The sequence below is a fragment of the Clostridium thermosuccinogenes genome, assembly GCF_002896855.1.
GTDB lineage: Bacteria > Bacillota > Clostridia > Acetivibrionales > DSM-5807 > Pseudoclostridium > Pseudoclostridium thermosuccinogenes.
In genome coordinates, this window is sequence record NZ_CP021850.1 from 288,358 (window position 1) to 519,043 (window position 230,686).

A 230,686-nucleotide genomic window follows, 5' to 3' on the forward strand; every position below is an offset into this window, starting at 1 on the left:
GCCGGAGGAGTTCTCCTTTGTTGCCTATTCCTTCTTGTGGAATGAAAGGGCATCAATCTTTCAGGCATTATTTGTATCTGTTTGCGTAACAGTTGTGGGAACTGCTTTAGGGGTTTTATTGACGACGACAATGGGCTATGTCCTTTCGCGGCTTAACTTCCGTGGAAATGGATTTTATACATGGGTTGTATTTATACCTATGATATTTAACGGCGGAATGGCTGCCAATTATGTGGTGGTAAGCAAGTTTTTGCATTTGAACAATACTATTTGGGCTTTGATATTGCCGTTATGCGTTTCATCCTTTAATGTAATTGTTTGCAAGACCTTTTTCAGAACCACCATACCGGATTCCATTATAGAATCGGTAAAAATAGACGGAGGGGGCCAGCTGACGATATTCCTGAGAATAGTGATGCCAATTTCGAAACCGTTGATTGCAACTATTGCGTTGTTCCTTAGTTTCGGATATTGGAACGACTGGTTTCAGTCGTCCCTGTATATCAGCAATAAAGCCCTTTTGTCCTTGCAGGCAATGCTTAACAATATCCAGAAAAATATCGAATATATTGCCAATAATCCCAGCGCCGGAGTATCCTTGCAGCAATATAAGAACTCCATGCCTACTGAACCGGTGAGGATGGCTATTGCTATTGTGATTGTTGTACCTATTGCTTGTGTTTATCCGTTTTTCCAGAGATTTTTCATCAAAGGTCTGACCATCGGAGCTATAAAAGGATAAGAACTCGATATCAGGAACCGGGAAAGGCCGGCCCAGGTTCTTGTTATAGATGGCTTGCGTCTTGAGAAAACTACTATGGAAGGTAAAGGCGCAGACCGAAATCAGATTTTTATCAAAGTATATGCACTAATTGTGCAAAAATAAGGAGGAATTTTATGAAAGGGAAAAAACTAGCAGCCCTTCTTTTATCGATGTCATTGTTTGCATCGATAGTGGCAGGATGCGGAAATAGTGGAAAAGGGACCGACAACACTGGTACTGGCACAGGAACTGGAAACAATGCGACAACCACGACTGCTACTGATGAAGTGGCAACCATAAAATGGGTCACCGTAGGAAATGGAATGCCGGATAATTACGACGCATGGAAAAAGAATATCAATTCTTACCTCGGGGAAAAGATCGGCGTAAATATAGAAATGGAAGTAATTCCATGGGGTGACTGGGACAGCAGGAGGAGCGTACTGGTAAATACCGGCGGTGATTACGATATTTTGTTCACAAACTCGGGAACCTATACCAGCGATGTAAAGCTGGGAGCTTTCATGGATATTTCCGATTTGGTTAAGACTTCAGCATCTGACCTTTACAACTATATTCCCAGCGATTATTGGGATGCATCCAAAGTAGACGGAAAAATATATGCTGTTCCGACTTACAAAGACAGTTCAGCAACCCAGTATTTCGTATGGGATGAAAAGTTGGCAAAAGACAATGGCATAGAGGTTGAAAAGATTACCTCACTGAAGGACCTGGTAGAACCTATGAAGAAGTTGAAGGAAGCTACAGGAAGCGCTCCTTTCATCCTCAGCAGCTCCGGGCTGGAAGCTATTTTTGGTATGAGCTATGATTCAATGAGCTCCGGGCTTCCTGCAATTGGTGTAAAATATGACGATGAAACCCGTACTGTTGTGAATGTATTTGAGCAGAAGGATATCATGGATCAGTTGTCCGTATTGCACGAAATGTACAAAGCCGGCATAATTAATGCTGATGCGCCCACTCTGGCAGAAACACCGAGCTATAGGCCATTCTTTGTTGCACAGGGATGGAGCCTTGCTGCAAAGACCACTTGGGGTCCTAACATGGGCGTGGATGCAGTTGCCATCCAGTGGGGAGATACCATTGTATCCAATGAAACTGTTCAGGGATCTTTGAACTGTATTTCAGCAAACACCAAATATCCTGAGAAATGTCTCGAGTTCCTCCAGATGGTCAACCTGGACACTTATGTAAGAGATGCTTTCTACTATGGACTGGAAAATGACAACTTCAAATACACCGAAGATAAGAAGATAGAAAGATTGAATACCGACTGGTCAATGGCAGGTTACACCCAGGGAACATTCTTCACTGTAAGCCAGTTGGCAACCGATGAATTCAATCAGTGGGATGAAGTTAAGGAACTGAACGCAAAGGCAAAAGGTTCCGTGCTGCTGGGCTTTAGCTTCGATACATCTTCAGTAGCCGACGAACTTAGCAACTGCATCGAAATCTACAGACGTTATAAGAGCGAATTGCTGACCGGTATGGCCGAACCGGTTTCTACAGTGAAAGAGATGATAAAAGAGATGAATGATGCTGGTTTGCAGAAGATTATAGAAGAAGCTCAGAATCAGATAAACGCATCCTTTTAATCACGGGAGCTAGTATAGCTTCACAACGATTCATTGAGATATTAACTGTATAATTGCTTTAAATAGAATGGGCAAAAGTAAGATGGGAAAAATAATCCTGTCTTACTTTTGCGCGTTCAAAAAACATCAGCAAGCTGCGAAGGGAAGACCAGGGATCGCCAGTTTGATAAGGCAGAGCAATTATTGTATAATAGATAACGCATATTCATTTTACATAAAATGATTTATTATGTTATCGAAAATGTCGTACAATGAGCTATATTATTAGAGCGTTATCTGTTACTTTGACTGACAGCATCACATTGAATTTATAAAGATTGGTGGATATGTAAGATGTTTCAGTTTATGTCAATAAAAGCATATAAGAAAACTTTTCTTAGCTATATGCTCATACTGCTGCTGCTGTTTATTACCATCAGCAGCCTTTTGTACACTTATTTTCTGAACATCGCTTTTAATGCTTATACGGAGAAAGTATCCTTTGCAGCATATGATGTTAATCAATATATGGATAGGATAGTTTACAGGATAGACAATTTTTTGTCAAGACTATACTCGGACTCTGCCCTTTGGGACGATTTTTACCTTTTTTTCACTTGTTCTTCCCCCTCGGAATATACCGCAAAAAGAATAGAGCATTGGAGACCCGACTATTCCGTTTCTTTTTTGGATAGCGCCACTGCCTTTGTCAGAGAAAGCGGGTACAGCATAAGCAATATTATATATTACAGCTCTACCCATATTATAAATATGAAATATAGCCCCAACGGCCAGATTCGTTACATTATTACCGACACCGACCCACTGGAAGCGATGCCAGCCAGTGGCTGCTATGTTTATTCCAGAGAACTGAAGGATAAAAGAGCCTCCTATATCGGGAAGGTTTCCTTTCTCATAAATCCGCTGGATAAAAGCAAGGAATCGTTTCGGGACATTCCTTCCGCCCACTATATCCGTATAAATGATATGGTTTTAAACTTATCGGATCATCCTTATGGAGAATTGTTCAAAGAGAAAATCATATCTTCGGACTATACCGGAAAAAGGACTCAGGGGCATTTGCGCCTTTCAAATTTCCGTTCCGTTTATTATATTTTAAATACCTCTGAAAAATATGGTTTTACAATATTTTCCTTCATACCCAGAGCAGAAATAATGGAAGCGGCCAATTACCGCTTTACGGTGCAGGTGATACTCCTGCTGCTTTTATTGACTTTCTTCTTCGCCATTTATATTTTGGCTTCCCGGTTTTCCAATAACTATCGGTTGTTGTGCAAGATAATTGGGTTGATTAATGATGCCAAAAAGGGAAAGTTCACGCAAATCGATTCCTTTGCCAATGACGAACTGTCTTTGATCGTACAGCATCTGAATGAAATGTCGACCCAGCTTAATTCCTACATTCAAAAGGAGTATTTGCTTCAGATTGAGAACTTCAAGGCGGAAATGAAAGCCTTGGAATCCCAGATTAATCCTCATTTTCTTTACAACACTTTGGAGCGCATCCGCGCTTATGCCTTAGGCAGCGGCGTCAGCAATGTCGCAGATGCTGTGGGAAATCTTGGAAGGCTCTACCGCGTTATCGTAAAGAGCAACACTTTCTTATCCATAGATGAGGAATTGAAAATAGGTATAGATTATTTGGATTTGATGTGCTTTCTCTATGGTGACGACTTGATGTACCATGTAGATGTAAGTGAAAGCTGCCGCCAATTGAAGACGATAAAAATATGGATGCAGCCGATATTGGAAAATTTCTTCAAACATAATTTCACAGGCAAGGAAGAGTATAAGATTATCATTATTTCCGGCGAAGAAAGGGAGGATGGCTATTATTTTGACTTTTCCAGCAATATTGGCCATCTGGACAAGGAGAGCATTGAACATCTGAATTCTCTGTTTACTCCTTCAAAATTACTGCATGAAGCTGATGAAAAGAATTCGGAAGCAAGGAGCGGAATTGGCTTGAAAAATGTATATGCACGGCTTTATTACTATTACGAAGGCCGCGTGTCCATGTCCATCGGCAATAATGATCCCAGCGGAATCATTATCAGTGTGGTGATATACAAATAGCAAGGAGGATTCATATGTATAGATTGCTTATAGTCGATGACGAAAAAGAAATCTGTGAAGGCTTGAAATTGTTGATTCCTTGGAATGACTACGGTTTTACCAAAATAGCGACGGCTTATTCCTATGAGGAAGCCATACAAAAAGCAGTGGATTTTAAGCCGCATGTTTCTCTTATAGATGTCAGCATCGGTGACAGGATGGGTTATGAATTGGTCAGTGTACTGAAAGATCAGAATATAAATTCGGAATTTATCATGATCAGCGGTTACGACAATTTCCAATATGTCCGGCAGTCGCTGATTGTGGGAGCCGTAAACTACTTGTTAAAGCCTATAAACAAAGAAGAATTGATTGCGCAGATTCGCACCATTGTGGTGGAAAAGCTGGGAGGAAGCCTTGATGATTCTGTCAAAGAGCCGGTGGAGGAAGATCCAATTTTAAAGGTTCCTTATGACAAGCTTTCAAAGCTGACCAACAAGATTTTGCTCATAACCAAAAGTGACTATAAACAGCATTTGACCATGGAAAATATAGCGGCTCGTTTCCAGATGAACAGCAAGTATCTTGGACGCGTCTTTTTTAAAGATACAAATATGAAATATTCCGATTATCTTACGGCATATAGGATGTATAAAGCCAAGCACCTTATAGAGACGACGGATGAGAAGATAGCTACTATTGCCCATATGGTAGGATACACGCAGCCCAATAATTTTTATGTCCATTTTAAAGCCTTTTACAATGTTTCGCCTACAGATTTGCGGGCAGCAGACAAAACAGATGGGTAGCGTAAAGCAGATTAATGAAAAACTCTTTACGGAACTATCCCAACAAAATGTGCATTCAAAGGGAGGAATATGTGATGAAATCGGGAAGCTGCCGCTGCTTTTGCAAAATAAAGAAAATAATTCTTCCTGCGCTGATCAGCGCTTTTATAGTGATAGCAGCGTTTCCCTTGCTTCTGACCGGGTGTGATTTTTCAAGAAACAGCAATACCGGGACCAAAACTGACAATGTAACTCTTATATATTATACAATAGGACATCCGGATAAAGACCTGAAGCTGGTAAATGACCATTTAAACATCCTTCTGATGGAAAAGCTGGGATTTAAAATCGATTACCGCAAAATTGACTGGAATGATTACCATACAACCCTTTCATCCCTTCTCATGTCAGGGGGTGATTTTGACATCGCCTTTGCTGGGTCGGACGAGCATGGTGATTTTGTCGGAAATGCCAAAAAGGGGTACTGGCTTGATCTCGCTCCTTACCTGGATAATATAGGAAAAGATATGTATGAAGCCATACATAAAGATTTCTGGGAAGGTGTAACCATAGACAACCATGTTTTTGGAGTTCCGACCAACAAGGAGCTGGCTGTTCCCATGCATTTCATCTACAATAAGGAGCTGGTGGACAAGTACAATATTGATATTACCAAGTATCACGACTTTGCATCCCTGGAGCCTTTGCTTGCGCTTATCGCCGAAAAGGAACCGGATTATGTCCCCCTTGCATTGGATATGAGCCGAAAGAACATATTTGCTCCCAAATCTTATGAATATGTTGTTTCTCCGGCTGTTCCGCTGATGGTAAACTCTTATGATGAAACCCTGCAGGTGGTCAATATATATGAAACGGAACATGCCCGGGAATTATTATCAACCTTGCACAATTACTTTAAAAAAGGTTATATAAATGCCGATGCGCCCATCTGCTACTTCTCATCCCTGGATTTTATGGAAGTGAAGGCTTTCTGCTCCACGGCATCAGGGGGGCCGTATTCAGCCAATATGTGGAGCAGCTCTTGGGGGTATCCTGTCGTGTCGGAGCAGGTCAGCGATCCCATTATAAAGACTGAAGATGTTCAAAGCAGTGTCATGGTTGTCAATGCTGCCACCAGGCATCCGGAGGAATGTGTAAAATTCTTAAATCTTTTAAATACCGACCCAGAGACGCGAAACTTAATTAATTATGGAGTGAAGAACATCCATTATACCCTGACTCCCCATGATCAGGTGGAGGTCATCTCCGATGCTTACAATGCAGCTACCTACACCCAGGGCAACTGGTTTATTTTAAAAACGTTGGCCAGCGAGCCTCAGGATAAGTGGGAGCAGTTTAAGAAGTTTAATGATTCTGCTGTAAAATCGGAGTTGTTCGGATTTAAACCCGAGACCTCCGGCTATGAGAAGGAAATTTCCGATATTACCGCTCTGATGGACACATACGGCCCGGCGCTTTCTACCGGCAGTGTGGATCCTGAAGTGTATCTGCCGCGATTAAATGAGGATTTGAAAAAGGCCGGTATAGAAGAGCTTAAAGAAGAGCTGCAGCGCCAGATAAATGCCTGGCTGCAAAAAAAGAAGATGTAAATTTATCATCTTCTTTTGTCTTTTTCTTTCTTGGAAACGTATTTCTGTCTCATGAATTCCACATATTCCTCCACCTGCTTTATAGCTTCGTCCGGCAAATCGGAGACATCTATGCTGTAATAAACCTCTTTATTCTTTTTTTCGTTCCGGCCCAGCAGATAATCGGCTGAAACATCGTACAGGTCGGCCAAAATCTTCAGGGTTTCCGGATCGGGGTAGCTGATGGAGTTTTCATAATTGGAAATTGTTTTATTATTAATGCCCGTGAGCTTTGATACATCAACTTGTGTAAGTTCTTTCCTTTCACGGGCAAATCTCAAGCGGTCTCCCAATGTTCTCAAACGAATCCCTCCATAAACCAATTATATTTAATTGAAAGAGGCGGACTCGTTTTTTCCCAGAACATTAGAATTTATTATTGACATTTTCTCAAATTGGAAATATAATCATTAATGGTCGTTGTTTGGAAAATGATTGAATATTAGTGGTTATCAGGGAGGAGATTTCATGACATATGAAAGCCTGCTTGAAATGAAGGAAAAACTGGATAAGGCAGAGGGTATATACCGGCATATCACGAGTTTGAGGAAAATCCTTGAACGGCGCAGCAGCATAAAGCTGATAGGGATATGCGCATACTTTGATGATGAATTGGAAGATATGCTGTATACAGACCTCCCGGAGGAAGCCATAAACTACTTCATGGAAGAGATAGTCAAAAAGGAAATCGACAGGTTGAAAAAGGAATTTGCCACCCTTTAGCAAGGTGTGTTTTTGAACATACCGAGCCGGTATGGAGCCCGGCTCGATATTCTTCTTGCCTAATCTGATGGAATTCCGCCGCAACGGTATGTTGCGCGGATATTTCCTTCTCCTTTTCATAGCCTTTGGACAGCTGCAACGCAGTTGCTATTTTCCATAATAGCATTTTAGATATATCTCCTTTATCTCGCTCATCAAAGGATATCTTGGGTTGGTGCCGGTGCACTGGTCGTCAAAGGCATTTTCCACCATTTCGTCGAGGGTAGCCAGGAAATCCTCTTCCTTTATGCCGTATTCAGCGATGGTCTTCTTAATGCCTACGGCAGCCTTCAGGTCTTCTATCTTGGACAGGAATTTTTCAAATACTTCCCTGTCGTCTTTGCCGTCCACTCCGCAGAAGCGTGCGCATTCTGCATATCTTGCCAGGGCATTGGGGTATCCGTACTGCGGGAAGGTGCCCATTTTGGCCGGAGCTTCGGCAGCATTGTATTTCATAACCTCTGTCAAAAGCAGCGCATTGGCGACTCCATGGGGCAGGTGGTGGTATGCGCCCAGCTTATGAGCCATGGAATGGTTTAGCCCCAGGAAGGCATTGGCAAAAGCCATGCCGGCTATGCAGGATGCATCGGCCATCTTTTCCCTGGCCACCGGATCTTCAGCTCCGTATTCATATGCCCTGGGCAGGTATAGAAATACGTTCTTCATGGCTTTCAAAGCCAATCCGTCGGTGTAGTCGGTGGCCATGACGGAAACATAAGCTTCTATCGCATGAGTGAGCGTATCAATACCGGATGCGCTGGTCAGGCTCTTGGGCTGGTTCATCATGTTGTCCGCGTCTACAATCGCCATGTCCGGCATGAGCTCATAGTCAGCCAGAGGGTACTTGATACCGGTCCTGTCGTCGGTGATAACTGCAAAAGGCGTGCATTCGGAACCGGTGCCGGATGTTGTGGGGATTGCTACGAAATATGCCTTTTCGCCCATCTTGGGGAAAGAGTAAACCCTCTTGCGGATGTCCATGAATCTCATGGCCAGGTCCATGAAATCCACTTCCGGATGCTCATACATGACCCACATGATCTTGCCGGCATCCATTGCAGAACCGCCTCCTATGGCTATTATGCAGTCCGGTTCAAAAGACCTCATGGCTTTTGCGCCTTCAATGGCGGAGGAAAGAGTGGGGTCCGGCTGCACGTCATAGAAGGTGGTATGGGCAATGCCTAGTTCATCCAGCTTGTCGGTGACGCACCGGGTATAGCCATTTTTATAGAGGAAGGAATCCGTAACAATGAAAACCTTCTTTTTGTTCAAGACATATTTTAACTCATTGAGGGCAACCGGCAGGCAGCCTCTTTTGAAATAAACCTTTTCCGGGGCTCTGAACCAAAGCATATTCTCTCTCCTTTCGGCAACTGTCTTTATGTTGAGCAGGTGCTTTATGCCAACATTATCGGAGACGGAGTTGCCGCCCCATGTGCCGCAGCCAAGGGTGAGAGAAGGTGTCAGCATGAAATTGTACAGGTCCCCGATACCGCCCTGGGAGGATGGAGTATTGATGAGAATTCTGCAGGTTTTCATCCTCTGGGCGTGTTTTGCCATCTTTTCCGTCTCGCGGGTATTGATAAAGAGGGAAGAGGTATGCCCATAGCCACCGGCGGCTATAAGCTTTTCTGCTTTTTCCAGGGCTTCTTCGAAATTCTCAGCCTTATACATGGCCAGAACAGGCGATAGCTTTTCGTAGGCAAATTCTTCAGATAAGTCGGTGGATTCCACTTCGCCGATTAATATTTTTGTTGTCTCCGGTACATCTACTCCGGCTAGTTTTGCTATATTGTATGCGCTTTGTCCGACTATTCCTGGATTCAATTCTCCGTTTATGACGATGGTCTTTCGCACTTTGTCCAATTCATCCGGCTTTAAGAAATAGCATCCGCGGTAAATAAATTCCTTCCTGACCTCGTCGTAAACCTTCGCAAGTACGATTACGGACTGCTCCGATGCACATATCATGCCGTTGTCGAAGGTTTTGGAATGTATAATGGAGTTTACCGCCAGTTTGATATCAGCCGTGTCGTCTATGATAGCCGGTGTGTTGCCCGGTCCTACTCCTATGGCAGGCTTTCCTGATGAATAGGCTGCCTTGACCATACCAGGACCTCCGGTTGCCAGTATGAGGTCAGCTTCCCTCATAAGCTCTTTGGTGAGCTCCACCGACGGGTTGTCGATCCATCCTATTATGCCTTCAGGAGCGCCAGCCTTTACAGCGGCATCCAGCACAATTTTCGCTGCTGCGATGGTTGATTTTTTGGCTCTGGGATGCGGTGACACCATGATGGCATTTCTGGTCTTCAATGAAAGCAGTGTTTTGAAAATAGCGGTGGAAGTGGGATTGGTAGTGGGTATGACTGCTGCGATCAAACCTACGGGTTCTGCGATTTTCTTAATCCCAAAAGCCCTGTCCTCTTCTATTACACCGCATGTCCTGGCGTATTTGTAATTGTTGTAAATATATTCCGAAGCATAGTGGTTTTTGATAACCTTATCTTCAACCACTCCCATGCCGGTTTCCTCGACTGCCATCCTGGCCAAGGGGATTCTGGCCTGGTTGGCAGCGCGGGCAGCCGCCGAAAAGATTTCATCCACCTGCTCCTGGGTATAGGTTGCGAATACCTTCTGAGCCTTTCTCATCGCATCTAATTTTTCTTTCAAAGCTTCGATGCTTCCTGCAGTGTTTTCTAAAGTTTCCGATACATTAACTGCTTTTGCCTTTTCTTTTTTCTGCATATGGATACCTCCTTTTCACATTCCTCATATTCTTGGGCGATTATTGCTCATCTCAACCTGAAATTTTACAGGTTAGTATGATATATAGAATTTGGTTTGAATTCAGCGGATTGAAATGGATGATTGCAGCCTAAGGAAGATTTTTAGCATATACTGTGTTGGAGGAATTTGCAGCATCAATACATCCTCTGCCGGCTGAATTCATTCCCAACCAATCAAAACCTCAGCTGTCAATTTTAAAATATTGTTAATCTTTTAACAATTTAAATTATACAACATTGTTAAAAGATTGTCAATCATTGAAGCTCAACTTTTAAATTATTCCAAATTATCACAAATAAGTACAAAGCCAAATTCAATAAGTACATAGTAAAAATTCATGTTGCTAAGGATTTAGGGAGCAGATGGGAGAAAAAAGATGCGTTTTAATGAGCATTTATTTGGAAGGCTTAAGGATATCGGGATAAATAGATAAGCCGGTGAAGGGGCGCAGATAGCTCCTTCGCCGGCTGTTCCAAGGCTTGACTTGCCGGATTCCCGCAAGCTTCAATCAAGAAGTTCCTTCAGGACTTGTGCATCTTTGAGAAATTGTGCCGGATCATCCTTTTCCACAAATTCCAGCAGGGCGTAGCGTTTATCAGGAAGGCCCTTAAGGCATGACAGATAATTCTTCCATACCTCCCTACCATCTGCAAGGGGATGGCGGAGAGTATTGCCGTGATCGTCCAATGTCCAGTGAAATACGTGAATATTTGAAAGGAGCGGCAGAACAGACTCCAGTTCTTTTTTGTTTTCCTCGGGACTCAAAGCAGTCCGGGGCTGCCAATAGCTTCGGATATTCTTATGGTGAATTCTGTCGTATAAGGCAAGAGCGGATTCGAGGGTGTCTGTCAAAGTACCTCCGTGATACTCGAAGGATATGTTTATTCCCGCGGGTTCAGCCAGTTCTGCTATTTTCTTCGAACACCATGCCACCCTTTCCCTGTATTTGTCATCAGCGTCCGAAGAAGCTTTTGTGCCGGCCCACACCCGGATTACAGGGGCTTCCAGCTTTACAGCCGTTTCCAGTACCTGTCGGAAAAGGTCAAAGTTGTCGTCTTCGCAGCCTACTCTGTAATAAGAACCGTATGAAGTGACGGACAAACCGGAATCGATGGTCATTTTATGCACTTCCTCCGCGGTCTTTATATCCCCGTGGGGCACATGGATATCCCCTCCCCATTCAATTCCATGAAGTCCGGCTTTCCGGGTAAGATCCACGATTTCCCGGGGCTTTAGCTGCCGGAAGGTAACGGAAACAAGTCCTGGACATATCATAAAAACACCTCTTCTCTTTGTTTATTAGCTTTTACTTTCCTTCAATAATGTAAAAGGCTAATTTTGCATATAAATTTTTTTCTTTGATTATATAAAAATCAAGGTGTAGTAATCAACATAATTTCACTTCGACAGTTGGGCAAATTTGCAAAAATTGCTGCAGTCTCTTGAATAATATTCCATACAATGTTATAATACTTTCTGTTGTATTTTGTAAACAAAGGAAGATTGATGCCAGAAATGGATGCACTGGAACTGAAAGACTTATTACTCATTATCAAAAAAAGGCTATGGCTTATAGTTGTAATAACTCTAGCCACATCAGCCTTGTCTGCGATATTAAGCTTTTTTCTTATGAATCCTGTATATCAATCGGACACTTCGCTTTATATAGGCAGAAGTATGGATAACCAAAGCTCCATCGGATATAATGACCTGATGCTGAACACCCAATTGGTCAATGACTATCGTGAGCTGGTAAAAAGCAGGATGGTCACCAGCATTGTGTTGGAAAAGCTGAGTTTGAAGGATATGACGCTGGAACAGCTGTCGGAAAAGCTGAATGTGGAGTCCAAACAAAATACAAGGCTTATTGTGATTTCCGCCCAGGATGAAGATCCGGTACTGGCCAGGGATATAGCCAATACGGTAGCCGAAATTTTTATGGAAAAAGTGGCGGACATCATGATGGTGGAAAATATACAGATTATCGATACGGCTGAGCTGCCGGAAGCTCCTGTCAAGCCCAATAAGCTTATGAATATTGCCATAGCAACCCTGCTGGGCTTTATGCTGAGCACAGGAGTGGTTTTTCTTGTAGAGTATATGGATGATACCATCAAGACTCCCGATGATGTTCAAAAATACTTGGGCCTTTCAGTTGTAGGCACAATACCGGTGTTCGATGAAGAAAAATAAAAAATATGGTGAACCCATGATGAGTATAGATTTGCATTCCCACATCCTCCCGGGCATAGACGACGGAGCCCGGGATATGGAAACATCTCTAGAAATGCTAAAGATAGCCGAAAGGGACGGCATCAGGCATATCGTTGCCACCCCGCACTTTATAAAAGGAGAAGTGGAAAATCCTGCCCAGGTGGTATTGGAAAAATGTGAACAACTCAAGCAAGAGATAAATAGAGAGAATATAAAGGTGGATATATATCCCGGAAGCGAAGTGTATATGACCCCGGAAATACCGGAACTGCTTAAGGAAGGGCGCATTTGCACTTTGAACGGTTCCTCCTATGTGCTGGTGGAGCTGCCCATGACGGCCATACCCATATATGCCGCCGAAGTGTTCTATCGGATTAAGCTGAATGGCTTTGAACCTATACTGGCACATCCCGAAAGGAACAGGGAGATTGCCGGCAATCCTAATATTCTGTTTAATTTCATTCAATCCGGTGTGTTGGCTCAGATTAATGCAGCAAGCCTGATGGGCTTTTATGGGAGCGAAGTAAAGAATGCGGCCTGGACTTTATTAAAGCACGGCATGGTGCATTTTGCTGCTTCCGATTCTCACACATGCAGGGGAAGAGCTCCGAGGCTTAGCATGCCCAGAAGCCTGGTGGCGGAAAAGATGGGCGAGGATACGGCCCAAAGGTTGTTTGAATTGAATGGGTTTGCGGTTTTGAACAATGAAAGGATTGACTTTCAGGAGCCCAGCATGGTAAAAAAAAGAAAGAGCTTTAGCATACCAATTCTCAGTAAACTTTTCAGAAAGAAATAAAAATCCCTCAACAAGTACATATATAATTCTCTCTCATATGTAAAAATTTTATAAAAATTATAAGAATATAGGCTTGTCCTATTTACATATGACTGCCTTTCAAATATACTAATATATGTCAGTTATCATAATTTTTGCATTTGAGAGGGGGATGCTCGCTATGAGAAGGTTTCTAGCGACAGTATTAATTGCAGCAGTGCTGATAGTTCAGCTGACTGCAGGTGTGGCATATGCAGGAAGTTCAGACGTCAGGACTGCGGTAGAGCAGCTGAACAGGCTGGATAACAACAGCAAAGGAATGCTGCTTGGGATGTTATGGGATTTTGCTGTTGCCGAGATAGGCAAGGGCAGTGAAGTAACGGTTGATGATATATATGAAGCAATTAAGAGTGCATTAACCAACATTCAAAATCCATCGGACAACCAAAAAAACATGTGGGAGACAATAATTGCGGAAACCGGGAATACCAGCAATGACGGCAAGATTGCCGGAGAGTCTCTGAAATTGATTATAGGCAAAATCCTCAACAATAAGCAGATTATTATCGACTATTATAATACATTTAAGCAATTTGTGGACAAGGGCTTTGTTAAGGAATTCCTGGGCCTGCCTGCCAATGCCACCGACGGACAGGTTTATGAAAAGCTTCTCCCTTACCTTGAGGAAGTAGTGACATTGAATGATGAAGGCAAATTTGTAAGATACGGAGATGTAAAAGCAAAAATAGCGGCAAAGATCGGGGTAAGGCAGGAGCTGCTGGACCTGTTTTTAGGCATAGATGTGAATGGAGAGATGGACAAATACATAGCCCGCATGAACAATTACATCGGGAACGGACCAAATCAGATCAGCACGGAAGATGCCATCTATATGCTTGAGCTGTATAATCTCTTTGCTCCAAGGACTACACCGACTCCCGGCGGAGGTGGCGGAGGCATAGTTGTTCCCCCGGAAGACACTGAGGATGATATGGACGACATCAATAAAATAGCTGATGAGCTGGATGAGATAAGCTCCGGGGATGAAGATCCGGAAGATAAGATAAGCAGTGCTGCCAAACTGATAAAGTCGGCTGTGGAAAAGATTGACGCAGTGGAAGATGTGGAGAAAGCCCTGGAGATCGCTGAAAATATAATTCTCAAAACAAAGGATATCTTTAAAGAGGCAGAAAGCAAAGGCATTTTGGCCGACGAATTAAGCAGGGAACTGAAAGCCATCGCAGACAAGGTTATCAGCAAGGTGGGCAAAACAACTGTAAAAGTGGTTGCCTCCGACGGTTTGGTAAAAGCTGTTTTGTCCTCGGAAGAAGCGGACAAGCAGGTTCAATTAATGGAGGACATCGTAAAGACGGCCGCTGCTCTGAACAAGGCGCTTGCTGAAAGCAAGGCGGATGTAAAAGTGGATGCAGTATTAAGGATTGAGCTGGACTGCGATGATGCTTACGATGCTTCAGCAGTTGAACTGCCCGGCTCCATATTCAAGGCTGCTGTCGAAAAGAAGCTGGATAAGATAGCTATCGATACAGGTATAGCTGTAATATCCATTGCACCTCATGATATGTTCGCAGAGGGTGAAGTGAGGCTTGAAGCTGCAAAAGTGGACAAGGATACTTTGCCGGAGGATATAAAGGCTTTGGTGGGCAACAATGCTGTATATGATTTTAACCTTACGGTAGATGGAAAGGCATTGGACAAGTTTGCCGAGCCGGTAGAGATATCCATACCTTATACCCTCAAGGCTGGGGAAAATCCTGAGAAACTGACCGTATTCTATATTAATGATAAGAACGAGCTGGAGAACGTCATCGGTGTCTATGACGAGGATACCAAGACGGTGAAATTCACCGTAAGGCATTTCAGCAAGTATGTAATTAAGGTAAACGCCGTAACTTTCAGCGACCTTAATACCGTGAAGTGGGCTAAGGACGGAATAGAAGCCATGGCCGCCAAAGGCATCATCAAGGGCGTCGGCGGTGGTAAGTTCGATCCCTCCAGCAATGTCACAAGAGCCCAGTTTGCAGCAATGATAGCCAGGGCGCTTAACCTGGTGGACGATGCGGCCGAAAGCAGCTTTACCGATGTGGATGAGAGCTACCTTTTCTACAAGGAAATATCCGCCGCATATAATGCAGGCATAGTCAAGGGAACGCCCGATGGAAGCTTCCTGCCCAACGCCTACATCACAAGGCAGGACGCAGCCGTCATGATTGCCAATGCCCTTGTATATATAAAAGGCAAGTCATTCCCTGAGGATGCAGACGCATATATAGGCAAGTATGTCGACCAGGCAAGGATATCCAAGTACGCCAGGGATGCTGCAGCCCTGTGCAGCAAGTATTCGATAATTATAGGCAGCGACAAGGGGGAATACGATCCTAAGGGACATACCACAAGAGCTGCTGCGGCGCTGATGATATACAGGCTGTTCAATGTAAAATAGATCAACATTGCTTAGTGAATACCATCTGCTTCCGCGGAGGCAGATGGTATTTGCATATATGGCGTATTGTCGTGGACGGCTGCAGGCTAACAAGCCGTAAAGGAAAAATGCCGGAAGGCAATACCGGAAAAGGTGGGAAAACATTTGAAAGCAATCAGGATTACATTGATTATATTAGCGGTTATTTCTTTAGTGGTTGGCTGTGGGCTTTATATAGTCAACAAGGCTTTTGATGCCCTTTTTATGGCGCAGATGGAAAAAATGCTGGAGGAAGACTGGATATACCTGTCGGAAGCAGGGCAGGAGATGGGCAGCATGGTGCAAAGCGATAGCCTTATTTCGGATGTTGAGAATGATGAGGACAGCATGGTGCAAAGAGGCAACCTCCCTGGTTTTTCAGGGGATGAAAGCCGGGTATACAATGGGAAAGAAGGAGGTTTGAGCTCTGATGCGGCTTTAGGGGTAGAAACCCAGTTGTCGGGAAATGAAACCGGTTATGCTTTCGGCAAAACAGGCGGTGAGGTATCCGGTAAGACGGCAAACTATGCTTCTGGTGGCATGAACGCTGGACAATACGGACATGCAATCCAAAATTCGTTTGAAACGTCGGAAGATAAGCCCACTGCTTCATCCGGAAGAGCATCTGCCGATGCGAAAAGGACAAAAGGTGATAAAGATATGCATGGATCCGGAGGCGGACGGGAGCCGGGCGTAATCACTCTGGAAAAAATTAATCTGGTAAAAGACCAGGTGTCTTTGGGGGATAAGGCAAAAGCAATAGCCATAGTGCTTTCAAGGCTGACTCCCGGTGATATAAACCGTCTTAAGAACATGATAAAAGGCGGAGTAACTTTGGAGGAACTAAATGAAGCCAAGCAAATTTTAAAATCCAGAGTGACAGAAGAAGAAAAGGAAATGCTGAAAGAGATATACATAAAATACGTCGCCTTGTTAGGGTAAATACTGCGCATTCATACATTTCCTGGGGATATTTCCATAAAAATATTTCGCAAAAATCAACACATCAGACCAAAAAATGCGGGTAAAGTATTGATGCTTGGCCGTTTGCAGGGAATTGCCTGTAGAATTTCTTTTAAAAATGGCGCAAAATGTAGCAATAAAAGGTTTTACAATGCTTGTCCCAAGCTGTATAATACTGGTGTAAGCATTGGCTTGCAAGTAATAGCCAGTTTTAATCATTTTTTCATGCTGTTGAATTTTCAGAAAGAGAGGATGCGGATGGAATTAAAACAATACTTCGAGATTTTGCTTGAAAGGCTGTGGATTCTTATATTGCTACCTCTGGTTGCCGCTGCAGCCGCCGCAGGCATCAGCTTTTTTTTACTGGAACCGGTCTATGAATCCAATACCACCCTTTATGTCATAAACAGACAGATGGATGCCAATACCCAACTGGCTTACAATGACATGCTGATCGGGCAATATCTCGTAAAGGACTACAGGGAGTTAATAAAAAGCAGGGTTATAACATCTGCGGTAATAGAAAACCTTAAGCTGGATGGCATTACTCCAGCCCAACTGGCTGATAAAATCAGCGTGAATTTGAAGAATGATACGAGAATTTTAGAGATAAGGGTGAGGGACCAAAATCCCGAAAGGGCCAGAGACATTGCCGATGAAATGACGAAAGTCTTTGCGGTTAAGGTTCAGGACCTCATGAAAGTGGAGAATGTCAGCATAGTTGACAAGGCCAGCCTGCCAACTGCACCGGTGGAACCAAGACCTCTTTATAACATCGCAATTGCGATGTTTGCCGGATTATTTGCGGCTGTCGGCATAATATTCCTGCTGGAATATCTGGATGATTCCATAAATACTGTCGAAGATGTTGAAAAATATCTTGACCTCACAGTTCTGGGTACAATACCTGCTATAGATGCAAAATAGGGGGGCTTTTATGACCAAAATCATTAATGTTAAAGATAAATTGGGCAACCCGGCGGAAGAAGCCTATAGGGTGCTGAGAACCAATATACAGTTTTGCAATTTTGACAGCAAGATCAAAACTCTGGCGATTACAAGCTGCAATCCGGGGGAAGGAAAGACCACCACTGCTATAAACCTATCGATATCGATGGCCATGTCGGGGATGAAAATCCTTCTCATCGATGCGGACCTGAGGAAACCGGCACTGGTAAAGCGCCTGGGAGGCACCAATGCGGTAGGACTGACCAATCTGATATCGGGTCAGGCGTCCCTGCAGGATGCTATAAACTACACTGATGTGGACGGATTCTGCTACATTACATGCGGGCCCACCCCGCCAAACCCGGCAGAATTGCTGTCATCCGAAAGGTTTGACGAGATAATCAACGAGGCGAAGAAACACTTTGACATGGTCATTATCGACACACCACCGCTGGGAAGCGTTATTGACTGTGCTATCATATCCTCCAGAACGGACGGGACGCTTATTGTGATAAAATCAAAGGCTGTGGACTACAGGAGCGCCATGAGGGTAAAGGAGCAATTGGAAAAGGTCAATGCCCGGATAATCGGTGTTGTGCTGAACAAACTGGACAGGAAGGAATACAGATATTACTATAGCCCGTATGAATACTATGGAAATGGAAGCGCTGAGAATACGGGCAAGGGATGGTTCCGGAAGCATAGAAAGCAAAAGGCGCAAAAACAAGAGGCATAAAGATTATTATTGATTAATCAAACTTCAATCAAATCTGAAAATCACATCAACCTCCTCTTCATATTCATTTCACAGTGAATATTATTAATATGAAAAAGGAAAACTTCATATTAATAACAATAAATAAGGAAAGATGGAATGAATATGAAACTGGTGGTTATATCTGTTGCAAAAAGAAAAAAGGTTTTTCCGGTAAGGTTGTTAAGCTGGGTGCTGGTTGCTGCGTATCTTACTTTTATGTTTGTACTGTCGCACCAGGATGGAATCACTTCCAACAGCCTGTCTGAAAGCATTGCCAACGCTTTAAAACCATATATGCCAGTTCCCGCGGCTTTAGGTGGCAGCATGTACACCACGGATTTTAACGGTTTGATAAGGGAATTTGCTCATTTTTTGGAATTTTTCATACTGGCCATCCTGATTCATATTGCTTTATATTCCTGCAGAGTCAGAGAAGGTAGGAATGCCGTTCTTACACTTTCTATCTGCCTTCTGTGCGCCGCTATTGATGAAATTCATCAGAGCTTTGTGCCGGGCAGGTCCCCTGTGGCAATAGATTTAATTATTGATGCTGCAGGTGGAATTTTTGGACTTATCTTTGTATATCTTATCAGTATAATAAAAGAGAAGATCAGGATAGGAGTTGTAAAGTGAAAAGAGGATTAAAAGCGGGAATCATTGCGACTGTTGTGGTTATCGCTTTTTCGATACCTTCATATTTCGCTTATGATTTTTTCAGCAATGTAAAGGACTATAAGAGGACTTTGGTTGTACGGCCCAGGGAAGGAACGACCGGCTCACAAAAAGTCGATGTACAGGCTTTCGCGAGCCTGCCTGAAGGGGAGAAGCCGGCAAAAGAGCCGGTATCTGATTCGGATGCCGGTCGGAATGAAGCACCTGGGACGTCTTCCAATGTGAGCACAGCTGGAAATGTCATAAATATTTTGTTTTTGGGTTTGGACAGGACGGAGGAAAGGGATAGGATTTTGGGCATTTACAGAAGCGATACGATTGCTGTGGCCCGGATACACATAGATGCAAAGACTGTGGATGTCCTGAGCATCCCAAGGGATACATATACATATCTTCCTGTGACGGGAAAAATGGATAAGATAAATCATGCATATGCCTTTGGAAGCTTGGAAGGCAGGGGAACCGAAAGCGCTATTGAAGCAGTGGAGCTTTTTATTAATGATGAGATAGACTATTTTTTCACTATAGATATGGAGCCTGTGCCTGAAATCATAGACTCGATCGGAGGTATCGAGCTGGATGTGGAAAGCGGCATCGGTAATCTGACCAGTGGGAAACAGGTCTTGAACGGCCGGCAGGCTCTTGGCTATGTTCAATGGAGGTATTCCAGCGATGGCGACATAGGTCGCATAAGAAGGCAGCAGAAATTTGCAGCAGCTTTGTTTGACAAGCTTAAGAGGCTGGACCAGCTGCTGAATATGGCAAGAATCGCGTTGAGTTATAAAGAAAATGTCACCACCAATATGACACTAAAGCAGATAACTTCCCTGGCGATGTTTGCCGGAGAACTCTCCAGGGATTCGATAGAATTCCATGTCATACCAGGGGAAGGGGTAATGCTAAATAATATATGGTACTGGATTCCGGACGAGGAAAAAACCGCCCAAATGCTTAATGAAATTTTTTTAAAGGAAAGAGTTGACAATTTTTAATTTTATATTTAGAGTTAACATATGATATACTCATTGTAAATTACACAAGCTTGTTATATTGGTCATGTTTAAATACAGGTTCAGAAGGAGGAAAGCTAATGGCAATTTTGGTTACAGGCGGCGCCGGCTATATAGGAAGCCACACCGTAGTAGAATTGCTTCAGAATGGCTATGAAGTTGTCGTGGTGGATAACCTTTCCAACAGTAAGCCTGAAGCTCTGAAGCGTGTTAAGGAAATAACGGGCAAGGATTTCAAATTCTATAAAGTTGATTTGCTGGACAGGGATGGCCTGGAGCAGGTATTCAAGGAGAACAAACTGGAAGCCGTAATTCATTTTGCAGGTTTAAAGGCGGTAGGCGAGTCGGTTTCCATTCCTTTGAAATATTACTATAATAACATCACCGGCACTTTGATTTTATGTGAACTTATGCAAAAGTACGGTGTGAAGAAGATTGTGTTCAGTTCATCGGCCACAGTTTATGGCATGAAAAACAAATCACCCCTTACAGAGGATATGCCCCTCAGCACCACCAACCCATATGGCAGCACAAAACTTATGATTGAGCAAATATTGAGGGATGTATATGTTTCTGATAACAGCTGGAGCATAGCACTGCTCAGATATTTCAATCCTATAGGAGCCCATGAAAGCGGGCGTATAGGTGAGGACCCCAACGGCATTCCCAACAATCTGATGCCTTATATTACGCAGGTTGCTGTCGGCAAGAGGGAAAAGCTGAGCATTTTCGGAAATGATTATGATACCCATGACGGCACTGGCGTCAGGGATTATATCCACGTGGTGGATCTGGCCAAAGGCCATTTGAAAGCGCTGGAGAAAGTGATGAAAACAGAAGGCGTTGAAGCTTACAACTTGGGTACGGGAGTAGGATACAGCGTTCTGGATGTGGTGAAGAATTTTGAAAAGGCTACAGGGCAGCATATTCCTTATGTGATAGTCGGACGCAGGCCCGGTGATGTTGCTGAGTGCTATGCCGATCCTTCCAAAGCAGAGAGGGAGCTTGGTTGGAAAGCAGAAAAGACTTTGGAGGATATGTGCAGGGACTCATGGAACTGGCAGAAGAACAATCCGGCAGGCTACGAATAAAAAGAAACCCTTTAGGACTATCCTGTGGGATTACATAAAAGCAAGGAAAGAATTTTTTAAGGCAAGGTGTGCATTGCATGCCTGCCTTTTTTCACATACAATTTTATTATGAAAATATGTTGTGCTGGTTAATTTGAGATAGGATTATGGAGAATTAATAGATATATAGGCAGCGCAATATTAAGTTTAAGCTTGTATATAGTCCAACACTGGCTGATATGGCAAGTTGCATTTTATTAAATTTCTATTCTTGAACTGCAACGTCCATGTCGGCTTAGGGGAGAAAATATTAGCACAATGGAGCTAATAAAGGTGCAAAATTGAATGGAGTGATATTTATCAGAATAAATGGCAATATAGAATCCCTTAAAAAATCCGTTATAGATGAGATGGAAAGCCTTTATGATATAGAAGCCTTCAAGGGAGAATTTTTACCGGAGGAGCTGGTGCTCAAGGTTGCTGACCTTACAGGAAGGATCAACAGGGAGATCGCTGTCTACATGGACCGAAAAGGAAGAGTTATCGACGTGAGCATTGGTGACAGCGCCACAGTCACCCTGTCGGAGGTCGAAGGCCGTCGCAGCAATGCAAGACTTTCGGGTGTAAGATGCCTGCATACCCACCCAAATGGTGATCCGCACCTTTCTATGGTTGATATCAGCTCTCTGCTGAATCTCAGAATGGATGCCATGGTGGCTGTCGGCGTAAAAAGCGGCAGTGTCACCGGAATTTATGCCGCAGTTCCCAAAAGGGATGCAAACGGAGCTTTTACTGAAGCCGAGATTTATGGACCTTATGGTGTGGGGGACGACAGGATGAATGCCCTGTTTGAAATCATATCCGGTTTGGACAAGGATACCCGGCGTCCGGCTGAAGTTAATGATAACCGGACCGAAAGAGCGATACTGGTAGGACTGGAAACTTCCCGGGAAAAAATGATAAACAGCAAGAGCCAGGGGGAGCGTTCTCTGGAGGAGTTGGAGGAACTGGCTCATACGGCTGGTGTTATTGTCGTGCACAAAATATTGCAAAGAAGGCAGATGAAAGACCCGGCCTTTTACATCGGAAGGGGAATGGTGGAGCAATTGAGCCTGCTTCGCCAGGAGCTTAATGCTGATGTGCTTATTTTTGATGATGAACTTTCGGGTGCCCAGGTCAGAAACATTGAGGAGCTGGCCGGAGCAAGGGTGGTAGACAGAACAACCCTCATACTGGATATATTTGCCCAAAGAGCACGTTCGAGGGAAGGCAAGCTTCAGGTGGAACTGGCGCAGCTAAAGTACAGGCTTCCCAGGCTTATGGGGCTTGGTGGGCAGTTGTCAAGGCTTGGTGGGGGCATAGGTACCCGAGGACCGGGTGAGAAAAAGCTTGAGACCGACAGGAGACATATAAGAAGGAGAATACGGTATCTTGAAGGTGAGCTGGAAGTTTTGAACAAAAGGAGAAGCCTGATCCGGGAGGGAAGGCACAGAAACAGCATGCCTGTTATTGCCCTTGTCGGTTACACCAATGCAGGCAAGTCCACCCTTATGAACAAATTATGCGGGACCGATGTGTTTGCGGAGGATAAACTCTTTGCCACCCTCGATCCGACCACAAGAAGTCTGACGCTGCAGGATGGAAGAGAAGTGCTTCTTACAGATACTGTCGGATTCATAAGGAAGCTGCCCCATGAGCTGGTGGAAGCTTTCAAGTCCACACTGGAGGAAGCTGTTTATGCGGATATGCTGATACACGTGGTAGATGCTTCTTCCGAAGAGGCAGAGGAGCAGATCGCAGTTGTAAATGATCTACTCCGCAGCCTGGGCGCGTTGGATAAGCCGGTAATACTGGCACTGAACAAAATGGATCTCGCCGGTGAACAGGGAAGGATGCCGGTTGCTGAAGCCGGAGACCGGGTGTTTGAGATTTCTGCGGCTACAGGCCAGGGTCTGGATAAGCTCCTTGAAGGAATAGCATCCTTAATGCCTGCCGATGAAATAAATGTGGAAGTGCTTGCTCCCTATGATGCAGGCTGGGTTCTCCCATATATACATCAGAATGGAAGGGTGTTGTCCCAAGATTATACGGAAACGGGGATAAAGGTTAATGCTATGTTAAAATCGTCGAAAATAGAAAGAATTAATGACTATATTATTTAAATTGCTTTTTCCAGCCATTCTTCAGATTGAATAAAATATTCCTATAAGTTATTATTATAGTATAGAAACTGCATCTTCTGTCAAGACTAAATGTAAGTAAATATTGGAGCGTTCTATTCCAGACGGCCAAATTAAAAATGAAAGGGGTTTTTGTTATGCTGGTTAGGAATTGTGCTGGAGGAGTAGTATTCTGCGGAGATAAGGTACTACTTCTCAAGAATGAAAAAGGCGAATGGGTACTTCCGAAAGGCGTGATACGCAATGGAGAAGTGCCGAGCGAAGTTGCTTTAAGAAGGGTTAAAGAGGAAGCGGGTGTCACCGCGGAAATTGTTTCAACAGCAGGTCGCACAAATTATGAGTTCTATTCTGTAACACGTCAAAAACCAGTCTGCAATAAAATTATTTGGTATGTAATGAAATCCCCTAATGAAAGCTGCAGTTTGAATAAAGATTATGATTTTACCGAAGTTGGCTACTTTGACATTGAAAAAGCTCTGGAATTAGTCACTTACAGTCAGGACAGGTCTTTAATCCATTTATCATATATGAAAATTAAAGAATATAGCGAAGAGGAGAATACTATTGCCTCGGATGCTGTTTTGAATGGCACAATGTAGTAAGCTTGAAATAAGCCCTGCATTTTTTTAATATTAAGGAATAAAAAAATGCAGGGTTTTTTTATTGCCTTCAGAGCGTTTCTGTGGAATGATTTTCAGGTGTTTTTGCGGCATCGCATTCTCAAGGCATCTTTTCCTGACTTCTTTGGAGATATTTATTAATCTGATGCAGGCAGACACTTTACCGGAGTTAATTGAAGTTTATTTACTAATATGATGCTTAAAGACGCTTTGTTGGTATTTTATACGGTGAAGGATTATCCTGACCTTTTGCCGGTAATATTATATTTATTATATATGCTTAAATCATATATTATCTGATATAATTTTATCAGGTGATAAATTTGATTAAGGCATATAAGACAGTTTTAAATTTAGGAACAGCAGAAATTGAAGAAAAAAAATCCAGGTTTATAGCAACGGTAAAGCCGGTGACAAGCGAAGACGAGGCCTTGGAATTCATAAACGGGCTTAAGTCAAAATATTGGGATGCCACCCATAATGTTTACTCCTATTATATAGGTGGAAATATTACAGTGCAGAGGTTCAGCGATGACGGAGAACCTTCCGGGACCGCCGGAATGCCCGTGCTGGAGGTAATAAAAAGAATGGGAGTGCAGGACCTGGCGGTGGTGGTTACCCGTTATTTTGGAGGAACCCTTTTGGGTGCGTCCGGCCTGATCCGGGCGTACAGCAAGGCTGCAGCATTGGGCATTGAAGCTGCAAGGGTAATCCGCAGGCAGCTTTGCACCGAAGTCAGTGTTCTTACGGAATATCCTCTTTTTGGTAAGGTTCAGAATATGCTTGTCAACGAAGGGTATACTATAAAGGAAATCGTTTATGAACAGGATGTGGAGATCAGGTTATACGTTCCTGTCGACGGTGTGGAAGAGTGCTTGAAGAAGATAGTTGAGGAGACAAATGACCAGGTGTTGATTGAAACCGGGGATAATGTTTTTATAACGGTCGATGAAGACGGTAAACTGATAAAGGAATAAGTATATCCATACATGGGAATGGAGGAATATGCATGAACAAAGAAGGGATGCTGGAAAAAAAGGTATGGGCGGTGGTCGGAGCTAACAGCAAGCCTGACAAGTTCGGATACAAGATTTACAAGAAGCTTAAATCCAGGGGTTACACGGTATATCCTGTAAATCCGAACTATGAAGAAATTGAGGGAGACAAATGCTATCCCAACATATCTGCTCTGCCTGAAGTGCCTGAAGTAATTGATATGGTGGTTGCACCAAAGCATGGCATGGGTGTTGTGGAAGAAGCTTCAAGGCTTGGGGTGAAAAACATCTGGCTGCAGCCTGGAACCTATAATGATGAGATATTGAAGCTCATAGAGGAAAAGGGATTGAACGCTGTACAGGCTTGTGTACTGGTTGAATTGGGATAGGATTGCTCGCGCGATGGTAGCCGGCGGGTTATATGTGCTGTCTTTTTTGCAGGAAAGCCCTAACTGGACTGCGCAATGCTGCTGCCCGCCGGCAAACCTGGTTTTGATATATGAAACCAAAAAAATATCAGGCAATATGATATATGTCTGAGAATTCTATATTTATGGCTTCTATAATTTTATCTTGTGGATTGATCTCCTTGTAATCATCCTGTGCCTTTCCGTTTATAGTTCTGATAGGCAGTTCTACGATAAACTCACTGCCTTTATTTTCTTCGCTCTTTACGGTTAATTTCCCACAGTGAAGTTCGACATAGGATTTTGCTATGGAAAGCCCTATACCGCTGCCCTCATTTTCCCTGGTGAGGTTGCTGTCCACATGCTTGTACCTTTCAAAGATGATGTCCTGCTTTTCTTTTGGAATTCCGGGACCGGTATCCTTTACGGATATGTACACTTTGTTGTTTTCTTCTTTGACGTACACCGTTACATCACCTCCTGGAGGCGTAAATTTAATAGCATTGGACAGCAGGTTAAGCATTACTTTTTCCATTTTGTCAATATCTATGGCAGTTATGACCTCCTCCACATCAGTGTCGAATACGAGATTCAGCCCTTTGGATTCAGAGTAAGGCGATATCGATTGCGTGATTTCTTCTACAATATAGACAATGTTGCAGTTGTTCATATTGGTTTTCACGTAGCCGGAACTGATCCTTGTAATTTCCAGAATGTTGTTTAAAAGCTTCAGGAGCATATAGACATTCTGATTTATAATTTTCAGGTTTCTTTCCAGGCTGCTTTTATCATCGGAATGGTCTGAATGTTTTTTATTGATGAGCTGTATAGCCCCGATTATCACACTTAAGGGTGTTTTCAGATCATGGATGATATTTGAAAAGAAATCGGTTTTCATCTTATCATATTCGACAGCATTATTATAAAGTCCCGCAAGATTGTCCTTCAGCTCCTGCAAATGGGCTATTTCGTTTTTCTGTGTTTCTATTAAGTTTTTCTGCTTTTTCATCTCACTCTCAAGTTTTGCCAGTTCGAGTCTTATCCCAATCAATATGATTATTGCTGCTATGGATATGAAAAGGAACTGGCCAATCACTAGGTTTCTTAGAAAAATCGTTTTGATTCCGATCAATACAACACTTTCTGCCGCAGAGAGGGAATTAATGACATCATTAAAGGCTGACATAAAAGATACAAAAATTATTACAGTAAGCGCTAAAAGAACAACGATGATTATAGTTACTATTTTTGCCGTAGCATTTTTGAAATGCATTTATATTCACCTCTGATAGTTTAGCTGTATATAGGTAGTTGAGTATGACTAGTTCCATAAATTACCAATACAATTTTACATAAAATTAAGTCAAATGTAAATATATTTTTATATAATCGGTGTATATCAGTATATATTAAAATTGGTAATAGTTAAAGAACTCTGCGTTAAAAACTCCTTTATTAATTCCCTGATTAATATTATAATATAAATTGCACTTGTTAATATTTTAGGAGGTTTATTTTTATGTCTGGACATTCAAAATGGGCTAACATTAAGCGTAAAAAAGGTAAATCCGATGCTGAGAGGGGCAAAATATTTACAAAGCTGGGAAGAGAGATTGCCATAGCTGTCAAGCAGGGAGGCCCGGACCCAAATGTCAATTCCAAACTAAGTGATGTAATAGCAAAAGCGAAAGCTGCAAATATGCCTAATGATACTATTATGAGAAGTATAAAGAGGGCTTCGGGGGATACTGAAGCTGAGAATTATGAAGAAATCACCTACGAAGGCTATGGTCCGGGAGGAGTTGCGGTCATAGTTGAGACTGCTACCGACAACCGCAACAGGACAGCCGGAGACCTGAGGCATTATTTCGATAAATTCGGCGGAAACCTCGGACAGACCGGATGTGTATCCTTCCTGTTCAATAAAAAGGGTGTCATTTTGATTGAGAAAACTGAAAAAACCGACGAGGATACCCTTATGATGGAGGCTCTGGATGCTGGCGCTGAGGATTTCAGTGTCGAGGACGAGTACTATGAAATCCTGACTGATCCGAATGATTTTTCCGCTGTGAGGGAAGCTCTGGAGAAAAAGGGTTATGAATTTATGGATGCGAGCGTCCAAATGGTACCGGTCACTACCACCAAACTTGAGGACCCGAAGCAAATAGAATTTATGGATAAATTGATCGAAGCTCTCGAAGATCTCGACGATGTTCAGAACGTATGGCATAACTGGGAGCAGGATGAGGAATAACAGGGAAATCCGGGATTGTCACAGCTTGTTTTTCAAGCGGTATACGACTTTTTCCCGAAGGCTTTCATACCTTTCGTATTCGTTTAAAGTGTATAAATCATATTTCCGGCAGCATTTTTTGCATACCGACCGGTTGGCTTTGTAGCCCAAGCGCAGGCTTACGTTTTTATGTATTCTGAACATAAACCTTGGTTTTATCTTTTTACAGTTGGAGCACCGCGGAAACAAATCGGGAAAGAATACAACAATCAAAAGTAAAGAAGCTGTTATTATGAAAAAAGTAGTGATTTCCATATCGATATCCTGCATTATTTAATACTATTATTTATTTACTATGGTCGGGAACAATTTATACCTATTATTGTGAAGAACGCCTGATTTAAAAAGTGGAAATCAATTAAGCGAAAGGATACCCCGCTCCTGAAGATATGAAGGAATGGTACGGCGCTTAATTGGAATGTATCTGAATAGCTAGCTGAAAAATAAAAAGGGTTGCTGTCCTAAGACGGCAACCCTTTTTATTTTTAGCTATATTTCCAAGAAGTGTTCTACTGCATCAGTTTCCGTGATTATCTGGAAGTATCTCCTTTGCGCTCAGTAGGATAGCTGTTTCCAGTGTAAGCCTGGAATACTTTCCTTACGATGTTTCCACCTATTTTTCCGGCATCTCTTGCAGAAATGTCACCGTTGTATCCCTGCTTCAGGTTTACTCCAACTTCAGAAGCTATTTCATACTTCATCTTTTCAAAGGATGTTTTACTGTTTCTAGCCATTTACATAGCCTCCTTATAATTTTTATTCACTACCGTCTTATGACTGGTAGTGTATTTTTATATTCTGTAGTTTTTATTAAAAATATTACGGTAAATTATGCTATTTTGGCGGAACCTTAAATCCAAAACCAATATAATGTTTTGCTATGCAAATTCATCGATAACCTTTTTGCTTATTCTGTCTGATGCAGGTTAACGGTATAATATGAACCGTATAAAACTGATGCCTTATACTATTGGGTGTCCCTTGCAGGTTCGCTTTCTCTGAACAGCAGGCTGATACAGTACAAACCGGCAAGGCCTACCAGGGTATATATCGTTCTGCTTAAAAAGGTGTTATTGCCTCCAAATATTGCAGCTACCAGGTCATAGCTGAAAATGCCCATCAAAAGCCAGTTTAATGCACCTATTATCACCAGAACGAGAGCTAATCTATCCAAAGGTGTTCTACTCATTATTACAACTCCTTCTTTTTTTTAAAATTATTATTTATCAGAAATAAAAAAATAATTCATCTTAATTTTATTTTTGGTTATGGGAAAGAATATATTCAGTCGGAATATGATTTTAAAAATGTGTACGGAAGATGACGAAAAAGAACAGCCGCGTCCGGAAAACCGGACGCGGTTATCTAAATAACCACCGGTCCCCGCGGTAACCGGCAGTTAGTCCTAATATATATTATTATGTCCGAATTTATTATATATTCCGAAGCCTGAGGAAATATTTGCGACGCAGTGTCTTTGGCCCGGGAGCTTTATTATGTTTTTCCTTAGTTATAATATGAGGGCCATGGATAAAGGGTGACACTAAATAATTAACTCGTAGACACGAAAATAAAAATGCTACTTTCGTTAATTGGCTGTGCTTTACAAGCATATGCGGTTATGCTGGCATTTTCAAAGCTATGCTTTGAGCTAATAGGCTGAAATGGATAACAAATTCCAGAAAACCACGAGCTTGTTGGTCTAAAAAGGGAGAAGTTGACAGAAGGCGGCAGATATCGGAAAATAATTAGACAGGGCGCGAGAATACGGAGTTGGATTAATAAGACGGTGCCCATCAATACATAAGGCCGGAGGATATTATGAATTATGTGCGCATACCCAACCTTCCGGAGGCTGAGGTAAGCCTTGCGGTGGTGGATGGCAGGCTTGATGAAGCGATGGAAGCAAAGCTGTTGGATTTAAAGGTCAAGCTCATAAAAACCGATAGGCATACGGGCTTGTATGAGGCAGTTTCGTATCATCCCGACATGATGCTGCACCACCTGGGTGATGAATGCATTGTATACTCCCCCGGAGTAGCGTATTCAATAAAAAATGCCCTGTCGGATTGCGGATTCCAGCTGATACAGGGCGGTACAACCTTGCAGGAAAAATATCCATGGGATATTGCATACAATGTGGCCAGGGTCGGGAAATTCGCCTTCCATAATTTAAAATACACCGACCCGGTGCTAAGAAATGAGCTGGAAAAACGGGACGTAGAGCTTGTTCACGTAAAGCAGGGATATTCCAAGTGCTCTGTATCCGTCATAGATGAGAACTCAATAATAACAGCCGACAGGGGTATTGCCAAAGCTGCGCAGGAAAAAGGGGTAGAAGTGCTGTTGATAGAACCGGAGGAAGAGATACTGCTTCCCGGACTTTCCAACGGATTTATCGGAGGTAGCACAGCTATGCTCAATAAATACTGCTGGGCGGTTGCAGGAAATTTTGCGTTCTTTCGAGCTGCCGACCGTATCCGGCGTTTTCTTGAGGACAGGAACATCGAGATTATTTCCCTGTCCGAGGGGCGGATAACGGATATAGGCTCAATTATTCCGCTGCTGGTAAAATAATATTGCCGTCAGGAGTAACTTACATTCCTAAGTTTCATATAATGTATCAGAATAGTATCGATAAAGGACAATAAAATTGAATTATAACCCATTAATATATATTTTTTGCAAAAAATCGTTGATAGGTGGCATAAATTGCTTGCAAGAGCCGCTGCATACAACATTTTATGAGAACATATACTACACTTGAAGGGATGTGAAGTTGATGCAGTATCTTTGTATTGGAGTTGACGAGAGCGCTGACGACATTATTCAACATATAAATGATGAGCTTAAAAAAGTTAAAAATAAAATAAATTATTCAGTTAAAGAAGTTAATTCCGATAATTCGACCTCAATAATTTGCAGCATAGGAGAAGACAAACCGGATAATGAAAAGTCGTCCCAGGCGTATAATATTTTGATGCTGCATGTTTCCAGCGCACTGGCGGACTTTATAATAAGGCGGTATGAGGAGAAGCTTATAACTAGAATAATAAATACTAATTATTGCTATTTTAACTCGGTAGAGCGCAGGGAAATTCTGGGGATATCCCTTAAAATAATCAGGAACGAAGACAAGAACTTTCTAAACAGCCTTTTCCAGATACGAAGACGCAATATAATTATTCGGAAGCTGATGGAGTATTTTGAAAACTCCAACAGTCTGATCCTCGATGGTTTTGTGAATTTTCGCCTGAAGGATTATATAAAAGATCTTGAAGAGATAGTTGAAAAAGCTGTGGATGAGTTCCTGATGGAGAGGGAGTACAGGGAATTTATAAGGCTGCTTAAGTACTTTGTCGAAATACAGGACCCAAAAGCTGAGATAATTCATGTAATAGTGGGATATGACAACAGGTATATACTCCAGGACGAAAAAAGGAATGAGATCACCAACGAATGCATACGGGAATTTGTCAATGAGATTTCTGAAGGTGAGATCAATTATGATGATCTCCTGGTGAGTTCTCTGATAACCATGGCCCCAAAAAAGATAGTCATTCACAGTTCCGGCCTGTTTAAGAACAAGGAGCTTCTGGAAACGATAAAAAACGTTTTTCCCGGGAGAGTGGTTATTTGCAACGGATGTGAAGCCTGTATGGCATCCGTATCAAAAAGTGAAGATAAAAAGCAGCTTTGAGATTTTAAGGGGGAAATGCGCATGCCCGGCCGGTAAGGCAAAGGTGGCAGGTAGAGGCTATGTCCTCCAAATTTTCCTGCTTATTCTTGCTTTTATGCAAAAATTCATGATTTTTATGCATAAATGTATAAATAGTGCTGAGATAGTACGTCATATAGTACTAATTACCTACATTTTATTTTTACGTAGATATTGACAATACTGGCAGTAATGGTACAATATATCGTGTAGAAATCAGTACATACAGTTGGGATGTATATTTATACAAAAGATGAAATTTGTAAATTACTAAGGAAAAAAGTAAAATCCGCAGAAGAAAAACACTGGATAAAGCAGTAAAAGATTTGGAAAAAGAGAGTCCAAGACTCTCTTTTTTCCTTTCTGATCCAATTCAGCACCGTTTCTTTTTTGCCCAAAATATGATAATATTAATTATAGCCTTTCTAGGTATGGAGGAATTGACTTGAGAGTTGTAGGTTTTATTGGTCCCAGTGGTTCGGGAAAAAGCCACAGGGCAACTTGGGTGGCGAGAGAAAGGGATATAGATTTCATCATAGATGACGGTCTTCTCATAAAAGGAAACAGTATAGTTGCCGGAACATCCGCCAAAAAAGAAAAAACGAAGATCGGTTCCATAAGGCGCGCGCTTTTTACAGAAGAAAGCCATGCCGAAGACGTGAAGCGCGCATTGAAGCTTTATAAGCCGGAGGCTATTTTAATCCTCGGCACTTCCGATGGGATGGTGGAGAGCATAGCGAAAAAGCTTGAGCTTCCCAATGTCACCGAGAAAATATATATAAATGAAGTGGCAAGCGAGCTGGAAATCAGGCAGGCTATGTATACAAGGAAGGAGCAGGGCAAACATGTCATACCGGTTCCCACCTTTGAGATAAAGAAGGATTTTTCAGGATATTTTCTTGATCCGCTTCAGATTTTCAAGAGAAAGGGCAAGGGAAGTTACCAGCTGGTGGGTGAAAAATCAGTGGTAAGGCCTACCTTCAGCTATATGGGCAGCTATACGATTTCTGATTATACGATTTACCAGATAATTGAGTATGTGGTGTCCAATATTGAAGGTGTGGCCAGAATTTCGCGGTTCAGGGCGGAAAACCATCCGGATGGAATATATATAGACATGGATCTCGTCCTGATATATGGATATGTGATACGGCCTTTGCTGGCTGAGATTCGCAAAAAGGTGACCGAAGAGATAGAAAAACTTACGGCGCTCAATATTAAAACCATGAATATCACGGTAAAAAGCTTGATAGTGGAAAAGAAAGAGCCTGCAAACTGACATTGCAGGCTTTATTTCAGGTCCATATATCCGGCGAGCTTTTGTATGCTGCGGGATACCGAATCTTTGGAATTACCCCAGGGAGCGTCGTTATAACGGTAGTCAAATTTTTTCGTAAACCAGTTGACTTCCTGCTGAATGCGCTCCATGTTCTCCTGCTGCATTTCCAGAACCTTCACCACAAACTCATTAAACTCGTTTTGACGCAGGTGTTTTTTTGCACCAGCCAGCAGCATCTTCAGATGCCTCAGGCAGAATCCTTTCTTACTTTGGAAAAGATCCTTGAAATCCCTCTCTTTTGACCACAGATAGAATATTACATCAATATACCTGTCCATGGTGTAATCCAGTTTGCTGCATACGGCACATTTGCTTTCCAGATTGTCCAAAGCAGAAATTAAATCATCAACAGATTCTCCTGCTCCGGTCTGCTTCGAGGAGGAGCGGCTCAGAAGGTTTTTCAGGGCGGAAACGCCAGGAGCTCCTTTGATTGCAGATATGCTGCTGTCAAACAGCTTTTTCAGTTTTTTGTTCTGCTCCACAAGGTGGGTGTCCAGAATCAGGGCAAGGCCAAGCTTGTTGGACTGCCTTTTGAACAAAAGCTCATAATGCCTCCTGCAAAATCCCTTTTCGTTGGTCACTTCCCTTCCGTCAGGCTCCATAAGGGAGGGACCCAGTATGTAGTCTATGTACTCATCTTCCAGCTTTTTTTCAAGAAGGCACAAGGGACATTCGCAGTCTTCCTTAAAAGCCTCCATAACGGGTATTGTGTATATCTTCTCCTTCATATGGCTCTCCTTAGAGTGTTTTATTTGAAATTGCAGATTTTCTATGCATGGCTTTTGAAGCTAATAGCTCCTTAATATGTTTTTGAAAGCTTATTGCCTTCTATGAAACCATTTATATAAACTTAATTGCTATGTCGGCGGGCCGAAATATTTTCCAATATATTTTATAATATTTTTCCCTCTTCACTGCTCCAAAACCCGGCCATTTTTACCGAAAATATCGTTAAAACGGGTTGATTCTTTATTATCACAGCTTAATCCATTATTATTTTATATTATAGCAGAAAAAAAGGGAATATATATACTGATTGAGAATCACTAATCTGTTAATGTACATTTTTCATGAAGAAGGAGACGGTTTAATTGGATTACAAAGGCTGTAAAGTGAAGGAAGAAAAGGACAGAGTTATTGTGGAGAACGTGCAGGATTTTGACCCGGTGCATATTTTTGAATGCGGGCAGTGTTTCCGCTGGGTCCGGCAGCCTGATAACAGCTTCACGGGTGTAGTCCGGGGCAAGGTGGCCAATATTAGTTATCAGAATGGGACGCTGGTTATAAAAAATTCCAGCTTAAAGGATTTTCAGGATATATGGTTCGAGTACCTCGATCTGGGAAGGGATTACGGCGAGATAAAAGCGCTTCTCGATAAGGACGAGCACATGAAAAAGGCCATGGAGTACGGCTATGGAATAAGGATACTGAAACAGGATCTATGGGAAGTTCTCATATCTTTCATCATATCAGCCAACAACAGAATACCGATGATAATGAAAACTGTGGCGGCCATGTCAAAATTGTACGGGGATGAGATTCAGTATGACGGTATGGCATATTACAGTTTCCCCGGTGCGGACAAGCTTTTCGAAGCCGGCATAGAAGAACTGGAGGCATGCAGAGGAGGATTCAGGTGCAAATACATACTAAACACAGCCCGGATGGTGAAAAACGGTGAAGTACGGCTGGAGGAGCTGGAAGGCATGGATACCGGCAAGGCCAGGGAAGAGCTGATGAAATTTCCGGGTGTAGGTCCCAAGGTAGCTGACTGCGTGCTTCTTTACAGCGGCACAAAACAGGATGTATTTCCGACGGATGTCTGGGTCAAAAGAGTGATGGAAGAGCTGTACTTCAAGCGTGAAGCGAGTTTCAAGGAAATCCAGGATTTTGCATCATCATATTTCGGAGACCTGGCAGGCTTTGCCCAGCAGTACCTTTTTTATTACGCCCGGGAGAACAGGATAGGCACAAAATAAAAGGTGCTAAATTAAGGAGTAAAAAAGCAGCATTAATCCTAACTCTGCAAGCAAAGTAACATATTATGCCAACTTCCAGTATTATGTATATATAAGGAGGTTGATGGCTATGTATTGTGTTGCGGTTCTTGATTCGGGGAATTTCGTACTTAGCCTTTGCAGAGCATTGGAAAAAAAAGGTTATGTTTTTGAAGTTATATCCACACCATGCCAGATCGCTAAAGGAGGATGCGGTTACTGTTTGAGGTTCCCGGAGAAATATAAAGACCTGGTGATAAATGAGGGATTTGCAAATCTGACTCCGGTGAGAGAAATATATAGAGTAGTCAATGAAGTGACCAAAAACAGATATGTGAGGATATACTAGGACCTCTGAAAGGTGCTTTGAAAAGCAATTGATAAGTAAGAAATCTTCATCCGCCTGCGCTTTGTGTAATGGGATTATTTTGAAAAAGTGCTTAAAAGGCAAGTAATAGTTGATTTTGAGAGAAATATAAAGAAATATAAATATATACTTTTGCTAATACATTATAAAGCTTAATGCATTTGTTGTGTTAGGAATATTCGTAGTGTATAATGAGCTTACAAGTTGAGCTAATCCTGAAATGTGCGGATAAGCCTATAATTTTGAACCTACATCTGACATAAGGGAGCTTGGAGTTTTGGTAATGGATGTCAGGCCTCAGTATAATTCCGACATCCGGCCGAGAGCCGGGTGCAACGGCAGGGGAAGGCTGAAGTTGCCAACAGGGCACCCACCTAGCGAAGGCTAGGTGTCAAAATATAGGTGAACGGCATTTTGGGTATTCCAACCAAAGGCTTCCATGAAAGTGGAAGCCTTTTCAAGTTTTATCGTCACTTGTGCTGTTCATCCTTGAAGCTATGAAGTTTAACTGCTCTTTCAGACGGTTTATTTCATTTTCCAGCATATTGAGCTTCACGGTGCTTTTTACAATTTCCTTATCCACCTCCTGCTGGAAAGAGGACATCTTTGTCAGAGTGTCTTCAGTGTTTGCCCGAAATTCCTTAAGATCTTCCACAGTGGATTTTAGATATTTCAGGCTGTCCAGCAGCATGTTTCTGAGCTCGTCGGCTGAAATATTTGCGCTGCTGGTACTCAGAACATCATTATAAAACGCAAGTTTCAGTCCACCTATGTAGCTGCCGGGAATATAGGGAGCTTGTATTTTATCCCTCTCATGAGCTGCATTGGATTTGTATGACATGCACAACAGCTGCTTGCCTGTAGGGAAGTTGTACCGGGCAGGTTTTGTCCACGTGCTGCCGGCATCCAGTGAATAGCTGTAATAAGTTACATCGTCCCTGACCCATGAAATTATGATCTTGCCGTCGATGTTTACGATGGAGGAGTTGTTAAACGCGTAAGCGGAGCTGTGGATTACCATGCTGTCCGACCACGTGTTTTTACCGGGCATTTTATGCATGTAAACCAGTTCATACTGCCGGTTGGAGCGGCGCTGAAAAGACATATGGATCGTCCCGCTGTTGTCGCATATCAACTGTGGCATTTCACAGTCGCCGTTATACTTGGTGATGGGTGTAAACTCGCTCCACATTCTTTTTTCCAGAGAATATATTTTATATCCCAACTGCAGGTTCCTTCCGTCAGAGGATTGATAGACGACATTTATGTTCCCGGCGCTGTCATTTATAATGGAATACGGATGATCCTTGTCGGCAACATAGTCCACAACCTTGGGGGTACCCATACTGTTGCCGCTTAATAACTGATGGGCAAGTATCAGGTTGTCATTATGCTGCAGCATATAGAATATATGTACTTCGTCCTTAAAAGGTATCAAAAAAAGGTGTTTATCATACTGGGTGGGTATTTTGCTGTTCAGTATCGGCTTTGTTTCATAGCCTTGCCTGCTTAGCCGGGAGTAGAAAATGTTGCCTTTCATGTCCTGAAAGAGTATATGGAATATGTCATCCTCATCCATGTCCACAAAAAAAGCTTTATGTGCGTATTTATACAATGAGGCCGGCTCGGACCATGTATTGCGCTTTGTGAGGATACTGTAGCAAAGGCCGTTTCTTTCATCATGGAAAAAATTCCATATCTTATCATTTGACTGCTTGAAAATATACTGCCTGTTGCTTTTATTGTACATCAACATCACCCTTCTAAAACCACGTAATGGAGAAAAGTAGTTTCATATTTAATATATGTCTCTGGTTGTAAAAAGTTTAAACAAAACAATCACACAAAGTAATCAGGCACATATCATGTAATTAGAGAAGTAAACAATACATGAAGAAGGAGGATATGCATATATGGGATATGAACATGATAGAGTGGTTCCGGGGCTGATCAATGAAAGAGATCTTGGCAAGATAAGAGAAGCTGTCTGCGTGCAGGTCGAAAAGGTTTTCGACTCCTGTAGGGAAAAAGATTGCATAGAAAACGCTCCTGTGCTTTTCCCAGACAGTGCAAAAATGCGCTGGATAATCAACAACGCAGTAAATGTTAAGTGCAGAAGAGCGGAAGTACTCGATGTATTTGCAGATATAGAGCCTGTTCCGTTTAAGAGAGGCTTCTTCACTGTAGATATAAAATTCTTTATTGGCGTTACTCTGGATTTCTTTCTTCCCAGAAGGCCCGGGACTGTTCCAACCAGCGTAGCCGGAACCGATATTATCCAGAGGACGGGAGTTATCCTGTTCGATAAGAAAGTAATACTCTTCGGTTCCGAAGGAAATGTCAAGATATTCAGGGCACGTTTCGTGGAAGGAGATGTTGACGAGCCTATTTCCCACAGGGTACAGCAGGGCAACCAGCCGATATCCAAGGTCGAAGTGGCAGAGCCTATCTGCCTGGATGCAGACATACAGGATATTCGTGACAAGCTGTTTGAAAACTGCTGCTGTGTGAGCAACCTGCCCCGCAATGTAGCAGAGCTTCTGCGCAACTATGATGACGATGGTGACACCCGCGACATTCGTGATGAAGAACTGCCAACCAGAAGAGTAGTAGCGACAGTAGGCCTGTTCTCAATAATCAAGCTGGTCAGGTTAGTACAGCTCCTCATTCCGGCTTTCAGCTACTGCCCGACCAACAAGGAATGCATTGCAGCAACGGAGGAAAATCCATGCGAATTGTTTGACACAATTGAATTCCCGCTGGATGAATTCTTCCCGCCCCAGATATTTGACTTTCCGGGAGCTGTTGAAGCAGAAGAAGACATGAAGGGAAAGAAAGGTAGAGGAGAGCAATAGCGCACGGTGCTAATGCGGCATAAAAGCAAGAAATTAAGCGGCTAAGGCAGAAAAGCAATAGCATACAGAACATAAGAAATAAAAAAGAAAGCAATGGCATATAGGGCAAAACGAAGCTAAAAAAGGGGCTATCTCAAAGTGCTTTGAGATAGCCCCTTCTATTAAGAGCTTTACATTGATTTGCCGGGGATAATAGCGTCTACTATACCATAAACAAGGGCTCCTATAATAGCTCCCCATATGGTCACATTAAATCCTGCCACGAAAAACTGAGTTACGTATATAATTACGGCTGCCATAATGAACCCTAGAATCCCCCTGCTAAATGGTGACGCATTTACACCAAGAAGCCTTAGCGCAGCATAGTCCAAGGCAGCCAGAACAAGTGCACCGAGCAGCAATGACCAGATTCCTGATATACTAAAGCCCGGCGTCAGCGCTGCCGTAATACCGAGAACAACTGCGCTTACTATCAGCCTGATAATAAAATGGGCAATACCAAAGCCTGTGGATTTTCCTTCAGTATATTGATCAGCCATCAAATCACATCCTTTCATTTTGGCTTAGTATTATTATTTATAAAATAAATGTGAATTATGCAAACGCATAATTTTAACATAAAATATAGAACACTTGCTTGAAATATTGTTTACTTTAAAATGCAAATCTGATAAAATTATTTGAGATTTGAATATAATTTAAACATAACATTATGATTTTAGGAGCGACATCAGTACCTCGCCTCTGTCAAGTATGCAGGCGGGGTTTTTAAAACAACGGAAGAAATTTCAGAGGCGATTCCAATAAATGTTCTTCCAAGGAAGTTTTGCATCCAAAGCATAAGATTATTTATATAATGTGCTAAAGATAGGTTTTTTATGTGCCTGTATGGGTAAATATACATAGTTGATGAATATGTACTGCCACGATTTATTTACAGGCTGGCGGATTAAGATGGCGATAACTATCGAAATACCAGAACAACCAATGAATTATGGCAAATATTTTTATAAATCTTGAGCAAACTTGATAATGAGGGGTTTTTGCTATGCTAAAAAGTTTGTTGAACGATGCCAGGTCTATCGCAGAAAGGGATCCGGCGGCTAAGAGCACCATTGAAGTGATATTGTTGTACCCTGGTTTTCATGCTATTTTTTTCCATAGGATTGCCCACTGGCTTTACAAGAGGAAGAGGTTTTTCCTGGCAAGGCTTGTATCCCAGATTAGCAGGTTTATAACCGGGATTGAAATACATCCGGGGGCTGTTATCGGAAACGGCTTGTTTATAGACCACGGAATGGGAGTGGTAATAGGTGAAACGGCTGAGATAGGCGATAACTGCACTATCTACCATGGTGTTACTCTTGGTGGAACAGGGAAGGATAAGGGAAAGAGACATCCCACCATAGGAAATAACGTGCTGATAGGTGCCGGTGCAAAAATTCTCGGGCCTTTCACTGTAGGAGACAACGCCATGATCGGTGCCGGTTCGGTTGTTATGGAAGAGGTGGAGCCCAACGCCACTGTTACAGGGCCAAAAGCCAGACTTGTCAAACGAAATGGCAAGAGGGTGGCTCCTTCCATGGATCTCGACCAGATACACTATCCGGACCCGCTGGCTCAGGAGATGTGCAAGCTGATGTTGAGGGTTGAACATCTTGAGGCCCAGCTGAAAATTGAGAAGGAAAAAGACAAACAGACCGATCAGAAATGATAGGGTTAACCAAGACGGGCTTCCCTGATGGTGTTATGGATTGAAATTGTTAACACTTTGGGTGTAGGTTGGCAGAGCTTTGGAGCCATGCAGTTTACCCTTGTGGCAGTTTACGCCGGTGGAGCTTTTGCGTTTATATATTATAACAATGTACGGAAGGTGATGCATATGAAAATATATAATACCCTTACCAGACGCAAGGAAGAATTGAAACCAATTACAGACAACGAGCTGAGGATATATTCATGCGGTCCTACGGTTTATAACTATGCCCATATAGGAAATCTCAGGACTTATGTTTTTATGGACATTTTAAGGAGAGTATTGAAATATAACGGATTCAAGCTAAAGCATGTGATGAACATAACCGATGTAGGACATCTGGTATCCGATGCCGATGAGGGCGAAGACAAGATGATGAAGACGGCAAAAGAGCAGCAAAAATCGCCTTGGGAGATTGCGGAATACTATACCGGCGTTTTTTTCAGAGATATAGCTGCTCTGAATATTGAAAAGCCTGAGATTATTGCAAAAGCCACAGAGCATATTGATGAAATGATTGAGTTTGTGCAGGGCCTGGTGGAAAAGGGCTATGGTTATGAGACCAGTGACGGGATATATTTCGATATTTCAAAGCTCCCGGACTACGGAAAACTGTCGGGCATTGACCTGGAGGGCCAAATGGCCGGCGCCAGGGTGGAGGTTAATGATGAAAAAAGGCACCCGGCGGATTTTGCACTGTGGAAGAAGGCACCGAAGGAGCACATCATGCAGTGGCCAAGCCCATGGGGCATGGGATATCCGGGATGGCACATAGAATGCTCCGCCATGGGCAGAAAGTATCTGGGGGATACTTTTGACATACATACCGGAGGTGTCGACCATATACCGGTACATCATGAAAATGAAATCGCCCAGTCGGAAGCCCTGCTGGGACATCCGGCGGTGAAATATTGGATGCATGGGGAATTCCTGCTGGTGGACAATGGCAAAATGTCCAAAAGCCTCGGGAATACTTATACAATAGAAGACTTAAAGGCCAGGGGATTAAACCCTCTTGCTTTCAGATACTTGTGCCTGAATGCCCATTACAGGAACAAGCTGAATTTCACATGGGATGCGATACAATCGGCCCAGGTATCCCTGGACAGGCTGCTTGAAGGAGCTCTTGCCCACAAAAATGGCACGGCTTCTGTTGATGCGGAGCTGATCGCAAAATTCCGCCAGGACTTTGAAGAGGCGATAAATGACGACCTGAATATACCCAGAGCCCTTGGTATTGTATGGAATGTAGTGCGGTACCATGAAAAATCCAAGGATTTGTTTGATCTCCTCGTGCTTATGGATTCGATACTGGGACTGAATATAGATAAGGTGCAGCCCAAAGAGGAAAAGCAGGAAGAAATCGATCCAGAAATCGAGGAATTGATACGGCAAAGGCAGCAGGCCAGAAAGGAAAAGAACTGGAAGCTGGCTGATGAGATCCGGGACAAGCTTAAAGAAATGGGAATACTGCTTAAGGATACCCCGGAAGGTGTTAAGTGGGAGAAGATATAATACAGCAAATTTGATTGTTCAGCCCTTTCAAGACCTGGATGGGGATATGTGACAATAGTTAGATATTTGCTGTTGTCGCTTGTTGGAGCTGTCCGAAGAGCATGGATTTCCAGCTTTCCCTGGAAAAAGTGAAATGCCATTGGAGTTATGGAGAATTAATCGGATATGGTGATTATCCGTTGATTATCTGTGTAAAATAAAAGGGGAGAATAACCGGGCATTGGCTCGCCAGATTTCCATGGACTTGATTTGGGCTGGGACTGGGTTTCAGGTGTTACATGAGCCTGGTTTAGGTCCTAAGCCTGGGTCAAGCTTCAGGTGTTTTACGGGCCTGTTTTAGGTTTCAAGCTTGGGCCTAGCTTCGGGTATTTCACATGCCTGGCTTAGCATTTTAAGTTTAGGTTGAGCTTCAGACATTCCGTAAGCCTGAATCAGATCTTAAGCCTGGAACGAGCTTAATGCTGTTCCGCAAGTTTGAGATAGGTTATAAATTTGGACTATATTTGATTTAACTTTGATTTAATTAAAATTTTGAATAATATAATTTGTTTTGCTTTTAGGTACCACATGGAAAGCAAATATTGAAAAGCTTGCCCAACCCGAAGTGTGGTTTTGACCCACAAAAAGCTAAGTTCTTACGGCTTCGACAAGCGGATTAAGCAACGCATAGAGAAGTCGAGGATGATTGGAAGTCATTGCTATCCAATGTGGCAATGCAGTGCTTAGCCGGAATAAGGCTTGATGCAGATTTTGGATATTTTAATCTATTGAAAATAAGGTGCTTTGTATTGGAAGAAGTGTTTAAAGAGGTTATAAAGGAATTTAACAAAGAAATTACGGACAAAAAGGATCCGTCCCAGATAAATCCGCTGGTGCTGGCCTATATCGGTGACGCAGTTTATGAGCTGTATATAAGGGCACTCCTGGTGTCCAGGAGCAATGCCCATGTCCATAAACTGCATGTAGATTCAATAAAGTTTGTAAAGGCTAAAGCCCAATCGGACATATTGCACAGGATAATGGGGAATCTTACGGAGGAAGAGCAGGATATTGTGAGGAGAGGCAGAAATGCCAAATCCGGTACTATTCCTAAAAATGCCGATGTGACAGAGTATAAGTATGCAACGGGTTTTGAGTCTCTCATAGGCTATCTGTACCTCACCCATGCCTATGACCGTTTGGTGGAGGTTTTAAAAATGGCTGTTTCTGAAGATGCAGCCCAGAGCTAACCTGGATTTTGGTATGGTGGCGAGCATGTACCGGAACCAATTTAAAATAACACGAAGGCAGGTTGTGACAGATGTTGGCTAATAAAAAGAAGGGTAATAGAAGAGCAGATGGCAGCAGATTTGATGGTAAAAAATCTGATGATAAAAGATATGACAGCGAAAAGGCTCAATATAAATCAAAACATAAAGACTCGGATGATTTCAGGGATGGTACCGGCCGCTATGAGCCTTCCCCTGAGGAAGCTGCCGAAAGAATAGAGGGCAGAAATCCTGTGATAGAGGCTATCAGAGCGGATAGGGCAATCAATAAAATTTTCGTATCCAAAGGCGAAAAGGAAGGATCAATAAAATATATCATAGCGCTGGCAAGGGAAAAGGGTATAGTGGTGCAGGAGGTGGACAGATCCAAACTGGACACCCTGTCCATAACCAGAGCTCATCAGGGAGTCATTGCTTTTGCAGCGGCCAAGGAATACGTGGATGTGGATTATATACTGGAAGCTGCTGCTTCCGCCGGAGAAGCACCGTTTATAATAATTCTGGATGAAATCACCGATCCCAACAATTTTGGTTCAATATTGAGAACGGCAGATGCGGCAGGTGCTCATGGGGTAATCATACCCAAGAGGAGGGCTATTGGCCTTACGGCTACGGTATCAAAAGCGTCAGCCGGAGCGGCTGAATATGTTCCTGTAGCTAGGGTTACAAATCTTGGACAGACGATAGATTACCTCAAGAAAAACGGTGTCTGGATCGTAGGGACGGACTTGACCGGTGAGAAGCCTTTCTACGACAGCGATTTGAAAGGACCGATCGCCCTTGTGATAGGCAGCGAAGGAGAAGGCATGGGAAGGCTCGTCAAGGAAAAGTGCGATTTTATCGTAAATATCCCTATGAAAGGCCATGTGTCCTCACTAAATGCTGGTGTTGCGGCAGCAATTGTCATGTATGAGATATTAAAACAGCGTAACAAATAATGTAACTAAGACGACAGGTTTAAACAGCAATATCTGTTCGTTGATGGTTCTTTGCAGAGCCGGTTGAAAATAACCGAATGTTTTGAAAACATTTTGTTATAATCTGATTTGATGCTCTAAAAACAGGATAATTTCAACCAACAGTGGCAAGGACCTGTCTATGGCTATTAGCGCAGGGAAAGGCGTATCCATATCTTAAAAAAAGACACCCTGGAAGACTGAAGGGATAAACCCTGCTGGATGATGTGCAGCTAACCGGGGGATTCAATTAGAAAATATTATAATCGCATCCTATGCCCATATGTTTAAAAACGGGCAGGGAATCAGAAATCTATGATTTTTTGAGAAATATATATTCAAAAGAAAAGGAAACTGCCGATAAATATATAAAGGCTTGTTTACCATAATTTTTTTCTATTCATAGGGCAGCTGGTACAGAGTCAGATTGAAGGTCTCCGACCATTTTGAACAGGGGTTTGTATAATTGGCCAGTGATAGGACAAGAATGCCTCCGATGGGACTGAGGCATGAAATATAAAGATTATCAGGATTGTTAAAGAAGCAATGGATAAATAGTTGCAAAAAAGGAATCCTATTATGTCAAATGCCACGCTGATTTGTTCGAAATTTTAGGGAAAAATTGGAATGAAAAGTTTTAATTGACATAATAGCGTGTTTTTCTTATAATTATTAATATGTGACCTTTCTGACTTGTTATCAGCTCATATTATGTCATTGCTTATGTAAACAAGCAATATAAAATATAGGTTATGCACTTAATGCAGGGGGGCGTTATCTTGAATTCGAATACACGTATAGGTGTAGTTGGATCTTACAGTACTATGCTTGATGAAGAAATCATAGAAGAAGCACAGGCTGGTGACATTGGAGCCCTTGAATATTTAATCAACAAGTATAAGGGCTTTGTACGTGCCAAGGCTAGAACCTATTTCCTTATTGGCGCTGACAGGGAGGATATTATCCAGGAAGGAATGATAGGACTTTTTAAGGCAATAAGGGATTATAGAGAGGACAAGCTGTCATCATTTCGCGCCTTTGCAGAGATTTGCATTACGCGTCAGATTATTACCGCAATAAAGACGGCCACCAGGCAAAAGCACATTCCTCTGAATTCCTATGTTTCTTTGAACAAGCCTATCTTTGATGAAGAATCCGACCGCACGCTTATGGACGTAATAAGTGAAGAAAGCATAACCGATCCGGAAGAGATGATAATAAACCGTGAGGAATTTGCAGGTATTGAAGATAAAATGGGTGAAATTCTCAGCGATCTCGAATGGGAGGTTTTGTCCTTGTATTTGCAAGGCAAGTCCTATCAGGAGATAGCCGAAGAATTGGACAGGCATGTAAAATCGATTGACAACGCCCTACAGCGAGTAAAACGGAAGTTGGAGAAATATCTCGAAGGAGAAAAGTGATAACTTCGAAAATTAGAAAAAATAAGTACTGGACTTGTTGTTATGGTTGTGGTATAATCATATTCGCTGTGGTGATTACAGTATGCAGACTTAGGTCTGCGGGTGTAATTCAATGGTAGAATATCAGCTTCCCAAGCTGACTGCGTGGGTTCGATTCCCATCACCCGCTCCATTGTTTGCCCTCATAGCTCAGCAGGCAGAGCGCATCCATGGTAAGGATGAGGTCACCAGTTCGACTCTGGTTGAGGGCTCCAATTTGAAAAGACGTATCCGATAAGGATGCGTCTTTTTTGTTTGAATCTGTGTACGAATAACTGATTACTTCACTTAGACAAAGCGCTCTGCCGGCAGAGCATGTGACACAAAAAGCAAGTAGTACAAGGAAAGCAAGCATGGAGGAGCGGAGCATATGAGATATGTGAGTACCGCAGACGTGAAGCTTGACGAAGTAGTAAAGCCGGAATGTGGAGCTCATTCTAGTGTGCCGATTTTTGTGCTTTAGACCATCCATGGTAAGGATGAGGGTATAGTTTGGCCTTGGTTGAGGGGTGCAATAAGTTAGATATGTTGTTGTTTTTTAACTATGATTAACACTATTAATGTGAAAATATGTAATTGCTAGGAGGATTTTAGATAAATGTGTAGAATATTCAAGTATAACGATAGTGTTTAAGAGATTGATTTATTTGAGGTAAAATGTATAATCTTGAAGAACTAAAAAGTATTCCAGTGGTGGAAGTTGCAGAAAAACTGGGGATAAATGTTAAGAAAAACAAAGCTATGTGCTTTAATAATCATGATAAAAAAACTCCTAGTCTAAGTTTTAATACCAGAAAGAACTATTGGCACTGTTTTGGATGTAATGAAGGTGGTAATTCAATTCAACTTGTACAAAAAGTATTTGCATGTGATTTTATTGATGCTTGCTATTGGCTATCAAAGGAATTTAATATACCGTTTGGTTCAGAAAAAAATAAAAAATTAATACTAAAGACGAAAAAACTCGTTCAAAGACATAAAAGTATAGCTGAAAAAGATAACATAAATAAGCCTGATATTGAAGTATATGAATGGCTTGTAAATTCTTGTTCTCTAGGTACGCGTGCTTACAAATACCTTATGAATGAAAGGAAATTTAACAATGAAGTTATTCAACACTTTAATATTAAATCCATAGAAAACCCTACTAATGTGTTTCTTAATGCAAAATCAGTATGGGGAATTGATAGACTTTTAAAATGTGGTCTTGCAAAAATATCTGATAAAGATATTCCGGTATTTATTTGGACAAGTTCAGTTATTTTATTTCCGTTTTATAACTTAGATAACAGAATTGAATACCTCCAAGGAAGACAAGTAGGTGATAGAGAGCCTAAATATATTAACCTAAATGGTATCAATACACACATTTATAACTTTAATGTACTGAATCAGATTGGTAAGAATGATTTTATATATATATGCGAGGGTATTCCAGATGTCCTTTCTGCTTATCAAATGGGTATACATGCAGTTGGTATTTTGGGCGCAAATAACTTTAATGAAGAATGGGCGAATTATTTTACTGATTATAAAATTAGGATAATTCCTGATTCTGATATAAGTGGCAATGAATTTGCAATTGTTGTAGAGAAAGCTTTTCGAAAAATCGGAAAACCTGTTCAAATTATAAAGCTTAAGGGTGTAAAGGACCTTACAGAGTATAGAGTAAGTAGGTGTAAGTAATTATGGATGACATTATAAGTCAGATAGTGAATATCGAGAATTTATATTGGGCATGGGAGAAAGCTAAGGAAGCATACAATCAGAGTGATATCTTATATGATGAAATTGAAGTAGCTGCATTTGAAACAAATTTATCTAAGGAACTTAAAAGAATTCAAAATGATATTTTGAGTAAAAGATACAAACTATCACCAATAAAGCCAGTTGCCCACCCAAAATCTAAGAAAGACAACACTCCAAGAACGAGGCAGGCTTTTTGGATTTCTGTTCGTGATCAGGTAACATGGATAGCAGTAGTCAATATAATTGGTCCGCATTTAGATCGCGTGATGCCATTTTGGAGTTTTGGTAATAGGTTATATGTATCCGTGTTTCCTAAAAAAGGAGAAAATAATGAAAAAATAAAATGGAGTTTTGGGCCTTATAGGCATACGTCAAAGCATATCTATAGAAAATGGAAACAGAGTTGGCCGTTTTATAGAAGATGCATTTCAATTGTGACAAAGAAAATGACACATGTTAAAGTTAGCGATGGTTCAAATATAATACCTAATGATAATTTATTTGATGAAAAAGAACTTGAAGTTATAGAAAATAATAATGCCCTACCTTCACACTTAAAAGTAAAATATCTTGAGAATGAATATTGGTCAGAAGATTTAAGCAGAGAAATATACTGTAAGCGCTTAATTTTAGGGTGCCTTGTATGAATCATTACGGCACCAGGAGGGTAGTTCAGGTGACCACGGTAGATAAGGTGTCAGAGATTCATGCGTCAATTCCTTTAAGCTTGGTAAATTTGTCAGTAGATGCACCAAATACATATATGGATTAAGTTGATTTGCTTTGGCAGTTTCTATCATGCTGTAGACAATAGCACTGGCCTTGGCTCCGCGAGTTGTGTCGGCAAACAGCCAGTTCTTCCTGCCTGTGACATACGGACGAATGGCATTTTCGGCTCGATTGTTGGAAAGCTCGATTCGTCCATCCAACAGGAAACGATTCAATGATTCCTTTTGATTCAATGCATATGTGATCGCTTTCCCCAGATTGGAGTTTGGCAGCGGATTTAGTTGTTGCACCCATTCCCAGAACTCATCAAGAAGGGGTTTCATATTTTTAAGTCGTTCTTCATACCGCCTTTCAGCGGATAGTTCCTCCCATTTCTTGTCCATGGCAAACAGACGGTTACAATAATCATATCCGATAGCCGCCTTGGAAGTCTTAGTGTCAGCCCCCTGGGGAATTGCTTCTTCGAATTTGCGTTGTAAATGAGCCCAACATCCACAATGTATAACATCAGGCACTGCATTGTAGCCACTATAGCCATCTGTCTGAAGGTAACCCGAAAAACCCTCAAGAAATCTTCGGGCATGCTGGCCGGATCGTGTCGGTTGGTATTCAAATAAAACAGCCGGGGTTGGACTTCGCCCGGAAGTGTAGACCCACATCCGCGATTCTGTCGTTGCTTTCCGTCCCGGTTCTTTTAATACCTGCAGTACAGTTTCGTCTGCATGAATCAGGGGTTCGGAAATCAAGTGCTTATGAATGGCATTGTACATTGGTTCAAGCCATTCATGGCTTGGACGTATGATCCAGTTTGCCAGGGTGGCTCTGGAAAGTGTCACCCCCTGATTTGCCCAGTCTTTCTCCTGCCGGTATAAAGGCATTCCGTTGGCATATTTCTGATACATAACATAAGCAACTGTTGAGGCAGAAGCAAGGCTGCGTTTCATGACCGGGGCTGGAACCGGCGCTTTGACAATGTTGGCATCTCCGGTTTCCTTCTCGCAGACGGTACACACATAATTAAAACGAATGTATCTCAATACTCTTACTTGGGCAGGGATAATCTCAAGTTCATCCCTGACATGCTCCTTGCCCAGATATCTAAGGTCAGCCTGGCAAATACCGCAAGAGCGCTTGTCCTCGTCAAGGTCACAAACAACCTCCACTACAGGAACTGTCTGTGCCAGTTCTTCCTTTGTTCTTTTAGGTTTTCTGGTATGGGCAGCCACAATTGTCTGTACGGTAGGTTCTTCTGCTTTGTTGTTCGCTTCGACCTCTGCTTCGTTGAAAAGTGAGATTTGATCGTTGTCTTCTCCTAAAACATAACGACGCTTTTCGCTGGATTGGCCGTATAGAGCTTTTTGGGATTTGATAAGAAGCTCTGTAAGCTGGTTGATACGGATTTGCTGGTTTTCCACTATTTTTTCCAGAGTGGAAACATATTCAATTTGTTCTGGCGTAAGCCCTGTAAAATTTATCTTTTGCATAAGATAATTGTACCATATTTCACCTGAAAAATCCAGCTTAAATGCTGTAAAATCAATACTTTTACGCACTTTTTTATCAGTAGATTTCGCCTGTTCTTGCTTTTCGTATTGCTTTGGGTTGATCTATCGTCAGACCCTCCATCAGCCACCGGAATTCCTGCTGGGTAAGCCGTCTTGCTTGCTCCGGTGTACGGGGCCATTTAAAGTTCCCATTCTCAAGACGCTTATATAGCAGTACAAAACCGTCTCCTTCCCAGAAGAGAGCTTTGAGACGATCACGACGTCTCCCACAGAAGAGGAACAGGCTCGGAGAAAAGGGATCCATGCCAAATGTCTCTTTGATAATAGCCGCTAATCCATCAATTGACTTTCTCATGTCTGAGTACCCGCAGACAATGTAGATATCTTCTGCCCTTGTAATATCGCCTAACATATGCTTTTCAATGCCGACAGAACTGCCTCGATGGTTTCTCTGGAAGTTCCGTCATGTATATCAACACAAAAAGAAGGCAAGTGGATTGTGACTGCTGCAGATACCTTTGTCTGGTGAAATGGTACTGGGACAATTTCTTGTTCCGGTTTCTGAGGTACAAGTGATCCGGTCTCACACGCCAAGGTGCGGATTCTTCGCAGCCAGTAGTAGTACGATTTAATTTTTACATTGTTCTGGCTGCACCAACTGACAACTGTCATTCCACTGGTTTGGCAGGCTTGGATAATCTTGCTCCACTGCTTGAGTCGGAATTCAGTTTTGGCATTTGTGATTTTATCCATATTGAGATAGCCTCCTTAGAGATTCTAGACTTTTTAGTCAGAGTCGAAAAACTCGAAAAAGTCTAAAGACTTTTGGATGGATTATCTCATATGGACGGATAAACTTCTATGCGCACTTATATTAAGCGCTTACAATATACTGGGCAAGTATTGACCTAAAGGAGTTTTATCCAAATACAAATATTGGTGTTATTATTAACAATTTTAAGAAGTATTTCCCCCAAAACAAACTCACAACAGAATTAATAAGTTTATTTAAGACTTTGTTAGTATTCCCAATTGATAAATCAGGTTGGACTAAAGAAGAACTGGATATTGTAAAAATTGGTAATGAAAAAACCTGTAAAGGAATTCCAACAGGTCTTTTCGTCGCAGGATTTCTCGCTAATTTAGCACTTTTAGATATAGATAATAGAATAAATAATTTACTCAATAATGATAGAAGAATTGCTCATTTTAGGTTTGTAGATGATCATGTGTTTATAGCTGATAGTTATGATAAGCTAAAAGCCTGGATCAAACAATTTGAAGATTTACTAAATGAAAGTAGAATAGGTGTTGATATTAATTACGATAAAATTGAGCCTGAGCAATTAAGAAATTTTGTTATAGTCTTATGTAGTGGTGTAAAATCGGCAGCGTAATTCCGGTGGTAAATATTGTCCTTTGACAAACGAGCCACGATATGGCATCTACTTTATTAGGTCTCACAAATCAATAAGGTAGAGGAGGTCATATCGTGGCTACAAAAGATATAATGCCATTAATCGAAGAAATTTTCAAGGTTTATGGAGATGTAAAAAATGGAGATTTTATGCGTGAGACCATGGCATTCATCCTACAAAAGCTGATGGAGGCTGAAGTAACGGCAAAAATCGGCGCTCAAAAGTATGAGCGTACCGATGAACGGAACAACCATCGCAACGGTACCCGTACCAGACCCTACGAGACCCGTCTGGGAACAATTGAACTAAAAATACCGAAGCTGCGTGAGGGAAGCTATTTCCCAAGTTTCTTGGAGCCTCGCCGCATGTGGGAAAAAGCACTGGTCAATGTAATTCAAGAGGCCTATGTCCATGGGGTCAGCACTCGCAAGGTGGATGAACTGGTTCAAGCGCTTGGGATGGAAGGGATTGATAAGAGCGCCGTATCCCGTATCAGTCAGGAGCTGGACGAACATGTCCAAGGGTTTGTTCACCGCCCTTTGACATTACAATACCCATATTTACGGCTAGATGCAACCTTTCCAAAGGTCCGTGAAGGCGGGCATGTAGAAAACATGGCACTGGTGGTTGCAGTAGGTGTGAATGAAAATGGGGAACGAGAAATACTGGGCTTTGATATAGGTATGGCAGAGAGTGGTCCTTTTTGGACAGACTTTTTACGCCGTTTGGTAAGCCGAGGCCTAAGAGGAGTGAAACTGGTCATCAGTGACGCCCATGAAGGCCTGAAAGGGGCAATAAACGAAGTATTAAGCGGTTGTGCATGGCAGCGGTGTCGGGTGCATTTTATGCGTAATGTATTATGCCAGGTACCTCGCAAACAACAAGGAATGGTATCGGCCATTGTTAGGACTATTTTTGCTGCACCTGATCAGAAGGCTGCAAAAGAACAACTATACACGGTTGTTTCCCAGTTGAAGGACCGATTCCCCAAGGCAATGGAAATCCTGGAGAATGGGTGCGAGAATGTGCTGCAGTACATGGCCTTTCCATCGGAGCATTGGGCACAGATCCATTCGACAAACCCGTTGGAACGGTTAAACAGAGAGATACGGCGAAGGACAGATGTTGTGAGCATATTTCCAAACCGCCCGTCGGTACTACGACTGGTAGGGACATTACTCATTGAGCAGCATGAGGAGTGGCAGATTGGCCGTAGATATTTCAGCAAGGAATCAATGAACAAGGTAGTAAATCCAGCGCTTGCTCCCTATACTCTGTCGTCGACATCACTGCTGCACAAATAAAATGCTTGCTTTTTTAGCTGATTCCTGAGGTGGTTTTCCTATACGGACTTCCGCATAGGCAGCGTCCGCCATGCTATAATGGAAAATTACGGGGGATGTGGTAAACTTAAGCTTGCTTCTTCCCTTCATCCCTCGGCACTAAAAACAGGGCATGGCGGAATGTGGTTGTCAAGGAAAAGCCTGTTTTTGGCCCTTGACAACCACATTAGCGATAATATCAGAGACCAAAGTAGATGCTAATTTACACCACTTGACAAGACGCTATCGAAATTTTTATAAAAATAAGAACGCTAAAACCTCTCAAGAACTTGACCGCTTAGCTCATGATAGTACTAAACTAGATCCTGACTATCCTGCGCCACTAATGACACAAACCTTAGCAAAAATATCAAATATTGTAAGAATTGATTTTGATCTGATAGAAGAGGTTGAAAGGAAGCAAATAATATCAGATATTGAGCATTTGCTAGTTACTGATTTCCCTGATGAAGAGTTAAGACGAGATACTCGTATTTCTTTTGCAGCTACTATGCTGTCAAAATTAGTACCCAAAAACCATGTTGATATTACTGAAATATATGAAATTGATAAGAGAAAAAGTTGTAAGATAAATGAACTAGAGTATAAGCAGAAAGAAATAAATAAATATAGAGATAACTCTGATCAATACACAATAATAGAGAAACAAATAGAGAAGCTAAACTTTGAAATTAAAGAACTTAATGATAGTTTAGAAAGAATTAAGAATGAACTAATGAAAAAAGAACTTATTTCCTTTAAGCATTCTTTTAGGTTAATGCTGAAAGCATTAAGAGATAATCATGAAAAACCCAAATTATGGGTACGTGCAATTGAATTTTGTCAAAGATCTGGAATTAATGAAATTGATTCTATATGGGAAATTGTCGACGATTTGTTAAAAGCAAATTCTATAAACAAGTTATCTGCAGGATTTATCTACTCACTTATTTTAAAAACACTTTCAGATCAAATAATATTAGCTTTTAAAGAGGTAAGTGAATTGAAAGGAAGTCCTATTACCTATGAACGTTCAAAAAAATTCTTAAATTATTTAATAAGTAAAGAATTCGTTACATCCAAAGCAACTTTAATAAAGAATTATACCAAACCCTATGAGATGGGATGCCTTAATCTTTTTATGTTTACATGCTCTGTTATAGCATATTATTTAAAAGAAGAACCGACTTGTGATTTATATGAATATTTTGATAAAACTAGAAATAGCATTTTTGATAAAAATAACGATGGCGCTTGTTTAGTTAGTAAAGATGAATATTCATTTATTAATATGATATGGTGGATTCTATGTAAAATAACTGAGAAGTCTTCTATAGAACCACCAAAAATGTGGTATGATGTTGTGAAGTATTTATGTCACAATAAAGAACTCATTGATTCACCAACAGGTATGTCGATAATATCCTTGTATCCTAAAAATTTGCCTGCTGAAATTATTGATTATCTGTTTTCAAGTAAAAAGATGAACAATTATTTGAAACATGAGGGATGGCTTTTTGATATTCTTGTGAGTTTAAAAGACAAACAGATTAATTATAATGGATTAATGCAAAATAAAATGGTTCGTAAAATTAGTAAAATATTAAACTTTACTGATAATGAATATGTTACTTTATATGAATGGACAGAATGGGCAAATAAATTTGAGAAGAACTCAGTGGCTTATGATCCCAGATTATCAGAATGGACTGCATTGGAAATTGTTAAAAGGGTTGCAAAAATACACAATTCTGTTGTGCATAATATTGAACTTCTTCATAATAGTCAATTATTTGAGGATGTAAATGAACGATATTATAGTGTTCATCCATCCAATTATATTTTGCCAAAAGAATGGATAGAGTGCCGAAGTAATATGAGTTGGGAAGATTGGAAGAATGCCATTGATATACATCGAAATAATAAAACGGTTAAGCTAAGAAAACTCAAAGAAGTAATTTATGACTACAGATATACTCCAGTCATTCTTGATCCTTATTCATATGAGAATCGTGAATTATCTGTTATTCATGGTCTTGGAATTTTACTTATTGGATTATTATCAAAAAGTTTTAGTTTTCCAGCTATTTATAATCCAATTGGTATGCAAAAAGTTTGGACTTCAGTTTTGAAAGCGAAACTTGAATACTATCCAATATCTTCACGAACTTTAGGCATCATATATGGATGCTTATCTAAAAGAAACATCGAAACTAAATTTTTATCTATCTATCAACATGAACTGGTACCAGATGATGATACAATTTTTGATCCTCCACATATTTTTTCAATTTCAGACTTTATACAAAATATAGAAAAGGCTCAAAAGATTCTTGAGAGCTACCAATTAACAGTACAGGAGTATAGCCCAAGACAGCTGATACCTGTAAGCTTAATTCAGTTAACAAGGGATTACAATCCATATAAGCAAATAGAGGATGGTATAGAATGAGCATAAATAAGGATTTACGGGAATATTTGAGAATTGGTTTTATACAAACAGTAGTTGACGGTGAGTATGCGTGGTATAAACCATATCCATCAATTAATATGAAACCAATGGCACAATTAAAAGTATGGCAAGAAATAAAAAAAGGGTTTTGTAATTTAAACGATAATCAAACAAAACCTCATATTATTATTTTACCAGAGTTATCGGTTCCGAATTGGTGTATTATTCATTTAAAAAAATTGAGTATGACTATAGGTTCTGTAGTAATTGCAGGACTAGATTTCCAAAAAAATGCTTATAATAAAATCAGTAACAAAGCCATTGTTATCGTACCTAATAATTGGCCTAATATTCGTAAATCTACAAGTACATCAAGTTTTTATTTCGGAAAAACTCACTTCTCAAACGAGGAATTTGATTTATTTGAGAAGCTGAATGATTATGAAAAGCCTTTGCATGCCTATTCACCTTTATCAGAGCCTGTGAACTATATAATCGATGCTGGACCATTTGGAAATATTGGAGTGGCTATATGTTCTGATTTTTTTGATATAGAAAGGTTTGTAATTTATAAAGGGAAAATACATCACATGATTGTAATTTCTCACAATATGGATACAAATTCTTACTACTTTTTGGCTGAAGCAATATCAAGGCTAGTATTCTGTAATGTGGTAATTTGCAATACTGGCTATTATGGAGATTCTATAGCTTTTTCGCCATATAAAGAGTCATATAAACGGATTATTTACCGCCATGAGGGTCAGCAATTATTTTCTACGCAGGTAGTATCTTTACCAGTAGCTTTATTAGACCAAGCTCAATGTAATCCCAGAAAACTTCCAAAAGACCATAATGGTAAAAACATTTTTAAGTCTGCACCTCCAGGTTATATAAGACATATTTAAGTGTTAATGCTACTCTAAAATTGTACCATATACCGGTAAAAAAATAGGCTACCTTAATCTAATATTCTGTATGATTATGTTGATCAAACATTTCGTACAGGAGGAAAGATATGATTAAGATGGCAGAATTAGAGGTTATCGAGACGGGGTGCAGACGATATTTTGGACAGCTTAAACTGCTGATTCAAGGGAGAGTGTAAGTAATTTTGTGTAAACCTCCAAGGTGATATAAAATAATAATATCAAACTGGAGGTTTTACTATGCCCAAAAAGAAGCTACCCAATGAACTCCTGGATCAGCTTATCAAGGAGTACAATATCAAAGATACTGATGACATTAAGAACATGCTGAAAGACCTTATGGGAAGCACCATTCAGAGGATACTCAACAGTGAACTGGATGAAGAATTAGGTTATGAAAAGTATGATGTCCAAAACAAAGAAACCGACAATTCACGGAATGGATACAGTAAAAAGACTGTTCGTTCTGAATACGGCGAAATAGAGCTTGATATACCAAGAGATCGTAACGGTGAATTTGAACCGCAAATAGTGAAGAAGAATCAAACTGAAATCAAGGGTATCGAAGGCCAGATTATCTCTATGTATGCCAAAGGAATGAGCAACAGAGATATTGAGACCCATCTACAAGAATTATACGGCATCGAAGTTTCACCAACACTAATATCAAGAATAACAGATAGAATTTTACCTGAAATCAAAGAATGGCAAAGCCGTATGCTTAAGAGTGTCTACCCGATAGTGTTTATGGATGCAATCTACTACTCTGTTCGCAAAGACGGGATTGTCGTAAAGAAAGCTGTGTATATAGCTATCGGAATAGATTTGGAAGGACAGAAAGATATCCTCGGCATGTGGATTGGAGAAGCAGAAAGCAGCAAATTCTGGCTTTCCATAATGAACGAAATTAAGAACAGAGGTGTCAGAGATATTCTTATCGCCTCAGTTGATGGGTTAAATGGTTTTTCCGAAGCTATTAAGGCAGTTTTTCCTATGACTGAAATACAAAGGTGTATAGTTCATCAGATAAGAAACTCAACAAAATTTGTTTCGTACAAGGATTTGAAGTCATTCACAGCCGATTTAAAGCCGATATACAAAGCTGCAACTGAAGCTTTGGCACTGCAGGAGTTAGATGCATTTGAATCAAAATGGGGAACTAAATATCCTAATGCTGTTCGATCCTGGAGGAATAATTGGGAAGAGCTAAGTGTATTTTTTAAATATCCTCCGGAAATAAGGAAAATTATTTATACTACCAATGCAATTGAAAACTTCAATCGACAACTTCGGAAAGTTACAAAGACAAAGTCAGCATATCCGTCTGATGATGCTCTTATTAAGTCCCTTTACCTGGCTGTACGAGATATTACCAAAAAATGGTCAGGACGGATTCAAGGTTGGGGCACTATTCTTAATCAGCTTATGATCTACTTTGAAGGACGTATATCAGAAAAAGATATATAAATCAACAGGCATTTATTCCACGATCCTCTTGACAATGAGCCTCTGCAGGCATGTTAAAAGGCATCTGCCGGCACCAGCCATTCTGAACAAGGGAGTGATCCTCTACAGTGTGGATGATGCCTGGCATATAGCCTAACATGCTGCTTTACTCATTATCAAGAGGCTTTCGCGGCATAAACGCCTTTTCAGGATTTCGTAGTTTAATCGAAATTCTCAAATATGTATTGACTATGATGTAAACGAATGATAGAGTTAAAAACAACTGGGATACAAAAAAATCAGGTATCCCAGCGCTAAAAAATATATTAACCTTGAGTTTACACAAAATTTATGACACTACCATTCAAGGCTTCGTCGGTATTCCAATGGACTCATGTTACCAAGTGATATTTTAATTCTTGATTCGTTGTGCCAGCTAATATACTCATTGAGTTTTTCTATGAACTACTCTATTGTTACTCCTAACCAACTACGGTTGTAAAACATTTAGTTTTTCAATCGTCCGAAAAGCCCTCACAGGCTGAATTGTTTGGAGAACAACCTTTCCTTGACATAGATCGTACAAGACCTGCATTATCCATCCTGAATATCCAACTAGGCCATCGATAGTGACAACTGCGATCTATATGGATTAATGGATGCTCCTTTTTACTAAGTGTACCAATCGCTGTTTTTTGCAAGAGAAAATTCCTCACTTTTGCAAAATTTTTTCCTCAGGCACCGATGTGGAATTTTTATGTTAACCCCAGTAGTTTTATCTGCTAAATTCTCATGTGTTTAATGTTGATTCCCTCAGCCTATTACTTTGGCCAGGAAAGAGCAACAAGTGGCAATGATGAAGTATCCGGTCAATGATAGCTCCTGTCATCTGCTCGTCATAAAACACATTTACCCACCTTGAAAACTCTATGTTGGTGTTAATGATTACCGACTTTCGTTCATAGCACTCAGATATTACTTCAAACAGGAGTTGCGCTCCTATCCGGTCAAGAGGGACATAACCCCACTCATCACAGATCAATAAGTCGGCTTTATTAAGTGCTTTTAAAAAAGCAGATAATGTTCCGGCTTTCTTTTGCTCTGCCAGTTTGTTTACAAGTGCCGATGTCCTAAAAAACCTAACTTCTAAACCTTTCTTACATGCCTCTACTCCTAATGCAATGGAAAGATGGGTCTTGCCAGTACCCACATTGCCATACATAACAATATTGGTCTTGTTTGTGATGAACTCGCATTCTTTAAGGTATTCTGGCGTGATACCACCAGGAAGTGTTACTTCATCGAACCTAAAGCTCTCAAATGTCTTTATGGTATAAAAACCAGCTTTCTTTATCAGCTTATCTTTCCTTACTTTTTCACGATGCGTAATCTCTGCTTGAAGTAGTTTAAGCAAATACTCCTGATGGCTTTCTGCTTGTATTTTGCCCGACATTTCCACGATGTTTTTGCTTAAGCGAAGTCTCTTACAGCAAACAGCAATATCAGATACTAACATCCATCTACACCTGCTTTCTTAAGACTCTCGTCGTAGACCATAAAATTTGGCTCATACCTTTTTAACTGCGGTATATGATCAGGCAGGCGCACCGGTTCAAGCTGCAATACTTTTTCATGTAGCCGGCTGTGTAGATTTATTAAACTGTCTATATCAGCGGCGCCGTAGGATAGTGCAGTGCTTACTGTTTCTACTGCTTTTTCAAAGCTGCTTTTCTGTGTCAGATTGGCAATGGCCTTTAACACCTTTCCCTTATCTTGCTTGCTCAAATCTTCTAAATACTCTTTTACAGGCTGTGGCAGCATTTGATATATGCCTGTGTATTTCAATGCGCCTGGGCATCTCGCCAATTGGTTAAGGTAAGGCAACCACTGCATGCTTTGTTGTTTATGGTCACCGTAAAGCCTATCGTGGCGCACTATCTCACGATAGTTTTCATCAAGCACTATTACCTCAAAGGCAGTTAGCCTAACCAATACATATGTATTTGCATATTTAGGTGCTACAGAATATTCGTGTAAGCCATTGTTAATCAGAAATTTACCATATCCATTTGTCTTTACATTTATGTATTTGCTTGTATCAAAGGCTACTCTGGGTAGTTCCAAAAGGGATGCAGCGTCATCCTTGTATAACTCTTCAATTGTCCTTTCCTTACGGTAATGCTCTCTTTTCGCATCCTCTTCACATTGAAGCAGAAGCTCTTTATTAAATTTGCTGATACTTTCAAACCGTGGTACCGGAACCAGCATATTTCGTCTATGATATCCAACCTTGTTTTCTGCATTACCCTTTTCATGTCCGGCTCCCACATTACAAAAGGCTGCTTCAAAACGGTAATGTTCCATAAACCGCAAGAAGTCATCAGTCAGAGTCCGCTCTCCGTTTTTCATTACCTTGGTAACCATAGTGCTTGCATTATCAAACCATATCCTTGGTGGCACTCCGCCTATGTGTTCAAATATCGTTTTTAAGCCTTCAAACAGACATTCCTGGTTTTCTCCCTTGAAAACTTGGATATATCCTTTATTACTGTATGGAAACGATAAGTTTAAGTATTTACCGCTGTATAACTTACCTTTTTCATAAAAATCGGCATCACCAAAATCTACCTGTGCTTCTCCTGGTATATGTTCTAACGGTAGAAAACCTTTGTTTTTACCAAAGATCTCTTTTTTCTTTACTGCCACATATCCTGCAACAGTTCTGTAGGAGCAGCCAAAGTCATCCTTGTACTTCTCTAACAGCCGCTCATATATTCGTTTTGCTGTGTGTCTTTGTTTACGCCTGGTTCTTTTATCCTCAGAAAGCCAAGCATCAATGTCCGGCTTGTATGGGTCAAGCTTTGGAAATGTAGTTTTTTCCCTTACTTTTGACTGGTCTTTATTCCAGTCATCTTTATCAAGGTATTTCTTTACTGTCTTACGGTCGTAACCAGTTTCTCTGGCTATTTGGCTAATATTTTTCCCTTCCTCAAAATACATTTTTCTGATATCCTTAATTTGGGTCATTGATAGCATCCTCCATTCCTCCTTGTAGCCGTTTTCCCCAACTAACTACAAGGATATTATTCTGGGGTGGTGCCTTCAATGGCCTTTTGCAATTATGTGGAATTTACTATTGCAAAATTGGGGAATTCTTTTTGCAACTTTGTCCAATTATATTATGCAATAAACACCAATCGCATCATCTAGCATGCTGTTGACCAGATGAGCATCTGGCGTTGTGCTGATCTTCCATATAGGAATCATCCCATCAAAGCAGTCAATTATAGTATAGGGGATAAGTACACTTTCCCAGATGGAATAGCAAACTCTGTTACATCAGTAAGCTACTTCTGGTTTGGTGCATCATCATGAAAATCACGCTCAATGACATTGGGAACTGCAGGCGTTATTTCACCCTTGTATGAGCTATACTTATTCTTTCGTTTGACTTTAACTTTTCAACCCACATTTATAGATGGTTTTTCTTACTACCTTTTGTGAAACGCGAGTGCCTTCTCTAACTAATAAAGCGAGGATTCTTCTGTATCCATATCTCTCTTAAGCTTTAGCAAATAGTTCAATTGCTTTAGTGCTTAACTCTATATACTTATCAGGGGAATTCATCTGTTTTTGTTAATAGGTAAGCGTCAAATAGCCCCCACCTTTGATTTAGCAGGGGCATAATATATATTATTTATTGGGCACTTTGCAATGACCCGGAAGATTTGCTGACCATGGCAACAAGGTGTCTAATGCATGTTGATCCTTGATATTTATATTCGGTAGACGTTCAAAGAGATAAGTAAGATATTCAAACGGGTTCAACCCATTCTCTTTTGCCGTCTCCACAATACTGTAAATTGTTGCGCTGGCATTGGCTCCTTTAGGCGTGTTGCTAAACAGCCAATTCTTCCTCCCGATTACAAAAGGCTTTATCGACCGTTCACTTCGGTTGTTATCAATCTCTAGCCTGCCGTCCAGCATAAAGGCCTCCAGCTTGTCCCACTGGTTCCGGCAGTATTGGATTGCTTTTCCTAATGAACTTTTGGGAGTTACTCTTGGACTCCAGTATTTGAGCCATTCCTTGAATTTATCAAGCACTGGTCGGCTGTGTTTCAATCGGCCCTCATATCTTTCTTCCGGTGTAACATCATGAAGCATTTTTTCTATCTCAAACAAGTTATTGCAAAATGCCAAACCTTCTTCTGTTACTGTGGGCTTGTCATCTTTTTTTGGAGGCATGGCTTTTAAGGCGTCGACAAAATAACGCCTTGCATGTGCCCAGCAACCAACCTGGATGATTCCGGGCATGCCACTATAACCATCATACCCATCCGTATGAAGGTAACCTTTGAATCCTTCAAGAAATTTTTTAGGATGTTTGCCAGCCCTGGTAGTTTGGTAGTCATAAAGAATAATCGGAGGCCCTTCCCGGCCGGTCCGGTATAGCCACATGTAGGAGGTTGAATCTGCGGCTCGCCCGGGTTCCTTGAGTACTTGGAGGGTAGTATCATCGGAATGGAGGATGTCCCTTTGCTGCAAGTGTTCCCGCATTCGTTCATATATCGGCCGCAGCCACCTGTCGGAGCTTTGTATCATCCAGTTCGCCATGGTTTGCCTGGATATTTCAATCCCCATCCTCTCCCAGTCCTGCTCTTGACGATAAAGAGGAAGCCCTTTTACAAATTTCTCCGTCATTACATGAGCTATGGCGGATGCCGAAGCCAGGCTTCCAGGAAGTGCCGGCTTTGGCATTGGGGCTGTTACTATCGGTGTAGATATTTCATTCTTCTCGCAATTACGGCAGCCATATACATACTGCACATGTTCCTTTACACGCACCTGAGCCGGAATAATTTCTATTTCCCGCCTTACTTCCTTGCTCATTTCATGCAGTTTGCCGCCACAGCAATCACAAACCTGCTCTTCTTCAGGCAAGCGATACTCTATGGTCTCTACAGGAATGTCTTTAAGCATTTCTTCTCTGTGCCCCTGCTTTTTACGACGTTTATATGTAATTTCCTCTAATGTTGGTTCGGGAACTGCAGGCTTGGCTTCTGATTCCGCCTCGTTGAAAAGATTTAGCTGTTCAGGGACTTCCGTCTTTTCACTTGAACGCCCAAAAAGCTTATGCTGATGCAGCCGGAATTGTTCTTCAAACCATTTGAGTTTTGCTTCAAGCTCGGCTTTTTCCTGCTTCAATATTTCAATTTCTGTTTGGAGTTTTTCTATTGTAACCGTTGATTTCACTGTGTTTTCCATAATTTTATTATATCATTTTTCTACGGTTTTTTCCAGGAAAATGATAAAAAATATAAATATTTTTGTCTTGAAAGTATTCATATTACTGCACTTACTGTCACTTTTTTGTGTGCCTGCTTCTGCTCCAAGGATAGTCCATCCAGCAGCCAACCCAGTTCACGGACACCAACCTTCATTGGAGTGCCGCAACTTTCTTTAGGCCATTGGAATTTGCCTTTTTCAAGCCTCCGGTAATATAGCCAGAAACCATTATGTTCCCATTGGAGGATTTTAAGCTTATCACGTTTTTTATTGCAGAACACAAATAGACAAGACGAGAAGGGGTCTAATGCGAAGCTTTGCTGGACGATGGCAGCCAGGCCATCGATAGACTTACGCATGTCGGTACTTCCACAGGCAAGGTAGACCTTGTCGGTGCCGGCTATGCTCAGCATAATTCCCTCAGCACCATTAGCACATCCAACAGATGCTTCTGGTCAAAGCCTGGTTTGACTTGAACTTCAGCTGGGCCAAATTTGATTTCGATTGATTGGCCTTTGCCTGTATGCTCTTTATGATCTACTTCTACCGGAATCCATTTGGGAGATTCTGATTGTATGATTCCGTTTTGTCTTTCTTTTCTCAACCAGTAGCTTAACTGACGAAGACTTATCCCCGCGGATTTGCAAAATGAAGTTTGCGTCTGTCCGCTGGATTTGTACTCTGCAATTATGGATGCCCATTTTTGATAAAGATCTGCTTTGGTCATAAAGTTATACCTCCAGTATATTTTCTGGAGAGATTATCTCATAAGCCTGTTTGCATTTAAATGTGGGTATTATTTACCGCTTACGTTAATAGCTCCTTCTCGACATCCTTAGTTTTCACAGAAGCAGCAGTGATATTTATCTTTCAGAGCACCGATTATCACTGCCTTTTCTCGGTTCTTGAAAGTTGTCATGTCGGCGCGCGGGTCTTTTTTTAAGACATCAAGTATCTCCTTTATAGAATATCTATTTCTAACTGCATATCCAGTATCTGAGCTTTCAACTGTTCAACCTCTTTTAAGGAGACTGTATCTCCTTGGGGCAATTTCCCACAGGGATTGTTATTGGTATTCATAAGTGCAGTAGTTCCTTTCAGAATGCACTTTTTCCGTCATGTATAGATACTGGCCTTGCTATATCCGATTTACTCTGAAACTAATTTTACATTCTCGCTCAGCTCTAACTTTAGTTTTTGACGGTAAATCACGCTCAGCAATCCAGTTACACAGCCCTCTTCGTGTTGGATAGCCTAAATGTTGAATGACCTTACTTACAGATTTACACTGGTCATAAAGTTGCAATGCTATTTTTCGTTGTTCGTTTGAATACACTTTTTCTACTCCTTTCAGAGTCATTAGTGTCCAGCTTTTTGTCCGCCCCCCTTTCCTCTCTACACATAGCTGATATGTAATCATTGCATACCTTTCTACAATCACTTAACTTACATACACTGCATCTCTTTTGACTACTACATTCACTACATAAGCTGCGTTTTTGACGCTGTTTTCCAAGCATGCAGTCATTGGGGTCAGAGCTATACGCGGATTCGGTAATTCTATGTCTTCGAATTTCCTTAAAAGTGGTTGTTCGATTTTGCCGAGTATCTCAGTGATTGTTTTTAAAAGCAAAACCCTTGTCCAAGCATTTTTCAATTGTATATCTATCCTGCAATTTAAAATGATTTTGATATGTGGAATTATCTTTTTTTATAATAAATTCCCTTTCAGCAGACAGATAATCACATACAAAATATACCAACATTTGCAGGAGTAAAATCAACTTTTTAAATAGAGTTTCTATTTTTATTTAGCAAAATAATTTCACTCTTGAATTAGAAAAGTAATTTCTGTATTCCTTTATGAGAGATTTTGAGTGAAGGTCAATTGAAAAGGTAATTTCCACTTTGCAAAAGTAAATTCCATGGATGTTGTTATCATTGTCACCGTCGGGGTATAATTGACCCATAACGCCGGACAGAAATTGACCCACACCAAACCAAACGGTTACCATAAAAGTGTGTCAAATACTTTTATGGGGGTGACCGTATGATAAGGAGTGGGACAATTAATATGATACACGAAGGTGCACAAAAAGGAAAGAGTGCATATGCCATAGGTAAAGAACTTGGTATATCAAAAAACACGGCAAAAAAGTACATGAACCAGCCTAAAGCTGAGCATGGGCTTAAAGGAAGGACAAAACCATCAAAACTCGATCCTTTTAAACCCGAAATAAATGAAATGATTGAAAATGGGATATTTAACTGCGTTGTGATTTTAGAAAGATTAAAGGATATGGGCTATACCGGCGGTATAACCATTATTAAGGATTATGTAAAGCCGTTCAGACCGGCCAGAAGCGCTCCTGCAGTTCGAAGGTATGAAACACCACCTGGTAAACAGGCTCAGATGGACTGGGGTATTATCCACTACATAGATGAGAGAGGAAATACCCATAAAGCCCCGGTTTTCATAATGATACTGGGCAATTCAAGGTGTAAGTATATTGAGTTTACTAAACGTTGCGACATATACAGCTTATTAAGATGCATAGTAAACGCTTTTGAGTATTACGGTGGTGTACCGGAGGTAGTTCTGACAGATAGAATGAAGACTGTAATAAACGGCAGTGAGGCAGGAAAGCCGATATGGAACAGTAGATTTGAAGATTTTGCCGCAGACATGGGTTTTGTACCGAAGGTATGCCGGGTAAAAAGGCCCCAAACAAAAGGAAAAGTTGAACGCCTAGTGGATTATGTGAAGGATAACTTTCTACCGGGAAGACAGTTTAAGGATCTGCATGATTTAAACTCTCAAGCATTTGAATGGTGTAGGAAGGTAGACAGTAAGATCCACGGGACTACCGGGGAAATACCTCTTGAAGCATTAAACAAAGAACCCCTTCTGCCACTACCAGATAAAGCTGTTCGCGATAAATACAGATGGGAAACAAGAAATGTAACAAGGGACGGATTTGTAAGCTATGACGGTGCCAAATACGGTATACCCTGGCAGTATAGCGGCAGGGAAGTAAGAGTAAGGACATGTGGTGATTTCTTTGAAGCTTACTATGGTGAGGTAAGAATAGCTTGCCACAAAGTAGAGTACGCATCGGGCAAGATAGTGTGGCTTAAGGGCCAATACCAAGGCCTTGCCGAAAGGGGTGGCATAGCGGTTCCCCTTCCCTTCGCCAGGAAGAAAGAAACAGAAACAGTAGAGATACGGTCTTTAAGCGTGTACGATACACTGGTGGGGGTGATATCCAATGGTTGAGCTGGAACATACCCGCAGCCTTCTGTCTGAGCTTGGTTTGAATACGGCCTCCGAGCTTTTGGATGCAAAGCTTGAAGATGCGATGCATAAAAACTCAACCTATCTGTCGTTCTTAAGTGAACTTCTGGAAGCCGAGATTCAAGAGAAAAAACGCCGCAGCGAAGAAACAAGGATTAAGCTGTCCAGGCTTCCGCATAGAAAGACACTGGAAGAGTTTGATTTTGGATTCCAACCCAGCATAGATGTAAGGCAAATCAGAGCGTTATCAACACTTGCTTTTGTGGCAAGGAAGGAGAATGTAATTTTTTTAGGACCACCTGGAGTCGGCAAAACTCACCTTGCAGTGGGAATCGCAATGCAAGCCTTAAAGTCCGGTATGACTGTATATTATGCCAGCCTTGCGCATCTGATATCAGATTTAAAGAAGGCAAATCTGCAAGAAAAACTAGCGCGCAGGTGGCGTGTATATACCCGGCCCGACATACTGATTATAGATGAAGTGGGATATATGCAGCTAGATCGTGCATCAGCGGAATTATTCTTTAGGCTTATATGCGCAAGGTATGAAAACGGCAGTATAATACTAACCAGTAACAAATACTTCGGAGACTGGGGAGAGCTTATGAATGATACAGTAATAGCTACAGCTATGCTCGATAGATTACTGCATCATGCACATATCATAAACATAAGGGGTGAGAGCTATAGACTGAAAAACAGGATAAAAGGCGGTGTCAAAGTAGTACCCCCGGCTGATATCCCGGGATTGGATAATATGGCACGGGGTGTTCAAACAAAAACCGGCGATTGAAGACCGGCGAATGGGTCAATTTTTAACCGGCGATTCGGTCAAAAATATCCCGGCGTTGACATCATTGAGAAAAATAGTAATTCAGCGGGTTTTGGATTAGTTTATTTAGGCAAATTTTTAATGCTTTTCAGTCAATAATAGGTTAAAATATTAGGTAGAGGAACAAAGCCAGCCCTTTTTTGGGTATATCAAACTAGAGGTGTGAAGATTAACTAACTTTTTGCAAGAGTAATTTCCACCCTGTTTGTAAATGCTTATAGAGTTTTGGCTGGTGGTGCCTCTGGTTATTTAATATTTATTTCTTAAGAAGGGATGAATGCAGGGTGACATTATCTGTCGGGATAAGTTCTACATTCATCCTTCTTAATATTTCTTCCCCGTAGAGCAATCCAAAAGCCCAATAAGGGGTTTTATCCCCGAGATTCAGTCGACTGTACGAGTTGATATGGTTCATCATAAGAGTTATGTCCCGCTGAGTAAACTCATCAAGAGAAGTACCCTTTGGGATAATGCGTCTAATCAAAGCATGGTTGTTTTCTGCTGCGCCTTTCTGGTAAGGAGCCAGCGGATTACAGTAGAATACACAGGTTCTGCGTTGCCCATGTGAATCGAATTCAATAGCGGACGGATTCGAGAACTCACTGCCGTTGTCACAAAGTAATACCGGGAACAATTTGCGGAAGGTATCCGGGCCTAGTTCCAGGTAAAGCTGATCAAAGATATCAATGACAGATTGGGAGGTATTAGCATCTCTAATGAATGCGAGCATGAGCTGTGGGACAGTAAAATGCAGTGTCAGCAGGACTTTGCCGCCTATTCTTCCTATTACCGTGTCCATTTCCACTACGGGAAGGTCCGGATGCTCTTGCATAAATTTAAGAAAGTCTTGATAAGTTCGGCCTATTCGGCATTTTTTATCCACTTTGAACTGGTCTTTTCCCTTTTTACGTCTGCCCATACGTACAACTCTTGGCATATCGATATTTTTTGCTGTAAAGATACCCTTGTCCACATAGTTGTAGAGTGTGCGTTCATCGAGCATGATTTCATCAGCATGGTTAATGCATATATGGTGGAGTGACTGGCCTTTAATTAGCAGCGGGCTAATAATGGAATCCAATCTTATCGCTTCTTCTTCAGTGATTTGTAAACCCTGACGGCACTCAGAGCGTACTGTCTCGTATTCTCTTTGTGCATGTGTTGCAGAATAAATCCTCTTCTCTAATGTACAAGACTGTTTGTCTTCACAACCATTACAAACATAGGGCGGCTTCGAAAGCTTGGGACAAATTTCCTGTTGATACTCATGACATAGTGATGAACACATGCGAGACTTGCAAGCGCGACAATAACGGCTACAACGCAAACTGCCGCAAAGATGCTTAACAGGGCAACCAATACGATGTTTACAATCATTGAACACTCTTCCATAACAGCCGGTTTTCCTAAATTGGATATGGTTCTTCACTTCCTTGGATATCGTGGTTGGGTCCTTTCCAAGCTCGCGTGCTATGCTTTTGAATGATTTCCTGCTGATTAACCTTTGTTCAATTATATTTCTTTCTTCCTGACTCAAATGTTTAAAGCCACGCATATATGTACCCCCTTCAGAGGCACCACCATATATATCATAGCTTTTTGAGAGACAATATTCCAGCATTCACAAGAAAATAGGAACAGTGTGATCTTTGCAAAAGTAACTTCCACCTTTCTCATTTCTAGCGATTTGCAAAACTAAATTCCACTGTCTATGAATTTGGGGTGGAAATAACTATTTCAATTAAACGATTTTGAGTGAATAAAATAGTTTTTAAGTAAAATATTGTATTATATTGACAGAAGGTGATTATTAATATATAATATGCATAAAAATGAATAATATGGAAAATACAAATAAGAACTATTAAAAATCTGTGAACAATAGTTAAATTGATGGCGTATAGTATTTAGACGGGTTTAATTGGAGCATGTAGATATATAGTGAATATCTTATCTATATGTATCAAGACATTAGAAAGGGGGAATTGCAATGAAATTCAAGCCTGTAGTTAAGGAAGTAAAGTTATGTCAAACAAGCACTACTATACTTTCACAGAAATCTCATAGGTCTAGTGGCTCGAAGATATGCTAATTTTCTAGGTTATTATAAAGTGTATCTTGAGACCTTTACGTTTTAAAGTAACTCAAGATACACTTATAATAACATCTTAAAATCCATCATCTCTAAGTAGCATTTAAATTTTTTATCATCAAAATATATTGTGAGGAGGTTGTTGATATGTTTCAATATGAAACGTATCAACTTATTGAATTATGACGTATTTATTGAATGAATCTCTATTTATTAGAAAAGAAAATATAGATGGCAATGAAGTATTTTATGTTTTTGTTGGTTCTGACAATAAAATGTATAAATTAAATGAACCAGCATATTATTTTCTAATGTTATTAAAAGAGAACAAAAAAAGACATGAAATTTCAGATTTATTAAAGGAAAAATACGTTGAATCTACAGAGGAAGAAATTGAAAATGAGATAGATAGTTTAGTTAAATATTTTACTGATATTCATATAATATTAGGGGGCAGCAATGAATACTAATAATTATTTTACATCTGTAAAGCAGTTATTATATAAAGGTGAACTCAATAGACTTACTATGCCTATAGAGATTTACTTAGAAGTTACAAATGTATGTGAAATGGGATGTATATACTGTTATAAAACAAATCTGAATAATGGGAAAAGTTTTCTTTCTCTTAAATTGTTGAAAAAGCTATTAATAGAGATAAAAAACGCTGTTAGTACCCCGATTTTATTCGTATTAGAAGGAGGGGAACCTTTATTACATCCCAATTTTGATGAGATAGTTTATTTAATAAAGAAAAATAATCATTGTATTGATATTATAACAAATGGTTTATTACTGGATGATGAAAAAATATGCAGTATGTACGATTATTTTGATATATATAAAGATGAGATTCAAATAAGCTTAGATGGATTATCTCAAGAAAATTATAAAAACAGAAACATACCAGGTGATATAGTAATTGAGAAAATAAAATATTTAAATTCAAAAAAAATAATACCTAGAATTAATTCTGTGATTACAAAGTATAATTGTGATGAAATATTAAGTTTTTTGCGTTTTCTATCTAATGAAGTTGATATCAGTTCAGTAACATTAAGTTCTGTTATAGGTAAGAAAAATATGAACTTGCAAGCACCTTTAGAAAAAAGAAGAAACTTATCAATTAAGTTAAAGGAAGAGAATTTAAACTTTCAAATATATGAAAACTTTTTGCACAAGAATTGTTATTCTATAAAGTGTACAGAAAGATTTGCTGAACATGATGACTATCATAGGAGATGTACTGCTCTTACTGGGAAGATTTCTGTTTCTACAGATGGATATGTATATCCATGTGTTTTCTATGAAAATCATATTAAACCAATTGGTGACCTAAATGAAGATAGTTTAGAAAGAATATGGAACTCTAAGTTAGCAAATGAATTTATAATATGGAAAAATGACATATCTGAGAATTGTACATATTGTAAGCAAAATCTAAACTGTACACAGATATGTGCAGGAGGTATATTTTGAAAATAGACAAAATATTAGAACATTTCAAAATTTTATATAATGAGATAAATGTCAAAACCCCTATTTCAGTATCATATGACATTACGAAGAGATGCAACTTAAATTGCAAACATTGCTACAATAATATATCTGAAGAAGACGACTATTTGGATTCTATTGAAAAAATGAATTTATTGGTTGATAAACTTGCGGAATTGAATATAATAGAGGTCACATTATGTGGGGGAGAACCTTTAATCTCTGATTATATATTGGAAATAGTAAGGAAGTTGAAATCTAGAGATATTGCAATTAGGATAATTACTAATGGAATTATGTTAGATAGCTATATTGAAGATTTTGTCGAACTCCTGGATGATAAAGATGTTATCCAAATCAGTATTGACGAGCCACTGCATATTACTTTAGATCAAAGATATCACTCTCAGAACATTAAAGCGAAAGTCTATAATAATTTGAGTGTTGTTGCTAAAAAACTTGAGAATGTAATAGCTAATATTACGCCTACTAAATTAAACCAATCACATATTGTAGATATAGTTACAGATTGTGCTGATCATAATGCTAAATATATAAGTAGTACGCCATATATCCCTATTAGAGGTGAAAAAGCTGACTTAATAAAGCCGGATTATAGTTATCTTTATTTTGTAGAGAAAAAAATTGTCGAAATTTGCAAAAAAAGAAACATAAATTATCTTGGGGGAATATCTGGACATCCTTGTCAACAGCGCGGGCACATAGAAGTATCTAGTGAATTAAGGACGTGTAAATATAGGAGTTGTGATGCTGCTCGAACAAATATGCATATATCGAGTAATGGAAGTATATTTCCATGTGTTTTCTTTCAAAATGAAGATTTTGTAATTTCCGACATAAGAAATGATTCTAATAAAATATTAAATGATTTTAAAAAGTTTAATTTACTTGAAAATGTTATTTTGCCTGAGAAGTGCCAAAATTGTGATAGGTTAGCCATTTGTAATGGAGGCTGCGTAGGGCTGATATATTCTCGAACTGGTAGCATACTGAATGTTGATCCAAGGTGCGAATATTGATAAATATAATAATATGGGGGAAACAATGGGGATTAAAGTTAAGAACATAAATAAAAAATATCATTATTATGTAAATACAGGCTTATTCAAAAGAGAAAAAAGATACATTAATGCTGTGAAAGATGTAAGCTTCGATGTAAATAACGGAGAAATATTGGGCTTGGTAGGTTCCAATGGGGCAGGAAAAACTACTATAGTCAAGATGACTTCAGGGATATTGCTTCCGGACAGCGGTAAAATTGAAGTGAACGGCGAAGATCCCTTTAAAAAAACTAAGAAATTTAAAAAAGACGTGAGCCTTTTACTGGGTCAAAAAGGAAAGCTGCACCCCGATATGTCCATATATGAAATATCTTTGCTGTATGGTTCCATGTATGGATTATCAAAATCAGAAATCCTTCGCAGAATTGATGAAATGTCGGAGATTTTAAATCAGGAAAAGCAACTGTTAGAAAAGCAGACCCGTTCCCTGTCTCTAGGGCAAAGGATGAAGGGTGAAATTAGTCTTGCCTTTATAAACAATCCTAAGGTTATTTTCTTAGATGAGCCTACATTGGGATTAGATGATAAATCGAGCAGAAACATTAGGGTGTTCTTAAGAGAATACTGTAAGAAAAACAATGCATCTATTATTCTCACGAGCCATAATCTTCAGGATATTAAAGATATTTCTACCAATCTTCTAATTATAAAGGAGGGTAGGGTTGTTTATTTAGGCAAAATTGAAAATTTACCCAATGAATTTGATAACAATGTACGTTTAAGCTTTACAATCGACAGTTCTAAAAGAGAAAAGCTGGAAAGGCTGTATCCTACGATTAAAATTGATAACGACAGGTGCCATTATGAATGCAATAAAAATGATGTGGATCAAATTCTGAATGAATTATATCAGATTTCAAAAATAACAGAGTTAACCATAGAGGAAAAAGAACTGGGAAATATGATAGAGGAGTTATTAGAACGTGAATAGGAAATTTTACCATAATGCAATAAAATTCCAGGCAAACTTATTTTTTAAATACAAATCATACGTAGCATTATCCTTTTTAGGTGATTTAGCAATACCTATAATTATTAATGTATTGTTTATTGTGGGGGTAATTTCAAAAGATACTTCATACTCGATTCCCAAAATCATCATATATGTGGTATTGACAAATGTGCTGTTTACCGTCACTATGACGGACATGGAGAATCGGATTTCCTATGATATCAGATCATATCAGCTTGCTTATAAGCTATTGTCTCCAATAAGCCCTTTAAGGAATTATATAGTTAATGACTTGGCGATAAAGCTTGTAAAAACTTTGACCTTTTATGTGCCGTTTTTGGTGGTTATTGCTTTCTTCGAGCGTGTATCTGTAATGACCATCTTGCTTACTGTAATAAGCATATTGATCGCATGCAGCATCGGATACAGCATCTCATTTATTATAGGCACGCTATCCTTTTGGCTCACAGAGATTTGGGGAATCAGCGCCATTAAGAACCTGGTAATTGCAGCATTTTCGGGGACAATATTTCCGCTTTATATTCTGCCGGAGCATGTCCAGTCGATTATATATAAAACCCCTTTTCCGTATATAAGCTATGTGCCTACTTCTATTTTGATGGGAGAGCATACTTATATAAACGCATGGAATACAATACTAACCGGCTGTCTTTGGTCTTTTGCGCTTTTAGTTCTAAGCAAGGTCTTATGGAATATAGGAATAAAAAAATACGAAAGTGTTGGGGTGTAAAATGTTAACGGCTTCAATAATTTTTGGTGTGAGAAAAGCTTTAAGATATAGAATTAATTTGATAAGTTGGTTTATAGCAGATTTTTCGCTCTATTTCTCCGTAATAATATTGTATGAGCTATTGTTTACTAGATTCAGTGATTTAGGCGGATTTGATAAGACTCAAATGGGTATGTATATATCTACCTATTTTCTTGTAAACAATATTTTTGCAATATTTTTTTCAGAAGCTGTTTCGATATACGGAGATTCTATAACGAACGGAAATTATGTATATTATTTATTGAATCCATACGGCACTGTAAGGAGTATTATTTCATTGAATTTCAATTTTGCACCACTGTTATCAACTCCATTTTTACTGGCAATAAATATTTACTTTATGTTAAAATTCGAGCTTCAGCTGTTCAATGTGTTAATTTACTATTTAGGTATAATCAGCGCAGTTTTCATAATGACCTTTTTTATGCTCTTATTGTATTCATTTTTGCTGTTTGGCATACGGTTGGGCACGGTCAGTGCTGGGATTTCACAATTATTTTCTATAGCCGAAAAGCCTAACACGACCTTTAATGTAAAAGTGAGAAGATTCTTTACATATATTATTCCTGCATTTATGTTCAGTGCCGTCCCAAGCAGTATAATAATCGGAAATCCTGATAAGAATGAAATCATTGCCTTATTTGTGCTGCCACTAGCTTTCTATTTGTTATTTAAAATTATAGAGGTCTTTGGTTTGAAAAAATATAAAGGGGATGGTTACTAAATGAAAATATATGATGAGTTAGTAAAGTACAATAGTAAAACTATGTTGACGAAAAAAGATTTACTACTTGAGTTTATTGTTAATGAACATTATAAAAAAGATAATGATTTTGTCTATCCATATTATATCAATATATATATGACATCAAAGTGTAATGCTAGATGCATGTTTTGCTGTGCTGATGGAGGTAACGGTGAGTATGATTATGATATCGCTAATAATATAAGAAAAAAATTAGAAAAAGAAATAAAGCCATACAATCCATTGATTGTATCGTTAGGAGGGGGAGAAGTTATGCTTTTCCCTAAGGAATGTTTAAAGTATATAAAAATTTTTGATAAAGACACGTGTATTTTTTTACTAACTAATTTAAATTATTCTATCAACAAGGAACATTTAAAGGTTTTTGAAGAAATGGAAAAACATGCATTCTCGTGTATTCAAACAAGTATAGATTCATTAGAATTAAGTACAATAGGGTATTTAAGAAAAGGTACGGATTTTAACAAAGTAATTAAAAATATCCAATATATTATAAAAAACTTTGATATAGACTTAAAAATAAATGTTACTATATCCGAACATAATTATAATGAAATTAATAATATATTGAGATTTTGCTTAAATGAGGGAATTAAGAATATTCATTGCAACTTTCTACTGCCATTTGGTAGAGCAAAAAGAGATGTGAATTTGGTATCGTTTTTTAAAATACTTAAGGGACTTGAGAATGTAGTGAAATTTAATAATGATTTCTCTGATGAGATTACGATAAGTATTCCAATTGAGCTAGTAATGACTAATTATTTATTCAATTTATCAGGTAGAGGTAATTTGAATGAAATAGAGAAATTAGATTCAAAGCAATATGTCTGCAATATTTTGGTTCATGAAAATCTATGTAAAGCAGGGTGGGGGGATTCTAAATTAATTAGAATTAAGAATACTTCAATAATAGATGCTTTTAAGCTATCAAAAAATTCAAATAATAATTACAGAACTAAGTTTTGTAAGCAATGTAAATTAGCAGATATATGCGAGAAGTCATCGTATTATTTAGATAAATGCCTAATACAACTTTTCATTGAAAAAATGAAAAGTCTATTATCACATGAAGACAAAAGCTCAGCAAGGGAAACCGCAAGAAATTTTGTTTATGATCTTTGCAGAAATGAGTCAAAATATTCTTGTATTGAGTTGATTGTTACTTCTAAATGTAATGGCAAATGTAATTTTTGTCAAGCTATGGGAAGCCATGATGATAAGTGTTGCTACTTTAATATTAAAGATTTGAAAGAGTTTATTGGTGAGAAAAGAGTTCATGTTACTATATCGGGTGGTGAACCTCTTATTAAGCAAAAAGAAGTGATATCAATTATTAAGTTAATTAAGAATAACAAGAATTCGATAATCACATTGTTGACAAATTTAAGCCTTATATCAGATGATTTTATAGATGAGATAAAGAAAAATTTTGGGTATTATGATGTAATACAAGTATCTATTTATTCTCATGATCCTGTTAAACATAAGATAATGAGTGGAAGAAATGACTTTCATGTAATTACGAATAATATCATTAAAATGGTAGAAAAAGAAATTCCTCTTAGAGCTAATTTAGTACTTACTAAAGACAATTTATATGATTTAGATGATACATTTAACTATTATAAAGGATTAGGTGTTGATCATATTAATATAAGTTGTTTATTAGATAAAGGTTTGGCTAAGGGTCAATTGACGGAAGAATATTTACTTTCGTATTTATTCGAAATATATGAATTTACAAAAAAAGGATATGAAGGATATAATTTTGCTTTACCGATAGAGTTATTAAGGGCTTATCATAATTGCAATATGTTGTTTAATGAAAATAGTGACACAAAAGGCAATTACAATAAAGAAGTAAAAAGCACTTCACTGTTTGTGAATTATGATGGAACCGTGTATGATTCTATAACAAAAAAAGCTATTGGTAGCCTATCCGAATTGAGAATAGAACAATTAGATAAGAAAACATATAAATTTAATGATAGTTTATGTGAAAATTGCAAATCTAACATATATTGTGGAGGATATGCGTTATTTATTAATAATAACTTTATATCATATTGCTCAAATAAAATACAATAGAAGTAAAACTACGCTAAACATTATTGTAAACTTTTTGGTGGTGAAATCTAATGATATATTTTGAATTTTATGGTATGAAGTGTTCTTTTGATCCTGTTACCAAAAGGCTTATTACACCTATCGGTAATTTGTTTTTTAAACCTTCTACAAGGAACTATGAAAGAAGAATTTATATTATTTTTTCCAAAAAGTGCAATCTCAAATGCACTTATTGTTTTCAAAAGAATGATGTAAAAAATGATTGTGCATTTTCAGAGTCTGACATATACAATATATTAAAAAATGAAGTAGATAAATTTGATGAAATTGTGTTATTTGGTGGAGAACCGTTTATTTCAGAAAATATCAATTTTATAAAGAAATTACTTAATGAATTGCCAAAATCAAACTTCATTGTTTTTACAAACGGTAATTATGATTATAATTATAATATATTGCTATCCCAACATAGTGACCAATTCAATTGTGTTGTTTTTACTATAGATGGAATTGAAGAAATACACAATAGAAAAAGAATTAATAAGCAAGGTAATTCATTTAAAAATGCAATTGAAAATTTAGTAAATATAAATAAACTGGGAATACACTCAAGCTTACAAATCAATGTTGATAAAAATAATATCAATAATGTTGATGATTTTATGGATTATTTGCTAAATTCAAATATTATAATTGATCACATTGAGTTGAATCCCGTGAAATATGTTAATAATGCTTTAACTCAAAGAGAATTATTAACAGCATATTTTAGTTTAAAGAAAAAATATAAATTTTTAAATATTTCATTGAATAATAGGACCATTAATAATTTAGTATATCTTCTTACAGGAAATGATTTATTTATTAACAGATGTGGCTTGAATACGAGTGTCGTTTGCGATTTTTCAACAAAACAAATATATGCTTGTCCGCAAAATGAATCTAGTATAATTGGTTCAATAACTAATGATAAATTAGTATATTCACATAGTAAAATATTTAGGGAAATCTCCTGTATAGAATATAGTAATAGTAATTGTAAAAATTGTGAACTGAATTATCTTTGCTCATATGGTTGCCCTTATGAAATATTGAATTATGATAATTGTAAAGAGGAATTATTAAATAATTTAAATATCATTTTGAACAATATTAATGATATTATTAGGTTAAATATTCAATAAAGTTGCTAAGGAATCATTTAGTGGTAGAAAAAAGATATGTTTTATATTATAAATGTACGGTGTTTATTGCATAATGTAATTGAACAAAGTTGCAAAAAGAATTCCCCACTTTTGCAATAGTAAATTCCCCATAATTGCAAAAGGCCATTGAAGGCACCACCCCAGAATAATATCCTTGTAGTAGGTTGGGGAAAACGGCTACAAGGAGGAATGGAGGATGCTATCAATGACCCAAATTAAGGATATCAGAAAAATGTATTTTGAGGAAAGGAAAAATATTAGCCAAATAGCTAAAGAAACTGGTTACGACCGTAAGACAGTAAAGAAATATCTGTGTATTGTAAAATAAAAGTACAGCAAGTTGCCACGTAAAAGTGCAGCAGCTTGCCAAACAAATTTGAGAATATTTTACAGTAAATATTAATACAACTTTCACTGCGGTTGATTTCTATCGTCAACGGCAGGCATATTTAGCTATTCATGATTTTGATAGAAGAAAAAAACATTGCCAGCACCCAATTAAAAATAGTACCCTTTAGTTGTCAATGCTAAGGGGGTACGGAAAGGATGCTAACAATGGCTGATATTAAGTATATCAAAGATTTATCGGATAAGAAAGGCTTATCCTTACGAGAAATTTCAAGAATAACCGGTTTTAACTTCAGAACTGTCCAGAAATATGTGGATAAGGATGATTGGTCAAAACCATTAACCAGAAAAAAGAACAGCAAAAGTGTACTTGACTCATTTGCAAAAACTATTGATGAATGGCTGGAAGCCGATTTAAAGGCACCAAGGAAACAGAGACATACAGCCAAAAGAATATATAATCGGCTTAGTAAGTTATACAAAGATGAATTTACTGTATCATATCGAACTGTTGCCAGATATGTAGCAGAAAAGAAACGAAAACTATATGGAAGCAATGAAAGCTATATCCCGCTTTATCATCCTGCCGGGGAGGCGCAGTTAGACTTTGGAATGGCAGAATTTGTGGAAAACGGGATTCGATATGAAGGCTGCTATGTGGCCATGTCTTTCCCATACAGCAATGGCGGTTACATACAGGCCTATAAGGGAACCAACATTGAATGCCTGCTCCAGGGTATGCAAAATATATTCAATCACATGGGACGAGTTCCCACCTGTATATGGTTTGATAACGATAAGGCTGTTGTAAAGAAGATATTGACTAACGGTGAGAGGGAAGTTACAGACGCATTCAACAGATTTCGACTGCATTATGGTTTTGAGAGTAATTTCTGCAATCCCGACAGTGGGCATGAAAAAGGGCATGTGGAAAACAAGGTAGGCTATTCAAGAAGAAATATGCTGGTTCCGGTGCCGGAATTCAAAGACCTTCAAGAATTTAATAAGAACCTGCTGATCGAATGTGATGAAGATATGCATCGTAAGCACTACTTAAAAGATATCCTCATTAAAACTCTGTTTGAACAGGATAAGAAAGCAATGAAACCTTTGCCAAAAGCTGAGTATGAGATCTACCGTCTTGAGAAAGTGAAGTCCGATAAATACGGGAAAGTGAACTTTGAAAACAGAAAATACTCTGCCAGTCCTGAGCATGCTCAAAGGGAGCTTTTTGTGAAAGCCAATGCTTTCAATGTCTGGATTCTTGATGATCAGTATCAGGTTGTTCAATGGCATAACCGATTATATGGAAAACAAAAAGAATCTATGAAATGGGAACCCTATCTGGTACTGATGAGTAACAGACCAAATGCCATAAAATATACCGGCTTTTTTCAGCAGTTGCCCCAAACATTGCAGGAGTACCTTTCTGGCTGTGATTACGAGCAAAAGAAAGCTACCCTAAGAATGCTGAAGAAGATGGTTGCTAACAGTGAGCTTGAAACAGCAGTGGATGCTTTTAACTACTGTGTTCAAAAAGGTATACAAGACTTGGATAGTATATGGGCCCGTTATTACAGTATGGTCTTCGCAAATGCTCCCATACCTGATATTGTTGTGAAAGATGAAATCCCTTGTCTGTCATATGAGGTGAATAACTCAATCTACGACGACCTGCTTGAGAGGGGGCTTCCTCATGCATGAACTAATTGCTGCCTACTGTAACACTCTAAAACTTGGCTCAAGAATTGCCAAGAATTATTCGCAGATTGAGGCCGAGACCCATGAGGAATTTCTTGCTAAGCTTTTGGCTATGGAAATAGAGGCCAGAGAACTCAATCGTAAAAATGCCCTGCTGAAGCAAGCGCAATTTGATGTCTTGAAAACCTTTGGAGACTTTCGGTTTGAAAAGATGAGTATACCCAATACTATCGATGTAGAAGCTATTAAAACAGCTTCTTTCGTTGACAAAAAGGAAAACCTGATTCTCTATGGATCTGTTGGGCTTGGGAAAACTCACCTGGCTACGGCAATGGGTGTGGAAGCCTGTAACCGTGGGAAAAGGGTAAGGTTTTTCCGCACATCTTCACTTGTTAATCAACTATTGGATGCCAAAGCTGAAGGAAGCCTTAAACGTTTTATGAAGCAATTGAATAAGGCAGATTTGATTATTTGCGATGAATGGGGTTTCATTCCATTTGAAAAAGAGGGAGCGCAACTTTTATTTCAGGTTATATCAGACTGTTACGAACGCAAAAGTCTAATTATTACTACTAATTTAGAATTCAGTAAATGGAACAGTATTTTCTACGATGAAAAGCTAACAAGCGCAATCATTGATAGAATTATTCATCACAGCCACTTAATTGTATTTGAAGGTTCAAGTAATCGTTTAGAGAACTCCTTGATGAAAGTACGATAAAAATTCATACCTTATATTAACAAAATTGGATTGCTTGGGTGCTGCATTTTTCTTGTCATTTTGATGCATTTCTAGTTGACAAAACACAAAATATCTTGATAAAGATGACTGGAATAAAGAACAGCCAAAAGTAAGGGAAAAAACTGCATTTCCAAAGCTTGACCCATACAAGCCGGACATTGATGCTTGGCTTTCTGAGGATAAAAGAACCAGGCGTAAACAAAGACACACAGCAAAACGAATATATGAGCGGCTGTTAGAGAAGTACAAGGATGACTTTGGCTGCTCCTACAGAACTGTTGCAGGATATGTGGCAGTAAAGAAAAAAGAGATCTTTGGTAAAAACAAAGGTTTTCTACCGTTAGAACATATACCAGGAGAAGCACAGGTAGATTTTGGTGATGCCGATTTTTATGAAAAAGGTAAGTTATACAGCGGTAAATACTTAAACTTATCGTTTCCATACAGTAATAAAGGATATATCCAAGTTTTCAAGGGAGAAAACCAGGAATGTCTGTTTGAAGGCTTAAAAACGATATTTGAACACATAGGCGGAGTGCCACCAAGGATATGGTTTGATAATGCAAGCACTATGGTTACCAAGGTAATGAAAAACGGAGAGCGGACTCTGACTGATGACTTCTTGCGGTTTATGGAACATTACCGTTTTGAAGCAGCCTTTTGTAATGTGGGAGCCGGACATGAAAAGGGTAATGCAGAAAACAAGGTTGGATATCATAGACGAAATATGCTGGTTCCGGTACCACGGTTTGAAAGTATCAGCAAATTTAATAAAGAGCTTCTGCTTCAATGTGAAGAGGATGCGAAAAGAGAGCATTACCGTAAGGAAAGGACAATTGAAGAGTTATACAAGGATGACGCTGCATCCCTTTTGGAACTACCCAGAGTAGCCTTTGATACAAGCAAATACATAAATGTAAAGACAAATGGATATGGTAAATTTCTGATTAACAATGGCTTACACGAATATTCTGTAGCACCTAAATATGCAAATACATATGTATTGGTTAGGCTAACTGCCTTTGAGGTAATAGTGCTTGATGAAAACTATCGTGAGATAGTGCGCCACGATAGGCTTTACGGTGACCATAAACAACAAAGCATGCAGTGGTTGCCTTACCTTAACCAATTGGCGAGATGCCCAGGCGCATTGAAATACACAGGCATATATCAAATGCTGCCACAGCCTGTAAAAGAGTATTTAGAAGATTTGAGCAAGCAAGATAAGGGAAAGGTGTTAAAGGCCATTGCCAATCTGACACAGAAAAGCAGCTTTGAAAAAGCAGTAGAAACAGTAAGCACTGCACTATCCTACGGCGCCGCTGATATAGACAGTTTAATAAATCTACACAGCCGGCTACATGAAAAAGTATTGCAGCTTGAACCGGTGCGCCTGCCTGATCATATACCGCAGTTAAAAAGGTATGAGCCAAATTTTATGGTCTACGACGAGAGTCTTAAGAAAGCAGGTGTAGATGGATGTTAGTATCTGATATTGCTGTTTGCTGTAAGAGACTTCGCTTAAGCAAAAACATCGTGGAAATGTCGGGCAAAATACAAGCAGAAAGCCATCAGGAGTATTTGCTTAAACTACTTCAAGCAGAGATTACGCATCGTGAAAAAGTAAGGAAAGATAAGCTGATAAAGAAAGCTGGTTTTTATACCATAAAGACATTTGAGAGCTTTAGGTTCGATGAAGTAACACTTCCTGGTGGTATCACGCCAGAATACCTTAAAGAATGCGAGTTCATCACAAACAAGACCAATATTGTTATGTATGGCAATGTGGGTACTGGCAAGACCCATCTTTCCATTGCATTAGGAGTAGAGGCATGTAAGAAAGGTTTAGAAGTTAGGTTTTTTAGGACATCGGCACTTGTAAACAAACTGGCAGAGCAAAAGAAAGCCGGAACATTATCTGCTTTTTTAAAAGCACTTAATAAAGCCGACTTATTGATCTGTGATGAGTGGGGTTATGTCCCTCTTGACCGGATAGGAGCGCAACTCCTGTTTGAAGTAATATCTGAGTGCTATGAACGAAAGTCGGTAATCATTAACACCAACATAGAGTTTTCAAGGTGGGTAAATGTGTTTTATGACGAGCAGATGACAGGAGCTATCATTGACCGGATACTTCATCATTGCCACTTGTTGCTCTTTCCTGGCCAAAGTAATAGGCTGAGGGAATCAACATTAAACACATGAGAATTTAGCAGATAAAACTACTGGGGTTAACATAAAAATTCCACATCGGTGCCTGAGGAAAAAATTTTGCAAAAGTGAGGAATTTTCTCTTGCAAAAAACACTACATGGTGGTGCTTTATCACCTAAAAGGATATCTTAACAAAGACATCGCCAAAATGGTTGAGTTGTGCCAGCATACTGTCGGTATATACGTAAATAAATACAAAGAAAATGGTCTTAATGGTCTGGCTCTTCGCCACAGCCCCGGCGCACCTCGTATGCTCACAAGTGAGCAGGAATCCAGGTTGGTGGAGGTTATCACAACCCATACTCCTGATGAAGTCGGCTTTCCAAACCGGAAGAACTGGTATGTAGATATTATCAGGCAATGGGTACATGATAACTTCGGAGTGCATTACAGTTACACCGGAATGATCGATGTGCTGCATCGGCTCAACTTGAGTTACACCAGACCCACATACACATTAGCCAAGGCAGACCCTCAGAAACAGGAGGAATTCAAGCAGGAGTTCGAGCTTTTAAAAAAACCTACTTGACGGAAAAATTGACCATCTGCTGTTTGAGGATGAGTCCATGATCCGTGATTACCAGGCAATCCAAAGAACATGGTTTCTCAAAGGTAAGCAGCGGATCATCCCTACATATGGGAAGCATGAAGGAGTAAAGCTTCTTGGAATTCTCAATTATGAAACTGGGTATGTGCACTGTGTTGAGGAAGAACGCTATGATGCAGAAATATTTCTGGCATTCCTCAAGGGAGTTCTCAAGCTTTATCCAACTGGCAAAATCGTCATGATCCTGGACAATGCCCGTATCCACCACGCAAAGCTACTGGAACCATTCCTGAAGGAGAATAAAGACAGGTTACAATTTGTATTCCTGCCATCCTATAGCCCCAAGCTTAACATGATTGAGGGCTTGTGGGGTTGGCTCAAATCTGAAGTTATTAACAATGTCTTCTTCTCCTCTGTGAAGCAGATACGTAAAGCAGTTCAGGGTTTTATTAATTCAATTTCCAAGGTTCCCTCGCAGGTTATTAATAGGTTATGCCTGCGAATGTAATATCTTTATCGTAACTTATATAGATAGAAAACAAAAATTTTAACTATTTTCATAGGCTGAATTTCTTACCGGAGATAGTATATCCGGTTTCCATAAACAGAAAACTTTTCAGACCCCCATGGTAAGGATGAGGTCACCAGTTCGACTCTGGTTGAGGGCTCCAACTTGAAAAGACGTATCCGATAAGGATGCGTCTTTTTTGTTTGAATCTGTATACGAATAACTGATTACTTCACTTAGACAAAGCGCTTTGCTGGCAGAGCATGCGAATCAAAAACCGAGCAATACAAGGAAAGCGAACGGCGAGGAACGGAGCATATGAGATATGTTACTTCTACTAAAAAGAACAGATGCAATTTCCCATGAATAATGGTAAAATCATAAATAACTAAAATTATATGTTTGAAAGGTCACCCGCTCATGAAGTTGTTTGATGTAATTCCTGGAAACTTGTTTTCAATTTTGGTTTCGAAAAACAAGGCGCTTTATGCTGAAACATTGTTTGTTATCCGCAAAGCCTTCAAACAGGAGATGACAATCCGTAAGGAAGATTTGGTTTCCATGCTAATTTTCAACCTTGACGAAGCCATATTGGAGCTGGATATGGAAGCCGAGCAGGATGAATTTCAGGACGACGGAGCTGTAAAATCAGGCCAGAGCCTTTCGGCAAAAGCGCATCATCTTATCAGGAGGTTGGTGGAAACCGGATGGATCGAAGTCGAATATCAGGTTGATTCCTTTGAGGAAAACATTACATTGCCCGACTACTCGGTAAAGCTTCTGAATCTGTTATACTCCTTTACTGATGAAAATGTACGTGAATACAATTCTTATGTTTATTCCACATACTCGGCTCTCCGAACGGCAGATGCGGAGCGGGACGATTTTATGCTCAATGCGCTTATCACTGCCTATGATAACACAATAAAACTGGTTGATGAACTTAAAACCCTCCATAACAATATAAGAAGGTATCACCAGGCCCTGAATGAATACGCCACTGCCAATGATATTCTGAGAGGCCATTTTGATCAGTACAAGGAATTGATTGTTGATCGCATCTACCATCCGCTTAAGACCCTTGATTCAGTTCCAAGGTTTAAGATGCCTATCCTAAAAATTCTTGGCGATTGGCTTTCAGATTTGTCTGTGCGCCAAAAAATGGCTGCTCAGGCAGTACAGCGCGGGAAATATGCAAATGCGGATGAAGCTATGGAAAACATTATTGTTATGATGGGTGAAATGAGCGATATTTATGAAAACATCGACGGAATGCTTGAAGAGATCGACCGGAAAAATAACGCCTATACCAGGGCATCAATTGAGAAAATGCAGTATCTTCTCAACACTGACAGAAGCATCAAGGGAAAGCTTGTGGATATATTGTCCTCCGGCGATAAGCAAATTGACAAACTGATTGACCGGATGTCAGACTCGATCGATATTTTCCGGCAGGGATTCATTGACGAGAAGTCCCTTTATACCAAGAGGAATGCAAATGCCAGAAAAGAAGGAACTCCTCTGCCATTAAAGGAAACTGTCATAGATGACAAAGAGCTTGAGTCCATTATTAAGAAGATGAACCGCTTATACAACCATCAGCAGGTATTGGCCTTTGTCGACAGGCTGATGGCCGGCAGACATATAATTAACAGCAGCGATATAAAGCTTGAAAACGATGATGATTTTATACTGCTTATTCTCGCTGCCCTGAAAACCGGAGAAAAAGGACTTCCGTACAAGGTGGAATTTGGACGGGGTACCATGGACTGCTGCGGATATAAGATACCTGAAATGAGATTTATGAGATTTATAAGGAAAGGAAATATATAAATGTGGATGGAAGACTATGAAAAACTCAACAACTCCGAGAAAGAGGAATTTAAGCACCTGGCCAACCTTCTTCTGTCAAAGACTTTTATTACAAGGGATTATTATGATTTGAAAGAATCAATGATGAAGGTTAATCCGGAATACAGATTCATAGAGCGGCACTTTGAGCTTTTTTCGGACTATTTTTTCTATTCCGGCTGGGCTGTGCTCAAGGATAATCAGTACGGTGTCATTTCAATGGAAAACATATATGAATATAACAGGCTGAAGCTTGATCGTTCCACAACGCTGATGCTTTATACCATACGTCTGATTTATGAGGAAGAGAGGGAAAAGATTTCCCTCCGCAATGAGATTATGACTACTACAGGCCAGATCATCCACAAGATGATAACCATGAACATATTTAGGAAGAAACCTTCCGACCGGGATATTTCCGAAAGTCTCCGCCTGCTTTCAAATCATAACCTGATTCAGAAAATATCAGGGCAGTGGGAAGACGCGGATACCAAAATAATGATCCTCCCTTCTGTCCTGTTTGTCCTGACCAATGAAAAAATTAGCCGGATACATGAGCTTCTGGGAACAGAGGAACCGATGAATCAGGATGAACAAGAGACTGAGCAGGTTATGGATACGCTGAGGGGTGAGGTGGAAGAATGAAGCTTTTAAAAAAACTCCTGCTCATTAATTGGCACTATTTTAATTTCGAACTTGTGGAATTTGACCGTATCAATTTCCTTACGGGTAAAAATGCGTCGGGCAAGACTACCATGATTGATGCAATTCAATTGCTGCTTCTGGGAGATGCCAACGGCAGGCACTTTTTTAACAAAGCGGCCAATGAAAAATCATCCAGGAGCCTGAAAGGATATCTGAGAGGAGAATTGGGGGATGACGGTGCGGGGGGCTTCAGATACTTAAGAGAGGGCCGGTTTACCAGCTATATCGCCTGCGAATTTTTCGATGATCAGAAAAAATCGAGCTTTACGATGGGTGTTGTGTTCGACTGCTATGAGGACGGCACTGATGAACACCGGTTTTTTGTTCTGGATTCCGAGATTCCGGGAAATCATTTTGTTGTGAATAATATACCCATGTCATACAAGGATCTGAGGTCCTATGTAAACAAAAACTACAGGAAAGGCAGGTTTGACTTTCCGGACAGCGACAGGGGCTTCCAGGATATTCTCAGGGGAAAACTGGGAGGCCTTAAAACCAAGTATTTCAGTCTTTTTAAGAAAGCTGTCTCTTTCACACCGATAACAGATATCGAAACCTTTATTACCGAATATGTCTGCGATGTGAAAAATCCAGTGGATATTACGCTTATGCAGGATAATATACGGTATTACAAGAGGCTTGAATATGAATCGGAACTCATGGAATCGAGGATCAAGGCGCTAAAAGGTATATCTGACAAGTATTCGGCATATCTGGAGGAAAAGCAGCGTCTGGATATTCAGAGCTATATCATGGACAGAGCAAGGCTTCAGACTATTATTGACGAAAAGAGGCGACTGCAGGATGAGGCTGAAAAGCTTGAATCAGAACTGGCAGCCCTGGCGGCAAGGAAATCTGATCTTTCAGCAAGGCTTTCGGAGATGAAGCTGAAAAAAGAAAAACTGACCGAGGAAAAATATAAATCGGATATCCAAAACAAGCTGGAAAGCCTTAAAAAACAGAAAGAAGAGCTCCTGGAAAAGATAGAAGTGATCAACAGGGAAACAGATGGACTGATACAAAAGCTGAGACGGTATGGATATGAATGGCGGGAAGCCTGTGCAAGAGCTGCGGAAATTGATACTCTATCTGAATCAGACATGACCGAACAATATAAAAAGGAAATCTCGGATATCAAAACTTACGCGGAAGCTGTCAGATCATTTTCCAGTGAGCTTCTTAATGTATCCAAAGACAGCATGGAGAAATTACAGGAAAGCGAATTCGCTGTCAAAAACGAAAAAGTGGCCCGTTTCAGGGAAGCTGCTTCATTCCTGAGACATTCGGCGTTCAGGCAGGAAGAACGGCACCGTCGGGAGACGGAGTCTTTACGCAAGAAACTTTCAGAACTGGAAAAAGGGATAAAATCCTATGATCCCAGGCTGATTTCCTTGAAAGAAGACATTGAAGCCGAATTGAAAAAACGATATGGAAAGGATATTCCGGTGTACATCCTGGCAGATTTGCTGGAAATAAAGAATCCAAAATGGAAAAACGCCATAGAGGCATATCTGCACACCCAGAAATTTTATCTTATTGTGGAGCCCCGGTATTTTGTGGATGCCCTGAAGGTATATGACAGCCTTAAATTCAAGAAAGAGTATTATGATTTCGGACTTGTGGATTCAGGAAAACTGTCTCATGCCAATGTTTTTGCCGAGAAAGGCAGCCTGGCTGAAGAAGTCGTGACTGAAAACGAATATGCCAGGCGGTTTGTAGACTATGTAATGGGCAAGGTAATCAAGTGCGACAGAGTTGAGGATCTGCGAAACTATTCCAGGTCGATTACCGATACCTGTATGCTGTACCAGGGATATGTGGCAAGACAGCTTAATCCCGAAAGATGGCGTTATCCTTTCATAGGACGAAATGCAATTGAGGAGCAGATTAAAAATGTCAGAAGCACAATTGAAAAAACAGAAGCGGAAGCTGAGGCCTGCAGGGAGATTGCAAGGCTGCTGTCAGCCTCGGCGAACATAGCTGTCATCAACCGGAACGAATCGGAACAGTATTTCCAGGTTATTTCCCGTGGAACGCAAATTCCGCTGTTGAGAAAACAGCTTGAAGAAGTTATAAATGAAATGGATAAGTTGGATCTTTCCTGGCTGATGAGGATCAACGAGCAGATAAAGAAATGTGAGGAAGAAATTCAGTCTCTCGAAAATGAAGAAAGAAGCTGTATTCAGGAAACAGGCAGAAAAAGCAGCCAGAAAGAAAATATCCTTTCGCAGCTTCCCCTGCTCACCGAAAATGAAAAAGCAGCCTGCAGGGTTGTTGAGTCCAATTACGATGCCTCATGGGTGGCTGAAAAAGGAGAACCCCGCTTCCTGCGGGAGCTTCAGTCAAGAAAGTCGGCAAAGGAGGTCATGGATAATTTCAGTTCCCAGCTGGAAAGAACCAGAAGTCAGACTGCAAAGAAAAGAGATGACCTTGAAACGGCCAGATCCGACTATAATCGTGAATACAAGATGTCCTACGATATCAAACAGGCCGATAATGCTTCCTATGACAAGGAATTATCCGAGTTGTCGGGTATAAGACTGCCCGAATATAAAAAGAAGATCATCGATGCCAAGGAAAAGGCTTACCAGCAGTTTGCGGATGACTTTCTCTCCAAACTGAAAGCCAATATTGACACTGTGAAGACACAGATCGAAGAGCTGAACAGTGCGCTGAAAGAAAGCAGATGGGGAAATGAACGGTACCGGTTTACCATATCTCCGAAGCCTGAATACAAGCATTATTATGATATGATTACCGATGAAATGCTGATGGAAGGCTATAATCTGGCATCACAGGCTTTCCGGGACAAGCACAGGGATGCCATCGATGAGCTTTTCAGGCAGATAACAGATGTAGAGGCCGAGCTCAGCGCCGATGCCAGAGCTGAACTGGAGAAAAACATCAAGCGGTTTACCGATTACAGAACCTATCTTTACTTTGACCTTGTAGTCACCGATGAGGAGGACCGGACTCAAAGACTCTCGAGGACATTGCAGAAGAAATCCGGAGGAGAGACCCAGACGCCTTTTTATATCTCGGTGCTGGCATCTTTTGCCCAGCTGTACAGGATTCAGGACCCAGCGTATAACAGGATGCGCTTGATAGTATTTGATGAAGCTTTCAGCAAAATGGACAGCGAAAGAATCCGGGAGAGCATACGGCTGTTAAGAAAGTTTGGTTTCCAGTGCATTCTGTCAGCACCGCCGGAAAAAATAGGCGACATTGCTCCCCTGGTGGACAGGAACCTATGTGTGATCAGAGATAAGACCACTTCTATAATACGGGCTTTTGATTCACGAGAGTTAACGGAGGAGAGCCTGGATGAACTATAAAAAGCTGATATTGGAAAGGCTCATTGACAAATATGAAAAGAGCAGGGCTTTCCGGGGCAGCGATTCCCCGAGAAGGATCCTTATAAAAATGAACCGGGATGAATTTCCCGAATACGACATTGAAAACACTTACGTCCGGGAGACCTGGAACAGCACGATAAGTGAGCTTTCAGAACAAGGCCTGGTGGATTTTAACTGGCTGAAATTTGAAAGAGGGAATATAATTGAAAAAGTATGGCTGAATTTGTCTGGCATTGAGAACGCCTATGCCGTGGCTGGGAGGAAACCTAAAAGGCAGATACTGGATACGTTGCTTGCCCGAATTGATGAAATATCAGTCAAAATCTGTGATAAGCCGGATACTGAATGGATCAGACAATTCCTTGAAGATACCCGGCAGATAATAACAAACAAAGCAACAACAGCAGGTTTTCTCCCTTCAGATGAGGAACAGGCTCTAGCAATTCTAAGAGCATTGGAGGTGCTTGGTACTTCAGAAAATCAGCAATGGCTGGAAAGGGTGTTCAGCCTTCGGTGTTACAGTGATTCCAAGTATTTTGAGAAAAAGGTAAGGGGCAGACTGCTGGGTATATTAAAAAAATATCTGCTTGATGAGGATTGTCAAAACGAAATTACCGAGGAAGAGATCCTTGCCCAGGCAGGTATACTGAAATCTCCTGAGCAAATCGAGTTTAAGGGAAACATTGTTGTGAGGATCGGCTGCAGCAGGGTGGACTTTTCTTCTTTTGTTCACGGCGCCATTATAAATTCCGATACAGTAAAGGATTTAACAATTGAAGATGTCGGCAGCATCCGGAAGATTCTTTTCATAGAGAATAAAGCAAATTATGTTCAATTTATTTCGCAAAATGATGATAAGGAGCTGATGACCGTTTTCCACGGAGGATTTTACAGTCCTGTAAAAGGTCTATTTTTCAGAAAGCTTTACGAAGTTGCTTTCCAGCATGGAGTGGAGTTTTTCCATTGGAGTGATATGGATCTGGGCGGATTTTTGCTTTTCAACAGACTGAAAACCAGTATTATCCCGTCATTGAAACCGTATATGATGGATCCGGCGGCATTTGAAAGCAAATTAAAGTACGGGCAGCCCATAGATTCAGGATATGCAGGAAAGCTTAAAAAACTCCTTGATGATGACCGGTTTAATGAATTTCGGGAACTGATTGCCTTAATGCTGGAAAAGAGGATGAAAGTGGAACAGGAGGCATTTCTCCTGTAAGAATACCTTTTATTCTATCAAAAAAATTGCTAATTCAAAGACTTTGTAACTGTCGCCTAGGCCGAGATAGACTACATTTACAATAAGGTAACTCCATCACACATTACGAATCGCTGTAACATCAACGATTCTATTATGAGCGATAGTGAAATAATCACCATATGATTTGTTAGAGTTACTCATTATCGACTCTGAGAAAGCTTGCTTGGGTTTCTGTAAGAAGAATATGAGAGACCTGTTTCCCAAATTCTGTGACACAATAGAACCCGTAGAAACCTGAACGCAACAATTAAAGAAATCAGAACAGAACTCACAAACCTTACAGGTTATGCCCATCAACTTTACCGGATAGCAGATAGTATTTCTATACCGGTGTGCAAGTATGTATGAACTGTTTACTGAAATTACTTCCTCTGAAGATGAGATTAAGGAAGTAGGAATACGAAGCGGTGATTGTAGGAAGATTGCTGTAAAGATCGGATCTGGTTTAAATAAAGTATAACGGAACAGGAAAAGCATATCTGTTAACTAAATTCCAGTATAGTACAGTATATATACTGTACTATACTGGAATTTGTAAAAACCATAGAATATTTCTAGCCATGTTGAGTACTCCACATTACAAAGCATTGAAATAAAAAAGTGCAACAATATTGTAGAATCGAATAAATAAAATAACTCGATTCAAAGAAACCGAATCAAGCTTTTTCGTGTGCATTATCAAATCTAAAAACAAAGAATCCCAGAAATAAACAGCTTCTAATGTCTTGTGAAAAATGTGCGTAATGTTATATTTTACCCTTCGGAAAACAGTGTACTATATTCCGAAATCTAGGAATACGTTTATATTAATGAAGTAATTATTACTGCATTAAGCTCTCTTAAGATTGCTATATAAATAAAAATTCAAACATTGAAATGGGTGATAATCATGAAAATAATTGATATTAAGCTTGAAATTTTGAAAGATGAGAGACAACAATTTCCCTATATTATGGCGCTTAAAGCAGATAATAAAGATTTGGTACATATTGTTGTAAACAATGGTTATTTTGAGTATAGCTTAGTTAAGCTACCAAAGGAAGAAGATGATAATTATATTGAGCCATGGTTGTTAGATGCCATACTACAAAATGAAGGAGAACCACCGGAATATTCAGACGATGATTTTGAAATCTTGCATGAAGCGGAAGAAGCAGCAAATAGTCATTTTAAATGAGAGTGTAAGTAATTTTGTGTAAACCTCCAAGGTGATATAAAATAATAATATCAAACTGGAGCATTCCTATAAGGAAACAAAATGGCCTTTGAAAAAATAGATGCCTGACTGTAAAATTTGAAATGTGAGTTGCCGCAAGTAACCACAAATCAAAAACACAGGAGGCATCCAATATGAAGTATACTCAGAATGAAAAGATTTTGCAAATCAAAGAAACGACGCTGATTGTCGGAATTGACGTTGGTAGTGAATCACACTACGCCAGAGCTTTCAATTTCAGAGGCGTAGAGTATGGGAAGCTGTTGATTTTCAGCAACAATACTGAAGGGTTTGCGAAGCTCAAAGAATGGGCAGGGAAGATAGCGGAAGCCAAAGGCTTTACCGAGGTGATCCTTGGGATGGAGCCGACAGGACACTATTGGTTCAACCTTGCTGAGAATACTATGAAAAGCGGGATGCGCATTGTACTAGTAAACCCGCATCATGTGAAGAAAAGCAAGGAATTGGATGACAACAATCCCACCAAGAACGACCGTAAAGACCCAAAAACCATAGCAATGCTGGTTAAGGATGGGAGATATATTGAACCGTATATTCCGGAAGGTATTTACAAGGAGCTACGGTCGGCCATGGACAGCCGGTGGCGGCTAGTAAAGGAACTTTCAGCTGTCAGGAACCGTATCAGCCGGTGGATATGTATCCATTACCCTGAATTCACCAAGGTATTTGAGGATTGGGAGGGGAAGGCTGCATTGTTGATACTGAACGAATGCCCGACACCCAAAAAGGTTGTTGAAAAAGGCATTGAAGGTATCATAGCCATCTGGAAGAAACACAAGATAAGGGCTGTAGGAATAAAAAGAGCTGTGAGGCTTCTTGAATCCGCTAAGACTTCTATTGGAACATCCGAAGGGCTTATATCTGCAGAAAATGAACTCTCAATGTTGCTTGAGGACTATGAGAGCAAAATGCGACAGCATGAAAGAACAATGGCTTTAATTGAGGAGCTGGCAATGCAAATTCCCGGGTTTGAGAAGATGCTTGAAATCAAAGGTGTTGGACTCGTGGTAGCTGCAGGCTTTCTAGCGGAGGTAGGCGATATCTTTAGATTTAGTCATCCAAAGCAGATCCAAAAGCTGTCTGGGCTAAGTCTCAAAGAGAACAGTTCCGGTAAGCATAAGGGTCAGACAACCATATGCAAACGTGGAAGGAAGCGGCTGCGATACTATTTGACATTTGGTATTATGCCCTTGCTGTCCAAGAATGAGGAATTCCGAGCCTTACACCAATACTATACGACTAGGAAGGAAAGGCCCTTGAAGAAAATGCAATCCCTGGTTGCTTTGAGTAATAAGTTAATACGGATATTTTATGCGATACTGACGAAAGACATAGCTTACGACCCACAAAAGATGATAAGCGATATAAAAAGACCGGAAGTAAAAGCAGCATAATTTGCACCGCATATGAAAGAATACATCGCTCTCGTAAGCCAGTCAAGGGCAAGACTGCGTTCGGCTTGTGCCGACCCTTGACAGTCTTACTCACGCGATGGAATGTGTAATCAAGCGGGGCAAGCAGTTAAACTAAAACTAACGCTTTCACTTTAATGATAGATTTGAACCTTGACAAAATGAGCCGGATAGTCGGGATGAATTTTCACCATAAGGGCTTAAGACCCCGTGTTGGAGCTTGACTGACATCCACCTCACGGACAGACAGAATGAAGGAATTAAGGGCATTGACCCAGTTAGATTTGGGAGGTTTGTTGCCGGAGCTAATGTGGATACCAATGGCCGTGATACTGGAAAAAGGACGTAGTTTCATTGGGATACACATCATCATCCATAATTGTGCAGTAATACAATATCTGTCCATATGGCTTGTTTTTAAAAAGGTGAAAATCTGAGATTGAGTGAGTATGCGTAAGAAAAACGAAGAAATATTAGGGAGGTTTTACTATGCCCAAAAAGAAGCTACCCAATGAACTCCTGGATCAGCTTATCAAGGAGTACAATATCAAAGATACTGATGACATTAAGAACATGCTGAAAGACCTTATGGGAAGCACCATTCAGAGGATACTCAACAGTGAACTGGATGAAGAATTAGGTTATGAAAAGTATGATGTCCAAAACAAAGAAACCGACAATTCACGGAATGGATACAGTAAAAAGACTGTTCGTTCTGAATACGGCGAAATAGAGCTTGATATACCAAGAGATCGTAACGGTGAATTTGAACCGCAAATAGTGAAGAAGAATCAAACTGAAATCAAGGGTATCGAAGGCCAGATTATCTCTATGTATGCCAAAGGAATGAGCAACAGAGATATTGAGACCCATCTACAAGAATTATACGGCATCGAAGTTTCACCAACACTAATATCAAGAATAACAGATAGAATTTTACCTGAAATCAAAGAATGGCAAAGCCGTATGCTTAAGAGTGTCTACCCGATAGTGTTTATGGATGCAATCTACTACTCTGTTCGCAAAGACGGGATTGTCGTAAAGAAAGCTGTGTATATAGCTATCGGAATAGATTTGGAAGGACAGAAAGATATCCTCGGCATGTGGATTGGAGAAGCAGAAAGCAGCAAATTCTGGCTTTCCATAATGAACGAAATTAAGAACAGAGGTGTCAGAGATATTCTTATCGCCTCAGTTGATGGGTTAAATGGTTTTTCCGAAGCTATTAAGGCAGTTTTTCCTATGACTGAAATACAAAGGTGTATAGTTCATCAGATAAGAAACTCAACAAAATTTGTTTCGTACAAGGATTTGAAGTCATTCACAGCCGATTTAAAGCCGATATACAAAGCTGCAACTGAAGCTTTGGCACTGCAGGAGTTAGATGCATTTGAATCAAAATGGGGAACTAAATATCCTAATGCTGTTCGATCCTGGAGGAATAATTGGGAAGAGCTAAGTGTATTTTTTAAATATCCTCCGGAAATAAGGAAAATTATTTATACTACCAATGCAATTGAAAACTTCAATCGACAACTTCGGAAAGTTACAAAGACTTCGTAGTTTAATCGGAATTCTCAAATATGTATTGACTATGATGTAAACGAATGATAGAGTTAAAAACAACTGGGATACAAAAAAATCAGGTATCCCAGCGCTAAAAAATATATTAACCTTGAGTTTACACAAAATTTATGACACTACATAGAAAGCCAATTTACAGCATATACATTTTTGCGTTGCCCTGCAACAAGTTTTATTATGTCGTCAGCAAGAATTGCGTCATCAACACTAAGTGAGTCAAGTAGTGTTGTATGTTCAAGCGATAGTAGCTTTGTATTATTTTCAAAGTCATCAAGTAAGATATAGCTAATGGAGATATGTGGTACATCAGCTATACCTTCAAGGGTTTCTATTGATAATTTATACACACCTCGCCCAATTTGATTCACAAACACAGTTGTAATATCTAATTTTTCTGTAAGTTTAGCTTGTGGAAGTTTTAGCTTTATACGTACATTTTGGATATCGTTTCCCAGTGCTGAACAGTTTATATTGCATCATCCCATAGCTATGTTATAAAGCTAATAGCATATCTTAAAATATCCTATAAGATTTACATAAAACTATTGATTGTGTATTAACAAATTTTATACTATTATGATAAAAATAGCTAAAATCATACAATTATCAAAGGAGAGTCTTTATGGAACAGTTTACAATGTATGAAAGAGAAGAAGTTGAATGTTCTGGATCTTTTAGTAAGTTGCTTGGTTGTAAAGTTACTATAATTTCTGATGATGAGGATGATTATGTAACGGATGCATATATAGCAGATGTATCTGGTGAAAAATTAGTGGTAAAAGGAACCCATAAATGCTATGGAAAAGAGTGGGAATATTGTGTTGCACATTCAATAAATGATCCAGAAATTATTATTTACAAATCTAAAATATAATAAATTGGTATCAATTCTAGTTTTAAAAGTGAATTCCGTCTAACTACATAAAAATTGGCAGAGTGTTTCTGCCCCGGATAAATGTCCCGGAGTTGCTCAAGTTGCGTGACCGTTTGCACGTATGCTAATATCTTCCTGGAAGAAAAAAAGGAGGATATGATAAGAGCTTTGAATATATATGTTAAGTGTTCCAGCACCTAACCCTCAAAGCCCTTTAACACATTTGTAATATGATAATAGCATATCTGGGGCGGAATGTTAAGGAGTATCGCAGAAATTGTTTAAAATTTTTGGAAAGGCTGGAGTTGATATGCCCGAAATGCGGCGGGAAAACAACCTTTCATGACAGATATGCACGTCATGTGCATATGGGCGAGGAAATTGAATGGATTAACATATTCCGTGTAATCTGTAGCAAGTGTGGGAAGACACATGCAATCATACCGGATTTCATCAGGCCGTATAAGCATTACTCGGCTTGTGATAGCGAGCTGGTCCTTCGGGACCAGGAGGACGGTATACCTCTTGAGGAGATTGAGACTGCCGCCAGCATATCCACATTAAGGCGGTGGGTAGAAGAATTCAGGCAACGGGGGCGGCAAGCTGCAGGAGCATTAAGAGCTATACTGTACAGGTATTATGGCAAGTTTGTCAATGAGCTGGAGATGATAGAAACAAAGGTATTCCACATGATTGAGCGGCTGCTTGGGTTACTGCCGCAGATAGAAAGCAGCCATCTTGCCATAGGTGAAACGAATATGTGGCTAACAAATCATCTGGCAGGAGTATTTGTATAGAAAATTCCCACATAGTTTGCGTAGCTGTCCGGAGTTCCCTTCTGATAGGCTTTAGGAAAAAGCACAGGAGGGATCGAAATGATAAACAATGAAGTATTGGAAAAAGCATTAAAGAAACATGAGATCATATCGCCGCTATTGCAGCCGGATCTGGATGAGGCGGAAAAGCGGAGAATACGGCAGGAGATACTTGAGAGGGAAGGAATTTCGGAAAGGACACTTCGGAGGTATCTTGCAGCGTACCGGGAGAATGGTTACGAAGGGCTATTACCAAAGATACGAAAAGATACAGGGCAACAAAGAGCGATATCTCAGGAAATATTAGATCGGGCAATCGAAATAAAACAGGAACTGCCGGAGAGAAGTGTCAGGAGGATCATAAAGATCCTTGAAGGCGAAGGGATTGTCAAAAAAGGAAGTGTCTCCAGAAGCACCTTGTCCAGGCATCTTTTGAAGATGGGCTTTGGTGCAAAAGACTTCAGAAATGTTCGTATAGAAGGAACGACAGCCCGCCGGTTCGTCAAAAACGGAAGGAACACATTGTGGCAGGCAGATATCAAATACGGTCCGTACATACCGACTGCCGACGGCGGTAAGAAACGGACATACATGGTGGCATTTATTGACGATGCGACGAGGCTGGTGTGTCATGCAGAATTTTACGACAATCAGAGGCTTCCGATATTGGAAGACAGTTTTCGCAAGGCAATATTGAAATACGGCAAGCCGGAGGCAGTATACGTTGACAATGGCAAGGTATTTATCTCGAAATGGTTCAGAGTAGCATGTGCAAAGCTGGGAATCCGTCACATGAACACAAAGGCGTATTCTCCGGAGAGCAAAGGCAAGATTGAGAGGTTCAATGCCACAGTTGAAGAGTTTTTCCAGGAGATATCGCTGGAGAAAGCAAAAAGCCTGGAGGAACTTAACCGCAAATTTCGGGTATGGCTGGATGAAGGGTACAACGGGAAGCCTCATAGCAGTTTAAAAGGGGTTTCTCCATCGCAGGCGTATGCAAGTGATCCAAAGAAGGTGCGGTTTGCAACTCCTGAAGAATGCCGGGACGCATTTTTATGGGAAGATACAAGGAAAGTTGACAACACAGGCTGTTTCAAGCTGCAAGGGATAGAATATGAAGCCGGAATCGAATACATAGGCAAAAAAGTGGATGTGCGGTATGATCCTTTTGATATGAGCCTTCTGGAGATATGGTACAATGGTGAGCGCCGAAAGACAGCAACCCCGCTGAAGGTTGGGGAATACTGCTCAAAGGTTGAAAAAACACCAGCAACGAAATCGGCGACTCATTCACGGCTATTAAAAATATATGAGAGCGAGAATGAAAAGAGGCAAAAACGGCAGACCGGAGCATTAACCTTCAGGAGCATGAAGGGCGGTGACAGAAATGTTTGAGCAGTACTACAACTTTCTGCACACGCCGTTCACCCGGGATATACCGGAGAAGCATTTGTATAGCAATCCGGAGCTGGAAGAGGTCTGCAGCAGGCTTGAGTATGCGGCCCGGAACCGGTTGTTTGCAGTGATAACGGGAGATGTTGGTACAGGAAAGACCACAGCCATAAGGAAGTTTGTTGGGGCGCTGGACAGCAACCGGTACAAGGTAATGTACATAAGCGATTCGGCGTTGACACCGAGGAATTTTTACTGGGAAGTATTGAACCAGCTGGGATGTGAAGCGAAATTCTACAGGAGCGATGCAAAACGACAACTAACGAGAGAGATCAGCAACCTGATTGAAATACAGAGACGTATTCCTATAATCATCACAGATGAGGCACACCTACTTTCAAGGGAGATGCTGGAGGAAATCCGGTTTTTACTAAACTTCAGGATGGATTCGTATAACCCAATGAGTTTAATCCTGGTAGGCCAGAGTGAGTTGAAGGACATCCTGAAGAAGCAGATATATGAGGCAATATGCCAGCGAATAGATATCCGATATCATATGATGCCATATGATCGGCAAAGAACCGGTGAATACATAAGAAAGCACCTGGAGTATGCAGGAGAAAGCCGGGAGATATTTACGGATATGGCGGTAGACGAGATATATGAATATTCTCATGGAGTACCGCGAAAAATCAACCGGGCGTGTACAGCTTGCCTTTTACATGGGGCACAGGTACAGAAAAAAATCATAGACGATCATGTGGTAAGGCTTATTGTTGAGGAAGAATTGAACTGGTAGTTAATATGCCCTGTCCGTATACATCTGCGGACAGGGCTAATGAGCAAAACTAGCGGTCAAAAAGAATGAGCAGATTGCGGTCAAAGAGGCCGAACAGCGACAGCAGAGTTACACTTTCCAATAATAGCGTTGTGTATATTAGATATCATACAAGATAGTTAATTATACCTAATATTAGAATAAACTAACAAAATGGAGTGATTTCAATGTATAAAATCGGTGATACTGTTAAAATAATGGGGAATTCAATTGGAAAGTCAAATATAGAAATGTTGGCTAGAGTTATAGGGGTTAGAGAAAGCAGAGTATTTACTAAGCAATTAGCAGATGGGAGTAAAGGTTATTGTCAGATGTTGACGATACAACTTCTTGATAGCGGAGAGATTGTTGAAGTAGCAGATGTGTTTGTCATAAAAGCATAAACTTTAAAAGTAGAGAATGCATACAATTTAATGAGTGCACCACCGCTCGACAGAGTAGTGGTGCATTTGTTTTCAGTACACATTAAGTTTTAAGAAAGTAACTGGCATTAAGCCAACCTATCCTGAATATTCCGTTTTAATGAAAACAGTTATTTTGATTGCCGTAGTACCAAATTAACCAAAAGCAACTTATGCAAAAAGTGATATACTATGGGATGCAATGAAGCTGATGTAACTGTTGCAAGACTTTCAAGGTATATAGAGAGGTATTAAAACAACCGAACCAATAGCGTCTTTCTGATAATGCGACACAAAACATCTAATTTACCGGCAAATAAAAATAAACCTTGGTTAGATATACTTATAATGCCCTTCCGGCTTTAAATCGGGTAGATCCAGTCCCAACTCCAAAACCAGATGATTCCTGATATCATAGCAGAGATCGCATTTACCGGCATATTCGTTTTTGGGTATGTATTTAAATTTTTCTTTCGCCAGTTCAACTAAACCTCTTATACCAGTAGACTCCAAACTGTTGAATATGCGGTACTTATCAGGATCAGCTCCATTCACCAGTTCTTTCAGTGGAATTGAAAATCCCGGACATGACTGGGGAATAAAGTTACCGTACAAATCAACATGAAAATGATATACGCCTGACAGCAGTTTACAGGGCCTTGATTCTTCCAGTATTTGTTTATAAGGCTGCTTCTTCATCATGGGCAGATATGTCTTTAAAGCCCGCCCTTTCAAATTAAGTCCATACCTGTTTAGCAGCTTCACCGGATAATCCTGTCCAAAAAGCTGGGCGTACTCATCAAGAGAGTGAGGGATATGATCATTCATCGCATCAATATCGTTCCAAAAATCCATTAACCAAGGAAATACGTTCATATTTGTCTCCGAGCAGGTCCGAACTAAAGCCTTTACTTTCCAAAAAGGTATGTACTCGTTGTGGTATGGATCTATGGATATAAGCAGGGTGTTTACTCCATGGCCTTTAATTTCCTTAAGAACGGCCTTTGCTGACGCTTCATCCTTATACCAGGAAGCATTGGTTTCAATATATTCAATGCCAATATCGTTTCTTTGAGCAGCCTCAAGAACACCCAAAAGCTTATCGGGTTTTAGAAGCGGTTCACCGCCACCGATATGAACGGAATCACAGCCCAAACTCTTTAAAATAGAGAATATCTCATCGGCCATGGACGGTGTCATGTAATCGTCGGGCCACTTTGGGGAACTGGAATAACTGCAATGCTTGCACTTTGACGAACATTTATAGTTTGTGATTATTCCCCCGGATACCAGATTTTTAATTCTTAGCAAATTTGCACCTCCTAGTTTTTTTCGCTCAAAATTCAACTTGTCTGTATTATCGTGCCATAAAACACTTTATTACCGCTTTTAATGTAAAGCTTCTTCATACTTATTCTGGGATGCTGCAAAAATACCTCAGTAAAATTATCCTTACCATCCACTTATAGCTACCTGATTTATTAGTTACTTTTAAGTTAATTAAAAATCAATTGTCTTTTATTTATAGCCCCAATGTAAAGTCTTTATAAATAATGATACTATCAAAAAATAGTTTTTCAATAAATAATTTGCTGATTTGCTAAACTGAATTCTTCTGTTTTTTAGATTTGGGGTGGAAATAACTTTTTCAATTAAGTAAAACTGCAACGATTTATGCAACATAACCGAGGATATTTTAGATAGAAATAGAGGGGTCTAAATTCTAATTGACATAAATAGACAGTGATAATATAATTAACAGAGTGTTTGAATGCTTTAATCGCAGAGCCGATGCAAAATTGCGTTTCTTTAAGCTGCTATTAAAGCTTTGAAATGCGACTTTATAAAAAACATACAGAAAATGAGCACTCAAGGAAAAAATGGAATTTAGCATAAGGCCTTATGAGGTTAAGACTTTTTAGATAAAGACTTAACAAAGTCAGAATAAAGGGAGATTTAAATAGAGCTTACAGATGGCAGACAATATGCATCATAAAATATAACTTTGATGTAGTATATGAGAGAATTAATCCGGACAACTGCTATTCCCCAGGAATCTATTGATTGCTAAGGTTTTTAAGGAAATAAGGAAGGTGAAATGCTTTGAAAAAGAAGCTATAGATAACGAACATTAAAGCCTACAATTGCCAAATTGGCAATCATGGAAAGTAGTTCCGGGCATATAGCCGATGCCTAACCTCATCAGGATGAGCTTTAATATATGCCTCAAAACGATTTACTAAATGCAATAGTTCCTGTTCGTTCTTTACAGCAGAGGCTTGTGCAATAAAGTTTTTCATCCAGTGCCACATCTCCTCTTGAGGATTCAGGTGTGGAGAATAAGGAGGTTGATGCAACACTATTAAATCACTTTTATGAGCCTCAACAAACTCTTGTATCAAAGGGCCTTTATGAATCGGAGAATTATCCCACTGGACAAAGGTGGTAGAAATCCCTCTTGCTTTATCATAGTCCAGTAAACGCTCCATATATTTGACCACATGAGCTGCTGTCAAAGAGCCTTCTTTTTTGGAGTATACATCGTACACAAAACCCATATGATTCAGTACTTCCGTAGCTCCAATGATATTGATGCCCTTATGACAGCCGTTACACTCAATTTCTGTAGGTTTGCCTACAGGACTCCAGGAATAAAAGTTGTTGGATTCGAGCCTTTTACTGGTTTCATCCTGACACCACAGGGAGACATCTCCTAAAGGCTCAATTATATCCAATACAACTGACATTTTTTTTAAAGCTTTCCTGAAGCTTTGGGTCTCCCTTGCTCGGTTTATAAACACCCCTTTTGTACGAGAAACCAAGATTAGCCAGTATTTTACGGATCCAGGTGTCGGAATATTCTTTTCCCCAGTGGTCTTCTACATACCTGACTAACAACTTGGCGTTCCACCGGTTTTGTTCATAGCCGAACTCATGAGGACTCTTACTGGTAACTATATTGCGGATATCCTCTACCATTTCATCGGTGACAGTACTTTCAATATTGCCGCCCCGCAGGTCGGCGATGCAAGCAATACCGCTATCGTTCCAGTTGTTGATATATGACACAATGGTTGCGTTACATTTACTCAAGGTATCTGCAATAACCTGCGTATGGATACCCTTATGCCTCATGATTACAGCTTTGACGACGTCTCTGGTATAATTACTGTCAGAACTATTGGCTATTAAATTTAAGTCATCTATCGTTAATCCATAAAGTGATTTAACCTCAACACATTTTCTACCCATTATACATTCCCCCTGCCCTATATTGTAAGGGCTTCGGAGGAAAATTGCACAGGATAATTTTAACTATATAGTTCGTTATCTATAATAGCATCAGATTTTGACGGAACCCTCAGGCGATCTGAAAATATTACCAAATCCGATGCCGATGCAGTTAAAGAATGGCAATCTCAAAACAATTATTTCGGTATTGTAACAGGTAGAGGAAAGGACTTTTTGGAATATATAAAGGAACTGCCTGTTGATCCCGACTTTTTAATTATCTACAATGGTGCATATATAATTGACAAAAATAATAATGTTGTTTTTGAAAGTTATATAGATTACGACACCTTTTATGATTTGGAAAAGCTTGTGTCTAAAACCGAAAATGTTATAAATTTTGACAAAGCCGAGCCTGGTGTGAGCAAACACCAGTATTATGCAACATACGACTGTACCGAATCCGCATTGGCAGCTGCAATTTTAATTAACCAAAATATGTCCGATAAGGTTTCAGCCTTTGTTAACGGTATACACCTGAATGTTGCGCCTAAAGGCAGCAGTAAAGCTGATGGCGTCAGAATAATACAAAATTATTATAATTTGCAAAAAGAAGAAGTTGCAGTAGTCGGCGACGATTATAATGACCTTGATATGATTAAAGCCTTTGATGGATGGGCAATGCTTACCGGTAAAAGCGACGTCAAAAAACAAGCAAAACATATTTGCGATAGCATCGCCTCACTTTGCCGCGAATTAGGATAGGTTATAGGGAAAGACAAAATGTGTTGAGTTGAGTAGTAAATCCATGGTAAGGATGAGGTCACCAGTTCAATTCTTGTTGAAAGCTTTAAGATGAAAAGGACGCATTCAAAAGGATGCGTCTCAGATTATTGACTAACCTCCAAGTTGGTAACTTGGAGGTTAGTCAATAATCTGTAGGCAGTAGAAAACTGCATTTTTTCTCTTGTTGAGACTTTCTAAAAAGAGGTACGTAAAAGTCATAGTCTATCATTATTCTTGTGTCAACTTGGCCGATGAGCAGGTGACAGCCTCAAAAAAAGAGGACAAACATAAAATTGGGAATTAATGACTCTGAAAGAAAGAGAAAAAGTATATTCAATAGAACAACGAAAAATAGCATTGCAACTTTATGACCAGTGTAAATCTGTAATTGAGGGACTTTTTACTACCCTTAAGAGTAAAATAATTAAAACTATCTAAACGTAAATGTTAATAGCTTTTGGAAATATGCTATAATATCTATATCGGGGAGATTTACTGTATGAATTTTCAGAATGTAAACCGAAAGGGCTGGATTATATGAATGCACTAACAAATGAGATAAATTTAATAAAGGAGCAGATTGTCTCTCTTTATAATCCTTCAAAGATAATCCTTTTCGGTTCGCAAGCTAAAGGAACGGCTACAATAAAGAGCGATATAGATCTTTGCGTGGTAAAAGATACAGAAAATAAACGAGAACTTTTGGCAGACATGTATCTTAACATCGAAAGCAGTAAACCTTTTGATTTGCTTTTATATACTGAAGCCGAATGGAACCAATGCGTAAATGATACAACAAGCTTTGCTTATCTTATTGATAAGAAAGGGACTGTGATTTATGGCTGATAGTTTAAGATATAGTGAGTGGCTTGAAAAGGCAGGTAGGGATTTAAAGTCGGCAAAAGTGCTTAAACAGAACGATTGTGGGAATGATATAGTTGCTTTCCACTGCCAGCAGGCCTATAGAAAAATCGCTTAAAGGTTATTTACTGAAGCAGACTGGACAAATAGTGGAAGGGCATAGTCTTATCTATCTTTGTAAGGAATCCACAAATTATAATATAGAATTTAAAAAATGGCTAAAGGATTGCGCATTTGTTAACCAGTATTATATTGAGACTCGTTACCCATCAGATGTGCCGCTTGTGATATCCGATGATGAGGCGAATGAATGTATTTCTATAGCAGAAGAAATTTATAAAATGGTTACCGAAACTATATAGAAATGAATGAGAATAATGGCTCAAATATATTAAGGATGAAGTCAATGTTTGACTCCGGTTGAGCTCTCCATCATTGCAAGACATGCTTTGGAAAAAATTCAACTTAAATACAACAACTGCAGAAAAATAAAAGAGCTTGATTCAGAAACAATGAATTGAGCTTTTTTTATTCCTGGGTATTACTAAATCTTCTAATCAACGTCAAAAATATGGAACTTTCTGTAGTAAGAAAAAATGAAGAATAACCATAAAGTTGATAAAAAAGTGATTGACATATACACTTCCATGGTATAGTATAGTAAGCAGATAAGAATAGTATGAATTATGATGACAGGAAGAGTAAGTTAAGGTAGATCTACAGAGAGAAATCCTCACAGGCTGGAAGGGATTTCAGATTGAGATTAACCGAAGTGCATCCTTGAGTACCGGATCGAAACACAGTAGACTCCGGCGGCTACACCCGTTACAGTGTTGAGGTATATGAGTACCAAAAATGACGAGATGCCGGATTTTCATCCGGTAAACAGAGTGGAACCGCGGAATTACTTCTGCCTCTGCATAGGGGTAGGAGTTTTTTATGTGAAAAATGAGCAGCAATCTTTTGATTAAAAAAACAACAGCCTAAGATCTGTAAGGATTTTAAGCAAGATTGAGGTGGCAGATGAATGAATCTTAACTGGCAATTTATAATAGATAGCTTGCCGCTATACCGGGAAGCAGCATTGACGACATTAAAGCTTGGATTTTGGGGTATATTGTTTTCTTTAATAATTGGCTTTGTATGCAGCATAGTTCTGTACTTCAAGGTCAAAGGGCTTAAACCAATTGTTCAAGCTTATATAGAGCTATCACGCAATACTCCGCTGCTGATACAGCTTTTCTTTCTATACTTTGGGCTTACTAAATTGGGTGTAACCCTGAGCGAGAATGCTTGTGCCATTATCGGCCTGTCTTTTTTAGGAGGAAGCTATATGGCTGAAGCCCTGCGAAGCGGTCTGGAGGCTGTAAGCAGGTCGCAAATAGAGTCCGGCCTTAGCATAGGGCTTTCCAGGACACAGTTGGTGAGATATGTGGTCCTTCCCCAGGCATTTTCCGTTAGTATGCCTTCATTAGGCGCAAATTGCATTTTTTTGCTCAAAGAAACCTCCATAGTGGGAGCAATTGCAGTGGTTGACCTTATGAATGTGACAAAGGATTTGATAGGCATGTACTATCAGACCTTTGAAGCGCTGTTTATGCTGGTGGCTGTGTATCTGATCATGATTTTGCCTTTGTCAATACTTCTGACATGGCTGGAAAGGAAGGTGCGGTATGCAGAGTTCGGGAATTAGTGTTCTTTTGAAGGGTAAGAACCTGCAGCGCCTGTTTGAAGGCCTGATGATAACAGCAAGAATTGCTTTCATATCAATCATTATTGGTTCGCTGCTAGGAATAGTTCTGGGAGTTATATGGACATCAAAGTCAAAATGGATACGCTCGATTTGCCGCATATACTTAGAGCTGTTTAGGATAATACCGATTCTTGTTTGGTTGTTCATCATGTATTTTGGGGTTACCACTGCTTTAAACATAGACTTAAGCGGTGAGACCGTTTCTGTTATCGTATTCACCCTTTGGGGTGCTGCCGAGATGGGAGATATCGTAAGAGGTGCATTGGAATCCTTGCCAAAGCATCAGATTGAATCCGGAAAGGCTATAGGGCTTAGCTTTTGGGGCCTTTACAGGTATATTCTTATACCCCAGGCTGTAAGAAGAATGCTGCCGGGAGCCATAAACCTGGCTACAAGAATGGTTAAGACCACCTCATTGGTAGTTTTGATTGGGGTAATAGATGTTATAAAGGTAGGACAGCAAATTATAGAGTATTCACGTATAGAGGTACCTACGGCATCCTTTTGGGTGTATGGTTTTGTATTTATATTGTACTTCGTAATCTGTTATCCTCTTTCGAAGATATCCAGGAAACTGGAAAACAAATGGAATGGATAGGGGTGTTGATCAAGCATATGGAAACAAAGGAAGTATTACTTGAAATAAAGGGTTTGTATAAGAAATATGACGAAACAACTGTCCTTAATGACATTAACTTAAGCATTAATAAAGGTGAAGTTGTGGTTATTCTGGGACCTTCAGGCTGTGGGAAAAGCACTCTTTTAAGGTGCCTCAACGGCTTGGAGAAAATACAGGGAGGTGATATAAGATACCGCAATAAAAGCCTTGTCGGTAAAGATGTGAACTGGCAGGAAATCCGCCAGCATATAGGAATGGTATTCCAGAACTATGACTTGTTTCCCCACATGACAGTCATTGAAAATATCATATTAGGCCCTGTCAAAGTACAAAAAAGAGATAAAGATGAGGTGATGGAGCAGGCAAAGCAGCTACTGGACAGGGTGGGATTGTTTGACCGAAAGGATTCATATCCCCGTCAGCTTTCCGGAGGTCAGAAGCAGAGAATAGCAATAGTAAGGGCTCTGTGCATGAATCCTGAGATAATGCTTTTCGACGAAGTTACAGCATCTCTTGATCCTGAAATGGTAAGAGAAGTACTGGATGTAATGCTGGGACTCGCAAAACAGGGCATGACAATGGTTATTGTAACCCATGAGATGTCCTTCGCCCGGGCTGTTGCCGATAAGATAGTTTTTATTGATAAAGGAAGGATCTGTGAGATATCAGAACCCGACGAATTTTTTACGAATCCAAAAACAGAACGTGCTCAGCACTTCTTAAATATATTTCAATATTAAATTATAGAAAATCATAAAATGAAGGGAATGGTTACAATGGGAAAAAATAGAAGAATTATTCATTTATTATTGATTGCAGTATTGGCACTGGGGATGCTTGCAGGCTGCAGCAACGCAAGCTCAAAGGAAAGTGCGTCAGAAGTTAAGGGTTCTATTGCTGAAATTAAAGAGCGGGGTAAGATTAGAATTGGCGTGTTCAGTGATAAAAACCCCTTTGGTTATGTTGATGAAAATGGCGTAAACCAGGGCTTTGATGTGTATATTGCCAGAAGGTTTGCCAAGGATCTTTTGGGAGACGAATCCAAGGTTGAATTTGTTTTGGTCGATGCAGCAAGCAGAGTGGCGTTCCTGGAATCGAACAAGGTTGATATTATAATGGCTAATTTTACGGTTACAGAGGAAAGAAAGCAAAAGGTGGATTTTGCCAACCCGTATATGAAGGTTTCTCTCGGAATAGTTTCTCCGGAAAGCGCTCCGATTACATCGATTGAACAGTTGAAAGGTAAAAAAGCCATCGTCGCTAAAGGAACTACTGCTGAAACTTTTTTGACTGAAAACTATCCTGAAATAGAGCAATTAAAATTCGAACAGTATACAGAAATATTTGAAGCATTAAAGGACGGCCGTGGCGATGCTATAGTTAACGATAATACCGAAGTGATTGCATGGGCGAAGCAGAATCCCGGATTTGTAGTCGGTGTGCCTACACTGGGTGGACAGGATACAATAGCACCGGCTGTCAAGAAGGGAAATAAGGAGCTCCTCGATTGGATTAACAATGAACTTGCTGCTTTAGGCAAAGAGAATTTCATACACAAGGCATATGATGAAACATTGGCGGATATATATGGAGAAGATTTCAAAGAGAGCCTTGTAATTGAAGGTGGAAAATTAGAATAATCTATAATTATAGTGGCATGGAAATATAAATGCCCAGTGTTCCAATGATATACTCCCCTTGAGGTGAAAAGGCAGAAAATAAACCTGTACCGGAAAGGGGAGTATTTTCATGTCCGACAAAGAATTTTACAGCCTTTCTGAAATATAAAAATCATACAATAGGCAATCTTCAAATGGAAGACAAAATTAATATTTATCCCAGTGCTTCTTCATAAAATCTCCACAAAAATGTGTTAAATTCGGTGGTATAAACGATGAAAAGATGGTATGACGATGGGCAAATCAAGTCCGACAAGCAAAAAGGTACGAGCAGCAGCCAAAAAAAGTAAAATTTAATTAACCTTACTTATAAGGAGGTATGGAATGGAACAGCGACCGGTACGAAAAATTCTTCAAATAGATGGCATGACATGTACAAGCTGTGAAATGAGAATTGAGAATGCTTTGAAAAAGCTTGAAGGAGTATTGGAAGTCAAAGCAATTTTCAGCAGCTCCAATGTTTACATTACCTACGATGCAAATGTTATAGGCCTGGAACAAATTGCTCAAACGATAGAAAGGCTGGATTATGTAGTCAGGAATAAGCCTGGTGCTGCGGCTGTTCCAAGAGCAAACACAAAAAAGGCAGTGGATGATAAAATGACAATCAACCAACTGTTGGGGATTGGTATCATATTGTTTGCTCTCTACATTATTGTTAAAAACACGGTGGGATTTAACTTTGTACCCGAGATTAATCAATCCATGGGATACGGAATACTGTTTTTTGTTGGATCGCTGACTTCACTACATTGTGTCGTCATGTGTGGAGGAATAAATCTGTCTCAATGTGTTTCATATAAGGTTGATAACGGCAACTCCGGCAAGATTTCAAAGTTAAAACCAAGTTTGCTTTATAACAGCGGCAGAGTGGTATCCTATACCATAATCGGAGGCATAGTAGGAGCATTGGGCTCCAGTATAAGCTTTTCCGGGGCTGCCAAGGGGATTGTGGCTATTATATCCGGTGTGTTCATGGTGATCATGGGGTTAAATATGCTCAACATATTCCCATGGCTCAGAAAATTAAACCCCAGAATGCCAAAAATTTTTGGAAACAAAATACACAATAACAACGGCAAATATGGGCCTTTTTATGTGGGATTGCTCAACGGCTTAATGCCGTGCGGCCCGCTTCAGTCAATGCAGATTTATGCTTTGGGTACCGGTGGTTTTACTGCGGGAGCGTTGTCCATGTTTATGTTTAGCGTTGGCACAGTGCCTTTAATGTTCGGATTTGGGGCAGTGAGCTCAATATTAAGCGGGAAATTTACGCACAAGATGATGAAAGTAAGTGCTGTGCTGGTAATCGTACTTGGAGTGGTCATGACCAATAGAGGTCTGGCATTGTCAGGCTTTTCACTCCCTTCCGTGCCGTTTGATGTAAGCAGCACCCGAGGCAGCAACGTAGCAACAATACAGGATGGTGTTCAAATAGTTACCACAAAGCTGTCCTCAGGCAGTTATGAACCAATAATAGTGCAAAAGGGTATACCTGTAAGGTGGACTATACGAGCTCAGAAAGGCGATATAAACGGCTGTAACAATGAGATTGTAATACCGAAGTTTAACAAAAGCAAAAAGTTGGAGGTGGGAGACAATATCATAGAGTTCACTCCCACACAAACCGGTACCTTCGCGTACAGCTGCTGGATGGGCATGATCAGGAGCAAAATCACTGTGGTTGATGATATCAATAATGCTGATGCATCCGGCTCTGATGGAGGTGTTCAGAAGTCAGATTACAAAATACCTACTGACAAAATTGCCGTTGCCAAAATAGAGGACGGAATGCATTATGTTGAAATAGATATGGAAGAAAACAGGTTTTCTCCGGCAGTAGTGGTAATGCAGAGAGGAACGGAAACAATATGGAATATTAAAGGTGTTAAAATCAACGACAGTAACAGTACCCTCATATTCCCCAAGTATAATGCCCGAATGAATATGCAGGAAGGAGACAACAAAATCAGTTTGATTCCTCAGAGTGACTTTGATTTTTCTACAGCTGATAACGCATTTTATGGCTATGTAAAAGTTGTTGACGATATTACCAAAATCGATATTGATGCGATAAAAAATGAAGTAAATCAATACGTTCCGACCATACAAGAAATTATAGATACCAGCGGATTACCTTCGTGTCACTAAAGGGCATACAACACTCACTTTTAGAAAGGCGGTAATTTTATGAATAAAGAAACTATAAAATAAGCGGCATGACTTGTGCCGCATGCGCAAAGCGGATCGAAAAGGCAGTCGGTAAGCTGGATGGCTAACGGCTAATTCAATCAATTGAAACATATGCAAATTTTGTGTTGTTATTGCTTCATTCCAGCAGGTATATATGTAGATTTTATGAAGAAAGGTACGAATGAAGAGGAGCGATTGAGCGAATTAGGTCAAAAGCTTTGCTGGAGAATATTGAATTTCTTAATGAAACATTAATATTCCTTATATGATGAAACATTAATATTCCTTATATGAAATTTTCACATTTACATTATAGTGTGCAATATTAACGATGCAGTTAAATTTATGATTCTTGATTAGATATAACAAGTATTGCAATCAAGTCCAGCGTAACACCATTGGTCATGCATAACAGTGTTCGATACTTATGTACACTATATTTACAAAATATTACATAGGAGATATAATAACCTCAAAGAGGAGGTTGATTTCATGAAAAATTCCGTAATTGCAGGCGATTATGCTGGTAAAGGTGTTATATATACAGCTGGACAAGTGCTTATTGCAGTATCATTGTTAAATTCAGTTAAGCTAAATAAGGATACAGTAGATTCATATGAACTTATCACAGAAGAGCATAGAAAGAGTGCAGCAAGTGGTATTGCGAGAGGATTAGTGGGTGGTGCATTGCTTGGACCGGTTGGCCTATTAGCCGGTGGACTTAGTGCTAAAAACAAAGGAACTTATCAAGTAGCAATACAGTTTAAAGATGGCAAAAGGAGTTTATTAGAGATTGACGATAAAATTTATAAAGGATTAATAAAAGCATTATTCTAAAAGTCAGCACTTACTTCGGTAGGTGCTTTTGTTTTCTGTCCCTACTACTGCCCAAAAACTTATTGCTTTACTTCTGATTTATGAACATTTACACTTATTTACAATGATATAATTAAGATATTTGAAGAAAATTATGCGTAATTTTAGCAGTTATTCTGAAGGATAAAATATGTGAAAATTGAAGCCTGGAATAGGGTTTAAGGGCGTTTTTATGATGCCCGAAGAGTGAATAGATAGGGAAACTTTGAAAATCGGATGAAGCTCTACTGCAACTAATATAATCAATTCTACGGCCCTTGTTATATTAGATTTTACATGGTATAATTTAACTGTTTAGGAAGGCTTGAAATGTTTGTGTCAGGTGTTATGAAGTCTAATAAAATGATATGCTCCGTACAAATGGATAACGACGAGACGTTGTGCGGAGCCTAATCAGGAAGTTTTGACTTCTGAGGTTCGTCGGTAATATGGCTCTTTAAGTGTAGTTATTACTATGCTTTTGTTATTGTTGCCATTTTTACCGACATTGAAAAGATTAAGTATATATAGGCCACGGACGTTTCGTCTGTGGCTTTGTTGTTTGTATGGGGCGTTCATCCATACAAAAGCGACAAGGCCGAATTTATAAATAAATTATGCCTTGTCGCTATTTTTTTGGAGGAATATCAGTAAGTAAACTCCCCAATTAACAATGTTACAAAAACATAAACTATATTATTTTAAGGAGGATTTATTTATGACAGACAATATTGGAAACTACGCACATCACGCTGCAATTTGGGACTGGGGCGGATATGACCGCACTGAAGAACACGAATATTGGTGCCGCTATGCGGCACAATATGGCAAAAATGTCTTAATTCCCTTCTGTGCTATTGGCGAAACCGGTGCATACATGGCACGTAAAGGATTCACAGTCACAGCGTTCGACATTACGCCTGAAATGATTATGGAGGGCAAAAAGCGGTTTGGTGATGTACCTGGCTTGCAGTTCTTTGTGGGAGATGTGAGAGCTTTCTGCTTCGATATTCCACCTGCTGATTTCTGCTTTGCCACTGACTTTGGGCATATTCACACAATTGATGAGGTGAAAAAGGCGCTTTTGTGCATCCACCGTCATTTGCGGGAGGGTGGCGTTTTAGTAATCGAAACAGCCTTGCCTCCGAAAGAATCATATTACGCTCCTCCGAAGGCCTTTTATCCCAAAGAGCAGGTTTATCCGGACAAAAAGGTTTGGAAGACCGGGGATACGTTCGATGATGAAAAAACAGGACGCTGCTATATTTCTCAGACCGTCTATATTGAGTATGGTAATGGTAAAGCGGAGCAGTTCGACCATTCTTTTTACTTGCAATGCTATCCTAGAGATACTTGGCTGTCCACGCTTGCGGAATGCGGTTTTGAAATCCTGCACGAATACCGTAATCGGGAAAAAGAGCCGTGGCATGAAAACGACGGATTATGGATTGTAGAAGCGGCAAAGAAAAAGATATAGCCTATAGCGGCTAACGAAGGGAGGCAATGAAAATGAGTAATTTTGATATGTCTTATCTGGGTGTTATGGTGGACATGGCCGGCTGCCCGAACCGCTGCCGTCATTGTTGGCTAGGTTCGCACAGGAATGGTAATATAACCATCGATGAATTTAAAAATATAGCTGCTCAGTTCAGAAACTGGCATGATGAGGAAGGACGCGGCATTGCGGAAATGAGCTTTTTTTCGTGGTGGAGAGAGCCGGATTACCGGGATGATTATCGGGAGTTATGGCTGCTTGAACAGGAGCTGTCCTCACCGGGAAAGGCAGAACGGTTTGAACTTTTGTCAACCTGGCGTCTTGCGCGGGATGAAAGCTATGCGAAATGGGCGGCGGAGCTAGGGACCAAAGCCTGCCAGATCACGTTTTTTGGCATGGAAGAAAACACAAACTGGGGCATGTGTCGTAAAGGTGCTTTCCGCGATCAGATAATTGCGACGGAAAGGTGCCTTGCTGTTGGTATAGCTCCGCGCTGGCAATTGTTCATCACGAAGCGGTGCTTGAATGAACTGGATGATTTTCTAAAAATGATATATGACCTCAAACTGTTTGAACGTTGTGAGGAAATAGGGAAAAAGTTTGAGGTGTTTATTGGTGGAATATCACCTGAGGGTAACGGATATGGAATTGAGGATCTTCGTCCCGAGGAGGATGACCTATGCTTGATTCCTGATGAACTGATTTCGATTACCCGTGAAGGCACAGATTTGCTGGGACAGCCGGAGTATAGGGTGCTTGAGGAAATCATGGAGTGTAACACTCCGCCGAATATAAGTGCAAATATGCCTTGCCTGGCTGTCAATGCGGATTACGATGTTTATCCCAATATAGCGGAACCTGCTGAGTGGTGGAAGCTGGGCAACTTAAAAACTGACGGCATTCAGGAAATCATGAGGAACTACCGTGATGGGAGAACGCCGGGCATGAGAATAAATGGCACAATTCCAGTAAGCGAGCTTGCAAAAAAATACGGCGACTTGAAAAGTAAAAAGCTTTATACCAAAGGAGATCTTTTTACACGCTTTATACATCAATGGGGAATGGAACATATAAAGGGAGGACGATAAAATGGAAGAAAATAAAATTATACGTACGGCAAAAGAGGAATGGGATGCTTGTTCCGATGAGTATTTCGCTGAAAACGCTTCCGTGGAAATCATCAGGTGCATCATCGAAGACTCGTCCCGGGCATTTCCTGCTCCGGTTTGGGATATGATACGAAGCTCATACCCGAATCTTAGATGTAAAAATGTGCTTGTGCCGTCCAGCGGTGATAATGCTGCCGTATTTGCGTTCCACTTGCTGGGGGCTGCCGTCACATCTTATCTCAGAGTCTCTATCTATAAATGGAGAACTAAAGAAGAGATAGAAGCAGAAATTGAGCTGCTGAATTATTTAAGCAGTGTGGTATTTCTATTGCAGCACCGGTGCAAGACAATGATGGTGAGTACATACAAGAGATTAATGCACCGGAAGGCATCAGATATGCTGTTTTATTCACCGAAGCAAAAGGAGAAAAGAATGACAATCCCAATGAGAAGCAAAACCATTCGCTTGGTTGCATGGTAGTTAGAATTCATGATTTAACAGACAAAATCACTTTGAGCCATAATCGGTTTGAGATAGATTTAAAGCACCTAATAGATGATCCTCTTGAGATTGTAAAACCTTATATGTCCCATCGGCTGAAGGATTTTAATTATCTTGAGGATACAGGGCATCAATTAAAGCTTTTTGTAAATGAAACATTATCAAAAAGCAAGCTGGAGTATGGCATCTCCCATGGAGATATTCATCACGGCAATGTTCATTTTGGAAATGACGGAAGCATAACACTCTTTGATTTTGACTGCTTTGGATATGGATGGAGGGCGTATGACATTGCCGTTTACTTATGGCATCAGCAACTAAACCGGCCTGCTTCTGATAAAGACGACCCAAAACAAAAGCAATGGGAGGATTTTTTGAACGGCTATAGCTCTATGAGGCAGATAAATCCTAATGAGTTAAAGGCGATTAATGCATTTGTTGCAATCAGGGATATTTGGTTGATGGGAATGCATTTCTGGAGCCTTGAGCGGAATAGAGGGTGTGATTGGCTCAGCGACGGATATTTTGACTTCCATATGGATTTTATAAAGAAATGGGTTCAAGACCACATATTATTATAAAGCCTGGAAATTGTGATGCTGGTTTTCATGAAAGGTAACTGTACCTGAGCCTTATTTCAGGTATTAAACCCTATTTAAACTATATAAAATCGGTTTGAATTCAGCTAATTGAAATGGATGATTGTTGTTCCGAAAGGATTCAAAGCACATGACAATCAACACATCCATTATTAGCTGAATTCATTCCTAAACTGTAATAGTCGAATATATTTCAATGAAATGATTAATGCAAAACCCAAAAGCAAGGACACTATCGAATCTTATGGAAAGTCCCGCTTGTAATCTTAAATATAGTATAAAGATATGGGATAGATTGTTTAATTCATTTTCTATCCCTATATTTTTGTGCCATAATTTGTTAAAATATATAAACAAAGCAAGTGATATGATATGTTTAAACCAAGAAAGAATTGAGATGAAAATGGGAATGCCCAAGAAGCGTTATTAGAAAATAACAAAAGGAGGTAAGGATGAAAAATAATTTTAAGGCATTATTATTACATTTGATTATTGTAATCTTATCATTTATTTTCTTAATTATCTTTGTTGCGACAGGACCTGTAATTGCTAAGTATGCTAGTAATATCATAAGTAGAATAATTATTGGGGTGCCATTTCTATTAGTTTATATTTTTTCTGGCACATTATTAGACAGAAACATCAGCAAAAAATTTGATTTTCTTGCAGGTTCCTTTATTGGGGTTATTGGTATTGCTTTATGGTTTTTTGCATTTTTGAAAACTAAAGTGAATTTATTTGAGATAATACCAGAGGAGCTAATTGATCACTGGGTATTGGTGAATATTTATTATACGCCATTTCTTTTATCAAAACTTTCTTTTGGATTACCTAATATTCCAGTATTGTCACTAATTATAAACTTGCTTCCAACACTACTTATGGGGCTTGGGTTAAAATATAAAAGGTTGAAATATAAAATTGATTAATTATAATTACGCATTGTTTATATTATGTGCAATAAAAGCAATAATCAAAATACAATAAAGTAATAAGATGTTATATATTATACATTATTATACTTAGATAATATGTCCCTTTTTCATCGAATAAAAATGCAATTGTAGAAACCTGTTTTAGCACAATACATCGGACTGCATATATGTAATGTGACAAAAGCAGTTCATATTATAACTGACACGGTGGACAGGACCTTAAACATGAAAAGCGATGGTCAGAAATTTTCAATTTTGTATGATAAGGCTATGAAATATGACAAACTTACAGGCAATGAGACTGTTTGACCCTTGTGATAAACTTTATGTAATCAACTGGGAAAGGCTGATGAAAATTGATAGATTTATCCTCTTTGGATATTATATCTTCATACTTGACCAATAAAAACAGCAAAGGTATTGCGGATTACCATCCGCAGCACCTTTGCCGTTGTATATTGTTATAGCCAAAGCTGATTTGACGGCTAATGGCAAATTTATTGAAAATAAAGTTCAATGCTAAGTTAATTTACTAGCACGACCCTTTTTGTCCACAAAGCGCAACCAATAATGAAAATGTCATTCTTATTTTCGTGTTAACGCACCATCTCATTTATCCTTTACTTCTATAGTAACTTTGGGTTTTCCAGCTTTAGCCGCAGTAGTCGTAGTAAATGTCGGAAGAACCACGTTGATATTTAATACTGGTATAAATATAGGTGTATTGCCTTCTGTATCGGACAATACCATAATTCCGTATTCATTCTTGTAAAGCATTCCTGTTGCATGTATATTGGATCCTAAATACATGTCCATCTCTGTTGAAACAGGGAAGTATTCGTAATAAGCGGTCAACAGGTTTGTGTCAAAGCCTGGAGCAAGCTTCGGTGGGGTAAGGTACGTGATAGAAGGATTATAAACGGTACCGTTACCCAGGTAAATTGCCGTTATGGCATGTAAAGGTATAACTTCTTTCTGGCCGGCATCATCCAGAATGAATAAGGAACCAAAGGTTCCCGATGACGATTTAAACAGCGCATAGGGAGTGCCGGTAACAGAGGAAGCTGTTAACCCCCGCGTAAATACCGTAAATACATTTGTGGGGTATAGGGCAATGAGCTGCTCAATGACATGAGCCAGTTGGGCATAGCTGAAATTAGACCCGGTGGTGTCAGCGGGAGCTTCGGAATAGGTCAGGGTCAGCTTGGGGAAATAGGGTTCGTAAACAATTTTGTTGCTGGCAAATTGGACAATCGTTGTACCATCATTATTAGTAAGAGCTATCCCGTGGTTTGGGCTCATTCCACTCAGCCATTCATTAACCAGCGAGGTCACATCAATTTCAACAGCCTTATACAAGTCCTCTGTTGTGATTAAGATTTGAGAGGACGTAGGAGTAAAGGAAGGCAGCGTATTATAGGTTACTGTCGCTGCAGTAAACGGGCTTGTTACTTTATTTACAACAACAGGACTTGGAATATCCCCACTTTTTGCGATAACAGTTAGCTGAAGTATGGCGCTATCTACTGCTGTTACCGGCAATGTGGGCAATTCAACTTCCATAAGGCTGATGCAATTCAGAAAATTCGGGTCTGTGCCGGTATAAAGCAGAGGATAAAAAGAATTATTGTTATCCGGCATTGCAGATGAAACAAATGTGGTGTTCGGTAAATTTATTGTAACAGATGGCATGAATCATTCCTTCTTTCCTGAAAAGTAGTAGTATACATAATCATAATATGCCAGCTCTGTTTTTTTGTTATTGCATAAAAGCAAAAATGGGGACATTTCTCCACTTTCTCCAAAAATAGTACTCCCAAAGGGACATGAAATATGAAACATCCGGTAGAGAATTTAGCGAATAAGGGTTACAGCGATAATAAATGGCATAATGGATAAAAAATGCCCGATGAGGTTGACAATTGAATGAAAAAATGGCTTAATCCAATATAACGGTCAAAACCAATAAAGCGGATTATTTGTCATGCTCAAAATTATCAAAGGTATTTCTGGCTTTCAAACTTTTAATCAATAAATGCATTATTTTGTAGATGAAACGGGGATCACGTGTAAAAAGGGAGCTGTCCAAAAAATTTATCATATTTTGAGACAGCCCCTTTAGCGCATCTTAATGAACTTTAATCCGGTAGATCCTAATTTGCTTTTAGCAACATAAAGCTGAACGAACAACGGCTGCCGAAAACCTGGAAACAGGCTTAAAATTAAGATTTTTTACCAATCTCCGCCTCTATTTTCGCAAGCTCCTCCTTCGGCCATTCCAAATAATGAGGATCATGATGTTTTTCGAGCATATTAATTATTCTTTTCCATTCTGAAGCGGCTTCTTCCAATCTGCCTAATTCCTTAAACATGAAAGCTCTGCTAAACCATCCTCCCATGTTAAATTGATCTGTAACAGCTTTATCCCAGTAGTCGAGCGCTTTTTCGTTTTCCCCAAGCCTTGCACAAACTTCGCCGTAAACCTCATAAAAGTTGGCTTTACTATAGGGACTAATGCCATTATCGGATATGATTTTTTCGGCAGCTTCCATAACCTTCCTTGCCTCCTGAACCTGATCCGCATTCAGGTATGCCAATGCCAGAAATACATACTCATCAGTATCATCAGGATATTGGAGTATCCTTTTTTTATAGAGCTCAATCGAATACTTATTTTTTCCTAATGAATTCCGTAAGCTCAATAATTGATTGTCAATTCTGAAATAGTCAGCGTCATTTTTTTTCTTATGCTTGAATAATGCGCTTTCATAGATTTTTTCTGCTTTTAGTAAATAAGACCGCCCTAAGCATTCATATAGATATCCATATTTATGGATATAATTTATATTATCTGGGTTTTCTTCAATTAGTTTTGAGTATTCCCTTTCCAAGGTATCAAACAACTCAGTTTCGCCAGTCTCATATCTGGCAAATAATGACTCAAGCTCTTTAATATCCATTCTTTACGCCACCCTTCTTGCTGCAGGTATCTCATTTACCTGTTCATAAATTAACTTACCACAGCGTGACGGTACACCTTTTAGCTCATCCAGCAACTGCTCTGCAATGAGTCTGGCGGCTGACTTTTTGATTCTTTCCCAAATATCTGGCACAGAATCATGAAATTTATCTTTAATAATATTACAGCTTCTATTCAGGTCATCCATCTAGTGCACCTCCAATCATCTCAGTTAGTTGCTTTATAGCTTTCCTGTATCGCCGTCTCACAGTGCCTTCGGGTATTGAAAGAATTTGAGCAATCTCTTTGTGCTTGTAACCGCAAACGGCATATAAAACTGCAATCTGCGAATCCAGATCAGAAAGCTTTTTCAAAGCGTTTTCAAGCGCAACATGCTCTATTACATTTTCAGGGGTATCACATGGTTTTAATGAAGCGTTTTGTGCTTGATCTTCTTCAAACGGTAAAATAGTTCTGGCTTTTCTGAAATAGTCATAAACCATGTTTTTAAGCATGTTCCGGCTTGATAGGTCGAGGCCTTTTCAAAGATTCTCATATAAGTGTCATGCATCAAGTCCTCTGCAGTATGCCGGCATTTTACTATAGAGAAGATGAATGCATAAACGTTCTTATATGTACGATTATAAAGTTGCTCTAATGCAGCTATTTTACCGTCTGCAATCGAAGTTATTATTTCGTCATCACTCATTCTTTCACCCCTTCACCAATATAACGTATAAAAAGGCAGTTTTGTTCACCAATTTTAAAAATGTAAGTATAAATAAAATCCAATTGATAAAAATAATATTTTTTCTTGAAAATATAGATAAAATATTTTATCATGATAGTTACAACTTAATAATGAGACTGAATCATAAGTGAGGAGTGAATTTATGCTTACAAAAAAACTGGCTAAAGTATTACTTCTTATCACTGTATTCACTGTTGCACTCTACGGATGTAGTGGCAACAAGGAGGATACAAATAAGAGTAAAACTCCCGCGAATGAGGATTCGTCCATGACTGAACCTACGGAAACGGCAAAATCAGAGCCGACCTATGGGGGTTCAATCACAGTAGGAATAACCCAGGATTTGGATGGTCTTGACCCACACAAAGCATTATCGGCAGGAACCAAAGAGGTTTTATTCAACATTTTTGAAGGCTTAGTAAAGCTTGACAAGGATGGAAATTTAGTTCCGGCTGTGGCAGAAAGCTATCATATTTCTGAAGATGGAATGACTTATACCTTTACCCTGCGAGAGGGTGTGAAATTTCATGATGGCAGTCCTGTTACAGCTGATGATGTTGTATATTCTATAAAAAGAAGCGCCGGTATGCTTGAACCGAAAGATCCAACGGTTATAGTAGAATCGGCGCTTTCTGTTATTTCTGATGTGGTTGCGACCAGTGAAAGGACGATCGAAATTCGCTTGAAGCAGGTGGAGACCGAACTGCTTCCATATTTAACATGTTCTATCGTGCCAAAGGATTATGAAGAGTTGGATACTAAGCCTATAGGTACGGGGCCCTTTAGGTTTGTATCCTATACACCGCTGCAGAGCATTGTCCTGGAAAAGAATGACCAGTATTATATTGAAGGGGTGCCTTATCTTGATAAAGTTACCTTCAAGATATCATCCAATACGGATGCTGCATTTATGGAGCTTCAGGCAGGAAACATTGATATTCTTCCATATATTACTGACGCCCAGGCTTCCCAGCTTCCGAAAGGGTATCATATGGAATCGGGACCGATGAATCTGATTCAGGGGCTATTTATTAATAACAAGGTTGCACCTTTTGACAATAAACTGGTCAGACAGGCCCTGTGCTATGCAGTAGACCGGCAGGCTGTAATTGATATGGTTGCCGGGGGGCGGGGCAATGTAATTGGTACCAATATGTACCCCGGATTTAAGAAGTATTATGACGAAAGCCTTGTGAATACCTACCCGTATGACCCTGAAAAGGCCAAGGAGCTGCTAAAAGAAGCAGGATATCCCAAGGGTTTTAAGTTTACGATTATGGTTCCATCAAATTATCAGTATCATATTGATACCGCCCAGGTCATTGTGGAACAGTTAAAACAGGTTGGTATTACAGCCCAGATTCAGCTGATTGAATGGTCAAGCTGGAAGTCCGATGTGTATAAAGGCCGCAAATATGAGACAACCCTTGTGGGTCTTGCTGCCGAACTGGCACCAAGGAAGGCTTTGGAACGGTTCCGCTCGGATGCGGAGAATAACTTCATGAACTATATCAACCCGGAATTTGATGCCCTTTACAAACAAGGGGAAACGGAAACGGTAGAAGAAAAAAAGATACAGTTGTATAAGCAAATGGAAGCTATGCTTACCAATGATGCTGTTGCAGTGTATATTCAGGATCCACACCAGATGACTGCAGTGAGCGATAAATTGGGCGGGTATACCTATTATCCGATTTATGTTCAGGACATGTCATTGGTCTATTATAAAAAATGATCGCAGTCCGATTGATGGATGATATAAGAGAAATAAAAGATACTATCGAGTTTGTTAGGAGGTGAAGGTTAGATGAAGTATAACATTAAAAAATTAACTACTCTCATTGTATCGCTGTTATTTGCTTCTGTTCTAACCTTCATCGCCTTCCAGATAATTCCAGGGGATAGCGCCCTTAATGCTCTTGGTATGGATGCCACGGAGGAACAGTTGGAGGAATATCGGGAGGCAATGGGACTAAATAAAAGCATTCCTGTACGCTATATCAATTGGTTAAAAGATGCATTAAGGGGTGATTTTGGTTATTCGTCCCAATATCAGATGCAGATGAAGGTCAGCGCTTTAATAAGAGATCGTTTAACTGTAACTCTCTGGCTGGCTGTGTTGTCATTTTTTCTAATTGTCGTTATTTCCATACCCCTTGGAATTCTATCTGCCAGAAAAAAGAACGGCATCCTGGATTCTTTCATTACGCTGGTTACTCAAGTTTTTATGTCAATACCATCCTTTTTTTTGGGCATGCTCATTACATTGATCTTTGGTATCATTTTAAGGTGGTTTACACCGGGAAATTACATCAGTCCGGGAGAGAACTTTGGAATATTCTTAAGGTTTATGATATTTCCGGCCATTGCAGTGGCAATTCCTAAGATTGCCATGATGGTTAAATTTTTACGAAGCTCTTTGCTTAGGGAAATGGAGCTTGATTATGTAAGAACAGCGAAAAGCAAAGGGATGACCAATATAAACATACTTTTTCGACACATATTAAAAAATGCATTAATTCCGGTAATAACTTTTTTGGCCATGATGCTTGCTGACATTCTGGCAGGAACCATTCTTGTGGAACAGGTATTTAACCTTCCCGGTTTGGGCAGATTGTTGGTGTCATCCATTGCAAACAGGGATTACGCTGTGGTGCAGGCAATTGTCCTGTATATTGTAACTGTAGTAATCATTATTAATTTTTTGGTTGACCTTATCTATCAATGGATTGACCCAAGAGTTAAGAGAGATTAGACCAAAGGCGGGCTGGAGGGAATGATGAAATTTAGGGGGAAAACCTATCACTTTAATTATATATTAGGTCTGCTGATTGTATCCTTTGTATTTTTGATTGTATTGATCGGATTTTTTTATACCCCATATGATCCGAATAAAATGAATGCTGCATTGAAAAATAGTCCACCGAGCCTTTCGCACTTTTTTGGCACCGACAATTTCGGCAGGGACATATTGAGCCGTGTCATGAAAGGAGCCGGAACCACATATATCATAGCCGTTGCCATCGTATCCATTGGTGCATCTCTGGGAACCGCAGTCGGCGCTTTGACCGGATATTTCGGAGGTTGGTTCGATGAGGTATTGATGAGATTGAACGATGTTCTAACCTCTTTTCCAAGTATTTTACTGGCATTGGTCTTTGTTAGTGTATTTGGGCCGGGAAGCTATAATATCATCTTTGCCTTGGGAATTATATTTATTCCAAGCTATGCCCGCGTGATAAGAAGTGAGTTTATTGTACTGAAAGAAAGAGATTTTGTCAAAAATGCAAAACTAATGGGGGCGGGAAGTTTTCGCATCATGTTTATGCACATATTGCCAAATACAAAAAGGGTTTTAATACCGTCCCTTTTGATAGGATTCAATAATGCTGTACTTGCCGAAGCAGGACTCAGTTATCTGGGCCTTGGTGTTCAGCCACCTCAGGCAAGTCTTGGACGTATGCTGTCAGAAGCCCAAAGCTATTTGCTGGATTCACCATGGTATGCAATAGCACCTGGTTTAATGATCATACTGACGGTTCTTGGCTTTAGCCTCATCAGTGGAGGTTTGGAGAATGAGTAAGAAGGATACGCTTTTAAATATAGAAAACTTATCTATTGGATTTACAAAGCGAAGAAAAACGAATACAGTAGTTGATCATATCTCCTTGGAGGTTAAGAAAGGTGAAATTCTTGGGATCGTAGGAGAATCGGGTTCGGGAAAAACTATGACTGCCCTGGCTGTCATGGGGTTGCTGCCTGTCTCTGCAAAAATCTTAAGCGGAGGGATACATTTTCTTGGTAACAATCTGTTGGCCATGGAAGAAAAGAAACTTCGCAGGCTAAGAGGTCCTGAAATATCAATGGTATTCCAGGATTCCATGACATCCTTTAATCCGCTTCTTACCATAGGAGACCAGGTGGAGGAAATGTTAAGACTTCATTCAAAATATACGAAGGAAGAGTGTAAAGCCTTAACATTAGAAGCATTAACGGAAGTGGGGTTATCAGAACCCCATGAGATTTATCATCGGTATCCTCACCAGCTATCCGGCGGCATGCGTCAGAGGGCAATGATAGCAATGGCTATGGTTGCCGGCCCTAAGCTTGTCATTGCGGATGAACCTACAACGGCACTGGATGTTACAACACAGAGCAAAATACTCAAACTGCTCCAAAGGATGAATGATAAACATGGAACAAGTATTATCTTGATTTCACATGATTTGAGAGTAATACAGAGCATTTGCGGCAGAGCAATCGTAATGAAGGATGGTAAGATTGTAGAGTCCGGGATGGCAAAAGAACTGTTTGCTCATCCCAATACCGAATATACGAAGCAACTGGTGGCAGCAGTGCCTATGCTGTTTTTTAAATCCAAAGGAGAGCAAAATGAGACTTTCCCTACAGATTTAAAAGAAAATGCAGATATTGAGGACAAGAATGGCCTTGCAGATCATAACAAGGAGCAAAAAGAAATATTGGCAGTTCAGAATCTCAATGTATTTTATTCCGAGAAAGGCATCGGTTTGCTTGCAAAAAAGAGCAGAAAACACGTAATTAAAGATGCGACTATTTCAGTGAGGCAGGGAGAAACTCTTGGCATTGTCGGGGAAAGCGGAAGTGGAAAGTCCACGCTGGCAAAGGCAATAGTTGGGCTGAACAAGGAATTTGAAGGGATAATTAAAATCAATGATGTTGCTGCGATAGGTAGCAAAGCATCGGTGGTTAAGCCACAGATGGTCTTTCAGGATCCATATAGCTCCTTAAATCCAACGAAAAAAATCGGATGGATTTTGGAAGAGCCACTAAAGCTTCAAACCAATCTTGGGAAAAAGGAACGTATGGCAAGAGTCAATGAAATGATACAGCAGGTGGGCTTGACCTCCAAGCATTTGGAGAGGTATCCCTTTCAATTGAGCGGAGGTCAGAGACAAAGAGTAGCCATCGCCGCCGCTCTTATTGTGAATCCCAAACTGGTGATTCTGGATGAGCCGGTATCATCGCTGGATGTTACCATTCAGGCACAAATACTGCGTTTGCTAAAAGAATTGCAGAAAAAGTATAATTTGACCTATGTGTTTATTTCCCATGATTTAAATGTTGTCTTTCAGATTTGCAACCGGGTTTGTGTAATATATCAGGGTGAAATTGTAGAGATGAAGGAAGTCAGGGAGTTGTTTTACCAGCCTCAGCATGAATATACAAAAGAACTTCTTAAATCTGCAATGCTATAAAAAACGGGCAAAATACAAGTTGCCAAACACACCTTTTGCCAGGAAGGGTATCCTGTGAATAACATTATGCAACAAGCTTGTGGGAATTTCATCGATGAAGTATTAGATTTTTTGCGGAAGCGAATCAAGAAAGATCGATGAAATTGAAAAAACTTAAAGTCATATGCAGGTAAGCGCTAAGGCGTTTTATTTTGTAGGAAATTGTTGTATAATAAATGCAAACAAGAAGGGGAATGGCAATGGAACGCATTGGCATAATTCAGGGAGATATAACAAAAATTGAGGTTGATGCTATTGTAAATGCAGCAAACAACACGCTTCTTGGTGGCGGTGGAGTGGATGGTGCCATTCACAGAGCTGCCGGTCCGGAGCTTTTGAAGGAATGCCGCAAATTGAACGGCTGTGAGACCGGAAAGGCGAAGATCACCAAGGGATACAAGCTGCCTGCCAAATATGTGATCCATACTGTAGGGCCAATCTGGCATGGTGGAAACAATAATGAAGATCAGCTGTTAGCCTCCTGCTACCGCAATTCTTTGCAGCTGGCGGTGGAAAACGGAATAAGAACCATTGCGTTTCCGTCAATAAGCACGGGTGCTTATAGGTTCCCGGTAAGGCGTGCCGCAAGGATTGCCATGCAGGAGATATCCGGATTTCTGGAGGAGAACGGCAGTATAGACAAAGTGTTCATGGTGTGCTTTGATGAGGGAACAATGGAGGCTTATATAGAGGCTTTTAGGGAGATCAGGGAAAAATGAATGCAACCAAATATAACAAACTGGTGAGAGACAGAATTCCGGAGATAATTGAAAAGAACGGCAAGAAGGCAATTGTTGAAGAGCTTGAGCCTCAAGCCTATAAGAAATACCTGGATCAGAAGCTGGAGGAAGAACTTAAAGAATATTTTGAGGCAGACAGTGTGGATGAATTGGCTGATCTGGTGGAAGTTGTTTATGCCATATTGAAATATAAAGGCGTTGATACTAAGGATTTTGAAAATATACGCAAGAAAAAGGCTGAGGAACGGGGAGCGTTTGATAAGAGGCTTCTGCTCAAGGAAGTTGTAGAGGAGTAGAGTGCATGGAGTGGAAAACGAAGTAAGGTATGCTTCCGGCCTTGCCTGCATTGCCGAAGATTTATTTTGTGAAAGCATTCTGTGATGCTTCCGAGCCGGAAAAACTATATCCTTCAGTGCAGTATCCTTTTGTAGACATATGAAGCAACAGGAGATTTATTGATTTTACTTGCAATAAGTATGGAGTCCTTTAAATAGATAAATAAAACTTCTGCTATTTTCTTCCCCCTCCTTGCTGATTATCATAGTATTTTATCAAACAATGAGTGAATACCAAGGTTGATTTTTTGCCATATTGTAGTATAATTACAGATAAATACAAAGGGGAGCTTGCTGAAGCAGGCTGAGAGTAAGCTGTGTTGCTTAGACCCGTAACCTGATTTGGGTAATGCCAACGTAGGGATATATTTAGCGGAAATTACTGCATATATGCTTTTGTTGGCGTATGTGCAGTTTTTTTATGCTGTTGACAGACTACCAGTTTGTATTTGCGAAAGGAGATGCCATGATAAAAAATTGTGTTGAAAATGTTCGAAGCAAAACGCCTCTTATTCACAATATCACCAACTATGCAGAAAGGAGCAAAGTATGAAACTCGATAAGAAAGATTTACTTTTATATGCTGTCACCGACAGATCCTGGCTGGACGGTGAAACTCTTGAAAGTGCGGTGGAAAAGGCACTAAAGGGCGGTGCAACCTTTATGCAGATCAGAGAGAAAGAATTGGATGCCGAAAAATTCCTCGAGGAAGCAAAAAAGATTAAAGAACTGTGTAAGAAATATCATGTGCCTTTTGTTGTCAATGATAACGTAGATATTGCCATAGCAGTGGATGCCGATGGAGTTCATGTGGGGCAGAATGATATGGAGGCCGGCAATGTGCGGGAACTGATAGGCAGGGACAAGATTCTCGGAGTGTCGGTACAGACGGTGGAACAGGCGGTATTGGCAGAAAAAAGAGGAGCTGATTACTTGGGGGTTGGAGCAGTATTTCCTACCGGTTCCAAGGCGGACGCAGATTATGTAAGCCGTGATACCCTGAAAGAAATCTATGAAGCCGTAAATATCCCTGTTGTAGCTATAGGAGGTATAAACCGGGAAAACATAATGGAATTGTCGGGATCCGGAATATGCGGAGTTGCCGTAATCAGCGCAATCTTTGCACAGACTGATATTGAGAAGGCTGCGGCTGAATTAAAAAAACTAAGCGAAAAAATAGTGAAGGCATGATTTAAGGCAGAACCATATTGGATTTTATAACGAGGCTAAAGATGTCCCCCACCTCTCAAAGGTGGCGGGTACCTAATTTTACAACAGACGGTGAGTTGAAATCTCCCGCCTCGTTGAAACGATGCGTTGAAATTGCTACGCAATTTCTTCCGTTGTTTTAACAATTGGATTTTGAGGATGCATTGCATGACGATCCGCATAACAGAAGGTGCTTGGCCCGGGACAATTGGATATATGGTGCTTACAGCAAGACAGCTTGTATGGGATTATGAGGAGCAATGCAAAAATTAATACTAAGCAAACTAAATACACAGTGGAGTGGAGAATAAGATGAAAACAGCATTAACAATCGCAGGGAGCGATTCCGGCGGAGGAGCCGGAATCCAGGCGGATATCAAGACAATGACCGCAAATGGTGTATATGCCATGAGTGCGATTACTGCACTTACTGCACAGAATACAACCGGTGTCACAGGAATCATGGAGGTCACTCCGGAATTTTTAGGCCAGCAGTTGGACTGTATTTTCACCGACATCTATCCGGATGCGGTAAAGGTTGGCATGGTTGCATCGGCCGGACTGATTGAGACCATATCAGAAAAGCTGAAATTCTACAATGCGAAGAACATTGTCGTGGATCCGGTAATGATTTCCACAAGCGGTTCCAAGCTTCTTCGGGATGACGCAATAGAGACCTTGAAAAGCAGACTGTTTCCCCAGGCACTTCTATTGACGCCCAATATTCCGGAAGCGTCCGTATTATCAGGAGTACCCATCGAAAATGAAGAGGATATGATCAAAGCAGCGGAAATCATCAGCAGACAATACGGATGTGCCGTTCTTTGCAAGGGAGGGCATAGTGCAAGCAATGCCAATGATTTATTGTATCAGAATAATAAATACAGGTGGTTCACCGGAGAGAAAATCAACACTAAAAATACTCACGGAACCGGATGTACTTTATCCAGTGCCATTGCCTGCGGCCTTGCCAAAGGCTTGGATTTGGAAAGGTCAATCCAGTTAGCGAAGGAATATATTTCAGGCGCTTTGAAAGCAATGCTTGATCTGGGAAAAGGGAACGGACCCATCAACCACATGTGGAATATCTGCAAAGAGGAGAAATAGCAGTGAGGATATAGGCGGCTTGAAGGGTAGATGCAGGAAACGCTCAAGGTAACGTATAATTGGAATTTGTATGTTTAAATGTTAAAATATGACCTGCATAAGGCTAGATGAAGGAGAATTGCCTGTAGCGGAGTTGCTAATTAAAATTAATAAATGCATATTGACAACTATGATAAAATGGATTAGAATTTAGATAAACGATTACGTAATCGTTTAACGCAATCAGTTGTGAGGTCGATATACGATGTCTACAAATATTAAGGAAGTAGCTAAAGAAGCAGGCGTTTCTGTAGCAACGGTATCCCATGTTATTAACCAAACCCGTTATGTGTCGGATGAAACTAAATTAAAAGTATTGAAAGCAATGAAGCAGTTGGGTTACCGGCCAAACTTGGTAGCAAGAAGCCTCAGAAGTCAAAGGTCCAAAATTGTTGGGCTTATTATACCTGTTTGTCCTTCCGATACTTCCGGTTTTTTCTTTACTACCATAGCGCAAGGAATAGAAAATAAGCTTAAAGAGCATGGTTACAACCTTTTATTCAGCAACTCCAACGAAAACATAGAGTGTGAAAAGGAACAGATACGTGTATTCAACTCTCAATTGGTTGATGGACTTATAATCGCTCCTACAGTAGATGACCACCAGTATTTAAATGAAGTCATTAGCGGAGACTATCCGGTTGTATTTATCGACCGTAAACCAGTAGGATATAAAAGCGATTGTGTGCTTGTAGATAATTTTTCTATTACATATAAAGCGATTAATACTCTCATTGAAAAGGGGCATAGCAGAATAGCGTTTATTAGTGGGCATATGGGGCTTACTACAAGTGATGAGCGCTATTTTGCCTACAAAAAAGCACTTGAGGACAATAATATTACGGTAGACGAGTCTTTGATCGTAATAGCCGAGTATGGAAAAACAAGCTTTGAGAGCGGCTATGAGTTTACAAAAAAGCTTTTTACCAGTCAAAAATTCTCAGCATTATTTGTTGCAAACAATTTGATGTCTATGGGCGCATTAGCTTTTTTGAATGAACAGAGGGTCAAGATTCCTGAAGAACTTGCGGTAATCGGATTTGACGATTATGATTGGACAAAGATCTCTGTTCCACCATTGTCTGTTATTAAACAGCCGGCTTTCGATATGGGAAGAAAGGCTGCGGAGGTTTTAATTGACAGAATAAATAATCCCACAAAAAGATTTAAGGAATACAGGATGTCGGCTGAATTTATTATCAGAGGTTCTATATAAGCTATACATTTGTATGCTTCACCATTGTCAGCATTCTAAGGTAGACACAATCAATCAACAGTCCCAGTTTCAGTGTATCCCTCATAAAAACGTTTACGTAATCGTTTAAATAAGAGATGCTCTGAATAATTGTCAAGCGCATGGGCAGCAACAGTTTTTTCTTATCAGTTAATCCAGGTTCAACATTGCAGTGCTATAAAAATTCAATGCTAATCAACCAAATCTGTCAGGGGGGAAAGTAGTGGAAAAGATAGTTGTAAACAGCAGCAATACGAGAGGGTCAGGGAGATACCGGGCTATTATCAAAAACATAAAAGCCAATTATCAGCTGTATATATTGCTGGCTCCTACAGTAATTATGCTCATCATTTTGAATTATATTCCAATGTACGGTATAACGCTTGCGTTTAAGGACTATGTTCCAAGCAAAGGCATACTAGGAAGTCCATGGGTTGGTCTCAAGTATTTTGAAAGATTTTTTAATTCATTTTCGTTCTCCCGAATACTCTCCAACACCTTAAAAATTAGCTTTGCAAGTTTAATTTTCGGTTTCCCGGTGCCCGTAATATTTGCGCTCATGCTCAACCAGCTGCGACAGGAAAAATTTAAAAGAATGATTCAAACAATTACATATGCCCCGCATTTCATTTCAACAGTTGTGCTAGTTGGAATGATGATGGTTTTTCTCTCACCCAGAAGCGGTCTTATAAATAACATTATTCAAATGCTCGGTGGAGAACCCATATTCTTCATGGCAAAAAAAGAATGGTTTATACCACTATATATTCTTTCCGACATATGGCAGAATACCGGATGGAATACAATAATATATTTGGCTGCATTAACGTCAGTTAATCCAGAGTTATATGAAGCGGCAATTGTTGATGGTGCAACTAAGCTGCAAAGAATCAAACATATTGACATTCCTGCAATTTTACCCACAATTGTGATAACTCTTATTTTCGCTTGCGGAGGAATAATGAACGTGGGCTTTGAGAAAGTGTTCCTCATGCAGAATTCCCTGAACAGAGAAGTCAGTGATGTTATTGCTACCTATGTTTTTGAACAGGGATTAATACGTGCGCAGTACAGTTATTCTACCGCAATCGGTTTATTTAACACAATCGTGAACATCATTCTACTCATAACGGTCAACAAGATTGCTAAAAAACTGACCGATACGAGTCTGTGGTAGGAAAGGGGGAGAGCAAATGAGCGGATTGAACACTAAGCTTGTACGCACAAAGGAAGATAAAATATTTGATGCTGTGAATATCACTTTACTTTCATTGTTCACCTTGGCAGTACTATATCCTTTATACTTTGTAGTCATTTCTTCAATAAGCGATCCTGCATATGTTTCAGCGGGCAAGGTGCTCTTTGTCCCGAAAGGGATAACATTTGAAGGGTATAACAGGATTTTTTCCGATAAAAGCATAATTCTTGGATATAAAAATGCTGTTGTATATGCAGTACTGCATTCAGTCTTCGGAGTTTTCTTAACAATGACTGCAGGCTATGCAATGTCGCGAAAGGATTTTTTCGGCAAAGGCTTTTTCACGGTCTTCCTTCTGATTACTTTGTACTTTAATGGTGGGCTCATCCCTACTTATCTGTTCATAAATTACCTTGGATGGATTAATACTACGTGGATTATGGTTGCGCTTGGAGCTGTCAACATATTCAATATAATAGTCGCAAGGACTTTTATTCAGAGCACAATCTCAAATGAATTGTTAGAGGCAGCCAATATTGATGGGTGTTCCCACTTAAAAATATTCTTTATGATAATTCTTCCCCTGTCAAAACCTATTATAGCAATTATGATACTCTATTACTTTGTTGGTAAATGGAATGATTGGTTTGCAGCACTGATATACCTGGATGATAACAAGAAATATCCTCTTCAATTGATATTAAGAAATATTCTAATAGTCAATGCACCATCTACTGAAATGACAAGGGATGCGCAAGAATATGCGACACAGCAGAGGGTTACTGAGCTTTTGCAGTACGGAATTATTATAGTCGCAAGCGTTCCTGTATTAGTGATGTATCCTTTTGTGCAGAAGTACTTTGTCAAGGGAGTTATGATTGGATCCATAAAAGGATAATCAAGCTTGTTATTTCCGGCAAGGAGGTGATATGGCGGGGTCGTTAACTGTGCTTATCAAATATCATTTATAAAAAATGTAAAGGAGGATTCTTATGAAAGTGAAAAAACATTTTCTGACAGCTATATGCGCACTTCTTAGTTTGTCTCTGGTTCTATCCGGGTGCGGCTCGAGCGATAAAAAGGAAAACGGTGATGCAACAGATTCTCCGACAACATCCAGCTCCGATAGCAAAAGCAACTTCAATGAAACAGGTCTTCCCATAGTCAATGAAAAGATTACATTGAGGTTCGTAGCCAGAAAAGCTGACCTGGCTGGTGATTACAACGAGATGGATCCCATCAAAAAGCTTGAGGAAATGACCAACATACATATTGATTGGGAATGCATACCCGCTTCTGTGTATGATGAGAAGAAAAACCTCATGCTGGCTGGTGGAGACCTTCCTGACGCATTCTTTCAAACCGGATTCTCGGATTTTGATATAATGACGTATGGTGCAAACGGTACGCTAATTCCTCTGCAGGATCTTGTTGACAAATGGGCACCGCGTATAAAGAGTATTTGGGAAAAAAGACCGGAAGTAAAGAAAGGTCTGACGATGCCTGACGGCAACATCTATACAACTCATTCACTTGAAGAGCTCGCTTTCACAGACCCCGATAATCCCAATGATGCAGTAAACATTGGTGCGGTACCTTATTTTACATCTATAAACAAAGCATGGCTGGATAAATTGGGAATACCAGTACCAACCACCCTGGACGAATTCCATGATGCACTGGTTGCCTTCAGGGACAGGGACCCGAATGGGAATGGAAAGAAGGATGAAATTCCCTTCAGCTTCATGCATATGCAGTGGTGTATGGACATAGGCGGCCTTTTCGGCTCCTTCGGTCTTGGCGACAATACGGAGCACAGATACGTCAAAGACGGCAAGGTCCACTATATTGCTGTACAACCTGAGTATAAGGAAGCTATCAGCTATTTCCATCAATGGTATAAGGAAGGCCTTATTGATCCGGAATCCTTCACCCAGGATGCTAAAGCATATCTTTCCAAAGGCAAGCATCCGGATTATGCTCTAGGGTCCTATGTATGGTGGGAAACTGCGGAAGTTGTGGGACCTGAAAGACAAGACGACTATGTCCTTCTTCCTCCCCTGAAGGGTCCAGGTGGAAAACAGACACAGCTCAGACATGACCAAGGTGCCGGAGCAAGAAACGCTTTTGCAATAACCAAGGTTAACAAATATCCTGAAATTACAATGAGATGGCTTAATGAATGCTATGAACCTAAATTGAGTGCAGAGCTTAACTGGGGACCGATAGGCAAGGTATTTGAAGAAAGGGATGGAAAGTTGGTATGGCTGCCTACTCCTGCTGGTGAAACAGCCGGAGAATACAGGCAGAAGGTTTGCCCCAGCGGCGGATCACCGATGACTGTGTTGGCGGAAGACTTTGAATACATTGAGATGGATCCACGGGCAAGGGTAAGGCTTGATGACATAAAGAACATATATTGGCCTTATGTAGTAAACAAGGAGTACTACCCTTCAGTTGTGTTTACACAGGAAGAGCTTGACGTCATCCAGGGCATAGGCGAGGAAATAAAGAAATATACCAATGAGCAGAGGGCTAAATGGCTGACAAGCGGTGGGATTGAAGAAGAATGGGATGCTTATGTTGACCAGCTGAACAGAATGGGACTCAATGAACTGCTTAATGCTTGGCAAAGCGCCCTTGACAGGTTTAACGGAAAATAATAAGAGTTTGGTCGGTTTCTTACAAATAGTGATTTAAGCTTTTGCCCCTATAATAACATATGAGGGGTCTGTAAAAATACCAAATAAAAGGGTGTCATGCATGTCATCCTTTTATTTGGTATTAGAAAAGATGTATACGAGTCGATATACGGAAGGGAGCATAAAAATGAGAAGTGAATATTATAATGAACGGTACAGGCCTCAATATCATTTTTCACCAGAATACGGATGGATGAATGATCCAAACGGACTGGTCTATTATGATGGAGAATATCACTTGTTTTATCAATTCTATCCCCTTGGAATCGTACACGGCCCAATGCACTGGGGTCATGCGGTAAGCACGGATTTGCTCAGGTGGAACCATCTTCCCATAGCCATGTATCCGGATGATGTTGGCTTTATGTTTTCAGGCTGCGTAGTTGTTGATGAACATAACACGAGCGGTTTTCAGCATGGAAAGGAAAAAACCCTGGTTGCAGTGTTTACACAGGAAAACAATGGCCGGCAAGTACAAAGCATTGCATACAGTAATGATAGGGGAAGGACATGGGAGAAATATTCTGGAAATCCTGTGCTTGAGAGACCTGAATTTAGAGATTTCAGGGACCCTAAGGTTTTTTGGCATAGTGAAACCGAAAAGTGGATCATGGTTCTTGCCGTGAAAGACAGAGTGCATTTTTACAATTCGCCAAACTTGAAAGAATGGGAGTTTACAGGTGAGTTTGGAAGCAGCGACGGTTCCCATGATGGAGTATGGGAATGTCCGGATTTGTTTGAAATGATGGTGGATGGTGATAAAAACAATAAGAAATGGGTGCTGACTGTCAGCATAAACGGGAAGCTTAGCGGAATGCAGTATTTCATTGGCAAATTTGATGGCAATACATTTGTGAATGAAAACCCATCTGAAGAGGTGCGCTGGATTGACAGCGGAAAGGACTTTTACGCCGCTGTAAGCTGGTCCGATATTCCGGCCGCTGATGGACGGAGATTGTGGATAGGGTGGATGAACTGCTGGCCATATGCAGAAAAGATACCTGCCGGCAAGTGGAGAGGGAATATGTCAATTGTCAGGGAGCTTGTGCTTTCGAAAATTGATGGCTTTGGTTTGAAGCTGGTGCAAAAACCTGTATCTGAACTCGAATCAATACGGAAGGGGGAAATAATATCTGTTAGAGATGTTTGGTATAGTGCTTTAGATAATGCCATATCCGGTTTGATGTTGGATACATATGAAATTCTGCTGGAGATTGACATGTCAAAATCTAACAGTGATCAACTGGGCTTCAAGCTATTCAGGGATGAAGACGGGTATGTTGATGTTGGTGTTGATGTATCAAAAGGAAAGGTTTTTATAGACCGCCGTCATATTGCATGCCATCATAAAATGGAAGGTTTTGCGGAAAGGCATGAAGCCGGTTTAATTCGGAAAGACGGAATTATAAAGCTGCATATTTATGTTGATAGGGCATCGTTGGAAATGTTTGTTAATGAGGGTGAAAATGTATTTACGGAGTTGATATTTTCTGAAAGTGACAGTAGAAGTATTGAGTTTTATTGCACCGAGGGTGATGCTTATATTAAGTCCTTAACAATTTACTCTTTGGATAGCATATGGAAGTGTCCTGAAAAAGCATGATAAAAAGCCGTGGGTTTACTGATGGAGGACCTTTGATGAGGAAAAGGAATACTTGTGTTTGTAAGAAAAATGCTAAGCTCAACCACTCCATGTGCAAGGAATCATCGTAAGATGGAATATTAACTTCAATAATGTATCCGGAACTTATTTGCATGAGGCTCTATGAATTCAGGCTGTTTTAATGACAAAGTGATTAAAGAAATATACTTGGATTGCTGAGTCACATTGAATGCGAGGATTTATGTCATATCCAATGGTGTTTGTGTTATGTTTGCATGCAACGGTGAATTAAGCTTCATCAATCCAAATTTTAGGCAGTATAAAGAGATTATGGATTTGGATTGAGAGGGAGGTAGGTTTCTTGTATAAAATGTATGTATTATTTGCAATGTTATTGACACTTGCCTTTATACTTCTTCTTGTAACAGTATATTTGACTAACCGGTCAAATATGAAAGATCCAAAAGCCCAGTTGGCGACTAACGCATTCAAATCTAATGATTTGCTGGCATATTGGAGCTTTGATGAGGGAAGCGGTAAGGTCAGTGAAGACAAAGTATCAGGCATAAAAGATCCTATAAAATATGTTTTTAATGAAGCTAAATATAAACCTTCAACAGACCCTCTCCGGAAGGCTGGAGTTAAAGGCGGCAGCTTGCTGTTCGACGGCTACTCTACATGGATAGAAAGGTCTGCCGAAAAGGCATTTAAGCCTGGCAAGGCACTTACAATAGAGGTATGGGTAGCTCCCAAAAATTATGAGTGGGGGGATGGAGGAAAGCTTTCAACCATAATCAATCAGTATGACTCCCAAAATAAGCAGGGTTATGCCCTGGGTATGTACAGGCATGGATCATGGTCTTTCCAGATTGGCACCGGTAAAGAGTGGGTCGAAGTCTGGTCGGAGGAGAAACCTCTTTTAAAAAATAAATGGTCACATGTGGTAGGAGTATTTGACGGAGCATCAGGAACTGTGGCAATTTATCTGAATGGTGAAAAGGTGGGATTTACGAATATTGCTGAAGGAAGTGCTATTGCTCCTTGTGAGAGGCCGCTGCTTATCGGCAAAAACAATGAAGGGGTAGATATAGGGGGCCCTTTTACCGCAAATATGTTCAGTGGATTGATGGATGAATTAAAGGTTTACAGCCGGGCGATGTCAGAGGAAGAGGTTAAAGCATCATATAATGACTATATAAAAGCATTGGGGAATGGGGCTTTACCGGAGCCGGAACTGCATCCTGACCGTAGCCTCTATGCGGGAGACAGGCACAGGCCGCAGTATCATTTTATTGCTCCCGAAAAGTGGATGAATGAGCCTCATGGACCAATATATTTCAACGGTAAATACCACATATTTTACCAGCACAACCCCCAGGGGCCATATTGGCATCACATTCATTGGGGGCATGCAGTCAGTGATGATATGGTTCACTGGAAGGATTTGCCCATAGCACTGTCACCTGAAAAGGGTGAAGTGGATCCCGATGGATGCTGGTCCGGTTGTTCAGTGATAGATGATAACGGCATACCTGTAATACTCTATACTGCAGGTGATGACAGCAAAGTCCCGAATACTATGATTGGACTTGCCAGGAGCACCTTCAAAGCAGATCAGGATTCTGAACTAAAAACATGGATAAAGGAAAAGACACCCGTGCTTGTCCAAAAACAGGGTGAAGGCATGTATAAACAGTTTAGAGATCCGTTTGCATGGAAGGAAGGTGATACCTGGTACATGTTGGTCGGATCAGGAATGCCGGACAAAGGTGGAACGGCTTTGGTTTACACTTCAAAGGATCTCGTTAGTTGGGAATATCGTAATCCTTTGTATGTCGGTGATCAATTCAAATATCCAAAAACAGGCCAGGTGTGGGAGCTTCCTGTACTTTTCCCCATAGGGACTGATAAACAGGGAAATAAAAAGCACATTTTCATTATCAATCCATGGTTTAATGGGGTTAGTCCATACACAAGCAAGAACATTTGGTATTGGATAGGTGTATGGGACAAAGAAAATTGTAAGTTTATTCCGGATGATGAAGAACCTCAGATATTTGATTATGGCGAGCACTTTACCGGTCCCAGCGGACTGATTGATGATAAGGGGCGTGTAATCCTTTTTAGTATTGCACAGGATGGAAGAACCGGATTGCAGCAATATTTGTCTGGTTGGGCGCATAATGCCGGTATACCTTTGATTCTTTCCCTCGGAGATGATGGAAAACTTAGGATTGAGCCCATACCTGAGTTTCAATCCTTGCGCAAGGAAAAGCTTGCATCCTTCACTAATAAATCAATAAAAGATGCAAATGAGCTCTTGAAAAACATTAAAGGGGATATGTTGGAAATTATCGTTGAGCTTGAGAATGTGTCAGCTGAGAGTTATGGTATGAAAGTACGCAGCACAGAAGATGGTCAGGAGGAGACAGTGATATTCTATGACTCCTTGAAAAAAACACTAAATGTTGACAGGCTTAAATCAAGCAAGGCCAGCGATGTAAGAAAAGGAATTCAAGGTGGAGAATTCTTTCTGGATGGAAACACCTTAAAGCTTCATATATACCTTGACCGCTCCATGGTTGAGGTGTATGCGAATAATACAAAAAGCATCACGACAAGAGTATATCCGACCAGAGAGGATGCATTGGGTGTTAGTGTTTGGGGCAATGGTGACGTAACGGTTAAGTCAATGGAAATATGGAGCATGAATTCTGCTTACTAGAGTATTAATCCCCTGAAATTATGAAATTTATTATTAATAAGGTGATGGTATCATGTTTGACGTTGTAGCACTAGGCGAGTTATTAATTGATTTTACACCATGTGGAACTTCACAGAACAGGAATCTCATGTATGAGATGAATCCAGGTGGAGCGCCTGCAAATGTACTGGCAGTAGTTTCTAAGCTTGGGGGCAAAACAGCTTTTATTGGACAGGTCGGCAATGACCAATTTGGTTTGTTTCTCAGGGAAACACTGGCCGGAATGGGAGTCAATGTGGAAGGGCTGTTGCTTAGTGAGGAATACAGCACAACCCTTGCATTTGTTCACTTGGATAAAAATGGAGACAGGTCCTTCAGCTTTTACCGGAGCAATGGAGCAGATATAATGCTTCAAGCTCAAGATGTCAGATTCGATTTGATCAAGCAGTCTTCAATTCTTCATGTCGGTTCTGTCTCAATGACCCATGAGCCTTCAAGAACGGCAACGTTAGAGGCTGTTAAGGCTGCAAAGACCAATAATGTGCTTGTGTCATTTGACCCTAATCTCAGACCTGCTCTATGGGCTAGTCTCGACGAAGCAAAAAAAGTTATTGAAGGCATGCTGCAATATGCAGATATTTTAAAATTATCCCAAGAAGAACTATATTTCCTTACAGGAACTGATGAAATCGCAGATGCTTCTGCAGTCATTGCCAGGAAGTACGGCATAGAGCTCATTCTTATTACAATGGGGGCAAGTGGAAGTTTTTACAGGCTAAGGGATGAAATAGGGCAGCTTCCTGCCTACAATGTTGAGACAATAGACACTACTGGTGCCGGAGATGCTTTTCTAGGGGCAGTTTTACATAAGATTTTGAGTAGTGGTAAAAGTCTAAAAAACATTTCGGCCAAGGATGTGGAAGCGTTTGTTGATTTTGCTAATGCAGCAGGTTCGCTTGTTACAACTAAGAGAGGCGCAATACCCGCCATACCGACTTTATGCGAGATCAATAGATGCATGGCAACTGTGAACAAACTGGCATGAATTATGTTTTGCTGCTTTTAAATATTCATTGGTTAACACGAAAATAGCAATGTTATTTTCATTATTTGTTGCGTTATGTAAACATGAGGGGTTGTGCCGGCATTTTTTTAGCATAAGCTTCCGAGTTAAAGAGGCAGAATCGTAACAATTTATATCTTGCTTATATGTTATTTTCATTATTGGTGGTGCTTTGCAAGCATGAGCGGTTGTGTTGCTTTCACTTGTTCAGCCTGCTTATGATCTTTTTTTCAATACGCATGATTTCCCAAGTCAACTAAAGCATCCGAAGAAGATAAGAAGATCAGGTTCCATTATGGCAAAGATGGTTGTCAAGCGTTTTAAGAAGTCATGAAAACAGTGTATTTTCAAAAGCTGTCTCATGACTTTTTTAATGCTTGAAGCTTTTTGGCATAGTCCTGAAAATATGGAAATAATGATGAATATTCCAGGCAGGAAGCATGAAATCCGACTCTCCATAATGCTTAAAATGCCAGCAGGAAAAGCTTGAACATACATGAAATCGATTTTCAAGCTGCCCAGATATCAAAATAACCGGTGGACAGATGCCCATTCCAAGTATATTGGATTATGGTATAAGATGATTATTAGTGCCTCGATTTATAGGTTTTATGGTAGAATGTAGGAGAAAGATTTAAAGCAGAATATCAGAGATGGAATCAGGACGTGCATTATTGTGTTCGCTCTTATACCTTTTATTATAAAAGAGCGGTGATGACATGTTGAATGTTTGTCATATTTAAAGCGTTAGGAGACATTAATCAATGATCTGTATAATAAAAGGGGGATAGTAGATGAAAGAGGTTTTTAGGATTGAAAGAGTTGAAGATCCTGAAGAAAAGGCTAAAATTACCTCAGAGGTGTTATTGGATTTGCCGGATTGGTTTGGGATACCTGAGAGTACAAAAGCTTACATTGATGACTCGAGGCGGTTGCCTTTATGGGCGGCCAAAAAGGATAAGGAAGTCGTCGGGTTTATAACATTGGCTGAAACCAGCCCGGAAACGGGAGAATTACATTGCATGGGAGTTAAAAAAGCTTACCATAGAAAAGGGATCGGGACCCAGCTGTATCTGGAGCTGGAAAAGTATGCAAAAGAAAAATATAAGTATCTGCAGGTGAAAACGGTAGAAGAAGGACACTATTGGGAGTATGATCAAACGGTGGCTTTTTATAAATCATTGGGTTTTTCCAAACTTGAGGTCTTTCCGACCTTGTGGGACGAAGCGAATCCATGTTTGATTATGATAAAGGCTCTATAAATTCATGGCAATCAAATAGGGTTTTGCATGGAACAGCAATCAGAATGGACTGGCAGCAAGTTTAATATGTTCAATAAATGTATTTGCTTGTCCGAACAAATTCGAATGATATTACTAATGCCAACCTGAACCGTGATGAAGCGGCAATTCTTTTGTGTCGAGCTTAGTTTGAGACTAAATAGAGGTTAAAAAACAACTATAAGTTAGTGTAAGTTGATAAATGGACAAATTTGAACACACAGGAGAGGAGGTTAATATGTGAGCAGGCTGGAAATTTCTAAGTTTTCTAAAAGTTATAGTGTGCGAACGCTGTCCGACGAAGATATTCCCGACATATATGATTTATGCATACATAACAAGCAGTACTATGAATATTGTAAAAAACAACCTACCGTAGAATTAATTAAAAGTGATTTGAGAATCACACCACCTGGAAAAGACATATCTGATAAATTCTATGTAGGCTTTTTTGATAAACAGGAAATGATTGCCGTTATGGATCTAATTGATGGATATCATGAAAAAGATATGGTGTTTATAGGCTTTTTTATGATGAACATCAATCATCAGGGTAAAGGATTGGGCAGCCAGATAATAACTGAACTTTGCGACTATCTGAAACTAGAAAAGTATGGAGCTGTGAGGCTTGGAATTGATAAGGGAAATCCTCAATCAACACATTTTTGGAAAAAGAATGGTTTTGAAGTAATAAAAGAAATTGAGCAGGAGGAAGGGGTTATTCTCCTGGCTGAACGGAATTTGCGGAACTGACCTGTGTTTTGCAGCATGGGTTAATATCTTTCAGTGTGCTCATGAATCAGCCGATATGTTCTCGCGCACAGTAGAAAAGAGATATGTTTCTTGCACATTTGAGAAAATCGACCTGTTTTACTGATTCCATCTTTCATAGGCCTAGCTGTGCTTTCAATAAACCAAGAATTCATTATTGGCAAACACAGTGTAAAAAAATTCCTCCTTCTTATTGACTGAATTCATTCATTATGAGATAATAAAATTAACATATATTATCATCGAGGAGAGAACCAAATGACGCGCATAACCAAGGAACCAGAGGAACGACGCGAAGAGATTATATCTGCCGCCGAAAAGCTATTCCATGAAAAAGGATTCGAAAATACCATGATGTCTGATATAGCACAAACTCTCGGCATATCGCAGGGCTTACCCTATCGGTATTTTAAATCCAAGGTGGAGATCTTGGATGCGATAGCGGATAAATATAGCCATGAGTTTTTGCAGATGATCCAAGGCATTACGTTCGGACCTGATTTAAATGCAAAGGATAAGCTGGATATCTATTTCAAGCATATTGTGGAATGTGTAATGGGCTTAAAGCTGATTCCTCTTTTGCATGAAAAAAGCAATGAGGAATTGCATCATCGTGTAACGGAAAAGAGTATACAAAGCATGTTTCCTCTGCTTCGAGACCTGATCATAGAGGGCAATCGGCAAGGTTGTTTTTCATGCCCCAAGCCTGAAGAAAGCGCATGGTTTTTGCTAAATGGATTGAATGGCGTACAGGGATCGGCACCTATCAACTATATGGAAGGTAATGAAAAAATGTACGAGGGGATGAAACATATTCTGATGATGTTTTATCGGGTTTTGGGCGTTAAGGAGGAGTGAGAGTGAAATAATCCATATTATATTATTTATTTTTACTCTATAAATGAATGAATTCATTCACTATAAAGGAGGTTTTGTATGAGCTACATTAAATTTGAGAATGTCACCAAGGAATATCGAAGCGGCCCAACAACCGTACTGGCCGCAGACAAGGTGTGCTTTGAAATAGAACGCGGAGAGCTGTGTGTGATACTAGGGCCGAGTGGTGCGGGCAAAACCACTGTGTTGAATCTGCTGGGTGGTATGGATCGGCCAACATCAGGGCGCATTCATGTGGGCGAAAGGGTTGTTACGGATTTGCAAGGCCATGCTTTGACTGATTACCGCCGTTTAAGCGTGGGTTTTGTATTCCAGTTTTATAACCTGATGCCTAACCTCACCGCGCTGGAAAATGTGGAGCTCGCCCGACAGGTATGCCCCAACCCCCTTGACCCAAAGACGATTTTAGAGCAAGTGGGACTAAAGGACAGGATGAACAATTTTCCCGCCCAACTGTCGGGAGGGGAGCAACAGCGTGTGGCCATTGCGCGGGCATTATGCAAAAATCCCGCACTGCTTTTATGCGATGAACCTACCGGTGCGCTGGATTCGAAGACGGGAGCGCAGGTTCTGCGTCTGCTGCGTGATGTAACAGTAAATTTCAACACGACGGTTGTCATCATTACCCACAACGCTTTGGTGGCTGCAATCGCAGACCGTGTTATCCGAATGAAAAACGGCAGGGTCGAGGCTATGGAGATCAACAACTCACCGGAACCTGTGGAGGCAATCGTATGGTAAAGTATACTCTATCAAAAAAATTATTTCGTGATATGGTAAAAGCCAAATGGCAGTTTCTGTCCATTATCATTCTATGCGCATTGGGTGTCATGGTCTTTAGCGGACTGGATGCAGCATGGAGAGAAATCGGCGCATCCGTTAACAATTACTTTGAATCGCAAAAGCTTGCTGACTTTTGGGTAGCTGTGCCTTATGCAGACCAGGATACAGAAAACACAATCAGGCATTTGCACGGCGTAAAGGATGTACAGAGCCGGATCACCATGGAAGTTGCCGCAGATCTTCCGGGAGAGCCTGACCTTATGCTTCACGCATTGGATGGACAGGCGCGTATCAATATTCCTGTGGTTCAAAGCGGCGCAATGCTTTCAGGTAGTGACCCAAGGGGGTGTTTGTTGGAACAGCAGTTTGCCCAGGCTCATAATTTATCGGTAGGAGACAGCCTAACCATAAAAATCAGCGGACAGGAGCAAACATTTATCATCCGTGGATTGATTGTCAGCCCTGAATATATCATTACCGCCAAGGACTTGTTACCGGATCCGCAATCGTATGGATTTATGATTGCCAATAGTGCGGCGTTCCCGCAAGCTCCTCTGAATGAAATTACCGTGCTGCTTTCGGAGGCTGCAGACAGCAAAGCGGTAAAGGAAGCGATTGAAGCCGCTCTCCCTTATGCCCTTGTCCGTGACCGAACCGCCCATCAAAGCACTGAAATGATAAAAAGCGAAGTGGCGCAGTTCAAATCGCTGTCCTCCGTATTTCCCGTGTTGTTTTTTGCCGTGTCTGCGTTGATTGTGCTAACCACCATGACCCGCATGGTAGACAACCAGCGCACACAGATGGGTATCCTGAAGGCCTTGGGGTATCATGACAGAAAAATTTTGTGGCATTACCTCTCCTATGGATTTTATCCCTCCCTGGTCGGTTCGGTTGCCGGACTGCTGATTGGCAGGTATACGCTGCCTGCATATATATGGAAGTTGGAATCGGTATTTTACAAACTGCCTCCGAAGGTTCCGGCGCAGCTGTCTTTTGAGGCGCTTCTGGTGTGTGCCTTGTCAATTCTGTTAAGCTGCCTGATTTGCTACCTTTCGTGCAGAAAGCTTTTTAAAGAAGTACCGGCAGCCCTGTTGCGGCCTAAAGCACCAAAGGCTGGCAGCCGCATTCTGCTGGAACGGTTTCCTGCATTTTGGGGGCGGTTAAAGTTTAATGCTAAAATGATTCTGCGCAATCTGTTCCGCAGCAAAACCCGCACCATTATGGCACTGCTCGGTGTCCTGTGCTGCACAGCGCTTATTATTACGGCATTTGGACTGCAGGATACTTTTCAAAATTTAGTATTTACCCATTACGGGCAAACCTTGCATTATGACATACGTGCAGACCTGACAAGAGATGCGGGCGAGTTTTCAACATATAAACAGAAAATCCCGGCTCAAACCGTTGAAGGCCTGATGGAAAGGATAGTCAGCGTTCAAAAAGATGGCGGGAGCCGTACCACTTTGTTATCTGTACTGGAAGGAAACCAAACGTTGATTGATTTGGGAGTTGACATGCAGTCAAACATGCTTCCCGGTGACGGAATTATTATAACGGAAAAGCTGGCAAGGTTATTGGATATGGAAGTAGGGGATACGGTTACGCTTAAATTCCCTGGCGACAAAGATCCGGTGCAACTTAAAATCAAAAGACTTGCTTCAGTGGGTATAGGCCAGGGGCTTTACATGTCTGTAGATTTATGGGAATCGTTGGGAAAAGGCGCTTTTGTGCCAACTGCTTTGTTGATTAAGGAACCGGCTGCAAATTGCATTGACTATTTGAATCAGCTGGATGAGGTGGACAGTATGGATTGGATTTCCTCTCTGCAGGAGAAAACCATATCCGGAATGCAGAGCATCATGAGTATCACTGTGCTAATGATTGCCTTTGCGCTCACCCTCGCCTTTGTTGTTCTGTACAATATGGGGATTCTGAATTTTGTTGAACGCACCCGTGAGTTTGCCACCCTTAAAGTGCTGGGATATCATCAAAAGGAAATACAATCCCTGATCGTGCGGGAAAATGCACTTATCTCTTGTCTTGGCATTGTATCTGGTATATTGCCTGGATTGGGGCTGAACACCATCGTCATGCGCGCCAGCGAGCCAGACGATATGCTGTTTTCTCCCGTTGTTTCTGCTTTAAGCATAGTTATAGCATGCGGGCTGACGCTTGCGTTCTCGCTGCTGATACAGATTTTTCTGGCCCGCAAGGTAAAATCCATAGATATGGTGGAAGCACTAAAAAGCGTTGAGTAGAGATATAAGAGGATGGTTATGTATGAAGAAAAAGCTGATTTGTATTTCATAAGCGGTGAGTGGGCTCAAATCAAGCGAAAAATATTGAAATATTCTTATTCTAAATTCAATAAGCTTTTACTTATCTTTGATTAACATTATGACGGTAGAGATTAAAAAAGGGAGCAACAGTAGATTTAAATGTTGTTGCGGAAGGCTCTATGGTATTTTTAGAGCCTTTTCTTTGCTTTTGTTCATATTTATAGTGTGTCAGTACTGAAGGACAATCTCTGGAATAACCCCGATATCATCATTGGTATGAGCCTGCCGACGATCTTGACAATGCTGCTGGGCATGGAATTATGGAAAATTACATGAGCCACGCAAGGCGGAATAATAAAATGAAATCCCTGTCATTCCCTAAAAAAGGTATTTCGTATGCCAATTCATGATGAGTTATATCAAATGTTCAATTGTACTTGTAAAATATAACAAAAATAGGCAATACCCCTTGACAATAGATGACTACTCTGATAGTATAATAATGACTATTGCAATAGTCGGAGGTTTGTATGGAAATCAAAGTCTTTGATTCAGAATTAAAGGTTATGGAGGTCCTGTGGAAGGAAGGTGACTTAACTGCGGGACAACTTGCCAAAATTTTAAAGGAACAGATTGGCTGGAATCGCAACACGACTTATACCATTATCAAAAAGCTTATTGACAAAGGTGCAATTGAGCGCAGAGAGCCAAACTTTATATGCCATGCGTTGTTAAAAAGGGAGCAGGTTCAGGAGATGGAAACAACAGAGCTCATCAACAAGGTATTTGCCGGATCTGTAGATTTATTATTTGCTTCACTGCTGAAAAGAAAGAACCTGCCGGAAGATGAAATTGAACGGCTGATGGAAATTATCAAAAAGTCAGAGTGAGGTGCGGACATGGATATTATTCAAACAAGCGTTTCTGCATCCGTTCTGATTGTGGCAGTTGTGATTATACGCACCCTGGCCCTGCATAAACTGCCGAAAAAGACCTTCATTGTATTATGGGGTGTAGTACTTTTCCGTTTGCTTGTCCCGGTTTCCATTCCATCCCGGTTTAGCCTATACACGGGATTGGATATGCTAAAGGGGTTGCTGGCAGAGGACTTCTACTTCACCCCTACGATGAAAACAGCCGGCATTTCCAACATGGCAGACGCACCTGTAACAGAAGTAACAGTTGATGCAGCAAATGCTATATTCCCTTCACCGGTGAAAATTGTTTGGTTCATTGGTATGAGTGCGTTCGCGCTATTTTTCACGATAGTATATGTCAAGTGTGTCAGGCAGTTCAACATGTCCCTGCCGGTTAAAAATGAATTTATCACCCTATGGATGCAGGAAAAATCCTTGTTGCGCCCTGTACAGATAAGGCAAAATGACAGGATTAAAACTCCATTGACCTATGGTGTTTTCCGTCCTGTGATTCTTCTTCCAAAGAACACCGACTGGAAGGATGAAATGAAGCTGCGGTATATCCTTGCACACGAGTTTACCCACATACGGCATTTTGACACGCTGCTTAAATTGATAATAACCATCGCGGTATGTGTTCATTGGTTCAATCCACTTGTTTGGGTGATGTATATAGTGGCAAACCGTGACATCGAATTATCCTGTGATGAAACAGTGGTTCGCTCACAGGGGGAAACCATGAAATCTTCGTATGCTCTGATGCTGCTTGAGTTGGAAAAGGAAAAGGCATACTCCCCATTTGCAAACCATTTTAGTAAAAGCGCGATTGAAGAAAGGATGGTATCGATCATGAAAACGAAAAAAATGTCTATTATGGCTATCGTATTAGCAGTCCTGCTTGTTGCTGCAACGTCAACTGTGTTTGCAACAGACGCACTTACTACTACTGACACCTCATCGGGGGAAAATGTAAAATATGCAGAGAAGATAACTGATTACGATGACAAAGATGCTGCTTTTACTGCTGATTCGTCCGCAACACCGTTCTCATCCCATAAGGGTACAGATGTTTATGACCTGATGAATTTTGATGGCAAGGATGCTGATTTTATTGCAGATTCGTATGGAACATCGTTCTCGTCGCATAAAGGCACACCTGCAGATGAGCAAAAGCACGCCGTGGATTTTGACTTGGAAAAAGCTATTGCGGATATTAAGTCCGGAGCGGTAAAACCGTTAAGCAAGGATAACTTACCGGATGGAATTTCAAAAGATGATGTGATAAAATTTACCGATCAAAACGGAAAAAAATCGGATGTTAACCTTAATGGATTTTCAATTCATGCAAATTGTGCTCATGTATATACGCCAGGAATATTGGTAGTCAATGCAAAAGCATCGGACGGAAGTTGCACATATACAACTTTTGATGCAATAAGATGTCACAAATGCAATACGATTTGGGTATTAGATTTGATTAGCACTACGACCTATAGGGTTTGTCCTCACTAAGCCTATTTCTTTCTAATAAGGAAAGAACTCCGATTAAAACAACGGAAGAAATTGCATAGCAATTTCAACACACCGTTTCAATGAGGCGGGAATTTTAACTCACCATCTACTGTGGAATTAGGTACCCCCACCTATAAGAGGTGGGGGACACCTTTAGCCTCATTATAATAAGATAAGTCTCGCAGAGCCTGCTCTGTTTTAGCCAAGGGCAGGCTCTTGATAATGTCCGTTGAGACTGGTATGAGCTAAAAATTACTGCCTGCAATAATTGACAAAAAGGAAAATACATGAAATAATAATATATAATTATAAATATTATTTTTGAAATGAGGCGCGACGATGATTTTAAGGTAATCTCAAATTAACTGATAATAAGCTCAATAGTCCGATTGTTCGGGCTTTGTTGTGTTGTCGGAATTGGGATTACTTAACCGAATCGATTTGGTATGTCATTGATTGCGCTATTATTGTGCCCAGATGAGTGCATGTATTGTCTTGGGTTAATTGTGCTATAAGTAACTCCATTTTCGACGATTTAAAATCGTTAAAATGGAGTTTTTATTTTAGGAGGGTTTTTATGAAAAACAGCATTAATAGAAGAAGGTATAAACTCCTTGCGGATTTCGCCAAGGTGCATGGATTTCTTACTGAGATATATTCCCTTGATACTTTGAACAGTTATCTTTTGCCGCAGTTTTTTGAGTATGCGCATACTCATCCGTTCTTTAACCACAAGCTTACACACCGTTTCGGACTTTGGGAGGAAGGCGGCAAACTTGTCGGTGTTGCGTGCTATGAGATGGATATCGGCGAGAGCTTTTTGGTTACTGACCGTGAGCATACATTTCTCTTGCCTGAAATGCTTGAATTTGCAGAAAAAGAGCTGTCTGCTGTAAACAACAATAAGCGGACCCTTTGTGTATGGGTGACGGATAAAGAGACAGATAAAATTGAGCTGCTGTCACGAAACGGATACACAAAGGTACATGCCGAACCAGTGCGGATATTCTCCTATGATAAGCCGTTTCGCGATGTCAAGCTGCCCGATGGCTATACAATTATATCTTTGGAAGATGAAAACGACTATAAGAAAATTCATGATTGCCTTTGGAAAGGTTTTGATCACGGCGACAACCCCGACGACGATATAGACTGTCGGATACATATGCAAAGCGGACCCAATTTCAGAAAGGATCTGACAACTGTGATAAAGGCTCCGAATGATGATTATGCATGTTTTGCCGGGATGTGGTTGGATGAGAAGAATAAATACGCTTATCTTGAGCCCCTTGCCACCGTTCCTGAGCATCGCAGGAAGGGCCTGGCCAGCATTGCCCTTACGGTGGGAATGAAGAAAACAAAAGCCCTCGGTGCAAAATATTGCTTTGGCGGTGTGCCTGAATTTTATACCGCTATCGGATTTGAAACAATCTGTCATCGTGAAATGTGGAGAAGGGAGTGGTAATATGCCAATATCAATTAGAGTAAATGAATATTTGTTTATGTTCTATGTGGGATAGACGATTTTGTACGACAAATGATGGAAAGCGGATGCGTGAGCTGATATATCTGATAGATAGATACTCAAAATGGTATAGGTAGAAGGAGGTACCAAATGTTTACATTAACATCTACGCTTCAATACGCTGAAGCCGGAAGAATTGAAGAATGGGTTCATTTGTTCTTAAATGATGAGGGCAATAATGTTCCGTTTTCAGAAGGCTTAAAACTAGAAAAACGATATTATTTCGGCCCATTGAAATTCAAGCTTGATATGTTTGCCCGTTGCTGCGGGCCGGAACCGAACAACAAATATGTTGTCGACGGTGAGGGTTTTGAAAAGCATGTTTCGGAATTGCAAAAACGCATTAAAGACGGCTGGGATATGCCACCGCTCATTGTCAACTATTTTAATGGCACCTTTGAGCTGAATGATGGCAATCACAGATATGAGGCACTAAAGCGAAGTGGTATAGATGAGTATTTCTTTATAGTTTGGACCACCGACAAACCGGATGCCATCAATTTTAGCAAGGAATTTTGCCAGATGTAATTATAAATACATTGAAAATATAAGGGGTAGTTATTAAATGCAAAAATATATATAAATGCCATCTTCAGTATTGATACATGATTATTAAAAGATGGCTTATACAGAAAATTTAAATCCATATGTAATATACTGGCACCGATATCAATGTCCGATAACTCTGTACGGCATCTTCACCGGATGCTGCTTGTGCAGCCACAGTTTTTATGTATGAGATGGAACTATTAAAATAAAGATGAAAATAGGAAGGATGAGAAAGACATGCAGTATCAAATAATATCAATCCGCCGCAAACCCGAATATTCTGAACGTGCAATTGACTGGTTCGCTTCTAAATGGGGCATAGACCGCAAGGAGTATGAAAAGAGCATCCATGACTGTATCAATAATAACGAAAGCCTTCCTCAATGGTATTTAGCAGTTGATGAAGAGGATGAAATTGTCGGAGGCTGTGGGCTTATTCAAAATGATTTTGTTGACAGAACGGACCTGTTTCCATATTTGTGCGCGCTTTTTGTTGAGGAAAAAGCCAGAGGCAACGCCCTTGGGGCAAAGCTTCTGGAAAACGCAAGGATTGAAGCAGGAAGGCTCGGCTTTGACAAGATATATCTTTGCACCGACCATACCTCATATTATGAGAAACATGGCTGGAAATATATTGCCATAGGACATCACCCCTGGGGAGAGACATCCAGGATATACGAAGCTGATACTATAAAACAGCCTGTGCTCGAAAAAATGAGTGATTTTTTTGCCGCCCGGGTGGAAGGCTACGAGGAACATATGCTTAATAATGTGGAGGGGTGCAAAGAAGGATACGTGAAGATGGCGGAGCTTGTTCCGGACGACACTCAATCAATTCTTGACCTGGGCTGCGGTACAGGGCTTGAGCTTGATGAAATATTCAAGAAGCTGCCCAATGTATCGGTGGTAGGAATTGATTTAACACAGGCAATGCTGGATAAGCTTAAGCAGAAACACTTTGATAAAAATATCAAGCTGATCTGCGGGAGTTATTTTGATGTTCCTCTGGGTGAAAACATGTTTGATGTGGCCATTTCATTTCAAACAATGCATCACTTTTCCCATGCCGAGAAAACCGGACTGTATGCTAAAATCCATAAAGCGCTTAATTCAAAGGGGATGTACATCGAGTGTGATTACATGGTAACCGAGCAATCGGTGGAGGATGAGCTTTTTGCATTGAATGCAAAGCTTCGGCGGGAAAGGAACATCCCGGAGGGTGAGTTTTATCATTTTGATACACCCTGTACCATTGACAATCAAATTGCCATGTTGAAAAAAGCCGGCTTTTCATCTGCTGAAATGGTATGGCGAATGGAAAACACGACGATGATAGTGGCAAAGAAGTGACCAAGGATCGGGATATGCATTGTATGCACTGTTTTTGATTACTTAAAATTATTTGATAGATTTGATATACCCATTTTAGCGTATAGACCTGGATTGCCAGATTTATTTTTCCTTATTGATACGCATATAAAGGAAATTGCCATAATGTGGCGAATAGCACTAATAGATAGCATCGATTCAGATCGTGTCTCCATTATATCTAACTGAGCAATGCACGAGATCGGTTGTGATGATGAAGCCTTTATGATGCTAGAAAGTGAGGTTACTTTATGACTAAGCAAAACTATACGGAAGTGAATTCAAAAACCTGGGATAAGTTGGCTGAAAACGGCTGCGAATGGTCAATCCCTATAAGTCACGAAGAATACGTAAAAGCAAAAGCTGGCGAATGGGGTGTTTACCTCATTAAAAATCCTGTGCCGACCTGGTATTTGAAAGATTTTCATGTTCAATAAACTGATAAAGTCTTCAACTAACCAAATTTGCGAGTAAATTCGCATTTTGCGTTATAGGCTTGGCTGGATGGCTGTGATAGCATTAAGCTATCAAATTAAAGGAGGTCATTATATGGCGACAGTTAAGCTTAAAATTGCTGAGTTAAGAAAAAGTAAAGGGATTGGGCAGCAGGATTTGGCAGAAGTATTAGGGGTATCTTTCCAGACAGTCAGCAAATGGGAGACGGGTACCACAATGCCTGATATTTCATTGTTGCCGGATATAGCTGCGTACTTTGATGTTTCGGTGGATGAATTATTAGGCTTAAAGCCACTGCGACAGCAGGCATACATACCAAGGGGCACAGACAATCGTGACAATTGGAATGGAAAGACTGACAAGCTTTATAAAAATAGAAAATATTTTTGGAATGATGATTACCTGCAGTTTCTTATAAAAAACGTCTGGCATATTGAATCACCGGTGGATGTTGTTGATTTCAGGTGTTGTGATGGTTATTTGGGAAAAAAGCTGTTGGAGGTTTTGCCGCAGGGAAGCACCTATACAGGGCTTGATAACGAATATTTCACTGAAAAGGCAAGACAAAATTTTGACAATGCTCATGCTGGTGTAAAGTTTATTGTATCAGACCTGTATTCTTTTGAGACAGATAAGAAATATGACCTGGCAATATGTCAAGCAGGATTAAGGCATATGAACAGGCCGATGGAAGTACTGAAAAAAATGATAGCTGCAGTTAAGAAAAATGGCCTTGTCGTCTGCGTAGATGTAAACAGGGAGTTTGAAAATGACGGGTTATATATGGATGATATTCCTTATGATTATCTCTGTACTGCCTTTGATTTCCATAAGATTTGGAAGAAGGAGCTGGAGTGTGAAGGCAGGGATTATGCTGTTGGAATGCGGCTGCCATTTTATATGCAGCAGTTGGGGCTGCATGATATTGATATTCGTATGAACGATAAAGTAATGTATGTAAATCCCAATATGAAGGATTATGAGGAGAAAGTACAGGGTTTTATCGAAATAAACGGTCTGGATGAACCTTTTAGCATATCCAGCAGGGAAGGCACTATAGAATTATTCATGAATCGGGGAGTTGACAGAGTAGAAGCGGAAGCCTATATAAACATGCAGGCCAGAAAAGCAGAATACTTCAGAGATACTGAATATAAGAAGTCATTTTTAAAAGTACAGGGATTGCTGATCACATATGGTAGGGAATGATAACATTACGTCCAAATATTATGTAAAATAGAGAAACTAGAGAATGCAATGTATGAGAATGATCGTACATTCCAGTAGAAGGCAATGTATGAAAATGAATCGCACATTTCAGAGTTTTTGCTTGAAAAATATTCCGTGTTTTGAAAAGGCAAAAAACCTTGTGGCAATAGTGAATGGGTCAGCAAAATGAGTTACATAATACGCAAAGCAGCAAGTGAAGATTTTACTGACGTCTACAACTATCTCAATAAATGATGGGGTGGAGTGGCTGACAAAAAGGCTTCTAAAGGAAAATATGTAAAACCATCAGAAAATAACAGCCTTTTATATAGTGGCCTGAAATATAAACCATCCATCCTTGACCGAAAATTGACATACACCGCCATGCTTTTCCACGATATGGACCATGCTTTTTGTCCCAAAGCCATGCCCCTGTTCTTTGGATACAGGAATACCCTGAACGAATACCGGTTCTGTATGATAACTATTGCGGATGTCAATGCACAGCTTATTGTTCTTGAGATATATACGCAGCTTGATAATGCGTTCATTGCTGTCAGCTATTTTCTTCGAGGCTTGTATGGCGTTTTCCAAAGCGTTTGACAAAAGTGAGCAAAGCTCGGTGTCGCTAAGCGAAAGCGAGTCAGGCAGTTTTGCATCTATCGACAATGAGATTTCCGATTGCTTTGCTTTGGTGGCGAAAGCGGACAAAATCAGATTGACGGTTTCGTTTTCGCAATAGCGTATGGGCGTGATGGCGTCCATGTCGGACTGAGCAGTCCGTAGATATTCCTTAATTTCCTCCATGCGATTATCGGATGCCAGACCTTGTAAAAGCGCGAAATGGTGGCGCATATCGTGGCGATAGGCCGCTGCATTCTGATGCATCTGCCGCAGAGACGCAAATTCCGCCTGTGCCAGCCGGAACTGTGTATCCAGCATATCACGTTCTCTCTCCACCTCTGCTTGCTTCTGCATTTCTATATAGTAAAAAATTACAAAGACAAAATAGAAGGCGGATATAATGAAAGGCATGAACTGTACGGCTGCCCGTGTTCCACTGTACAGAAAATCGGTATAAACAGTGGTGGAATAGTCCACCAAATAATAAAAAGCCGGAACTGCGCCAAATATCAGGCAGGATTTAGTCGAACGTTCCATCAAATGTTGAACCGATTTTGCCACATATTTTTTCAGAATATAATACATCAATATTACCGATAAAATATAACCCAAATGGTTTATGCTCGCCTTGCTAAAGGCACCTCCTGTCATATCGCCAAAGATATCCGCTGCAACACTTCCAATCCAACGGGGAGGCTGGCAGCACAGAAAGGTAGCGAACATACTAGTTACCGAAATAAGCCAAGAGCGCTTTAAATATAAAGCGAGAAAAGCAGCTATTGGAAAGTGGGTAAGCAGAGGGTATATTTTCCACGTAATGTCCATGCCGAAACGAAACAAGCATAAGACTTGAATAACAAATACAGCAACGGTATAACATCCCAGCACCAGATGTTTTTTTCGTGTAGAAGGCATTCCGACGAAACTGACCGCAACCACCATACCGAATAATAAAGCAGCCCAATAACGAGAGAATTCAATGATAGTTGCTATCATTTTGTGACACCTCCTTGTAGGGGGCATAAGCAAAAATGATAAAGGATAAGGTGTTAGCTGGCACCTGCATATTCAATTCATCCATCCGCTTATTCTCCCTCCATTTGGTAAGCCAGATACTGCTGCTTGATCTCTCGCGCCTTGCCCTGCGCAACAGGAACTGACGAAAGGGACTGCAAAATCACCTGATGCTCTTCTATGGTATCCACATACTGCATATTCACAATATAGGAGCGGTGGGTTTTAATAAAACACCCATACTTCATAAGATTATCACAGACATGTGAAAAAGACTCGGTACATTTGATTACCTTGCCGGACAGCAAGTGATACAACACATTTCTGCCGATGACCTCGGCAAAGATTAAATTGGAAATCAAAATTTTTTGAATTCCCTCATTGCTCTTTACGACAATCGCATCCTCGTCTTTTTTTACTTTTATATGCTCCAGCATATCGTCAAAGGTAAAGAATAATTTCTCTTTTGATATAGGCTTTAATACATAGTTAATAGCCTTCACTGAATAGCTTTCCAGAGCAAATTCCGGTGAAGATGTAAAAAATAAAATCGGCGCAGTTTTGTCATAAGCTCGGATTTCCTTTGCAACATCAATGCCCGTAAAGCCTGGCATAATGATATCCAGGCAGTATATATCAAACCGTTTCCCTTTTTCCAATGCCGAAATCAGATCAAATCCGTTTGGAAAGACGGCGTATTCCAAGTTTAGATGTTTTGATGACCGGTACAGGTTTATGAGCTGTATTATATGGCATAGCTCGTCAATATTGTCATCGCATATCGCAATATGTAGCATAAGCTCCCCCCATTAATTATCATTTTATCACACAAACTGAATGTTCTGCACTATTTCATGTCGAAAAAATCATGTTTCATGCAGCAGGTGATTTTTAAAGGAAGATTTTTGATAGATTTAATACAGGAATTGCCCCCTATACACTAGCTAAAAGAAGATGAGGGATTGCAAATGAAAAAACTACCGGTACTTAATATGGCACCTGCTATTATACTGAGGCTGGCAGTCTGTCTAAGAATTAAGAAACGAACGAGGAGGACTTTATTATGCTGCAAACTATCATCGCAATTATCGCAACTCTTGCTTTAATTGCCCTATGGATAATCTCTACGCAGCGCAAGTTGGTAGTGCTTGATGAAAATATCGGCAATGCCATGATTCAGATCGGAGTGCAGCTGTCATGCCGCTTCGATGCTCTGACGGCTCTTTTGGATTTGACAAAAGGCTATGCCAAGCATGAAAGCGAGACACTTATTGAAACAATCAAGCTAAGAAGAAGCATAATTACAGCCAAATCCACGCCGGATGATGTGGTGCACCAGGAAGGACTTATTTCCGAGGCCTTGAGCAGGATTGCCATGTTGACGGAGCAATACCCTGAATTAAAAGAAAATCAAAATTATATCAAAACCATGAACGCAGAGGAAATCTTCGAAAACATGGTGCGCACCAGCTGCCTGATATACAACGACAGCGTGACTAAACTAAACCGTGAAATCCGAATGTTTCCGGTCTTCATGATTGCTGGGATTTTAGGCTTTCGGCAAAGAGACTATCTGGAGGAGAAAGAGCACGCTCCCGGCTGCAGATGGAGAAGCCAAAAGGCTGAATAGAATTCAGAAGCTGCATTTAGGAAGGGCACATGATGAAAAAAAGAGCTGTTTCGCTTTTATTAGCAGTGATTATGATCACAGGCATGCTGCTGACTTCGAGTTATGCAGCAAAACGTCAGAGAACGAGCCCGTGTATCTTGGCACCGAAGCAGAGTGCCATGGAACCAAAGTTATTGCTTGATCTCACACAGGCTCGGCACCAGATCACGCAAAGATAACCTTTATCAAGGCAGATTAGTATGAAGTTGCCGTATGGGACAAGCTTTCCTCCCATGCGGAGGTAAGAAATAAGCTGCTGCCAGGGCAAACCGTAATCAGCAGTTTATATATATGCCGGGCATGATGCCCAAACAATAAATGATTAGGAGGGTCAATATGAGAAAACGATTGCTAAGCTTACTATTAATTGTCTGTATGCTAGTGTCCATATTTCCATTGCAGATGTTTGCAGCAGACACCCGTCAGGCAAAGTTAAGTAGTGAGCCGGTGGAAGAGCTTCCTTTTTCCGATGTGAATAAAGGAAACTGGTTTTATGATGCAGTAAGCTATGCTTACAATCATGGACTTTTTAATGGAACGGGAGCGGACACTTTCTCCCCTTACAGTACCATGACAAGAGCAATGTTTGTGACGGTCGTTGGCAGAATGTTGGGCGTGGATGTTACCGAATATCAAAACAAATCAACTTTTTCCGATGTTAAGGCAGATGCCTACTATGCTCCTTATGTAGCGTGGGCAGTGGAGCATGGGATTACAAACGGAGTTGGAAATGGACTTTTTGCTCCTGATGAGCCTCTGACTCGTGAGCAAATGGCAACCTTTATTGTTCGCCTGTTTGACACCTTTGGCTATCCATATCCCGAGGAGAAGGTGAGTGGCTCGCCAAAGGATTTGGACAGCATTTCGAATTATGCAAGGGAATCCGTTCTGAAGCTTTGGGCATGTGGGATGTTCAACGGTGATAATGCAGGCAATTTTAATCCCAAGGACAACGCTACTCGTGCAGAGTGTGCGGCTTTTCTCATGCGTATAGACGAGCATTTCGTTGAAATTGGCATCAAGGAATATACCACAGAAGAAGAACAACCGGAAGAACCGGAGGAGGAGCCTGAAGAAGAACCTGAAGAAGAACCTGAAGAAGAGCCGGAGGAAGATCCGGATGAAAATCCAGGCAGCGGTACATCAAAATATACAGTAACATTTATGGACGGAGATAGATATGTTGAGATGTTTACTGTAAAGAAAGGACAACCTTTATCAAAGACGCCTTCCAGCAGTAAAGTTGCAAAAGACGGTTATATTTTCGTTGGATGGTTTTCCAACAAGGAATGCACCATACCGTTCTATGCAGATGATGCTGTGACTTCAAACCTGACTGTTTATGCGAAATATGAGGAGATGGTAAAGGAAGAGCTGAGTATTACTTCTTTCTCACTGTTAGACCAGTCTCCAGACCTTAGTTTCGCAATCCAAAAAATCAGCCAGAATGCTGGAAGCGTTAACGATAGTATAGTATTAACTGTTATGGATGGATCAGACCCAGTGGAGCTCGATATTATCAATAACGGAAATGACACCTTTACCGTAAAGGCAAAGGGGGGCTTCCGTGAAGGTTCAAACTACAGGCTTACCCTTGGAGAAGGATACATATTCAAGGATAAGGCTGAATCCATACGTACAGTTAACTTCAGTATTAAAAAAGAGGAAGTATTCAACCTTGCTTTGAATGATGGCGTAATTTATATTCAGGATACAGAAGAAATCTCATATAAAATTGGCGACAAGGATCCGGTGGACGTACTTAATCCGGAAATGCTGAGAAGCGAAACCGCTGATGAAGTAACCGGAACATTTGAGTATGAAAAAGCCGGTGAACTCAATGAAAATGATATTCTCTGTATTTATGAAACAACTCCCCCTTATGAACGCGACTATGTGAACAACACTTATTCCGATGATGCGGAAGTATATGTGGAAGTAGTTTCAATCGTTGGTAATACAGTAACTTTTAAAGGCCTTGATGAAGAAGATGCAGATAAATTAATCTTTATTCCGGACACTATTCCGTTTAAAGTTGCGGAATTACCAAAAGGAGAATCCGGGACAGTTAAGGCATCAGATGTTGACACTGATGCACGGGATGCCATGGGGCTTCCTCTGTATCCGGAAGTGGAAAAAGGCGATTTCCTGGTATTCTATGTAGGCGATTTAACAGGTCTTACTGTGGAAGACGAAGTCTACTACGGTATTGTCACCAAAGTTGAGGGCGATACTGTTTACTATGCCAGAACAACAAAAGAGGAAATCGAAAAATCCATGGACACTTTCCTGCAGCAGACACCTAAAGGCGATGAGCTTTTGGATGGAGTGGATATAGAATCCCTTACAGGCAAAATTGAGCAGCAAGTGCGGGAGAGCGGATTTGCCGAGGAAGCAGCTGAATACCTTGCTCTTATGGCAACTCAAACTGAAGGATTCAAAAGCCTCTCGGGACTGACTGACTTCTCTATGACCGATGAAAGCGGTAATCCTTTGACTGCCGAGGAACTGGAGCTGATGGGAATCGGTAAAAACATTGAGTTGTCTGATGATGTGGAAGTTACCGTTGAACTTGACAAGAGCTCCAAATATTTCAATGATGGTGTCCGGCTGGCCGTCGGCATAGACGCAGAATTCTCTGTTGACATTGGCGAAGAAGGTCAGATGAAGATTGTTCTGTCTGCTACCTTTGCGGAAGAAATATCTCTTGACATTACTGCAAGCGCTTATGCCGATGTTACATGGTATGTCATCATTCCGAAATTCCATGAGTTGACTTTCAGATCCTTCATAGATATTAAAAACTATTCTGCTGTTTCTGTAGACTTAAAGATGTATACAGTGGAGAAGGAAGAAGACCCGCTGTGGGAAAGACTGAAAAAAATCAAAAACGGCAAATACAAGAAAACCATTGAACAAATTGAAGAATTAAAAGACAAAATTACCGAAGCTAAAGAAACTGCCGAAAAAATCCAGGGCTACATGGAAGATCTGGAGAACCTGTGGAAATCCATTCCTTCCGATGTGACTAATAAAGAAGAATACGAAGGGCTCCTTGACACTTTAGGGGAATTGAACGTGACCCAGGAACTGAAGGAAATGCTGGATCTCACCACTGAGGCTGAGCTTGACGCCGGCGTCCGCAACCTGATGGAACGTTATTCGGAGATGCTGGAAAATGAAAGCGACTGGATAGAGATTTTAAATAAGGAAATATTTGACCGGGATTTTCATATCAGCGTTTTCGCATTCAAAATCGGTGCAGATTTTGTTATCAAGGCAAATGTTAATGTCGCCATGGGCGCCAATATGGAATATGTGATTGGCAAACGTTATTCCTTCTGGTTTGATATCATATCCCAAACCAGCGGCAGCTCCGAAATGGATCTTCTTGACGAGAAATTTGCCTTCCAGTTCTATGTCATGGGGGAACTCGGGCTGAAGATGGGTGTCGAGGCTGAAATTGCCGTAGGAGTTATATCAACCAAAATAGGCAGCATTGGACTCACGGCAGAGTTTGGACCATATGTTGAGACATGGGGTTACTTTATCTATGAGTACACCAAGTTGAGACCTGCAAATACCTCCACCTGGGACTACGACGAGAGGATGATGGGGGCACTTTACCTGGAGTTTGGGTTATACCTTGAGATGCACTTTAAGGCACAGGCATTTGGTGATTATTTCAAATACGAACCGACTCTTCTTGACAAGAAATGGCCACTTCTTACAGCAGGCACAAGAAACAATGTATATGGCTTTGCTTACGAAATAGAAGATGGTGAAGTACTTCCTGTAGTTGACCATGACAACAACAGTGTAAATGGCATAACCATGACTTTGCCGGAAACTTATCGCTTAATGGAATATATGGATTTGTGCGAAGGCAATGTGGAGCAGGAAATTTATGACTTGAGCAAATTTAACTACACTCTCTCCAATCGTAACTTTGCATTTAACAAAGAAAACGGCGAAATATCCGTAACAGTTCCAAAGGGAGTTCAATATATGGAATGCGATTTAACTCTCACATGGAAATCGGACAAACTTGCTTTCAGCCATTACGATATAGCTGTAACCATTCCTCTTGTGTGGACAAATCTATCAACAGAGGAATTGAATGAAAGATTTACAGCCAGCGTTCGCGTAGGGAATGAACAGGATGGATACACTACTGTGTGGAGCAAGCGTGTAAGGAAAAATGAGGAGTTTGATCTGCCGGCAGAAGATGAGATCAAGGCCATTTTAGGTGTGGACAGCTATGAAAGCGCGTATGGTAATCTGAAATACAGTGAAATCAATGGATATGGGGAGCAGCAAACAAAAGGCCTGACCGTTTTGCGCGATAAAAGCTATTACTTTGAGGTGAAGCCAAGAATCTATACCCTGACGGTGAAAGATGTGGAAAAACCCGACGGTACCAAGGAAGACAGACAGTTTACCGCTAAATTCGGAGAAGCATTTGACTTCAGTTCCCTGGCAGGGACTGGAACTATAGATAACGAGAACAAAAACTACACCGCTTTCTTTAAGGTTGAAGCCAAGGACAGCAACGATAATGAAATCCTCAGGGATGTTAATGAGCGCATAGGCAAGGCTTTCGCCATGGATATTTTAAGCGGGGCAACCTATACCGCAACCTATGTTGATAATTCCGCTACAGCCACATTTAAGTTCGAGGGTGTTGACCTTGAAGATATTAAAGTGACAATGAGGAAAGGTGATGTTGCATCCACCGAGTTCTTTGATGAGGAACTGTATGCAAAGAATGCCATCGTAAAGAGCATTTATCCTGCTTTTGCCGCTATAACCGGGCCAACCACATATATAGTTGTATGTGAGGTGCAGGAAGCTCCCTTGGTCGACCATACCATCACCTATGTCACAAACGGCGGCAGCGTGATTCAGCCGGCTCAATACCCTGTAGGTTCTGTGATTACAAAACCGGCAGATCCTGTAAGAAAAGGATATAACTTTGATGGCTGGTATAGCGATCCTGAATTGACACAACCTTTTGATTTCACTATAACCATGCCGGATGAGGACATCATCCTGTATGCAAAATGGAGCGGAAGGGAATACATCATAACCTTTGATGCAACGGAAGGTGCTCTGCCGGAAGGTGTTGAAGGCACCAAGACAGTTGTATTTGGTCAAAACTATGGTGAGCTGCCGCAACCTGTCAAGGTGGGTTCCAATTTCAAAGGATGGTTTACTGAGCGGACAGGAGGAGAAAAGGTAACAGGGGATACAGCAATTACAGTTGACAGCAATCATACCCTGTATGCACGGTGGAGCGAAAAATCGCCGATTAGTGAGGACATTATAGTATTCAATCCAGAAGGGCTGAAATATGATTACAATGGCCAACATCAACCGGCAGTATATGAGGCAGTTTATCAGGCAGTGTATAGCAGCGGCTTTGATATAGGCAGCTTCACTATACAATACAAACGGCAGGGTCTGGACGATGAATGGCTTGATACCGCTGTCAATGCAGGTGTATATGATGTAAAAATTACAAGAGCGGAAGATGAAAACTATGATTCTTTCGAAAATACCTATACAAATGTGATGGTCATAAACAAGATCAGCCGAGAAATAGATGCTGATCCAAAAGCAAGCACTTACTATGCACACCTGCTGGTAGATAAATTGCCTCAAAATGCTTATCCAGGTGATGGAACTGTGCTATATGCGGTTTCAACCACACCGTCGGTTCCGGTAACTGGTTGGCAGGAATCCCGTGCATTTATGAATCTAAAACCTGGAAACTATTACATCTTTGCTAAGGTTTTAGAGGGTGAAAACTATTTTGCAACAAGCAATGTTGCACAAAGCACTGAGCCTGTTGAAGTTAAAGCTGTAGAACCAAGGGATAGAATAATAGAAGAGTTAAAATTGGAAATAAAGACCAGCAATATAAAAGATGCCGGAACAGATTCCATAATCAGCGGCAGAATATATTTCCTTGATGGTACAAGCACTAATCTGACACATTTCGATAATCCGGATGTAGATGATTTTGAGAGAAATACTACAGGGACTTATAAGTTAGAGGGAAGAGTACTTGTTCCATGGATGATTTCCAAAGTGGAAATTGACTATCAAAGGAAAGGCCTTTATGCCGGCTGGCACTGCGAATATGTTCAGCCTATTGCAACTGTGGTAACCATATATGGTGATAATTGGTATGGTACTTATGAAAATGTCAAAGGGGATCGGATTTCAGTCAATCGATGGTTCGAAGATAATCATGTGGTTTGGAGCGCCGAAACAGATATCATGAAGCGTAAAATTGACGGAGTTGGTAACTTTAATGACATTATAGGAAATATGAGTTTGAGCAGTGGTGATACTGAAAAATATACCTTTACTTATAATGGCTTGGTTCTTGATCAGTATGGATTTACACGTGAAGGTAATCCTTTTACAGGGAAGACAGTACGTGCTTCATATAACGCATATGAACACCTGGAAGCACCTACACTGACCATTACAGCCAGTGACAAGGCATATAATGAGTGCCTGGATTACACAATTAACAGCATTACCATTGACAAGGCAGCTTTGTATGAAGCAATGAAAGCAAAAGGTGATACGGAAACAACACTGACAGTAACCTTGAAGTTCCCTGAACGTTCAACTACTGCAGATACTGCCACATGGACCAAAACCATTACAGTAACAATTGCAGACTAAATAAAACAATAGCATAAGTTGAAGACAGCGGCATCTGCTTAAGGCAGATGCTGCTGGTTTAAAGGGTGAAGTATTATGAGAAAAAGATTTATTTGCATACTGCTGATGCTTTTGATATTTTCCCAGTCCGTATTTGCGTCTGAGTTATCAGCCGAGAACTGCATAAAAGTTGCTGTAATAGACACAGGTATTTCTACCAGGGCAATTGATGCAGAACATATAGCTGAGGGATATAATTACATCAGTGATAATAATGATACCGAGGATAAAATCGGCCACGGAACTGCTATTGCAGGGATTATTGCAGGTTCATCCTATGCAGTGCTGTCGGAAATGGTCAACGATGTAAAGCTTGTTCCATTGGTGATACAGACTACAGATGAAAGCGGCAAAGTACAAATAGGAGATACTGAGATGATTGCTCATGCCATCAGAGATGCCATCGATATCTATGGCTGCCGTGTCATTAACTTAAGCATTGGCACAACTAAGGAAAGCAAGCTTTTGCGCGAAGCGGTGGAGTATGCCGAAGAGAAAAATGCAGTTATAATATCCTCAGTAGGAAACAAAAATGTGAAAAATCCGGACTCTTTATATTATCCGGCGGCATATCCTACGGTAATCGGTGTCGGGTCTGTCAATAAAAATGGCCGGGTATCGAGTTTTTCTCAAAGAAATAAGTCTTTAATGTTGGTGGCACCGGGGGAAAGAATTTGGACTGTCTCTAAAAGTGGAAAAGCCTTGCTTACAAGCGGCACTTCCTTTGCAGCTGCATTTGTATCAGCCGCTGCTGCGGCGCTTATTCACACCTGTCCGGAATTGACCGCTGCAGAGGTACGGAGTATTCTCTGCGAATCTGCAACCGATATTCTTGAACCGGGTTATGATATGGGTAGCGGCTGGGGCATCCTCAATTTGGAGGCATGCCTGAATAGGGAATAAAGCATAAGCAGGAGACACTCACGGACCACAGAAAGGCAATTGATTTCATGTATTGGCATGACGGAATTATTGACGATATCCGACAGACATGCAGGAAAACCTGCAAATTATGCTTGACATGGCCAAGCCTAGTATGTAATAATATTCCAAAATAGTGAGTATGCATAAGCATCAAGCAGGGAAAGATGGACTCACCTCTTTCCGGCAAAGAGCATTCCTTCTGTGATGGGGAATGTCTCGGGTATGCGAGCTGCATAGGGGCGCTTGAGCCTTACACGTGGAGATATAATGACAGGGGACGCACCTTTTTGAACAGGAATTATACTTTTACATTAAGGAATGTCCACTTCTTTAAATCCCGCGGAGTCACTTAAAAGGTGATTCTGCGGGATTTTTTCATTATAAAGGTTGTGCGCGATATATGAAATTGCTTTGAGTTTAGCCAATTGAAATGGATGATTGTTGAGTGCATCCATTATTAGCTTAATTCATTCTCTATGCGGTGCTCAGTATTGGATTATAAAATGATAATAGAATGGAGATGAAGATTATGAAAACTTTAGAGACAGAGCGCTTGATCCTACGGCCATTTGAGGAAAGCGATTTTGAAGCGGTTCATGCTTACGCAAGTGTTGCTGAGAATATTCAGTACATGCTTTGGGGACCCAATGATGAATCCCAGACAAGAGCATTTATTTCACAAGCTATTGCCCAATCAAGGGAAAACCCCTGCAGAAATTATCAGTATGCTGCCGTGTTAAAATCAAGTCAAAAGCTTATAGGTGGATGCAATTTAGCCATGATAGACGATGATCAGGCTGAAATTGGCTGGATTTTACACAGGGATTACTGGAAACAGGGCTTTGGCACCGAAATGGGTAAACGCATAGTGGAATTTGGTTTTAGAGATTTGGGACTGCGCAGAATCATTGCTCATTGTGATACAGAGAATTATGGTTCATATCGTGTCATGGAACGGATAGGTATGCGCAGAGAGGGCTGTTTTATTGAGGCGAGACCTGCAAGCAAGTTTTCAGAAAAAAAGTACGGTGATGAATATTTATATGCTATCCTGAAGGATGAATGGGAAGTTTTGCAGGAAATCTCTTATTATAATTCTCTGCCGGTTATTTTTGATGGTTTTATTGAAATACCTGAATTAACTGATGGGGAAATAGAGCTTTACTGTGTGGGCAAAAAGCCGGCTATTCCTGAAAAGAAATGGGTTCCGGCTTATGATTTTGAAATCCGCCAGGGCGGCAGCCGTGTAGGTGAGATCAGTTTGCGCATCGGCTATACAGATGGACTATATTATGGCGGTCAAATCGGTTATGGCGTAGATGAACAGCATCGCGGGCATGGATATGCCGAAAAGGCCTGTCGGCTTCTTGTTCCAGTCATTCGTGCCCATGGGATGAAAAAGGTATTGATCACCAACAACCATACCAATATAGCTTCCAAACGTACTTGTGAGAAGCTTGGTGCAAAGCTCATCCGTGTGGCCCGCCTGCCCGAGTGGCACGACCTTTACAAAGAAGGTCAGCGATATGTGAATATATTTGAGTGGGATACTGGAGCATAAAGAGATGACTGATGCAGTTTAAATAATAAGGAATTCTATGATAAGAGTGTTGCAGATGAGTGGGAATGCTTGCAGAAGCAAGCCTTTGAATTTGAGCTTACTATAAGATATATCAACCGATATGTAAAACCCGGAGACAAAGTTCACGATATTGGTGGTGGGCCAGGCCGGTACTCGCTATATCTTGCAGCAAAGGGCTGCGATGTAACTTTGCTTGACCTTTCAAGTGCCAATGTTGAGTTTGCTAAAAGGCAAGCTGCTATGCAAGGTGTCAGCTTAGAAACTTTTGTCGGGGATGCAAGAGAAGTCGATTCCATCGTAAGCGATCAATATGATCAAATTCTTTTGATGGGTCCGTTGTATCATCTCTTGCAGGAATCCGACAGGTGAAAGCGATAAATGACAGCCTTAAGTGTCTAAAACAGAACGGTAAAATTTTTGCGAAAGGGATTTGCTATAATATGGAGAATAATACCGATATATGATAATATTACTTGTGCCTACCATTTTGATGTTGGATAAGGTGTGACCTATGGTGTGCATTTGAATGCATTGGAAAGCAACCCAACTAAGGAGAATGAGGGAGAAACACAGTGTTGATATTAGGAAAAATAAAGTAACTATCCTGAAACATAATGACTTCTGCAATTTTATAGAAAATATCGTGAGTTTGCTGTGGAAAGGTTAAAAATATGCTGGGATTGAAACGGGGAATCGTTGAGCTTTGCGACCATGACAAAGCATGGGAACAAAACGCGGCTCTAACAATAGAAAAATTGAAAATCATTTTTGGCAACATTGCAGCTGACATCCAGCATGTCGGAAGTACTTCAATTAGGAATATCAAAGCTAAGCCTATAATTGATATCGCTGTTGCGGTGAGGGATATGGGCGAAGTGATGAAGCTTGTTCCTGCCCTCGAGCAATCAGGATTCATGTATCGCCAACATGGAATAGAGGAAGATATGCTCTTTGTATGTGGTGATTTAAATACCGATATAAGAACGCATCATATTCATGTGGTCAAATCAGGAAGCAAAGAATGGCATAATTATATAAACTTCAGAAATTATTTAAATGCAAAACCCGAGGTGGCAAAAGAATATGAAGCCCTTAAGCTTCGGCTTATGAGTGAGTATAAAACCGACAGACAAGCATATACAGAGGCCAAGGCAGAGTTCATTACTCATATTTTGCGAAAAGCACAGGTGTGGTCTTTCCTTGGCAAGACGGTAACCGTAACAGTTGACCGCCCGCTTGGCAGCGTCCACCCAAAGTACAATGATATGGTATATCCCATAAACTATGGTTATCTCGACGGTGTAATCGCTCCTGATGGCGAAGAACTTGATGTGTATATCTTCGGTGAGGATAGACCGCTTAAAGAATTTACTGGTAGGGTGGTTGCGATCGTACATCGTGACGATGATGATGAAGACAAGCTTGTGGCTATACCGAATGGAGTTGACTTTTCGGCATCAGAAATTGAGAATGCGGTTTCATTTCAAGAAAAATACTATGACAGCAGGATAGAAATTTTTGATCCTAAAGTAATTCATATTCTAGGGGCATCGGGTTCAGGCACAACAACCCTCGGAAAAGCAATAAGCGAAAAATACGGCTTTAAGCATCTTGATACTGATGATTTTTACTGGCTTCCAACTGATCCTAAATACACGTCGAAAAGAGAACCTTCCGAGAGACAAAGGCTGCTGGCAGAAGCCATAGAAAAGGCAGAAAGATGTGTAATATCCGGTTCACTATGCAGTTGGGGTGATATGTTCATACCTAAATTCGAGTTGGTTATTTTAGTGGAGACACCAACAGAAGTGCGGATTGAACGCTTGAAGCAGCGAGAATTTAATCATTTTGGCGACCGTATTTTACCTGGCGGAGACATGTACCAAAATCACATTGAATTTCTTGAATGGGCGGCAAGATATGATACCGCAGGAGTTGAGCAAAGGAGCCGGGCTTTGCATGCGGAATGGCTGAAAAAAGTGAATTGTCCTGTTATACTTGTTGATGGGACAAAGCCAGTAAGTGAAATATTAAAAAAGGTTGGATTAAGCAATGGATAACCGCATTATAACGATGATATGCTGCAAGTCCTTTCACGCAAGACGATGTTTGATGCTGTACCAATTGGCCTTTCCCGAAGTCGAAATGTCAGTTGTTCCTGTAGACTGCTATGGTATCACTCGTGATAATTGGCATATGCAGGAATATGGAGTTGATCGTGTGTTTGGTGAGCTGGCTCGCTGTGGAAATCAGTTTGTGGGAGATATAAAGGAGTATTTGAAATGCCAAAAGTAGAATTAACCAACATGGTAATGATACAAGATAGGATTACAGGAAAAGTGCTTGTTCAGGAAAGGACAAAGAGCTGGAAGGGACTGGCTTTCCCCGGCGGTCATGTAGAATTTGGTGAAACAAACGAAGAAACTTTAGTTCGTGAATTCAAAGAGGAAATCGGAGCAGACATTAAAGTAAAGGAAATAAAATGGGTTGCTGAAATATTTTTTCCATGGGGTAATAAGCCCTGCCATCAAATTTGTCTTTATTACATAGTTGAACTTTCAGATCAAACACAGATACCTCTTGACGGGAAATTCATTGCTCATGAGCATATTGATGAACGAGATTTTGACATTGAATTCCATTGGATTCCTCTTGAAGAAGTTAAAAATGTAGAAGTGTATCCAACTAATACCGGTGAGCTGCTGGAACACATTAATGAAGGTGTTAAGCATTTTGTATACAGAGAGAATTGACATATTAATTATATTCTAAACGCCCAGGCTTAGTTTGAACAGTACCTCTCGTTTTCGTAAAATCAATAGACTTCTAATGTGGTTTAAATAATAAAAACCCGACTGAAAGTCAGTCGGGTATCTTATTTTTTTTGACAATAGAATAGAAAAAGGTGTCTTTATTCACCTTACAAGTATATTATATCCACAAAATAGTAAAGTGTCAAGAAAATAAAAGGAAAAATATGAAAAATAAAATTCGTATATAACCCTATAAGTAACAGCAATTACATCTCTGAAAAACGTACCGGTTCAGATTTTATTTTATTCAATTGCTCATGTAATATAGGATTACCGGCCGGCTAAATTTGAAAAAAGGAGGCCAAATCAAACATAACAAATCAAACATAATTGGTATTACGTACAGCATAACCAATCAGAGCACCACATCAGAGGTATGGCGGGAGATGGCGAACATTTGCAGTGTGGCATTGGGAGATGTTATTGAAGCTGTTCCGGAGGTGAAAAATGAATAATGTATGGTCACAATATGTGCAGACGACTGAAGAGTTATATCGCAGCCGGGAAATGCGCTTTAATGATAGCAACGCGGCTTTGTGGTTGAAAGCTATCGGTGTAAAAAGCGGTCAGAACATACTTGAGGTTGGATGTGCCGGAGGGGTATTCTGTCATAAAATCAAGAAGTATGTTCCAGATGTTAAAATCACGGGGCTCGATCTTGATACAGGGCATATTGAATACGCAAAGGCAAAAACTGCAGAGCTGGGGCTTGATTGTGAATTTGTAAACGGAGATGCTACTGCGATGCCTTTTGCGGATAATACCTTTGATTTATGCTATTCCCATACGGTTGCTGAACATATTCCGCACAAACCCTTCTTCGGTGAGCAATACCGCGTACTTAAACCAGGCGGAAAGATTGTTGATTTATCTGTACGAACAAGGCTGGAATTGAGGAATATTCATGAGTATGGCGGAAGCGATGAAGAAAAAGCCTTATTAGAAAAAGCCTGGAGCAATGCAGGAGATTTTGATAAAGAGCACAACATAGGAGCTTTCGAAATGGATGAGCATGAATACCCTAAGGAACTTGAAAAAGCAGGTTTTCATGATGTCAATGTAGATTTTCTTACAGTGGTAGACTATGCTCCTGACAATGCGTCTGTTTCTGATGACATTGCTATTAAACAGATTAACAGCATCAGAATAGGATGCCTGGCATGCGCACAAAAGGCATTTAACAGAGTACCGGATGCTCTGACGGAACATGAAAAATCAAGATTGATAAACTTAATTAATGAACGGTTTGACAAGCGGATTAAGCAATATAATGATGGCGAGAAATTATGGGATTTTTCAACAAGCACAATTCTCGTTGTAAGCGGAAAGAAGTAAGGTATTAAGATTCCCATTAATAAATCTTGGATAATTTGAACGGCATTCCCCCAAAATGCTTTCATAAAAACAATATACTTCTATAGATAACGAACTATATAGTTAAAATTATCCTGTGCAATTTTCCTCCGAAGCCCTTACAATATAGGGCAGGGGGAATGTATAATGGGTAGAAAATGTGTTGAGGTTAAATCACTTTATGGATTAACGATAGATGACTTAAATTTAATAGCCAATAGTTCTGACAGTAATTATACCAGAGACGTCGTCAAAGCTGTAATCATGAGGCATAAGGGTATCCATACGCAGGTTATTGCAGATACCTTGAGTAAATGTAACGCAACCATTGTGTCATATATCAACAACTGGAACGATAGCGGTATTGCTTGCATCGCCGACCTGCGGGGCGGCAATATTGAAAGTACTGTCACCGATGAAATGGTAGAGGATATCCGCAATATAGTTACCAGTAAGAGTCCTCATGAGTTCGGCTATGAACAAAACCGGTGGAACGCCAAGTTGTTAGTCAGGTATGTAGAAGACCACTGGGGAAAAGAATATTCCGACACCTGGATCCGTAAAATACTGGCTAATCTTGGTTTCTCGTACAAAAGGGGTGTTTATAAACCGAGCAAGGGAGACCCAAAGCTTCAGGAAAGCTTTAAAAAAAATGTCAGTTGTATTGGATATAATTGAGCCTTTAGGAGATGTCTCCCTGTGGTGTCAGGATGAAACCAGTAAAAGGCTCGAATCCAACAACTTTTATTCCTGGAGTCCTGTAGGCAAACCTACAGAAATTGAGTGTAACGGCTGTCATAAGGGCATCAATATCATTGGAGCTACGGAAGTACTGAATCATATGGGTTTTGTGTACGATGTATACTCCAAAAAAGAAGGCTCTTTGACAGCAGCTCATGTGGTCAAATATATGGAGCGTTTACTGGACTATGATAAAGCAAGAGGGATTTCTACCACCTTTGTCCAGTGGGATAATTCTCCGATTCATAAAGGCCCTTTGATACAAGAGTTTGTTGAGGCTCATAAAAGTGATTTAATAGTGTTGCATCAACCTCCTTATTCTCCACACCTGAATCCTCAAGAGGAGATGTGGCACTGGATGAAAAACTTTATTGCACAAGCCTCTGCTGTAAAGAACGAACAGGAACTATTGCATTTAGTAAATCGTTTTGAGGCATATATTAAAGCTCATCCTGATGAGGTTAGGCATCGGCTATATGCCCGGAACTACTTTCCATGATTGCCAATTTGGCAATTGTAGGCTTTAATGTTCGTTATCTATAGTAATGAAATCGCATACTCTACTTCTATTTATGTAGCCAGGCCTTTGACTGGATTTTTGCTTCCTAGTAAGTTAACCTGTTGCACCAGTGGTGCTATTATAAAGTAATTCAAAAACTATTGGTTTGAATTCAGCTAATTGAAATGGCTGATTGCTGTTCCGAAAGGATTCAAAGCACATAACAATCAATACATCCATTATTAGCTGAATTCACTCCCCAATTTATACAAGCATTTCATTGGCGCATATTGGCTGGCAAAACGTTTTTTGTATTACATCACAGTTAAGGTATCAACACAATAAGTTAAGTTACATAGCAGTTTGAATATTATGTTACCTTTTATATTATGAAAATCACTAGTATGGGGGAGGATTGAATGGTAAATAAAGGATTAATGATAATCAATCACAACGTTCCCTGCTCTTGTGCGTGCAGGTACTGCTTTTTTCGCTCGTGTAAGAAAGCAAATGATGGAATACCGTATTTTCGCGGTAAAAATATGGCACTGCGTTTTAATGAATGGCGAAAAGAAAAATTGAGTTAAATAAATCTTTTGGATTTATCGGTGCCAGGTATTTGCAGATAAATGGTATAGGGCTTAAAAATGAATCAGAACTGACAGAATACTTATCAAATGTTAAAAATGCAGGAGTTACGAATATTGATACAACTTTTTTTGGCCTTGAAGAATATCATGATAAATTTGCGGGGAGACAAGGTGATTTTAAGTATTTGATAAATATTTTGAATATCGCTTTAAAGATCGGTATTGTGCCCCAGATAACTTTTGTCATACTTGAAGATAACAAAGACCAAATTGAAGATTTAGTATCATTGCTGCAGAAATATGTAGGTGTGAATGGAGCAATTTATGGATTCTTGCATGACTATCGTGGAAATGGAGAAAATTTGGAAAATGTCAGGTTAACGCTCCAGTCCTACGAAGCTTTGTCAGACAAAGCAAAGCGCTATATTAACATATCCAGATATAAAACGGAAGAAGAATGGCTTAAGAGCAATGGATTTTCCCAATATACTTCAAGAAATCTTGTCTTAGCTTTGCGCCCTGATAATATAGATATGCTCGAAAGAATGACTTGTGACGAAATAATAGAATACCTTGTGGATCTTGACGAAAGCTATTACAATGCAATTCCTGATATAGATGTATTAGCAAAATTATATGGCGATAAGAATTGCCAAAAGCTGTATCGTCAGCGGGATTTACTATGGAAGTGGCAGAAACAGTTTATAGTGGATAATAAACTGCAGTTGCATGATGTAAAAGATGAGCGGCTTTGTGGTTCAATGCGGTTCTAGTGGTATGATTTTTGTACATTAAAATAAAAGGTCACAATTTGATGTTGTAATACCATATTATGGTGCCATAATATTGCCTCACAAAAGGTCGGATGCAGAGCAGGATATATGCCTGCTTGGGTGTCTGACCACCGATTGCGACTTGAAGGTGAATTAAGCAATTCTTGAATTTAAATCCTTATAAACAATTGAAGTTTGTTGCCCACATAATGAATAAAAGGTAGAGGTATTCGATGGATAGTCAAAAGACGGTGAAGAAAAGAGAATATACATTCTTAGAGATACTTTTGATTCCTTTCCGCTGTGCGTTTGTGCCTGCAATAGCATTATTGATATATACAGTATTAAATGGCCTCACTCCCATCATGCAGGTAATTGTCATGGCAAAGACTATAAATACCACAATTGCTGTTGTTGAAAACAGAGCGAGTATTTCAAGCGTGTATTTGTCGGCATTTTTCATGCTACTGCTTATCGGCTATCAATGGATGTCCGAGGGACTAGCTAGGTTTTCCCAGTCCAAAGTAAACTTAAATGTAAGAGCTGCCTTTCGCACAATTGTGACTGAAAAGATCGCCAGGTTAAATTATAAGCATGTTGAAAATGATGAAACCTGGAACTTAATCAAAAGGATACTGCAAAAGCCCGAGGATCAAATAGCAGGTGCACTGCTCATGTAATGTCATTAGTGTCGGTTATTATAAATACAACCAGCATCCTTGCGTTGATATTGACATATGTATGGTGGGCACCGCTTCTTATTTTAGGATTATCGATACCCCTTTTTTATATGGCATCAAAAAGCGGGAAAGAAAACTATGATGCAGAAAAATTATATCTGAAAATGATAGATGATTTGCCTCAAGGTCTGGATACTCACCTGGGAAAAATCAAAGAAGGGCGTTCTACTTTAATTTAGTGCTTCCTTCAACCGTACCGATTACAATTCAGGCAGAAATTCACTACCGTTCAAGCCAGTAAAGGTTTTCTTGCCGATCTATATGATATTCTGTTGATAAATATAAAAGGAGAGGTGTACGGCTTGTGTCAAATTTAATAGCTTGCTTTATTGCAGGCATCTGTGCAGTAGGATTTGTAACGATCTGGTTTACAACCGCCTACGCAGAAATGTCGGTAAAGCGAAACAGCCTAGCCGATCTTTATGAACAGCTGCGCCTGCACGAGGGACTGTTCACCCAGGCAAGAAATGGCCCCGATGCGAGTTCTGCTGCCAATATGCTTGAAATAAGCCGGATGCTTTACCGTGAAGCGGCAAAAAGCTATAACCACATCCTGCACAAGCCAATGAACCGCGTACCGGCTTTGCTGATGGGTTTTAGGACTGTGGACGTGAAAACAACTGATGCTGTTCGTGCTACTTACCATGGTGCCCGTCACGGCCTTTACAGCACTGAGTGACAGCAGAGATGATGTACCTGTACCAAGACACTTTGCAACATATCAGCGGCGGACATTTGTCCGCCGCTGTACTCTATTCAGGAACTGTTATGAAAAATCCCATCCCTTTAGCTCCCCTGATGCTCTATTCCCTTATAAAGATTGATGAAACACATGAAATTTGTAATCAACAAAAGGTTTTCAAGGGGTCAATTCAAATGTCTATGATTTTTCTATGCTGTTTGGATAAGTTTGATTTTTTTGGATTGAGTTGATAAAATGGTTGCATGATAGGCAGATCATGAGTTCCACTTATATAGGTCTTAAATAATGCAGATGCATCTAAGCAGCACCAGTGAACTGTTGTAACGCATTAATGAAAGGGTTAAACATTTTGAATTCAAGGAGGATTGACGTATGAATTTCGTTGAAAATGCTCCGACATCTGCAAAACAGATAGCTGATCTGCGGGAAGCGGTTGGCTGGAACCGAATGGAGAGCTGCTATGAAAATGAGCTTATGACTTCTTATTTTCACATTAGCGTATACGATGGTGAAAAGCTAATTGGATATATTGACACTGTTTCGAATGGTGTTACAGATGCCTATATCCAGGACCTTATGGTACATCCCCAGTATCAAGGGAAGGGTATCGGAACAGAGCTTATGAATATGACAATTGCTTATTTAAAGCAAAGAAAAATCTATATGATTTCAGTTGTATTTGAAGAAAAGCTGCTGCCCTTTTATAAGCGCTTTGGCTTTTATCCCATGCTTTGTGGTCAGATGCAGACGTATGATATGGATTGAAAGGGATATACAAGGAGTATATGATCACTCTGGATTTTAAAGTGAATGTGAGTATGACTTTAAAAGGCTTTTCGGTGAAAGGGTTTAAATTGAACTAAACGGAAAGGATTAAAAATAAATGAATGGTATTGATCGCAATCGAATAATCGAAAAATTGAAGGAAAGATTAGAGCCCCTCGAATATATATACGCCTTGTGGCTTGAAGGCGCTGATGCGTCCGGTATGGTGGATGAATATTCAGATATTGACTTTTGGATGGACTTTGAGGATGAATATGAAGAGGAGGCAATCAAAGCGGTTGAAAGCGCGCTGGAGGAGATAGCCTGGATAGATTATAAGCATATAGTGAAACATGGCCATCCTAAAATCCGTCAGAGAATATATCATCTGTCGGGCAGCTCCGAGTATCTTATGATCGATTTCTGCTGGCAGCTTCACAACCGTGCCGGAAATGAGTGTGAATACATTAAAGGAAATATGGTTGAAGCAGCTAAAGTAATTTTTGATAAGGCGGAAGTCGTCAGATTCGTTGATGGGAATCCAACCAATTACATGGAAGCGAACAAAGCACGCCTTGAGGAATGCAAATACCGCTACAGCCAGCATTCCAGAGTGAAAAAATATATCCGCCGCGGGCTTTACCTTGAAGCCTACGCATACTACAACCGGTATGTGCTTGAGCCATTGATTGACTTGCTGCGCATTATGTATACTCCCGCCAATGCGGATTATTACTTGATACATATATCTCACCACATACCAGAGGACAAGCTGAAGCTGTTGGAATATTTTGCGCAGATAAATTCACTGGATGCCATGGAAAAGAGAATACCCGAAGCAGAAGATTGGTTTAATGAGATGGTAAAAGAATTGGAGAGGAAGCATCAATGAGCTTGTTTACTGCCTATATTAACGGCTGGCAATCCTGGGGGAAGGTTTTTCAGTCCGTTAAGGATTTCGAGCCGCTTATAAAATACATATTTAACCGTCACAATCTACCGTTTACAGGGATTGAGCACTGCACGCCCGGTACAAATGCAGTTTTTAAAGTCGGTGGTCTTGTGGCAAAGATATTTGCACCTAAAGAGTCGGGCATGGACACCGATTCGGATTATAAGACCGAACTTTTCGGTATAGAACGGGTAAACAGGCTCGGGATACCGGCACCGCAGCTTACAGCCAGTGGAACTGTAGAAGATAAATATGTGTTTCATTATCTTGTAATGGAGCATATATCAGGGGGCTCTCTCGGGCAGCTTGAGGGCGGAATGACTGATAATGAAAAAATGAAATACGCCATGCAACTGCGAGAAATAACTGATAGAATGAACACGCCTTGTGAGCGTTTCAACGATTGCGATATTGTAAGCAGAGCATATGCTTGTGAACGTTGGAGCAAGCTCCCTTTGAGCTTACAATATGAGCGCAAGGAATTCCTGAAAAAATATAGAATAACAAATCCCGTCTATGTTCACGGGGATCTGAATCCTGATAATGTATTGATCGATACCAAAGGAAATCTTTATATAATAGACTTCGCAGATGCGGTATTGGCTCCCTCCGAATACGAGCTTGCTGCAATTGTATGTGAGTTGTTTTGCTTTGAAAAACCCTATATGGACGGATATTTCGGTGAGTATGATGCAGCAGAGCTTTCCGAAAAGTGTTTTGATGCATTACTGGTGCACGATTTTGGTGCTGACATCATCCGCTGCAATTTGGGACGTGTTGATGAAATAACGAGCCTTGCTGTGTTAAAAGAAAGGTTATATACTGCAATAAAGAACAACAAGGGATGGGAAATTGATGAGCAATGAAGGCTGGTAAAGCTATTGCAAAAACCGCAGCTGTAGACACGGTTAAAGGTTCTTGATAAATACATAAAAAGGGAAGGGCAAAGACAGGCTTGCCGAAAGATTGTATTTTATGCGGAAAACGGCGTTTTGCTTCAAGCAGGGCAGAGATTATGACGGACTTGGCAGCATTTATGAAGTTATAAGAACCAGAGGCATAGCCTGAGAAACCGTTTGAAACTGAATTTGCTGTTGTATTTGTTGCAAGAAAGGTACAGTACTATGAAAATAGACCGCCTTATCGGAATAATCACTATTTTACAACAGAATAAAAAAGTAACGGCTCCTTATCTGGCGAAAAAATTTGAGGTGTCACGGCGGACAATAAACCGTGATATTGAGGATATCTGCCGGGCGGGCATTCCTATTGTCACGAGGCAAGGCAAGGGCGGAGGCATTTCAATTATGGATGGCTTCAACCTTGACACGACAGTTTTTACAACTGAAGAATTGCAAGCCATTTTCGTCGGTCTGAAGTCTATTGACAGCGTTTCCCACACCTCACATGCAGAGAGGCTTGCAACCAAGATTGCAGGCAAAGATTCGGTCATTCCGCTTTCAGACAATATCCTGATCGATTTATCATCCTATTACAAGGATAGCCTTGCAGAAAAAATCGAGTTATTAAAAAAGGCTATAAGTCAAAAAAGGCTTGTCAGTTTCCATTATTATTACAATAAAGGAGAAGCTGACAAGCTGATTGAACCGTATTTAATCATGTTCAAATGGTCGAGCTGGTACATACTCGGTTTTTGCACCGAACGGCAGGATTTTCGTATGTATAAGCTGAACCGTCTATGGAATTTGCATGTTACTGAAACGGTGTTTGTTCCTCGGGAGATCCCGGAGCAAATCACAGACTTCGATAGTCGTTTCCCCGACAATTATGTGATAACAGCTATTTTCGACAGCAGCGAGAAATATCGCCTTATTGAGGAATATGGCACAGGATGCTATACCGAAACAGAAGATGGGCGCCTGTTATTTAAATGTGGATTTACCAACATTGAGGTTATGATAAGCTGGCTGCTTGGCTTTGGTGATAAGGTTGAGGTTATCGAACCAAAGGAGATACGTGAACAGATAAAGAGAATTGTCCAAAATATGTTTGATAAATATAAATAAAACATAAATAAACATGACATACTGCTGTCGTGTTAAGCGTGGTATTATAAACATGATCGAATAAGGAAAACAATGCCAGAAATGATTTTGCAAATGTATGCCTGCACCAATTGGAAAATATGGTGCCAATTGATGCTTGTTTATTAAAAAAGAAAAGAAAGGAAGGTTAACATGAAAAAAGAATTTTATGCAAAGCCTGAAAAAGTAACCGAAGCGTGGCCCGACGAGTTTACCGTTTTTTCGTGGCAGGATTTTGTTACCGCCATTCCATCACCACTCTTTTTAATAACTACATATAAATCAAACGGTAAAGAAAACGCCTGTATGCAATCCTGGTCAACTTTTGTAGGCGACAGCGGTGAATTTATTTGCATTATCGGCTCGGTGTCAAAGGGGGGACATTTATATCAGAGCTTAAAGGAAACGAAATGCTGTGTGCTGAATTTCCCCTCTCGTGATATTTACGACAAGTGCATGAAAACCATTGAAAACAACGGCTTTGACGATGACGAAATCACTAAGTCGGGATTGACTGCCGAAAAAGCGAAAACCGTAAATGCTCCGCGCATTGCAGAGTGTTTTCTTAATATTGAATGTGAATTTTTGTGGGAGCATGAGCATTTTGAAGGCAGCCGCGATGTAACAGTGGCCCTTAAGGCTACACATATTTGCATGGATAGCGACTATTATGATGAAAACAAGCTTGGAAGATACGGAAAAGCGGGATACATATATAACATACATAGCCCGCGAAACCCCGAGACAGGTGAATTGATGCCGGATTGCTTAGGTGCCCTGGAATTGTATAAATGATGGGGACAAGCCCGGGACATAAGGTATAAAGCCATTTCATTAAAATGCTAAATACATTGACACCGACTTGATTATTTTTCTAAGCTGCCAGAAGGAGGGTTATCATGCTGATACCACATTTGCATTTTAACGGTAACTGCAAGGAAGCTATTTCGCTTTACGAAAAAGCGTTCAATACCAAAGCTGACAGCATTATTCAAAATAGCGATTATGCTCCTGAAGAATATAAAAATGATAATAGAATTGCCCATGCTGTTATGCCCATACATGGTCAGAAGGTTTTTTTCAATGACCGCTTTGGTAAGAAGGATACCTCGACCGATATTGCGGTTCATCTTATTGTTATGTTTAAAAGTGAAGCTGATTTACTCTCTTGCTATGACATAATGAAAGAAGGAAGCACTACTATCGATCCTTTGGAAACCCTGCCATATAGTCCGCTTGCTGTTCAATTTATTGATAAATTCGGTGTGCAATGGGGATTTATGGTTGATCCAAGTGGGGAGGGATAACTATGCTCACGCAGCAAAACATAACCGCCCTCAGAATGGAAAGGCAATTTTTGTCCCGTAAGGCAAATGTGCAGGAATACTGTGAGCTTTATCGTGATACACAGCCTGGGCAAAATGTGTATTGGTGCGGCTTCGGTGATCCACCGAGCTTGTCATTCCGGGCAGATTTCAACGATATTGAGTTCAACCGGGAGCGGCAGAGAACAAGGGAGCTTGTAAAAGGGCGGTTTCAAGGTGGCAATGTCGGTTGGATTGATAGCAGAGATATGGAACTTTTTGCTTGCTTGTGCCGCAAACCGCTTGATAAACTGACCTTTGCCCAGCAAACGATTCTTGACGTTATTGAGCGTGAAGGCCCTTTGAATATTCAGCTCATGAAAGAGATGACCGGAATGCTGGTTAAGGAGATCACCCCGGTGCTTCACCGCCTGCAGGAAGCTTTTCTCATATACGAAGATCAATACGATGGAGAATGGGACAGAGGCTGGTATAGGTTCTCAGAAATGTTCCCCGATGTGAACTTTCAGAAATATACCAAAATTGAGGCACTAAAAATAGTGCTTAAACGCTTTGCATACCGCAACGTTTTATTTAACGCAGACATGGCTAAATCCTTTTACAGACTGCCCGTAAAGGATATTAAAGCAGCGATAGCAGGACTTTTGAATGACGGGGAAATTGTGGAAGCAGAAGGCGGCTATCTCTTAAGTACAGATCACAACTTGCTACGGAGCAATTCCTTTGAGCTAAAACAGAGTGTCTTTGTGATGCATCGTAATGATTTTCTTGTCAAGTCAAATGAGTATTGTATAAAAGAAAGATACAAGCATCCCCAATTCGATATTCTGCAATATATACTTATCGATGGCGAGTTCCATGGAGCAGTTCTTGGGCATTTCAAGAACGGTCCGTATATAATTGAGGATGTTATTGTAGATTCGGGATATGAAGCCAGAAAGGATGCAATAATCGACGCGGTTTATTGTGTCAATAGCCGTGAGTTGAGTCCAATAAGGCGCTATATGGGAAAGGCCATGTGATATTAAGAACTGCAGGAGAATTAGTAATTGGCTGTGATATGTTCTGGTTTGAGACTGACAGTACATGAAAAGTCTGCAATACGATGCCCTATGAATTTTGCATAAAAAGAATGGCACAACCAAAGAAGTGTTGAAAGAAATGAAAACCGGCAAGGAGTATAAAGTTAGTATGGATAGACTGGAAGAGTTAGCTGCAGAATTGCTTTCTGCAAGGGAGAGAGTATGAAAATAAAAGCTTTATTTTTAGATTTCTATGATACTTTGATTGAAATAAAAACGAAATATGTTAAAATTAGACTATTAGAATAAATGTGAAGGAGAAATTTTGTATGGTATATGCGAGACCTCCTTGTTAAGCCTTAATACAAAATAGTTCACGAGCACCTCCTATGCTTTGCTGTTATAATGAGCAAGGTCACTAATCTATCTTATATCAAATTATGACCTTATAGCAAAAATCATACTTGCAAACATTTTCATATGCGTATTGCATTTTTGTTTCCACTGCAAGTATGCAGGCAGCAATCAAAAATGAGAGGAGCTTGGACATGAACTATATTCAGAATGTCTGGAAGCTTTATGCCATCCGGTTCTTTCACAACCTGATACCTGCTTACGTGATTGAAAGGTTGTTTTGGGAACAAAGGGGCATGACGGTTCAGATGGTAATATACACAGAGATCATATATGCAGTAACTGTAGTATTGCTGGAGATTCCATCCGGTATCATCGCCGATAAATGGAGTCGGAAAAAGATGATGGTTTTAAATGCTTTTTTCGGCTGCTGTGAATTTTTGATACTGGTTTTTGCAACCGAATTCTGGCATTTTGCCGCAGCAGTGTTTCTGGCAGGTATTGGACGTTCCGCATGCAGCGGAGCTGAAAATGCACTGCTTTATGACTCACTGCTTTCAAAGGGTGAAGAACATTCTTTTGAAAAATGTCTGGGGCGCTTAAATGCCTGGGATTTTTCAGCGGCAATTCTGGCAGCATTGAGCGGAAGCCTAATGGCCAGCTGGTACGGATTTGAAATGAACTACTGGGTGTCCTTTACAGGGATGCTTGTTTCCCTCTGCATATCCCTTATGCTGGTGGAGCCTGAGGTAAAGAGCAAGACGGATGAATCAATTGCAATAAAGGAATATGTAAAAGCTTCAATACACTTTTTCAGAAGGAATCAAGGGGTATGCCTTGTATTGCTTTCCGGAATGGTGACAGGAGCTGCAATAAGCTTTATTGATGAGTTCTGGCAGCTTTATATAAGCAGACTGGGAGTCCCAGTAATATATTTTGGCTTGTTTTCAGCCGGGCTAAGCTTTTTAAGACTTCCAGGGAATGTACTTGCTTACAGAATCAAGAGCAGGATGAATTACAGGGCATTGATATCAGGAGTGGTTTTTGTATTTGCTGCTGGAATGTTATATTTATATGCAGTAAAAGGATACACCAGCCTTGCGGTGATTTTCATAATTTACATTGTATCAGGTATTATGGACCCTATAGCTACCGGATATTTGCATCATCGTATTGATTCTGCAATGAGAGCAACCATTGATTCGTTTCAATCTTTAGGATTAAGGACAATGGCTATCATTGTTGGGCTAGGGTTTGGCTTTTTCTCATCGAGATTTGATATCTTTGGTGGTTATGGGTTTATCTCTTTCCTATGCGGTGTGTTCTTAATATATTTCTTGATTTCGTCGAAAGGTGTTGTAGAATAGTAAAGCTGTAATAGCAACAGGGGCAGATTCATCTGCCCCTGTATAAATTTCTTGCCTTTCCTGGCGCTCAGATTAAAGATGCCTTCTCAATCGTTCTATAACCCTGCTTCTACCCATAATCTGCATGATTTCATAAAGATCCGGGGTATTAGTACGGCCTGTCAATGCGATCCTCAGCACCATAGCCACATCGCCAACATGACCTTTTAAATCGGATGGGTTTTTCTTAAAAGACTTCATGTCTCTGGCATATCCCAATTGATCACACAAACTTTATCAAATTTTATCACAGTTAAATAGTGTGTTATTCCTTTGATTAAATATTGATTCAGTGCATAATAAATATTATATCCAACTTGTCAAATGCAATATTGAGAATATATTTTCTCAACTACATCATAAGAGTTACAGCATAAAAAGATAACTTGGCACTTATTGACTCTGCCCCAAGGGCATACTCTACAATCAACTTAAGGGGGTGGAGATATGAGCTTGCTTATAAAGCTATTGTATAAACGCATCGGATTAATCACACCGACTATCATCATAAGTATATTTGCTATCCTGGCATCCTTATGGTGGAACGCACAGCTCAGTACAATCATCAACACTATTAACGCACACAATTTTGTTTCCATAAGAACAATAATTATTGCGGCAATTGCCATCTTTATCAACATGGGACTGGCTTATTCGTTGAATATGTGTTCAGGCTGGACATGTGAAACGTTGGCGCATGATCTCCGCATGGGATATGCTAAGTATTTCACTGCTTTGTCATTAGCCGAAATTGAAAATCTCAATGCGGGTGAACAGCTTTCCAGGCTTCAAAATGAGATAGGCGATGTGTCCGGCTTTCTTGGTGCCAACCTGTTTACCATTGTGAATGATTTGATAAAATTTATCGGCACCTTTTCATGGATGCTTTGGCTCAATCCGAAGTTGACGCTGCTTGCCAATATACCAACCGCCATTATCATGTGGTATACGGTTTATTCCAGCAAGGTCATTGGTAAAGCAACATATAGAAGCCAGCAGGCCAATGCACAAATGAACAATTTTGCGGACACGTTGATCACAATATTTCCGGTTTTGCGACTTTTTGACGCCAATCTACTTCTTCAGGAAAAATACAATACGGCCCTGGAGCAGTGGGAAAGTGCGAGTATCTCACAAGAAAGCAAACGAGCGAAACTGATGTCACTGTCAGCCTTGTTGTCATGCATCCCTCTATTATTGCTTTTTTTAATCGGCGGCACGCAAATCATTCGGGGGACTACAACCATTGGCACATTATATATTTTCATCAATCTTTCCGGGAATGTATCCGGCGTGATGATGAACATGCCGGGACGGATAGCCATGTTCCGTGGATTCTCAGCCAATATGAAAAGAATAGAACCGTTTGTATCGATAGAAAAAAGACCAGCTAATTAAAGTCAAGAGCTTTTTTTGAAAAATAAAAGAATTTTTCAAAAAACACATGAGCTAAAAAAGGCATGACAACAAGACCACCCAGGTGAAGTAGACATAAAATAGCTGGTCCAAAATAGTAAGTTGCTCTTTGAAAACTAAACATCAAGTAACAGTACTATTAAGCTGCTGTATGCTTTGCTGCAAGATTCTTCGCATGTTCCTGAGGGCTACGTAGCTGATAAGGCTTTCTATCCCTAAGAACAGCAAAAATATAATTAACAAGCTTACGCATAACAGCTCCTAAGGCCACTTTTTTAGGCTTGTTCTGGCATTTGTTTTTGTAATATTCCATCAGTACAGGGTTGCAAGCTGTTTTGTCACGCTTAGTGCGGATATTAGCAAGAGCAATTGTGAAAAGTACCCTGCGAAGCAGCCTTGACCCCCTTTTTGACATCTTGTTTTGTGTGCCGGTAAACTCTCCGGACTGCATTACAGAGGGGTCAATGCCGAAATAAGCAACTAGCTTGCCTGGCTTTGAAAAAGCTGAAAAGTCGCCAATTTCAGCCAGAATGGTAACAGCAGAGATAAGTCCTATACCTGGAATGCTTTGTAGAAGCTCGAGAGTCAGTGCCAGCATGGGTATGTCCTTTGCCATATCTTCAGCAATCAATGAACGAATGGCTTTGAGGACTTTCTCAAGGTTTTCCTCCAAGGTTTTAATCATAGAGATATACACCCCAAGCATGGCAATATTTGAAGAGTTATTAATGCTCAAAGGTGCAAATTCTCTGGCCTTGGAGACCAAAAGCTCATACTTTGCAGTTGACCACTTAAGGCTTCTGCGGGAATTCTTTTGTATCAGTGCAATCAACTTGTTTCTGTTGGCTTTAAGAATATGCACAGGCGTAGGATATTTTTCTAATACTGCGAGAGCAGCCTTTGAAAAGATGTTAGGGAATACATCCTTGAAGTTTAGCATGAGTTGGTCAACAATACCTGTAAGCCTGTTTTTGTAGGCAGTAAGTTCGTCAGAGAGCTTGTAGTACTGTCGGCAAAGGCTTCGCAGACATTCAATATCTTCATCTGGGATATTAGTAGTTTTAAGCTCCTGAAATCTGTATAGCAGGGCAATTTTCCGGGCATCAACTTTATCATTTTTCACTTTCCTGATTCCAATATTTTTGATAGAATCAGTTTGGATGGGGTTTATGATGGAAACCTCAAATCCAGCTTTACAAAGTGAATGGAAAAGGATTTTGTGATAGTGCCCGGTGGATTCCATGACGACGAAAGGCCTAGAATCAAAGTCCTTTTCCGTTTTTTTCAGTAATTTAACGGCTCTTTCAACGTCAGAACTGGAATCATGGCGGATCTTCATGCGGGCAATTACTTCATTGGATGGAGAAAGAATTGCCATCTCACTAAAGAATTTACCTACATCGATTCCTGCCATAGGTCTGAAATTCATAAAAAATGCCTCCTTTACAAGATGAATGGACTTAAAAGTCTCCATTCCTTCCCATGTAAGCAAACAACCTTGCATGTGACACGAGGAACCAGCTTTAAGCTGGCCTCAACCAGCCAAATCATGTAGACTTACCGGAATGGATAAATACTCTTTTTTACGGGTAATCGGCCCGCTAAGGTCCGTCCCAGGAGGTGAAACACACACCTTCCAAGTCCGGAAAATATTATACATGATTGTCAAAGTTCAGGCCAACAGATGCTGGCATAATGGCTAAGATGTGAAGCCGGATGATGTGCTTGATGTTTGGAAAAGTATGAAGCTTAAAATGTTATGTTAACTATAAAAATTGATGGGTCAAACAGTGGCTTTGGTCACTGATTTAATACAATATTAATTGTACAAGGAGGTAAAAAATGGGCATACGTGTTGAAAACTTGTCTTTTGCCTATGGTGAACACCAAGTCCTGCGGGATATAAATTTAATTGTTGAAACCGGTGAAAGAATTGGGATCATTGGGACGAGCGGCTGTGGAAAAAGCACGCTTTTAAAGCTGCTGGCAGGCCTATATTCAGCTCAAAAGGGTATTGTTGAGGTTCAGGGAGTGCGCAAGCCGAAGGAAATACGCAAGCATGTGGCAATGGTGATGCAGAATGCAATGTTGTTTCCGGCGAGCATTAAAGACAATATCACCTGCGGGCACCCTATGAGCGATGAAGTGATCATGCAAGCTTGCTACGCGGCGCAGCTTTCGGATTGGATTGCCACTTTGCCGGACGGAATGGATACTTTTGTGGGAGAACGCGGTGGAAGGGTTTCCGGGGGACAAGCGCAGCGTATTGCCATCGCCCGTGCCATTGCAAAAGGTGCGCCGGTTGTGTTGCTGGATGAGGCGATAAGCGCGCTGGACGGCGATACCAGCAATGCTGTTTTATCTGCGCTGGAAAGCCTTACAAAAGGCAAAACTGTAGTAAGCGTAAGTCACCGGCCCGAGGCTTTGGCAGGGTGCAGCCGTGTATACCGGCTGGAGGGAGGGCAGCTTTATAATGTGTAGCATACGGGAAATAGGGAAATTGTTTAAAATGGCAGGTAAGGTCAGGCTTTTCATCATATTGACATTGCTGCGTTGTCCCTTTGACGCTCTGCAAACGGCCATTCAAGCAAGCTTTTTACAGTTTGCCTTTAATTCGATAAATAAGGGAAGCCAAGAGGAATTAATTCATGTTTGTGTGTTGTTTGGTATTGGAAGTCTGCTTCTTTTTTTATATAATGGAACTATATGGACGTTATACGCCACTTTTGTTACAAAATGGGTGGGCACAATACGCCGAAAGTTGTTCAGGCATATTTCCTGCTTATCTTTGCAGCAGATTGAAGCAAAGCCGTCCGGAGAATGGATAACACGGCTGAATGCTGATGTTCAGGCAGCGACGGCTATATTAAACCAATCTATACATCTACCGCACGCAGTCGTGTCAACCGTAAATATTGGCGTGTCCTCCATGATTCTCGTTTTGATGGACCCGGGGATATTTGGGTTGATCATAATGTTTGTTATTCCGCATATATTAATCAGTCAGCTTTTTATCGCCAAACCCATGATCCGTTTTGCAATGAACGTGCAGGAAGCGACCGCAAGGAATGCCACGGATATGAATGCGCTTGTAACCTGCGCTGATACAGCCATCCTTTATGATGCACAGGAATTTCTATTGAGACGTTTTGAGAAAAGCAGCTTGGAGCTTAGAAAAGCCAACATGAAAATACAACATCGCAAGGCTATGGGAAGCGGATTGCTGCCATTGATGGGTATGAGTGGTTACCTTGTTATCTTACTGATCGGCGGAGGCTGGATGGCCGCCGGGACCATGACCTTTGGTGAGCTTACAGCAGCCTTTCAGTATAGGGGTGGCGTACTGGTAGGCTCGATGATGCTTATAAACAGTTTGGTGAATATAAAAACTGCGCTGGCGGGAGTAAAGCGCGTTAATGAAACGATGCGCATTGAATTGGAGGAATGAGTATGGAAGAACCATTGATGAGAATAGGCGAGATTGCGGCGTTTTTTAATGTGTCTGTGAAAGCGATACGCATATATGAGAAAAAAGGTATCATCAAGCCTGCAAAAGTCGATCCTGACACAGGGTATCGCTATTATTCCGCCGATCAGGTGCAAACACTGGATGCCCTGCTTGAGCTTAAAATGCTTGGATTTTCTTTGTCTGAGATAAAAAATATCCTATCAGGAGGGGTAAATAAGAACGACCTCGTGGCGGCGCTTGTACGAAAGCGTTTAGCGTGGCAGGACGCTATAGCCTCTGCTGAGAACAAGATAGATGCCATTGATAAAATAACCGAACGCATCGCCAAATCGAAGGAAGCAATTAAACTGCAAGAGCTTACTGACGAGCAGCGGGCGTGGCTCCTCGTTAAGATGGTATGTGTTGAGGATTTGCATGGCCAGAGCGTATTGAGCGAGGCGTTATGGCTGTGACAGCTTTAAAATTTAGTTTGGAATTTAAAAGTGGTCACAATTGAACTAATAAAAACTGCAATAATCAAAATTGAGACTGTTCCGGAGGTGATGCTGATAGATGCTGTAAATATGGGCTTTGATAAGCAGATTCAACAATATGCTAATGACGAGAGATTGTGAAGCTTTTCAACAAGCACAATTCCTGTCGCAAGCGGGAAGATGTGATGAAAACATGAGTTCAGAAGACATTGCAGGCTATATCGCAATCCAATTCCGGATCACATCGGTGTCAAAAAGGCTGAGGGATTTATCAAGCAAATGGGGGGCATAAATAAAATAAAAAATAAAGGCGGGTTATTTTATGGATGCGAATTTTAAAAAGCAATTGATAGAGTCCGGATATATTCATTTGCCACTGGAGGTTGATTATTCAAAATCATTGGAGAACAGACAGCTTCGAAAGAAAGCTAATAAAAGTGTCCTCCTCTGGGACGGCAAAGATATGGACTGTTGGTCGGCGCAGGGCAGGGGCATCATTGAACGTAAACAACCCGGTATCCTGCGTATAACTGTTCCTTCCCGTTCAGAATCGTGGCCGGAAGGGTCCCCTGAGGATGGAGACTATTGCTCCTTCGGGCAGCTGGAAGCTATACTCAATACAAATAATGCCGATTGGACAATGTATAATAGGCTCTATTTTAAGATTAGGCCTGAATGTAACGGTATGCATAGCCCCATGCTCAATGTGAGGTTGCGTAACGACGGCAAAATCAAAATCCCTGATGTGTATGAGCGAGAGGGATACCATATTGTGCATCTGAAAAATCATATCTGGAATGAATGCGTATGGGAAATCCCGGCCCTTCCACGGGACTGCATCACAAGCATCACCTTTGAGGTACACAGCTATGGGCAGGAGCTGTCTATGGACACCCATATGAGATATGATATATGCGATATCCGTCTTGAGGCTATTGATAAACCGGATATTACCATTGGGTGGCAGTGCATGGAGGACACTGCTGTCTACTCTACTGAAGCCTATTGGGCAGATGGAAGGAAAACCGCTGTAGCAAATACTACCGAAGAAATATTCCATATTCGTGATGTTAACAGCAATGAAATTGTATTCACAGGTAAAGCAGAACCTTTGAAAAATAAAAAAGGGTCCTTTTCCATCTTGGATTTTTCATCAGTCAAAACTGAAGGCACATACCGTATTGAGATGGGAAAGTTTATAAGTGAATCCTTCAGGATCTCCAACACTCCTCTTGAAGAATGTGTCTGGAAATTAATCAATTTTCTTTACTGTGAGCGCTGCGGTTATCCTGTCCAAGGCCGTCATGGCACATGTCACGGGGATATTATAGCAAAACACAACGGCTTAATCCTTGCATATAACGGAGGATGGCATGACGCAGGAGATGTTTCCCAACAAACTGCGCAGACCGCTGAGGTGGTTCATGCTCTTTTGGAAATGGCGGGTAAGGTTAAAAATGACCGTTTGCTTTATAACCGCATCATGGAAGAGGCTGCATGGGGCATGGATTTTGTATTGAGAATGCGTTTCGGCGACGGATACCGTGCCACAAGTGCAGGAATACGAAGATGGAGTAATGGCCTTATCGGAGATATGGACGATACTATGGCAAGGGTGCATAACCATTCATTTGAAAACTTTCTGATGTCAGGAATCGAAGCGTATGCGGTATCAGCCTTCAGGGACAGAGACCCTGAGTTGGCCTGGAAATGCCTGCAATCCGCTAAAGAAGACTACCATTTTGCCGTTGAAAGATTCAGAGAAAAAGGAATGGAGCTCCCCGTCATCTTCGAACATACCTATAATTCTGGGCTATCGCAATACCTGGCTACCCAAAGCTGGGCAGCCTCCATGATTTACTCCGCTTGCGGTGACAGCTATTATGCAAAACAGGCGGAGATTTATGGGGACAGACTGATGGAATGCCAGGAACAGGGCAATCCTGAGATACCATTAAAGGGCTTTTTCTACCGCACCCCTGAAAAAAAGACCATTGTACATTTTAATCATCAATCCCGGGAGCAAATATTCATGCAGGCTCTTGAAGCGCTCTGCCGCTCCCAGCCTGACAACCCACGCCGCATTGCATGGGAAAACTCCATGCGAATGTATGGTGACTACATCAAATCGATTATGCAGTACACCCAGCCGTATGACCTCATACCCGCCGGTATCCATTGCATTGATGAAGTTGAGGATAGTGAGACCTTTGCCCTATTGCATCTTATGACCAGGTATGAAGACGAAAGGGATAACTACAGGCAGCAGCTCGAAAACGGCATCAAGCTCAACGAAAAATACTATATGCGTTGTTTCCCCGTATGGTTTTCTTTCAGAGGGAACAGTGCCGTACATCTGGCAGCGGGCAAAGCGGCATCGATCATCGGCCGATATTTTGACGATAAGGAACTCATTGAAATTGCGCGGGGGCAAATATATTGGACCCTCGGTAAAAATCCCTTCGGTCAGTCGCTCATATATGGCGCAGGGAGCAACTATGCCCAGCAATACGGTGCGTTGAACGGTGAGATGGTGGGCAGCATACCCGTGGGCATTCAAACAAGAGGAAATGAAGACATCCCGTATTGGCCCATTGAAAACAACGCGACATACAAAGAGGTATGGACTACCTCAGCCGGACGATGGCTTTGGTTGGCTGCTGATTTATATTAACAGACGAAAAAAAGTAATCCGGCACTGAAAATATTCAAAACCGATAAAGGAGAGAACGATATGGCTATACTTGCAATAGACCAGGGCGCATCCAAAACTTCAGTTCTTGTTGCATCTTTGGATGGTCGAATCCTTGGGGAAGGTAAATCGGAGGGAGCCTGTTATTTTACTGTGGGTCTGGAGAGAGCAAAATCTGCCATAATGACAGCGGCATTCCAGGCCTTGGCTCAAGCCGGTCTGACTATTAATGACATTTCAATTGTTATTGGCGGGCTTGCTGGGGCCAACTGGCCGGATGAGATAGAGATGTTGCAAAATGAAATGAAAAGCCTTTTCAAGCTAGAAAAGGCATGGGTGTGGAATGACAGCGTCATTGCATTGCGTGCTGGTACGGATTCTGACTGCGGGATTGTACTTTGCTGCGGGTCAGGAATGAACTGTGCGGTTGTCATTGGAGGCAAGCTTCATGCTGTTTATAACAATTATATCGATTCCGTGGATCAAGGCGGAGAAGGATTCGGACACAGGGTGCTAAAGGCGGTATTCCAAAGCCATATAAAGATTAAAGGGCCTACTTCCCTGACAAAGCGAGTGATGGAGTTTTTTGGGTATGATGATATGGATGCCATGCTGCTTGCTTATCAGCGCGGTCATCTTACAAGGCGTCTTAAAGATATTTCCGTGCTTTTATTTGATGAAGCAAAGCATAATGATAGGGAGGCTCTTGAGATTATTTACTCCTACGGGAAGTCTATCAGCAGATATGTTACATCGGCGATAAAAAGATATGACATCGACACTAAAAAATGCGAGGTAATTTTGTCCGGCGGGCTATTCAAGATAGACAATCCACTTCTTGCGGAGACGGTATGTTCCCATATCCATAGGGTATACTCGGATGTTAAGATAAAGCAGGCCAAGTACGAACCTGTGGTGGGTGCCGTTTTGATGGGACTTGATATGATTGAGGCTAAAGATGGCAAGGCGCATGAGCTCTGCAAAGAGGAAGCGGAGAAGTGGGGACTTACGCGCTTTGGCCGAGGCTGATTCAATATGATATGTAACTCCATATCATTTGGGACCTGCGGTTTGAAGTCGGAAATTTTCAATTAAAGTGGGAAATCTGTTAAAGCCAAGAGGCTTAACTGCTTCCGTTGGATTGGTGAGATGCAGTGTATGCTTTGATGAAAGAACGCAAAAAAGCATGGAGATAGAACCATCAAGCGTGGTGGCGGCTGCAGCTCACGGAGACAGCTTGACATGTATTTCGCGCAGAAGATTATTTTGAAGATTAATTATTTTAGCAAATTATTACTAAGGAATGATGATGGACTTCCGGATATAAATTTCAGCAAAACAAAAAGATGCCTGAGGTAGTGTCAAAAGTTCTATGAAAGAATAAAATTTTGACGCCAGAAATGAGAGTATTTACCAAATATGCACATTGGAAACCAAATAAGCAACAAGAAAAACCATGGGAATATAATACCTGTGGATTTGATGGATAACCCGCCCGAGGCATGGATAACAAGTGGATAAAGCATTGGCAACGAAAAGCGTGTTGCCAACACTTTATCACACAAGTTACCCACACCCCTCAAATCAGCGGGTTACCCACAAACTCCACAGGTTCGGCGGCGACTGTTTTGCTATGCTATGCTACAAAAATAAGAGGATGAATTTCGTTCCTTAAGCAGATTGTTGGGCTTTGATGTATTCTTGGGACATTTTAATGAGTGTAACCCACCTGGCAGGCATATTAGGCCGGTCTTTGAGCTCTTCTAAGACCACCGGCACCCTGCCTTCCAGAGAGGAATGAGGCCTTAGGAAGTTGAAGTAGGCTACAAACAGTGTAAGGAAGGATACTGAACCTGCATAGTTGTTAAAACCGTTGGTGGGTCTGTAGTTTCCCTTGAAGGTGCGGTTTAACCTTTCGATGATCTGCTTTAAAGGCCTGTATTCTTCGGAGATAGGGTCGTCGTTGGTAAGACCGATTACCTGCTTTATGTCAAAGTGGATGCCGTACTGGGCGAAATAGTGTTGAGCAAGCATGTAAATAGGGTTCCCGTCAAAGATCAGGGTAAGATCCTCAGGAAGCTTATCGAACTTGGACAATGCTTCGTCAAGAGCATAAATTGCAGCTTTAACATCACGGTTGGCAGAGACGGGGTATGAGAGGATAATCTTCTTTACTGCGTCGAATATAAAGAATACGTAATGCCATTTGCCCAGAACCTTTATGTACGTCTCATCCCCGCAGATGGAATCTGAGAGATCATACTTGTAGTTGTCAATGAAGGGTTTAATGTTTGTGGCAACAGCATCGGCATAATTTGATACCGACTGATGAGAAACACTTACACCATGTACTTCACGCATAAGGGCAGCTGTCATCCGGGTAGAAAGGCCAAAATTGACATGGTATGTAAGTATCAGCCCCAGGACGTGAGGAGAGACATAAAGCCTTGATATATCTACACTCGGAGGCTGGGAAGGCTTTCTTACCAAAGGCTCAAAGTCAATATCAAACTCCCTGTAGATGTAATGGAGCTTGAAATCATGTGGAGAAGACTTGTAGCGCTGCTTGTCTTCCTCGGACATGGAATTGAGCCTGTCAAGGTAATAGGGGCACTTGGAGTTGGTGCACTTATGTACGTTGAAGTCCTTACGCTCTTTCTTAAGTTCCAGTGTCCTTCCACAGTGGGGGCAGAGGAAGATGAGATTTTTTAGGTAACGGTTTTTCTTGTTGAAAGTGCACTTGCAGACTTTGCATAAGTACTGGCCTTTACCACCGGTATTGTCGTAAAGGTATTCATGAGGAGCTCCACATCTTGGGCAGGCCATAGTATCAGGGACTGTAGAAGCTTTTCTCCTTGTAATAGGGGTTATAAGCTTACCGGTTTCCTTGAGATGATTTGAAATAAGCTGCTTATAATCAAGCTTCTCAAGTGTCTCAATAATCGGCATGGTATCCACCACAAGCTTGCGGTAAGGCTTCCTAACAGGCTCATCGTAGTACTTGCGGACGGATCCTTTACTAAAGAGTGCACACATGAGGTAAATGATAATTTTAGCTTGTATTTGAATGTATAGTAGTAAAACTGTTATAATGTTGTTCAAAGGTACTTAACTCCTTTCTTTGGGGGTTGTCCAGCAACAACATTATACCAAAAAAAGGGCAAGTACCTTTGCCTTTCTATACATTCTTAATTTCCAGTTAAATGAGGGTAAAACCCTTAATAATATAAAAGCAAGTAAAACCAAGGGTTAGAGGTCAAAAGCATATCAAAACTTTTGACACTACCATGCCTGAGAAAGGGGTTACAATATGAAAATAACCATTGCCAAGAGCTTGGACGACTTTTACAAGCAATCAGCCGAGCGTATTGCATCCAAGATAATTGAAAAGCCTAAATCGATTATAGGGCTTTCCACCGGACGGACGACGGGCGGCATTCATAAAGCGCTTGTGGAGCTTTATAGAGAAAAACCGTTTGATACATCCCAAGTCACTGTTTTTGGCCTGGATGAAGTGACGAATATAAGCAGGGAGTGCAAGGCGAGTTGTTACTGGCTTCTCCTCAATCAAGTTGTTGAGCCGCTCGGGATTCCGCTCAGCAATTTTATTATGCCGGACCCCTTTGCAAAAGATTTGCAAAGGGAGTGTAGAAAATTCGAAGACAGGGTGAGCAATGATAATGCTTCAGATCTTCAGATGCTCGGAATTGGTGAAAACGGGCACATTGGATTCAATCAGCCGGGAACACCATTTGGCAGCACCACATGGATTTCTTATCTGGATGATTCTCTTGATGAACGCCTCCGCAGAGAGAACAATATAGCCCCTGATGTTAAAATGGGTGGCCTTACGCTGGGAATAAAAAATATCATGTGGAGCAAAAAGATCGTTTTGGTAGCCAGCGGCAAGAATAAGGCAGATATAATTGAAAAAGCTTTATTTGGACCGGTTTCAGAGGATGTTCCCGCATCGGTGCTACAGCTTCATCCCGACTGTGAAGCCATACTTGATCCGGAAGCTGCACAGCAGATTGTAAAGCATCTATGAGCTTGATATAAGCAGAGTAAAAATACCTTTTTAATATAACAGAGTGATGAGAATGTGAGCTATGAAGAAATATTGCTGCAGCTGGTTTTGCAGAGATGGAAAAGCGGAGAAGCAAACGGCATTTGGCTGCAGCCTTGGCGAACGTGAAGGCATGAGATATCCTTCAAGGCTTTATAAAGTCAGGATAATGCCCGAAGCAGTAGCCAATCAGTTTATGACATCTTAGCAAAAGTGGAAAGCTCAGGTTTTGGAGCGTATTTTTGTGGGCAGTGCAATCCTGATATAGCAAATCATTATAGAAAATAATTGCATAAATAAAACACATATGTTATCATCTATATGAAATCATTGAAAGAGAGGTAATCCAATGCCAGCTAAGTCTTAACTTGATCAATTGAATATGAACTGAATAAAGCGGTTTCTTACCCATTATGGGTTTTGTTGTCGTGCTTTTTTCAGTTTTATCAAGTTAAGAATAGCGGTATTTTCAACCTTGCTAAAGTGTAATAATACCAAACTAAGCAGACTAGCCAGAGAATATGGATAAGTCTATCAGATGCTGTTGCGTATACTATGGATGAACATAAAAGGGATACCGTGCTTAACTGCACGGTGTTTTTGTTTATTTATGCTTACATCCCTTGGGGATGAGTTAATGTGGTATCCCGGTGACGACTCCTAATACGATGTTTCATTCTATTGGCAATGTCTGTGTAGTGCTGCAGGTGAAAAGCTTTTGCTATTCGCCTGCAGTTTTTTTTATTTGAAGATATTTTAAGGCTATAAAGGAAGTTTAATCAAAGGACCTCAAAATTGGGCACTGAAGGGAGGCTTTATAAAATATGTTTAGCAGAAAGTGTACTCCAATGTATAATGATCAAGGATGAATCCAGCTTATCAAATAATTTTGGGATGAACTTAAGCTAAGCATGGATGAATTCAAGCAATCATCCCTTTGCAATTAGCTGAATTCAAATCATTTACATATAGCGATTTCCTGCACGTCAGAAGAAAGGAGTTAAAAAATGAGTGTCATAAATGTTAATAATCTATCCAAATCCTATAAAATTCATGAAAAGCAGCAAGGTGTAATAAACACTCTAAAAGATTTATTTAATCGTAAATATGTATACAAGGAAGCTGTCAGTAATCTGACCATGACAATAGAAAAAGGTGAAATTGTAGGGCTTTTGGGAGAAAATGGAGCAGGTAAGACCACCACACTTAAAATGCTCACCGGCATTTTATACCCTACATCCGGCAAAGTTACTGTTTTAGACTATGCTCCTACTCAAAGAAAGAGGGAATTTCTCAGAAAGATAGCTTTTGTTATGGGCAATAAGAGTGAGATAAACTGGGATTTGCCGGCTATTGATACCTTTAGATACCAGAAGCTTCTCTATCAGGTGCCGGATGAGTTATATAAAAAGAATATAGATATGCTGGCAGAAATGCTTAATGTCAAGCATTTGTTAAACATCCAGCTGCGCCGCCTTTCTTTGGGTGAACGCATGAAAATGGAGCTGATAAATAGCTTTCTCTACTCCCCGGAGATTGTCTTTCTTGATGAACCTACGATTGGACTGGATTTAGACAGCCAGCTTGCCATAAGGAAATTTCTGCGCGAATACAGGGAGGAGAGAAAAACGACCATTATTATCACAAGCCATTATATGGATGATATTGAGGAGACCTGTGACAGGGTTATCCTATTGTCTAAAGGAAGCAAAATATTCGATGGTGCCATCAGCGAAATATCCGGGCTGTATTCGGCCAATAAAGTCCTGCAGCTGGTATTTAACCAATCAATCAATCCCCATGAGTTTTCAAAGTACGGGGAGATTATTGAATTTAAGGATAATGCTCTTAAGCTGATGATCGAAAAAGAACAATATGGAAGTATCGTTACTGAGTTGATCCATCAAAACAAAAACCTTGTTGATATCTCCATAACCAATCTGCCTTTTAAGAATATCGTCCATCAGATTATGGTGGAAGGGAGAGTATCATAGATGCGAAAATATCTGTATAGCTTCAAGCTGTACTTGTTAGCATCGCTTCAATACCGGTTTGACACGGTGCTGGGACTGATAATGTCTAATATCAGCATGCTCATTACAATATTCTTCTGGATAATCATTTACCGCAGCAATGGAACAGGCGAAATCAATGGGTATTCAATTGCTGACATGATTACGTTTTTTGTTATGTCAAGCTTATTTCGCACATTTATACTGAGCAGCGGCGGGTTTGAAATCTCAGATATGATAAAGAGCGGAGAGCTGGGCAAAGCCCTCATCAAGCCGCATAGCATAAGCATGTTTCTATACTGGAAACATCTTTCCAATGCCTTGTTTGAATTCTTGAAGCAGTTTTCATTTTTACTGCTGGTGGTACCTTTTTTTGCACGGTACTTAACATGGGATTTATCAGTGTCCTCAGCAGTCCTAGTAATTATATACCTGGTGACAGCGACGGTAATCAGTCATCTCCTTTGGTTGCTGCTGGGGATGATGGCTTTTTGGCTTGAGCAGGCACAAGCTGTTATGTGGTCCTTTGCCGTTATATTAAATTTTCTGTCAGGAATGTTCATACCCCTGGATTTCTTTCCGCGCTGGAGCGTTAGAGTATTGGAACTGATGCCTTTTGCTGCCTTCAGCTATATACCGGCCAAGTTGTATATGAATCAGTTATCCGTCGCAGAAGGTGCTTATTTGCTGATGGTACATATATTGTGGATTTTCGTTTTGATGGCTTTAAACCAGATGGTTTGGAGAGCGGGAACCAAAAAATACTCTGCAGTTGGTGGATGAGGAGGTATTTGATGTATTACTTAAATCTTTTAAAAGAACAGATAAAGCTGTCATTTATGTCGGTTGCCATATTTAGAGCAAACTTTGCGCTTATGCTGTTGCAGAGCATTATAAATTCGGTATTGGGCGTATTATGCGTTGAGTTTATTTATCTTCATGTGGATTCCATAGCTGGCTGGTCCCGGAATGAAATGATTATTCTGTATTGCACATCAATGATTGTAAACCAGTTATACCGAGGGTTGATAAACCCAAATCATATGAATTTCATTGGAAGCGTATCCAGCGGGAGTTTTGACAGGATGCTTATAAAACCAATCAGTATAATTTTCCAGATAAACACTGGCAGTATAGATTATTCAAGCTTTTTGTCCTTGATTGCGCCCATAGTCATTTTATGCTGGAAAATCAGCTCGCTGGATGTCAGCATTCCAAGACTTAATGTCATTTTATTTCTGGTTTTCTTAATAAACGCGGTTATTCTATTGACTTCGTTTATGATGCTTCTATATTCATTTGCTTTTAAACATGTCAGGGTTTATGGGCTAACAGGAATTTACTTTATATTGATGTCCATATCAGAGAAACCAAGAGAAATATTTTCTTACAAAGCAGTAATGTATGCTTTCGTTTTTCTTATTCCATCTGTCCCACTGGCAAATGTTCCGGCATCTTTGCTTCTTAGCAAAGGTAATGTTCCGGAAACGATTGCTGCGGCTGTTTCAGGGATGCTATTTTTCCTGCTTTCCACTGTGGCTATAAAAAAAGGAATGAGGAGTTATTCCAGTGCAAGCAGCTAAGCTGGCAACTACAGAATATGGAAAGTGGGATTTTGATAAAGGAATCTATTCTTAACTTTTAAAGTTAGGAAGGTGCCGATATGCCAAGCAGTAGATGAATAAAAGAGAAGGAAAACAGTTGACGAAAGGAGCTTAGCCAATGCCATACAGGAATTAATTCTTTATGTACTTTATATGCACTTAAATTTATATAGATTGACTTTGAAAGGATTGAAAGAAATGTCTAGATGCGAGATTTGTGATAAAACTGTTAACTTTGGAAAGAAAGTCAGTATAACACGGTCACATGTCAGCAGAAGGTCCAGCCATATGCAAAAGCCTAATGTTAAAAAGGTAAAAGTTAATTTTAATGGAGTGGCAAAAAGCATGTATGTTTGTACCAGATGTCTCAGGTCTAACCGGGTGATCAGAATAAGGAATTAGAATGCTGGGGGAGAAATCCCCCGGCTAAAATCTATGGATAGTCAGGTAATGTTAATTCATGATATATTTGTCTCATCCAAAATGAACCAACTGAACAGTTAAAGACAATATATTATTGGAATAGCTATTCCGGGTGAATGCGAGGGCTCTTACCGAGTACCCCAAAAGTTCATCTAAAATGCAATATTGCATTGCAAAAGCTGCAGCAGTAAGAACAAAAATAGGTTTGTGCCATGCGGAGAGGAGAAAAACATTGGACAATATGGATATCGATAGCCTTGTGATGCTGTATGGTAAAGCTGTTTACGGATTCTGCCTCAGGCTTGCTAAAAACAAGGATAATGCTGATGACCTGTATCAGGAAACCTTCTTAAAAGCGATGGAACTGGGCACTAAAATTGATAAGAGCAATAACCCGAAAGCCTTTCTCATTTCCATTGCGGTCAGGTTGTGGAAAAATAATCGCCGAAAGTATGCCAGACGCCAAAGAATAGCGCCTGAGGGAGAACTGAACGAAGAGATAGCCAGCAGCATCATGTGTACCAATACATCAACACCGGAAGAGATTGTCATGTTAAGAGAACGGTGCGCGGTAATACGGACTGCGGCGGATAAACTCAATGACAAGCTTAGAATACCGCTATACATGTATTACACTGCAGAAATGTCTGTGGAAGATATAGCATCAGCGCTTAGGATTCCGCAAGGTACCGTGAAAAGCAGGCTCCACAAGGCTCGAAAAAATCTGAAAAATGTATTGGAGGATTATTAGTATGGACAAAAATGAACAACTGGAAAAATTGTTGAAGCAGGCTCTTTCTTCGACGGCTGAACCTAGCGAAGCTCTAAACCTAAAAATCAAGTACAGAATAAAGGAGAGAAAAGCTATGAAACCAGTGCGTAGAAGAATAGCAGTTGCCCTTATTGCTGCCTTTACCCTTATAATGTCGGGCTCGGCCTTTGCTGCCTGGAAGCTTCTCAGCCCGAAACAGGTTGCAGAAAATTTCGGAGATAAAACCCTTGCTAAAGCTTTTGACAGTGAAAATGCTGTTCAAATCAATAAATCCGTAACTTCCGGTGATTATACCTTTACACTGCTGGGAATGACCTCCGGCAAGAACTTAAGCGATTTTAAAAGCTCCGTACAGGATATACATCCTGACAGAACCTATGCTGTCGTTTCAATTGAAAGGAAGGATGGGAGTCCGATACCTGCAATGAGTGATGAAAATTACAATGAACCTCCATTTATCGTCTCTCCCCTCATAAAGGGGCAAAAACCCTGGCAGGTGAACATATTCACCATGAATGGCGGATACAGCGAATGTGTTGTGGATGGGGTCATTTACAGAATGATCGAATGCGACAGCATTGAGATGTTTGCCGACAGAGGGGTGTACCTTTACGCCGGTATAGGGAGCTTCATCGACAATCAAACGGTAAGCTACAATGAAGAAACCGGTGAAATCACGCTTAATGCAAATAATAAGGAGGCTGGTGCACTTTTTGAGTTGCCCCTTGACGTGAAAAAAGCAGACCATGAGAAAGCTGAACAGTACCTTAAGGATTTATTAAATCCTGCCTCCGAATCCATAACAGGGGATGAGACAGTCAACGACAGTGAATACGTTTCCGACTGGGGGAGTGAATTTGCTAACGGTATTGTAATACCTGAATCCATAAAGGAAGTTACTTATGATGAAAACGGATTGGCGTGCTATGAGTACAATGGCAGTAAAGTAGGAATCTCCTTAGACTTCCTTTTTAAAGATGGAGAAGCAGGAGTATGGAAAATAGTGTCCATAAACGGGGATGGGGAAGATCAAATTGCCATTCAGTTTATGAAGGATGAAAATGGCGTAGTGACAGGCAGGGCAGTGAAAAAGGCAAAATAATCGAAAGCGGGCATTAGGGTAAACTGACGATGCAAATCGTATATAAAAAGGGACTTAGCCTCGAAAGGTCAAGTCCCTTTTATTTATATTAATTGCTAGGCTTCCAAAAAGCTCAAACATATTACTCCTATTAGGGGTAAGGTCTGATGTATCAGCCTATAAGGAAAATCAAACAAAAATAAACGCAAAAATCAAAAGTCAAAATCAATAGCAAAATTAAAAGAAAAACATGACGCTGCTTTTTTGGATTGACAGGTCGTGGCATTACTTATCCTTTGAGGTATTCAAGGTGCTCATGGATAAAATAAATATAAATTAAAGTTTCCTTTGACAATGTCTGGAATGGCTTATATAATAAAGCTGATGCAGTATACTGCAAATAATAAGATTTGGCACGAAAGGGGCTATGTTAATGACTGTAGGCAATGTAGAGGTGATTTTTGCTAATTGAATATTGGCAAAGGTACACAGGAACACCTTATGATAGGTTTTGTTTGTGTTGCCTATGCAGCTTCTTTCGAGCAACCTGAATCGTGTATTTAACAAGTAACAGCACGCATTGGTAGCGTGTTTTTTGTTGCTTTTGTTAATGGTAAGTGGACACATCTTTGTGAACAGGAAATATTCCTTTTACGTTAAGGAACATCCCCTTTTTATTGAAGGGACACATATCGGAAAGATGAAAGCCCCTTTTAAACCCGCAGGTGGTCGTTATCTGCGGTTTTTTATATGCTTTTTAAGTTGCGGAATAATCTGTTATTATGGGGAGTGTGATGATTATGACAAAAAAGAAAGGCACTTACGATTATATGAAGGAAATCAGAAATTGCTGGGTGATAAACCCTCGAACCAGGGTGCAGGAAAATGAAATCAAGAGCAAAAAGAAACGCAGACAGGAGGAAAAGAAAATGATAAGGGAGGGGAGCATTTATGAGGAAATTTGAACGTTGCGAAAGGCTGTATAAAGAGAACGAAAGGTTTTTTAGCGATAACGAAAATATAATGCGAGGACCAAATGCCTTGTGGCTTATAGAGATATTATGTGAAAAGATGGATTTAAAGCCAGGCATGCGAGTATTGGATATGGGTTGCGGCAAAGGTTTAACCTCAATATTTTTGGCAAAGGAGTTTGGAGTAACGGTATTTGCCAATGACCTTTGGATAGATCCCACAGATAACTACAAACGCTTTGTTGAAATGGGAGTTGAGGACAAGGTTTTCCCGATCCATGCTGAAGCTCACAATCTTCCATATGCTGATGGATTCTTTGATGCAGCTATAAGCATTGATTCCTACCATTATTATGGCACTGATGAAACTTACTTTCCGGATATTTATGCAAAGCTGGTAAAACAAGGAGGCCAATTTGGAATGGTAAATCCAGGACTGACGAGGGAATTCAGCAATGGGTTGCCGGAGGCTATGAAGCCATATTGGGAGCGCAATATGTATGCATTTCATAGTGCCAGGTGGTGGCGTGATATGTGGGAGAAAACCGGCCTTGTAGATATTAAATTTGCCGAGGACATACCCGACGGCAAAGCATTATGGAGAAAAACGGCTGATTTTGAGCTTCTTGATGCGGATACCGAGAACTATCTGACGCTTGTTTTGATCACAGCAATAAAGAAATAAAATATAGAGCTGATGGAATTTATGATGGAGGGAATTTGATGTTGGATAAATTATTATTCCTTGCGCAAAAACCTGCCCTCTGGCAGCGAAGTTGTGAGCCGTTTTGGGACGATGAGCACATTTCAAAGGGGATGCTGGAGGCTCATCTCAACCCGGATTGGGATGCAGCAAGCCGAAGGCACAGTTATATTGACTGCTCAGTAAAGTGGCTTGCAAGCATCATCCCGGAAGGAAGTAAAATACTTGACCTGGGCTGTGGCCCGGGACTTTACACCAAACGATTTTCAGATGCAGGGTATGATGTAACCGGTATGGATTATTCCAGACGCTCGATTGCTTATGCAAAGGAACACGACACTAAAGCAAAATATATATACCAGAATTATTTGGAGATGGATTACGCCGAGGAATTCGATGCAATTACATTGATTTACTGTGATTATGCCGCCCTGATTCCTGATGAAAGAAAAACACTGCTGTCAAAGATACACCTTGCGCTTAAGCCCAACGGTTTATTTATTTTTGATGTCTTTACCGAGAAAACTTTCTATGGAAAAAAGGACCGTACATCGTGGTCATACCATGAAAACGGCGGTTTTTGGAGCGACAAGCCGCATTTATGCCTGGAAGCTGAGTATTATTTTGAGAACAATACCGTTAAAGTAGACAAGACCATTGTAATTACAGAGAATGATTTGCGTGAATATCTTATCTGGGACACGGTATACACTAAACAGACGTTGCTCGATGAGGTGGCGCCTTTTGGATTTCAGATACACGGTATTTATGATGATGCTTGCGGCAGTCCATTTACTGGCGCGGCAGACACATTATGCCTTGTATTGAGGAAAGGATGAGAAAGAAGTGTACTGACATGATCTTCCAATCTTTATTTAATACCCCTCACCGCTTAGAATCTTGCGTTGACTTTGCATTTGCGCATTTTGGCAACCGAGAGCATTATGCATAAAGGCTCATCGACTGCACCAGGTCTGCTGATGGCTTGCCGCAGGGATTTCACAGCCTGCAAATCTGCTTTATGGTGGGGTTGAAAACCATCCTCAAAAACAAGAACTCTTTTTTGAGTGGCAGGAGATCGCAGGTAGAAATAGCATCCTGCCGGCAAGAACAATGGAAGGATTTTCGTCGTTTCATAAAGAAATGTTGGAGTGCCTGTCGGCATTATATATTTAACGAGAACGGGGGTTATTTTCTATGGATTTATTTATCAACAAACTGATGAGCAGTGTTATTGAAATCATACTTTTTGCTTCAATTCCTTTTATCTGGTGGCTGATAGGCGCGAGGAAAAAAGCTGGCTTTTTTGACTGGATAGGATTAAAGAAAATGGAGAAGCATAAGGGGACTATTCCGCTTATTATAGTAATTACAGCTGTTTTTTGCGCTGTATCCATTGTTATTCTGTACATGATCCGAGATGTGGAAACAGCATCGTCAGGATTTGACGGACTTGGAGTTAAAGCCATACCTGCAATATTGGTATATGCAATATTCAACACAGCGCTTCCTGAAGAAATGATGTTCAGAGGCTTCCTGTTAAAAAGGATAGCATCTAGAGCCGGTTTTTCCGCAGGGAATACGATACAAGCGGTCGTATTTGGGCTGATGCACGGTATCATGTTTGTGGCTCATGTCGGAATGGCGAAAGCAATTATAATAGTCATATTTACCGGCCTTATCGGTTGGGTTATGGGATATATAAATGAGAAGAGATCCGGCGGCTCGATATTATCAAGCTGGATTATTCATGCGTTGTCCAATATTTTTTCGGGCCTTGTTTCAGCCTTTTCACTTTTATAATCAGTGGGGTAACGCACTTTATTCATAATTATGATTTCACACAGCGATGAGTCAGGCGATATTGAGGGGGTAAGCAATGGTACCTATGGCTCCAGAGCTGAAATAGCAAAAATTCTTTATGATTTAATCTCTATGTAAGTTTATACATGCACTAATATAATTTCCATAAGTCGTAGATTTCCTAAAAGCAGGCCGAAGCTTTTTAAGCCCAGCAGTTACATGACCAAAACCAATGCTCTAGCAAAGGGGATGCAGTCATGGTCATTCGGCTGCGTCATCCTTTACCTGCATACTTTGATGTGATGGTAAAGATGAAGCTATTGCATGATTTTTAATGAAAACCTCCAGTTAAAGTCATTGACATAAAAATGCAGCAATAATGCAAAAATCGAGAAGATAAATGAGCTTGATTCAAAACGTTGAATCAAGCTTTTTCTTTTCCCACCTCTGCGCGTGCAGGCACTCGGTCCCATATTTGTAAAGTTATACCCTAAAATTGTCAAATCTCAAACTTACTGGTATCATTATAATAACAGAAACGACATGTATGCCTTAACAGGCTTTGATTATATACCGACAGAGAATGGAAAATTGATATAAGCTATGGAGAAATTAGTTATTGGAATATTAGCACATGTAGATGCAGGAAAAACAACACTATCTGAGAGTATGCTTTATCTGAGCGGTAAGATCGGAAAATTGGGAAGGGTAGACAACAAGGATGCTTTTTTGGATACCTATGACCTGGAAAAAGCAAGGGGGATTACCATATTCTCCAAACAGGCCATATTTGAAATAGGGGAAACTCAGATCATTTTACTGGATACCCCAGGTCATGTAGATTTTTCTGCTGAAATGGAGAGAACTCTTCAGGTGCTGGACTATGCCATTTTGGTGATAAGCGGCGCAGATGGGGTACAGGGGCATACCGGGACATTATGGCGGTTGCTGCACATATATAAGATACCTGTTTTTCTATTCGTCAACAAGATGGATCAGGCCGGGACGGATAAGGACAGATTGATGAATGAATTAAAAAAGCATCTGGATGACGGATGCATTGATTTTGGACAAGTTGGGTGGGATGCCTTTTACGACCAATTGGCCATGTGTGATGAAGCAATGATGGAGGAATACCTGGAAACAGGGTGTGTTGAAACCGGGAGGATCAAAAAAGCTGTTCGGGAGCGCAAAGTATTTCCATGCTACTTTGGTTCGGCTTTGAAACTAGACGGTGTCGAGCAGTTTATGCAGGGTATTGTAAAATATGCGATTATCCCCCAATATCCTGATGAATTCGGAGCAAAAGTATTCAAGATATCAAGGGATGAGCAGGGAAACCGTCTTACACACATGAAGCTTACCGGAGGAAGGCTTAAGGTAAAGGATGTCTTAACCAATGGCATCTGGGAGGAAAAAGTCAATCAAATACGCATATATTCCGGACAGAAATACCAGGCAGTGAATGAGGTTGAGGCAGGCTCTGTATTCGCAGTAACAGGGCTCAGCCAAACAAGGCCCGGGGAAGGATTGGGGATAGAGAAAGCTTCCAGCACACCAATATTGGAACCTGTTCTATCCTATCAAATCATACTTCCGGAAGGCTGTGATCCAAGGGTGATGCTCCCTAAGCTGCGCCAGATTGAGGAGGAAGAGCCGGAGCTTCATATTGTTTGGGATGAGCAGCTGCAGGAAATTCAGGCACGGGTTATGGGAGAGGTGCAGATCGAAATTCTGCAAAGCCTTATACAGGAGCGTTTCGGTGTTGCGGTGGCCTTTGATGCCGGAAGGATAGTGTATAAAGAGACCATTGCCAATGTGGTGGAAGGGGTAGGACATTTTGAACCCTTGAGGCATTATGCGGAGGTTCACCTGTTATTGGAGCCGGGCGAACCGGGAAGCGGCCTGCAGTTTGGGACACAGTGCAGTGAGGATATACTGAGCAAGAGCTGGCAGAGACTTATATTGACACATCTGGAGGAAAAGGTCCACAAAGGGGTTTTGACAGGGTCAGCGATTACGGATATGAAAATCACTTTGGTTTCCGGGAGAGCGCATAACAAGCATACGGAAGGCGGTGACTTCAGAGAGGCCACCTACCGTGCCGTTCGTCAGGGACTAAAGGAAGCGGAATCAGTATTGCTGGAGCCTTATTATTCCTTTAGGCTGGAGCTGCCGGAGAAGATGATAGGAAGAGCCATGAACGACATTGAGAGAATGCATGGCGTATGCGAAATATCAAGCACCAACGGGGAGATGGCAGTCCTTGTGGGGAGCGCTCCTGTTGTTACCATGAGAAATTACCAGAAAGAGGTGGTTTCCTATACCAAGGGCTTAGGAAAGCTGTTTTGCACTCTGAAAGGCTATGAGCCGTGCCATAATGCTGAAGAGGTCATAGAAAGCATCGGATATGATTCGGAAAGAGACGTAGAGAATCCGACAGGTTCCGTATTTTGTGCCCATGGCACCAGCTTCCTGGTGAGTTGGGACGAAGTAAAGAATTATATGCATATTGAGAGCTTTCTTCAAAAAAAGGAGGACTTGGAGGAAGAAGCTGCCGCAAACCAGGTGCCGTACACAGAGGAGAAGAATATCAGTTTGGAAGAGATTGAGCAGATTATCAACAGCACCTTCTATGCAAACCGGGGGAAGAAATCTGTCTGGAACAGGCGCAAGAAAGTCCGTGAGAATTATGACAGGCCTGCTGCCTATGTTAAAAAACAGAAGGAGCCCAAAGAGGAATATCTCCTGGTGGATGGGTATAATATTATCCATGCATGGCCGGAACTGAAAGAACTGGCTGATGAGGACATGGAAGCAGCCAGGGTGAAACTGCTTGATCTTCTGAGCAATTATCAGGGAATTCGGAAATGCCATATTATCATCGTATTTGATGCTTACCGTGTTGAGGGACATGCTGAGGAGGTAATCAAGTATCACAATGTCCATGTGGTTTTTACCAAAGAGGCTCAAACGGCAGACCAGTATATCGAAAGATTTGCCCATGACAATCAGACCAAATACGATATAATAGTCGCAACTTCGGATGGTCTGCAGCAGATTATCATAAGGGGAGCGGGATGCGCTTTATTGTCTGCCAGAGAACTTAAGATCGAGGTTGAAAGGGTTAATGAAAGGATAAAGCAGGAGTATGAGGAAATGGGGGCGAGAGATCGCAATCGCCTTATAGACTCATTATCTCCGGAGGCGAAACAGCAGATGGAAGAATTGGCTAAAAAACAGGATGATGATTCCTCAAACAGCCAGTGAGTTTAATAAAAGTTCAGCCATTGATTAAAAAAGTGAAGAATAGCAAATGCAATCAAATTTGATCTTTAAGAAGCCCTACTTCCTCAAATTAGGAATATAGGGCTTTAAGGACTGAACTGCTGTATAAAAATGGTACGTTTTACCTAATAAAACATACCATCGGATTAATTATGCAATAGGCAGCTCATTTTTTGCAGTCATATAATCGTTAAAAAATGCAAATGGTTAAAATAAATGAATATCTTATAAATAGGTTCTAATCATGGCGGCTCCGATGACGATATTGACCATCGGATACATAAATAATCAGCTTGCCATCCTCAAATTTAATGAAGGGATTGACGGCTGTTTTTATGCTGTCTTCCTTGTCTTTAATAAAATACCCGGTTTTGAATACTGAAAGAAGTATACCCACCAGACTCATATTTATTAACAGATAAGAGCTGCTTTGTGAGATCAATGGCAAAGAAAGAGGCCCAAAAAGTTGAAATCCCAAATTTACCGATATGTAAAATATGGTCTGGATTGCAAAAGTTAAGGTTATCGCTGTCGAGACCAGCTGGGCAAGCACGCTTTTCTGTTTTAGACAGAGCATAAATGTACGGACAATAAACAATATTAAAAGCGCTGCAGTAATGAAAAAGACCAGCCATCCGAATCTATGAATTATGTATGTGATCAGCAGATCGCTATTTATGCCTGGTAGAATCTGAGGTGCGGATACTCCCTGGAAATACTCAGGCACATTGCCTTGTCCTATGAATTGGGCACCCGATAATAGCTGCCTTATTATGGCACCGGTGTATCCTTTGCCGTGAGGGTCGATGGATGGATTTATAGCAAGGGCAATTCTTTCTGATAAAATACCGCTGGCAAATATCGCTGCCAGAACCCCTATCACCGGCAGGTAAACGAGCAATAAAGCATAGAGCTTTTTCACACCGAACCAGCCTTTTGATATGGCTATAGTAAGCACAATAAGGCAGGAGAGAGTGAGAAGTACGCATGAAGAAGTGCTCGGGATAACCATGGATATAATAAAGGATACTGCGAAAAGTATCCCACAGCCAATAATCCCGGTATAGCCCCTGTTTCTCATGCTATAAACAACTCCTGCAAACAAGGTTGGAAACAATAAAAGCAAATAGGAGGCATATCTGTATCTTCCCAGGGCAGGCTTTGACAGGCCAATCAAAAATACGATTACCACTGCTAACAAAAGAAAAACCGTTTTTGGATGTTTCCCGAGAACAGTAAAATCCATATGGTAAAACAGAACCATCAAGCCTAGCCCCACAAGGGTAAAAAATAATTGCTTATTGAACAACTCTATGCCGTTTAATTCCTGAGGGGAGGTAAAAGATCTTATAACAGTTCCTGTAATAAGCAGCAAGGCCGTTAATGCGATGATCGACCATTCGGGTTTCGGTCTATGTGTGCGGTCAAGCTCCGTACCCACTATTACCGGGTCGCCCATCTGCTCAAGGGCCTTTATTGTTGCAACTTCCTCATCAATGCCTTGAGCCTTATAAGCTTCTTTCTGATCGATAATATGATTTTCGATTTCCTCCCAGATATCGGCATGAATTTTCTTGCACCGTATCTGACTGCAAACTGTTTCTAAATATTGCTGTACTTTAATATGACGTTGCAAGCCCTGCACCTCCTTGCAATACGTGATTTACAGCAGTGAAATAATTTTGCCATTCGGCTTTCTTGTCAGCCAGCAGTTTCCTGCCCTTTTTTGTTATGCTGTAGTACTTCCGCATTCTGGCGCCGTCGGCATTTTTATCATAGGAAGTAACCATTCCCTGCTGTTCAAGACTGTGAAGTAAAGGATAAAGTGTGCCGGCTTTAAGGTTAAAGGTATCATTGGATCTCTTTGACAGCTCTTCAATCATCTGATATCCATACATATCCCTGTCTTCCAGCAGCCTGAGTATAAGCATTGTTGTACTGCCACTTAACAAGGTTTTATCAATTGGCATGGAATTGTCACCCTTCCTTTCATATATAGATGATCTATATATAGGATATATCGATCATCTATATATGTCAAGAGATAATATTCCGAGTTTTACCTTTTCCCACGAGGTTTACAAGGAAGGGGCTTCCCAATCCAGGCAGGGTATGGCTTTTCTCTACGCATCAATAAGTCGAAATATTGCCTAGCTACCGGTGTAGTAAGGTTGGGCCTTAGAGAATGATTGCAGCTTAATACCGGAATAGCTTAATGCTGGAGTAAGTTGAGAAGGGGCCAGAGCAAGAAAGCTGCATACAGGAGTTCTAAGGGTAAATGTCAGCAGTAAACTCACTAAGGTACTGAATATAAAGGCATGAAAATCTAAAGGGCTGAAAATGGCATAAAAAATGTGATTCGGGTTTCACCGCTCCGATAGAGATAAATGCAGGTATTTCTCGCTGTTTGTCAAATGAGATGTCAGATGTGTTATTATTCCTTCCACTTATATTATATCATAAGTAAAATTTTTTTTATAGACTTATCATTTACATTTTATACCTGTATGATATAAGAAGCGCATCTATTTGGAATTATGCATTATTTCATCAGCGAAAAGGGTAACTTAATTTTGCTTTGCTATTTAATTACTTAAAAAATTGCTGGAAGACTAAATTTCCCCGAAATGCGGCAAATTGGCCCAATAATTGATCAACCATGTTCTTGCGGCAACAAAAGGCCGGTTTAAGCGTCACTGGGGAAGATGAAGCAGGCTTAAAGTCGTTGTTTTCCAGTATAGCAACATAGTACTAATAAACATACTAAACTCATTCCAAGGATTATGCCCTGACACAAAGCAAATAAGTTATGTATATTCAACTGTGCTGCTTTGGAGTATCTGACGTCATTGTAAAGCATATATGTTTGTATATGACCGTAAGGATTTCAAAAGGATAATAAAAAATCATGTAAGCTGAGTTTATTAAAAAACCCAGATAAAGTTTAATGGAGGGATGAAAATGCATCCGGATTGGGAAAAAGAAGTTGAGAGGCTTGAATATGTAAAACAGGTAATTTTAGATGTATTGAACGTGAAGATCAGCAAGAGCGCTGAGTATTCCAAAGAGATGAGGGCTATAAATAAAGAGATGTGGGAGGAAACAGGGGCTCTTAACGGACAAAATTCGATTTTAAAGATTCCTTCTTTCCTGCAGGACATAAATTTCTTGAAACGAAATATTGCGGACTCGGCTAGAAACGAAAAGGAAATTAAAATGCTTGAGAGGCAGCTCGTTTCACCATACTTTTGCAGGATTGACTTCAAAGAAGATGGCGAATGTGCAGAAAGCTTCTATATTGGCATCTATGGATTGCGTGATATTAATAATGATGAAATATTGATTTATGACTGGCGGGCACCGATCAGCAACATGTTTTATGACTTTGAGCCTGGTCCGGCTTCATATGAATGCCCTGCAGGATTAATCGAGGGAGAGCTCCTTCTTAAGCGGCAGTACAGAATTGATAGAGGTACTCTTTTATGGATGTTTGATACCAATGTCGCTATAGAGGATAAGATTTTACAGGATATTTTGGCCGGAAGTACGGATGGCAGGATGAAAACCATTGTCAGCACAATACAGAGGGAACAGAACCGGGCAATCAGGTATGGAAGCAAACGGGTACTCGCGGTCCAGGGAGCTGCCGGAAGCGGAAAAACTTCAATAGCGCTGCATAGGGCTGCATACTTGCTTTATCGTGACCGTAAAACTATTAAGGCCGAGAATATCAGATTATATACCCCAAGTGGTATTTTTGCCGAATATATTTCCGATGTTTTGCCTGAGCTGGGTGAGGATGATATTCCATGCAATACGTTAACCGGGCTTGTTCAAAGCACTCTGGGAGATTCGTTTAAAAAATATGAGACATATACGGAAATGATGGAATGGCAGCTTTCACAGAAATCCATCGATGAGAAAAGCGGCCAATTGGAGTCAATGGGCTTTAAAGCTTCAGAAATATTTACAGCCATGCTGGAGAAGTATGCTGCGGTTTTTGAGAGCAAAATGATACACTTTGAAGATATTGCTATAGGTGATGCTATTATTGCTTCCAGGGACGAGCTGGCGGATCTTTTTTATAATAGCTTCAGCTACATGCCTGTTGCCAAAAGGCTTTCCCGCATAGAAACATATGTGATGACACGCATCAATGAATATATGAAGCAGAGAAAAAAAGAAAAGATTGATGAGTTTGCCAATTCAGAAGAATATATGGACGAAAGTGAGATCAAAGCCAGAAGCCGTATTGCTGTAAAAAGAGAATCGGAAACAGCAATAGAAAAAGTGAAAAACATGATCTCTATTGACATAGTCAGGCTATATCAAAGATTATTTAAAGATGATGAGATTTGGAGACTATGCGGAGGGCCATCCTCTGAGAAAATACGCAAAAGAACTGTAGAAGCCTTGGATAACGCTATCCTTTTATATGAGGATCAATCGCCAATACTTTATCTCATGGCACTTCTTGGGATGCTGGATGCAGATAAGGATGCGAAGCATGTAATGATAGATGAGGCCCAGGATTATTCGTATATAACATATAAGCTATTCTCAAGGTTTTACCCTAATTGTGGAATCACACTTTTGGGTGATGCCAGCCAGAATATAAATTCTGCCTTCGGCATAGGAAACCTGAAATTGGCAGGGGAACTCCTTGACCCGGACAGCTTGGAGTATACCGAACTTAGCAAGTGCTACCGCTCTACAATTGAGATAATGGAGTTTGCCTCGCAGATACTGCCTACAAAGGCAATACCCTATGGAAGGCATGGTAAGAAGCCTGAGGTAATGACTTCGCCGACGGTTGACGGTGTGTGCGGTTTGGTCACGGATTGCATAGGCAATGCAAAAAAAGATGGTTACAGCTCTATCGCCATTATCTGCCGTAATCTAGGCAGTTGCCAGCGAGTATATAGACATCTAAAAACGATTATGCCTGTTCATATCATAGAGAATGAAAATGATCAGATAGAAAAAGGCGTCGTCGTGATACCTTCTTATCTTGCCAAAGGGCTTGAATTTGACGTTGCTGTCGCAGTGATCCTGTCGGAGGACGAATACTTGCATGAGGAAAACCAGCTTTTTTACACCGTTTGCACCAGGGCTCTCCATAGGCTGGATGTCTGCTCTATAGATGGAGCTGGAATCTTAAAAAAGATAGAATCCAAACATGATTGATGTCGTTTACTGGATGCTTTATGAATTAAGGAACCAAATATCTACTATAAATATAGATGCTTATAGTGCAGTGTAGTCTAAATTGTTAAGGTCAATTGAAAAGGTAATTTCCACTTTGCAAAAGTAAATTCCATGGATGCTGTTATCATTGAGAAAAATAGTAATTCAGCGGGTTTTGGATTAGTTTATTTAGGCAAATTTTTAATGCTTTTCAGTCAATAATAGGTTAAAATATGAAGTAGAGGAACAAAGCCAGCCCTTTTTTGGGTATATCAAACTAGAGGTGTGAAGATTAACTAACTTTTTGCAAGAGTAATTTCCACCCTGTTTGTAAATGCTTATAGAGTTGTGGCTGGTGGTGCCTCTGGTTATTTAATATTTATTTCTTAAGAAGGGATGAATGCAGGGTGACATTATCTGTCGGGATGAGTTCTACATTCATCCTTCTTAATATTTCTTCCCCGTAGAGCAATCCAAAAGCCCAATAAGGGGTTTTATCCCCGAGATTCAGTCGACTGTACGAGTTGATATGGTTCATCATAAGAGTTATGTCCCGCTGAGTAAACTCATCAAGAGAAGTACCCTTTGGGATAATGCGTCTAATCAAAGCATGGTTGTTTTCTGCTGCGCCTTTCTGGTAAGGAGCCAGCGGATTACAGTAGAATACACAGGTTCTGCGTTGCCCATGTGAATCGAATTCAATAGCGGACGGATTCGAGAACTCACTGCCGTTGTCACAAAGTAATACCGGGAACAATTTGCGGAAGGTATCCGGGCCTAGTTCCAGGTAAAGCTGATCAAAGATATCAATGACAGATTGGGAGGTATTAGCATCTCTAATGAATGCGAGCATGAGCTGTGGGACAGTAAAATGCAGTGTCAGCAGGACTTTGCCGCCTATTCTTCCTATTACCGTGTCCATTTCCACTACGGGAAGGTCCGGATGCTCTTGCATAAATTTAAGAAAGTCTTGATAAGTTCGGCCTATTCGGCATTTTTTATCCACTTTGAACTGGTCTTTTCCCTTTTTACGTCTGCCCATACGTACAACTCTTGGCATATCGATATTTTTTGCTGTAAAGATACCCTTGTCCACATAGTTGTAGAGTGTGCGTTCATCGAGCATGATTTCATCAGCATGGTTAATGCATATATGGTGGAGTGACTGGCCTTTAATTAGCAGCGGGCTAATAATGGAATCCAATCTTATCGCTTCTTCTTCAGTGATTTGTAAACCCTGACGGCACTCAGAGCGTACTGTCTCGTATTCTCTTTGTGCATGTGTTGCAGAATAAATCCTCTTCTCTAATGTACAAGACTGTTTGTCTTCACAACCATTACAAACATAGGGCGGCTTCGAAAGCTTGGGACAAATTTCCTGTTGATACTCATGACATAGTGATGAACACATGCGAGACTTGCAAGCGCGACAATAACGGCTACAACGCAAACTGCCGCAAAGATGCTTAACAGGGCAACCAATACGATGTTTACAATCATTGAACACTCTTCCATAACAGCCGGTTTTCCTAAATTGGATATGGTTCTTCACTTCCTTGGATATCGTGGTTGGGTCCTTTCCAAGCTCGCGTGCTATGCTTTTGAATGATTTCCTGCTGATTAACCTTTGTTCAATTATATTTCTTTCTTCCTGACTCAAATGTTTAAAGCCACGCATATATGTACCCCCTTCAGAGGCACCACCATATATATCATAGCTTTTTGAGAGACAATATTCCAGCTTTCACAAGAAAATAGGAACAGTGTGATCTTTGCAAAAGTAACTTCCACCTTTCTCATTTCTAGCGATTTGCAAAACTAAATTCCACTGTCTATGAATTTGGGGTGGAAATAACTTTTTCAATTAAACTCTAAATTGTTAAATTTAGACATGTCATATTTATTAAAAACTATTATTGACAGCGAAGATAAACAATGGTATAATCTGCCTAAATCTTTTATCTGAATAAACCGAAGAGCAAGAGAAGTAAGAATTGGTTGCTTGTACAAAGAGAGCCGCCGGTGGTGAGAATGCGGTTACAAGGCCATTCCGAATGGGCTTGCGAGGGAAGCCCGAAATCGAAAGAGAGTAGGCGCTTACGGGGGTCCTACCCGTTATCAGGAGGATGCATATGATGGTATGCAAAAGGAGTGGGCGTTAGTATGCGCCAACTTGGGTGGCACCGCAGAAGCATAAGCTTTTGTCCCTATTTTGGGACGAAAGCTTTTTTTATTACATTTGTAATTGCTGTGTCGTTCTATGAGAAAAGAGCTTGTTAAATCCAAATTAAGAAAACGAGGTGATGTAGATGTTAACTCCCAAATATGACGAAATTGAGCAGATGGCAAAAGATTACGGTGTTATTCCGGTCTGCAGGGAAATCTATGCTGATATTACAACTCCCATTGCACTTCTTAGAAAAATATCCCGGATAAGCGACAGGTACTATCTCTTAGAGAGCATTGAAGGCGGTGAAAAATGGGGAAGATACTCATTTCTGGGCTATAACCCGATTGCCCGCGTTACCTGCAAAAACGGAGAAATAACCATTGAGGACGGCGAGAAGAAAATTGTGCGCTCACCAAAGCCTTTTGACGTGCTGAGGGAATACCTCTCAAAATACAAAGCGCCGGAGCTGGAAGATATTCCGCCTTTTGCAGGAGGGTTTGTGGGATATTTCGCCTATGGCATGATCGGATACGCAGAACCGGTTTTGAAGCTGAGAAGCAGCGAGTTCAATGATTTTGACCTTATGCTGTTTGACAAGGTGATCGCTTACGACCATCTGAAGCAGAAGATCAAGATTGTTGTAAACATGCGGACCGATAATGTAAAGGAAAACTACAAAAAAGCCATCGCCGATATCGAGAATATCGTCCGTATGATAGCAGAGCCGGTTTTACCGCCTGCCGGCAGTACAGATGTCAAACCCCATTTTGTTTGTAATGTGACCAAAGAAGAATACTGCAATATGGTTTTGAAAACAAAGGAGTATATAAAAAACGGAGATATTTTTCAGGCCGTAATCTCCAGGCGGTTTGAAGCGGAATACGAAGACAGCCTCATCAATGCCTACCGCGTGCTTAGAACTACAAATCCGTCTCCATACATGGTGTATATGCAAAATGATGATGTACAGTTGATATGCGCATCTCCCGAAACCTTGGTAAGGCTTCAGCATGGGACGCTTTCAACCTTTCCGATAGCCGGATCCAGACCCCGGGGAAAGAACAGGGAAGAGGACGAGGCATTGGAAAGGGAGCTGCTTAAGGATGAGAAGGAGCTGGCTGAACACAATATGCTGGTGGACCTTGCCCGGAATGACATCGGGAAGATATCCAGGTTTTCCAGTGTGCACGTCACCAGTTATAAGAAGATTCAGCGCTATTCAAGGATCATGCACATCACCTCCGAAGTGGAAGGTACTATTGAAGAGGGAAAGGACGCCTTAGACGCCATAGAGGCACTCCTTCCGGCAGGAACTTTGTCCGGGGCGCCCAAAATCCGCGCATGTGAGATCATAGAAGAGCTGGAAAAGGAGCCGAGAGGGATTTATGGCGGAGCTATAGGTTATATAGGCTTCACAGGCAATATGGACGTTTGCATTGCAATACGTATGGCTGTAAAGAAAAACGGCAGGGTATATGTTCAGGCCGGGGGAGGCATAGTGGCGGACAGTATCCCCGAAAAAGAGTATGAAGAATCAAAGAATAAGGCAAAGGCCATAATGGAAGCTATTGTAGCAGCAAGGGAGGTGGATGGTTGATGATTTTACTAGTCGATAACTATGACAGTTTTTCCTATAACCTGGTGCAGCTGGCAGGAGCATTCAGCAGTGATATACGTGTGATACGCAACGATGAAATGACGGTAGATCAGGTAAAAAATTTAAACCCTTCTCATATTATCATATCCCCCGGGCCGGGTTATCCGAAAAATGCCGGTATAAGTGAAGCGCTTATCTATCATATGAAAGGATTGGTACCTATCCTCGGCATATGCTTAGGTCATCAGGCAATATGCGAGGTGTTCGGAGCTTCTGTTGTGCCGGCTAAGCGGTTGATGCACGGAAAGCAGAGCAGCATATATATTGCCAATGGCAGCAGGATATTCAGAGGGCTGCCTCCCATAATTCAAGCAGCCAGGTATCACTCCCTTGCGGCGCAAAAAACATCCCTTCCTGACGACCTACTGGTGATTGCAGAAGATGAGGAAGGGGAGATAATGGGCGTGAAGCACAGGAATTATGAGATATACGGGCTTCAGTTCCACCCGGAATCCATACTCACGCCCCAGGGTGCTACAATAATGAGCAATTTTTTAGGGATAGGTGGTGAGGAAGGATGATAAAGGAAGCGATTCAAAAGCTGTTGAACAGGGAAGACCTGTCGCTTGAAATGACCAAATCGGTTATGGATGAAATAATGAGCGGAAGCGCTACCAATGCGCAGATAGCATCTTTTATCACAGCTATGAGAATGAAAGGAGAAACCACAGATGAAATCACGGCCTGTGCCATGATTATGAGAAAATACGGAGTCAAGCTGAAGCATGATGGCGATGTTCTGGATATTGTGGGTACCGGAGGAGACCAGGCTTATACATTTAACATATCCACCGTTTCCTCTTTCGTGATTTCGGCAGCAGGCGTGCCGGTGGCAAAGCACGGCAACCGGAGTGTGTCCAGCAAATGTGGAAGCGCCGATGTGCTGGAGGCTTTGGGTGTGAAAATTGACATCCCTGTATCAAAAAGCGAAAGTATTTTAAAAGAGATTGGACTGTGCTTCATGTTTGCTCCCCATTATCATTCCTCCATGAAATATGCCGCGCCGGTGAGAAAAGAATTGGGTGTGCGCACCATTTTCAATATCCTTGGACCGCTGGCAAGCCCCGCTGAAGCAAATTACCAGCTACTGGGGGTTTATGATGAAAACCTGGTGGAGCCTATGGCGAGGGTGCTGGCAAACCTTGGGGTGAAAAAAGCTGTAGTGGTACATGGACATGACGGGCTGGATGAGATATCCCTGACCGCTTCAACAACTGTGTGTGAAGTAAATAACGGCCGATTGAACAGCTTCTTTTTAGATCCCCGACAGTTGGGCTTCGAATACTGCAAACCTGAGGATTTGATCGGCGGTGGCCCTCAGGAAAATGCTGAGATTGCCAGAAGGATACTGACAGGCGAAAAAGGGCCTAAAAGGGATATAGTGCTGCTGAACTCCGCCGTCTGCCTTTATATGTTCTATGACAATATCACTCTGAGGGAATGCGTAAAGATGGCAGCGGACATGATTGACAGCGGCAAGGCTTTGGAACAGCTGAACAGGTTTGTTGCTCTTTCCAACGCAGGAGACTGAGCTGGATTACTTCCACCCGATATACTTTCTTTATATGCTCAAGATCATAGGATTATAAGATAATGCGGGATAATGGAGGAAAATCATGGTTTGTAGAGGAGGTGGAATATGATCCTTGATATGCTGGCTGAATCCGCTAGAAAGCGCGTGGAAGCAGCGAAAAGAAATATGTCCCTGAATGATCTGAAATCCCGGATTTTCTGTAACGGGGAAGCTAGAAAATTTCATGGCCGTGAGCATCATGCTTTTGAGAAAAGCCTGAGAAGGGATGGGATTTCATTCATTTGCGAAGTGAAAAGAGCTTCTCCGTCCAAAGGGATGATTGCCCAGGATTTCCCCTACCGGGAGATAGCCATGGAGTATGAAGAAGCCGGAGCCCATGCCATTTCTGTGCTGACGGAGCCGGAATATTTTAAAGGGAAGGATGTTTACCTTGAGGAAATCAGCAGGCGGGTAAAGATTCCGGTGCTGCGGAAGGATTTTATTGTGGATGAGTACCAGATTTATGAGGCAAAGCTGATGGGAGCTGATGCAGTATTGCTGATTTGCTCCCTGCTGGATACCGGCACCATCGGAAGATACATTGAAATATGCGACATGATGGGGCTTTCAGCCCTTGTGGAAGCCCACACTGAGGAAGAGGTAGGTTCCGCCATTGAAGCAGGGGCCCGGGTTATAGGGGTAAATAACAGGAATCTCAAGACCTTTGAGGTGGACATCAACAATTGTATAGCATTACGGAAGCTGGTTCCGGAAGGGATCATTTATGTTGCTGAAAGTGGAATTCAGACGCCGGAGCATATATCGGCACTGGAAGAAGCAGGAGTAAATGCGGTGCTGATAGGGGAAACCCTGATGAGAAGCAGGGACAAAAAGGCCATGCTTTCGTACCTCAGGGGCGCTGGTGTCGATATGAGCTGAGAGAAAGGCCAATGCCGGAAATTGGGAGGTGATTGAATGCCCAAAATAAAAATTTGCGGATTGACAAGGAAACAGGATATTGATGCGGTAAACGCAGCACTTCCGGATTACATCGGCTTTGTTTTCGCCAATAGCAGGAGGCAGGTAACGCCGGAGTCGGCAAAAGACCTGAAGACATGTCTGAATCCTTCAATTAAGGCTGTAGGAGTGTTTGTCAATGAAAATATGGAAAATATCATGAGGCTTTGCGACTCACGTGTGATTGATGTGGTGCAGCTTCACGGCGATGAGAGTGAAGATTATATAAGGAAGCTGAAAAGCTGTGTTTCAAATGAAATAATTAAAGCGGTCAGGGTGAAAAGCCCAGAAGATATAGAAAAAGCGCTTAAGCTTCCCTGCGATTACCTGTTGCTGGACACCTATCATGAAAATAAATATGGAGGCAGCGGCATGACCTTTGACTGGTCTATGATTCCTGATATAGGCAGGCCGTATTTCCTGGCGGGAGGAATTGACTCCGGGAATATATTGCAGGCGATTGAACAGTACCGGCCTTACTGCATCGATGTAAGCAGCGGAGTGGAAACGGATGGATGCAAGGATCCGGATAAGATAAGGGAAATCGTAGTTAAGGCAAGGGTAGCCGGAAGGTAGCTATAAATGACTTATGAAAATGCGGAATGAAAATAGTTGAATTTATTAAACCTTGAAAGGGGGATGATGTGTATGGAAAAAACCGAAAACACCATAAAGCTCCACGACTCTTCAAAAGGAAAGTTTGGGGTTTATGGAGGCCGGTATATTCCGGAAACGCTGATGAACGCGGTAATTGAGCTGGAAAAGGCATATAGCCGTTTCAAGGATGATCCGAAGTTTACCAAGGAACTGGATGATCTTTTGAAAAACTATGCCGGGCGGCCATCCCATTTATATTATGCAGAGAAGATGACCAAAGACCTGGGAGGGGCAAAAATCTACCTCAAAAGGGAGGATCTCAACCATACCGGTTCCCATAAAATAAACAATGTTTTGGGGCAGGTGCTTCTTGCCAAGTACATGGGCAAAACCCGGGTAATTGCCGAGACCGGGGCCGGGCAGCATGGCGTTGCCACAGCAACTGCCGCAGCCTTGCTGGGAATGGAATGCGAAATATTCATGGGTGAGGAAGATACTGAGCGTCAGGCTCTCAATGTTTATCGCATGAAGCTGCTGGGCGCCAAGGTGCATGTAGTGACAAGCGGAACCCGAACGCTGAAGGATGCGGTGAATGAAACCTTGAAGGAGTGGAGCAGGCGCGTCCGGGATACCCATTATGTGCTGGGATCTGTCATGGGGCCTCATCCGTTTCCAACCATAGTCAGGGATTTTCAGAGCATTATCGGGCGTGAGGTGAAAAAGCAGATGCTGGAAAAGGAAGGCAGGCTGCCCGATGTGCTGCTGGCTTGTGTTGGCGGAGGAAGCAACGCCATGGGATTGTTTTACGATTTTATTGGTGATTCCGGTGTCCGGCTTATCGGCTGTGAGGCTGCCGGACATGGCGTAGATACTGATAAAACCGCTGCCACAATGACAATCGGGAAGGTGGGCATATTCCACGGTATGAAATCCTACTTCTGCCAGGATGGGCATGGGCAGATCTCTCCAGTTTACTCTATTTCAGCAGGTCTGGACTATCCGGGGGTAGGTCCGGAGCATGCCTATCTGCATGATACAGGCAGGGCCGAGTATGTACCGGTTACCGATGATGAGGCGGTGGAAGCTTTTGAATACCTGTCCCGTGTCGAGGGAATTATTCCGGCGATAGAAAGCGCCCATGCGGTTGCGTATGCCAGAAAGCTCGCTCCTGCCATGGGACGGGATCAAATTATGGTGATCTGCCTTTCAGGCAGAGGGGACAAGGATGTCGCCGCAATAGCGCGCTACAGGGGGGTGCAAATTCATGAATAGGATAGAGCAGGCGTTTGCCAATGGCAAAGCCTTTATTCCCTTTATAACCGCAGGGGACCCATCGATGGAGATAACCGAACAGCTGGTGCTCAGGATGGCAGAAGCCGGTGCGGATTTAATAGAGCTGGGAATACCATTTTCCGATCCGGTGGCCGAAGGTCAAGTTATCCAGGACGCGAGCGCCCGTGCCCTGTCAGGTGGCATATCGGTGGACGAAATATTCGGTATGGTAAAGCGCATCCGTAAGGTTTGCGATGTTGCCATGGCATTTATGACATATGCCAATGTAATTTTCTCCTATGGCGCTGACAGATTTATGAAAAACTGCAGTGAGGCCGGTGTGGACGCGATAATCATCCCGGACCTGCCCTTTGAGGAAAAAGATGAATTCATGCCTTACTGCTTAAAGTATGGAGTTCACCTGATTTCCATGATCGCACCTACCTCTGAAAACCGGATACACATGATAGCCAGGGAAGCCCGGGGCTTTGTTTACTGTGTGTCATCCCTGGGAGTGACCGGCGTACGGCAGGATATCAGCGATGATGCCAGGGAGATGATAAGGCTGGTAAAGGAGGTCAATGAAATCCCGTGCGCCGTAGGTTTTGGCATTTCAACCCCTGAGCAGGCATCGAGGATGGCCGAATTTTCCGACGGTATAATCGTAGGAAGCGCCATCGTGAAAATCGTGGAGCAGTATGGTTCGGAATGTGTTCCCCATGTTGCCCGATATGTGCGCATGATGAAGGACGCAGTGCGGGTTGGCGGATGATAGGTTGAAATTGATAAAAAAATGACAATATTTTACCCAAAACTATTAAGTTTTTACAAGAAAATCTCCTTAGCAGTATATAAAATTTAAATGTGATTGTTATATTCTTAACATTTGTTTTTGCGGATTGTTAAGAAAACTGCTATAAAATTTATCAGGTCAAAAATATGGCTAAGGAGATGTTGATATGAATTCATATGAACGTGTTGCTGCTGCGTTGTCCCATAAAGAGGCGGACAGGGTGCCGGTCTATCCCATTTTAAGCGGTATTACAAGGAAACTGGTGGGTGCAAGCTATGAGGAATGGTCAACGGACGCAAAGATTTGCGCCGAGGCGTTTATCAAATCAACACAGGAGTTTGATATAGATTGTGTTGTTACCCTCATCGACCTTTCCATTGAATGTGATGCGTGGGGCCAGAAGCTTATATTCCCCGAAAACGAGGCGGCCCATCCCGATTATTCCGACTGTGTGATAAAGGATTTGGATGATTATGCAAAAATCAAAAAAGTGGATTATCGCACATCAAAGCGCATGATGATGCACATAGATGTATGCCGCCGTCTGGTGGCCGAACTCAAAGGCAAAAAGCCTGTAGTGGCGTTCGTGTTCGGTCCTCTCGGGGTGCTTTCCATGCTTCGCAACCAGCAGGATATGTATATGGATATATATGACGATCCCGACGCGGTGCTTGCTGCAACCAGGGAGATTAACGAGACTTTGAAGGAGTATGTGGCTGCTTTGTGCGACACCGGTGTTGATGCCATAATGCTGGATACGCTTTTTGCGTCAGGCTCCATCATGTCAAAGGACATGTGGCTCAGAATGGAAGGCGGGTTTGTAAGAGAACTGGCTCAGGTGATAAGGGAGAAAAATTGCCTCACGATGGTTCACAACTGCGGGCAGAACATTTATTTTGATGTGCAGATAGAAACCATGCAGCCTGCGGCTATTTCCTTTTTGTATCCGCCGGATGACTGCAAGGACTTTGCTGAATGCAAAAAGAAATATGGTGATATTACCACCCTTATAGGATGCGTTACACCTGCAAATGCCGTTATAGGCACCGATGAGGAATGGGATAAGCAGTGCCGGGATCAGATAGATGCCATGGCAAAGGGCGGCGGATTCATACTGGCAACCGGCTGCGAATACCCTGCCAACGCGTCCTTTGACCGTGCTCAGCGCATGATAGATATCGCAAAAACATACGGGAAGTATGGGAAATGACGGAGATAGATCTGGTAACCGGCTTTTTGGGAGCCGGAAAAACTACATTTATAAAAAAATACGGCGACTATTTAAGGCGGAAAAATATTAAATTCGCTGTTGTTGAGAACGAATTTGGAGCGCCCGGAGTGGATTCGGCCCTTTTGGAAAGGGAGTTCGGAAACGTGGCGGAAATTTCCGGAGGCTGCATATGCTGTACTCTGAAAACGAGCTTTCACCAGATATTATTGGAGCTGTGCCGGACCTGTGACCGAATCATTGTAGAGCCATCGGGTATTTTCGACGGCGATGTGTTTTTTGAAGTAATAAATAGCCCCGATCTAAAGGATAAATGCAGGGCTGGAATGGGCATTACCCTTGTCGACCCTCATACGGTATCCAGGCTAAACAGTGAAGAACGGCTGGTTCTGGCTTCGGAGCTTGCGGACATGGGTTGTGTCCTTTGGACAAAGACGGATATAGAACCTGCATGCAACCTTGACGATGCAAAGGCGTGCATACAGCATATTGCCGGGGAGATAGGGGTGGATGAGGATATCCCCTGTTATCCGGTTTCATCGCCTATGCTGAAGGATGAGGATTTTGAAAAGCTTATGAAAGCGGTTCCTATCCGCAGAAAGCATGAAAGAAGGACTGCAGATCATACGATGATTTTCCAGAGCACCCGGATTTATCCTGAAGGAGTATATACGGTGGAAAGCATTGACCGTTGTATTCTTCACATGACATCCAGTGAAGAATACGGTGAAATATCCCGTATAAAAGGTTTTGTGAAGTCTCAAGACGGTGCAATAGCAGTAAACTGCACCGTAAGTGACCGCCTGTTTGAAATTTGCTCCAGCGGGCAGGCCATGCTGAATGTTATTGGCAGGAGGCTTAACCGAAGGAAAATATCCGAGTGCTTGAAATCCTATGCTACAGGTTGTTAAAGGACATAGCATTTTAAAGACGTGAAAAACGGACAATATATTCGTCTTACTGCTGATGGAGGAAGCTTATATTTTACTTCATGCTTGTTAAATGTTTTGTTGAAAATTGTATATGGCAAAATGAGTCGCAAAAGGAATAGCTCCTGTTTCTTCAATTAAGAAGAATTAAAAAGGAGAAACATTGTGCGATATATGTCTGCCTGATAATAAAAAGGGACACTCCTGTTGATTTTATAATTAAAAAGCGGGAGCGTCCCTTTGTTTTTAAGACGTTATAAAATATAAAAAATGAAGGAGCGTCCTCAGGTCACCAGGTCACGGAAAAATTAACTTAAGAAGGATTTTTGGTGGTATGAAATTAATATAAAGGGTATAAAACATATATGTGAATTGTAATTAGACTTTGGAGGGATAGCGGATGGATGAAAGAAGACCAGTGGTTTTAGTGGTGATGGATGGTATAGGTTTAAATGAAAGTGAGTATGGAAATGCTGTAAAAGCTGCATATACACCCACTTTGGACATGCTTATGCGCACCTGCCCGAATACAGCAATAAAAGCTCATGGGACAGCTGTAGGGCTGCCTTCGGATGAGGACATGGGCAACAGCGAAGTAGGTCATAACGCTCTAGGCTGCGGACAGATTTATGCTCAGGGAGCAAAGCTGGTGAATGAATCAATTGAAAACGGAAAGATGTATGCATCAAAAACGTGGAATACGCTTATAAATAACTGCATTGAGAACAGGTCGGTGCTGCATTTCATCGGGCTTTTGTCCGATGGAAACGTGCATTCCAATATCAGCCATTTGAAATCCATGCTGAGGAGGGCAAAAGAACAGGGAGTATCAAAAGTCAGGGTTCACATTCTCCTGGATGGCCGGGATGTGGAGGCTACTTCCGCTTTGAAGTATGTGGATGATTTGGAAAGCCTGCTTTCAGAGCTCAACTGTGAGGACTTTGACGGCAGGATTGCATCAGGTGGCGGACGGATGAAGATCACCATGGATCGTTACGAAGCCAACTGGGAAATGGTCAGGTTAGGCTGGGAGGCTCATGTTTTGGGCATAGGCAGGCAATTTGAAAGTGCAACCCAGGCGATTGAAACTTACAGAAAAGAGCTGGGGGTTATAGATCAGGATCTTCCGCCGTTTGTCATAGCCGAAGGGGGATTGCCGGTAGGTATTATCGATGACAATGACAGTGTTATTTTGTTCAACTTTAGAGGCGACCGGGCTATTGAGATAAGCAAGGCTTTTGAGGATGAGGAATTTGACAAGTTCGACAGAAAAAGACACCCAAAGGTCATATTTGCCGGCATGCTGCAGTATGATGGGGATCTGAAACTGCCAAAACGCTACCTGGTGGACCCGCCGGACATCAAAAATACCCTTTCGGAACTTCTAGTGCGCCATGGATTAAAGCAGTATGCCGTATCGGAAACACAGAAGTACGGCCACGTCACATATTTCTGGAACGGCAATAGAACCGAAAAGTTTGACGAGGCTCTGGAGGTTTTCGAGGAAGTGCCGTCGGACAAAGTTCCATTTGAACAGCGTCCTTGGATGAAGTCCGCGGAGATTACCGATAAGTTGATTGAGGCAATACGATCCGGAAAGTATGCATTTATGCGGGCAAATTTCCCTAACGGGGACATGGTGGGTCACACCGGAAGCTTTCAAGCTGCGAAAATTGCCGTTGAAGCTGTGGATTTGTGCCTTGAAAGGATTGTGAAGGCCGTTGATGAAACCGGTGCTATACTGATTGTTACCGCCGACCACGGAAATGCGGATGAAATGTATGAGAAAGCAAAGGGTGACGAACCTCCGAAAGCTAAAACGGCTCATACCTTAAATCCTGTTCCGTTCATCATATATGACAGGCTGGAAAAGCATGAGATAAAGAAAGGCGCTTTTGGTCTGGCGAATGTTGCTGCGACGGTGGCAGATCTTCTTGGTTTAGAGAAGCCTGATGTGTGGGAGGAAAGCATTATATCATATTAAAGACGCAAAACAGCTTTATGGGGTGGCAATGACGAGGCATTGTTGCTGAGAATAAAGAATTAAGAGTAAATTAAATGTGATAGATGAAGAATAAGGCATAAAACAAAAGTTAAAAATGCCCTCAAAATTAAAGCTGGCACAAAAGCAGCTTGTTTACCGATTTGGCAAATCCGGTTTCCAACAGTGTTTATATGAAGATAGGATATAAGCCGGTATGCGATTATGATGAATACAGGTTCGAGGAGGTACCGGCCTGATGTTCAATCCTTACCGGATTTTGGCAATTTCATTGCATTATAAAGAGAGCCCGCCATGTCTGTAAATTGGGCTCTCTGTGAGTAATTTATAGAATGGGTGAGGGATAAGAACTGTATAATTAAATTATATATTAATTGTCATTCCATCATAGGAAACCAAAAAATTATGCTGTTCTGCAATCGGTACCAACTCGTCATAAACCAGCTTTCCATTATGGGAGAAATGGTGGGAGACGAATATAGTATTTTCGTCAGCGCAGGATAATTCCATAAGGCGGTTCTTAACCTCCACATTTGTGGAAAGCCCCATATGTCCGTGTCTGCATTCCATTGCTCCAAAAGTGCAATCCAAAGATACTAAGTTAAAATATGGTTTTTTCTCCTCCAGGTAGCTCCAGGTTTCTTCGGGAAAATATCCGGTATCGTTGGCATATAAGATGTTCTTGCTATGATCACTGATCCAATAGAATACTGGATTACAGATAGGAGCGTGATCTGCCTTTAGGGGAGTCACTGTATAATTCATAACATCAATGGGATGAAAAGGCTCAATCATCTGAAACTTAACTCTTCCTTCATCGCTTAGCCCATATAGATTTATAATGTTATTTACTTTGTAAGCAGTTAAGTTTGTACCATATACTGTTAAAGCGGATTCCTCTTTGGGATAAGCAAATCCCTTCCTGCGCATCTCAAATTCAGCTTCATAAAGATGGTCGCTGTGAGCATGGGTTATTAAGCAATGCTTTATTTTGGCTAAATTCAATCCGTGATATAATACATGGAGATAAGTATCTGCCGGGAAATCGATTAAAAGCTGATCATCGATTACAGCCTGGGACCTTGTTCTTATATTTCTTCCACCGAGCTCTTTTGCCTTTCTGCAGCCCTCACACTCACAGAATATACCGGGCCATCCCTCAGCAGCCGCCGTACCTAAAAATGTAAACTTCATTCTTTCAGCTCCATTCATATGTTTATTTTTTTAATCCTGCTTTGTGCATGGATTTTGCCAGAACTGATAAGTACGCTGTGAAACTTTAGCCATATGGCAGTCCTAAAGCAACGTTCAATACCTTTACATTATACAATAAGGCGAGGGGAATGTCAGTAGCTGATTCATCGTACATTGTTTTTTGTGTCTCAAAAATCAATTAACAGTTTATGATTTTGAGAAACTCCGGCAAAATTCTGCAGGAGCCTTTATAAGGTTATAAATTCCACGTTTCTCCCCTTTCACAAAAGCCTCCGGACAGAAACGTAAAAGGAATGGGTTTAAGGTATTGACTATATATTCCCCAAGATATATACTGAGTATATAACTATATACTCAGTATATATAAGGAGATAATATGGCGGTTAAACATTTATTTCTTGCTATTTTATCAAAGCAAGCCATGCATGGGTATGAACTTAAAACATGTTTTGAGAAACTGGTTTCAGAGCAGTGGACTTTGAATTTCGGGCAGGTCTATACTACATTGACCCGCCTGGAAAGGGACGGGCTGGTTTTATCCGAAGAAATAAAGCAGGAAGAAAAGCCGGACAAAAAGGTATACAGGATAACCGAGGAGGGACTGAGGCAGCTGAAAAACTGGTTGGAACAGGAAGCCGACTGGAATGTGTTTGGCGATGAGCTTTCTTTTCAGTTGGCCGCCCTAGAATTTATCGACAGGGAAAAGGCGAAACACCTTCTGGAAAAACGCAGGGTATATCTTATAAACCTTATAGCCGAGCTTGTTGCCAAGAAGAATCAAATCAAGGATGAAGGCTCTCTTACCAGTTGGATTTTTGAAAGAAATATTATGAAAGCGGAGGCTGATTTGAAATGGATAGAACTGTACATGAAGAACAGAAATTAAATCTCATTGAGATGAAAGGTATCAGGCGCGACTATTCCTGTGGGAGCAATTTAATTAATGCCTTAAAAGGTATTGATCTCACTATAGCTCAAGGCGAGTTTGTGGCTATTATGGGGCCTTCGGGATCAGGCAAATCCACTTTGCTTAATATCATGGGGTGCCTGGATTCGCCTACGGCCGGAACATACCATCTGAAAGGTAAAAATATAAGCAACTTGTCAAGAAAGGAAAAGGCATTGATCAGAAACAAGGCTATCGGATTTGTTTTTCAAGCCTACAATCTGCTCCCGGAGCTGAATATAGCTTCGAATGTTGCATTGCCTTTGAAATATGGTGGTGTACCCAAAAGCAAAAGGCAGGCGCTGGTCAATGAAGCACTGGCTTCGGTAGGGCTTGAGGGCATGGGATACCGTTATCCCGACCAGCTGTCAGGAGGCCAGCAGCAAAGGGTGGCAATAGCAAGGGCATTGGTCAACAAGCCCGATATAATACTGGCGGATGAGCCTACCGGAAATCTGGATTCGGTAAGTGGACAGAGCATAATGGAGGAGCTCCGCAGATTGAATTTGGCAACCGGCACAACAATTGTGGTTATTACTCATGATTCAAGGATTGCCGGTTATGCCGACCGGTTAGTAAGGCTGGCAGACGGCAGGATTAATGACGATATGCGCGTGAAAAAAGCTTCACAAACCAAAAGCACCCTGATAAATCCTTTTGGATGGCCAGAGGAGGGAGAAAATGAAGAGATTTTATAAATGGCTGCTGAGCATCGGCATAGCATTTGGAGTATTCTGCTCATTAATTGTTTTTACGGCAGGTCAGACGCAATGGACCATGATTCGGCTGAAAAAGGAAGCGCTGGAGTCCGACAAATATAAAATCATCAATACGGACAACCATTTGGCGATATATGGCATGGGTTTGGATTTCGCAAAGCAGATACAAAGCCTGCTTCCGGAAAAGGTTGTTTCTGATGTCATGGCAAAAGGATTTGGTGTCGCTGTTTCCTACGAGGGCGAGCCATTGATGGTAGGCCAGGTTGTGGGTACAGGGAGCAATATGGCGGAAATTTTAGAGTTTCAGATGATTAAGGGTAGATACCTTTCTCCCCGGGATATTGATGGGTATGAAAAGGTTTGCGTGATAAAAAGCAATGTTTATGACCTCGTCAGGACAAGGAATGCAACCCATATTGATTTGAACGGTGAACCTTATGAAATTATAGGGGTTATATCAGGGGATGAGGCTATCGGTGAGGAGGATATTTTTGTTCCGGTAACCACCCTTTATAAATACATAGAGAAGATAGACGAGCGATCAGGACTGATATATAAAATCGTATTGGACAGGAAGGGCCTGTCCGAGGAATATATCTGGTCAGAACTGGGCGAAAAGGCAGGCATTAAAGGCATGGACATTGATAGGCTTAAGCTGCTGCCCTACCAGTATGAAGAAGCATCACTTTTGAATGGTAACAATGCTGTTAAAGAGTTTTTGATGATTTTTTTGCTTTCGCTGATGGTTTTGGCAGTTGCAGCTTTTAATATCATTCATATCGCTACTGCTTCAATTATCGACCGGGAGAGGGAAATCGGACTCAGGACTGCAATAGGTGCAAAGCCTGGCCATATTATCCGGCAAATAGTTTGTGAAATACTGCATTGCGCTTTAAATGGAGGTATGGGAGGCATTGCTGCTGCTTCAATAGTGAATACCTTGACCAATCTCGGATTGGGCCAATTCTCACTTAGCTTTAATGCTGTTTCCATTGCGGCGGGAATCCTGCTGGCTGCCATGACAGGGCTTATCACGTCAATGCTTCCGGCGGCAAGGGCAGCAATGATTGACCCTGCAGCAGCACTGAGAGAGGAGTGATTTGGATGACAAAAGCGCTTAAGCAATTCAGACTGAGCATTTTTACCTTTATTGAGGTAGTCTTTGTTTTTGCAGTAATAACTATAGTTCTATCGATGAATATGGGTTATGCGGAGCAAATAAGGGCAGGCATTAAGAATGAACAATCCGCGACTATCCTTTATTATCTTAATGGAATTACAATTCTGGCAGTATTCGTAACAGCGCTTGGAACAACGGGAATACAGCTGATACATCTTTACAGGAGGTCGGGTGAGATCGGGCTGAGAAAGGCTGTAGGAGCGAAGGATTCTGATATAGTCGCCCTTGTTTTAAAGGACACCTTGCTTTCTTTGCTTATTCCGGCTTTATGCGGCGTTACGCTGGGAGCAGCCCTGGCTGCCAATCTTTCTGACGATGTTTTTGGTTTGAATGCCAAAATAGATATTTTTCTTATTGCGGGCAGCGCCCTTATATTGTTAATTTTTGCGTTCTTGTCCGGAATTTTGCCTGCTGCCAAGGCAGTGCAAACGGATCCGGCAGATGTCTTAAGAAGGAAAGGTATAAGCAGAAGAGAGAATCCCGAAAGGAAATATAATATAGCATATCTTCTGATTACAGCTGCCATCATAATAGGAGGGATTTCAATAAATCACAATCTGGAAGCTGCGTACAGGGAGGATATGATAAACACAGCCGGTGCTCCTCCGGCAATTACTCAGCAAGCTCCGGCCTTTTCCTTTGAGGATGGTAACGGAAAAGTAATATCCTCCGAAGAGCTTAAAGATAAAAACTACTGCCTGTTGATCTGGGAAGAAGGGTGTTTTCCCTCCATCAGTCTTTTGAATGAACTAAACAATCTTATTTCGGAAGGCCGGCTCGAAAGCGATGATGTATATGCCATATGTTTAGATACATCTATCAAAAGAGTAGAGGAATATATTTCGGCCAACCATCTGTCCGTTGCCCCATATGCCGATCACAAAAAATCCACCAAGTGGGCTTTCAATGCGGGCACAACACCTGCACTTTATGTAATGGACAAGGATGGAATTATCACCGCAAGAATACTGGGATGGTCAGAGGCTGCAAAGGAATATCTGCTCAATAATTTGCCTGTTAACTGATCCATGGGCGATGTGCATTTTGAAAATAAATGATATAATTACATAAACAAGTAATCATGCGGGTGGTTTATGAAAGTTAACAGGCTGCTGGAAATAATCATAATATTGCTGAACAGAGGAACTGTCACTGCAAAGGAACTGGCTGACAGGTTTGGAGTTTCCACAAGAACGATATACAGGGACATTGATGTGTTATCCTACTCCGGGGTCCCTGTATTCACCAGCAAGGGAAATGGAGGCGGCATATCCCTTCTTGAGGATTTTTCCCTTAATAAAACCATACTATCAAAGCAGGAAAGCGAAAGCATGATGCTGGCGCTTAAAACACTGCAGGCAACAAAATATCCCCAAATCGACATGATTCTTGATAAAATCGGAGGAATATTTAAAAATGCTGTTTCCTCAGACTTTGCTTATATAGATTTTTCTCCCTGGAGCAGCAACCCAAATGAGCATAACAAATTTGCCGATATCAAGGAAGCAATTCTTAGCCGGACAGTTATCTCCTTTGACTATATAAATGCCGACGGAAGCAAAAGTTCCCGCAGTGTTGAGCCCATGAAGCTGATATTTAAAGGTCAGGCTTGGTATCTGTGGGGGTATTGCAAACTCAGAGAGGATTTTCGCACCTTCCGCATTTCCAGAATTAAAAACGTCGTTGTCACAAAGGAAAGCTTTGAAAGAAGAAACCCCGACAATATTGAAAAGCGTGCAAAGGACGAGAAACCAAAAGAAATGGTAAATTTAAAGCTTAAATTCTATCCCCAGGCATTGCACAGGCTTTATGACGATTTTGACGAAGATCTGATTAAAAGAAACGCCGACGGAACCTTTGATGTATCGGTCTCATTTCCGGAAGATGAGTGGGTCTACGGCTATATTATGTCCTACGGCTGCAATGTGGAGGTGCTGGAGCCGGACCACATACGAAGGATAATTTCCGACAGGTTAAAAAGAGCCTTGAAGTTTTACGAGCAGCAAGCTTAATATGGCATGCGACTGTCAGGTTTTATGATTAAAAATCCGATTACTATTAATTTAACCTGTTGTGCTGGCACAACGAGACATTTTATTGCCTATTATCGATTTTATTCTTTAACTCAAAACCCTGTTATCGGAAATATCAGCACAACCACTTATGTTTATATAATACAACCAATAATGAAAATAACATTAATATTTTTGTGTTAATGAGTTGTAATTAATAGTACTTACGCAAAAGTAACATAAACAAGTCATATCAGCACTTTGAAAACAGAATATAGCTTAAAAGGTTGTTGCATTGAGGTTTCCATATATTACAGCTATTCACCAGTTTTCGAATTATGCTATTCTTTTGGCAGGGGTTCCATGAGGTCTACCAAAAATTGCATTTCCGACATAACCGTTGCCAAGCACGGCATTCACGATATTATTACTGAACTGGTGAGAAAGTTCAATTTGGATAAGTTTTTGTTCCCTGAGAAGTATACACTGGTCTTCGTTGCAGCATGTATGGGTATAATCCTGTTTAATAATCCTACAGCAACATATATTGCGCAGAAGCTGTACTGGGTATCCCATGATGCCATAACAAGGCTGCTGCCGTTGCTTTCTATTAATAACACAAATATCATGATCCTGTTCATCCAGGCAATACAGTCACAAACGGCTGGTCTTGGATATTTGATCATCGATGATGTGATTATCAGGAAGCCTTTCGGCAAGAGCATTTTCCCGACATCTTATGTATACGATCACACAAATAATCGGTATGTCTGGGGAATGCACATTGTAGTCCTTCTATGGTCTAATGGTTGGATTAAAATCCCCGTGGCGTTTCGGATATGGAAACCGGAAGAAAAGTGTGAAGAATATCATACCAAGGTTGAACTAGCCATACGTATGATATCCTTCGCCCACAAATTTGGTTTGGCTGCCGAATACGTCACATTCGACACCTGGTATTCCTGTAAAGAGCTCCTGCAAAAGCTCTCAGAGTGCGGTTACCACTATGTCTGCATGATAAAGAATAACCGCAAAGTGCTGTACAACAACAGGGTTAACTTTAACGTTAAGACCATAAGCCTGCTGTTTAGCAAGAAACAGTACAGGTACTACCCCGGTACAGGCTTCTACATCAAGGCTTTATCGGTAATCTTACCTGGTGTGGGTAACACCATGATGGCAATAGTCAAAAACGGCTATAACGCATCTATCCAAAACACCAGATTTATCATTACTGACTTGCCCGGTGTAGCTGCTCAAGACATCCTCAAGAAATACCTTTGCCGTTGGGACATTGAAGTATTCTTCAGAGACATCAAGCAGTTTCTGAACTTTGAAAAAGTTCAAGTCCGGTCTATTAGAAAACTTGAGGGTCACTTCTCCTTGGTGTTCATAACTTCTGTATTCGTGCAGATTTTGCAGATACAGAATAATTTGAATACCATGGGTGAAACCATCAGCTTCCTGCAGGACATTGTCCAGGTTAAAGTCAACGGTATTGTGTACATTATTAATGTAA

At 40.8% G+C, this 230,686-nt stretch carries 209 protein-coding genes, 2 tRNA genes, 1 other RNA gene, 5 pseudogenes, 1 riboswitch and 2 other annotated features (2 of these 220 running past the window's edge); of the genes and pseudogenes, 177 read left to right on the plus strand and 40 right to left on the minus strand.

Annotated features, from left to right (window positions below):
* From CDO33_RS01280 to CDO33_RS01300, 5 genes are all read left to right on the plus strand, one after another.
* A protein-coding gene (locus tag CDO33_RS01280; protein WP_242973488.1) for a carbohydrate ABC transporter permease crosses the window boundary here: on the plus strand, positions 1-742 show its 3' portion. The gene continues 155 nt to the left of window position 1, outside the view; only the last 742 of its 897 coding nucleotides appear in the window; its start codon lies beyond the left edge, outside the window; the stop codon is at positions 740-742.
* Positions 743-897: 155 nt separating this feature from the next.
* Positions 898-2,379, plus strand: a complete 1,482-nt coding sequence (locus CDO33_RS01285) for an ABC transporter substrate-binding protein (RefSeq protein ID WP_103081731.1) — start codon at positions 898-900, stop codon at positions 2,377-2,379.
* 333 nt (positions 2,380-2,712) lie between these two features.
* Positions 2,713-4,455, plus strand: a complete 1,743-nt coding sequence (locus CDO33_RS01290; RefSeq protein ID WP_103081732.1) for a sensor histidine kinase — start codon at positions 2,713-2,715, stop codon at positions 4,453-4,455.
* A 14-nt stretch (positions 4,456-4,469) separates the two neighbouring features.
* The gene (locus CDO33_RS01295) at positions 4,470-5,243 is read left to right on the plus strand and encodes a response regulator transcription factor (protein WP_103081733.1); all 774 of its coding nucleotides are present in this window, start codon (positions 4,470-4,472) and stop codon (positions 5,241-5,243) included.
* A gap of 74 nt (positions 5,244-5,317) precedes the next feature.
* Positions 5,318-6,832, plus strand: a complete 1,515-nt coding sequence (locus CDO33_RS01300) for an ABC transporter substrate-binding protein (protein WP_161496526.1) — start codon at positions 5,318-5,320, stop codon at positions 6,830-6,832.
* Positions 6,833-6,837: 5 nt separating this feature from the next.
* On the opposite strand, the gene CDO33_RS01305 is transcribed toward CDO33_RS01300, so the two are convergent.
* Entirely contained in the window at positions 6,838-7,173 is a 336-nt protein-coding gene (locus tag CDO33_RS01305) for a helix-turn-helix domain-containing protein (RefSeq protein WP_161496527.1), read from the minus strand.
* Between the two features lie 166 nt (positions 7,174-7,339).
* Here CDO33_RS01305 and CDO33_RS01310 point away from each other — a divergent pair, with 166 nt between their 5' ends.
* Positions 7,340-7,594, plus strand: coding sequence for a hypothetical protein (locus CDO33_RS01310; RefSeq protein ID WP_103081736.1), 255 nt, complete (start codon positions 7,340-7,342; stop codon positions 7,592-7,594).
* Positions 7,595-7,741: 147 nt separating this feature from the next.
* On the opposite strand, the gene adhE is transcribed toward CDO33_RS01310, so the two are convergent.
* Positions 7,742-10,378, minus strand: a complete 2,637-nt coding sequence (gene adhE, locus CDO33_RS01315; protein WP_103081737.1) for a bifunctional acetaldehyde-CoA/alcohol dehydrogenase — start codon at positions 10,376-10,378, stop codon at positions 7,742-7,744.
* 546 nt (positions 10,379-10,924) lie between these two features.
* Complete coding sequence (locus CDO33_RS01320) at positions 10,925-11,695, minus strand: sugar phosphate isomerase/epimerase family protein (protein ID WP_103081738.1); 771 nt, start codon at positions 11,693-11,695, stop codon at positions 10,925-10,927.
* A 231-nt stretch (positions 11,696-11,926) separates the two neighbouring features.
* Between CDO33_RS01320 and CDO33_RS01325 the strand changes: the two genes are divergently transcribed.
* From CDO33_RS01325 to CDO33_RS01340, 4 genes are all read left to right on the plus strand, one after another.
* Entirely contained in the window at positions 11,927-12,613 is a 687-nt protein-coding gene (locus CDO33_RS01325; protein ID WP_103081739.1) for a YveK family protein, read from the plus strand.
* Positions 12,600-13,430, plus strand: a complete 831-nt coding sequence (locus CDO33_RS01330) for a tyrosine-protein phosphatase (RefSeq protein ID WP_103081740.1) — start codon at positions 12,600-12,602, stop codon at positions 13,428-13,430. Before CDO33_RS01325 ends, CDO33_RS01330 begins: the two co-directional genes overlap by 14 nt.
* A 160-nt stretch (positions 13,431-13,590) precedes the next feature.
* A complete protein-coding gene (locus CDO33_RS01335; RefSeq protein WP_161496528.1) occupies positions 13,591-15,870 on the plus strand; it encodes an S-layer homology domain-containing protein in 2,280 nt (759 codons plus the stop codon).
* Between the two features lie 144 nt (positions 15,871-16,014).
* Entirely contained in the window at positions 16,015-16,830 is an 816-nt protein-coding gene (locus CDO33_RS01340) for a hypothetical protein (RefSeq protein WP_103081742.1), read from the plus strand.
* Here the strand turns inward: CDO33_RS01340 and CDO33_RS20655 are convergent.
* On the minus strand, positions 16,822-17,070 hold the full coding sequence (locus tag CDO33_RS20655; protein ID WP_161496529.1) for a hypothetical protein: 249 nt from the start codon (positions 17,068-17,070) through the stop codon (positions 16,822-16,824). The genes CDO33_RS01340 and CDO33_RS20655 overlap by 9 nt on opposite strands.
* Positions 17,071-17,109: 39 nt before the next feature.
* Here CDO33_RS20655 and CDO33_RS01345 point away from each other — a divergent pair, with 39 nt between their 5' ends.
* The 9 genes from CDO33_RS01345 to CDO33_RS01385 all read left to right on the plus strand — a co-directional run bounded on the left by CDO33_RS01345 (position 17,110) and on the right by CDO33_RS01385 (position 25,492).
* A complete protein-coding gene (locus CDO33_RS01345) occupies positions 17,110-17,778 on the plus strand; it encodes a YveK family protein (protein WP_161496530.1) in 669 nt (222 codons plus the stop codon).
* Positions 17,779-17,788: 10 nt separating this feature from the next.
* The gene (locus CDO33_RS01350) at positions 17,789-18,535 is read left to right on the plus strand and encodes a CpsD/CapB family tyrosine-protein kinase (RefSeq protein ID WP_161496531.1); all 747 of its coding nucleotides are present in this window, start codon (positions 17,789-17,791) and stop codon (positions 18,533-18,535) included.
* Between the two features lie 144 nt (positions 18,536-18,679).
* A complete protein-coding gene (locus CDO33_RS01355) occupies positions 18,680-19,189 on the plus strand; it encodes a VanZ family protein (RefSeq protein WP_161496532.1) in 510 nt (169 codons plus the stop codon).
* Positions 19,186-20,220: an LCP family protein gene (locus CDO33_RS01360; RefSeq protein ID WP_161496533.1), complete on the plus strand. Its 1,035-nt coding sequence runs from the start codon at positions 19,186-19,188 to the stop codon at positions 20,218-20,220. Before CDO33_RS01355 ends, CDO33_RS01360 begins: the two co-directional genes overlap by 4 nt.
* A 98-nt stretch (positions 20,221-20,318) precedes the next feature.
* Complete coding sequence (gene galE, locus CDO33_RS01365) at positions 20,319-21,329, plus strand: UDP-glucose 4-epimerase GalE (RefSeq protein ID WP_103081747.1); 1,011 nt, start codon at positions 20,319-20,321, stop codon at positions 21,327-21,329.
* Between the two features lie 329 nt (positions 21,330-21,658).
* Positions 21,659-23,470 carry a GTPase HflX gene (hflX, locus tag CDO33_RS01370; RefSeq protein ID WP_479690678.1) on the plus strand — a complete coding sequence of 604 codons (1,812 nt, stop codon included), beginning with the start codon at positions 21,659-21,661 and terminating at the stop codon, positions 23,468-23,470.
* A 155-nt stretch (positions 23,471-23,625) separates the two neighbouring features.
* Positions 23,626-24,087: an NUDIX hydrolase gene (locus CDO33_RS01375; RefSeq protein WP_103081748.1), complete on the plus strand. Its 462-nt coding sequence runs from the start codon at positions 23,626-23,628 to the stop codon at positions 24,085-24,087.
* A 335-nt stretch (positions 24,088-24,422) separates the two neighbouring features.
* Positions 24,423-25,085: a YigZ family protein gene (locus tag CDO33_RS01380; RefSeq protein ID WP_479690737.1), complete on the plus strand. Its 663-nt coding sequence runs from the start codon at positions 24,423-24,425 to the stop codon at positions 25,083-25,085.
* Between the two features lie 32 nt (positions 25,086-25,117).
* Positions 25,118-25,492 carry a CoA-binding protein gene (locus CDO33_RS01385; RefSeq protein WP_103081750.1) on the plus strand — a complete coding sequence of 125 codons (375 nt, stop codon included), beginning with the start codon at positions 25,118-25,120 and terminating at the stop codon, positions 25,490-25,492.
* A 127-nt stretch (positions 25,493-25,619) separates the two neighbouring features.
* Here CDO33_RS01385 and CDO33_RS01390 read toward each other — a convergent pair whose 3' ends face one another.
* A complete protein-coding gene (locus tag CDO33_RS01390; protein ID WP_103081751.1) occupies positions 25,620-26,783 on the minus strand; it encodes a sensor histidine kinase in 1,164 nt (387 codons plus the stop codon).
* Between the two features lie 246 nt (positions 26,784-27,029).
* Between CDO33_RS01390 and CDO33_RS01395 the strand changes: the two genes are divergently transcribed.
* Positions 27,030-27,764 carry a YebC/PmpR family DNA-binding transcriptional regulator gene (locus CDO33_RS01395; protein WP_103081752.1) on the plus strand — a complete coding sequence of 245 codons (735 nt, stop codon included), beginning with the start codon at positions 27,030-27,032 and terminating at the stop codon, positions 27,762-27,764.
* Positions 27,765-27,782: 18 nt separating this feature from the next.
* Here the strand turns inward: CDO33_RS01395 and CDO33_RS01400 are convergent, their stop codons facing one another.
* The 3 genes from CDO33_RS01400 to CDO33_RS01410 form a co-directional block, all read right to left on the minus strand.
* On the minus strand, positions 27,783-28,058 hold the full coding sequence (locus tag CDO33_RS01400) for a hypothetical protein (RefSeq protein ID WP_103081753.1): 276 nt from the start codon (positions 28,056-28,058) through the stop codon (positions 27,783-27,785).
* A gap of 275 nt (positions 28,059-28,333) precedes the next feature.
* A complete protein-coding gene (locus CDO33_RS01405; protein WP_103081754.1) occupies positions 28,334-28,537 on the minus strand; it encodes an alpha/beta-type small acid-soluble spore protein in 204 nt (67 codons plus the stop codon).
* 233 nt (positions 28,538-28,770) lie between these two features.
* Positions 28,771-28,992: a DUF378 domain-containing protein gene (locus CDO33_RS01410; protein WP_103081755.1), complete on the minus strand. Its 222-nt coding sequence runs from the start codon at positions 28,990-28,992 to the stop codon at positions 28,771-28,773.
* Between the two features lie 632 nt (positions 28,993-29,624).
* On the opposite strand from CDO33_RS01410, the gene CDO33_RS01415 reads away from it, so the two are divergent.
* From CDO33_RS01415 to CDO33_RS01425, 3 genes are all read left to right on the plus strand, one after another.
* Entirely contained in the window at positions 29,625-30,380 is a 756-nt protein-coding gene (locus CDO33_RS01415; RefSeq protein ID WP_103081756.1) for a DUF6873 family GME fold protein, read from the plus strand.
* Positions 30,381-30,585: 205 nt separating this feature from the next.
* Positions 30,586-31,503, plus strand: coding sequence for a putative sporulation protein YtxC (gene ytxC / locus CDO33_RS01420; protein WP_103081757.1), 918 nt, complete (start codon positions 30,586-30,588; stop codon positions 31,501-31,503).
* Positions 31,504-31,966: 463 nt separating this feature from the next.
* On the plus strand, positions 31,967-32,800 hold the full coding sequence (locus tag CDO33_RS01425) for an Asp23/Gls24 family envelope stress response protein (RefSeq protein WP_103081758.1): 834 nt from the start codon (positions 31,967-31,969) through the stop codon (positions 32,798-32,800).
* Positions 32,801-32,811: 11 nt separating this feature from the next.
* Here CDO33_RS01425 and CDO33_RS01430 read toward each other — a convergent pair whose 3' ends face one another.
* Positions 32,812-33,588 carry a DUF6062 family protein gene (locus CDO33_RS01430; RefSeq protein WP_103081759.1) on the minus strand — a complete coding sequence of 259 codons (777 nt, stop codon included), beginning with the start codon at positions 33,586-33,588 and terminating at the stop codon, positions 32,812-32,814.
* A gap of 363 nt (positions 33,589-33,951) precedes the next feature.
* Here CDO33_RS01430 and CDO33_RS01435 point away from each other — a divergent pair, with 363 nt between their 5' ends.
* From CDO33_RS01435 to ssrS, 3 genes are all read left to right on the plus strand, one after another.
* Complete coding sequence (locus tag CDO33_RS01435) at positions 33,952-34,839, plus strand: DNA-3-methyladenine glycosylase family protein (RefSeq protein ID WP_103081760.1); 888 nt, start codon at positions 33,952-33,954, stop codon at positions 34,837-34,839.
* A gap of 109 nt (positions 34,840-34,948) precedes the next feature.
* The gene (locus CDO33_RS01440; RefSeq protein WP_103081761.1) at positions 34,949-35,206 is read left to right on the plus strand and encodes a putative Se/S carrier protein; all 258 of its coding nucleotides are present in this window, start codon (positions 34,949-34,951) and stop codon (positions 35,204-35,206) included.
* Between the two features lie 227 nt (positions 35,207-35,433).
* A non-coding RNA gene (ssrS, locus tag CDO33_RS01445) (6S RNA) lies at positions 35,434-35,649 on the plus strand.
* A gap of 32 nt (positions 35,650-35,681) precedes the next feature.
* Here ssrS and CDO33_RS01455 read toward each other — a convergent pair.
* Entirely contained in the window at positions 35,682-36,974 is a 1,293-nt protein-coding gene (locus CDO33_RS01455; RefSeq protein ID WP_103081762.1) for a hypothetical protein, read from the minus strand.
* Between the two features lie 163 nt (positions 36,975-37,137).
* Between CDO33_RS01455 and CDO33_RS01460 the strand changes: the two genes are divergently transcribed.
* On the plus strand, positions 37,138-38,079 hold the full coding sequence (locus CDO33_RS01460) for a hypothetical protein (protein WP_103081763.1): 942 nt from the start codon (positions 37,138-37,140) through the stop codon (positions 38,077-38,079).
* A 170-nt stretch (positions 38,080-38,249) separates the two neighbouring features.
* On the opposite strand, the gene CDO33_RS01465 is transcribed toward CDO33_RS01460, so the two are convergent.
* Positions 38,250-38,618: a phage holin family protein gene (locus tag CDO33_RS01465; RefSeq protein ID WP_103081764.1), complete on the minus strand. Its 369-nt coding sequence runs from the start codon at positions 38,616-38,618 to the stop codon at positions 38,250-38,252.
* A gap of 509 nt (positions 38,619-39,127) precedes the next feature.
* Here CDO33_RS01465 and epsC point away from each other — a divergent pair.
* From epsC to CDO33_RS01510, 9 genes are all read left to right on the plus strand, one after another.
* On the plus strand, positions 39,128-39,793 hold the full coding sequence (gene epsC, locus CDO33_RS01470) for a serine O-acetyltransferase EpsC (protein ID WP_103081765.1): 666 nt from the start codon (positions 39,128-39,130) through the stop codon (positions 39,791-39,793).
* 27 nt (positions 39,794-39,820) lie between these two features.
* Complete coding sequence (cysS, locus tag CDO33_RS01475) at positions 39,821-41,350, plus strand: cysteine--tRNA ligase (RefSeq protein WP_242973902.1); 1,530 nt, start codon at positions 39,821-39,823, stop codon at positions 41,348-41,350.
* A 797-nt stretch (positions 41,351-42,147) separates the two neighbouring features.
* Entirely contained in the window at positions 42,148-42,579 is a 432-nt protein-coding gene (locus CDO33_RS01480; protein WP_422678802.1) for a Mini-ribonuclease 3, read from the plus strand.
* A gap of 71 nt (positions 42,580-42,650) precedes the next feature.
* Positions 42,651-43,556 (plus strand): 23S rRNA (guanosine(2251)-2'-O)-methyltransferase RlmB, encoded by a 906-nt coding sequence (gene rlmB, locus CDO33_RS01485; RefSeq protein WP_103081766.1) that lies wholly within the window; start codon positions 42,651-42,653, stop codon positions 43,554-43,556.
* A 779-nt stretch (positions 43,557-44,335) separates the two neighbouring features.
* Positions 44,336-44,995: an RNA polymerase sporulation sigma factor SigH gene (sigH, locus tag CDO33_RS01490; protein WP_103081767.1), complete on the plus strand. Its 660-nt coding sequence runs from the start codon at positions 44,336-44,338 to the stop codon at positions 44,993-44,995.
* 98 nt (positions 44,996-45,093) lie between these two features.
* A tRNA-Gly gene (locus CDO33_RS01495) sits at positions 45,094-45,167 on the plus strand.
* Between the two features lie 6 nt (positions 45,168-45,173).
* Positions 45,174-45,249 (plus strand) — tRNA-Thr (locus tag CDO33_RS01500).
* Positions 45,250-45,691: 442 nt separating this feature from the next.
* On the plus strand, positions 45,692-46,720 hold the full coding sequence (locus tag CDO33_RS01505) for a CHC2 zinc finger domain-containing protein (protein ID WP_103081768.1): 1,029 nt from the start codon (positions 45,692-45,694) through the stop codon (positions 46,718-46,720).
* 2 nt (positions 46,721-46,722) lie between these two features.
* Positions 46,723-47,430, plus strand: coding sequence for a hypothetical protein (locus CDO33_RS01510; RefSeq protein ID WP_103081769.1), 708 nt, complete (start codon positions 46,723-46,725; stop codon positions 47,428-47,430).
* Here the strand turns inward: CDO33_RS01510 and tnpC (CDO33_RS01515) are convergent.
* The 3 genes from tnpC (CDO33_RS01515) to tnpA (CDO33_RS01525) form a co-directional block, all read right to left on the minus strand.
* Positions 47,413-48,996: an IS66 family transposase gene (tnpC, locus tag CDO33_RS01515; RefSeq protein WP_103083333.1), complete on the minus strand. Its 1,584-nt coding sequence runs from the start codon at positions 48,994-48,996 to the stop codon at positions 47,413-47,415. The two genes, CDO33_RS01510 and tnpC (CDO33_RS01515), sit on opposite strands and share 18 nt — an antisense overlap.
* A gap of 76 nt (positions 48,997-49,072) precedes the next feature.
* On the minus strand, positions 49,073-49,429 hold the full coding sequence (gene tnpB, locus CDO33_RS01520; RefSeq protein WP_103083353.1) for an IS66 family insertion sequence element accessory protein TnpB: 357 nt from the start codon (positions 49,427-49,429) through the stop codon (positions 49,073-49,075).
* Positions 49,423-49,770, minus strand: coding sequence for an IS66 family insertion sequence element accessory protein TnpA (gene tnpA, locus CDO33_RS01525; RefSeq protein ID WP_103083352.1), 348 nt, complete (start codon positions 49,768-49,770; stop codon positions 49,423-49,425). Before tnpA (CDO33_RS01525) ends, tnpB (CDO33_RS01520) begins: the two co-directional genes overlap by 7 nt.
* Before the next feature lie 263 nt (positions 49,771-50,033).
* Between tnpA (CDO33_RS01525) and CDO33_RS01530 the strand changes: the two genes are divergently transcribed.
* From CDO33_RS01530 to CDO33_RS01550, 5 genes are all read left to right on the plus strand, one after another.
* Positions 50,034-50,414, plus strand: a complete 381-nt coding sequence (locus CDO33_RS01530) for an RNA-directed DNA polymerase (RefSeq protein WP_161496631.1) — start codon at positions 50,034-50,036, stop codon at positions 50,412-50,414.
* A 113-nt stretch (positions 50,415-50,527) separates the two neighbouring features.
* On the plus strand, positions 50,528-51,739 hold the full coding sequence (locus CDO33_RS01535; RefSeq protein ID WP_192875030.1) for an IS256 family transposase: 1,212 nt from the start codon (positions 50,528-50,530) through the stop codon (positions 51,737-51,739).
* 151 nt (positions 51,740-51,890) lie between these two features.
* On the plus strand, positions 51,891-54,209 hold the full coding sequence (locus CDO33_RS01540) for a hypothetical protein (RefSeq protein ID WP_103102756.1): 2,319 nt from the start codon (positions 51,891-51,893) through the stop codon (positions 54,207-54,209).
* The gene (locus CDO33_RS01545) at positions 54,206-55,117 is read left to right on the plus strand and encodes a carbon-nitrogen hydrolase family protein (RefSeq protein ID WP_103083273.1); all 912 of its coding nucleotides are present in this window, start codon (positions 54,206-54,208) and stop codon (positions 55,115-55,117) included. The genes CDO33_RS01540 and CDO33_RS01545 overlap by 4 nt, the downstream gene beginning before the upstream one ends.
* 261 nt (positions 55,118-55,378) lie before the next feature.
* Complete coding sequence (locus CDO33_RS01550; RefSeq protein ID WP_103091167.1) at positions 55,379-56,605, plus strand: IS256 family transposase; 1,227 nt, start codon at positions 55,379-55,381, stop codon at positions 56,603-56,605.
* A gap of 336 nt (positions 56,606-56,941) precedes the next feature.
* Here CDO33_RS01550 and CDO33_RS21160 read toward each other — a convergent pair.
* From CDO33_RS21160 to tnpA (CDO33_RS01580), 7 genes and pseudogenes are all read right to left on the minus strand, one after another.
* Positions 56,942-57,273 (minus strand): annotated as a pseudogene (locus CDO33_RS21160) (IS3 family transposase); the annotation flags it as partial.
* Between the two features lie 101 nt (positions 57,274-57,374).
* Positions 57,375-58,100: an IS21-like element helper ATPase IstB gene (gene istB, locus CDO33_RS01560; protein WP_103083312.1), complete on the minus strand. Its 726-nt coding sequence runs from the start codon at positions 58,098-58,100 to the stop codon at positions 57,375-57,377.
* Complete coding sequence (istA, locus tag CDO33_RS01565) at positions 58,094-59,611, minus strand: IS21 family transposase (protein ID WP_103090591.1); 1,518 nt, start codon at positions 59,609-59,611, stop codon at positions 58,094-58,096. The genes istB (CDO33_RS01560) and istA (CDO33_RS01565) overlap by 7 nt, the downstream gene beginning before the upstream one ends.
* 426 nt (positions 59,612-60,037) lie before the next feature.
* Positions 60,038-60,130 (minus strand): annotated as a pseudogene (locus tag CDO33_RS21730) (hypothetical protein); the annotation flags it as partial.
* Positions 60,131-60,277: 147 nt separating this feature from the next.
* The gene (gene tnpC, locus CDO33_RS01570) at positions 60,278-61,849 is read right to left on the minus strand and encodes an IS66 family transposase (RefSeq protein ID WP_103089411.1); all 1,572 of its coding nucleotides are present in this window, start codon (positions 61,847-61,849) and stop codon (positions 60,278-60,280) included.
* A 77-nt stretch (positions 61,850-61,926) separates the two neighbouring features.
* Entirely contained in the window at positions 61,927-62,283 is a 357-nt protein-coding gene (gene tnpB / locus CDO33_RS01575) for an IS66 family insertion sequence element accessory protein TnpB (protein WP_028992631.1), read from the minus strand.
* On the minus strand, positions 62,277-62,597 hold the full coding sequence (gene tnpA, locus CDO33_RS01580; RefSeq protein WP_028992632.1) for an IS66 family insertion sequence element accessory protein TnpA: 321 nt from the start codon (positions 62,595-62,597) through the stop codon (positions 62,277-62,279). Before tnpA (CDO33_RS01580) ends, tnpB (CDO33_RS01575) begins: the two co-directional genes overlap by 7 nt.
* Positions 62,598-63,920: 1,323 nt before the next feature.
* On the opposite strand from tnpA (CDO33_RS01580), the gene istA (CDO33_RS01590) reads away from it, so the two are divergent.
* Both istA (CDO33_RS01590) and istB (CDO33_RS01595) read left to right on the plus strand, forming a co-directional pair.
* Entirely contained in the window at positions 63,921-65,147 is a 1,227-nt protein-coding gene (istA, locus tag CDO33_RS01590) for an IS21 family transposase (RefSeq protein ID WP_103083311.1), read from the plus strand.
* Complete coding sequence (gene istB, locus CDO33_RS01595; protein ID WP_103083310.1) at positions 65,140-65,958, plus strand: IS21-like element helper ATPase IstB; 819 nt, start codon at positions 65,140-65,142, stop codon at positions 65,956-65,958. The genes istA (CDO33_RS01590) and istB (CDO33_RS01595) overlap by 8 nt, the downstream gene beginning before the upstream one ends.
* Before the next feature lie 295 nt (positions 65,959-66,253).
* Here the strand turns inward: istB (CDO33_RS01595) and CDO33_RS01600 are convergent, their stop codons facing one another.
* Positions 66,254-67,552 carry an IS30 family transposase gene (locus tag CDO33_RS01600; protein ID WP_103083328.1) on the minus strand — a complete coding sequence of 433 codons (1,299 nt, stop codon included), beginning with the start codon at positions 67,550-67,552 and terminating at the stop codon, positions 66,254-66,256.
* 731 nt (positions 67,553-68,283) lie between these two features.
* Between CDO33_RS01600 and CDO33_RS01605 the strand changes: the two genes are divergently transcribed.
* The 23 genes and pseudogenes from CDO33_RS01605 to CDO33_RS01710 form a co-directional block, all read left to right on the plus strand.
* On the plus strand, positions 68,284-68,559 hold the full coding sequence (locus tag CDO33_RS01605; RefSeq protein ID WP_161496625.1) for a PqqD family peptide modification chaperone: 276 nt from the start codon (positions 68,284-68,286) through the stop codon (positions 68,557-68,559).
* Entirely contained in the window at positions 68,549-69,568 is a 1,020-nt protein-coding gene (locus CDO33_RS01610) for a radical SAM/SPASM domain-containing protein (RefSeq protein ID WP_103083293.1), read from the plus strand. Before CDO33_RS01605 ends, CDO33_RS01610 begins: the two co-directional genes overlap by 11 nt.
* Positions 69,565-70,626 (plus strand): radical SAM/SPASM domain-containing protein, encoded by a 1,062-nt coding sequence (locus CDO33_RS01615; protein ID WP_161496624.1) that lies wholly within the window; start codon positions 69,565-69,567, stop codon positions 70,624-70,626. The genes CDO33_RS01610 and CDO33_RS01615 overlap by 4 nt, the downstream gene beginning before the upstream one ends.
* Positions 70,627-70,651: 25 nt before the next feature.
* Positions 70,652-71,599 carry an ATP-binding cassette domain-containing protein gene (locus tag CDO33_RS01620; RefSeq protein WP_103083318.1) on the plus strand — a complete coding sequence of 316 codons (948 nt, stop codon included), beginning with the start codon at positions 70,652-70,654 and terminating at the stop codon, positions 71,597-71,599.
* Positions 71,592-72,371 (plus strand): ABC transporter permease, encoded by a 780-nt coding sequence (locus CDO33_RS01625; protein ID WP_103083317.1) that lies wholly within the window; start codon positions 71,592-71,594, stop codon positions 72,369-72,371. Before CDO33_RS01620 ends, CDO33_RS01625 begins: the two co-directional genes overlap by 8 nt.
* A 1-nt stretch (position 72,372) precedes the next feature.
* Positions 72,373-73,137, plus strand: a complete 765-nt coding sequence (locus CDO33_RS01630) for an ABC-2 family transporter protein (RefSeq protein WP_103102759.1) — start codon at positions 72,373-72,375, stop codon at positions 73,135-73,137.
* Positions 73,138-75,270, plus strand: a complete 2,133-nt coding sequence (locus CDO33_RS01635) for a radical SAM protein (RefSeq protein WP_103083263.1) — start codon at positions 73,138-73,140, stop codon at positions 75,268-75,270.
* A gap of 50 nt (positions 75,271-75,320) precedes the next feature.
* Positions 75,321-76,433, plus strand: a complete 1,113-nt coding sequence (locus CDO33_RS01640) for a radical SAM protein (RefSeq protein WP_103083264.1) — start codon at positions 75,321-75,323, stop codon at positions 76,431-76,433.
* Between the two features lie 567 nt (positions 76,434-77,000).
* Positions 77,001-78,506, plus strand: a complete 1,506-nt coding sequence (gene istA, locus CDO33_RS01645; RefSeq protein ID WP_103083304.1) for an IS21 family transposase — start codon at positions 77,001-77,003, stop codon at positions 78,504-78,506.
* Complete coding sequence (gene istB / locus CDO33_RS01650; RefSeq protein ID WP_103083303.1) at positions 78,499-79,224, plus strand: IS21-like element helper ATPase IstB; 726 nt, start codon at positions 78,499-78,501, stop codon at positions 79,222-79,224. Before istA (CDO33_RS01645) ends, istB (CDO33_RS01650) begins: the two co-directional genes overlap by 8 nt.
* Before the next feature lie 91 nt (positions 79,225-79,315).
* Positions 79,316-80,731: pseudogene (istA, locus tag CDO33_RS01655) on the plus strand (IS21 family transposase); the annotation flags it as partial.
* Positions 80,725-81,450 carry an IS21-like element helper ATPase IstB gene (istB, locus tag CDO33_RS01660; protein WP_103083312.1) on the plus strand — a complete coding sequence of 242 codons (726 nt, stop codon included), beginning with the start codon at positions 80,725-80,727 and terminating at the stop codon, positions 81,448-81,450. The pseudogene istA (CDO33_RS01655) and the gene istB (CDO33_RS01660), both read left to right, overlap by 7 nt.
* 105 nt (positions 81,451-81,555) lie before the next feature.
* Complete coding sequence (locus CDO33_RS01665; RefSeq protein WP_103083160.1) at positions 81,556-81,987, plus strand: helix-turn-helix domain-containing protein; 432 nt, start codon at positions 81,556-81,558, stop codon at positions 81,985-81,987.
* 19 nt (positions 81,988-82,006) lie between these two features.
* Positions 82,007-82,513, plus strand: coding sequence for an IS630 family transposase (locus CDO33_RS01670; protein ID WP_274540113.1), 507 nt, complete (start codon positions 82,007-82,009; stop codon positions 82,511-82,513).
* Between the two features lie 420 nt (positions 82,514-82,933).
* Complete coding sequence (locus CDO33_RS01675; RefSeq protein WP_103083162.1) at positions 82,934-84,346, plus strand: Wadjet anti-phage system protein JetA family protein; 1,413 nt, start codon at positions 82,934-82,936, stop codon at positions 84,344-84,346.
* Positions 84,347-84,352: 6 nt separating this feature from the next.
* Positions 84,353-85,009, plus strand: coding sequence for a DUF4194 domain-containing protein (locus CDO33_RS01680; RefSeq protein WP_161496674.1), 657 nt, complete (start codon positions 84,353-84,355; stop codon positions 85,007-85,009).
* Positions 85,006-88,404, plus strand: a complete 3,399-nt coding sequence (locus CDO33_RS01685) for an ATP-binding protein (protein WP_103083164.1) — start codon at positions 85,006-85,008, stop codon at positions 88,402-88,404. The genes CDO33_RS01680 and CDO33_RS01685 overlap by 4 nt, the downstream gene beginning before the upstream one ends.
* Complete coding sequence (locus tag CDO33_RS01690; RefSeq protein WP_103083165.1) at positions 88,394-89,644, plus strand: Wadjet anti-phage system protein JetD domain-containing protein; 1,251 nt, start codon at positions 88,394-88,396, stop codon at positions 89,642-89,644. The genes CDO33_RS01685 and CDO33_RS01690 overlap by 11 nt, the downstream gene beginning before the upstream one ends.
* A gap of 16 nt (positions 89,645-89,660) precedes the next feature.
* Positions 89,661-90,028: pseudogene (locus CDO33_RS01695) on the plus strand (IS982 family transposase); the annotation flags it as partial.
* Between the two features lie 547 nt (positions 90,029-90,575).
* Positions 90,576-90,863, plus strand: coding sequence for a hypothetical protein (locus CDO33_RS01700; protein WP_103083166.1), 288 nt, complete (start codon positions 90,576-90,578; stop codon positions 90,861-90,863).
* 173 nt (positions 90,864-91,036) lie between these two features.
* Positions 91,037-92,317 (plus strand): IS110 family RNA-guided transposase, encoded by a 1,281-nt coding sequence (locus CDO33_RS01705; RefSeq protein ID WP_103083326.1) that lies wholly within the window; start codon positions 91,037-91,039, stop codon positions 92,315-92,317.
* A 269-nt stretch (positions 92,318-92,586) separates the two neighbouring features.
* A complete protein-coding gene (locus CDO33_RS20665) occupies positions 92,587-92,772 on the plus strand; it encodes a hypothetical protein (protein ID WP_133158780.1) in 186 nt (61 codons plus the stop codon).
* 52 nt (positions 92,773-92,824) lie between these two features.
* Positions 92,825-93,892 (plus strand): annotated as a pseudogene (locus tag CDO33_RS01710) (IS256 family transposase); the annotation flags it as partial.
* A gap of 143 nt (positions 93,893-94,035) precedes the next feature.
* On the opposite strand, the gene CDO33_RS01715 reads toward CDO33_RS01710, so the two are convergent.
* A complete protein-coding gene (locus tag CDO33_RS01715; RefSeq protein WP_117433646.1) occupies positions 94,036-94,389 on the minus strand; it encodes a helix-turn-helix domain-containing protein in 354 nt (117 codons plus the stop codon).
* A gap of 152 nt (positions 94,390-94,541) precedes the next feature.
* On the opposite strand from CDO33_RS01715, the gene CDO33_RS01720 reads away from it, so the two are divergent.
* The 5 genes from CDO33_RS01720 (at position 94,542) to CDO33_RS01740 (ending at position 98,221) form a co-directional block, all read left to right on the plus strand.
* Positions 94,542-94,793 carry a hypothetical protein gene (locus CDO33_RS01720; RefSeq protein WP_103083345.1) on the plus strand — a complete coding sequence of 84 codons (252 nt, stop codon included), beginning with the start codon at positions 94,542-94,544 and terminating at the stop codon, positions 94,791-94,793.
* Between the two features lie 230 nt (positions 94,794-95,023).
* Positions 95,024-95,590 (plus strand): DUF6431 domain-containing protein, encoded by a 567-nt coding sequence (locus CDO33_RS01725; protein WP_103083291.1) that lies wholly within the window; start codon positions 95,024-95,026, stop codon positions 95,588-95,590.
* Between the two features lie 78 nt (positions 95,591-95,668).
* Positions 95,669-97,003 carry a DDE-type integrase/transposase/recombinase gene (locus CDO33_RS01730; protein WP_103083290.1) on the plus strand — a complete coding sequence of 445 codons (1,335 nt, stop codon included), beginning with the start codon at positions 95,669-95,671 and terminating at the stop codon, positions 97,001-97,003.
* On the plus strand, positions 96,996-97,799 hold the full coding sequence (locus CDO33_RS01735) for an ExeA family protein (RefSeq protein ID WP_103083289.1): 804 nt from the start codon (positions 96,996-96,998) through the stop codon (positions 97,797-97,799). The genes CDO33_RS01730 and CDO33_RS01735 overlap by 8 nt, the downstream gene beginning before the upstream one ends.
* A 206-nt stretch (positions 97,800-98,005) precedes the next feature.
* A complete protein-coding gene (locus CDO33_RS01740; RefSeq protein ID WP_103083302.1) occupies positions 98,006-98,221 on the plus strand; it encodes a hypothetical protein in 216 nt (71 codons plus the stop codon).
* A gap of 351 nt (positions 98,222-98,572) precedes the next feature.
* On the opposite strand, the gene CDO33_RS01745 is transcribed toward CDO33_RS01740, so the two are convergent.
* From CDO33_RS01745 to CDO33_RS01755, 3 genes are all read right to left on the minus strand, one after another.
* Positions 98,573-99,550 carry a radical SAM family protein gene (locus CDO33_RS01745; protein WP_103083301.1) on the minus strand — a complete coding sequence of 326 codons (978 nt, stop codon included), beginning with the start codon at positions 99,548-99,550 and terminating at the stop codon, positions 98,573-98,575.
* 848 nt (positions 99,551-100,398) lie between these two features.
* A complete protein-coding gene (locus tag CDO33_RS01750; RefSeq protein ID WP_103083343.1) occupies positions 100,399-100,986 on the minus strand; it encodes a transposase in 588 nt (195 codons plus the stop codon).
* Positions 100,961-101,491, minus strand: a complete 531-nt coding sequence (locus tag CDO33_RS01755; protein ID WP_103083342.1) for a helix-turn-helix domain-containing protein — start codon at positions 101,489-101,491, stop codon at positions 100,961-100,963. Before CDO33_RS01755 ends, CDO33_RS01750 begins: the two co-directional genes overlap by 26 nt.
* A gap of 84 nt (positions 101,492-101,575) precedes the next feature.
* Between CDO33_RS01755 and CDO33_RS01760 the strand changes: the two genes are divergently transcribed.
* From CDO33_RS01760 to CDO33_RS21390, 17 genes are all read left to right on the plus strand, one after another.
* Complete coding sequence (locus tag CDO33_RS01760) at positions 101,576-102,235, plus strand: HAD family hydrolase (RefSeq protein WP_274540086.1); 660 nt, start codon at positions 101,576-101,578, stop codon at positions 102,233-102,235.
* A 558-nt stretch (positions 102,236-102,793) separates the two neighbouring features.
* The gene (locus CDO33_RS21025; protein WP_170045765.1) at positions 102,794-103,102 is read left to right on the plus strand and encodes a nucleotidyltransferase domain-containing protein; all 309 of its coding nucleotides are present in this window, start codon (positions 102,794-102,796) and stop codon (positions 103,100-103,102) included.
* Positions 103,095-103,235 (plus strand): HEPN domain-containing protein, encoded by a 141-nt coding sequence (locus CDO33_RS21380; protein ID WP_242973515.1) that lies wholly within the window; start codon positions 103,095-103,097, stop codon positions 103,233-103,235. Before CDO33_RS21025 ends, CDO33_RS21380 begins: the two co-directional genes overlap by 8 nt.
* Before the next feature lie 31 nt (positions 103,236-103,266).
* On the plus strand, positions 103,267-103,479 hold the full coding sequence (locus tag CDO33_RS21385; protein ID WP_242973514.1) for a HEPN domain-containing protein: 213 nt from the start codon (positions 103,267-103,269) through the stop codon (positions 103,477-103,479).
* 318 nt (positions 103,480-103,797) lie between these two features.
* Positions 103,798-104,038 (plus strand) — a binding site (T-box leader).
* Between the two features lie 106 nt (positions 104,039-104,144).
* Positions 104,145-104,810: an amino acid ABC transporter permease gene (locus CDO33_RS01770; protein ID WP_103081409.1), complete on the plus strand. Its 666-nt coding sequence runs from the start codon at positions 104,145-104,147 to the stop codon at positions 104,808-104,810.
* Positions 104,791-105,468: an amino acid ABC transporter permease gene (locus CDO33_RS01775; RefSeq protein WP_103081410.1), complete on the plus strand. Its 678-nt coding sequence runs from the start codon at positions 104,791-104,793 to the stop codon at positions 105,466-105,468. The genes CDO33_RS01770 and CDO33_RS01775 overlap by 20 nt, the downstream gene beginning before the upstream one ends.
* Before the next feature lie 17 nt (positions 105,469-105,485).
* Positions 105,486-106,229, plus strand: a complete 744-nt coding sequence (locus CDO33_RS01780) for an amino acid ABC transporter ATP-binding protein (RefSeq protein WP_103081455.1) — start codon at positions 105,486-105,488, stop codon at positions 106,227-106,229.
* Positions 106,230-106,265: 36 nt separating this feature from the next.
* Complete coding sequence (locus CDO33_RS01785; RefSeq protein ID WP_103081411.1) at positions 106,266-107,129, plus strand: cysteine ABC transporter substrate-binding protein; 864 nt, start codon at positions 106,266-106,268, stop codon at positions 107,127-107,129.
* Positions 107,130-107,492: 363 nt separating this feature from the next.
* Entirely contained in the window at positions 107,493-109,319 is a 1,827-nt protein-coding gene (locus CDO33_RS01790) for an urease accessory protein UreH domain-containing protein (protein ID WP_103081412.1), read from the plus strand.
* 59 nt (positions 109,320-109,378) lie between these two features.
* Complete coding sequence (locus CDO33_RS21645; protein WP_422678799.1) at positions 109,379-109,447, plus strand: cation transporter; 69 nt, start codon at positions 109,379-109,381, stop codon at positions 109,445-109,447.
* A 406-nt stretch (positions 109,448-109,853) separates the two neighbouring features.
* Entirely contained in the window at positions 109,854-110,198 is a 345-nt protein-coding gene (locus tag CDO33_RS01800) for a hypothetical protein (RefSeq protein WP_103081413.1), read from the plus strand.
* A gap of 736 nt (positions 110,199-110,934) precedes the next feature.
* Positions 110,935-111,693 (plus strand): class I SAM-dependent methyltransferase, encoded by a 759-nt coding sequence (locus tag CDO33_RS01805; RefSeq protein ID WP_161496498.1) that lies wholly within the window; start codon positions 110,935-110,937, stop codon positions 111,691-111,693.
* A 32-nt stretch (positions 111,694-111,725) separates the two neighbouring features.
* Positions 111,726-112,799, plus strand: a complete 1,074-nt coding sequence (locus tag CDO33_RS01810) for a radical SAM family protein (RefSeq protein ID WP_103081415.1) — start codon at positions 111,726-111,728, stop codon at positions 112,797-112,799.
* 1 nt (position 112,800) lies between these two features.
* On the plus strand, positions 112,801-113,301 hold the full coding sequence (locus CDO33_RS21170) for a hypothetical protein (RefSeq protein ID WP_242973889.1): 501 nt from the start codon (positions 112,801-112,803) through the stop codon (positions 113,299-113,301).
* Positions 113,184-113,903 (plus strand): phosphotransferase, encoded by a 720-nt coding sequence (locus CDO33_RS01820; RefSeq protein WP_338053259.1) that lies wholly within the window; start codon positions 113,184-113,186, stop codon positions 113,901-113,903. Before CDO33_RS21170 ends, CDO33_RS01820 begins: the two co-directional genes overlap by 118 nt.
* A gap of 470 nt (positions 113,904-114,373) precedes the next feature.
* Complete coding sequence (locus CDO33_RS01825) at positions 114,374-114,850, plus strand: hypothetical protein (protein ID WP_103081417.1); 477 nt, start codon at positions 114,374-114,376, stop codon at positions 114,848-114,850.
* Between the two features lie 180 nt (positions 114,851-115,030).
* Complete coding sequence (locus tag CDO33_RS21390) at positions 115,031-115,165, plus strand: hypothetical protein (RefSeq protein WP_274540220.1); 135 nt, start codon at positions 115,031-115,033, stop codon at positions 115,163-115,165.
* 300 nt (positions 115,166-115,465) lie between these two features.
* Here the strand turns inward: CDO33_RS21390 and CDO33_RS01830 are convergent, their stop codons facing one another.
* The 5 genes from CDO33_RS01830 to CDO33_RS21650 form a co-directional block, all read right to left on the minus strand.
* Positions 115,466-116,548 carry a DNRLRE domain-containing protein gene (locus CDO33_RS01830; RefSeq protein ID WP_103081418.1) on the minus strand — a complete coding sequence of 361 codons (1,083 nt, stop codon included), beginning with the start codon at positions 116,546-116,548 and terminating at the stop codon, positions 115,466-115,468.
* Positions 116,549-117,078: 530 nt separating this feature from the next.
* Complete coding sequence (locus tag CDO33_RS01835; RefSeq protein WP_103081419.1) at positions 117,079-117,816, minus strand: tetratricopeptide repeat protein; 738 nt, start codon at positions 117,814-117,816, stop codon at positions 117,079-117,081.
* Positions 117,817-117,819: 3 nt separating this feature from the next.
* A complete protein-coding gene (locus tag CDO33_RS01840; RefSeq protein ID WP_103081420.1) occupies positions 117,820-118,023 on the minus strand; it encodes a hypothetical protein in 204 nt (67 codons plus the stop codon).
* Positions 118,016-118,330: an RNA polymerase sigma factor gene (locus CDO33_RS01845; RefSeq protein WP_103081421.1), complete on the minus strand. Its 315-nt coding sequence runs from the start codon at positions 118,328-118,330 to the stop codon at positions 118,016-118,018. The genes CDO33_RS01840 and CDO33_RS01845 overlap by 8 nt, the downstream gene beginning before the upstream one ends.
* A complete protein-coding gene (locus CDO33_RS21650; RefSeq protein ID WP_103081422.1) occupies positions 118,243-118,524 on the minus strand; it encodes an RNA polymerase sigma factor in 282 nt (93 codons plus the stop codon). The genes CDO33_RS01845 and CDO33_RS21650 overlap by 88 nt, the downstream gene beginning before the upstream one ends.
* Positions 118,525-118,708: 184 nt before the next feature.
* On the opposite strand from CDO33_RS21650, the gene CDO33_RS01855 reads away from it, so the two are divergent.
* The 27 genes from CDO33_RS01855 to CDO33_RS01990 all read left to right on the plus strand — a co-directional run bounded on the left by CDO33_RS01855 (position 118,709) and on the right by CDO33_RS01990 (position 151,322).
* Positions 118,709-120,301: an ABC transporter substrate-binding protein gene (locus CDO33_RS01855; protein WP_103081423.1), complete on the plus strand. Its 1,593-nt coding sequence runs from the start codon at positions 118,709-118,711 to the stop codon at positions 120,299-120,301.
* A 72-nt stretch (positions 120,302-120,373) separates the two neighbouring features.
* A complete protein-coding gene (locus CDO33_RS01860; protein ID WP_103081424.1) occupies positions 120,374-121,321 on the plus strand; it encodes an ABC transporter permease in 948 nt (315 codons plus the stop codon).
* A 21-nt stretch (positions 121,322-121,342) separates the two neighbouring features.
* Positions 121,343-122,149: an ABC transporter permease gene (locus tag CDO33_RS01865; RefSeq protein ID WP_338053236.1), complete on the plus strand. Its 807-nt coding sequence runs from the start codon at positions 121,343-121,345 to the stop codon at positions 122,147-122,149.
* A complete protein-coding gene (locus CDO33_RS01870; RefSeq protein WP_103081426.1) occupies positions 122,142-123,803 on the plus strand; it encodes a dipeptide ABC transporter ATP-binding protein in 1,662 nt (553 codons plus the stop codon). Before CDO33_RS01865 ends, CDO33_RS01870 begins: the two co-directional genes overlap by 8 nt.
* 239 nt (positions 123,804-124,042) lie before the next feature.
* Entirely contained in the window at positions 124,043-124,561 is a 519-nt protein-coding gene (locus CDO33_RS01875) for an O-acetyl-ADP-ribose deacetylase (RefSeq protein WP_103081427.1), read from the plus strand.
* Positions 124,558-124,878 carry a nucleoside triphosphate pyrophosphohydrolase gene (locus CDO33_RS01880; RefSeq protein ID WP_103081428.1) on the plus strand — a complete coding sequence of 107 codons (321 nt, stop codon included), beginning with the start codon at positions 124,558-124,560 and terminating at the stop codon, positions 124,876-124,878. The genes CDO33_RS01875 and CDO33_RS01880 overlap by 4 nt, the downstream gene beginning before the upstream one ends.
* Before the next feature lie 312 nt (positions 124,879-125,190).
* A riboswitch (TPP riboswitch) is annotated at positions 125,191-125,299 on the plus strand.
* 167 nt (positions 125,300-125,466) lie between these two features.
* Positions 125,467-126,108 (plus strand): thiamine phosphate synthase, encoded by a 642-nt coding sequence (gene thiE, locus CDO33_RS01885; protein WP_103081429.1) that lies wholly within the window; start codon positions 125,467-125,469, stop codon positions 126,106-126,108.
* Positions 126,109-126,438: 330 nt separating this feature from the next.
* Positions 126,439-127,233: a bifunctional hydroxymethylpyrimidine kinase/phosphomethylpyrimidine kinase gene (gene thiD / locus CDO33_RS01890; protein ID WP_103081430.1), complete on the plus strand. Its 795-nt coding sequence runs from the start codon at positions 126,439-126,441 to the stop codon at positions 127,231-127,233.
* 244 nt (positions 127,234-127,477) lie between these two features.
* Complete coding sequence (locus CDO33_RS01895) at positions 127,478-128,488, plus strand: LacI family DNA-binding transcriptional regulator (RefSeq protein WP_103081431.1); 1,011 nt, start codon at positions 127,478-127,480, stop codon at positions 128,486-128,488.
* Between the two features lie 241 nt (positions 128,489-128,729).
* On the plus strand, positions 128,730-129,683 hold the full coding sequence (locus CDO33_RS01900) for an ABC transporter permease (RefSeq protein WP_242973513.1): 954 nt from the start codon (positions 128,730-128,732) through the stop codon (positions 129,681-129,683).
* Between the two features lie 103 nt (positions 129,684-129,786).
* Positions 129,787-130,602: a carbohydrate ABC transporter permease gene (locus CDO33_RS01905; protein WP_242974835.1), complete on the plus strand. Its 816-nt coding sequence runs from the start codon at positions 129,787-129,789 to the stop codon at positions 130,600-130,602.
* A 94-nt stretch (positions 130,603-130,696) separates the two neighbouring features.
* The gene (locus CDO33_RS01910) at positions 130,697-132,367 is read left to right on the plus strand and encodes a type 2 periplasmic-binding domain-containing protein (protein ID WP_103102761.1); all 1,671 of its coding nucleotides are present in this window, start codon (positions 130,697-130,699) and stop codon (positions 132,365-132,367) included.
* A gap of 166 nt (positions 132,368-132,533) precedes the next feature.
* On the plus strand, positions 132,534-134,009 hold the full coding sequence (locus CDO33_RS01915) for a glycoside hydrolase family 32 protein (RefSeq protein WP_161496500.1): 1,476 nt from the start codon (positions 132,534-132,536) through the stop codon (positions 134,007-134,009).
* 451 nt (positions 134,010-134,460) lie between these two features.
* Positions 134,461-136,734, plus strand: a complete 2,274-nt coding sequence (locus CDO33_RS01920; protein WP_103081459.1) for a GH32 C-terminal domain-containing protein — start codon at positions 134,461-134,463, stop codon at positions 136,732-136,734.
* A gap of 52 nt (positions 136,735-136,786) precedes the next feature.
* Positions 136,787-137,758, plus strand: coding sequence for a carbohydrate kinase family protein (locus tag CDO33_RS01925; protein ID WP_103081434.1), 972 nt, complete (start codon positions 136,787-136,789; stop codon positions 137,756-137,758).
* Positions 137,759-138,570: 812 nt separating this feature from the next.
* Positions 138,571-139,038 carry a GNAT family N-acetyltransferase gene (locus CDO33_RS01930; protein WP_103081435.1) on the plus strand — a complete coding sequence of 156 codons (468 nt, stop codon included), beginning with the start codon at positions 138,571-138,573 and terminating at the stop codon, positions 139,036-139,038.
* 258 nt (positions 139,039-139,296) lie between these two features.
* Positions 139,297-139,809, plus strand: a complete 513-nt coding sequence (locus CDO33_RS01935) for a GNAT family N-acetyltransferase (RefSeq protein ID WP_202849499.1) — start codon at positions 139,297-139,299, stop codon at positions 139,807-139,809.
* Between the two features lie 276 nt (positions 139,810-140,085).
* The gene (locus CDO33_RS01940) at positions 140,086-140,685 is read left to right on the plus strand and encodes a TetR/AcrR family transcriptional regulator (protein WP_103081436.1); all 600 of its coding nucleotides are present in this window, start codon (positions 140,086-140,088) and stop codon (positions 140,683-140,685) included.
* Positions 140,686-140,763: 78 nt separating this feature from the next.
* On the plus strand, positions 140,764-141,465 hold the full coding sequence (locus CDO33_RS01945) for an ABC transporter ATP-binding protein (protein ID WP_103081437.1): 702 nt from the start codon (positions 140,764-140,766) through the stop codon (positions 141,463-141,465).
* Positions 141,459-143,765, plus strand: coding sequence for an ABC transporter permease (locus CDO33_RS01950; protein ID WP_103081438.1), 2,307 nt, complete (start codon positions 141,459-141,461; stop codon positions 143,763-143,765). The genes CDO33_RS01945 and CDO33_RS01950 overlap by 7 nt, the downstream gene beginning before the upstream one ends.
* Before the next feature lie 551 nt (positions 143,766-144,316).
* Positions 144,317-144,676 carry a BlaI/MecI/CopY family transcriptional regulator gene (locus tag CDO33_RS01955; protein ID WP_103081439.1) on the plus strand — a complete coding sequence of 120 codons (360 nt, stop codon included), beginning with the start codon at positions 144,317-144,319 and terminating at the stop codon, positions 144,674-144,676.
* Positions 144,677-144,685: 9 nt separating this feature from the next.
* Positions 144,686-146,215 carry a M56 family metallopeptidase gene (locus CDO33_RS01960; protein ID WP_103081440.1) on the plus strand — a complete coding sequence of 510 codons (1,530 nt, stop codon included), beginning with the start codon at positions 144,686-144,688 and terminating at the stop codon, positions 146,213-146,215.
* 577 nt (positions 146,216-146,792) lie between these two features.
* Positions 146,793-147,680, plus strand: a complete 888-nt coding sequence (locus CDO33_RS01965; protein WP_103081441.1) for a GNAT family N-acetyltransferase — start codon at positions 146,793-146,795, stop codon at positions 147,678-147,680.
* Positions 147,681-147,830: 150 nt separating this feature from the next.
* On the plus strand, positions 147,831-148,268 hold the full coding sequence (locus CDO33_RS01970; RefSeq protein WP_103081442.1) for a ParB N-terminal domain-containing protein: 438 nt from the start codon (positions 147,831-147,833) through the stop codon (positions 148,266-148,268).
* A 258-nt stretch (positions 148,269-148,526) separates the two neighbouring features.
* A complete protein-coding gene (locus CDO33_RS21560; protein ID WP_338053237.1) occupies positions 148,527-149,639 on the plus strand; it encodes a GNAT family N-acetyltransferase in 1,113 nt (370 codons plus the stop codon).
* Positions 149,640-149,908: 269 nt separating this feature from the next.
* Positions 149,909-150,094 carry a hypothetical protein gene (locus CDO33_RS01985; RefSeq protein ID WP_103081443.1) on the plus strand — a complete coding sequence of 62 codons (186 nt, stop codon included), beginning with the start codon at positions 149,909-149,911 and terminating at the stop codon, positions 150,092-150,094.
* Positions 150,095-150,206: 112 nt separating this feature from the next.
* Positions 150,207-151,322 carry a DNA (cytosine-5-)-methyltransferase gene (locus tag CDO33_RS01990; protein WP_161496501.1) on the plus strand — a complete coding sequence of 372 codons (1,116 nt, stop codon included), beginning with the start codon at positions 150,207-150,209 and terminating at the stop codon, positions 151,320-151,322.
* Positions 151,323-151,646: 324 nt separating this feature from the next.
* On the opposite strand, the gene CDO33_RS01995 is transcribed toward CDO33_RS01990, so the two are convergent.
* Both CDO33_RS01995 and CDO33_RS02000 read right to left on the minus strand, forming a co-directional pair.
* Positions 151,647-152,942 carry a sensor histidine kinase gene (locus CDO33_RS01995; protein ID WP_103081445.1) on the minus strand — a complete coding sequence of 432 codons (1,296 nt, stop codon included), beginning with the start codon at positions 152,940-152,942 and terminating at the stop codon, positions 151,647-151,649.
* An 89-nt stretch (positions 152,943-153,031) separates the two neighbouring features.
* Entirely contained in the window at positions 153,032-153,757 is a 726-nt protein-coding gene (locus tag CDO33_RS02000; protein WP_103081446.1) for a LytR/AlgR family response regulator transcription factor, read from the minus strand.
* A gap of 266 nt (positions 153,758-154,023) precedes the next feature.
* Between CDO33_RS02000 and CDO33_RS02005 the strand changes: the two genes are divergently transcribed.
* The 25 genes from CDO33_RS02005 (at position 154,024) to CDO33_RS02130 (ending at position 179,918) form a co-directional block, all read left to right on the plus strand.
* Positions 154,024-154,590, plus strand: coding sequence for a LemA family protein (locus CDO33_RS02005; RefSeq protein ID WP_103081447.1), 567 nt, complete (start codon positions 154,024-154,026; stop codon positions 154,588-154,590).
* 375 nt (positions 154,591-154,965) lie between these two features.
* On the plus strand, positions 154,966-161,331 hold the full coding sequence (locus tag CDO33_RS02015) for an InlB B-repeat-containing protein (RefSeq protein WP_161496502.1): 6,366 nt from the start codon (positions 154,966-154,968) through the stop codon (positions 161,329-161,331).
* Positions 161,332-161,406: 75 nt separating this feature from the next.
* Entirely contained in the window at positions 161,407-162,273 is an 867-nt protein-coding gene (locus tag CDO33_RS02020; RefSeq protein ID WP_103081450.1) for a S8 family peptidase, read from the plus strand.
* A gap of 550 nt (positions 162,274-162,823) precedes the next feature.
* Complete coding sequence (locus CDO33_RS02025; RefSeq protein WP_161496503.1) at positions 162,824-163,855, plus strand: GNAT family N-acetyltransferase; 1,032 nt, start codon at positions 162,824-162,826, stop codon at positions 163,853-163,855.
* Between the two features lie 69 nt (positions 163,856-163,924).
* Positions 163,925-164,245, plus strand: coding sequence for a class I SAM-dependent methyltransferase (locus CDO33_RS02030; protein ID WP_103081452.1), 321 nt, complete (start codon positions 163,925-163,927; stop codon positions 164,243-164,245).
* Positions 164,246-164,547: 302 nt separating this feature from the next.
* The gene (locus CDO33_RS21565) at positions 164,548-165,936 is read left to right on the plus strand and encodes a GrpB family protein (protein WP_161496504.1); all 1,389 of its coding nucleotides are present in this window, start codon (positions 164,548-164,550) and stop codon (positions 165,934-165,936) included.
* Between the two features lie 52 nt (positions 165,937-165,988).
* The gene (locus CDO33_RS02045) at positions 165,989-166,171 is read left to right on the plus strand and encodes a hypothetical protein (protein ID WP_242974836.1); all 183 of its coding nucleotides are present in this window, start codon (positions 165,989-165,991) and stop codon (positions 166,169-166,171) included.
* Positions 166,159-166,629, plus strand: a complete 471-nt coding sequence (locus CDO33_RS02050) for an NUDIX hydrolase (protein ID WP_103081453.1) — start codon at positions 166,159-166,161, stop codon at positions 166,627-166,629. Before CDO33_RS02045 ends, CDO33_RS02050 begins: the two co-directional genes overlap by 13 nt.
* Positions 166,630-166,976: 347 nt before the next feature.
* Positions 166,977-167,144, plus strand: coding sequence for a hypothetical protein (locus CDO33_RS20675; protein WP_161496505.1), 168 nt, complete (start codon positions 166,977-166,979; stop codon positions 167,142-167,144).
* A complete protein-coding gene (locus CDO33_RS02055) occupies positions 167,137-168,024 on the plus strand; it encodes a class I SAM-dependent methyltransferase (RefSeq protein WP_103081454.1) in 888 nt (295 codons plus the stop codon). Before CDO33_RS20675 ends, CDO33_RS02055 begins: the two co-directional genes overlap by 8 nt.
* Before the next feature lie 165 nt (positions 168,025-168,189).
* Complete coding sequence (locus CDO33_RS02060; protein WP_103083342.1) at positions 168,190-168,720, plus strand: helix-turn-helix domain-containing protein; 531 nt, start codon at positions 168,190-168,192, stop codon at positions 168,718-168,720.
* On the plus strand, positions 168,695-169,282 hold the full coding sequence (locus tag CDO33_RS02065) for a transposase (protein ID WP_103083343.1): 588 nt from the start codon (positions 168,695-168,697) through the stop codon (positions 169,280-169,282). Before CDO33_RS02060 ends, CDO33_RS02065 begins: the two co-directional genes overlap by 26 nt.
* A 562-nt stretch (positions 169,283-169,844) precedes the next feature.
* Positions 169,845-170,645 carry a radical SAM protein gene (locus CDO33_RS02070; protein ID WP_103083070.1) on the plus strand — a complete coding sequence of 267 codons (801 nt, stop codon included), beginning with the start codon at positions 169,845-169,847 and terminating at the stop codon, positions 170,643-170,645.
* 233 nt (positions 170,646-170,878) lie between these two features.
* The gene (locus CDO33_RS02075) at positions 170,879-171,325 is read left to right on the plus strand and encodes a hypothetical protein (protein ID WP_103083069.1); all 447 of its coding nucleotides are present in this window, start codon (positions 170,879-170,881) and stop codon (positions 171,323-171,325) included.
* A complete protein-coding gene (locus CDO33_RS02080; RefSeq protein ID WP_103083068.1) occupies positions 171,325-171,564 on the plus strand; it encodes a hypothetical protein in 240 nt (79 codons plus the stop codon). Before CDO33_RS02075 ends, CDO33_RS02080 begins: the two co-directional genes overlap by 1 nt.
* 125 nt (positions 171,565-171,689) lie before the next feature.
* On the plus strand, positions 171,690-172,064 hold the full coding sequence (locus tag CDO33_RS02085) for a hypothetical protein (RefSeq protein WP_242973995.1): 375 nt from the start codon (positions 171,690-171,692) through the stop codon (positions 172,062-172,064).
* A gap of 396 nt (positions 172,065-172,460) precedes the next feature.
* A complete protein-coding gene (locus CDO33_RS02095; protein ID WP_202849542.1) occupies positions 172,461-172,853 on the plus strand; it encodes a GNAT family N-acetyltransferase in 393 nt (130 codons plus the stop codon).
* 118 nt (positions 172,854-172,971) lie between these two features.
* A complete protein-coding gene (locus CDO33_RS21180; RefSeq protein WP_242973993.1) occupies positions 172,972-173,745 on the plus strand; it encodes a hypothetical protein in 774 nt (257 codons plus the stop codon).
* Complete coding sequence (locus tag CDO33_RS02105) at positions 173,742-174,671, plus strand: phosphotransferase (protein WP_103083066.1); 930 nt, start codon at positions 173,742-173,744, stop codon at positions 174,669-174,671. The genes CDO33_RS21180 and CDO33_RS02105 overlap by 4 nt, the downstream gene beginning before the upstream one ends.
* A gap of 234 nt (positions 174,672-174,905) precedes the next feature.
* Positions 174,906-175,832 (plus strand): helix-turn-helix transcriptional regulator, encoded by a 927-nt coding sequence (locus tag CDO33_RS02110; protein WP_338053238.1) that lies wholly within the window; start codon positions 174,906-174,908, stop codon positions 175,830-175,832.
* A gap of 171 nt (positions 175,833-176,003) precedes the next feature.
* Positions 176,004-176,645 carry a flavin reductase family protein gene (locus CDO33_RS02115; RefSeq protein WP_103083064.1) on the plus strand — a complete coding sequence of 214 codons (642 nt, stop codon included), beginning with the start codon at positions 176,004-176,006 and terminating at the stop codon, positions 176,643-176,645.
* 104 nt (positions 176,646-176,749) lie between these two features.
* Complete coding sequence (locus CDO33_RS02120) at positions 176,750-177,157, plus strand: VOC family protein (protein WP_103083063.1); 408 nt, start codon at positions 176,750-176,752, stop codon at positions 177,155-177,157.
* Between the two features lie 2 nt (positions 177,158-177,159).
* Positions 177,160-178,197: a hypothetical protein gene (locus CDO33_RS02125; protein ID WP_242973991.1), complete on the plus strand. Its 1,038-nt coding sequence runs from the start codon at positions 177,160-177,162 to the stop codon at positions 178,195-178,197.
* A gap of 97 nt (positions 178,198-178,294) precedes the next feature.
* Positions 178,295-178,423, plus strand: coding sequence for a hypothetical protein (locus CDO33_RS21395; protein ID WP_274540224.1), 129 nt, complete (start codon positions 178,295-178,297; stop codon positions 178,421-178,423).
* Positions 178,424-178,745: 322 nt separating this feature from the next.
* Positions 178,746-179,918: an MFS transporter gene (locus CDO33_RS02130; RefSeq protein ID WP_103083061.1), complete on the plus strand. Its 1,173-nt coding sequence runs from the start codon at positions 178,746-178,748 to the stop codon at positions 179,916-179,918.
* A 72-nt stretch (positions 179,919-179,990) separates the two neighbouring features.
* Here CDO33_RS02130 and CDO33_RS20680 read toward each other — a convergent pair whose 3' ends face one another.
* Entirely contained in the window at positions 179,991-180,158 is a 168-nt protein-coding gene (locus CDO33_RS20680) for a hypothetical protein (RefSeq protein WP_161496605.1), read from the minus strand.
* Positions 180,159-180,404: 246 nt separating this feature from the next.
* Here CDO33_RS20680 and CDO33_RS02135 point away from each other — a divergent pair, with 246 nt between their 5' ends.
* Positions 180,405-181,355, plus strand: coding sequence for an ABC transporter transmembrane domain-containing protein (locus CDO33_RS02135; protein WP_103083347.1), 951 nt, complete (start codon positions 180,405-180,407; stop codon positions 181,353-181,355).
* Between the two features lie 157 nt (positions 181,356-181,512).
* On the opposite strand, the gene CDO33_RS02140 is transcribed toward CDO33_RS02135, so the two are convergent.
* On the minus strand, positions 181,513-182,802 hold the full coding sequence (locus tag CDO33_RS02140; protein WP_027621409.1) for an IS110 family RNA-guided transposase: 1,290 nt from the start codon (positions 182,800-182,802) through the stop codon (positions 181,513-181,515).
* A 413-nt stretch (positions 182,803-183,215) separates the two neighbouring features.
* Between CDO33_RS02140 and CDO33_RS02145 the strand changes: the two genes are divergently transcribed.
* The 6 genes from CDO33_RS02145 (at position 183,216) to CDO33_RS02165 (ending at position 189,036) form a co-directional block, all read left to right on the plus strand.
* Complete coding sequence (locus CDO33_RS02145) at positions 183,216-183,854, plus strand: ATP-binding cassette domain-containing protein (protein ID WP_103082790.1); 639 nt, start codon at positions 183,216-183,218, stop codon at positions 183,852-183,854.
* On the plus strand, positions 183,847-184,821 hold the full coding sequence (locus tag CDO33_RS02150; RefSeq protein WP_103082789.1) for an ABC transporter transmembrane domain-containing protein: 975 nt from the start codon (positions 183,847-183,849) through the stop codon (positions 184,819-184,821). The genes CDO33_RS02145 and CDO33_RS02150 overlap by 8 nt, the downstream gene beginning before the upstream one ends.
* A 2-nt stretch (positions 184,822-184,823) precedes the next feature.
* Positions 184,824-185,294 (plus strand): MerR family transcriptional regulator, encoded by a 471-nt coding sequence (locus CDO33_RS02155; RefSeq protein WP_161496599.1) that lies wholly within the window; start codon positions 184,824-184,826, stop codon positions 185,292-185,294.
* 30 nt (positions 185,295-185,324) lie between these two features.
* Positions 185,325-185,456: a hypothetical protein gene (locus CDO33_RS21400; protein WP_274540225.1), complete on the plus strand. Its 132-nt coding sequence runs from the start codon at positions 185,325-185,327 to the stop codon at positions 185,454-185,456.
* 181 nt (positions 185,457-185,637) lie between these two features.
* Complete coding sequence (locus CDO33_RS02160; protein WP_103082787.1) at positions 185,638-187,989, plus strand: glycoside hydrolase family 9 protein; 2,352 nt, start codon at positions 185,638-185,640, stop codon at positions 187,987-187,989.
* Positions 187,990-188,049: 60 nt separating this feature from the next.
* Positions 188,050-189,036, plus strand: coding sequence for an N-acetylglucosamine kinase (locus tag CDO33_RS02165; RefSeq protein ID WP_103082786.1), 987 nt, complete (start codon positions 188,050-188,052; stop codon positions 189,034-189,036).
* Positions 189,037-189,678: 642 nt separating this feature from the next.
* Here the strand turns inward: CDO33_RS02165 and CDO33_RS02170 are convergent.
* Positions 189,679-191,043: a DDE-type integrase/transposase/recombinase gene (locus CDO33_RS02170; protein WP_207655289.1), complete on the minus strand. Its 1,365-nt coding sequence runs from the start codon at positions 191,041-191,043 to the stop codon at positions 189,679-189,681.
* A gap of 274 nt (positions 191,044-191,317) precedes the next feature.
* Here CDO33_RS02170 and CDO33_RS02175 point away from each other — a divergent pair, with 274 nt between their 5' ends.
* The 13 genes from CDO33_RS02175 (at position 191,318) to CDO33_RS02225 (ending at position 204,712) form a co-directional block, all read left to right on the plus strand.
* Entirely contained in the window at positions 191,318-192,055 is a 738-nt protein-coding gene (locus tag CDO33_RS02175) for a 6-phosphogluconolactonase (protein WP_103082785.1), read from the plus strand.
* 61 nt (positions 192,056-192,116) lie between these two features.
* Positions 192,117-192,281 carry a hypothetical protein gene (locus CDO33_RS20685; protein ID WP_161496598.1) on the plus strand — a complete coding sequence of 55 codons (165 nt, stop codon included), beginning with the start codon at positions 192,117-192,119 and terminating at the stop codon, positions 192,279-192,281.
* A 799-nt stretch (positions 192,282-193,080) separates the two neighbouring features.
* Entirely contained in the window at positions 193,081-194,067 is a 987-nt protein-coding gene (locus tag CDO33_RS02180) for an ABC transporter ATP-binding protein (RefSeq protein WP_103082784.1), read from the plus strand.
* Complete coding sequence (locus CDO33_RS02185; protein ID WP_103082783.1) at positions 194,068-194,868, plus strand: ABC transporter permease; 801 nt, start codon at positions 194,068-194,070, stop codon at positions 194,866-194,868.
* An 11-nt stretch (positions 194,869-194,879) separates the two neighbouring features.
* A complete protein-coding gene (locus tag CDO33_RS02190) occupies positions 194,880-195,668 on the plus strand; it encodes an ABC transporter permease (protein ID WP_161496597.1) in 789 nt (262 codons plus the stop codon).
* Between the two features lie 219 nt (positions 195,669-195,887).
* Positions 195,888-196,091, plus strand: coding sequence for a 50S ribosomal protein L28 (gene rpmB, locus CDO33_RS02195; protein ID WP_103082781.1), 204 nt, complete (start codon positions 195,888-195,890; stop codon positions 196,089-196,091).
* A gap of 262 nt (positions 196,092-196,353) precedes the next feature.
* Complete coding sequence (locus CDO33_RS02200) at positions 196,354-196,863, plus strand: RNA polymerase sigma factor (protein WP_242973976.1); 510 nt, start codon at positions 196,354-196,356, stop codon at positions 196,861-196,863.
* A 1-nt stretch (position 196,864) separates the two neighbouring features.
* Positions 196,865-197,986, plus strand: coding sequence for a hypothetical protein (locus CDO33_RS02205; RefSeq protein WP_103082780.1), 1,122 nt, complete (start codon positions 196,865-196,867; stop codon positions 197,984-197,986).
* A gap of 779 nt (positions 197,987-198,765) precedes the next feature.
* The gene (locus CDO33_RS21045; protein WP_170045767.1) at positions 198,766-198,930 is read left to right on the plus strand and encodes a hypothetical protein; all 165 of its coding nucleotides are present in this window, start codon (positions 198,766-198,768) and stop codon (positions 198,928-198,930) included.
* On the plus strand, positions 198,917-199,621 hold the full coding sequence (locus CDO33_RS02210; protein ID WP_202849534.1) for an SAM-dependent methyltransferase: 705 nt from the start codon (positions 198,917-198,919) through the stop codon (positions 199,619-199,621). Before CDO33_RS21045 ends, CDO33_RS02210 begins: the two co-directional genes overlap by 14 nt.
* Positions 199,622-199,659: 38 nt before the next feature.
* Positions 199,660-200,478: a class I SAM-dependent methyltransferase gene (locus CDO33_RS02215; RefSeq protein WP_103082779.1), complete on the plus strand. Its 819-nt coding sequence runs from the start codon at positions 199,660-199,662 to the stop codon at positions 200,476-200,478.
* Between the two features lie 358 nt (positions 200,479-200,836).
* On the plus strand, positions 200,837-201,442 hold the full coding sequence (locus CDO33_RS02220; RefSeq protein WP_103082778.1) for a CPBP family intramembrane glutamic endopeptidase: 606 nt from the start codon (positions 200,837-200,839) through the stop codon (positions 201,440-201,442).
* Between the two features lie 603 nt (positions 201,443-202,045).
* Complete coding sequence (locus tag CDO33_RS02225) at positions 202,046-204,712, plus strand: translation factor GTPase family protein (RefSeq protein WP_103082777.1); 2,667 nt, start codon at positions 202,046-202,048, stop codon at positions 204,710-204,712.
* A gap of 256 nt (positions 204,713-204,968) precedes the next feature.
* Here CDO33_RS02225 and CDO33_RS02230 read toward each other — a convergent pair whose 3' ends face one another.
* The gene (locus tag CDO33_RS02230) at positions 204,969-206,366 is read right to left on the minus strand and encodes an FtsW/RodA/SpoVE family cell cycle protein (RefSeq protein WP_103082776.1); all 1,398 of its coding nucleotides are present in this window, start codon (positions 206,364-206,366) and stop codon (positions 204,969-204,971) included.
* Positions 206,350-206,700 (minus strand): PadR family transcriptional regulator, encoded by a 351-nt coding sequence (locus CDO33_RS02235; RefSeq protein ID WP_103082775.1) that lies wholly within the window; start codon positions 206,698-206,700, stop codon positions 206,350-206,352. Before CDO33_RS02235 ends, CDO33_RS02230 begins: the two co-directional genes overlap by 17 nt.
* A gap of 991 nt (positions 206,701-207,691) precedes the next feature.
* On the opposite strand from CDO33_RS02235, the gene CDO33_RS02240 reads away from it, so the two are divergent.
* Complete coding sequence (locus CDO33_RS02240) at positions 207,692-209,917, plus strand: HelD family protein (protein ID WP_161496596.1); 2,226 nt, start codon at positions 207,692-207,694, stop codon at positions 209,915-209,917.
* A 379-nt stretch (positions 209,918-210,296) separates the two neighbouring features.
* Here CDO33_RS02240 and CDO33_RS02245 read toward each other — a convergent pair whose 3' ends face one another.
* Entirely contained in the window at positions 210,297-211,595 is a 1,299-nt protein-coding gene (locus tag CDO33_RS02245; RefSeq protein ID WP_103083328.1) for an IS30 family transposase, read from the minus strand.
* A gap of 287 nt (positions 211,596-211,882) precedes the next feature.
* Positions 211,883-212,129 (plus strand) — a binding site (T-box leader).
* Positions 212,130-212,226: 97 nt separating this feature from the next.
* On the opposite strand from CDO33_RS02245, the gene trpE reads away from it, so the two are divergent.
* From trpE to gpmI, 10 genes are all read left to right on the plus strand, one after another.
* Positions 212,227-213,684 (plus strand): anthranilate synthase component I, encoded by a 1,458-nt coding sequence (trpE, locus tag CDO33_RS02250; RefSeq protein WP_103082984.1) that lies wholly within the window; start codon positions 212,227-212,229, stop codon positions 213,682-213,684.
* Positions 213,684-214,265 carry an anthranilate synthase component II gene (locus tag CDO33_RS02255; protein ID WP_103082983.1) on the plus strand — a complete coding sequence of 194 codons (582 nt, stop codon included), beginning with the start codon at positions 213,684-213,686 and terminating at the stop codon, positions 214,263-214,265. The genes trpE and CDO33_RS02255 overlap by 1 nt, the downstream gene beginning before the upstream one ends.
* Entirely contained in the window at positions 214,262-215,275 is a 1,014-nt protein-coding gene (gene trpD, locus CDO33_RS02260) for an anthranilate phosphoribosyltransferase (protein ID WP_103082982.1), read from the plus strand. The genes CDO33_RS02255 and trpD overlap by 4 nt, the downstream gene beginning before the upstream one ends.
* A 108-nt stretch (positions 215,276-215,383) precedes the next feature.
* Entirely contained in the window at positions 215,384-216,196 is an 813-nt protein-coding gene (gene trpC, locus CDO33_RS02265) for an indole-3-glycerol phosphate synthase TrpC (protein ID WP_103082981.1), read from the plus strand.
* 36 nt (positions 216,197-216,232) lie between these two features.
* Positions 216,233-216,850, plus strand: coding sequence for a phosphoribosylanthranilate isomerase (locus CDO33_RS02270; RefSeq protein WP_103082980.1), 618 nt, complete (start codon positions 216,233-216,235; stop codon positions 216,848-216,850).
* 72 nt (positions 216,851-216,922) lie between these two features.
* Positions 216,923-218,143: a tryptophan synthase subunit beta gene (gene trpB, locus CDO33_RS02275; RefSeq protein WP_103082979.1), complete on the plus strand. Its 1,221-nt coding sequence runs from the start codon at positions 216,923-216,925 to the stop codon at positions 218,141-218,143.
* A complete protein-coding gene (trpA, locus tag CDO33_RS02280) occupies positions 218,136-218,915 on the plus strand; it encodes a tryptophan synthase subunit alpha (RefSeq protein WP_103082978.1) in 780 nt (259 codons plus the stop codon). The genes trpB and trpA overlap by 8 nt, the downstream gene beginning before the upstream one ends.
* 187 nt (positions 218,916-219,102) lie before the next feature.
* Entirely contained in the window at positions 219,103-220,146 is a 1,044-nt protein-coding gene (locus CDO33_RS02285) for a uroporphyrinogen decarboxylase family protein (RefSeq protein ID WP_103082977.1), read from the plus strand.
* Positions 220,143-221,075: a GTP-binding protein gene (locus CDO33_RS02290; RefSeq protein ID WP_103082976.1), complete on the plus strand. Its 933-nt coding sequence runs from the start codon at positions 220,143-220,145 to the stop codon at positions 221,073-221,075. Before CDO33_RS02285 ends, CDO33_RS02290 begins: the two co-directional genes overlap by 4 nt.
* Positions 221,076-221,493: 418 nt before the next feature.
* Positions 221,494-223,077, plus strand: a complete 1,584-nt coding sequence (gene gpmI / locus CDO33_RS02295) for a 2,3-bisphosphoglycerate-independent phosphoglycerate mutase (protein ID WP_103082975.1) — start codon at positions 221,494-221,496, stop codon at positions 223,075-223,077.
* Positions 223,078-223,458: 381 nt separating this feature from the next.
* On the opposite strand, the gene CDO33_RS02300 is transcribed toward gpmI, so the two are convergent.
* Positions 223,459-224,289 (minus strand): MBL fold metallo-hydrolase, encoded by an 831-nt coding sequence (locus CDO33_RS02300; RefSeq protein ID WP_161496601.1) that lies wholly within the window; start codon positions 224,287-224,289, stop codon positions 223,459-223,461.
* Positions 224,290-224,686: 397 nt separating this feature from the next.
* Between CDO33_RS02300 and CDO33_RS02305 the strand changes: the two genes are divergently transcribed.
* The 6 genes from CDO33_RS02305 to CDO33_RS02330 form a co-directional block, all read left to right on the plus strand.
* The gene (locus CDO33_RS02305; protein WP_103082973.1) at positions 224,687-225,196 is read left to right on the plus strand and encodes a PadR family transcriptional regulator; all 510 of its coding nucleotides are present in this window, start codon (positions 224,687-224,689) and stop codon (positions 225,194-225,196) included.
* Positions 225,163-225,954: an ABC transporter ATP-binding protein gene (locus CDO33_RS02310; RefSeq protein WP_103082972.1), complete on the plus strand. Its 792-nt coding sequence runs from the start codon at positions 225,163-225,165 to the stop codon at positions 225,952-225,954. The genes CDO33_RS02305 and CDO33_RS02310 overlap by 34 nt, the downstream gene beginning before the upstream one ends.
* Positions 225,938-227,074 carry an ABC transporter permease gene (locus tag CDO33_RS02315; RefSeq protein WP_103082971.1) on the plus strand — a complete coding sequence of 379 codons (1,137 nt, stop codon included), beginning with the start codon at positions 225,938-225,940 and terminating at the stop codon, positions 227,072-227,074. The genes CDO33_RS02310 and CDO33_RS02315 overlap by 17 nt, the downstream gene beginning before the upstream one ends.
* Before the next feature lie 5 nt (positions 227,075-227,079).
* Entirely contained in the window at positions 227,080-228,180 is a 1,101-nt protein-coding gene (locus CDO33_RS02320) for an FtsX-like permease family protein (protein WP_103082970.1), read from the plus strand.
* Between the two features lie 69 nt (positions 228,181-228,249).
* A complete protein-coding gene (locus CDO33_RS02325; RefSeq protein WP_103082969.1) occupies positions 228,250-229,167 on the plus strand; it encodes a helix-turn-helix transcriptional regulator in 918 nt (305 codons plus the stop codon).
* Between the two features lie 363 nt (positions 229,168-229,530).
* On the plus strand, positions 229,531-230,686 hold the 5' portion of the coding sequence (locus tag CDO33_RS02330) for a transposase (RefSeq protein WP_103083335.1). It continues 83 nt past the right edge of the window; the window shows 1,156 of its 1,239 coding nt (coding positions 1-1,156); it begins with the start codon at positions 229,531-229,533; its stop codon lies beyond the right edge, outside the window.

Excerpts from the sequence above, each read along its gene's own strand:
- CDO33_RS01920 (WP_103081459.1), top strand. The coding sequence starts at position 134,461 with ATGAAAGATCCAAAAGCCCAGTTGGCGACTAACGCATTCAAATCTAAT.
- CDO33_RS01810 (WP_103081415.1), top strand. The coding sequence starts at position 111,726 with ATGAGTAATTTTGATATGTCTTATCTGGGTGTTATGGTGGACATGGCC.
- CDO33_RS01990 (WP_161496501.1), top strand. The coding sequence starts at position 150,207 with ATGGCGACAGTTAAGCTTAAAATTGCTGAGTTAAGAAAAAGTAAAGGG.
- CDO33_RS02270 (WP_103082980.1), top strand. The coding sequence starts at position 216,233 with ATGCCCAAAATAAAAATTTGCGGATTGACAAGGAAACAGGATATTGAT.
- CDO33_RS02160 (WP_103082787.1), top strand. The coding sequence starts at position 185,638 with ATGGATGCGAATTTTAAAAAGCAATTGATAGAGTCCGGATATATTCAT.
- galE (WP_103081747.1), top strand. The coding sequence starts at position 20,319 with ATGGCAATTTTGGTTACAGGCGGCGCCGGCTATATAGGAAGCCACACC.
- CDO33_RS01690 (WP_103083165.1), top strand. The coding sequence starts at position 88,394 with ATGAACTATAAAAAGCTGATATTGGAAAGGCTCATTGACAAATATGAA.
- CDO33_RS02210 (WP_202849534.1), top strand. The coding sequence starts at position 198,917 with ATGAGGAAATTTGAACGTTGCGAAAGGCTGTATAAAGAGAACGAAAGG.
- thiD (WP_103081430.1), top strand. The coding sequence starts at position 126,439 with ATGAAAACAGCATTAACAATCGCAGGGAGCGATTCCGGCGGAGGAGCC.
- trpC (WP_103082981.1), top strand. The coding sequence starts at position 215,384 with ATGATCCTTGATATGCTGGCTGAATCCGCTAGAAAGCGCGTGGAAGCA.
- CDO33_RS02005 (WP_103081447.1), top strand. The coding sequence starts at position 154,024 with ATGCTGCAAACTATCATCGCAATTATCGCAACTCTTGCTTTAATTGCC.
- CDO33_RS02170 (WP_207655289.1), bottom strand. The coding sequence starts at position 191,043 with ATGTGTGCACTCTTTAGTAAAGGATCCGTCCGCAAGTACTACGATGAG.
- CDO33_RS01355 (WP_161496532.1), top strand. The coding sequence starts at position 18,680 with ATGAAACTGGTGGTTATATCTGTTGCAAAAAGAAAAAAGGTTTTTCCG.
- CDO33_RS01895 (WP_103081431.1), top strand. The coding sequence starts at position 127,478 with ATGTCTACAAATATTAAGGAAGTAGCTAAAGAAGCAGGCGTTTCTGTA.
- CDO33_RS01550 (WP_103091167.1), top strand. The coding sequence starts at position 55,379 with ATGCCCAAAAAGAAGCTACCCAATGAACTCCTGGATCAGCTTATCAAG.
- CDO33_RS01320 (WP_103081738.1), bottom strand. The coding sequence starts at position 11,695 with ATGATATGTCCAGGACTTGTTTCCGTTACCTTCCGGCAGCTAAAGCCC.
- CDO33_RS21380 (WP_242973515.1), top strand. The coding sequence starts at position 103,095 with ATGGCTGATAGTTTAAGATATAGTGAGTGGCTTGAAAAGGCAGGTAGG.
- CDO33_RS01635 (WP_103083263.1), top strand. The coding sequence starts at position 73,138 with ATGAAAATATATGATGAGTTAGTAAAGTACAATAGTAAAACTATGTTG.
- CDO33_RS02120 (WP_103083063.1), top strand. The coding sequence starts at position 176,750 with ATGCTGATACCACATTTGCATTTTAACGGTAACTGCAAGGAAGCTATT.
- CDO33_RS01775 (WP_103081410.1), top strand. The coding sequence starts at position 104,791 with ATGCAGAGTTCGGGAATTAGTGTTCTTTTGAAGGGTAAGAACCTGCAG.
- CDO33_RS02165 (WP_103082786.1), top strand. The coding sequence starts at position 188,050 with ATGGCTATACTTGCAATAGACCAGGGCGCATCCAAAACTTCAGTTCTT.
- tnpB (WP_028992631.1), bottom strand. The coding sequence starts at position 62,283 with ATGCTGAGCATAGCCGGCACCGACAAGGTCTACCTTGCCTGTGGAAGT.
- istA (WP_103083304.1), top strand. The coding sequence starts at position 77,001 with ATGCTAACAATGGCTGATATTAAGTATATCAAAGATTTATCGGATAAG.
- CDO33_RS02305 (WP_103082973.1), top strand. The coding sequence starts at position 224,687 with ATGGCGGTTAAACATTTATTTCTTGCTATTTTATCAAAGCAAGCCATG.
- CDO33_RS01405 (WP_103081754.1), bottom strand. The coding sequence starts at position 28,537 with ATGGCTAGAAACAGTAAAACATCCTTTGAAAAGATGAAGTATGAAATA.
- CDO33_RS01945 (WP_103081437.1), top strand. The coding sequence starts at position 140,764 with ATGAGCTACATTAAATTTGAGAATGTCACCAAGGAATATCGAAGCGGC.
- cysS (WP_242973902.1), top strand. The coding sequence starts at position 39,821 with ATGGTGTTATGGATTGAAATTGTTAACACTTTGGGTGTAGGTTGGCAG.
- CDO33_RS01785 (WP_103081411.1), top strand. The coding sequence starts at position 106,266 with ATGGGAAAAAATAGAAGAATTATTCATTTATTATTGATTGCAGTATTG.
- CDO33_RS02310 (WP_103082972.1), top strand. The coding sequence starts at position 225,163 with ATGGATAGAACTGTACATGAAGAACAGAAATTAAATCTCATTGAGATG.
- CDO33_RS02015 (WP_161496502.1), top strand. The coding sequence starts at position 154,966 with ATGAGAAAACGATTGCTAAGCTTACTATTAATTGTCTGTATGCTAGTG.
- CDO33_RS01440 (WP_103081761.1), top strand. The coding sequence starts at position 34,949 with ATGTATTGTGTTGCGGTTCTTGATTCGGGGAATTTCGTACTTAGCCTT.
- gpmI (WP_103082975.1), top strand. The coding sequence starts at position 221,494 with ATGGATGAAAGAAGACCAGTGGTTTTAGTGGTGATGGATGGTATAGGT.
- epsC (WP_103081765.1), top strand. The coding sequence starts at position 39,128 with ATGCTAAAAAGTTTGTTGAACGATGCCAGGTCTATCGCAGAAAGGGAT.
- CDO33_RS01600 (WP_103083328.1), bottom strand. The coding sequence starts at position 67,552 with ATGCGTGGCTTTAAACATTTGAGTCAGGAAGAAAGAAATATAATTGAA.
- CDO33_RS02285 (WP_103082977.1), top strand. The coding sequence starts at position 219,103 with ATGAATTCATATGAACGTGTTGCTGCTGCGTTGTCCCATAAAGAGGCG.
- CDO33_RS02150 (WP_103082789.1), top strand. The coding sequence starts at position 183,847 with ATGTGTAGCATACGGGAAATAGGGAAATTGTTTAAAATGGCAGGTAAG.
- CDO33_RS02020 (WP_103081450.1), top strand. The coding sequence starts at position 161,407 with ATGAGAAAAAGATTTATTTGCATACTGCTGATGCTTTTGATATTTTCC.
- CDO33_RS01725 (WP_103083291.1), top strand. The coding sequence starts at position 95,024 with ATGATAATAGCATATCTGGGGCGGAATGTTAAGGAGTATCGCAGAAAT.
- thiE (WP_103081429.1), top strand. The coding sequence starts at position 125,467 with ATGAAACTCGATAAGAAAGATTTACTTTTATATGCTGTCACCGACAGA.
- istB (WP_103083312.1), top strand. The coding sequence starts at position 80,725 with ATGTTAGTATCTGATATTGCTGTTTGCTGTAAGAGACTTCGCTTAAGC.
- CDO33_RS01535 (WP_192875030.1), top strand. The coding sequence starts at position 50,528 with ATGCCATTAATCGAAGAAATTTTCAAGGTTTATGGAGATGTAAAAAAT.
- CDO33_RS02235 (WP_103082775.1), bottom strand. The coding sequence starts at position 206,700 with ATGCCAATTGATAAAACCTTGTTAAGTGGCAGTACAACAATGCTTATA.
- CDO33_RS01685 (WP_103083164.1), top strand. The coding sequence starts at position 85,006 with ATGAAGCTTTTAAAAAAACTCCTGCTCATTAATTGGCACTATTTTAAT.
- CDO33_RS01300 (WP_161496526.1), top strand. The coding sequence starts at position 5,318 with ATGAAATCGGGAAGCTGCCGCTGCTTTTGCAAAATAAAGAAAATAATT.
- CDO33_RS01410 (WP_103081755.1), bottom strand. The coding sequence starts at position 28,992 with ATGAGTAGAACACCTTTGGATAGATTAGCTCTCGTTCTGGTGATAATA.
- istB (WP_103083312.1), bottom strand. The coding sequence starts at position 58,100 with ATGTTAGTATCTGATATTGCTGTTTGCTGTAAGAGACTTCGCTTAAGC.
- CDO33_RS01750 (WP_103083343.1), bottom strand. The coding sequence starts at position 100,986 with ATGTCAGTTGTATTGGATATAATTGAGCCTTTAGGAGATGTCTCCCTG.
- CDO33_RS01770 (WP_103081409.1), top strand. The coding sequence starts at position 104,145 with ATGAATCTTAACTGGCAATTTATAATAGATAGCTTGCCGCTATACCGG.
- CDO33_RS01350 (WP_161496531.1), top strand. The coding sequence starts at position 17,789 with ATGACCAAAATCATTAATGTTAAAGATAAATTGGGCAACCCGGCGGAA.
- CDO33_RS02215 (WP_103082779.1), top strand. The coding sequence starts at position 199,660 with ATGTTGGATAAATTATTATTCCTTGCGCAAAAACCTGCCCTCTGGCAG.
- CDO33_RS01640 (WP_103083264.1), top strand. The coding sequence starts at position 75,321 with ATGATATATTTTGAATTTTATGGTATGAAGTGTTCTTTTGATCCTGTT.
- CDO33_RS01800 (WP_103081413.1), top strand. The coding sequence starts at position 109,854 with ATGAAAAATTCCGTAATTGCAGGCGATTATGCTGGTAAAGGTGTTATA.
- trpD (WP_103082982.1), top strand. The coding sequence starts at position 214,262 with ATGATAAAGGAAGCGATTCAAAAGCTGTTGAACAGGGAAGACCTGTCG.
- CDO33_RS01545 (WP_103083273.1), top strand. The coding sequence starts at position 54,206 with ATGAGCATAAATAAGGATTTACGGGAATATTTGAGAATTGGTTTTATA.
- CDO33_RS01505 (WP_103081768.1), top strand. The coding sequence starts at position 45,692 with ATGTATAATCTTGAAGAACTAAAAAGTATTCCAGTGGTGGAAGTTGCA.
- CDO33_RS20655 (WP_161496529.1), bottom strand. The coding sequence starts at position 17,070 with ATGATTAAAACTGGCTATTACTTGCAAGCCAATGCTTACACCAGTATT.
- CDO33_RS01910 (WP_103102761.1), top strand. The coding sequence starts at position 130,697 with ATGAAAGTGAAAAAACATTTTCTGACAGCTATATGCGCACTTCTTAGT.
- CDO33_RS02155 (WP_161496599.1), top strand. The coding sequence starts at position 184,824 with ATGGAAGAACCATTGATGAGAATAGGCGAGATTGCGGCGTTTTTTAAT.
- adhE (WP_103081737.1), bottom strand. The coding sequence starts at position 10,378 with ATGCAGAAAAAAGAAAAGGCAAAAGCAGTTAATGTATCGGAAACTTTA.
- CDO33_RS01995 (WP_103081445.1), bottom strand. The coding sequence starts at position 152,942 with ATGATAGCAACTATCATTGAATTCTCTCGTTATTGGGCTGCTTTATTA.
- CDO33_RS01855 (WP_103081423.1), top strand. The coding sequence starts at position 118,709 with ATGCTTACAAAAAAACTGGCTAAAGTATTACTTCTTATCACTGTATTC.
- CDO33_RS02255 (WP_103082983.1), top strand. The coding sequence starts at position 213,684 with ATGATTTTACTAGTCGATAACTATGACAGTTTTTCCTATAACCTGGTG.
- CDO33_RS02105 (WP_103083066.1), top strand. The coding sequence starts at position 173,742 with ATGAGCTTGTTTACTGCCTATATTAACGGCTGGCAATCCTGGGGGAAG.
- CDO33_RS02070 (WP_103083070.1), top strand. The coding sequence starts at position 169,845 with ATGGCGAAAAGAAAAATTGAGTTAAATAAATCTTTTGGATTTATCGGT.
- tnpB (WP_103083353.1), bottom strand. The coding sequence starts at position 49,429 with ATGTTAGGCGATATTACAAGGGCAGAAGATATCTACATTGTCTGCGGG.
- CDO33_RS02095 (WP_202849542.1), top strand. The coding sequence starts at position 172,461 with ATGAATTTCGTTGAAAATGCTCCGACATCTGCAAAACAGATAGCTGAT.
- CDO33_RS01985 (WP_103081443.1), top strand. The coding sequence starts at position 149,909 with ATGACTAAGCAAAACTATACGGAAGTGAATTCAAAAACCTGGGATAAG.
- CDO33_RS01400 (WP_103081753.1), bottom strand. The coding sequence starts at position 28,058 with ATGGAAATCACTACTTTTTTCATAATAACAGCTTCTTTACTTTTGATT.
- CDO33_RS01940 (WP_103081436.1), top strand. The coding sequence starts at position 140,086 with ATGACGCGCATAACCAAGGAACCAGAGGAACGACGCGAAGAGATTATA.
- CDO33_RS01755 (WP_103083342.1), bottom strand. The coding sequence starts at position 101,491 with ATGGGTAGAAAATGTGTTGAGGTTAAATCACTTTATGGATTAACGATA.
- CDO33_RS01915 (WP_161496500.1), top strand. The coding sequence starts at position 132,534 with ATGAGAAGTGAATATTATAATGAACGGTACAGGCCTCAATATCATTTT.
- CDO33_RS21045 (WP_170045767.1), top strand. The coding sequence starts at position 198,766 with ATGACAAAAAAGAAAGGCACTTACGATTATATGAAGGAAATCAGAAAT.
- CDO33_RS02175 (WP_103082785.1), top strand. The coding sequence starts at position 191,318 with ATGAAAATAACCATTGCCAAGAGCTTGGACGACTTTTACAAGCAATCA.
- CDO33_RS01870 (WP_103081426.1), top strand. The coding sequence starts at position 122,142 with ATGAGTAAGAAGGATACGCTTTTAAATATAGAAAACTTATCTATTGGA.
- CDO33_RS01310 (WP_103081736.1), top strand. The coding sequence starts at position 7,340 with ATGACATATGAAAGCCTGCTTGAAATGAAGGAAAAACTGGATAAGGCA.
- CDO33_RS01665 (WP_103083160.1), top strand. The coding sequence starts at position 81,556 with ATGGTGGTGCTTTATCACCTAAAAGGATATCTTAACAAAGACATCGCC.
- CDO33_RS01955 (WP_103081439.1), top strand. The coding sequence starts at position 144,317 with ATGGAAATCAAAGTCTTTGATTCAGAATTAAAGGTTATGGAGGTCCTG.
- CDO33_RS21560 (WP_338053237.1), top strand. The coding sequence starts at position 148,527 with ATGCAGTATCAAATAATATCAATCCGCCGCAAACCCGAATATTCTGAA.
- CDO33_RS02145 (WP_103082790.1), top strand. The coding sequence starts at position 183,216 with ATGGGCATACGTGTTGAAAACTTGTCTTTTGCCTATGGTGAACACCAA.
- trpB (WP_103082979.1), top strand. The coding sequence starts at position 216,923 with ATGGAAAAAACCGAAAACACCATAAAGCTCCACGACTCTTCAAAAGGA.
- CDO33_RS02075 (WP_103083069.1), top strand. The coding sequence starts at position 170,879 with ATGGATAGTCAAAAGACGGTGAAGAAAAGAGAATATACATTCTTAGAG.
- CDO33_RS01875 (WP_103081427.1), top strand. The coding sequence starts at position 124,043 with ATGGAACGCATTGGCATAATTCAGGGAGATATAACAAAAATTGAGGTT.
- trpA (WP_103082978.1), top strand. The coding sequence starts at position 218,136 with ATGAATAGGATAGAGCAGGCGTTTGCCAATGGCAAAGCCTTTATTCCC.
- CDO33_RS01970 (WP_103081442.1), top strand. The coding sequence starts at position 147,831 with ATGTTTACATTAACATCTACGCTTCAATACGCTGAAGCCGGAAGAATT.
- CDO33_RS01705 (WP_103083326.1), top strand. The coding sequence starts at position 91,037 with ATGAAGTATACTCAGAATGAAAAGATTTTGCAAATCAAAGAAACGACG.
- CDO33_RS01375 (WP_103081748.1), top strand. The coding sequence starts at position 23,626 with ATGCTGGTTAGGAATTGTGCTGGAGGAGTAGTATTCTGCGGAGATAAG.
- CDO33_RS01415 (WP_103081756.1), top strand. The coding sequence starts at position 29,625 with ATGAATTATGTGCGCATACCCAACCTTCCGGAGGCTGAGGTAAGCCTT.
- CDO33_RS21170 (WP_242973889.1), top strand. The coding sequence starts at position 112,801 with ATGGAAGAAAATAAAATTATACGTACGGCAAAAGAGGAATGGGATGCT.
- rlmB (WP_103081766.1), top strand. The coding sequence starts at position 42,651 with ATGTTGGCTAATAAAAAGAAGGGTAATAGAAGAGCAGATGGCAGCAGA.
- CDO33_RS02185 (WP_103082783.1), top strand. The coding sequence starts at position 194,068 with ATGCGAAAATATCTGTATAGCTTCAAGCTGTACTTGTTAGCATCGCTT.
- CDO33_RS01630 (WP_103102759.1), top strand. The coding sequence starts at position 72,373 with ATGTTAACGGCTTCAATAATTTTTGGTGTGAGAAAAGCTTTAAGATAT.
- CDO33_RS01860 (WP_103081424.1), top strand. The coding sequence starts at position 120,374 with ATGAAGTATAACATTAAAAAATTAACTACTCTCATTGTATCGCTGTTA.
- CDO33_RS01325 (WP_103081739.1), top strand. The coding sequence starts at position 11,927 with ATGCCAGAAATGGATGCACTGGAACTGAAAGACTTATTACTCATTATC.
- CDO33_RS02200 (WP_242973976.1), top strand. The coding sequence starts at position 196,354 with ATGGATATCGATAGCCTTGTGATGCTGTATGGTAAAGCTGTTTACGGA.
- CDO33_RS02180 (WP_103082784.1), top strand. The coding sequence starts at position 193,081 with ATGAGTGTCATAAATGTTAATAATCTATCCAAATCCTATAAAATTCAT.
- tnpA (WP_028992632.1), bottom strand. The coding sequence starts at position 62,597 with ATGACCAAAGCAGATCTTTATCAAAAATGGGCATCCATAATTGCAGAG.
- ytxC (WP_103081757.1), top strand. The coding sequence starts at position 30,586 with ATGCAGTATCTTTGTATTGGAGTTGACGAGAGCGCTGACGACATTATT.
- CDO33_RS01290 (WP_103081732.1), top strand. The coding sequence starts at position 2,713 with ATGTTTCAGTTTATGTCAATAAAAGCATATAAGAAAACTTTTCTTAGC.
- CDO33_RS02050 (WP_103081453.1), top strand. The coding sequence starts at position 166,159 with ATGCCAAAAGTAGAATTAACCAACATGGTAATGATACAAGATAGGATT.
- CDO33_RS01345 (WP_161496530.1), top strand. The coding sequence starts at position 17,110 with ATGGAATTAAAACAATACTTCGAGATTTTGCTTGAAAGGCTGTGGATT.
- CDO33_RS01675 (WP_103083162.1), top strand. The coding sequence starts at position 82,934 with ATGAAGTTGTTTGATGTAATTCCTGGAAACTTGTTTTCAATTTTGGTT.
- istA (WP_103090591.1), bottom strand. The coding sequence starts at position 59,611 with ATGACCCAAATTAAGGATATCAGAAAAATGTATTTTGAGGAAGGGAAA.
- CDO33_RS02130 (WP_103083061.1), top strand. The coding sequence starts at position 178,746 with ATGAACTATATTCAGAATGTCTGGAAGCTTTATGCCATCCGGTTCTTT.
- CDO33_RS01460 (WP_103081763.1), top strand. The coding sequence starts at position 37,138 with ATGGGATATGAACATGATAGAGTGGTTCCGGGGCTGATCAATGAAAGA.
- CDO33_RS01735 (WP_103083289.1), top strand. The coding sequence starts at position 96,996 with ATGTTTGAGCAGTACTACAACTTTCTGCACACGCCGTTCACCCGGGAT.
- CDO33_RS01720 (WP_103083345.1), top strand. The coding sequence starts at position 94,542 with ATGGAACAGTTTACAATGTATGAAAGAGAAGAAGTTGAATGTTCTGGA.
- CDO33_RS01865 (WP_338053236.1), top strand. The coding sequence starts at position 121,343 with ATGATGAAATTTAGGGGGAAAACCTATCACTTTAATTATATATTAGGT.
- CDO33_RS01285 (WP_103081731.1), top strand. The coding sequence starts at position 898 with ATGAAAGGGAAAAAACTAGCAGCCCTTCTTTTATCGATGTCATTGTTT.
- tnpA (WP_103083352.1), bottom strand. The coding sequence starts at position 49,770 with ATGGATAAAATCACAAATGCCAAAACTGAATTCCGACTCAAGCAGTGG.
- tnpC (WP_103083333.1), bottom strand. The coding sequence starts at position 48,996 with ATGCAAAAGATAAATTTTACAGGGCTTACGCCAGAACAAATTGAATAT.
- CDO33_RS01385 (WP_103081750.1), top strand. The coding sequence starts at position 25,118 with ATGAACAAAGAAGGGATGCTGGAAAAAAAGGTATGGGCGGTGGTCGGA.
- CDO33_RS02325 (WP_103082969.1), top strand. The coding sequence starts at position 228,250 with ATGAAAGTTAACAGGCTGCTGGAAATAATCATAATATTGCTGAACAGA.
- CDO33_RS01390 (WP_103081751.1), bottom strand. The coding sequence starts at position 26,783 with ATGCATTTCAAAAATGCTACGGCAAAAATAGTAACTATAATCATCGTT.
- CDO33_RS01825 (WP_103081417.1), top strand. The coding sequence starts at position 114,374 with ATGAAAAATAATTTTAAGGCATTATTATTACATTTGATTATTGTAATC.
- CDO33_RS02290 (WP_103082976.1), top strand. The coding sequence starts at position 220,143 with ATGACGGAGATAGATCTGGTAACCGGCTTTTTGGGAGCCGGAAAAACT.
- CDO33_RS01880 (WP_103081428.1), top strand. The coding sequence starts at position 124,558 with ATGAATGCAACCAAATATAACAAACTGGTGAGAGACAGAATTCCGGAG.
- CDO33_RS01610 (WP_103083293.1), top strand. The coding sequence starts at position 68,549 with ATGAATACTAATAATTATTTTACATCTGTAAAGCAGTTATTATATAAA.
- CDO33_RS01845 (WP_103081421.1), bottom strand. The coding sequence starts at position 118,330 with ATGCTTAAAAACATGGTTTATGACTATTTCAGAAAAGCCAGAACTATT.
- CDO33_RS01465 (WP_103081764.1), bottom strand. The coding sequence starts at position 38,618 with ATGGCTGATCAATATACTGAAGGAAAATCCACAGGCTTTGGTATTGCC.
- CDO33_RS01830 (WP_103081418.1), bottom strand. The coding sequence starts at position 116,548 with ATGCCATCTGTTACAATAAATTTACCGAACACCACATTTGTTTCATCT.
- CDO33_RS20685 (WP_161496598.1), top strand. The coding sequence starts at position 192,117 with ATGAAGAAATATTGCTGCAGCTGGTTTTGCAGAGATGGAAAAGCGGAG.
- CDO33_RS01620 (WP_103083318.1), top strand. The coding sequence starts at position 70,652 with ATGGGGATTAAAGTTAAGAACATAAATAAAAAATATCATTATTATGTA.
- CDO33_RS20680 (WP_161496605.1), bottom strand. The coding sequence starts at position 180,158 with ATGAAGTCTTTTAAGAAAAACCCATCCGATTTAAAAGGTCATGTTGGC.
- CDO33_RS02125 (WP_242973991.1), top strand. The coding sequence starts at position 177,160 with ATGCTCACGCAGCAAAACATAACCGCCCTCAGAATGGAAAGGCAATTT.
- CDO33_RS02060 (WP_103083342.1), top strand. The coding sequence starts at position 168,190 with ATGGGTAGAAAATGTGTTGAGGTTAAATCACTTTATGGATTAACGATA.
- CDO33_RS20665 (WP_133158780.1), top strand. The coding sequence starts at position 92,587 with ATGAAGGAATTAAGGGCATTGACCCAGTTAGATTTGGGAGGTTTGTTG.
- istA (WP_103083311.1), top strand. The coding sequence starts at position 63,921 with ATGATAAGGAGTGGGACAATTAATATGATACACGAAGGTGCACAAAAA.
- CDO33_RS01730 (WP_103083290.1), top strand. The coding sequence starts at position 95,669 with ATGATAAACAATGAAGTATTGGAAAAAGCATTAAAGAAACATGAGATC.
- CDO33_RS21650 (WP_103081422.1), bottom strand. The coding sequence starts at position 118,524 with ATGAGTGATGACGAAATAATAACTTCGATTGCAGACGGTAAAATAGCT.
- CDO33_RS01840 (WP_103081420.1), bottom strand. The coding sequence starts at position 118,023 with ATGGATGACCTGAATAGAAGCTGTAATATTATTAAAGATAAATTTCAT.
- CDO33_RS02135 (WP_103083347.1), top strand. The coding sequence starts at position 180,405 with ATGAGCTTGCTTATAAAGCTATTGTATAAACGCATCGGATTAATCACA.
- CDO33_RS01965 (WP_103081441.1), top strand. The coding sequence starts at position 146,793 with ATGAAAAACAGCATTAATAGAAGAAGGTATAAACTCCTTGCGGATTTC.
- CDO33_RS02245 (WP_103083328.1), bottom strand. The coding sequence starts at position 211,595 with ATGCGTGGCTTTAAACATTTGAGTCAGGAAGAAAGAAATATAATTGAA.
- CDO33_RS02000 (WP_103081446.1), bottom strand. The coding sequence starts at position 153,757 with ATGCTACATATTGCGATATGCGATGACAATATTGACGAGCTATGCCAT.
- CDO33_RS21025 (WP_170045765.1), top strand. The coding sequence starts at position 102,794 with ATGAATGCACTAACAAATGAGATAAATTTAATAAAGGAGCAGATTGTC.
- CDO33_RS01335 (WP_161496528.1), top strand. The coding sequence starts at position 13,591 with ATGAGAAGGTTTCTAGCGACAGTATTAATTGCAGCAGTGCTGATAGTT.
- CDO33_RS01295 (WP_103081733.1), top strand. The coding sequence starts at position 4,470 with ATGTATAGATTGCTTATAGTCGATGACGAAAAAGAAATCTGTGAAGGC.
- CDO33_RS02205 (WP_103082780.1), top strand. The coding sequence starts at position 196,865 with ATGGACAAAAATGAACAACTGGAAAAATTGTTGAAGCAGGCTCTTTCT.
- CDO33_RS02025 (WP_161496503.1), top strand. The coding sequence starts at position 162,824 with ATGAAAACTTTAGAGACAGAGCGCTTGATCCTACGGCCATTTGAGGAA.
- rpmB (WP_103082781.1), top strand. The coding sequence starts at position 195,888 with ATGTCTAGATGCGAGATTTGTGATAAAACTGTTAACTTTGGAAAGAAA.
- CDO33_RS01510 (WP_103081769.1), top strand. The coding sequence starts at position 46,723 with ATGGATGACATTATAAGTCAGATAGTGAATATCGAGAATTTATATTGG.
- CDO33_RS01780 (WP_103081455.1), top strand. The coding sequence starts at position 105,486 with ATGGAAACAAAGGAAGTATTACTTGAAATAAAGGGTTTGTATAAGAAA.
- CDO33_RS02220 (WP_103082778.1), top strand. The coding sequence starts at position 200,837 with ATGGATTTATTTATCAACAAACTGATGAGCAGTGTTATTGAAATCATA.
- CDO33_RS02240 (WP_161496596.1), top strand. The coding sequence starts at position 207,692 with ATGCATCCGGATTGGGAAAAAGAAGTTGAGAGGCTTGAATATGTAAAA.
- CDO33_RS02115 (WP_103083064.1), top strand. The coding sequence starts at position 176,004 with ATGAAAAAAGAATTTTATGCAAAGCCTGAAAAAGTAACCGAAGCGTGG.
- CDO33_RS02055 (WP_103081454.1), top strand. The coding sequence starts at position 167,137 with ATGAATAATGTATGGTCACAATATGTGCAGACGACTGAAGAGTTATAT.
- CDO33_RS01395 (WP_103081752.1), top strand. The coding sequence starts at position 27,030 with ATGTCTGGACATTCAAAATGGGCTAACATTAAGCGTAAAAAAGGTAAA.
- trpE (WP_103082984.1), top strand. The coding sequence starts at position 212,227 with ATGTTAACTCCCAAATATGACGAAATTGAGCAGATGGCAAAAGATTAC.
- CDO33_RS01790 (WP_103081412.1), top strand. The coding sequence starts at position 107,493 with ATGGAACAGCGACCGGTACGAAAAATTCTTCAAATAGATGGCATGACA.
- CDO33_RS01330 (WP_103081740.1), top strand. The coding sequence starts at position 12,600 with ATGAAGAAAAATAAAAAATATGGTGAACCCATGATGAGTATAGATTTG.
- CDO33_RS01835 (WP_103081419.1), bottom strand. The coding sequence starts at position 117,816 with ATGGATATTAAAGAGCTTGAGTCATTATTTGCCAGATATGAGACTGGC.
- sigH (WP_103081767.1), top strand. The coding sequence starts at position 44,336 with ATGCAGGGGGGCGTTATCTTGAATTCGAATACACGTATAGGTGTAGTT.
- CDO33_RS02140 (WP_027621409.1), bottom strand. The coding sequence starts at position 182,802 with ATGAATTTCAGACCTATGGCAGGAATCGATGTAGGTAAATTCTTTAGT.
- CDO33_RS21565 (WP_161496504.1), top strand. The coding sequence starts at position 164,548 with ATGCTGGGATTGAAACGGGGAATCGTTGAGCTTTGCGACCATGACAAA.
- CDO33_RS01950 (WP_103081438.1), top strand. The coding sequence starts at position 141,459 with ATGGTAAAGTATACTCTATCAAAAAAATTATTTCGTGATATGGTAAAA.
- CDO33_RS01430 (WP_103081759.1), bottom strand. The coding sequence starts at position 33,588 with ATGAAGGAGAAGATATACACAATACCCGTTATGGAGGCTTTTAAGGAA.
- istB (WP_103083310.1), top strand. The coding sequence starts at position 65,140 with ATGGTTGAGCTGGAACATACCCGCAGCCTTCTGTCTGAGCTTGGTTTG.
- CDO33_RS02225 (WP_103082777.1), top strand. The coding sequence starts at position 202,046 with ATGGAGAAATTAGTTATTGGAATATTAGCACATGTAGATGCAGGAAAA.
- CDO33_RS01925 (WP_103081434.1), top strand. The coding sequence starts at position 136,787 with ATGTTTGACGTTGTAGCACTAGGCGAGTTATTAATTGATTTTACACCA.
- CDO33_RS02300 (WP_161496601.1), bottom strand. The coding sequence starts at position 224,289 with ATGAAGTTTACATTTTTAGGTACGGCGGCTGCTGAGGGATGGCCCGGT.
- istB (WP_103083303.1), top strand. The coding sequence starts at position 78,499 with ATGCATGAACTAATTGCTGCCTACTGTAACACTCTAAAACTTGGCTCA.
- CDO33_RS01455 (WP_103081762.1), bottom strand. The coding sequence starts at position 36,974 with ATGTACAATAAAAGCAACAGGCAGTATATTTTCAAGCAGTCAAATGAT.
- CDO33_RS02045 (WP_242974836.1), top strand. The coding sequence starts at position 165,989 with ATGCTGTACCAATTGGCCTTTCCCGAAGTCGAAATGTCAGTTGTTCCT.
- CDO33_RS01805 (WP_161496498.1), top strand. The coding sequence starts at position 110,935 with ATGACAGACAATATTGGAAACTACGCACATCACGCTGCAATTTGGGAC.
- CDO33_RS02080 (WP_103083068.1), top strand. The coding sequence starts at position 171,325 with ATGTCATTAGTGTCGGTTATTATAAATACAACCAGCATCCTTGCGTTG.
- CDO33_RS01680 (WP_161496674.1), top strand. The coding sequence starts at position 84,353 with ATGGAAGACTATGAAAAACTCAACAACTCCGAGAAAGAGGAATTTAAG.
- CDO33_RS01700 (WP_103083166.1), top strand. The coding sequence starts at position 90,576 with ATGAAAATAATTGATATTAAGCTTGAAATTTTGAAAGATGAGAGACAA.
- CDO33_RS02065 (WP_103083343.1), top strand. The coding sequence starts at position 168,695 with ATGTCAGTTGTATTGGATATAATTGAGCCTTTAGGAGATGTCTCCCTG.
- CDO33_RS01960 (WP_103081440.1), top strand. The coding sequence starts at position 144,686 with ATGGATATTATTCAAACAAGCGTTTCTGCATCCGTTCTGATTGTGGCA.
- CDO33_RS01930 (WP_103081435.1), top strand. The coding sequence starts at position 138,571 with ATGAAAGAGGTTTTTAGGATTGAAAGAGTTGAAGATCCTGAAGAAAAG.
- CDO33_RS02320 (WP_103082970.1), top strand. The coding sequence starts at position 227,080 with ATGACAAAAGCGCTTAAGCAATTCAGACTGAGCATTTTTACCTTTATT.
- CDO33_RS01740 (WP_103083302.1), top strand. The coding sequence starts at position 98,006 with ATGTATAAAATCGGTGATACTGTTAAAATAATGGGGAATTCAATTGGA.
- CDO33_RS21180 (WP_242973993.1), top strand. The coding sequence starts at position 172,972 with ATGAATGGTATTGATCGCAATCGAATAATCGAAAAATTGAAGGAAAGA.
- CDO33_RS02190 (WP_161496597.1), top strand. The coding sequence starts at position 194,880 with ATGTATTACTTAAATCTTTTAAAAGAACAGATAAAGCTGTCATTTATG.
- CDO33_RS02315 (WP_103082971.1), top strand. The coding sequence starts at position 225,938 with ATGAAGAGATTTTATAAATGGCTGCTGAGCATCGGCATAGCATTTGGA.
- tnpC (WP_103089411.1), bottom strand. The coding sequence starts at position 61,849 with ATGGAAAACACAGTGAAATCAACGGTTACAATAGAAAAACTCCAAACA.
- CDO33_RS01540 (WP_103102756.1), top strand. The coding sequence starts at position 51,891 with ATGGCGGAATGTGGTTGTCAAGGAAAAGCCTGTTTTTGGCCCTTGACA.